The sequence below is a fragment of the Microbispora siamensis genome (assembly GCF_016863095.1).
Taxonomy (GTDB): Bacteria; Actinomycetota; Actinomycetes; order Streptosporangiales; family Streptosporangiaceae; genus Microbispora; species Microbispora siamensis.
The window spans coordinates 230,687-441,557 of the sequence record NZ_BOOF01000005.1 but is presented as its reverse complement, the minus strand read 5'-3'; the positions used below and the strand labels follow the sequence as shown (position 1 = coordinate 441,557).

The window sequence follows — 210,871 nt, the reverse complement described above, 5'->3', positions numbered from 1 at the left end:
CCTCTCCCCGGGCGGTGGCCGTACGGCGGCCGCCGCCCGCCGGCGTACGGCGGCGACGCCCTTCGCGGCAGGAGGGTGAGGACCGTCACCCTCCTGCTCTTCTCGTCACGCCTCCGGCGGGCGGTGCTGCAACTGGCGGCGCAGTTCGGCGATCTCCCGCTCCAGGTCGGCGACGTCCGGCGCGTTGGAGCCGGCCGGGTCCTGGTCCGGTGTGGCCTGCGGCCGCTGGTGCCCGTAGGGCGAGGGAGCGGGACGGACGTACTGCGTCGCGCCGTCGGGCCGCTGGGGGTCGTAGCCCCCGCCCGGCCGCTGCGCGTCGTAGTCGCGCGGGCGCGGGGCCTCGTAGCCTCCGGCCGTCCGCCCGGCCTGGTGGCCGTTGGCCGGCGGCAGGCTCTGCGGCTGCCAGCCCTGAGGCAGCACCTGGCCGTTCACCGGCTGCCGGTCATAGCCGGCGCCGACCTGTGCCGGGTAACCGCCGCCGCCGTTCACCCCGGGGTAGGGCCCGCCGTACGCGGGCGAGGGCGACTGGCCCTGCGGCGAGGAGGGGGTCTTCTTGCGCCTGCGCATGAGCACCAGCAGCAGGAGACCGCCGCCGACCACGATCAGCACACCGGCGCCGATGGCGATCCACAGCCACATCGGCTGCGGGGTCTCGTCCTTGCCGGACGAGATCGCCTGCTGGGAGTCGGTGATGTACTTCGCGACGTACGGGTGGCCCGGGAACAGCGCCTGCACCTCGCGGAACTTCGGCAGCGCGTCCTTGTAGTGCCGCTGGAAGAAGTCGTCGAGCGCCTCGTTGTACTTCGTCGTCGTCAGCGACGCGGAGGGCTTGACGTTCTTCTCGTTGAGCTTCTCCTTGATGATCGAGACCGGGAGCACGAAGCTCTCGTTCTCCGACGCCTCGCCGTTCTCGCTCACGGTGCCGGCGATCAGCATGCCGACGACCTTGCCCGCACGGCTGAAGACCGGGCCGCCGGAGTTGCCGTGGTAGGAGGGCGCCTGCGTCTGGATGTACGGCACGCCTTCCTGGGTGCTGCGCTTGGCGTTGTACGGCCCCTCGGTGAGCGCGGGGTCGAGCTTGGACTCCAGGCTGAACCACGGCGTGTTGGTCACCAGGCCGGGGAAGCCGCTGATGTAGAGCGTGTCGCCGGTCTGCACGTCGGTGTCGTCGCCGAGCGGCACGGTCGGCAGGTTCTGCTGGCCGTTGACCTTGAGCAGCGCGAAGTCCTTGCCCGGGTAGCTCTCGCCGACCGACACCAGCTCGGCCGGGACCTCCTTGGCCGTCTTGTCGACGCCGCCGCCGGGCAGGCTCTGCAGGACCGACAGGCTCTTCTGCAGACCGCGGATCTCCAGGTGGGTGCTGTTGAAGGTGACGTAGATCTGCTGGACGAGTTCGAGCATCTCCTTGTCGGCCTCGAAGTTCCGCAGCGCGTTGATCATCTCCTTCGCGTCCTGCTTGTTGAACTTCTCCAGCGCCTGCTGCGCGAAGGTCTGCGACAGCTCCTCGTTGCTCATCTCGACGCAGTGCGCGCCGGTGACCATGTAGCCGTCGGGCGTCACCCACCAGCCCGTGCACATGCCGCCGACCTGCGCCTTGACGGTGCGCTCCGGGCCGACGGGCTGGAGATAGCGGTCGACGTCGGCCGCCACGCGCTGGAAGAAGAACTTGGCGATGCTCCGCTCGTCGGAGGGGATCTTGCCGGCGAGCACGGCCTGGGTCGCCTCGTTGGTCAGCTGGTCCCACGCGGCCTGCTTGGCCTGGCTGCTCGGGACGACGACCTCGCCCGAGTACGTGATGCTGGTGAGCTGCACGGCGGGGTGGGTGCGCGCGGCCAGCCGGGTGCCGACGGGGACCTCGTCCCCGGTGTCCGCCGAAGCGGGCGCGGCCACGACGAGCAGGGCGAGGGCCGCCACCGCGGCCATCCCCCCGGTCAGTCTGCCGAAGTATTTCCTGAGATTTCCATCCACGGCAGCAAGCGTGATGGAACGGTCTTGTTTCTTGCTTGGAGGTGGCTTGGGACCGGACGGTACCGCACTGCAAGTCCGCTTTCGCGCCGCTCAGGTGCGGTGAGGGGGCCGGAGACGACGGCGGCCCCCGCCGAGACGGGGGCCGCCGGACGATCCGCGGATCAGACGCCCATCGACTGGGTGTCGTTGGTCTCCGGGGTCTGCTGAGCCGACACCTCGGTCACCCCGTTCTTGAGGTGATAACGGGCGACGGCCTCCTGCAGCGTCTCGGCCTTGACCTCGCCGCGCCGCACGAGCTGGGTCAGCACCGCCAGCGTGATCGAGGCCGCGTCCACGTGGAAGTGGCGGCGCAGCGCCGAACGCGTGTCGGACAGGCCGAAGCCGTCGGTGCCGAGCGAGGTCCAGTCACCGGGCACCCACTGGGCGATCTGGTCCGGGACGGCGCGCATGTAGTCGCTGACGCCCACGAACGGCCCCGGCACACCCGACAGCTTGGTCGTCACGTACGGCACGCGCTGCTCGGCGTCGGGGTTGAGCAGGTTGTGCTCCTCGACGGCCAGGGCGTCCCTGCGCAGCTCGCTCCAGGAGGTGGCCGACCAGACCGAGGCCGACACCCCCCAGTCCTCCGCCAGCATCCGCTGCGCCTCCAGCGCCCACGGGCCGGCGACGCCGGACACCAGGATGTTCGCCTTCGGCCCGTCGCCCGTCGCCGGGGCGTAGAGGTAGAGGCCCTTGAGGATGCCCTCCACGTCCACGTTCTCCGGCTCGGCCGGCTGCGGGTAGGGCTCGTTGTAGACGGTCAGGTAGTAGAAGACGTCCTCGGGGTGCTCCCCGTACATCCTCCGCAGGCCGTCCTTGACGATGTGCGCGATCTCGAACGCCCACGCCGGGTCGTACGCGACGGCGGCGGGGTTGGTCGAGGCGATCAGCGGGGTGTGGCCGTCCTCGTGCTGCAGGCCCTCGCCGTTCAGCGTGGTGCGGCCGGCCGTGGCGCCGAGCAGGAAGCCGCGGCCCATCTGGTCGCCGAGCTGCCACATCTGGTCGGCGGTCCGCTGGAACCCGAACATCGAGTAGAAGATGTAGACCGGGATCATGTGCTCGCCGTGGGTGGCGTACGACGTGCCCGCCGCGATGACCGAGCCCATCGAGCCCGCCTCGCTGATGCCCTCGTGCAGGATCTGACCCTCGGTCGACTCCTTGTACGACAGCAGCAGCTCGCGGTCGACCGCCTCGTACGTCTGCCCGTGGGGCGAGTAGATCTTGGCGGTCGGGAACATCGCGTCCACACCGAACGTGCGGGCCTCGTCCGGGATGATCGGCACGAACCTGGCGCCGATCTCCTTGTCGCGCATGAGGTCCTTGAGCAGGCGGACGAACGCCATGGTGGTGGCGACGTTCTGCTTGCCGGAGCCCTTGCGCAGGCCCGAGTAGACGGGGTCGCCGGGGAGCTTGAGCGGCTTGGCGCGTACTACCCGCTTGGGCAGGTAGCCGCCGAGCGCCGCCCGGCGCTCCTTCATGTAGGCGATCTCGTCGTTGTCCTCGCCCGGGTGGAAGTACGGCGGGAGGTCGGCCTCGAGGTCCTTGTCCGGGATGGGCAGGTAGAGCCGGTCGCGGAACTCCTTGAGCTCGGCCTTGCTCATCTTCTTCATCTGGTGCGTGGCGTTGCGCGCCTCGAAGTCCTTGCCGAGCGTCCAGCCCTTGATCGTCTGGGCCAGGATGACGGTCGGCTGGCCGACGTGCTCGCGGGCCGCCTTGAACGCGGCGTACACCTTGCGGTAGTCGTGGCCGCCGCGCGACAGCTTGCGGATGTCGTCGTCCGACATGTGCTCGACCATCTTGCGCAGGCGCGGGTCGCCGCCGAAGAAGTGCTCGCGGATGTAGGCGCCCGACTCGACCGAGTAGGTCTGGAACTGTCCGTCGGGCGTGGTGTTCATCTGGTTGACCAGCACGCCGTCGACGTCGGCCGCCAGCAGCGGGTCCCAGTCACGGCCCCAGACGACCTTGATCACATTCCAGCCGGCGCCGCGGAAGTACGACTCCAGCTCCTGGATGATCTTTCCGTTGCCGCGTACCGGGCCGTCGAGCCGCTGCAGGTTGCAGTTGATGACGAAGGTGAGGTTGTCGAGCTCCTCGCGGGCCGCGACGCCGATCGCGCCGAGCGACTCGGGCTCGTCCATCTCGCCGTCGCCCAGGAAGCACCAGACGTGGCTGCGGCTGGTGTCCTTGATCTTGCGGCTGAGCAGGTAGCGGTTGAACCGCGCCTGGTAGATCGCGCCGATCGGGCCGAGGCCCATGGAGACCGTGGGGAACTCCCAGAAGTCCGGCATCAGCCGGGGGTGCGGGTAGGAGGGCAGGCCCTTGATCCCGTGGGACAGTTCCTGACGGAACGCGTCGAGCTGGGCCGCGTCGAGGCGGCCCTCCAGGAAGGCGCGGGCGTAGATGCCGGGGGCCGCGTGGCCCTGGATGAAGATCTGGTCGCCCGACTCCCCGTGGTCCTTGCCGCGGAAGAAGTGGTTGAAGCCCACCTCGTACAGCGAGGCCGCGGACGCGTAGGTGGCGATGTGGCCGCCGACGTTGGTCCGCGCGTTGGCACGGGTCACCATCACCGCCGCGTTCCAGCGGATGTAGGCCCGGATGCGGCGCTCGACGTATTCGTCCCCAGGGAACCAGGGCTCGCGCTCCGGGGGGATGGTGTTGATGTAGTCCGTGCTGCGCAGGCCGGGCACGCCGACCTGGTGTTCGCGGGCGCGCTCGAGCAGCCGGAGCATCAGGTAGCGGGCACGGGTGCGGCCCTCGGTCTTGATGACGTTGTCGAGCGATTCGAGCCATTCGTTGGTCTCGCTCGGATCGACATCAGGCAACTGGCTGGGTAGGCCGTCACTGATGATCGAAAAACGCTGGCGTCCGGAAGCCACTGGGTCTCGCCTTCCGAGAATGGACTTTGTCTCGTCGGATCTGTTACGTCTGTGTTGCCTGCTGCGATGCGGTCAGCGCTCGATCGCGGCGTTGCGGTCTTCTTCCATCCTGTCTCGTCCCACCGGAAAGCGCATCTCTACTTCCCGGTAACCGAACCGTCCGCGCTGGCTGCGGGGCAGGTCTTGGCCTAGACCACCGATGGTAGGACGATTTTTACCCACCATCCATTCCCGGTCGCCGCCGGGGGCGTCGCAAGGTCGCCGGCGTCACATCGTGCCTGGTCGGAACCTCCGTACCCGGCCTGACCGCGCCCTATCCGAAAGGCCGGGCGAAGTGGCCGCGCCGCCGCGGTCGTGACCGTCCCGTCGTCGTCTCCGGAACCGTCTGCCTCGCCTGTCTCCACGTCTGCGGTGCATTACCGAGGTCGCGCGGACGGGACTGGAGGCGGCATGTCGGCAGCGTAACGTTTTGGTATGAGTTGTCCCTCCCTCTGTGGAGAGGGGGGTTTCTCCTCTTTCCAGGTGGCGATAGCCGTACCAGGCTCAGGAGAGAGAGGGGGGATCGAGATGCACGCAGCGGTAGGGGACCGTCTGGTGGTGCACGGTGCGGTCGTGGGCGACCACGAGAAGCACGGTGTGATCGTCGAGGTCCGCGGTCCCGGGGGCGGCCCGCCGTTCCTGGTGCGGTACGAGGACGGGCACGAAGCGCTCGTCTTCCCCGGTCCGGACGCCGTCGTCCTCCCAGCTCAGCGCGAATCGTAATATCGCGGATGTGAAATCGACGGTGATCGAGGTGCGGACCGGCGCGCGCGAGCGCGTGCACGACATAACGAAGGAGTGCGCCGATTTCGCGCGCGAGTGCGGGGGAGACGGGCTGCTGCACGTCTTCGTCCCGCACGCGACGGCGGGCGTGGCGCTGCTGGAGCTCGGCTCGGGCAGCGACGAGGACCTGCTGGCCGCCCTGGGCGACCTGCTGCCGGCGGACGACCGGTGGCGGCATGCGCACGGCTCCCGTGGGCACGGGAGGTCGCATGTCATGCCCGCCTTCATTCCGCCGTACGCGACCGTTCCCGTCCTCGGGGGCAGGCTGGCGCTGGGGACCTGGCAGTCGGTCGCCCTGATCGACCTCAACGTCGACAACCCCGACAGGCGTGTTCGTTTGTCGTTTTTGACCGATTAAGAGATAACGGTGCGGGTCACCCGCCGTGGCGACCGTTGACGACGACGGGTCGCAGCGTGTGGACTGTGCCGAAGCATGGCTCTCAACGAGCCGGGACAACCGCAGAACTGGGCGGGGTCACCCCAAGCAGGAGGGATAAACGTGAGCGCGACCGCGGGTCAGGCGCAGGACGAGCGCGGCCTGGCCGAACGACTCGGCCTCAAAGCCGGTCAGGTGGTGCAGGAGGTCGGCTGGGACGAGGACTGCGACGAGGCGCTGCGCCAGTCCATCGAGGAGCTGACCGGCAACGAGTTGGTGGACGAGGACTACGACGACGTCGTCGACGTGGTGCTCCTCTGGTGGCGTGACGGCGACGGCGACCTCTTCGACGCGCTGAGCGACGCGATGACGGCGCTCGCCGACGGAGGCCAGATCTGGCTGCTGACCCCCAAGGCGGGTCGCGAGGGCCACGTGGAGCCCAGCGACATCGGTGAGGACGCGGCGACCGCCGGGCTGTCGCAGACGAGCAGCGTGAGCGCCGCCAGGGACTGGTCGGGCACGAGGCTCGTCGCCCCGAAGGCCCGCCGCTGAGTATTGCCCTGCCGTACGGCCCGGGGATGCCGTACGGCAGGATGATGGGCGGACACCTGGGGAGGGACTGCTCATGACGGTAGAGGTCGGGCAGCGGGCTCCGGACTTCGCGCTCAAGGACCAGCACGGCGTTCCCGTGCGCCTCTCCGACCTGCGGGGCAAGACGGTCATGCTCGTCTTCTATCCCCTGTCGTTCAGCCCCGTCTGCCACGGCGAGCTCGCGGCCATCCGCGACGAGCTCGCCGGCTCCCTGCCTCCGCACGTCCAGGTGCTGGCGGTGTCGGTCGACTCGATGTTCAGCCAGCGCGCCTGGGCCGACCAGGAAGGCTTCTCGTTTCCCCTGTTGTCGGATTTCTGGCCCCACGGTGCGGTCGCCCGGGCGTACGGTGTCCTCGATGAGGACAGGGGACTCGCGCTCCGGGGCACGTTCATCATCGACGGCGAAGGCGTCGTGCGCTGGAAGGTCGTCAACCCGATCGGTTCCGCACGCGATCTCGACGAGTACCGGAAGGCGCTCGCGGAACTCTGATCGTTTGATTGCCCGCCCCCGGGCACTGAACATATTCGACTCCGACTCCGACTCGCCCCATTGGAGGCCACGATGCCCTGCTACAGGTGCGGGGCCCGGCAGACCGACCCCGTCCGCGGCGCCAGCCCCTGGAAGCGCGCGGTGCGCCACGAGGCGCAGGTCCTCGTCTGCCCGGACTGCCAGCGTGTGCACGATCTCGATCTCGACACGTGCGCCTCGTGCGGCTCGATCGCGCTGATCTGCCGCCTGGGGGAGATCGAGTGCCGCTCCTGCGGCGAGGTGCGGCTCGCCCGCGCCGATGAGCCGCTCGTCACGGCCGGCACGCCGGCGTGCGCTCGCATGCCCGGCCTCGCCGCGGAGGTGGAGGCGGCCCTCGACCGCGTCCTGGGCCGCTCGTGACGCAGCCCGTGCCGTACGTGGTCGCGCTCGACGTGGGCGGCACCTCGATGAAGGGCGGCCTCGTCACCCGGCGGGGCGAGGTCACCGTCCTCGCCGGGCGTCCCACGGGGCGTGAGAACGGCCCGGACGCGGTCGTGGAGGCCGTGCGCGCCTACGTCGGCGAGATTGCCGATCTCGGCCGGTCCCGGTACGGCGCCCCGCCCGCCGGGGTGGGCCTGGCCGTCCCGGGCATCGTCACCGCGACCACCGCCGTCTACTCGGCCAACATCGGCTGGCGCGACGTGCCCGCCGAGGCGTTCACGCCTCCGGGCGTCCCGGCGCGGCTCGGCCACGACGTCCGCACGGGCGGCCTGGCCGAGAGCGTCTTCGGCGCGGGCCGCGACGTCGCCGACTTCCTCTTCCTGCCCATCGGCACCGGCATCGCGGGAGCGGTGGTGCTCCGCGGCGAGCCGTACGGCGGCGCGCACGGCTGGGGCGGCGAGATCGGGCACGCGTCCGTCTGGCCGGCGGGGGAGAAGTGCGCCTGCGGGCAGATCGGCTGCCTGGAGACCTACGCCTCCGCCTCGGCCGTGGCCCGCCGCTTCACGGCGCGCTCCGGCCGTACGGCGACCGCGAAGGAGGTCGTCGAACTCGCGGTCGCGGGAGACCCGGTGGCCGCCGAGGTGTTCGGTGAGGCGATCGAGGCCCTGGCCATCGCGCTCGCGTCGTACGTGCTCGTGCTCGACCCGGCCCTGATCGTCATCGGCGGCGGCCTGGCGGAGGCCGGTGCGGCCCTGTTCGAGCCGCTGCGGGAACGGCTGGCCTGTCGGCTGGCCTTCCAGGAGCCCCCACCCGTACGCCCGGCCGCCCTGGGCCCGCGGGCGGGCATGCTCGGCGCGGCCCTCCTCGGCTGGCAGGCGGCGGGAGACGACGACGCGGGCGCCGACTGGACGCTCGATGTGCTGAGAGGCGGGTCGGTGTCGTAAGGTGTAGTCCGGTCCGGGCGGTTAGCTCAGCGGTAGAGCACTCGCCTTACAAGCGAGGGGTCACTGGTTCGAACCCAGTACCGCCCACCTGCGAAAAGAGCCCCGTCTCCCATCAGGGAAAACGGGGCTCGTGCCATTAACGTGCCATTAGCGGACGCAGTCGATCTTGTTCAGTGACCACTCGCCTCGGTCGGTAGGACCTGTGCGATCTTGCCCGTTCATGACGTCGGCGATCTGGTGGTCCGCCTCCGCCGTGCGATGCTGGTAGATCATCGCCGCGCGCACGCTGTCATGGCCCATGCGTGCCATCAGGTCACGGAGGGAAGCGCCGGCACTGGCCGCGATCGTGTTCCCGGTGTGGCGAAGATCGTGAAAGTGGAGCCCGGGGACGCCGAGCTTGCGTGTCGTCTCGCTCCACTTGACGGCCCGCCGGAAGTTGCTGCGCCGCAGGATGCCGCCGTTCGCCCCGGTGAAGACGAGCGCGGTCGGTTCCGACTCGGTGAACTGGTCGAGGTGCTGACGCAGCGCCGGAATGATCGCCTCTGGGATCGCTACCGTCCGCAGACCGGCACGGGACTTGGGCGGCCCGACGAGGAGTTCGCCCGTGTCCAACTCGACGTGCTGTTGCCGAACGCTGACGGTCCCGGCGTTCAGGTCCAGGTCCATTCGCCGCAGCGCCGCGACCTCGCCCCACCGCAGGCTCGCGAAGGTGGCGAGCAGGATCAACGCGCGTAGCCGTACGGGCATCAGGTCGGCGAGCTGGAAGACCTGGGCCACCGTGAGGACCGGCCGCTCTTCCGACTTCTCCTCTCCGGCACCTCGAATGCGGCAGGGGTTGCGCGGGATGAGCTGGTCGTCCGTCGCGGTCATCAGCACGGCCCGCAGGAACCGGTACGCCTTTGCGATCTCCGTTGCACCGACGCCGTTGCTCGCCAGGGTCGCCCGCCATTCGCGGACCATCTCCGTATTGATCTTCCCGAGGGCGACGTTGCCGAAATACGGAGCGACGTGCCGCCGGAGAAGCCCGCTGTAGATCTCGACCGTCCGGGGACGCAGCTCCGTCCGCTCGCTGATCCACTTGGCCGCGTAGTCGCCGAGCTTGACCTTGGACCGCTGAGGGTCCGTCCAGTCCCCGGTGACCATCTTCGCTTCGAGCAGCGACAACGCCCGCTCGGCGTCGCGCTCCCGCTCGTACGTCGTCTCTCCGCTGCGCAGCTTCCCGTCCGGCGCCGGATAGCGGATCTGGAAGCGCCCGGACGGCAGCTTGCGGATGCTCCCGAAGCGGCGGTGACCTGCCTTGTTCGCCATCAGGCCGCCCTCGCTTCCGTTGCCGAAAGATTCGGCCCGTCCCCGAGCGCCTGGAGCTGGTTCATGTGGTTGCGCCAGCGCTGGCGTTCGTGCACCGAGCGGAGCAGCCGCACGCCGATCGGGGCCAGCTCGGGATCACCTGGCTTGACCGGTCGCCAGACGTAGCGGTGAGGGTCGATCGACGCCGGGGCGGGCGTACCGCTCCAGGGAGCGGGCCAACAGCATCGGAGGGGAGGTTCCGTCCTCGGCGTCGTGCGTGAGCGCGTGTGCCTTGCGCCCGCAGAGACCGTGTGCGGGTGACGCATGCGGCAATTGAGCAGGCGCGTCGCTGCGCTCTGCTTTGAGACGCAGGCAGCCGGAGATGTCGCATTCCGAGACGGTCGAAGAAATGCGTGTCAATGTCTGGGTGCTTCGGGTCAGGCATGCGCGATCATGACCGGATGGAGACTCGTTTCCTTGCCATCGCTGAGCTGGTCGAAGCCCCGTCCGCGGCGGTCGTAGTCGACGTCATGCGTGCCTTCACAGTGGCTGCCTGGGCCTTCGCTCAGGGAGCGGAAAAGATCGTTCTTGCTAAGTCGCTGGACGAAGCCCTGGCACTCAAGGCTCGCCACCCGGATTGGGTGGCGCTCAAAGACGGTCCGCTGGCGACCGGGTTCGACACCGTCAACTCGCCGGGCGTGCTGCGGTCTGTCGACCTTGGCGGACGGACCGTTGTGCAGAAGACCACCGCAGGAACGGTCGGCGCCCTTGCGGTCAAGGAGGCGTCGCTCGTGCTGTGCGCCGGCTTCGTGGTGGCGGAGGCAACGGCTCGGCTCTTGCGGACACGCGGGTGCGGCAGCGTCACGTTCGTGGTAACCGGCGACGACGGGCGCGCCGATGAAGATCTGGCGTGCGCCCAATACATCGCCCAGAGGGCCACCGGGGCCGGGGCGGACGCAGCTGAGTTCCTCCGCCGCGCCGCCGAGTCACGCGCCGCCGCCGAGTTGACGGAAGGCGTGCGCCAAGGAGCCCATCCTGATGACGTCGCACTCTGTCTTGAACTCGACCGGTTCCCCTTCGCCATGGTGGCGGCCTTGGAGGACTCGCTCATGGTCCTCCGCCCGTGCGCCGTGCCCTCACTGACCGACGAGGCTTCGATCTGATCGCTGGTGAGGTCCGACCCTCGCCATGCGAGAGCCGTCCTCCGGACGGGTATGCGGCATCAGCTGCATGTCCCGACGACGGTGGTTCGGGTGTCGAAACGGACGGAGGCGTGGCGGGAGCGTGCCAGCAGCATCGGAGTAGAGGTGCCGCCTTCGGCGTCGTGTGTCAGGGCGCTGTGGCGAGCCGGTGGAGGGTCCAGCCGTCCAGGTCCTCGACGTCCTCGGGAGAAGCGAGCGGGTTGGCGAGTAGTCGGGTGTTCTCCTCAAAGCTCTCCTCGGCACGAGGGTAGGAGGTCGACCACGCCGCCAGCCCGTCTATCGGACCTGACCAGTCAGCAGCGCCGACCAGGTCTCCCAGCCCTGCCCCACCCGCCAGCGGTGAGTCTCGCTGATCTCAGGGGCGTCCTCGTTCTGCACAGTGCGCCGGATGAAGGCGACACCGCCCGACTGGCACAACTCGTAGAACCGTGCCTGACAGTCGCAGGTCCAGGCCAGGACCCGGACGCGTCGCGAGGGTGTCGGCTCCCACCACTCCAGTTCCCGGAAGTTGCCCCGGCGGATGGGGACGTGTGCGCTGTGCAGACGGTTCGGCTCGTCCAGATCGTTCACGAGCCCTCGCCAGCAAGGTACGGAGGGCACGGGTGGACGCGGCGAAGCTGCCCGTACCGATGCGCCACCCGGCGCGCGGCGGTGACGACGTCGGAGGCCGGGGCGAAGGCGTAGACCGGCCGCCCGCTGGTCGAGGTCCGGCCCGAGCGCCAGCGGAACCAGTGACCATCGGTCCAGACGACCAGCTCGACCCAGACCGACACCAGCGCCAACCCGTACCCCTCGTGCACGTCGGCGGCCACGCCGTACTGCTCCAGCTCCACACGCAGCCGCTCCGCAGTGCGGGCAGCGGTGACCACCGGGGGCCGCCGACCGTACACGAGCTGATCGGCACCCATCACGCCGCCACCGGCACGCCGGTACCTGCGCAGTCGAAGCACTCGACCGCCGTCAACTCCACGGCCATACCGTCAAGCCGAAGCCGGGCATCGGCCGAGGACTTCCGAACGAACCGCCAGCCTTTCCCCCGGCAGGCTCCGCATCTGTCCATCTCCGTAACCATGGGATCAAGGGTCGGAATTCTCGTTCTCCCAGCCCATCCCCGCGTGGCATCCCTTGACGGGATAGGTCGCGACCGCGTAGCAGTGGAAGGCACTTTCCATTGCCCGCCCCGGTGCGAAGGGAAAGCCCGCGGATGCCGCCACGCATGGCCGAGCCGTACGAGGTCCCCGCCTCGCTATGGCACCGCCCCGACATGCTCGCCGCGCTCAAGACCCGCGACATCGGCGCAGTCTTCCGCCTCGTCCGCCAGTACGGCGGCTTGAGCCAGACCGCGATCGGCAGCCTGACCGGCTACAGCCAGGGCAAGGTCAGCGCCATCATGAGCGGAAGCCAGCAGGTCACCGCCCTGGAAGTGTTCGAGCGCATCGCCGACGGCCTGCACATGCCCGACCAGGCCCGCATGGCTCTCGGCCTCGCTCCTCGCGACCTGGCCGCCGCAGCCATCCCACGGCAGGATGCCCGCCCGGCATTCACCTCCGCACTGGCTCCACTTACCGTTGATCTCGTCCGACACGGAGAGGACGAGACCGAAGTGCGACGTCGTGACTTCGTCGGCCTCGCGGGGGCCGCCCTGTTCAGTGCCGTAGTAGCCCAACCCCTCAGCCGCGACGAGGAAGCCGCAGGCGCCGACGATCTCGCCGCAGCCCTCACCGAATACCCGGTCGCCGGCCCCCAGCTCCCGGAGCTGTCGCAACTTGCCTCCGCCGTCGCCCGGGCGAAGCGGACCTACCAGGCGTGCCGATACTCCGAGGTCGCGGCGATGCTTCCCGCGCTGATCCGCTCTCTGCGCCTCGCGTGTGCCACGCTCGACGGGGACGCCCGGCTCAAGGCGCACGCCCTGTCCGCCGAGGCGCACCACGTGGCAGCCTCCATCCTGCTCAAGCAGGAGGACAAGGGCCTCGCCTGGCTCGCCGCCGATCGCAGCGTCCACGCCGCCCAGGCCAGCGAGAGCCCGCTGATGATGGGCTCAAGCGCTCGCATCATTACCCACGCCCTGATGGACGGCGGCCACCACCGAGCAGCTACCGGCATGGCCAGCAGCGCCGCCCAACGCCTCAACGCCGCCCTGGCCCAGCCGTCCCCGAACGACCTGTCGGTGTACGGGACACTTCTGTTGCGCGGGGCCGTCGCCGCCGCCCAGCACAGCAACCGGCACACCGCCGCCGAACTCCTGGACGAGGCCGAGGACGCAGGCCGACGACTCGGCTACGACGGCAACCACATGTGGACCGCGTTCGGCCCGAAAAACGTCCTGTGCCACCGCGTGAACATCGCCCTCTCACTCGGCGACGCGGGAACCGCGATCGAGAACGCCCGCAGGATCGACATCAACGCCCTGCCCATCAACGAGCGCAAGGCGACCGTCCTCCTGGACACCTCTCGCGCGTTCCTCGCCTGGGGCAAGCACGACCGCGCCCTCTACATCCTGCGCGCGGCCGGTGACATCGCCCCCGAGGAAATCACCACCCGCCCCGCCACTCATAGGCTGGTCCGCGACATCCTCGCGACCGCGCCCATCAGCATCCGACGCGAAGCGCGAGAGTACGCCGAATCCCTTGGAGTCACCGCGTGACCAACACCGGCAAGGTCCTGTACATCATCGTCTGCGCCGCAGGACCGGCCGGCGACGTCGGCAAGCTCGTCACCATGGCTCAGGACGACGGATGGACCGTCCAGATCGTCGCCACCCCGAACGCGCTCGACTTCATCGACGTGCCCGCGCTGGAGAAGCAGACCGGCCGCTCCGTGCGCAGCCAGTACCGCAAACCAGGCGATCCCAAGCCGCCCCGGGCGGACGCCATCATCGTCGCCCCCGCGACCTACAACACCATCAACAAGTTCGCCCAAGGCATCGCCGACACCTACGCCCTCGGCCTCCTCGCCGAAGCCCCCGGCCTCGGCATCCCCGTCGTCGTCCTGCCCTTCGTCAACACAGCGCTAGCCGCCCGAGCCCCATTTCGGCAGGCCGTCGAAGGCCTACGCGTCGAGGGCGTAATCGTCCTCCTTGGCCCCGGCCTTTTCGAACCCCACGCCCCAAGCACTGGAGCCGACAGCATCGATACCTACCCCTGGCCCCTTGCTCTCGAAGGCATCAACTCAACTCGGTCTGATCGCCCTTAGCGGGCCGAGCCTTCAGAAGCAGCACGATCCAAGCAGCCATCACGCCGAGCCCGGCCAGTAGAAGCCACAGCCTCGCCGCCGGGTCCCAGTCCAATGCCTGCGGTAGCCATTGCAGTGTGATCCAAACAGACCCGAGGATCTGCGCCCACCCTTAAGGCCGCCATCGAACGCTCCGCGCCCGACCGGGTAACCATCCCGGCTTGCCTCGTATGGCGAGCACGTAGATCCCGAGGATCAGGCTCAAGGCCGCCAGCCCGATCAAGCCCCACGCTAAGGGGTGAATCAGCGCTCGATAAGTCTCATCTGACATTGACGTTCGGCTCCATACTGTGCGCGTGAACGAGACCGAGCGCTCTCCCGCTCATAAGTATCCCGGTGGGGGTCGAAGTCGAAGTCTGCCGAATTGTTCTTTTAGGAATCAAGGGCGGCGGCGCGGCCCGCGCCGCCGCCACGGCCCCGCGCCGATCCCCGCGCTGCGCGTGCGGCCTGGGGGCCGTTCTCGCGCGGGGCCGGCGGCAGGCCGGCACCGCACCGCCTCGCCCCGTACCCAACGAACGCGACGCAGGTGGCCGCGCCCCACGCCCCGCTTTCGATCGCCAGTGCACTGCTCTACGCGATGACATCCCAGTCACCTATTCTGAGCTTCCACCGCATGACGAGGAGCCGCATTGGCGACGGACGAAAACCTCCTGATTCCCAGCGCCTACGAGCTGGTCGTGGGAGGTGTGTTTCTCCTACTCATGGCGGGGTTCTTCATTCTCGTCGTCGTTGTTCTCGTCAAGCTCCTACGTCGCCTTTAATGCCTCCGGCGGGGGCCTCGGCTCCGGGATGATCGCGACGAGCACGAGCCGGGTCCGTAGTGGCTGAGGTGGGCCTGATCGTCCCGCCTGCCGCGACCCAGGCAGAGCCCAGCAGCCCGACTCCTCCAGCTCAAGCCCATCCGTGGCTGTTGGCATCCGATGATCGAGGAACGGCGGCCGGTTGAGGTACACGCGAGGACGGGCTTGACCTTCCGTCGCCAGCCCGCTGCCGCTTCGCGGTGGGTCGAGGCAGACGGGAAGATCAGGCAGGGGAGATGCGTGCAGGTCTGCACCTCGCAGTACACCCCTTGATCGCCGTGCCATTAGCGTGCCATTAGACGGCGGAGAGATGGCCGACAAGCCATGATCAGAAGAGGTTGCGAGCTGCGCCAAGAGGGAAGATCGCCGTGCCATTAGCGTGCCATTACGGCAGCTTGGAGACGGTCGACGGGGGAGCGGTGTCCCAGGTCGGCGCGCAGGTCAGCGTACCGCCGGGAGCGATCTTAGCTCCTTACAAGCGAGGGGTCACTGGTTCGAACCCAGTACCGCCCACCAGCCAAAACAAGCCCCGTAGCGATCACGCCACGGGGCTTCGTGCCGTCAGTGTGCCATTGGCCGTGGCTCTTAACTCGTTTGAGCTTGCTTGCTATACACCGGCTTCATCGTCGAGGTGTCGCCATGCCCTTCGGCGCGTCTGAGGGCAGACTGTGGGCGTGAGCGCCAACCCCGAGGAACCGTGGCACCCAATGGACCAGGTGCCGGAGTCGGAGTCGCCGTCCGCTCCGAAACTGGTTCGCGGGCGGGAAGCCGAGCCTGCCCCAGCGGAGCGCGACCTCCCGTTCTTGGCATCGTTCGAGGCTCAGCCGGACCTCGCCGAGCGGCACGAGGAAATCCTGCGCTCGGAGATGGGGCGCTGACATAGCCCCTGCGACGCCGGTCTCCTTCTCGCTGCCGGCCACGCCAGGGAAGAGCACCACCGTGCGCGTCCGAAGCTGCTTCGCTAGGCAGTGGGGCCGTTGCTCGTGCAATCTCCAATGATCAGTGAGGCCGGTTACCTCTTGAAGTCGCGCGTCTGTCCGCAGACTGAATCACCTCTCGAGTCTCGTGATCGCCTGGGCCGGCCCGAGTACCTGTACGTACACTGGCCACATGAGCGCGCAACCGCAGGAGTTCACTCCCGAAGGTCCCCTTCCGGAGAAGAATCTGCGTGCCATCCGCAGAGCGTTGGTCGTGCCGCAGGACCGAGATGGGTTCGACGCGGGTCTTGACGTCGTCCTGGCTGAGGTCCGCGCCAGTTTGGACCTTGGTCGGCTGAGCGAGTTCATCCACACCTGGTGGCTCATTGCGTGCGACTCGATCAAGGACCCGCAGGGCCGCAGGGATCTCTACGAGCGGTCTGCCCGCGTCCAGGAAATGGCCGACGCCGGCAAGCCGATCCCCCGGGGCGACAAGTCGTGGCGTCAACTCCTGATGGAGCGCGGGGTCGAGCGGTAGGTGTACTCGATTGTTGAGCCCGATCCTGTCGCTCAAGAACAAATCGCGGCCCTTCCCGAGGACGCCCTCCGGTATCTGGCCGGGATACTGGACCTGATCGAACTGGAGCCCTGGGCCGGCGGGCCGCAAACGCCCAGTAAGCCGGATGGCAACATGCGGGTCATGCCGTTTGGAGAGCGGGGGCTCGTGACGTATCTAGTGCTCGAGCCCCAACGCGAGGTATACATCGTCCGCGTGCAGTGGATCTAGTGCATCGAGCGGTACCCGGCTGAACCCCGATTGAGGTCTCTGCCGAGGCCTCCATGTCGAGGTTGTCGCACAGTTCCCGACTGGTCGTAGCAGCGCGCGAGTGACTATCTGGATGACAATGGCCGTGGACGAGCCTGGACGGCGGTGGAAACGGTGAATCGTACAGCCAGGTGAGGGCGGGTGCCGGTGCTGGTCCTGGCCTTTCCTGAGTTGACTTACAAGCGAGGGGTCACTGGTTCGAACCCAGTACCGCCCACCAGCCAAAACAAGCCCCGTAGCGATCACGCCACGGGGCTTCGTGCCATCAACGTGCCATCAACTTTGGATCTTGGCATTTTGATCTTGCGATTCATCGCGTCGGCGATGACGGCTTGGTGTGCCCGCCGGATCCGTCTCCGACGCCTTCTCCTTCGCTCCTCGGCGCGATAGTAGAGCGCTGGTATCGATCGCTTCGGGGGCGTCCAGGGCTGCGCGTTCCGCTCGCCAACGGTGAACGGAGGGGCAAGGGCGGGAATGCGAAAATGGCCGTACCTGACAAAAGATCGGAGCCGGGGTGAACATGCGCGCCGAGGTGGAGTGGGTGGACTCACGGCAGAGGCTGCCGGAGGACGGAATGCCCGTGGCCGCCGCGATTACGGGCCGTTTCGCGTCCGACGATGTGGACGGGCGCGATCCGAACGCCGGGCAGGAATTCTGGCTGGTGCGGCCGATGTACTTCACCACCCGTCACTTCGATGAGGACGGGCGTGAGTACCACGACTGCTTCGTCGACTCTGACGGTGTCGTCCGCCTGCCCTACGGCCGGGACCGTGAGGACCACCAGATTTGTGACGACCCGATCACTCACTGGGCCGAGCTGCCTACCCTGCCGGGCACGACCGTGCATTACCTGGTGGGCGAGGAGGCGAAGACCGCTCGCGAGAACGCCTTGGGCGAGGGCACATAACGGCGTTAATGGCGCGCTCGCGATCCCATGATGCACGCAGATCGCGGCCCTGCCGGACGATGCCTTGCGGTATCTGGGCTTGCTTGGCGACTGCGGTCCACCGGCCCAGGGCTCAAATTCAATCAGGTCCAGCACCCCGGCCCGTACGCCAAGGTCGGGGCGGGTGCCGGTGCTGGTTCCGCCCCTTCCTGGGCGGGGTGATCGTTCGCTGTGGGCGCTGGCTGATGTCGCCCGCCTCTCGCTGGGTAGGGGCAACGAGTACCGAGGGACCGAAGCCGATCTGGGGCGGCATGTCGACGGCTCACGCTACGGTCAAGGCGGACCCGGTGTGGACGCGACCTGCGCGCATGCCCGATCATGGGGCAATGTCGCTCCGCACGCACGAGGCCGATCTGTTCGAGAGCTCCAGGGGCCGTTTGGAGGCGATCGCCTACCGGCTGCTGGGATCGGCCGGCGATGCGGAGGACGCGGTGCAGGATACGTACCTGCGCTGGCATGCGGCCGACCGGGAACGGATCGAGACGCCCGAAGCGTGGCTCACGAAGGTGCTCACCAATCTCTGCCTCAACCAGCTCACCTCGGCGCGGGCCAGGCGGGAGACCTACGTGGGGCAGTGGCTTCCTGAGCCGGTGCTGGACGGAGATCGGATGCTCGGCCCCGCCGACACCTTCGAGCAGCGTGAGTCGGTCTCCATGGCGATGCTCACCCTTATGGAGCGGCTGTCCCCCAATGAGCGCGTCGTGTATGTGCTGCGCGAGGCGTTCGGGTACGCGCACCGCGAGATCGCGGAGATTCTGGACATCACCGAGTCGAACTGCCAGCAGATCTACCGGCGTTCCAGGCAGCATCTGGCTGCCGAACGATCCCGTACGGAGATTGATGCGGTCGCCGCGCGGAAGATCGTCGAGGAGTTTCTCGCCGCGGCCCTCAGCGGCGACACCGAGCCACTGATTCGGCTGCTCGCCGACGACGCGGTCAGCGTGGCCGACGGCGGCGGTAAGGTCGTCGCTCGCAGGACCCCGATCATCGGAGCGATGGGCATCGCCCAGTACCTGCGTGGCATGTTCCAGCGGAGCGACTCCAAACGAGCCCTCGTCGGCGGCGATCCCGTTTTCTACGCCGTCGTCGTCAACGGCGGTCCTGCCGTGCTGGTCGAGGTCGGCGAGCAGATCATCGGCGTGCTCTGCCTCGATGCGACCCCCGAAGGCCTCGCCTCGATCCACATCCAGGTCAACCCCGACAAACTTCAGCGCATCGCGCGCCAGTGGGCGGCCGCTGGACCTCATCGCCCGCTCCCGGCGAGCTGGTGACCCACATCACATTTGATCCCTGTCAGGGATCGCGCGCCTGTCCGGTTCAGGAGGTGAAAGCAACCAGATAGGAGCGAGTCATGAAGCACCGCATCGTCGTCCTGGGAGCGGGGTACGCCGGAGCCAACACCGCCGGTCGCCTCGCCAAGCGGCTGCACCGCGACGACGTCGAGATCACCCTGGTCAACGGCGATCCGGAGTTCGTCGAACGGGTGCGCATGCACCAGCTCGCGAGCGGGCAGGATCTGCAGCCTCGCGCACTGCGCGACCTCTACGCGGGCACCGGCGTACAGGTCCGGATCGCGCGGGTCACCGCTGTCGATGTGGAAGGCAAGACCGTCGATCTCGACGGTGAGACCCTCGCCTATGACACCCTCGTGTACGCCCTGGGCAGCGCCATCGCCGATCACGGCGTCCCTGGTGTCGCCGAGCACGCCTACAACGTGGCCGGCAAGCAGGCCGCTCTCCGACTGCGGGCGCGCCTGAGCGAGGTGAAGCCCGGTGGGACCGTGCTGATCGTGGGCGGCGGGCTGACCGGCATCGAGGCGGCCACCGAGATCGCCGAAGCCCACCCGGACCTTGAGGTCGCGATCGCCGCCCGCGGTCGCGTCGGCGGCTGGCTCAGCGACAAGGCCCAGCGCCACTTGCGCGGCGCCTTGGACCGGCTCGGCATCACGGTCCACGACCACGTCGACATCACGCGCGTCGAACCGGACGGCGTGGTCACCGGTACAGGCAGCAAGATCCGGGCCCAGGTGACCGTGTGGACCGCGGGTTTCACCGTGCACCCGATCGCGGCCGCCACCACCCTTGAGGTGTCCGACACAGGCCGGATCGTCGTCGACGCCAGCATGCGATCGGTCTCGCACCCCGATGTGTACGCCGTCGGCGACGCCGCGCTCGCCATGGGCGCGGGTGGCAAGCCGCTGCGGATGTCCTGCGCCTCGGCGAACCCGATGGCGTGGCTGGCAGCCGACGTCATCGCCGCGCGCTTGACTGGTCGCAAGGTTCCCGAGACCACGATCGGCTACTCCCTGCAGTGCATCAGCCTCGGACGCCGCGATGGAATCATCCAGCGCGTGACCCCCGACGATCAGGTCACGTCCACCGTCTTCACGGGCCGGACCGCCGCCCGCATCAAGGAGATGATCTGCGCTAGCGCGGCCTGGAGCGTCTCCCACCCGACCATGATGATGCCGAGCCGCCGCCGCCACCTCGCGGTCACCGGCGCAGTGGAGACCCGACCCCTCACGCGGTCATGACGAAGAGCGTCGCCGGGCGAGCGTGGTTGCCCGCTCGCCCGCCCGCTGCATACGAGCGAACTGCTTGGGGGTCCCCTGTCGCTGATGCGGCTGCGTCCGATGCGGAACTCAGGCCACACCTCGGAAGCACCACCTGGCCTGTCTCAAGCTGCTCCGCCAGGCGGAGGGACCGTTGCTCGTGCCGTCACCGGCTTGCTCGCCGAGGTCGGACTGGACTTTCGACCCCGTAACCCCAGCCATCAAGCCTCTCTAGTCATCACACTTCCACCTATGGCGTGTTCGGCCTCCTCCTCCATATGGCGATTCTCGCTCTGAGGTGCCCAGCAAACCGGCAACCGGTCATTGTTGCGGTCCTTCGGGCTCACATAATCCACGCCAACCGTCTCGGCGGAGTCGCCATGCTTTTCGCAGATCGAATAGCTCGCTTCATTCCAGTTGGCGGCGTGTGTGCAGGGCGTAGAGCTGTCGACGTTCAATCCCTTGATGCCGGCGCAATCTCTGAGGTGATCACTCCATATGGAGTCGCATGTTGCGATCTGCAGGAAGATGCCGGCGTGGAGATCGCGTAAGCAATTGACTCTCATGTTCAACCCGAATGCGCCTCTTCGGCGCAGTGGGTCAGTGGCCGGGGTGGACGAGACCGCATTCGTAGGCGAAGACCACGGCCTGGACTCGGTCGCGGAGACCCAGCTTGGCGAGGATGCGGGTGACGTGGGTCTTGACCGTCGGCTTGCTGAGGTAGAGTTCCGCGGCGATCTCTGCGTTGGAGCGGCCTCGGGCGATGAGCCTCAGTACCTCGAGTTCGCGCGGGGTCAGCGTCTCGAGCCCGGCCGGGTGCTCGGAGCCCGGCCGTGGGCGGCGGACGTAGTCCTCGATCATCCGCCGGGTGATCTCCGGTGCCAGTAGTGCCTCGCCCGCGGCGACCGTACGAACGGCTCCGGCCAGCTCGCGCGGTGGTGCGCTCTTGAGCAGGAAGCCGCTCGCCCCGGCCCGCAGCGCCTGGTAGACGTACTCGTCCTCGTCGAATGTCGTGAGCATGAGGATGCGCGCTCGGCAGTGGCCGCGGTTCAGCAGGTGGCGCGTCGCCTCGATGCCGTCCAGGCGGGGCATGCGGATGTCCATGAGGATGACGTCGGGCTGCAGCACGGACCCCCGGTCGATGGCCTCGATGCCGTCGACCGCCTCGCCGACCACCTCGATGTCGTCCTGACCCTCCAGGATCGAGCGGAAACCGCCGCGTACGAGGGCTTGGTCGTCGACGAGCAGGACCCTGATCATCGCTGGCCCGCCTCCAGGGGCAACTGCGCCGTCACGGTGAAGCCGCCGCCGGGCGTGCCCGCTGTCTCGAGCGAACCACCGTAGAGCCCGACCCGTTCGCGCATCCCGATCAGGCCGTGCCCGACGCGGTCGGTGTCGGCTCCGCCCGGCCCGCCGGTTCGCCCGGAGTCGCGGATGCTCACCCGTACGGACTGATCGTCGTAGTGCAACCTGACGTGCGCGGTGGTCGGAGCGGCGTGTTTCAGCACGTTCGTGAGCGCCTCCTGCACGATCCGGTAGACGGTCAGGTCCAGGCCGGGTGGGAGGGGGCGGGCCGAACCCTCCACGGCCAGTTCGACCGGCAGACCGATCGTGCCCATGTGGTCGACCAGTTCGGCCAGGTCGGCCGTGCCCGGCTGCGGCTTGAGCTCGAGCTGGGCCCGTTCCCCGCGTAGCAGGCCGAGCATGCGCCCGAGTTCGCCGACGGCCTGCCGTCCGGTTTCCTGGATCGAGCGCAGCGGTGCTCGCGCCTTCTGCGGGTCGCGGTCGAGCAGGTCCTCGGCGGCGCCCGCTTGGACCACCATGACGCTGACGCAGTGGGCGACGATGTCGTGCAACTCGCGCGCGATGCGGGCGCGCTCGTCGGCAAGCGCGACTCGGATCGCTTCCTCGCGCTCGGCCTCCAGTTGCCGGGCCCGGGCGCGGTCGTCGGAGTGGCTGCGGGCGCGGGCACGCAACACCCGGCCGGCGACGAAGCACACCGCCAAGGGCACCGCGACGAACGGGATGTTGCCGACGGTGCCGGACTCCGGGTTGCGCAGGAACACCACGACCAGGCCGGCCCCGACGGCCGCCACGCCGATGAAGGCCCGCGCCGACACGCTGTGCCGGGCCACCGAGTAGGTGGCGACCAGGATGGGCAGGAAGTCGCCCCACAGTGTGACCGTCAGCGGCGTCGCCAGCATCGGCCCGGCGATCGCGACCGCGACGATCACGGCGGTGGCGAGCGGCGTCACCCGGCGCAACGCCAGGATCGAGGTCGCCACCAGCGTGGAGACGACCACGGCCGGCATCGGGCCGTACGGCGTCGAGTTGTCGAGATGGAACGCGAGGTCGGCCTGGGCGAAGCCGGTGATCGCAAGGGCGAGCAGCGCGTCGGGGAGCAGCCCGGCGGGCCTGTGCCGCAGCCACGCACGCGCCGGCGACTCCGCCCGGGCCTGGACCGGGTCTGTCACGTCCATCACACCCGCAAGTTACTGCGGGCACGCTCGCGTGGCGTCATCCGCAGGTCGCATATCCGGCAGCGCGGTTCGCGACCGGGGTATGAACCGGCGCCGACCCCCGTACGACGACGCCGCGGGTGCGCGGGACCGACGCTGAGGACGCGCCGCCGACGGACGGCATCGCGCACAGCGCCTGGCGCTGCACACCATGGAGGAGACCATGACCGTGAACGTGAGACGTCTCGCCGGATGGGCGCTCATCGTCGGCACGATCGTCGCGGCGGCGGGCTACCTCGCCGCCAACCTGCTCGCGCCGGGCAGCGGCGAGGAGGTGTTCCGCTACCAGAACTGGCCGCTGTTCGAGGGGATCGCACTGGTCGGGGACGTCGTCATCGCGCTGGGGCTGCCGGTGATCCTGACCTTCGCCGGGCGCGCGCCGAAGCTGCACATCGCCGGCTACGTCGGCGTGTTCGCCGCGCTGGTGATGCTCAATGTCGGCGAGGGCACAACTGAGGCCTTCGTCAAGCCCTATCTGGTCGGCCACGGCGGCATCCCCGCGGAGGAACCGGCGGGCTTCGCGGTCTTCGAGGGTGTCGCGCTCCTGACGCTGGTCGTCGGCTCGATCTGCCTCGGCATCGCCGTGCTGAGGGCGCGGACGCTGCCGTGGTGGATCGGGGTCGCGTTGATCGTCTCGTGCCTCCTCGGCGCCCTCGGGCTGCCCGGGGCCTGGTTCCTGGTGCCGGACCTCGTCTTCTTCGCGGCGCTGTTCGCCATCGGCATCGTCGCCTTGCGGGGGCGGCCGGACCGTACCGCGGTCTGATCGTTTCAGACGGCGACCTCGCCGCCTTGGACAAGCTCGCCTGATCAGGCCCCTCTGCGGGACGACGAGGGCCGCGGTCGGTATCGGATCCGATCAGTGCGGGCGTACAGTCCGAGACGGTCCGCCATTTCCGGTGAATGCGCGCCGTGAAGGGTACGGCCGCGTGGCGGACAACCGGAAAGCCGGCGAAAGAGCGCCGGTGGGATTGGGACGCCCGACAGCGACGACGCTCACTGGAGGCGTGTGATGACGCCCGCTCGCCCGGCCGTTCGCCGCGGTGCTCGTTATGCCGCCGCGCGCAGACCTGCGACCGGAACGCAGAATCCTTCCCTGCAATGGCAGATTCTGTTCCTGATCGTCGCGGGAGCCTTCGCCGTCCACGCCAACGGCCTCGGCAACGGTTTCATCTATTTCGACGATCCCGAGGGCGTGGTGGACAACGTCTCCATCCGGGAGTTCAGCGGGGCCAACATCGGCCACTGGTTCACCACGCCGCTGCAGTTCATGTATACGCCGCTGGTGTACGTGTCGTACGCGATCGACTTTCTGTTCGGCCACGGCGCGATCGGCATGTACCACTTCACGAACCTGATACTGCACCTGGCCAATGTGGTGTTGGTGTTCCTGCTGTTCCGCCGGCTCACCGAGCGTGCCTTCCTGGCCTGCTTCGTCGCGACGGCGTTCGCGATCCATCCCGTGAACGCCGACACGGTCGCCTGGATCTCCGCCCGTAGCAACCTGCTGGCCACGCTCTTCTCACTGGCCGCACTCCTGGTCTACCTGCGTTACATCGGGTCACAGCGCTGGCAGCCGTTGGCCTGGTCCGTGGTCCTTTTCGGGCTGGCCGCGCTTTCCAAGTCGACCGCCGTCGCGCTTCCCCTGGTGTTGTTCCTGGTGGACCACGTGCAGGGCCGCAGGCCGAACCGGCGTCTGTTCCTGGAGAAGATGCCGTTTCTCGTCGTCGCCGCGATCACGGTTCTCGTCGCACTGAACGTACGGCAGGATGTGATCCCGCAGCACGGGTACACCGTTGCCGACCGGGTTCTCCTGACCTGCTCGGCGTTGGTCAACCATCTGGTGCAGGCGATCTTCCCGTTCCGCCTGTCCCTCGCCTACGAGTACCCCCACACGCCCTTTCCCTGGTACCTCTACCTTCTCCCGTTCGCGCTCGCAGCCGGGACCGCCGCTTTGCTGCTGGTGAGGCGAGCTCGCGGAATCGTCGTCTTCGGACTCGGGTTCTTCGCGGTCACCATCGCGCCGACCCAGGCCGTTCTCCTCATCGACGGCTACCACGCGAACAGATATGCGTACCTGCCGTATCTCGGCCTCTTCCTCATCGCCGGACATTTCGCGGACACAGCGCTCCGGCACCCTGATCGCAGGCTGCGTGTCGGCGCGATCGGGGCGACGGCGGTGTTCGTGATCCTCTTCGCCACGCTGACCGTCATCCGGAACACGGCCTGGCAGAATACGGAAACCATCATGAGCGACGCCATCGCCAAAGAGCCCGGCGTTGCGTTCACGTACAACAGCCGGGGCATCGCCAGGTTCCGCGACGGAAACCACACCGGCGCCACATCGGATTTCGAGCGCACCGTCGCCCTTGACCCGGACTTCGTCCTGGCGCACCATTACCTCGGCCTGATCAAGTACCACGACCGCGACTACACCGGGGCACTCGGCGAGCTCGACTACGAGGTGTCGCGGCTTCCGACCTTCCCCGCCGCCTACAGCGAGCGCGGTAAGACCAAGATCGCTCTGGGCGATTACTCGGGCGCGTACGCGGACCTCTCCACGGCCATCGCCTATGACCCACAGCTGGCAGAGGCCTACTACTCCCGGGGAGTGGCCGGGATCGCGCTGGGCAACCCGCGTGGGGCGATATCCGATCTGAACGCGGCGATCGGACTGATTCCGCAGTACGCCGACGCCTATTACCAGCGTGGCGTGGCCGAATCCCGGCTGGGCGACACCGGCGCCGCCTGTGCCGACTGGAACGCGGCGGTGTCCCTCGGGAATCCCGATGCGAACAGATCCCTCACCGACGACCGCTGCGCCGGTTGACCGGGCGGCCCCGGCGCGTCTCCTCGAGACCTCGCCCCAGCGCGGGCTCACTCGGCTATGTCCTCAGTCGTAGGTGGAGATCTCGATGAGGTTGTGGTCCGGGTCGCGGATGTACAGGCTGGTGATCGGGCCGAGCGCGCCGGTCCTGGGGACCGGACCCTCTTCGATGGGCACGCCCACGGCGTTCAGATGCGCGGCCACCTGATCCAGGGGTGAGTGGGTGATCAGGCAGAGGTCGGCGCTGCCCGGCACGGTGCGGAGGGCGTGCGGCCGGATCTCGTGCCCGGCCCGGTGCAGGTTGATCTTGCTGGAACCGAAGGCGAGCGCGTGGCGGCCACCGCTGAAGGTCACCGGCTCCATTCCGAGGGCGTCCCGATAGAAGTCGATCGTCCGGGGGATGTCGGCCACGGTCAGGACCAGGTGATCGAGGCTAGCGATGCGGACGGCGAAGGTCTCCTTGACGGACTCCCAGGCGACCGGTGGCAGGAGGTGCCGGTTACGGGCGAAGAACGCGTGAAGCGCGGGCCCGTGTTCCGCGCGGATGTCCGCGTTGTGCCGGGCGACGTCGATCTCGTTCGCGGCCGTGATCAGGATGAACGCCCGGAGTTCGGCGTCGGAGGGGTCGACCGGCTGGCCCGTGAAGCGGTCCACGAAGCGCAGGGCGGGGTAGGTGGCTGCGCGGTCGCAGGAGGCGTAGAGATACACCAGCGCCTCGGCCGGGGCCCCGATCACCGCGGCCAGCACGGCCCGGTCGGCGAGGTCGAGGAGCCGGTGGCCGAAGCCGTCCGTGCCGTAGGCCGCGTGGCACAGACCGGCGAGTCGCACCTCTTCAGGCGCGTCCCAGTCCTCGAGCTGGGCAGCGACGCGGTGCAGGTGCTCCAGGAGCGTGCCGCCGGGGTGAGGGATCTCGGCGGCGCCCTTGGAGGCGAGGAATGCTGTCGAATCCGTGAAGGTATCCGCTGTCATATTCGCCTTGTATACACCGGCGGGTGAGACCGACGCGGGTCCGGACAGGGATCAGGCGGCGGAGTCCGCGCCGCCGTGACCGTCGGCTCGTCGAGGGTGCCCCGACATGTCACGGCGTGGCCCCGCTTGACCTTGACACAGTGACAAGGCCTTCACTGTGGCCACGGAGGTGATCCCGATGACCACGCCAAAAGAGGACACGAACACGTCGCGAGTTCTTCAAGGGCTTGAGAACAGCAGCTCGTCGGTGCGGCTGCAGGCAGTGCTGGCGGTCGGCACGGCCCCGGACCCGCGGTTCATCGACAAGCTCATCGAACGGTGCGCGATCGAGCCCGATTTCTACGTGCGCGACATGCTTACCTGGGCGCTCACCCGTCACTCGTCATCGATGACGGTTCCGAAGCTCATCGACGAACTTCGCTCGGAGCGTGCGCAGGCGCGAAGCCAGGCGTTGCACACGCTGTCCAAGATCGGGGATCGGCGGGCATGGCCGGCGATCACGCGGGCGCTGCTCACCGACGCCGACGACGAGGTGGCGCGGAGTGCCTGGCGGGCAGCGGTCGTACTCGCGCCGGAAGGTGAAGAATCCGAATTGGCCGGGGTGTTGGCGACGCAGCTCGGACGCGGCGAGCGTGAGACGCAGTTGAGCCTCAGCCGGGCGCTGATCGCGCTCGGTAAGGTGATCATGCCGACCCTGCGCGCCGCGATGACGAATCGCGACCCTCGCGTGCGTCAGCACGCGATCGCCACGGAACGGCTGTTGCGCAACCCGGATGCGGGATTCGAGTACGCGATCGAGGAGGCGAAGCGCGTTTCGGTCCTCGGCACGGCCGGCCAGGAGGGGTGACAGGCGGTGTTGATCGGCGATGTGGCACGACGGTCCGGGGTCAGCGCCCGGATGCTCAGGCATTACGAATCGCTCGGCCTGGTGCGGCCAACGGGTCGTACCGAGGCCGGCTACCGGGAGTACTCCAGCGAGGACATCCGGCGAGTCTTCCATATCGAGAGCCTGCGGTCATTGGGGCTGTCGCTGCGTGAAGTCGGGCGCGCGCTGGACGACCCCGGCTTCACGCCCTCGGAGCTCGTCGCCGATCTCATCCGCCAGACGCGAGAACGGATCGCGGCCGAGACGGAACTGCTCACGCGGCTGCGTCGGATCGGTGCCGCGGAACCCGCCGACTGGGAGGACGTCCTCCGGATCGTGGCACTCCTCCAGGCCTTGGGGTCGGAGAGCGCGGGGAAGCGGCAGCGCGCGGCCTTGTCGTCGGTCGAAGAGGTTCCGGCGCCGGTGGAAGCCCTGGTCGAGGCGGCGCTGAACGAGACGGACCCGAACGTCGCCGGAGCCCTTCGATGGGCTCTGGCGCAATCGGGCGACAGCGGAGTGCCGCTGCTGGCGGAGGGACTCGAGTCACCGGTAGCCGAGGTGCGGAAACGTGCCGTCCAGTCCATCGCCGAGATTCCGGACGGTGCGGCCACCGCACTGCTGCGGCGCGCCCTCGCGAACTCCGACGTCGTGGTTCGCAGGTGTGCGGCTCTGGCGCTCGGGGCACGTGGAGTGGCCGACGCGGTCCCGGCGCTCATCGACATGATCGTCGAGGGGGCGAACGACGTCGATGCGGCCGACGCACTGGGCGCGCTGGCGAGTGATGCCGCGCTGGCCGACCAGATCGCTACCGGGCTCGTCGACCGCCTCGCCCACGGCGGCATCGAATCGTCGGCACGTCGACGGCTGACACAGGCGCTCGCGGACATCCCGGGGATCACGGCGTCGCGTGCCCTCGCAGATCTGTCGAACGACGAAGACCGTGCCGTTGCGCTTACCGCCACATACATTCTCAAGCTCCGCGACGCACGATGAAGGTGGCTCCGCAACCGGAGGCGCCAGGAAGCGCTCCAGCGGGTGCCCTGCCGCCCCGGCCTGCTCGACCATCCAGCGCCGACGCCTCCGTGATCTGTACTAGCGACCTGTCCGGCGACGAGCCCAGGGCGCGCTTCTGATCATCTCGGGGCGACCGGTGCGGCATGGTCGACAGGACGGGGGAGGGCGGGGAAGTCGCGTAGGCGGCGGAATGGGCTGAGCAGCAGGATGGCGACCGAGAAGAGCTGGATGACGGCCATCAGCTCCAAGGTCTCGCGTACGCCGATCGCATCGCCCAGCAGGCCGCCGAGCAGCCCGCCGAGGGGGATCGCGCCGTAGTTCAGGGCCGAGGCGCTCGCGGTGATCCGTCCGAACAGTTCGGCCGGGCAGTAGCGCTGGCGGAAGGTGCTCGTCAGGATGTTCGACGCCACGATGCCCAGGCCGGTGCCGAAGCCTGCGGCGGTGAAGAGCGCCAGTCCCATGCCGCCGCTGCCGATCGGTCCGAGCAGGGCCATCGGTGCGGCGAGCGCCTCGCACAGCAGGAATCCCCGTGCCGTTCCGAACCGCGCGGCCATCCGCCCGGACAGCGCGGCGCCGAACAGGCCGCCGGAGCTTGCCACCGCCAGCACGACACCCACCTGTCCTGCCCCGGCGCCGAGATCCCGGGTGAGGAACACCACCTGGATCGAGGAGTAGCCCACCAGGGCGATGTTGGACATCGCGCCGAAGGCCGTGAGGGTGCGCAGGTATGGGTCGCAGACGACGAACCGCAGCCCGTCGAGGATCTCCGCGCGCAGCCGCGGTCGCGCCGGACTCTCCCGGCGGGTCTCGCGCGTGCCCACGGAGCGCAGGCACAGCACGGCGATCGCGAAGCTGACCGCGTCGGCCAGCACGCCGCTGACCGCGCCGAACCATTGCGCGAGCAGCCCCGCCAGCCCGGGACCGGCGATCTGCGCGGCCGATTCGCCGCCCTGGAGCTTGGCGTTGGCTTCCAGCAGCCGCCGGCTCTCGACCAGCATGGGCAGGTACGCGCGGTAGGCGAGGGTGAAGAACACCTTCGCCGCCCCGCCCGCCGTGGCCACAACGAGCAGGTGCGTCGTCGTCAGCGCGCCGGACCATGCCACGATCGGCACGCTCGCGAACACCACCACGGACACGATGTTGCACACCAGCATCACCGGCCGTTTCGGCATCCGGTCCACCCATGCGCCGGCGGGCAGTCCGACCAGCAGCCACGGCAGCCAGGCGGCCGCGGTCAGCAGCCCGACGGTGAGCGGGCTCGCGTGCAGTGTCACCACGGCGACCAGCGGAAGCGCCACCCCGCCGACGGAACTGCCGAGCACGCTCGTCGTCTCGCCGATCCACAGGAGCCGGAAGTCGCGCGTCCCCAGCGGACCGCCCCGGACCACCGGCGTCGTGGTCACGGCCGGCCCGGTACGGCGCGGACGGTCAGGAAGACCAGCTTGCGCTCCTGCCCGTCGTCGGGGACCTCCCGGTCGGCCAGCGAGGCGAACAGGGCGAAGATCTTCTCTTCCAGTTCGGCGAGCTCGGTGACCGACAGCCTCGCCCAGTGGTCGGTGGTGAACGCCGCTCGCCGCCACGCCTCCGGGTAGCCGTCGCGCTCGGCGAACCACTGCCGTACGAGGGCGGTCTGCCGGTCAAGGACGAGCGATTCCGCCGCCGCGGCCACGGGATCGTCGGGGAAGTCCGACGCCGACCAGCTGAGAACCTCCGGCGACCTGCGCCACCAGCGTTCCCGGCGGTCACGCGCGAGCTCGGGGACCTCCTCGACGAGTTCGCTCGCGGCGAGGACCTTCAGGTGGTGGCTGATGTTGCCGACGGCCTGCCCGGTCCTGTCGGCGAGCACCGACACCGTCGAGGGCCCGTCCACCCGCAGGATGTCGAGCAGCCGCCGGCGCAGCGGATGGGACATCGCGGCGAGCACCTTGGAGTCGCGCACTTCACGCGTTGGACGATCACTCACCCGCTCACCCTAGGCGTACAAGAGTTGTTGTTCAACGACTCTTGTCGAACAGATCGCCTGGGTGTACGAGCAGCTTTTTACGGGGTTTCGCGACTTCCACGCGACGGCCTGGTTCGAGCTCTACAGCCAACTCGGTTTCGGACTGACGAAGCTCGAGTACGGGTGACCGCGGCCGGGAGGCGTCGTCCTCCCGGCCGGAAACGGCGTTCGTCGGCAGGCAGGCCGCCGTCAGAGTGCGGAGACGATCTCCTCGACGCGTTGCCTGGCGTCGCCGAAGAGCATCCTGCTGTTGTGCCGGAAGAACAGCGGGTTCTGCACTCCTGCGTATCCCGTGGCCATCGACCGTTTGAAGACGACGACGTTCTCCGCCTCCCACACGCGCAGGACGGGCATCCCGGCGATGGGGCTGTCCGGGTCCTCGACGGCCCCCGGATTGACGGTGTCGTTGGCGCCGATGACGAGGACGACCGACGTGGTGGCGAAATCGTCGTTGATCTCGTCCATTTCGAGGACGATGTCGTACGGCACCTTGGCCTCGGCGAGCAGGACGTTCATGTGACCGGGCAGGCGGCCGGCGACCGGATGGATGCCGAAGCGCACCTCGACGCCGCGTTCCCGCAGCTTGCGGGTGAGGTCGGCGACCGGATACTGCGCCTGCGCGACCGCCATGCCGTACCCGGGGGTGATGACGACCGACTTGGCCTCCTTGAGCAGGTCGGCGGTCTCGGTGGCGGTGATCTCCCTGTGCTCGCCGTAGTCGTGGTCGCCGGCGGGCCCCGCCTCGATGCCGAAACCCCCGGCGATCACGGAGATGAACGAGCGGTTCATCGCCTGGCACATCACGTACGACAGGTAGGCACCGGACGAGCCGACGAGGGCGCCGGTGACGATCAGCAGGTTGTTGTCGAGCAGGAACCCGGACGCCGCGGCCGCCCATCCCGAGTAGCTGTTCAGCATCGAGACGACGACGGGCATGTCCCCGCCGCCGATGGAGGCGACCAGGTGCCAGCCGAGCAGCAGCGCCACGGCGCTCAGCGCGACGAGCAGCCCGAGGTTCGGGGAGATCACGAAGAGCACGGTCAGGACCGCGAACGCCGCGAGCGCGCCCAGGTTCAGGGCGTTCTTGCCCGGCAGCATCATCGGGCGGGAGTCGATCCGGGCCGACAGCTTGAGGAACGCGACGACCGACCCGGTGAAGGTGAGCGCCCCGATGAACACGCCGATGGACACCTCGGCGTGGTGGATGCCCAGCAGCGAGCCGGGAACCTCCGCCTGCGCCCCACCGCCGTTCTCGACCTCCAGGAAGCCGTTCCACCCGACCAGGACGGCGGCGAGACCGACGAAGCTGTGCAGTACGGCGATCAGTTCCGGCATGGCGGTCATCTCGACGATCCGGGCCCGCCAGAGCCCGACGGCGGCGCCGATCGCCATCGCGGCCAGGAGCAGGACCACCGCCATGGCCTCACCGCCGTCCGCGGCGAGGACGACCGTCGCGGCGAGCGCGATGACCATGCCGGAGACGCCCAGTACGACGCCAGAGCGTGCGGTCTCGTGCTTGGACAGGCCGGCGAGGCTGAGGATGAACAGCAGGGCGGCGACGATGTAGGCGGCCTGCGCGGCCGTGGCGAGGGTCACGGTCAGCTCCTCGTGAACATGCCGAGCATGCGCCGGGTCACGGCGAAGCCGCCGACGATGTTGACGCTCGCCAGCAGGATGGCGACGAACGACAGGACGGCGACGACCGTGTCGCCCTGGCCGATCTGGAGCAGCGCGCCGACGACGATGATCCCGGAGATGGCGTTGGTGATCGACATCAGCGGTGTGTGCAGCGCGTGGTGGACGTTGCCGATGACGTAGTAGCCGATCACGATCGACAGGACGAAGACGGTGACGTGCTCGATCAGCGCGTTCGGGGAGAAGGCGGTCAGGAGGAACAGCGCGGCGGCGACGGCGGCGGTGACCAGATGGCGCCGCCGTCCGGGCGGAGACGGCGGTCTCCCGGCGGGAGCCGCCGCCGTTCCCTGCACCGGGGCCGAGGGGGCGGCGGGGGCGGGGGCCGCGCTCACCGGCACGGGCGGCGGCGGCCAGGTCTTCTCGCCGTCGCGGACGACGGTCATCGCGCGTTGCACGACGTCGTCGAAGTCCAGCACGAGCCGGCCGTCCTTGCCGGGGGTGAGCAGCTTCATCAGGTTGACGACGTTGGTGCCGTAGAGCTGCGAGGCCTGCGCCGGCAGCCGCCCCGCGAGGTCGGTGTAGCCGATGATGGTCACGCCGTTGCCGGTGACGACCGCCTCCCCGGGACGGGTGCCTTCGACGTTCCCGCCCTGCGCGGCGGCCATGTCGACGATGACACTGCCCGGCCGCATGCGCGCCACGTGGTCGGCCGTGAGCAGCCGGGGGGCGGGACGCCCGGGGATCAGGGCGGTGGTGACGACGATGTCCACGTCGGCGGCCTGCTCGGCGTACAACTCGGCGGCGCGGCGGTCGTAGTCCCGGGAGGTCTCCCGGGCGTACCCGTCCGTGCTCGCCTCCTGGGCGACCCCGACGTCGAGGAACTCCGCGCCCAGCGAGCGCACCTGCTCGGCGACCTCGGGACGGGGGTCGGTCGCCCGTACGACCGCGCCCAGGCTGGTCGCCGTGGCGATGGCCGCCAGTCCGGCCACGCCCGCCCCCGCCACCAGGACCTTGGCCGGGGGGACCTTCCCCGCCGCGGTCACCTGGCCGGTGAAGAGCCGCCCGAACGCGTGCGCCGCCTCGATGACGGCGCGATAACCGGCGATGTTCGCCATCGAGCTGAGCACGTCGAGCGCCTGCGCCCGGGAGACGCGCGGCACGGCGTCCATCGCGAGCACGGTGATCGGCCGTCGCGCGAGCGCGTCCACCAGGCCGGCGTTCGCCGCCGGGCCGATCAGGGAGACGAGCGTGGCGCCGTCGTGCAATGCCGCGATCTCGTCCGGCGTCGGCGCGTTCACCTTCAGCACGACGTCGGCGTCCCACGTCTCGTCGTGGCCGGCGATCCGCGCCCCGGCCCTGGCGTACGCGTCGTCCGTGAAGCCCGACCGTCTGCCGGCGCCCGATTCCACGATCACCTCGTAGCCGAGCGAGACCAACTGCGGGACGGTGGCCGGGGTGGCCGCCACGCGTGTCTCGCCCGGCGCCGATTCGGCGACCACGCCCAGGCGGTGCGCTGAGTGACTCATCACGATCCTTTCTGTCGGCAGGGTCGTCGGGTTGGCCGACCCTGAGGTCGCCGCCGTCCTCCGCTCACTCGTGGGTCGCGGTGGTATGGCACGGTGGCATGCCACGCGCCGCCGTACGGGCGGCGGTGAAAGGGATGGATGCGATTTGAGGCGAATAACGGGGAAATTGTCCCGACTTTCCCGTACAAGGATCAAGGGATACCCGCCGGCAGTTGCCCACCACGGCATGACTCCTCGGATCTCCCGTTTCCCCGGGCCCTGCAATTTTCATCCGCGACACCGGCTTATGCCGGCTTATCCGGCGGAAACCCGAGTTCACCGGCGGCTCATGCGGGCGGCGCCGAAATCGCCCTGGCGCGGGACCTCGGGCGCTTGACATCATTGCCGATCATGAGCACGGCCGCCGCTCGCTTCGTACGGCCCGGGGGAACAGACGACAGGGGAGCGGGCGGCGATCCGGGGGACGGCCCCGTTTCGAGGCGGAACGACATCCGCGGCGAGGGCCGGCAGGTGCGAGAGGAGACGGCACGTGACGGCTTTCGTCGAGGAAGCTGAGCACGACCCCGAGCACGGGGAACGAACGGGGCCGGACGCGGAGGCTCCCGGGCAGGCGAGTCTCCCCGAAGGCGGGGTCGCCGCCGAACCGCTGCGGCGCAGCGCCACCGTCCGGGACGCGCTGCTGCTGTGGGTGGGCACCAGGGCCGGCATGCTCCTCGTGGCGGTCTACGGGATCCTGATCGTCTCCGGTCAGAACCACGCCCCGCTGCTGGAGCGGTGGAAGTTCTGGGACGTCGACCTGTTCCGGAAGATCGCGGAGTTCGGCTACGACGGCGACCCGAAGCTGGAGCCCGATCCCGGGCTGCCGGCGTTCTTCCCCGGCCTGCCGCTGGCGCTGCGGCTGGTCCACCTGGTGGTCGACGACTGGACGCTGGCCGGGCTGATCATCTCGTTCGTGGCCGGCGCGGTGGCCGTGGTGGCGCTGGCCCGGCTCGCCGATTTCGAGGGGCCCGCCGGCGCGGGACGCTGGGCCGTCCTGGCGCTGCTGCTGTGTCCCCCCGCCGTCTTCCTGTTCGCCGGCTACTCCGAGGCGCTCTTCCTCGCCTTCGCGCTGCCCGCCTGGCTGGCGGCCCGCCGCCGCGCGTGGCCGCTGGCCTGCGCCCTGGCCGCCGGGGCGTCCTGCGTACGGATCACCGGCCTGTTCCTGGCCGTCGCGCTGATCGTCGAGTTCGTCGTGAGCCGCATCCGGAGGGACGGCTGGGCGGGCTGGTGGCGGGGGGCCTGGCTGCTGCTGCCGTTCGCGCCGATCCTCACGTATGCCGCCTACCAGCACTCCCGTACGGGTGACTGGCTGGCCTGGAACAACGCGCAGCAGACCGGATGGGGGCGGAAACTCGTCTGGCCCTGGGAGGCGTTCCGCACCACGTGGGACTCGACCGGCGGCGACGGCGGGTTCGCGCCGATGTTCCGCCTCGAGATCGCGGCGGCGATCGTGGGGGTGCTGCTGCTCGTCTGGCTGCTCGTCACCCGCCGCTGGGCCGAGTTCGTCTACGTCGGGCTGCAGGTGGGCGCGCTGATCACCTCCACGTTCTACATGTCGATCCCCCGGTCGGCGCTGCTGTGGTGGCCGCTGTGGGTGCTCATCGGCCGGGCGGGCGCCCGCCACCGGTGGTCGATCGTCCTCTACGCGACCGTGATCGGGCCGCTCATGGTGCCGATGATGATGTCCTTCCTCAACAGCTCCTGGACCGGCTGACCCGCCGCCGCGCGACGACGGCCGGGGCCGCCGGAAAATCCGGATGCGGGCGCTTCGCCTGTCTTGGAAGCATGGCGGGGTGGATCGACAACTGCTCAGCGCCATCGCCCATCGTGATCACCCCATCGCCGCGCCCGTCTCGGCCGCCAACCTCGATCGGCTGCTGCGCCGCGCCGCGCTGCCGGAGGGAGCCCGCGTCCTCGACCTGGGATGCGGCGAGGGCGAGTGGTCGCTCCGGGCGCTCGAACTCGTTCCGTCCGCCCACGCCGACGGCGTGGACATCTCGCCGCACGCCGTGGCGGCCGCGAACGAGGCGGCCGTCAGGCGAGGGCTGGCCGACCGGCTGACGCTGCACACGACGCCGGCCGACGCTTTCACGGCCGCCCAGCCGTACGACCTGGCGCTGTGCGTGGGCTCGACGCACGCCTTCGGCGGGCTGACGGAGACGATGGACGCTCTGGCCCGGTTCGTACGGCCCGGCGGCCTCGCCCTCGTGGGGGAGGGGTTCTGGGAGCGCCCTCCCGCTCCCGAGGTCGCCGAGGCCATCGGCGAATATCCCGATCTCGCGGGCACGGTGGAGTCCGCCGAATCCAAGGGGTGGCTGACCGTCTACGCCCACGTGAGCGACCTTGCGGAGTGGGACGAGTACGAGTGGTCGTGGACCGGCACGCTGGCGCGATGGGCCGCGGACAATCCAGGACCCGACGGTGAGCAGGCCCTCGCCGTGATGAGGGAGCACCGCGACATGTGGCTCAACGGCTATCGGGGTGCTCTCGGTTTCGTCACCCTGCTCCTCCGGCGCGTCTGACCTCCGTCAGCGGCGCAGCAGCCGTACCAGGCGGAATCCCGCCAGGACGCCCACTCCGAGGTGGGCCGTGACGAGGGCGATCTGGAAGACCCGCTGACCCGCGGTGAGGTCGGCGGCGTAGCCGCCGTCGTAGAAGCCGGACATGAAGGCGAGCACTCCGGCGATGACCAGGAGGACCGAGGCGGGGACGGCGACGCCGCGGTGACGCCGGGTCGCGCCGATGACCAGCAGGACCTGCGCGATCATCATCGGGATCGGCGCCGACAGCCGCGCCTGCGGCCCGAGGGCGTCGAGAAGTGTCGGGCTGAGGCCGGCGGACAGGGAGATGATCGCGCCGGCGACGTCCATGGCGAGCAGCAGGCCCACGCCGGCGACGAGCGCGGACGAGAGCGGGCGAGCGGCGGGAACGGTGGTGGGTGTGGTGGCGGGTGCGGACATGTCGTCTCCTCGAAGAACGCACGGGATGGTTGCGTATTCGAGGGTCCGGCGGAGGACGTCCGGCCGGCATGAGCCGCCGGTCCTCCGCGGGACGGGACATCTCGTCCCGTGACGACGGGACGTGCGGGTGGCAACATCCCCCTCATGACGGACAGATCGGCTCGGCGCGCCGCCGTGGCTGCGAGTGCGCTGCTCGTCCTGGTCCTCGGGACGCTGGTCGTCGAGCCCAGGCTGCGGCAGCTGGGCGTGACGGGGATCGTCGAACGGTTCGACGCCTTCCGCGCGGTCGCGGCGCTGTCGTTCGGCGTGCCCGGCCTGTTCGTGGTGGCGCAGCGGCCGGGGAGCCGGGTCGGCTGGGTGATGGTGGTCGTCGGCACGGCCCAGGCGCTCGGGCTCGCCCTCGGCGCGTACGGCCTGCTCGGCATCAACGGCGGCATCAACGGCGGTCTCAACGGCGGCATCAAGGGCAGCCTCGACGGCGGCGCGGTCGGTGGCGGCACCGGCCTGCCTGGGGACGACTGGGCGATGTGGGTGTCCAACTGGCTGTGGATCCCCGCCTATCTGCTGGTCCCGACGATCTTCTTGCTGATCTTCCCGGACGGCCGGCTCCCCTCACGCCGATGGTGGCCCGCGCGGGCCGCTGCGTACACCGGCATCGGGGTGCACACGCTCGACTGGATGGCCCGCCCGGTGACCTACGAGCAGGTCCCCGGGCTCTTCCCCAAGGGGTACGCCGGTGTGCTGGCCGGACTCACCGGGGTCCCGGACGCCCTCAGGACCGCGGGCACGGTGTGCACGGTCGGCGCGGTGCTCGCCGCGGTCGGCTCGCTCGTCGTCCGTTACCGGTCCGCGGGGGAGGAGGTGCGGCGGCGGCTCCAATGGGTGCTCGCCGCCGCGCTGCTGACGGTGGGCCTGCTCGGCGTCGCGCTGTTCGTGCCGTGGGGGCCGGTCATTGTGGCGTTCGCCGCCGTCCCGCTGCCGGTGGCGGTGGCGGTGGCCGTCGTCGCGCACCGCCTGTGGGACCTCGACCTCCTGCTGTCGCGCGCCCTCGCGTTCGGCGCCGTCAGCGTCGCCCTGCTGGCCGCGTACGCCCTGGTCGCGGCCACACTCGGGAACGCGATCGGCTCCGGGGCGTCCGCGCTGATCGTGGCGCTCGCGGTGCACCCCGTCTATCTGCGGGTGTCCGCCGCCGCGAACCGCCTCGTGTACGGCGACCGCGACGACCCGGCGCGCGCGCTGCGCCGGCTCGGCGTACGGCTCTCGGACGCGGGAGCGCCCGGCGACCTCCTGGAGCGGATGGCCGCGGAGGTGGGGCGGGTCCTGCGCATGCACTACGTGGCCGTCGAGGAATCGGGCGCGGTCGTGGCCTCCTGGGGCCGCCCGGGCGGCGTCGGCGCCGATGTGACGGAGCGCGTTCCGCTCCTCTACCAGGGCGAGCCGGTCGGCACGCTCGTGCTGGGGGAGCGGCTGCGCCCCAAGGACCGTGCGCTGCTGGCGCAGCTCGCGCCGCACGTCGCGGTGGCCGTACGGGCGCACCGCCTCGGCGCGGACCTGGAGCGTTCGCACGGGCGGCTGCTGGCGGCCCGGCAGGAGGAGCGTGACCGGCTGCTCTACGAGCTCCACGACGGGGTGGGCCCCACGCTGGCGGCCCTCGCGCTGCAGGTGGACCGGGGCAGGCGCCTGGTCGACACCGACCCCGAGGAGGCGAAACGGGTGATGGAGGAGCTGTCCGGCCGCATCCGCGGCACGGTCGAGAACGTCCGCGCGATCGTCAACGACCTGCGCCCGCCGCCCCTGGACACTCTGGGGCTCACGGGCGCGCTGGCCGAGCTCGGCAGGGGCTTCGCGGGTGATCTCGCCGTCGAGGTGGAGGTCCCGCCCGACCTGCCCGCCCTTCCGCCGCCGGTCGAGCTGGCCGCGTACCGGATCGCGGCCGAGGCCATGACGAACGCCGTACGGCACGCCATGGCGTCCCGGTGCACGGTCAGCCTGCGGGCGGGCGACGCGCCGGACGTCCTGGAGTTGCGGGTCGACGACGACGGCGTCGGGGTGGGGTCGCCCGCCCGCCACGGGTTCGGCCTCGCCTCCATGAGGCGCCGGTCCGAGGAGCTCAACGGCACCTTCGAACTGCTCGACCAGGCCGGGGCGGGCACGCACCTGGTCGTACGGCTCCCGCTGGCGGTCCGATGATCCGCGTCATGGTGGTGGAGGACCACCCGGTGTTCGCCGAAGGGCTGGTCGCGCTCTTCCGCGATCTGCCCGAGGTGGAGGTCGCGGGGGTGGCGAGCACCGGCGAGGCGGCCGTCGAACTGGTGGACCAGGTCGCTCCCGACGTCGTCCTGATGGATCTGCACCTGCCGGGCATCAGCGGCATCGAGGCGACGTCGCGGATCACGGCCCGGCACCCCGGCGTGGCCGTGCTGGCCCTGACCATGCTGTCCGACGACGCGTCGATCCTCGCCGCCGTACGGGCCGGCGCCCGCGGCTACCTGCTCAAAGAGGCGACGCCCGCGGACATCGTGCGCTCGCTCGAGGCGGTGGCCTCGGGCCAGGTCGTGTTCGGCGCTGCGACCGGAAGCCGGGTGCTGGCCGCTCTCACCGCGTCGCCCGTACGGCCCCGGCCGCTGCCCGAGCTGACGGAACGGGAGGTGGAGGTGCTCGACCTCGTCGCCGCGGGTCTCACCAACAACGCCGTCGCGCGGCGCCTGTATCTGAGCGAGAAGACCGTGCGCAACCACGTGTCGAACATCTTCGCCAAGCTCGGCGTCTCCGATCGGGCCGCGGCGGTGGCGCGCGCCAGGGACGCCGGCCTCGGCGGCCGGTAGGAACGGGACTCGGCGGTCGGTGGGAACGGGCCTTATCGGCTGCGGGCGGGCCGGTGCTGCGCCATGAGGATCGATCGTCCACGGGGTGCGATCGGCCTCGGTGCGCGGTGTGACCTGCCCGTCCCTCGGATTTGTCCGGATTGTTGGTGAGTAAAGTGAGGCTGTGCTGATTCACCCCTGGGACGCCGCCACGGACGAGGAGGCGCTGGCCTTCGTCCGCGCGAACGAGTTCGGCCACCTCATCGCGTCCGGACGCGACCGCGATGTGCCGGTGGTCGTGCCGACGCAGTTCCTCCTCGCCGACGAGTCCACGATCCTGCTGCACCTCGCCCGGCCGAACCCGATCTGGTCGGCGATCGAGGAGAACCCCGCCGTGGTCATGGCCGTGGCCGGCGACTGGGCGTACGTCGAGGGGGCGTGGAAGGCGCTGCCCGGCACCGACGAGAATCCCCGGCTCGGCATCCCCACGACGTACTACGCGGCCGTCCAGCTGGTCTGTCACGCGGAGATCGTCGACGACCGCGACGGGAAGCTCGGAATCCTGCGCGCCCAGCTCGCCCGCCTGGACCACGGTCTCGCCGACCCTGCCGAGCACCACCGGAGCCTGCCGGGCATCCGCGGCCTCCGGCTGGCCGTCCAGAAGGTCAACGGCAAGTTCAAGTACGGCGGGAACGTGGACGAGGACCACCGCCGGTACGTCGCGGAACGTCTCGCGGAGCGGGGCGGGCCCGGCGACCGTGCTGCGCGCGACCACCTCCTGCGCCGGCTCGGCTGACCCACGGAGAAACCACGTGCTCGGTGCCGTCACAGGACCGTGCGGACTGGCGCATCCCCTGGCTGGCGAGACCGGCGTTCCCCAGGGCCGCGCCGGGCCGATTCCTCAGCGCACACCCCTCGTCGGCGAAGGAACGATGACATGCCGAACCCAGCGCTCAACGAGCGAGAACTGGCCTATCTGCGAACACTTCGCCGAGGTCAGCGCATCACGGGAAGAGTCATCGAGATCGCCGACTTCGGCGTGACCTTCGTGGACATCGGCGGCTTCACCGCCATGATCAATATCCCTGAGCTGTCGTGGCGGCGCATAGATCACCCGGCGGATGTCGTCGCCGTCGGCCAAGAGGTCACGGCCGAGATCCTCGACGTCGATGTCGAGCGCGGGCGGGTGCCGCTGTCTCTCAAGGCGCTCCAGGAAGACCCGCTGATCGACCTTCGGCAGCGGATCGGCCGCACGGTCACCGGCCCCGTTACCAAGGTCGTTCCCATCGGCGCCTTCGTCCGCATCGAGGACGTGAAGAACGGGTTCGAGGGACTCGTACCCAGGTCCGAACTGGCCGACAGGGACGTGCGGCACGGCGACGTCCTGACGGTCGAGATCGTTCGCGTCGACGTCACCCGACGGCGGATCGAACTCGCCCTCCCCACGAGGCGAGCATGAGAGGCCGCCGCGGGAGCCACGGCGCCGTTGACGCGGACCGGGAGGCGGCCGCATTCCTCGCAGCCACGGCACTCGTCGAAATCCGATCCCTGGCAGGGAAGGTCCGACGCGAAGAGGAAGGGGTCTCACCGGCCGCTGTTCTCGACCGCATCAGGTTCCTGGCCGACCTCTGCCACAACATGCCGGGGCTGGCCATGCCGTCCTCTCGGCAGGACTCCCGTACGAACCCGCGTACGAGCACCCGGGAGCGCGCGATGGCCGAACGACCTATGAGCTGGACGTGGAACACCGCCGGCGCGGAAGGGCGCACATGGATCCTGGAGCGACTCGATCAGGCCGGATTTCGCTGGACGCCCCCGCCTCCGCTTCCGACTCCCCGTAAGGGCGGCCCGCCACGCCTCGGTCTGCGGCAGCGATTGGGCGTGCCGGAACGCTGGCCCGTACGAACCCCTGCCGGGCGCCCGCCGCTTCCTCGGCAAGCACGTGTTCTCAAGACGCTGGATGCCGACGCCATGTGCGCTATCCACGACGAAGCCGCAACGCTTCGGCTCGGCCTCGGCGGAGGCGGGTCGTGGCTGCGTGCCCACCTCGATCCGGAAAGTGCCCACTACCTGGTGCCGGACCCGGCGGACTACTACTGGCCGGACCCCGATGGGAAGATCCGCTGGTGGCAATGCCGGACGCTGCTGCGCATGGCCGACGGCGAACAGGTCAGCAGTTCGGTCGCCGTACTCCCCGAAACCTTCACCGCACTGCCCTCCAACCTTTCCCGCAGGCGGCAACGCAGCCTGGTTCACCTCGCTCGGGCCATCGAACGAGACACCGGCCTTTGGGGCCAGGACCACAAGACCGAATGCAGCCCAGAAAGCTGCGGCTACACGCCGGACTCCGACAGCTCGAAGTCCCGGGGTGAGTAGGAGACGGTATGCGGCAAAGGGGTGCCAGGCGGCTACCGGATCCGGGACGACAGAGCATGCGCGGCGTCTCAGGCGTCCCCGATGAGCGCGAAGGCGAACGCGAGACGCCGATCCAGCCATTCCTTGCGGATCCTGACGTGGGCGCTGCCCTCCGACGTCATCACGATCTCCTCACCGGACCGCCATTCGAGCGAACGGGATCCCCGGCCCAGGTCCGACAGATCGGGGCCGGCAAGCACGCCGTCGAGGGCCCCGTGCAACAACCGTTCGGCCGCGCGCCCGGCGACGTTCTTGAGGCTGCCGCTCACCCACTCGTTGCGCCCCGTGATCTCCGGATGCCCCGGCTGCTCGATCCGCCAGGTGTGCCGGAACGGGCACTTCGGCGGGATCCGCTTCACGGTGCCGATGACCTGTCCCTGGCCGTCGTGCACGACGTGGTGGCGCTCTCCGTCCACCTCCCGGGGAGCCGCCACGTAACAGAGCAGGCGCCGCTGGGTCGTGTCCTCGAAGAGGGTCAGCTCCGGAGCGGCGGGCAGCCCCCGGAGTTGCCCTGAGGCGAGATACGCGCAGGGGGCGAGGACCTTGTCGAACTTCCCTCCTCGGGGCACCCGTACGGCACGCGCCCCCAGGCTCGCCGTCTTGCGCTTGGGCGTCTCCGGGCGCTCCACCCTGCTGACGACGAACTCCCAGACCTCCGTCCACGCGACGGGTTCCACCGGCGGCTCATCGGCTTTCCCGGACCTGCCGAACGCCACGGCTGCCTCCTGATCCCTTGATCTTCCAGGAAGCGACAACTCTAGCCTCAGGGTGTCCACCGGCGACCGCCACCTCCGGGACGTCCGGCCGTGAGTTATCGGGGGTGCGCGACTTGTCGTACCCGAGGTGTAGAAGTGTGACGTGGTTGCTGAGACGACCTGGGCGCAGGTGCTCGCCTGGAGGCTGAGACGGCAGTTCGTCGAGCCCGCGGGCGGCGGCGACGCGGTGGCGATCGCCCGGCGATTGTGCGGGGTGCAGGCGCAGGTCGCCTCGTCGGCGGCGCTGGCCGTGGCCGTACGGCACGCGAACCCGCGTCCGGGAGAGATCGAGGACGCCCTGTGGCGTGACCGCACGCTCGTCAAGACCTGGACGATGCGCAGCACGCTCCACCTCCTCCCGGCCGACGAGTTCCCCGCCTACCGCGCCGCCCTCGGGTCGCTCCGGTTCTGGGAGAGGGCCTCCTGGCAGCGCGGCCACGGGGTGTCGGCCCGGGAGATCGAGGCCGTCGTGGACGCCGTTCCGCGCGCGTTGTCCGGCGGGGTGCTGACCCGTGAGGAACTGGTCGAGGCGGTCATCGAGGTGACCGGGGACGCCCACCTGAGAGAGGCCCTCACGTCCGGCTGGGGCGCGCTGCTCAAGCCGCTCAGCTTCCTGGGCGAGCTGTGTTACGGCCCGCCGCGCGACCGCAGGGTCACCTTCACCACGCCCGCCGACTGGCTGCCGGGCGGCCGGGGGGAGGCGCTCTCGCCGGAGGAAGGGGGAGTGCGGGTGCTCCGCGCGTTCCTCGGCGCCCACGGCCCGGCCACTCCCCGGATGTTCGACGCCTGGCTGTTCCGCGGTGTCACGCCGAAGGCCGTCCTGCGCGGCTGGTTCGGGGAGTTGGAGGGTGAGCTCGCGCAGGTCGAGGTGGAGGGGATGCCCGCCGTGCTGCCGGCGGAGCTTCTGGACGATCTGCTGGCCTGCCCGCCGTCGGAGGACGTGCATCTGCTGCCCGGCTTCGACCAGTTCATCCTGGGGGCGCCGCGTGACCTGGAACCGCTCCTGCCGAAGGCCGTGCGGCCCAAGGTGAGCCGGACGGCCGGGTGGATCTCACCCGTGGTCGTCCACCAGGGCCGGGTGGCGGGCGTCTGGGAGGCCAAGGAGGGACGTCCGGTCGTCGAGCTCTTCGAACCGGTGCCGGAGCACCTCCTGGCCGTGGAGACCGACCGCGTCGCCACGCTCCTCGGCTGCCTGTAGCCCAGGCTGCGGCCGGTCAGGTCACCTCCTTGCGGAGCACGCGGACCAGGCCGGCGGCCATGGGAAGGACGATCCAGAAGGCGACCGACGTCGCGAGCCGGGCGCTCTCGGCCCAGGTCATGTCGCCGCTCGTCAATGGGGCGGCGGTGGTGTTGAGGTCGAGCCACTCGGCGAGGGTCGCGCCGACGGAGCCGAGTCTGCCGACGACGGCCCACAGGACCGGGGTCGAGAGGTTGATCACGATCGCGGCGGGCGCGTTGAGGAGCAGTGCGCCGAGGGCGAGGCCCGCCGCGGCCACGAGGACGTTCCCCCCGGTCCAGCCGAGCAGCCCGAGAGGCCGGACCTCCCAGGTGGCGGGCATGTTCCGGACCCCGGCCACGACGGCCGTGGCCGGCACCGCGACCAGCATGGCGAACAGCGAGAGCGCCACCGCCGCGAGCAGGGGCGGCAGGCATTTGGCGGCGAGGACGCGATGGCGGCGCGGTTCGAGCACGAAGGTGGTCAGCGCCGTGCGATGCGCCCACTCGCCGGTCACCGTGAGGATGCCGAGCACCGGGAGCAGGGTGCCGAGGGCAATCCCCGCCGTGCCCACCAGGGTCTGCAGCTTCGGCCCGGCGACGGCGCCGCGCGCGACGACGGATGCGACCACCAGCCCGACCATGATCAACGAGATGATCGTGCCGCTTCGGGTGTCGACGAGCTTGCGGGCTTCGACGATGAGCAGTCTGCGGAACGGGATCGGAGTGTCGGCGGTCATGTCGTCGTCCTTCGTGACGGGGCTCGATCCCGGCCCCGCGATGTCGTCCAGGTGATGCGCGGCGCGGGTCATGCGGCGCCCCGGCCCGCGTCGATGCCCGGGGACGCGCCGCCGCCCGGGCTCCGGTCCGTGTGCGCGGTCAGTTCGAGGAAGGTCTCCTCGAGGCCGCGGCCCCGGCTCAGCTCGTCGACCGTGCCCTGGGCGAGCACGCGTCCACGGCCGATCATCACGATGTGGTCCGCCGCCTGTTCCACCTCGTGCAGCAGGTGTGAGCTGAGCAGCACCGCGCATCCGGCGTCGGCGAGGTCGCGCAGCAGGCGGCGCATCCAGTGGATGCCCTGGGGGTCGAGACCGTTGGCGGGCTCGTCGAGGACGAGCACCTCGGGCTCGCCGAGCAGGGCGTGCGCGATGCCGAGCCGCTGGCGCATCCCGAGTGAGTAGCCGCCGATCGTCCGCCGGCTCTCCCGTTCGGTCAGCCCCACCAGGTCGAGCACCTCGCCGACCCGGGTCCGCGGCAGTCCGAGGGCCATCGCGCCGAGCGTCAGCACCTCCCTGCCGGTGCGGCCCGGATGCTGGGCCCCGGCGTCGAGCAGGGTGCCGACCCGCAGGCCCGGGCAGGCCATCCCGGCGTACGGCAGGCCGAGCACGGTCGCCGAACCGGAGGAGGGGCGGGCGAGCCCCACCAGGATGCGCAGGGCCGTCGATTTCCCGGCGCCGTTGGGCCCCAGGAAGCCGGTGACGCTCCCGGCCCCGACGGTGAAGGTCACGTCGTCGAGCGCCTTCACCTTTCCGTAGATCTTGCTGACGTGGTTGAACTCGATCACGCCGCCCAGTCCACCGTGAGGGCGGACGCCGCCGCATCGGACCGGGGTACGCCGTGGTTCGACGCGGGGCCCGGCCTTTCGCCCGCGGGCGATACCTACGGTTGTCCACAGGTCGACCCAGGTCGCTAAAACCTGTTCGGCGTGGTCCCTAAGCTGTGGGGCTGTGCGCGGCCGACCGGACTACCAGCCACCCCTGGACAGGCAGGGTGTCGCGCTGCGTTACCTGTGCGCCGTGGTGCCGATGCTCTTCCACGGCACTGTGCTGGCCTGGCTCGTCCTGCACGACGGCGGCCGTCTCCCGCAGGCGCTGATCGACACGGCGCTCGGCCTGATCGGGCTGGTCCTGATGCGGTGGCGGCGCCGGTGGCCGTGGCAGATCGCCCTGGCGACCGCCTTGCTGACCGCGTTCTCGGCCACGGCGACCGGCCCCGCGCAGGTCGCGTACGTGTCCCTGGTGACCCATCGCCGGTGGAGCCGGACGATCCCGGTCGCGGCCGTGTCCGTGGTGTGCCTGCTGGTGAGCGGGGCTCTGGGCGGCATAGACCAGGCCACCGTCGTCTCCTCGGTCTCGGGGCTGACGATTCTCGGCGGGCTGACCGTGTTCGGCCTCTACCTGCGGGGACGCCGCGACCTGGAGCTGTCCCTGCGCGAGCGGGCGCGGGCCGCCGAGCGTGAGCAGCGGCAGCGGATCGACCAGGCGCGGCTGGCGGAACGGGTCAAGATCGCCCAGGAGATGCACGACGTGCTCGCGCACCGGATCTCCCTACTGGCGATGCTGGCCGGCGGCCTGGCCTACCGTACGGACCTCGGCCCGGAGCAGACACGCGAGGCCGCGCTGGCCATCCAGGAGAACGCGCACCAGTCGCTCAACGAGTTGCGCACGGTGCTGCGCACCCTTCGCGACGACGGCGCGGTGGAGGCGCCGCAGCCCGATCTGGCCCATCTGGACGCGCTGTTCGGCGAGGTCCGCGCCGCCGGCCAGCGGGTCGAGGTGGACGACCGCATCGACGGCCGGGAGTCGCTGCCCGCGCAGACGGGCCGGCACGCCTACCGGATCGTGCAGGAGGCGCTGACCAACGCGCGCAAGCACGCGCCGGGCGCCAGGGTCACCGCGGAACTCGGCGGACGGCCGGGGGAGGGCCTGCGGATCCGGGTGACGAACGCCGCACGCCCCGGCTCGGTTCCCGGACCGGGCGGCAGGCTGGGCCTGGTGGGCCTGGCGGAGCGGACGAAAATGGCCGGCGGCACTCTCACCCATACGATCCAGGACGGGCGATTCATCCTTGATGTCCGATTGCCATGGGAGGCTGCGGATCGTGACCCGGCTGGTGATAGTGGATGACGACGCGATGGTGCGGACCGGGCTGCGTCTCATCCTCGGCGGAGAAGCCGACTTCGACATCGTCGGCGAGGCCGAGGACGGGCTTCGCGCCATGGACGTGATCAGCGACCTGCGCCCCGACGTGGTGCTGCTGGACATCCGGATGCCCAACCAGGACGGGCTGACCACCACCGAGCTGCTGCGGGCCCAGCCCGGCCCGCCGCGGATCCTCGTGCTCACCACCTTCGACGCCGACGACATGGTGCTGCGGGCCCTGCGGCTCGGCGCCGACGGCTTCCTGCTGAAGGACACCCCACCGCCTCGGATGATCGAGGCGGTCCGTGCCGTGGCGAAGGGCGAGCCCGCGCTGTCGCCGAGCGTCACCCGGCAGGTGATCGCCGCGGCGACCGGCGGGCCCGGACCGGCCCTCCCGGCGGCGCGGGAGGAGCTGGGCAGGCTCACCGAGCGCGAACTCGAGGTCGCGGTCGAGGTGGCCCACGGCAGGTCCAACGCCGAGATCGCCGAGCGTCTCTATATGAGCGTCGCCACCGTGAAGGCGAACATCACCAGGATCTTCGCCAAGCTCGGCACCGACAACCGCGTCCAGGTGGCGATGAAGGTGCGCGACGCCGGTCTCCTGTGAGCGCCACTTCCCGTACGCGCCCCACGCCGGGCCGGCACCTGACCGAGAGCCGGGAAGCCGGTCGGACGATCAGTCCAGCCAGGCGGCGGGAGAAGGCAGGTGCCGGTCGAGCTCGTCCCACAAAACCGGCGGGATCGGGGTGGTGGCGAGGCTCAGCGTCTCCTCGATCCGCTCGGGTTCCGAGACGCCGACGATGGTGGACGCCACCCGGGGATCGCGCAGCGAGAACTGCAGCGCGGCGGCGGCGAGGGGCACGCCGTGCGCGTCGCAGACCCGTCGCATGGCGCGGACCGCGTTCCGGACGGACTCGCCGGTGTCCCGGTAGGCGTAGCGGGGCTGGGCGTCGGGTCCCTTGACCAGCATCCCGCCACCGTACGGCGCGCCGTTGACGAAGGCGACGCCGCGATCGCGGGCCTCGTCGAGCAGCGGGGCGGCCTCGCGGTTCACCAGCGTCCAGCGGTTGTGGCTGATCACGGCGTCGAACACGCCGGTGGCGACATATCTGCGCAACAGGCCGACCGGCCCACCCGCGATGCCGAGATGGCCGGCGACGCCGGCGTCCCGCAGCGCGACCAGCGCCTCCACCGCCCCTCCCGGGCCCATGGCCTCCTCGAAGGTGATGTGGAATTCGGGGTCGTGCAGGTACAGCAGCGGCACGTGGCCGACGCCGAGCCGTTCCAGGCTCTCCTCGGCCGAACGGCGCACGCGCTCGCCGGAGAAGTCGCCGGTGTCCGGGTCCGCGTCGACCTTGGTGGCCAGGACGAACCCGGCGGGCACGCCGTCGCGGTGGCGGACCACGGCGCCGATGCGTTTTTCGGCGCTGCCACCGCCGTAGTTGTTCGAGGTGTCGAGGAAGTTGAACGGCCCGTCGAACACGGCCTCCACCGTGGCCCGCGCTCGCTGCTCGCCGACCTCGTACCCGTACAGGCCCGGCATGCTCGCCAGGGGACTGGTGCCGACGCAGATCGGTGTCACCGCCAGGCCGGTGCGCCCGAACGGCCGGCGCAGCGTCGGGTCCGGGACCGTCAGGTCGTCGCGGGAATCGAGGGGCATCGGGGGCGTCCTTCCGTCACGAGCCGTCAGCGGTGGTCGGGCGCCAGGCGCGCCACGGCCGCCGAGGCGAACCGGTGTCCTTCGACCAGCCGGGCCAGCACCGCGTCGGTCGCGGCGTCGGGCCGGGTCTCCTCCGGATGGGCGGACCGCCAGGCGTGGAGTCGCCTGGCCCCTTCCGGCCAGGTGACGACCGGCCGGAACGACGGGACGAACCGCCTGATCTTCGTGGTGTCGAACACGGCGGTGTGCTGGAGGTCGCCGACGATCAGGTCGGACCAGAACCAATCCGGCGCGGCGAGCGGCAGGAATTCCGCGGGCAGGTGGAGGAGCCGGGCCGGTGTCGCGGCCGCCCGCCCGACGACCTCGTAGATCTCGTTCCAGGTCAGCGCCTCGTCGGAGGTGATGTGGAAGTCCTCGCCGAGCGCCTGCCAGGCGCCGATCAGGCCGACGAGGCCGACGGCGAAGTCGTCCGCGTGCGTCAGGGTCCACAGGCTGGTGCCGTCGCCGGGCACCACGATCTCGTCGCCGCGTACGACCCGGTCCCACGCCGTCCAGTCGCCGGGCAGCGGCGGGTGCGCGTCGTCGTAGGTGTGCGAGGGGCGCACGATCGTGACGGGGAAGTCGCGCTCCTCGTAGGCGCGGCGCAGGACGTCCTCGGCCGCGATCTTGTCTCGTGCGTACGCGAGGTAGGGGTTGCGCCGGGCGGTCGATTCCGTGAACGGCGCCCGCCGGACCGGCTTGTGGTAGACGGAGGCGCTGCTGATGTAGACGTACTGGGCGGTGCGGCCGTCCAGCAGGTCCACCGCCGCCGCGGCGTCCTCGGCCGTGTAGCCGAGGAAGTCGACGACGCAGTCGTACGTCCTCCCGGCCAGGGCCCGGCGCACCGCGTCGCGGTCCCGCACATCGGCGGTGAGCGTCGTGACCTCCTCGGGCAGGGGACGGCGCCGGGCGGTGTGGCCCCGGTTGAGCGCGTGGACGTCAAGGCCCCGGCGCACCGACTCGGCCACGCAGGCCGAGCTGATCGTTCCGGTGCCGCCGATGTAGAGGACCTTCACGCGGACTCCGAATCATGGGACGGCTACGGGCCGTGCCGCACCCGGTCCGGCGGGTGTCGGCTGACCCGAAAGCTTTCGGGCAATTTGTGAAAATTGTCGGTTTCGGCAGCAACCTAGGGCGTGGCGTCGTTTCACGTCAAGAGTGCCCGCCACTGGACACCTCGGGCGCCACGAGGTCGCGGATGCGCGTGGCGTACGCGCGGGGGTGGGTGGTGTTGCCGTTGTGCCCGCCGGGAAACTCCCGCGCCTCGACCCCGAGGAGCGCGGCGAGCTCCTGCGCGCACCGGTAGTCGAAGACGTGCCGGGGCGTGGTCCGGCCGAAGGCCGGGATGACGCGGACCAGGGTGTCCCCGAGCGCGGCGACGTCCAGCGTGTCGCGGGCGATCGCGGTGAAGTCGTTGCGGATGAAGAAGTCGAAGCCGGCCCGCCGCCGATCGTTCATCGGATGCGGGGTCAGTCCGGGCTCGGTGTCCTGGGCGACGGGGTCGATGCCCAGCGTTTCCGCGATCCTGACGAACGCCTCGGCGAGGCCGCGGTCACGGTAGAGGTGCTGCAGCTCCTCCAGTTCCCGAACGTGACGGACGCGTTCGGAGGCGGGCAGGAGACCGGGGGCGACCGGCTCGTGCGCGATCAGGGTGCCGAGCTGTTCCGGATGCTCGACGGCCAGATGCAGCCCGATGGCCGCGCCGAAGCTGCATCCGAGCATGTGCGCCGGCCGGTCGGTCACGGCGGCGAGCAGGCGGTGGACGTCGTCGACATGGTCGGCCATGGTCGCGCCGCCGCCGGGGGCGTCGAGGCTGCTGCGGGACAGGCCGCGCCGGTCGTAGGTGATGACGGTGTGGTCGCCCGCGAGGTGTCGGACCAGGTCGGTGGTGCGGTCGGCGTCGCCCTCCCCGCTCTGCGAGATGAGGAGCACGGGCCCGGCGCCGTGCACCTCGTAGTAGATGCCGGCGCCGTTCGTGCGGAGCATGCCGTTCATGGGTCGTCCTCTCGGCTCGGGGTGATCCGGAGGATATTCCATCAAAACTGATACATCAAATCTGATGTATTCTGGAGTCATGAACGGAGTCGACCTCTTCCTGCTCGGCAGGACTCTCATGAAGATCGGCGAAGAGGCCATGCCAGTGGAGGGCATCACCCCGTCGAGAACGACGCAGGCCGCCAGTGTCCGGACAGTGCTGGTGGTCGTCGCCGACCTGCGCGCCCATCCGGAGACCTCAGTCGGAGAGATCGCGGCGCGTACGGGGTTGCCGCAGAGCGCGGTGTCGGGGGCCGTCGCGCGGCTGAAGGAGGCCGGGGCGGTCGTGACGGCCCCCGATCCGGCCGACCGCCGCCGGATCCTGATCAGGCAGGCGCCCGGGCAGTCCGCGCGTGTGGAGGCCGTGCGGGCGGCCGGTGTCGAGGGGCCCCTCGCGGCGGCTCTGGGCACCGACGACCCGGCGCAGGTCGCCGAGGTCGTCGATGCGCTCGAGTTCCTCGCCCGCCGCCTCGCGCCGGGATCGGCGCCCCGCCGTTCCTGACGCCGGGAAGACCGGACCGTAGGTGGGGCGTCAGGGGATGGGCAGGTCCCGGCGGCGGAAGGCGGCGAGGCCGGCGGCGGTCAGCGCCGCGGCGATCGCCGACAGCGACGCCAGCGGCACGACGCCGAAGCGGTCCGCGGGCAGGCGGGGGACATGCGTGAACGGGGAGACGTCCAGCACCCACTGGTCCAGCCCGATCGCGGCCCCGACCATCCCGATCAGCAGACAGAACACCGGTGCGCCCCAGCCGAGGGCGGTGAGTCGGGGGAGCAGGCCGTACAGCGCGACCGTGACCCCGGCGAGCACCCAGACGGCGGGAAGCTGGACCAGCGCGGCGGCCAGCAGCCGGGACGTCTGCCGGGCGGCCTCACCGGTGTTCAGCCCGTGGGCCAGCCCCATCGCGAGCCCGGCGGCGGCGAGGACGGCCGCCGGGCCGAGCAGGGAGAAGGCGAGATGGCCGCCCAGCCAGCGCAGCCGCCCGACCGCGGTGCCCAGCACCGCCTCGGCCCGTCCGCTGGTCTCCTCGGCCCGCGCCCTGAGGGTGGCCTGCACGGCGTACGCGGAGGCGATCAGGCCGAACAGGTTCGTGGTGGCGGCGAGGTAGTCGTCGACGAGCCCGGCCGCGCCGCCGAGGCGGGCGAACACGTCGGCCATCTGCGGCGCGTCGCGCACGAGATCGGCGACGCTCGCCGCGAGGTAGCCGAGCACGACGCCCAGTACGGCGAACCCGGCGGCCCAACCGGCCAGCAGTCCCCGGTGCAGCCGCCAGGCCAGCGCCAGGGGCGAGCGCAGGGCGGGGCCCGCCGCCGGGCGGCCGAGCCGGGGCGGCAGCAGGCCGGCGCCGAGGTCGCGGCGCGTCGAGAGTGCGGCGGCCCCCAGGGCCAGCGCGACGGCCACCCCGGCGGTGAGGGCGACGGGCCACCAGGCGTCCTCACCGTACGGGCGGATCCACGTCACCCACTCCAGTGGGGACAGCCGACCGGCCCACGACGGCGTGCCGTCGTCCAGGGCGCCGACGTCGCCCACGATCCGCAGGACGTAGGCGGCGGCGAGGGCGCCGATCGCGATTGCGCGCGCGCTTCCCGCGCCGGCGGTCAGCTGCGCGGCCATCGCGGCGACCGCGGCGAACACCCAGCCGGTGACGGCGAGCTCGGCGCCGAAGGCCCACGAGCCGGCGGCCGGCAGGCCCTGCCCGATCATCCCGAGGGCGAGGACGGCGCAGAGGACGAGGCCGGCGGCGAAGACCGAAACCAGCGCCGCCGCCAGGGGCGCGTGGCGGCCGACGACGGCCGAGCCGAGCAGTTCGCGGCGGCCGCTGTCCTCCTCGGCCCGGGTGTGCCGGATGACTGTGAGGATGCAGAACAGCCCCGCCATGACGGGGATGAACCCGCCCCGCCAGGCGACCAGCTCGCCGAGGCTGGAGCCGTGCAGGCGGCCGTACAGCGCGACGAAGCCGGCGTTGTGCGCGCTCAGGTCCGCGTACTGCTGCCGCGCCGCGGCGCTGGGGAACAACCCGTCGATGGAGGCCACGTACGAGATCGGGACGAGGCCGAGGACCAGCACCCACAGCGGGGTCAGAACACGGTCGCGACGCAGGATCAGCCGGACCAGCCCCCAGGTTCCGGTGAGCGCCGTCATCGGGTCGCCTCCGGTGCGTCCTGCGCAGCAGGCTGGGAGGAGTCGTGCGCAGCAGGCGTGGAAGAGTAGTGCCGCAGGAACAGCTCCTCGAGCGTGGGCGGGCGGCTGACGAGGCTGCGCACGCCCGCCGCGGTGAGGTGGCGCAGCGCCGGGTCGAGCGCGGCGGCGTCGATGTCGAAACGCACCCGTCCGTCCCGTACGAGCAGGTCGTGCACGCCGGGCATCGCGGCCAGCCCGTCCGCGGGGCCGGCCAACTCGGCCTCGATCGTGGTGCGGGTCAGGTGGCGCAGCTCGGTGAGCGTGCCGGTCTCCACGGTGCGGCCGTCGCGGATGATCGTGACCCGGTCGCACAGCGCCTCGACCTCGGACAGGATGTGGCTGGACAGCAGCACCGTACGGTCGCCGCGGCGCTGCTCCTCCCGCACGGCCTCGCGGAACGCCTCCTCCATCAGTGGGTCGAGGCCCGAGGTCGGCTCGTCGAGTAGCAGCAGTTCCACGTCGGAGGCGAGGGCCGCGACCAGCGCCACCTTCTGCCGGTTGCCCTTGGAGTAGGCGCGCCCCTTCTTGCGGGGGTCGAGGTCGAAGCGCTCAAGCAGCTCAGTGCGGCGCCGCTTGTTCAGCCCGCCCCGCATCCTGCCGAGCAGGTCGATCACCTCGCCCCCGGACAGGCCGGGCCACAGGACGACGTCCCCGGGCACGTACGCCAGGCGGCGGTGCAGTGCGGTCGCGTCGGCCCACGGGTCGCCGCCGAGCAGGCGGGCGACGCCGGCGTCCGCGCGCATCATGCCGAGCAGGATGCGGATGGTGGTGCTCTTGCCCGCGCCGTTGGGCCCGAGGAAGCCGTGGACCTCGCCGGTGCGCACGACGAGGTCGAGGCCGTCGAGGGCCTTGGTCGGTCCGAACGTCTTGACCAGCCCGGCCACGGAGATGGCGTCTGTCATGGGGAATTCTCCTCGGTTCTGCGGCCGGGGGGCCGCGCGCCCGCGAGCCGGTCGAGGCCTGCCCGGGCGCGGGCGGCGTCCTCCGGAGTCATGAGGGGATGCGAGTAGAGGTCGACCAGTGCCCGGGAGAGCAGCAGGTCCCCCTCGGGGCTGAACATGTCCACTCCCATGGCGCGGGAGATGTGCGGGGCGAGGACCGGGATGCCCAGTGCCATCGCCGTGAACACGGCCGCTCTGATCTTCGCCGGAACGTCCGGGGGATCGGGGCGGCCGGCGTCGGCGCCCGCGATCCACTCCTCGCAGATCCGCGTCATCTCGTCGAAGATCGACGCGGCCGATCCGTCGGCCAGGCTGCGCGCCAGATAGAGCTGATAGGGAGCCATCGCCGCGCGGGCGGCGCCCACGTAGCTCACGTCGCTGAGCGTCGTGTCGGCCCGGACCTGGTCGTTCAGGCGCCGGATCATCTTCATGAGGTGCTCGTCGCAGGCCTCACGCAGCGCCTGCTTGGAGCCGAAGTGGTGGCGGACCAGTCCAGGGGACACGCCCGCGGTCCTCGCGATGCCCCGGATCGTCGCCTTCTCGAAGCCGTCGTCGCCGAAGTGCCGCAGTGCGGCGTCCCTGATCCGGGCGCGCGCCGTGAGGTCTTCGGGATCCGGTCCGGGAGGTGTCGCCACCGTCGTCCTTTCCACGCGTGCAGGATACTGTTCCCACGAACAGCAGGCTATACATGTGTATAGCCTTCGTCCAGCGTGAAACCGCGACTCCTACCGGTTCTCGGGCTCTACTCCGGCGAGGTCACCAGCCGGACGGCCAGGGCGGCGAAGACGGAGCCGCTGATGACGTTCAGGCCGCGCGCGAACCGGCGGCTGCGCCGTAGCAGCGTCGCGAGCCGTCCCGCGAGGGCGCCCACGGTCGCGTCGACGCCGAGGCCGAGCAGCACCAGGGTCAGCCCGAGGATCAGGAACTGGACGGCGACATGGCCCAGGGCCGGGTTCACGAACTGCGGCAGGAACGCGATGTTGAACAGGATCACCTTGGGGTTGAGCAGGTTCGTGACCATGCCCTGCCAGAAGGCGCGCAGGGAGGCGGTCACAGGGAGGCGGCGAGGCGGGCGGCGCGCATGGTGAGGTGGTCGCGCTCGGGGATGCTCGCCGTGAGGCCGGCCGCCGCGCGGTAGTCCGCGACGGCCGCCGTGAGGTCGCCGGCCATCTCCAGCAGGTGCGCGCGCGCCGCGTGCAGGCGGTGGTGCCCCGCCAGCGGCCCGTCCGCCAGCGGTTCGAGCAGGGCCAGCCCGGTGGCGGGGCCGTGCACCATGGCGGCGGCGACGGCGCGGTTGAGGGAGACCATCGGGTTGGGCGACATGCGCTCCAGCAGGCCGTACAACGCGAGGATCTGCGGCCAGTCGGTCTCCTCGGCCGTCGCCGCCTCGTCGTGCACCGCCGCGATCGCCGCCTGGATCTGGTACGGCCCGGCGGCGCCCCGGCGCAGGGCGGCCGTGAGCAGCGCGGTGCCCTCGGCGATCGCCTCGCGGTCCCACAGGCCGCGGTCCTGCTCCGCCAGCGGGACGGGGACGCCGCCCGGGCCGGTCCTGGCGGGCCGCCGGGCGTCGGTCAGCAGCATCAGCGCGAGCAGTCCGGCCGCCTCGCCGTCGCCGTGTGGGAAACCTCGCAGCAGGCGGTGCAGCGTCCTGGCCAGCCGGATCGCCTCGCGGGACAGTTCGACGCGGTGCAGGCCGAGGCCGCCGCTGGCGGCATAGCCCTCGTTGAAGATGAGGTAGAGCACGTGCAGCACGGAGGCGAGCCGCGCGGAGCGCTCCTCCGGCTCCGGCATGCGGAACGGCACCCCCGACGCCCTGATTCGTTGCTTCGCCCGGCTGATCCGCTGCGCCATCGTCGCCTCGGGCACCATGAAGGCCTTGCCGATCTCGGCCGTGGTCAGCCCGCCGACGGCCCGCAGGGTCAGGGCGATGGCGGACGCCGGCGTCAGCGCGGGATGACAGCTCAGGAACAGCATGACCAGCGTGTCGTCCCCGTCCGCCTCGTGCACCCGGTCGACCGCCGGGGAGGTCCAGTGGTCGGCGGGAGACCGGGCGGCCACCAGTTCCTCCCGGCGGCGGCGCGCCTGCTCGCCCCGCACCTGCTCGATCATCCGCCGGTACGCGACCTGGATGAGCCAGCCCTTCGGGTTGTCCGGCACGCCCTCCGCCGGCCACTGGGCGAGGGCGTCGAGCAGCGCCTCCTGGACCGCGTCCTCGGCCGCGCCGAAGTCGCCGAACCTGCGGGTGAGCACGCCGACGACCTGCGGCGTCAGCGGGCGCAGCAGGTCGTCGACGTGTGGGTGCGAAGCGTTCACAGCTCCTGCGCCGGGGCCGCCATCACCTGCCGCACCTCGATCGGCATGTTGAGCGGCTCGCCGTTCAGGCCGGGCGCCGCCGAGATGTGGGCCGCCAGCGCGTACGCACGCTCCGGCCCCTCGCAGTCGACGATCCAGTAGCCGACCAGGAACTCCTTGGTCTCCGGGAACGGGCCGTCGGTGACGACGGGGACGCCGCCCTCGCCGGCCCGCACGATCCGCGCCTGGTCGGGCATCGCCAGCCCCTGGGCGTCCACGAACTCGCCGGCCTCGACGAGCCCGCGGTTCACGTCGTGCATGAACTCGATGTGCGCCTTGATGTCCTCCGGCGACCAGGCGTCCATCGGGGCGATGCCGCTCTGCGGGCCGAACTGCATCAGCAGCATGTACTTCATGTCTTGCTCCTCCTGTCGCCCGCCCTTCGTGGGCGCGCTCACCCCTGGGTAGAAGCCGGCTCCCCGCTTCTCGACATCCTGCCGGAGAATTCTCAAAAATTTCTCGCAGCCCGTCTGGGAGGGGCACGGCTCGGAGGGACACGGCTCAGAGGGACACGGCTCAGAGGGACACGGCCACCTCGGCGTCCCCGGGCTCGTCCAGGGTGAACGTGACCGTCCGGCCGCCGGCCGTGATCTCGTACTCGCCGAGGAAGCCGTCGAATCGGACGCGGCCGTCCGCGTCGGTGACCATCGTCGTCGGAGACAGCCACCACTCGCCCTTGATGAGCGAGCGCAGCGCGTCGTACGACGGCTTGGGGGTGCCGTCGGCGCGGACGAAGCCGCCCGGCGCGCCGAGCCAGCCGCCGTCCGACAGGCCCCAGTAGGTCATGGCCTCCACGGCCGGGTGGGACAGCAGGGTCTTGTAGTGGCGCACGACCTCGTCGGCCTGGCGGGCCTCGCCCTCGGGCGTGGTCGGCCACTCGGGGATCTGGTAGTCGTTCAGGTCGACGATCTCCTCCGGCATGATGTGGCCGGAGACGATCGTCGTTTCGGTGAAGTGGATGGGCAGGCCGTACCGCGCGAAGCGGTCGATCGTGGCGAGCGTCTTCTCCTCGCCCCAGTAGCCCTGGTGCATGTGGCTCTGCAGGCCGAGCACGTCGATCTTTATGCCCGCCTCGAGCACGCCCTCGATCAGGCACTCGTACGCCGCGGACATGTCGAAGTCGTTGAGCAGCAGCGTGGCGTGGGGGTTGGCCTCACGGGCCGCGTCGAAGACCATCCGGACCATCGGGATCCGGCCCATCTCCCGGCAGATCCGGGTGATGCCGTTGTCGTACTTGTCGAAGATCGGCATGATCACGACCTCGTTGATGACGTCCCACATGTCGATGACGCCGGCGAAGTCGGTCATTTCGCGCCGGATCCGCTCCACCTGGGCCTTGGCGATCTCGGCGTTCGACAGGTCCATGAGCCAGTCGGCGGTCACGGTGTGCCAGGCGAGCGGGTGTCCCTTGACGACGCAGCCCCGGTCGGCGAACCACCGCGCCGTGGTGAGCAGCCGTTCGGTGTCCGGCCGGCCCCGGACCGGCTCGAACTGGCCCCAGTAGAAGGGCAGCGTGGCGAAGTTGAACAGGTCGAACCACAGGTCGGCGACCTGCTGGGACCCGGCCGCCGGGGCCTCGCCGAGCGACCGCCGCTCGCCGGGGTCCGTCGCGGTCTCGCCGTTGGCCAGCGGGATGAAGTCGAACCCGATGCAGCCGAACAGGAACTTGTGCCGGCGCTGCGCGACGACCACCTCCTGACCGGCGAGGGGCGTGCCGTTCGCGGTCACGGTGAGCGTGGCGCCGGCGGTGCGGTGCTTCCTGATCAGCGGGTCGGGGTCGGCGGCACCGGAGCCGGAAGCGTCCAAGGCACCGGAGCAGGAAGCAGGATGGGACGACATCGAGCGGCCTCCAGGGATGCGCAAAGCGGAGAAGTCCCCTCCGGGAGCCTCCTCGCCCCGGCCGGAGAGGTCGGTGATCCCGAGCACGTTAACGCTCTTGACGCTCGAACGGGCACAGACCTCTCCATCGGTGCGATCAGCGGCCGAAGTGGCGCGTTCAGCGGATCACGTGGGTGAAGCGGGCGGCGGGCTCGCCGTGCAGCCGTCCCTCGGGCAGCCGGCGGCCGCACAGGACCAGCACCAGGTCCTGCGCGGCGCCGGACAAGGGGGTGCCGGTCCCGAGCGACCAGTCGACGTCGTCGGCGCGCAGTTCGACGCCGTCCAGGTCGACGCCGAAATACTTGCGGCTCCGCGGGGACAGCGCGTTGTCGAGCAGGACGCGCAGCCGGTCGCCGGGAATCCGCCGGTCGATCCCGAGCGCCACGGTGATGTCCATGCCGTGGATCACGTCGTGCGACAGCGCGCCCGCGTAGCCGCCGCCCGGCGGCCGCCAGGGGTGCTCGGCGTTGTCCCGCAGGCACGCGGTCAGCTCTCGCGGGCCGAGCGCGGCCGCGTCCCTGCGGGCGAGCCGGTCGGCGAGCCGGTCGAAGTCGCCCCGGGCCCTGACGAGGCCGGCCAGCACGCTCAGCCCCGAGTGCCGGTAGGGCATCGTCATGTGGGCCACCACCTCCCGCACCCGCCACCCCGCGCACAGCGAGGGCGCCTCCCACGACTGCGGCGGCAGCTCACTCAGCAGGTCCGCCAGTTCGCGGCGTTCCGCCGCGATCTGCTTCCGGATATCGGTGTCCATTCGTCGCCTTTCCGGTGTGTCCGTCCGTACGCCCTTCCGACGAACGGGCGCGTCCCGGATGGACACCCTCCGCGCGCGTACGCACAGTGCGTGCCGCGCATATCGTGCGTGGCACGCAAGGACCGAATAGGGGGACAGCGGGAGATGAACGGCAAGGGGATCAACTTCGACACCGGCTTCGCGGACGCGTCCGCCCGCGCCGCCGGGCGCAGCACCCGGGAACCCTTCGACCTCGACGTGGTCGAACGGGAGATGCGCGTCATCCGTGAGGACCTGCACTGCACCGCCGTACGGATCACGGGCGGTGACCCCGGACGGCTCAAGGCCGCCGCCACTCGCGCCGCCGCGGCCGGGCTGGACGTCTGGCTGTGCCCGTTCACCTGCGACATCACCACCGACGAGCTGCTCGCCGTGATCGCCGACTGCGCCGAGCACGGCGAGCGGCTGCGCCGCGAGGGTGCGGAGGTCGTGCTGGTCACCGGCTCGGAGGTGAGCCTGTTCACCGACGGGTTCCTGCCCGGCGCGACGTTCGGGGACCGGATCCCCCTACTGGCCCGGCCGGAGAGCCTGCGGGAGGTGCTGCCCCTGGTGCCCGGCCGCGTCAACGCCTTCCTCCGCGAGGCGGTCGCGGTCGCCCGCGAGCGGTTCGGCGGCCGGATCGGCTACTGCTCGATCCCGTTCGAACAGGTGGACTGGACGCCCTTCGACGTCATCGCCACCGACGCCGGCTACCGGTCGGCCGCGACGGCGGCCCACTACCGGGACGACATCCGCGCCTTCGTCGCGCAGGGGAGGGCACTGGGCAAGCCGGTGGCGGTCACCGAGTTCGGGTGCGTCACCCACAGAGGCGCCGCCGACCTGGGAGAGCGCGGCGACTCGATCGTCAAGTGGGGCGAGGACGGCGCGCCGGTCGGCCTGATCGGCGACCACGTCCGCGACGAGCACGAACAGGCGGCCTACCTGCGCGAGGTGCTGGGGATCCTCGACGCCGAGGGGGTCGACACCGCCTTCTGGTACACCTTCGCCCGATACGACCTGCCACACCGGGACAATCCCCGTGAGGACCTCGACATGGCCAGTTGCGGCGTGGTGAAGGTGCTGGAGGGCCGTTCGGGCACGGCCTATCCGGGCCTGCCCTGGGAACCGAAGGCCGCGTTCACCGCCCTGGCGGACTGCTACCGGGCCTGACGCCCAAGCGTCAGCCGAGGGCGGCGAGGCGGCGGGCGAGGTAGCGGCGCTCGGCGTCGGTGGTGGCCAGGCCGGCCGCCTCCCGGTAGGCGTCGGCGGCCTCGGCCGTACGGCCCAGGCGGCGCAGCAGGTCGGCGCGGGCGGCGGGCAGCAGGTGGTAGCCGGCCAGGGCGCCCGTCTCCCGCAGGCCGTCGATCAGCGCCAGGCCCGCAGCCGGGCCGTACGCCATGCCGACCGCCACCGCGCGGTTCAGCTCCACGACGGGCGACGGGACCAGCCGCGCGAGCCGCGCGTACAGCACGGCGATCTGCGGCCAGTCGGTGTCCTCGGGGCGGGCCGCGGTGGCGTGGCAGGCGGCGATGGCGGCCTGCACCTGGTAAGGGCCGGGCCGCCCCCGCCGCAGCGCGCCGTCCAGCAGGGCCACGCCCTCGGCGATCCGGTCGGCGTCCCACCGGCCGCGGTCCTGGTCCTCCAGCACCACCAGGTCGCCGGCGTCGTCGAGGCGGGCGGCGCGGCGCGCGTGGTGCAGCAGCATCAGCGCGAGCAGGCCCGCCGCCTCGGGCTCGTCCGGCATCAGCCGCACCAGGACCCGGGCCAGGCGGATCGCCTCGGCCGCGAGGTCGTGCCGTACGAGGTCGGCGCCGGCCGTCGCCGAGTAGCCCTCGTTGAACAGCAGATACAGCACCGCGAGCACCGCCGGGAGGCGCTCGGGCAGCAGGTGGGCGGGCGGCACGCGGTAGGGGATGCCCGCGTGCCTGATCTTCTGCTTGGCCCGGGCCAGCCGCTTGGCCATCGCCTGCTCGCCGACCAGGAACGCCCGCGCGATCTCGGTCGTGCCGAGCCCGGCGAGGGTGCGCAGGGTGAGCGCCACCCTGGCCTCCAGCGCGAGCGCCGGATGGCAGCAGGTGAAGATCAGCCGCAACCGGTCGTCCGGCACGTCCGGCTCGTCGCCGGCGCCGTCGTCAACCGTCTCGAGCACGCCCGCCACCTCCCGTAGTTTGGCGGCGCCGGTGGCCTCACGGCGCAGCACGTCCACGGCCCGGTTGCGCGCGGCGGTGGTCAGCCACGCTCCGGGCCGGCGCGGCACGCCGTCGCGCCGCCAGGTCCGCACGGCCAGGGCGAAGGCGTCCTGCGCGCACTCCTCGGCCAGGTCCCAGTCGCCGGTCCAGCGGATGAGGGTGGCCACGACCTGCCCCCACTCCTCGCGGAAGGCCCGGTCGACGGCGGCCTCGACCGGCGGCGTCACAGCTCTATGAGCGGCCGGATCTCGATCGTGCCGTACGCCGCGGCGGGATGGGCGGCGGCGATCTCGATGGCCTCGTCCAGGTCGGCGCACTCGATCAGGCAGAACCCGCCGAGTTGCTCCTTGGTCTCGGCGAACGGCCCGTCCGACAGCAGCACCTCGCCCTCGCGCACCCGCAGCGTGGTGGCGTCGCTCGGCGGGCGCAGCCCCGCGCCTCCCCGGAGCACGCCGCGTTCCGCCATCTCCTCCGACCATCCGTCGCACCCGTCGTTGGCGTGCTCCGCCGCCGACTCGTCGCCGCAGATCAGCAACACGTACTTCATGCGTCCTCCTCGGACCGGTATCCCATCATGTCTGTACGACGAACGGGGACGGCCGGAATGGACACCCCTGCACGGGAACCGGGCGGCGGGGACGGGTCGTTGGCAGCGGTGAACGACCCGCGACCAAGGGAGTGATCGGTGTTCCGCAAGCTGATGGCCGCGCTCGGGGCCGGCGTCGAGGTCGACACGGTGCTGCGCGACCCGCACGTGCGTCCGGGGGAGACCCTGCACGGCGAGGTCCGCTTCAGGGGCGGGTCGTCCGACCACAAGGTGGACGGGATCACCGTCGACTTCACCGCCGTCGTGGAGGTCGAGCACGGTGACCAGGAACACCACGCGACCTACAGCTTCCTGCGGGCCCCGGTGTCCGGGCCGTTCGACCTGCGCGCCGGGGAGGCCCGCGCGCTGCCGTTCGCGATCCCGGTGCCGTGGGAGACGCCGGTCAGCGCGGTCGGCGGGCGCCCGCTGCCGGGCATGCGGCTCGGCGTGGCCACCGAGCTGGCGCTCGCGGGCGCGCTCGACAAGGGCGACCTCGATCCGCTGTACGTCAACCCGCTGCCCGCGCAGGACCACCTGCTGGGGGCGCTCGTCCGCATGGGCTTCCACTTCAAGCGGGCCGACCTGGAGCGCGGCACGCTCCGGGGCTCGACCATGCCGTTCTACCAGGAGATCGAGTATCACGCCGGTCCGGAGTGGCGGCGCCACTTCAGCGAGCTGGAGCTGACGTTCATCGCGGGACCGCACTCGATGGACGTGATCCTGGAGGCCGACAAGCGAGGCGGCTTCCTCACCTCCAGCCACGACGTCTACAACCGCTTCCGGGTCGGGTACGGCGACCACCCCGGCACGGTGGAACAGGCGCTGCGCGACGGCCTCGCCGCGATGGCACGGCACCGCGGCTGGTTCTGACCTCGGTCCGAAAAAGTCCGGCTTCGCCCCGAACCGGGCCACTAGGATGATCACCTCTTTCGTTCCGGAGGTGAAAACAGGTGGTCTCCCGCTCGGCCGCGGCGGTCCTTCCCCTCGTCTGCTGCCTGCTGGCGGTCTCCGCACCGGCGCGGGCCGAGTCCGGCACCGGCGTCACGGTGTCCACCTGCCCGCCGTACGGTCCGCTGACCCTCGGGGAGGCCGACGCCTGCGGCGGTGACATGCTCGACGCGCTGTTCACCGGCCTCGTCGAGTACGACCCCCGCACTTCGCGGGCGTCGTACGCGGTCGCACGGTCGATCAGCACCAAGGACAACCGCCGGTTCACGGTCAGGCTGCGTGAGGGCTGGACGTTCCACGACGGCACCGAGGTGAAGGCGCACAACTTCGTGGAGGCCTGGAACCGGACCGCGATGTCCGGCAACGCCCTCCTGTTCGAGGACATCAAGGGGTTCGGCTCCCGCGTGATGTCCGGGCTCAAGGTCGTGGACGACCACACATTCACGATCGAGCTGAAGCGGCCGTTCGGGCCGTTCACCCAGAAACTGGGCCACGTCGCCTTCTCGCCGCTGCCCGACTCCGCGCTGAAGGACCCCTTGTCGTTGGTGCGCAAGCCGGTCGGCAACGGGCCGTTCCGTGCGGTCACGTGGGCGCCCGGCACCGAAACCGTGCTGGAGCGGTACGACGGCTACGCGGGCCGGGCGAAGGCACGGGTGGGCAAGATCACCTATCGGGCGTACTCGAGCGACGAGGCTGCCTACGCGGACCTGCTCGGCGGCCGTCTCGACTACCTCTCCCAGGTGCCGGCCGTCGCGGCGCTGCATGTCGCCGAGGACCTCGACGGCCGGGTGATCAAGCCCGTGGTCGGCACCGTCCAGGAGATCGGCATCCCGCTCCGGCTGGGCACGAACGCCGATCTCCGCAAGGCGGTCTCGATGGCGATCGACCGTAGAACGATCACCCGCGAGGTCTTCCGCGGTAGTCGTGTCCCGGCCGACTCGTTCGTCCCGCCGACCGCCGAGGGCGCGAAGTCCGGCGCCTGCGGCGCGTTCTGCCGCTACGACCCCGCCCTCGCGCGCAAGTACCTCGCCCGGGCGAAGGCGAAGGGTTTGCGAACACCGGCGAGCATCCCGCTCTACTACAACGCCGACGGCGTCGGGTACGAGGAGTGGGTCAAGGCGATCGCCGCGAGCGTCGGCACGGTCTTCAAGGGCGAGGTGACGGTCTTCCCCAAGACGGTGAAGACGTTCGACGAGTTCCAGCGGGCGACCTACAGGGGCACCCTCAAGGGGATGTTCCGGATGGGCTGGCAGCTCGACTTTCCCCACATCCAGAACGCGCTCGGCACATTCGCTTCCGGCGACGGGTTCAACTTCGGGCTGTACCGCAACCCACGGTTCGACGCGCTGCTGCGCGCGGCCGACCGGGAGGTGTCGCGGGCCAAGGCGATCGGGCTCTACCGCAGGGCCGAGACGATGCTGGTCCGGGACATGCCGGCGATCCCGCTGTGGTTCTACCGGGACACGTCCGGGTATTCGCGCAGGATCGCGGCGCCCAGGCTGACGCCGTTCGGCTGGCTCGACCCGGTCTCGCTGCGGCCCGCCTGACCCTTCCACCGTTCACCGTACGCGGTGATCTAGTGCCGCATCAGAGAAAGATCGCCGAGGTGACGCTGTGTCACCGGCCGCATCGATCCCCACTTCGTTCGCCGCTCATCAGGGCAGGCGGGCGTGTTCGGCTCGGGTGGCAGCGATCCGCTCACGCGCGAGCGTACGGGCCCGTTTGGTGTCGCCGGTGAGTCGGGCGAGGATCGTTGCGAGCGGCCTGATCTGGCCCCAGCCGCCCCAGTGACCCTCGGGGATCTCGGTGGGGAATACCCAGATCCGGCTGGCGTCACGCGGCCAGGCGCCGTTCTCCGCGTCGAGGATTGCCTCGGTGACCTCGGCGATGACGCTCGCACGCTTCTGCTCGTCGAGCTGGCCCTCGGGGACGGACGGGACGACCTTGTAGCGAGGTGCGTCCGCGGGTTCTCCGCCGACGTAGACGCCGGCCGGTCGGTGCAGCCAGAGCCAGGAGACGGAACGGCTCATCGGGTCGGCGGGGTCGAATCCCTCGTTGCGGACGAGGATCTCGGTGATGCGGTTCAGCAGGGCCGCCTCGGCGTCCGGCTGGAGCGCGCCGTCGGGAATGTACACGTCGAGCATGGGCATGGTCGATCTCCTTTATGAGTTTAATTTTTCAACTCAGGCGGGAGTCTACGAGAGCTAAGTACAGCTTGTAAACCCAGATGGGTACACTCGTCCCATGGAGACGCGGCGAATCGACCCAGTGAACTGCTCGGTGGCGCGCGCCCTCTCGGTGGTGGGGGAGCGCTGGTCGCTGCTGATCGTTCGTGAAGCGCTGGACGGCGCGCGCCGGTTCGGAGAGTTCCACTCCCGCCTCGGGATCGCCAGAAATCTCCTGGCGACTCGGCTCGAGACCTTGGTGACCGCGGGAGTGATGCGCCGCGTGCCCTACCAGGAGCCCGGGGATCGGCAGCGCTTCGCCTACGAGCTCACCGAGCAGGGCCGGGCGTTGCGGCCCACGCTCGTGGCGCTCCTGGAATGGGGCGACACGTACCTCGCCGACCCGCAGGGCCCGTCGGTCATCGTCCGGCACCGGCCCGTCGACGATGCGAGCTCCTGCGACGAGCCGGTCAAGGTCGTCCTCGAGTGCGCTGCGGGGCACAGCCACCTCGCCCCGGAAGACGTCTGCCGCACGCCCGGGCCGGGCGCGCGCTTCGTGGAAAGCTCCTGAGATCCCAGGATCGTACTGAGCAGCCCATATCGCGAGAAGCATGATCCAAGCAGTGGGGCCGACGCCTGGGCCATGGGGCAAACGTTGGATGCTGCGGCACTAGCCTGGCGGGCATGGACGAGATCTGGCGGCTTGTCGAGTGCTGCCACGCACCGGTCTACTTCGCGCCCGAGGCGAAGGAGGCGTACGCCGCCGCGGGGCTCAGGGGCTTCTGGATGGGGTATTTCGCGTCCAGGTCCGCCGCGCTCGGCCCGGTCTCCCCGCAGGTCGTGACCGCCGCGTTCTACAACTTCGCCCCGTCGATGGTCGCCCGTGCGATCCCCGACGCCTGGCGGTTCTGCCCGCCGGAAGAGGTGCTGGCGGCGCGCCTGGAGGTGGCCGGCCGGTGCCTGCGCCGCCTGCTCGGCGATCTCGCCGATCACCCGGACGTACGGGAGGCGGCGGGCCTGGCCGGGGCCGCGGTGGAGGCGTGCCCCGCGGCCGGGCGGGTGCTGTTCGCGGCGCACGCCGCCCTGCCGCCGCCAGGCGAGCCGCTCGCGGCGCTGTGGCACGCGCTCACCGCGTTGCGCGAGTTCCGCGGCGACGGGCACGTGGCGGCCCTGGTCACCGCGGGGGTGGACGGCTGCGAGGCCAACGTGGTCGCCTCGGCGCTCGGGCTCGTGCCGCCGGAGCAGCGGGCCTACCGGGGGTGGACCGAGGAGGAGTGGCGGGCCGCGGCCGACCGGCTGCGTGAGCGCGGCGTCCTCGACCGCGAGGGAGCCGTGACCGAGAAGGGCCTGCGTGAGCGGGACGCCGTCGAGGCCGCCACCGAACGGCTCGCGCGGGCGCCGATGGACGCTTTGGGCGAGACAGGGGTGGCCCGGCTCGCGCACCTCCTGCGCCCGCTCGTCACCCGGATCATCGACGGGGGAGGGGTGCCCTTCCCCAACGCGATGGCCATGCCGCGCCCCTGAACGCCGCGCCCCCCGAACGCCGCGCCTCTGAACGCCGGGCGTCTCGTGCTCCGGTCAGCCGGCGCGGTGCCGGACGAGGGCGGCCGAGGAGCGGTCGGGCGAGGAGCGGTCGGCCGGGGGATGGTCGTGCCGGTGGCCGTCGAGGACGGCGTGATGGTCCACGCCGTCGTGAGGCAGCGGGTCGGCGTGCACGATGGCGGCCGTCAGCCGGGGGATGGCGTGGATCAGATTGTGCTCGGCCTCGGCCGCGACCCGATGCGCCTCCACCACCGTGGCGGCCGGGTCGACGATGACCTCGCACTCGGCCCTGAGCCGGTGGCCGATCCAGCGCAGCCGCACCTGGCCCAGGCCGAGCACGCCGGGCGTGCCCCGCAGGGTCGCCTCGGCGCGGTCCACGAGAGCGGGGTCGACGGCGTCCATCAGCCGCCGGTACACCTCCCGCGCCGCCTGCCGCAGCACCATCAGGATCGCGACCGTGATGAGCAGGCCGACGACAGGGTCGGCCCAGGTCCAGCCGAGGGCGGCCCCTCCGGCTCCGGCCAGCACGGCCAGTGAGGTGAAGCCGTCGGTGCGGGCGTGCAGCCCGTCGGCGACGAGGGCCGCCGAGCCGATCTCCCGCCCGACGCGGATGCGGTGGCGGGCGACCAGCTCGTTCCCGGCGAAGCCCACGAGCGCCGCCGCCGCGACGGCCCCCAGATGGGAGACCTCCCGGGGCTCCAGGAGCCGCCCGATCGCGGCGTACGCCGCGGCGATCGAGGAGGCGGCGATCGTCATGACGATGACCACGCCGGCCAGGTCCTCGGCCCGTCCGTAGCCGTAGGTGTAGCGGCGGGTGGGCGGGCGGCGGCCCAGCAGGAAGGCGAGCCCGAGCGGCACGGCGGTCAGCGCGTCGGCCGCGTTGTGCAGGGTGTCGCCCAGCAGCGCCACCGACCCCGACAGGGCCACCACCGCCGCCTGGACCAGCGTGGTCGCGCCGAGACCGGCCAGCGACACCCACAGCGCGCGCATCCCCCGGGCGGACGACTCCATCACCGGGTCGACCTTGTCGGCGGGCTCGTGCGAGTGCGGGCGCAGCAGATGCGTCACCCGCCCGCGGAGCGTCACCGCGCCGCGCCCATGCCCATGCCCATGCCCATGCCCATGCCCGTGCCCGTGCCCGTGGCTGTGCCCATGCCCATGCCCGTGGCCGTGTTCGTGCCCGGGGGCGGCCTGTCGCTGCCTCATGGCACCCACGATGCCGCGGAAAATCCGCCGCAGCATCTCGACAAGAGCAGGCGCGGCGCAGTTGCGAACGCCCCGCACCTGGCCCCGCCTCCGGAACTCCGGCGACGCGCCCGGCCTCAGGCCGGCGCGTCGCCGGTGCGGCCGGGGTCCTCCGCGGCCGCACGGATCTCGCGCAGGAGCGCCTCGCTGCGGCTCACGAGATGGGGCAGGCTGAGCCGCCGGTGGGCGTCCAGCCCGGCCTCCGCGTGTGCCAGGGCGGCCGGGACGTCGCCGACCCGGTGCAGGAGCCGGGCGACCACGTCGTGGAGCGGGCCCCAGGCGACGCAGCCGGTACCCATGATCACCAGCTCGTGGGCGATGGGCCGCAGCTCCGCGAGCATGGCGTGCGGGTCGGGACGGCCGAGCCGCGCGGCGACCAGACCCCACTGCCAGACGACGAACTGCCACGTCCAGTCCCGCGGTGCCACGGTTCCCCAGCGGTCGATCAGCCGGTGGGCCAGGTCGCGGTCCCCCGCCTCGATCGCCGCGAGCACGGCCGTGGGGCGCGCGACCAGGTTGGACTCGTCGGCCGCGGTGTCGACGAGCTCGGCGAGGAGTTCGCCGCCCCGGCCCTGACCCCATTCCACGAAGAACGAGTGGATCCGCTTCAGGACGTCCGGCCCCCAGAGGCTGGTGCGGCGGTAGCTCCCGGTGCCGAGGTCCGCGAGGCGCTTCGCCTCCGCCCAGTCGCCCTCCAGCACCGCCCGTCCGGCCGCGGCGTACGCGACCTGGGTCTCGATCTCCGGCATCCGCACCTCGGCGGTGAGCCGCAGGCAGCGGGCCAGCTCCGCGTCGTAGTCGGCGAGCAGGCCCGCCTTCAACAGCTTGGGCATGCGGTGCAGGCGAGCGACGATCTCGGTGGCCCTGGGCAGGCCGGGGAGGCCCAGCATCTCCTCGGCCGCCCGGTAGCGCTCCTCCTCGTGCTCGGGGGTCCAGGCCGCGATGACGAAGTTGTTCAGCGTGCGGGCCAGCAGCAGGGGGTCGCCGATGCGCCGGGCCAGCTCCACGGCCTCCAGGGCGTGGCGGCGGCCCTCCTCGCGCCGGTCGCCGTAGTACAGCTCGACGCCGAGCGTGCCGAGCAGCTCCGCGCGGGTGCGCACGGCGTCCGGGTCGAGCCGGGAGAGCTGGTCCTCCAGCACGGTCACCATGCGGTGGTCCACCACGCCGTACGAGCGCCAGTTCCACAGCGCGACGCCGCCGAAGACGGTGGCCGCCTCGATGACGGCGGCGTCGTCGCCGATGCCGGTCGCGAGCGTTACGGCCTCGTCCAGCGCGCTCCGCGCCCCCTCCACGTCGCCGGTCACCCGCCGTGCCTTGCCGAGGCCGATCAGCAGGGCGCAGCGGGTGGCCGCGGGCCCGGCGGCGCAGGCGTCGAGGGCCTGCTCCCAGTAGAGGACGGCCTCGTCGTAGGCGAGCCGGGCCGTCGCCTGCCCGGCCGCCTCCATCGCGTACGAGACGGCCTTGTCCGCGTAGCCGACCCGGGCGGCCAGCCCGAAGTGGTGGGCCAGCGCGGGCAGGCGCGTCCCCGCCTCACCCCACCGCAAGGTCTCGATGGCCTCGCCCACCCGGCCGTGGAGCTGGGCCCGCTGCCTGCGGCTGAGCCCGAAATACAGCGCCTCCTGCACCAGTGCGTGCGAGAAGCGGTAGTCCCAGCCGCCGTCGACCTCGACCAGCAGCCCGATGGCGACGGCCGGTTCGAGCAGCATCATCACCCGGGCGCCGCCGGCTCCGGTGGCGGTCTCCAGCACGTCGGCGTCCACGTCCCTGCCGATCACGGCGGCCGCCCGCAGCAGGGTCTGGGAGTCCTCCGGCAGCCGCGACACCCGCTGGTTGATCACGTCGCGCACGCCGTCGGGCACCGCCAGGGCGAGCACGTCCGCCACGCTCACCCGGCCGTCGGGATGGGTGCTGGTCAGCAGGCGCAGCAGCTCGCCCAGGAAGAACGGGTTGCCGCCGGTCCTGTCGTGGAGCGCCGAGGCGAGCTCCGGCCAGGCCCATCCCGTTTCGCGCAAATAGTCGGCGATCTGCTCAGGAGTGAGCGGAGTGACGGCCAGCCGTTCGGTGCCGCGCTGGCGGGTCAGCTCACCGAGTGCCTCGGTCAGCGCCTGCCGGTCCACCGCAGGCTCGGGCCGTACGGTGGCGAGCACCAGCAACGGCACGCGGTGCAGATCGGCGCCGAGGAAGGTGAGCAGCTTCAGCGAGGCGGCGTCGGCCCAGTGCAGGTCCTCCATCACGACCAGCACCGGGGCGGTGGAGGCCCGCCGCGTGAGCGCCCGCGCCACGCTGTCGTGCAGCAGGAACCGGGCGGTGTCGGGGTCGGCCGTGTCCGTCGGGTCCGTACGGTCGCCGTCCGAGAGGCGGTGGGCGAGCCTGGCGAGGTCGCCGCCCGCCTCCCCGGCCTCGCCGGTCGCCGGAGCCCTGTCCGTCGCCCGAGCCTGGGCTGTTTCCCGTGCCTGGTCCGCCCCCAGGGCGTTGAGCGCCTGGATCCAGGGCCAGAACGCGGGGGCGCCGCTGCCCTCGACGCACCTGCTCCAGGCCACCGCGGCCCCGCGCTCGGCGGCCATGCTCGCGGCGGCCTCGGCGAGGCGGGTCTTGCCGATGCCGGACTCCCCGCTCACCAGGAACACCCCGCCCACGCCCCGGCGCAGGTCGTCGAGCCGCTCGGCGATCCGGCGCAGGTGCGGCTCCCGCCCCACCAGTCCCGGCACGGCCGTGTCCCCGGCGTTCCCGTTCCCGGCCTTCCCGTCCGCCGGGCCGCCCTCAATGCCGTCGCCCGTGTCCGTCCTCGGGCCCGGCTCCGGCGGCTCGGCGACCACGGGGGCCCACACTCCCGCCAGGGACTCGTCCTGGACGAGGATGGCCTGCTCCAGCCGCCGCAGTTCGGGACTCGGGTCGAGGCCCAGTTCGTCGCCGAGCAGCGTGCGGCACCGCTGGTAGGCGGCCAGCGCCTCGGCCTGCCTGCGCTCCCGGTAGAGGGCCCGCATGAGCAGCGCCCACAGGCCCTCGCGGTAGGGGTCCTGTTCGAGCAGGCGCTCGACCTCGACCGTCACCTCGGCCGCCCGCCCGAGCGCGAGCCACGCCTCGGCGCGTACCGTCAGCGCGTGCAGGCGGGTCTCGCCCAGGCGGGCGATGGTGGAGCGGGCGAACGGCTCGTCGGCCAGGTCGGCCAGCGGCTCGCCCCGCCACAGCGCCAGCGCCGGGCCCAGGATCCGCTCGGCGTCCTCGGGACGGCCTCCGGCCAGAGCGGCGTGCGCGGCCTCGGCCGCCCGGCCGAACCGCTCGGCGTCGACCTGGTCCGGCTCGATGTCCAGCAGGTAGCCGGGCTCCCGCGTACGCAGGACCCGGCCGGGGGAGCGCGGGCTGCGCCCGGGTTCGAGCGTCCTGCGCAGATGCGAGATGTACGCCTGGAGCGTTCCCGTGGCGCTGGAGGGCGGCTCGTCCCGCCACAGCCGGTCGATGAGCTGGTCGAGCGGCACGACGTGAGGCGCGTTCAGCAACAGCAACGCCAGCACGGCCCGCTGCTTGCGCGGCCCGAGATCGAGGATCGTCCCCGTGCCGTCGGCGACCTCCAGCGTGCCGAGGAGGCGGAAGTCCAGAGCGGGGCCCTGGCGGCCGTCCAGGCCCGGGCGCGGCGCCGGTAATCGCGCGCCGTCGATGCTCGTGCGCATCACAACTCCCGAAAGAGCCAGGCGGCCCAGGGCCGGATTTCTGGCTCATCATACCCGTATGTCCGCTCGTTCTCGGGAGAGAGGCCGCGGTCGGTTCCGTCCCTGAAACCCGCGCTCTCCAGCAGGTTGCGCAGGCCGTCGTCCCCCGGCCCGGGGAGGAACCACACGGCCCGTACGCCGTCCGCGCGCAACTCCATCAGCAGGTCGTCGAGCAGGCGGTGGCCCAGCCCACGGCCGTGGTGCGGCACGGCCACGGCGAGCGTGTGCAGCAGGGCCCACCGCGGGACGTGCCGGGGCGCCCCGGTCTCCAGCAGCGCGGCGGCGAGCGGGGCGGCGGCGACCGGCCGGGCGAGGTCGGTCAGCACGTAGAGGCGGCACCGGGCGGCCGGAGTCTCGCGCAGGACGCGTTCCAGCGCCGGGCCGATGATCCGGGCTCCCGGCGCGCCCGTGTGCGCCGGCACCTCGCGCAGCAGCAGGGTGCCGGACGGCGCGGCGTACCGCGGCCGGCGCTTGTTCGACGGCGACGACATCGCCCCAGCGTGCGCGGGCCGTCTTGGACACTCCTAGTACGTCTCTAGGAACCCTTTCAAACGTCCCGCCGAACCCCGGCCCGGCAGGCCCAAGAGAACACCAAGACCCGGCTGCGACAACTATCCGCGTCACAGACGACGACAGCAGAAGGACGGACATGCACAGCACCATCGAAGACGCGCTGCGGGGACAGGTCGCCGGCCGGGTCCTGGTTCCGGGACAGGACGGGTTCGAGGAGGAGGCCGCCGGGTTCAACCTCGCCGTGCGCCACCGGCCCGCCGTGATCGTCGCGGCGCGGGACGCCGGCGACGTGGCCGCGGCCGTACGGCTCGCCGCCGCGCACGGGCTGCCCGTGGCCGTGCAGTCGACCGGCCACGGCGCCGTGCAGGCGGCCGACGGCGCGGTCCTGATCAGCACCCGCGCGATGCGTGAGGTCGTGGTGGACCCCTCCGCCCGCACCGCCACGATCGCGGCCGGCTGCACGTGGGGTGAGGTCATCGCCGCCGCGGCGCCGTACGGCCTGGCTCCGCTGTGCGGCTCGGCGACCGGCGTCGGCGTGGTCGGCTTCACGCTCGGCGGCGGCATCGGCCCGATCGCGCGGACCTTCGGGTTCGCGGCCGACCACGTGCGGGAGCTCACCGTCGTCACCGGGGACGGCGTGGTCCGCACCGCCGACGCGGTCCGCGAGCCCGACCTGTTCTGGGCGCTGCGCGGCGGCAAGGCCGGCTTCGGCGTCGTCACCTCGATCACCGTGGACCTGCTGCCGCTCACCGGACTGTACGGCGGCGGCCTGTTCTACGCGGCCGAGGACGCCGGGCGGGTCCTGCACGCCTACCGGAGCTGGACCGGCACGCTGCCGGAGACCACCACCACCTCGGTCGCGCTGCTGCGCCTGCCCCCGCTGCCCGAGCTGCCGCCCCAGCTCAGCGGCAGGTTCGTCGTGCACCTGCGGGTCGCCCACGTGGGGGAGGGGCAGGAGGCCGAGGCACTGCTGGCGCCCATGCGGGCCGTGGCCGAGCCGGTGCTGGACACCGTGGGGCCCCTGCCGTACGCGGCGATCGACTCCATCCACCAGGACCCGACCCAGCCCATGCCCGTCGCGGAGCGGGGCGCGCTGCTGCGCGAGCTGACCGCGGAGACCGTGGAGGCGCTGCTCGCGGTCGCCGGTCCGGCCGCGCCGGTTCCGCTTGCCGTGGTCGAGCTGCGCCAGCTCGGCGGCGCGCTCGCCCGCCGCCCCAAGGAGCCGAACGCCGTGGGCGGGCGAGACGCCGCCTTCACGCTGCTGGCCATCGGCGCGCCGGTGCCCGAGCTGATGGACACGGCCGTCCCCGCCGCCGTACGGGCCGTGATCGAGGCCGCCGCGCCCTGGTCGACCGGCGGCGCGCAGATCAACTTCCAGGGCGGCGCCCTGGCCCCCGAGCAGATCTCCCGGGCCTGGCCGGAGGAGACGCTGCGGCGGCTGGCGAAGCTGCGCGAGGTCTACGACCCGGCGAACCTGTTCCGCTTCGGCCACGTCGTCCCCCGCCAGGGCTGAGCATGGCCGTATGACCCATGTTCGTGTGCTCGGCGTCGACGCCTGCAGGGCGGGCTGGATCGGGGTGGTCCCGCCCGCCGGCCCCGGGGACGGGGGTGCGGCCCGCGCCTACTTCGCGCCTCGCGTCGCGGACCTGGTCGCCCTGGCGGACGCGGACGGCGAGGTCGCCGTCGTGGCGGTGGACATGCCGATCGGCCTGCCCGACGGCCTCCCCGACGCTCACCCCGGCGGCCCTCCTGGCCGGGGCCGCCGCCGGGCCGACGTGCTGGCGCGCGCGGAGCTCGGCCCCCGGTGGCGGTCGGTGTTCATGACCCCGGCGCGCGCCGCGCTGGAGGCGGACGACTACGCCTCGGCCGTGGCCGTCAACCGCCGCCTGACCGGCGAGGGCGTGTCCCGCCAGGCGTTCGGGCTCAAGGAGAAGCTGCTGGAGGTCGAGCGCTGGGTGCGGGAGGCGGGCAGGCGGGTCGTCGAGATCCACCCCGAGCTGAGCTTCGCCCGGCTCGCCGGGGCGCCCCTGCCGCACCCGAAGACGACGTGGGCGGGGGCCGAGCGGCGGCGTGAACTGCTGGCGGCGGCCGGCGTCGTGCTCGCGGGCGACCTCGGCCGGGCCGGGGCGGCGGCGGGGGTGGACGACGTGCTCGACGCGGGCGCCGCCGCCTGGACGGCCCTGCGGGTGGCGTCCGGGGAGGCCCGGCCCCTGCCCGATCCTCCCGAGGTCTTCTCCGATGGCATCCCCTGTGCCATCTGGGCCTGACGGCCGCGCCATCCGAGCCCGCACGACCTGGCCGTACGCCGCGTCCCCCGGGGGGCGCCGCGTACGGCCGGGGAGACCTCAGGCGAGGTGCTCGGCGAGCCGGTCGAAGAACTGGAGCCAGCCCGCCTTCGCGGCCTCGGCGTGCGCCTCGTCGGTGTTGTAGCCCTCCTGGGTGAACCTCATCTCGGTACGGTTCCCGAGGTCGGTGAGCGTGAGGGTCGCGACCGAGGCCACGGCGCCCTCCTGGTTGTCCGGGTCGCCGGTGGTGAACACCAGCCGCTCGGGCGCCGCGATCTCCCGGTAGACCCCGCCGAGGGGGGCCTTCGCGCCCTCCGGCGACACGAGGCACGCGCTCCACTCCCCGCCGGGACGCAGGTCCATGGTGATCAGCGAGACCGGGGTGGTGAAGCCGTGCGGGCCGAACCACTGGCTGAAGCGCTCCGGCTCGGTCCACGCCTCGAAGACGGTCTCGCGGGGAGCGTCCAGGACGCGGGTGATGGTGTATTCGAGGTCGGGGGTGTTCGTCATCGTCATGCCCTTCGTGGTCAGGAGTTCGGACGCGATTCTCGTCGGAGGGAGGGTCAGGGGAAGAGCCGGGAGAGCCAGGACCGCCAGGCGGCCTCGACCTCCTCCTGGTCGGCGTCCTCGGCGAAGACGTGGTGTCCGAGGACCACCACGTTGCCCCGCTTCGGGCCGGAGTGGATGAACCGGTAGAGCGCGTCGGCGGTCCGCACGCCGAGGCAGGTCGGGAAGCCGGTGTAGTCGACCACCCCGTCCTCCGGCGCCAGCCCGTCCACCGTGAGCCGTACGGTGTCGCCAACGCGGACGGTGCCCGCAAGGCCCAGCGCGTCCTTGATCGCCGCCCAGGCCGGCTCGTTCTCGGCCGCCTGGGGGCGTACGGCGGACACGACGGTGGCCGGGCGTCCCCGGAAGTAGGTGAGGTACTGCGCGAGCTTGTGCAGGTACATGTCCCAGTCGGCGCGCATCGCCTCGAACTCGGTCTCCCAGTCGTCGCCGAGGAAGCCGTGCTGCACCAGGCGCAGGACCGTGCTGCCGTGGTCGCGTCCCTCGATGAGGTACTCCATCGCCATGAACGTGCCGTCGGGGTTGCCGTCGCCGCGGTACGCGAACCGCTTGCCGGGCTCGTACGCGGTCACGGTGGTGCCCTCGCTGCTGCCGAACATGGTGAACCGGCCGCGGCCGCCCTCGACGGGCTCGATCTCGGTGCGCCCCATGAACCAGGAGTCCACCCCCGGGCCGGTGGCGATCGCCTCCCAAACCTGCTCGGGGGTCGCGTCCAGCTCGATTTCCTTGTGCAGTTCGAACTCGTGGGGCACGTCTTCAGCGCTCCTCTGGGTCGGCCGTCCGGGGGACGGCGGGATGGACGGCGACGACCAGGCGGTGCTCGCGCCCGCCTTCGGCTGAATCGTCGTGATATTTGCTCACGAGCGCGGCCACGGCGGCCGACAACTCCTCGGCGAACGCGGCCCGGTCGGCGGCCGAGGCGAAGCGTACCCGGCCGTCGACGGCGAAGGTCGCGAGCTTCTTGCGTGCCTGCGACGCTCCGACGATCAGCGTGCCCACGTCGCGTACGAGCTGGGCGGCGAGCGCGAGCAGCCACCGCGCCGACAGCCGGTCGGGTGCGCGTGAGGGATCGGGCGCGACCGACGCCAGCGCGGCGGGAGAGATCACGAACGCCGCCGCTGTCGCCCGCATGACCCGCTCGTTGACGTTACCCTTGCGGCGCTCCTCGACCAGTTCCACGAGGCCGTGCCGCTCCAGGGTCTTGAGGTGGTAGTTCACCTTCTGCCTCGGCAGCCCAACCTTGGCCGCCAGCATGGTCGCCGAGTTGGGCTCCGTCAGCTCGGCGAGCAACCGCGCCCGCATCGGATCCAGGGAGGCCTCCGCCGCCGCCGGATCCTCGATCACCGCCACGTCTTCCATGCCTCAACTATGGCCTCCGAAAAACAAAATTGTCAAGGCAACGAGAGATGTCGGTGTTGAACCCGCACTGATGCGGTCCTCCACCCCCAGATCGGCGATTCACTGCAAGAAGGCGAATCAGGAGGGTTCGTATGGGCAGGCGCAGGGACGGAATGACTCCCGTCGAGGCGCTGACCGTGGCGCTCACCACGGTCGGCACCTTCCAGGGTTATGTGCAGCATGCCGACGCCAAGGTCGCCACGGTCACCACCGTGCACCTCGGGGCGGCGGCCGTCGCGGCCACGCAGATGGGGGCGCTGACCGGCCTGCGAGCGCCGGGAGCGCCCATTGCACCGGGCGTGGTCGCCGTTGTTCTGGTCACGCTCTACGTCGCGGGGTTCCTCGTCGCCGGCTATCACCTCGTGCAAGGCTTACGTCCTCGCCTGGGCGGGCCTGCCGGGCCTAACAGGTTCGGCCTGGCCGGTCCTGGAAGCGGATCGTCACGGGTGAGCATCGCGCAGCAGGAACGGGAGGCATGGCTCCTTGTGGGCACGCTGGCCGAACTGAGCCGCGAGAAGCACCGCAGGGTGGGACGAGCGCTGCCGTGGACGGCCCTCATGCTCGTCGCCACCCTGCTGTGGCTTGCCCTGGGAGCGCTCTACGGCTGACCGAACCCGCTCGGCAGCAGGGGGTCGCGGTCGAGGGGCGGAACCGCCAATCCCAGGGCGGTCATCGCGCTCCGCAAGGCGGTCTCGCTGCCGAGGAGCAACTCGAGGAGGTTGCCCCGCTGATGGAGGGTCACAAGCTTGTCGAGCTTCTGTATGAAGTGGGCAGCGGTGTCCTCGCTCTTGTCCAGCATCTCCGCGATGATCTCAGCCTTGGCCTGCGGATGTTCGGCCAAGCGCATGGCGTATCTGGTCAGCTCGCTCCTGCGGGCCCCGGTCAGGAAGCGTTCCCAGGCGGCGCGGATCTCTTCGGCCGTCTCTGCACGTCGCTTCGCCTCCGCGACCTCGCAGTCGATCTCGTAGAGGCGGCGTGCCCGTTCCCGCTGCAGCGCGCGCAACTCCTCGCAGGGCCGTACCTCCGCTTGTGCCGTCCACCGAAGGATCACCCGCCTGTCATGCGTCGGCAGTTCTCTGAGGAGATCGCCGAGCGCATCGTTCACCTCGCGTTCGGCGTTCTCCGAGTGATACGGCGAGTGTCGCCGTGCGATCGCCCGTGTCTCGGCGCGAACGCGTCCCTGGACGTGGTCGCGCTCGGTTGTGTCCGGACCTCCCTGCCATCGCCGGCCGGCGGCCGACCAGCACAGAGAGACCGTAACGTCGAACTCGAAGACATCGCCTCGCGCCGGAGCGGTGAATGAGAACTCGGTCACGTTCTCGGCGGTCTCGACGCCGCCGGCGGGCACGCTGTATCGGATGAGCCACATGACGCTCAACTCCCTTCGACGAGCGCGGCGAGTCGGGCCGCGACTTCGGTGTCGACTTTTCCGATCCGGCCCCAGAGCCGGAGATGGAACGACAGAGACATCCGCAGTTCCTCGGGTGGCCGCGTAAGGACCTCGGAGAGGACGCGCCGGACTCCGGCGTCCGCATCCCACCTGCCGATCCAGTTGCTCAGCAGGTCCCACGACTCGGGCGTGAGGGCTGCATCCGATCCACGAGTGACCCCGTAGAGGAGGATGTGCCGCCACAGTGCGACGAGATCGGCGGCCGCGCTGGGATCCGCCGCCAGGTCGATGACCCGGATCGCGTCGGGAGACGCAAGCAGCCGTACGAACGCGAGGGCGGCGGCTCGACGCGATCCTTTCGAATCGGGATCGGCCGACCATTCCAGGAGAGCGGCGATGATTCTCCGCGTGTTCTCCGGGACCTCGGCGTTCTCGGCTTCGTACAGGAACGTCCTGCCGGTCCCCAGCTGATGAATCTGGGAGACGGCGCGGGCGACGCTATCGCAAAGGACGTAACCCGACGTCTTCGCGATGCCTCCGAGGACGCCCAGGGCCTCCTCGACATGGCGCGCTCCGAGCCACGAGCCGTAGGTTCGGATCACCACGGATTGGGCTCTCCGGCCGTTGTGGGCCCAGCGGCGCAGGCAATCGAGAACCCTCGGCTGCACCTGCGGATCCCGCGCCGCGGAGGCGAGCGCCCAGGCGGCGAGTTCCCGTCGCTCAACCTTGTCGCTGTCCCGCCACTCCTCGAGGAAGCGGTTACGGACGGAGAGAAAGTCGTAGGTAGCCAGGAGTCCGATGGCCTCGGCCGCCTTCATCCGCGTGCCGAATTGTTCGTCCTCGGTCAGTTGGTGTAGCCAGGTCAGCAGCGGCTCGTGAATGGTGGGCTGTTCTTCCCAGACGACCCGCAGGATCGAACCTGCCATCGGGGGCTCGTCGAACTCGACCACCTGCCCGTCGCCGCCCCGGCCGGTCTCCTTGACCCTGATGCCCGTGTCCTCGATCCAGTCGGTGAGCCACTCCCACAGGTGGTGCCGGCGCGGCTGCTCGACGGTCGTCTGCCGAGCCAGTTCCTCCTCGATGAGAGTCGCCAGCCTCAGAGTCTGTGTGGCGACCACGGCCGCCGCGGATCCGCTGAGAACAGAACTGGCGATCAAAAAGCTGCGCGCCCTCCGGGGAGTGTCCTTGTTGAGTAGATTCCGCGCCCTGATGCGTCTCTGTTCGGGCAGCCCCTCCAGGATCTCGCCGACGGATCGGCCGTGCAGGAGCCCGGCTGCCACCTGCAGAGCCAGAGCGCGTGCCTCACGAGGGTGCCGATAGCTGGCCAGCTTCTCCCGGACCAGCTCGTCGGCGGCCGTCTTGTCGGCCTTCTCCCGTGGATGGGCCTCGCCGCCCTCGTACAGCTCGTGGACCAGCCAGTTGGCGAACACGTTGTCCAGAGGAGGGGGCTCGTGCCTTACCGCCCAGTCGTGCTCGGGGAACTCGGGGCCGGCCAGGACGACGATCCGGGCCCCGGCCCGTTCGGCGACTCTGCACAGGTGTCCGAGCATCTGGTCGGCGTGGCCGATCCAGGTCGCGTCGTCGCCTGCCATGAGGAGGTACCCCGTCCCGTTGTGCAGGTCGGCGGTAACGAGGCGCAATGGGTCCCCGCTGAGATGCAGCCAGGCGAGACGCTCGTCATCGCCGGTCCAGCGCGCGAGGGCGGCCAGGGCGGCAGTCGGCTGCCCGGTGCGCGGCTCTCCGCACAGCAATAGCACATGCTCGTCGCGAAGACGACGGAGCAGCGTGTCGTAGGACTCGGTCGGCGCATGGCAACGACGTACGATGCCGACAGTGCGGGCGGGAACGCCGACGGTGTAGACGGCCTTGTCCTCTTGCGACAGGCCGAAGATGTACTGATCCCGTCCTGGCGCGTTGACCGTGCCGCCATCAGTCGCCCGGTGGGAGGCTCCCGCGATGTCGTCGCCACCGATGACGGTGTCGGCGTAGAGAGCGTCCAGGTTCTGCGCGGAGATCCGGCTTCGCTTCCTCTGCTCGCTGAGCTCCTCGCGCAGGTCGCGCTGAGCGTTCTGTTCCGCGCCGGCGTCCGGTCCGCGCTCCTTGTCACCACGGGCCGGTTCGATGGCAGGGGTCTCCTGCTCCACCATCAGTGCCCCTCGCGCCAGCGACCTATGACCTGGTCCCGGCCGGGAGCGTTGACAACGCCGTGACCGTCAGCCCGATGCGAGGGACCGCCGATCTGGTCGCCGTAGACGATCGTGGAGGCACGCCGCCCTTCTCCGTCGCGATCGAGGTTCGCCGCAGCGCGGCCCTTATCGGGTGTGGCCGGCTCCTCCGGGTCGAAGAGGTCGAGGGCGCCGAGCTCGCCGATATCGTGACCGGGTACGTGCAGGTAAGCGATGCAGGAGTGCTCCTTGACCCGCACCTGGACGGGCCGGTAGGCATGCGGCTCACCCAGTCCCTGGCTGATGTAGTCGTCGTACACGCGGTCGGAGACGATGAGGGCCAGGTCCGCAGCAGGGCAGGTGTCGAGTGCCCGCCGCACTGGGGCGGAGTCGAGGAGCCGGGCCTGCTGTACGGCGTGGCGGCCGGCCACCCCGTTGGGGGCGCCCAAATGGACGGGACCGAAGTGGACGGCCATGCGCAGGCGCATGCGGGTCCAGAACCGGCCGGCGCGGCGCCGGTTGTACAGGCCGAGTTGCCCGTCCAACTCGCGGACGAAGCCGCCGACCAGCACACCGAGATGCGCGTGGGGCGGGAGCCAGGAGAACTCGCCGTCCCCCTGGGGCTGACGCTCGGTCCACGTCGACCTGTCGAGACCGGCCTCGGCCGCGGCGGCGTCGAGCACCCGGACGAGGGCTTCCTGTAGGTGGAGTTGCTGCTGGTCGTTGCGCCCACTGTACTTCTCGATGTCCACTGCGATCATTGCGTGCGAGGTGGGCATGGGAGGGTGAGTCATCGTGCCTCCTGGCTGGCCTTTGTCGGCCGGACCACGATGACTCCGGCGGGCTCTCCAGAGCCCGCATTGATGCGGCTTTCAGCCGGATGATTGGAGCCGCAGGTCGGCGAAGTCGGTCAGGCCACCGAGGTCCCTGATGACCACGCCCCGGTGCCGTTGCAGCACGAGACCGCGAGCGGACAGGTCGTGCATCGCCTTCTGCACCGTGCGTTCCTTGATTCCGATGAGCTCGCCCAGTTCGGCCTGGGTGATCGGCACTCCGATGTCGAGGCCCTCGCGGTGGGGCCGCCCGTGTCGTACGGCGAGATCGACGAGGATCCGGGCCAGGCAGACGTCGGCCTCGTATCCCGCGAAGTCGAGGCGCCGGCGGTTCGCGAACCGCAAACGGTCGATCGCGACCTGGCTGAGGACGGCGGCGACTTCGGGAGCTCGGGCGAGATGAGCCGTGAAGACGGGACCCTTCAGCACGCAGACGAGAGATCGCTTGCAGGTGGTCACCGTGGCCGTTCGGGGGTGGTCCGTCAGTGCGGCCATCTCGCCGACGACGTCGCCGTCCGCCCGGATCGACAGGAGCGTCCTGGAGCCGTTCTCCGCGAGTGCCGTGACCTTCACCAACGCGTCGACCAGCAGGTAGACCGCATGACCGGGGTCGCCCTCCCGGATCAGGACGTGCCGGTTCGGATACGTCAACAGGGAGCCGAGCCGGAGGAGTTCCTCACGCGCTCGGGCCGGAAGCAGGCCGAGGAACGATCCACGTAACCAGGTGCGCCGCTCAACGCTCTGTGTCATGCCTTCACCTCCAAGCCGGAGTATGACCGGCGCGGTTCCTTGCGTCATCGAGCCCGAGTGCCAAGTCGGCCTTATCCACTCATTACGCCTATAACGTTGTGCGACTGATCTGTCACGCGATGTAATCACATCGGCGATGGGCCGGACCTACTGGCTCCGAAGGAGTGAATATGACGTTCACAGCTATGAACCCCACGACCATGGCGACCACGCTGGGGTACGGCGCTCAGCACCAGATCTCGCCCCTGCAGCAGCTCGGTCAGCAGATCCCGGGGCTGCAGCAGCAGCTGTCGCCGCTGGCGATGATCCAGCAGGAGGAGCACATCCTCCCGCAGGAGCACCTGGTGAGCCCGGTGACCTTCTGGACCAAGGTCGCGCGGTACAGCGTGCGTTACGGCGCTCCCGCGGCCCGCCAGATGCTGGAGGGCGTGCTCTACCAGCACCAGGTCCGCGAGCAGATCCAGCAGCAGGTTCAGCAGCAGGTGCTTCCGCCGCAGGTTCTGCAGGCCCTGCAGGCCATCCAGGCCCAGGCCCAGCAGATCCCGCAGGTTTACGGCCAGCCGTACGCCACCCAGGCGTACGCGCAGCACCCCGGCCAGCAGGCCCTCCAGTTCGGCGCCCCCTCGATCCACGGGGTGTACGGGCAGCAGGTCCCGCTGACCATGCAGCCGCTGTCGCAGGTCTACGGCCAGGCCTACGGCCAGGTCTACGGCCAGCCGTACGGCCAACTGCACCAGCAGGCCGCTCAGCAGGTCCCGGTGCCGGCCGGTGCCGCACTCTGATCGGAGGAACACCGTGGAGTCGATGGGTCCCGGGATGGGTCCGGTGACGCCCCCGGCCGTGGGAGCCGCGACGGGGCATCCGGCGCCGGTCGCGCCGCTGCAGGCGCACTGCGCCATGACGCTCCAGCGGCTGTACGGCTGGCTGCAGGCGTCACTCCCGCAGGCGCCCCAGGTCGCGGGGATCATCCCGCTGCTGGTGCAGGCGGTACAGCTGTACCGGGCCGGGCGGTACGACGCGTGCCTGGCGCAGATCCAGTTCGCGCTCGGCGCCGTCACCCCCGGACGGCCCACGGTTCCACTGCTGTGACGTGATCACCTCGGTGGCCCGGACCGGCCGGCGGCCGGTCCGGGCCCCCGCCGTCCCGAGACCGGCGAAATGTGATGACAGAGCCTGAACTGCCCGCCGCGCCGTACGAGGCGCGGCCGGCCACGCCAGCCTGAGCTGGGGAGAGTCGGAGACGTTTGTGACCAGTAACGACAAGCCCAAGGACGGAAGCGAGGAGCCGCGCCCGGCGTCCCCGCGGGGGCGGCAGGCGTCCCGCCAGGCGCCGCAGCCGGTGGAGTCCCGGCCGCGGCGCTACATGGTGGCCGCGCTGCCCCAGCCGCATCCGGCGGCGCCGGGAGCAGCCGTGCCGGCTCTCGACGGCGACACGGTGCGCAGGCTGCTGGAGGACGACCCCGAGGTGCGCGTGCTGCGCCGCCTGCGGGGGACGGCGGGGAACCCGGGGGCTCAGGCACCCGGGTTCCCCGCTGTGGTCGTGGCGGAGATGACCGCCGAGCACGTCGAGGCGCTGCGACGGCAGTATCCGCAGCTCTACTTCGAGCGCGACCGGCTGCTCACCTACAGCGACGTGCCCCAGCCGCCGCGCAGGCGGCGGCCCGCCCCGGCGGTGGTCCCGCCGGGCGTGGAGAGCACGTTCGCCTTCCTGGTCAGGGACGCGGACGGCACGCCGCTGCCCGGCGCGAGCGTCCTGGTGACCGGACACGGCTGGCCCGCCCAGACGTCCACCGGGGCCGACGGCCGCGCGGTGGTCACGATGGTGGGGGAGACGCCCGAGTCGATCACCGGGGTGACGGTCCGGCCGCGCTCCGGCTACTGGAGCGTCCACATCGACCGCCCCGCCCTGTCCACGACCCGCGACAACCTGATCGAGCCGATGCGCCTGTCGGAGACCTTCAGCGGTTTCCCCGGCAAGCAGGTCTTCGGCTGGGGCCAGCAGGCGATGAACCTCGACCGCCTGCCGCCCACGCTGCGCGGCGCGGGCGTCAGGATCGCCATCATCGACTCCGGGGCCGACGTACGGCACCCCGACCTGCGTGACCGCGTCCGCGCCGGCGTCGACCTCGTCGGCGGCGAGCCGGACGGCTGGTCCGTCGACGCCGCCTACCACGGCTCGCACTGCGCGGCGGTCGTCTCGGGCGCCGACGACGGCGGCGGCGTCGTCGGCTTCGCGGTCGAGGCCGAGGTGCACGCCTGCAAGATCTTCCCGGGCGGGCGGTTCAGCGACCTCATCGAGGCGCTGGACTACTGCATCGAGCAGCGGATCGACGTGGTCAACCTGAGCCTGGCGAGCAGGCACCACTCCCCGCTCGTGGCCGCGAAGATCGAGCAGGCGCGCGAGGCGGGGGTGGCGTGCGTGGTGGCCGCAGGCAACGACGGGGGACCGGTGGGCTTCCCCGGCATCCTGCCCGGCGTGCTGACCGTCGCGGCCGTCGGCAAGGCCGACGCGTTCCCGCCCGGCACCGCCCACGAGGCCGAGATCCGCGGGCCGATGACGGGCGACGGTTACTTCTCGCCGCGTTTCACCTGTCACGGTCCGGAGATCGACGTGTGCGCGCCGGGCGTGGCCGTGCTGTCGGCCGTGCCCCCGGACGGGTACGCCGCACTGGACGGCACCTCCATGGCCGCGCCGCACGTCGCCGGCCTCGCGGCCCTGGTGCTCGCCCACCACGGCGACTTCCGTGGCCCCTACAGCGGGCGGGACGCGCGGCGGGTCGATCACCTCTTCCACATCATCAGGTCGAGTTGCGTCCCGCTGAACCTCGGTGACCTCCACCGCACCGGCGCGGGGATGCCGAACGCGCTGCGCGCTCTCGCACCGGCCCTCGCGCAGATCACGCCGGAGCCGGTCGAGGCGGACACACTGCTCGGGGAGCTCACCGCCGAGATGACCGGCGCGGGACTGCTCGTGTCGGCGGCCTGGGGGCCGGGCGGCGACTGCGGGCATGCGGGCGGACAGGCGGGCCCCGGGGCACAGTCCGGAATGCCGCCGCAGGCGGCGTACGGTGCGAGCACGACGGCCAACGGGCCGGTGCCCGGCGGTCTCGTCACCGGCGGACGGCGCGGGCGCGCCACCGGGAGCGGCGGTGTCCCGGCGGCCGACCAGGGCGGGGCGCCCGGCGGCGCGGGGACACGGGGCAAGCGCGGGGGAACGGCCGCCGCCCGGCCGTACGGCACCGGCCCCGGCGCGGGCCGGGCACCCGGAGGCCCGGCCGGTGACGTCCCGCCGGGTCCCCGTACGGCGAACGGCACACCGGCGGGCGGGACCGGCCCGGCCGGAGGCGAGCAGGCGGCCATGGCCTGGCTGACGGAGGAGATGCGGGCCGCGGGGCTCCTCGGCGAGGGCCCGGCCGACCCGGTGGAATGAGGACCCGGTCGAATGAGGCCCGGTGGAATGAGGACCCGGTGGAATGAGGCTGGGAGCGCGGACTCCCGGGGGCTCGGGCGGAGCCCCCGGGCGCCGGCTCCGCTACCGGGCCCGTCCCCGGCGCTCCGGCCTCCGGCACGCACAGGCCGCCGCCGGCATCGCCGGAGTGCGGGTCACGGTCTCAGTACGACTCGTAGGCGGGGCCGGCGAGCTGGGCCACGTCCTCCGCGCCGTCCCCGATGAGCTTCGCCCCCAGGTCGGCGAGGGCTCTTCCGGCCGCCAGTTCGTCGCCGATGTCGGGCACGGGCCGGTCGGCCGGGTTGCGGCGGGCTCGGCCGACGCTCTCGTGGCGTCGTCCCGTGGGCGTGTAGAGCACGGCGGTCGCGGTGGTGACGTCGTCGTTGTCGTCCTCGTTCACGAAGATCTCGACGGTCCAGCGCTTCGATTCCATGTCGGACCACCTCCAGGACTCCAGCATCCCTCTCGGCCGCACGGCCCCGGCACCGGCCCCGGGCCGAGGACCTACGACCCTGGAGGGCCGCGGCCTCCGGTGGTCACATGGAGGAGGTTCGGGAAGGCCCCGGTGAGCAAGACGCAGATCAGGAAGGAGCGTCCATGTCCGGCCCGATCATCGTCGGCACCGACGGTTCGCCCGCCGCGACGGCCGCCGTGCGGTGGGCCGCGGACGACGCGGCCCGCCGCGGCTGCCCGTTGCGCTTCGTCTCCGTCGTCGACCACTGGGCGTACGGCATCCCGAAGTTCCCCGTCGCGGGCGGCGACCCGCTCACCGCGCATGCAGAGCGGGCGCTGTCCGCCGCGGAGGCCGTGGCGCGCGAGCGGCAGCCGGACGTGAGGATCAGTACGGAGATCATCGAGGGCATCCCCTCCCGCGTGCTGCGGGACAAGGCCAAGGAGGCCGTCGAGATCGTGCTCGGCAGCAGGGGACTCGGCGGCTTCGCCGGCGTCGTCATCGGGTCGGTCAGCGCCCACGTCGCCGGTCACGCCCCCTGCCCGGTCGTCGTCGTACGGCCCGGCTGGAGCGGCGAGAGGGGGGAGATCGCGGTGGGCGTGGACGACTCGCCCGAATGCGAGCCCGCCCTGGAGTACGCCTTCGAGCAGGCCAGGGCGCACGGCGACGCGCTGCGGGCCGTGCACGCCTGGCACCTGCCCGCCCATCCGCTCGCGCCCGAGATCACCTACGACGTGGAGGAGGTGCGCGAGGCCCGTCAGCGCGTCACGCGGGAGAAGCTGGCGGACCCGCGGAGGCGGTATCCCGAGGTGCCGGTGCGCGAGGAGATCGCCTACGGACACCCGGTCGACGCGCTCGTCCAGGCGTCACGCGGGGCCGGCCTGCTCGTGGTCGGCTCCCACGGCAGAGGCGTGGTGGGCTCGGCGATGCTCGGCTCGGTCAGCCGGGGAGTGCTGCACAACGCCGAGTGCCCGGTCGCCGTCGTACGGTCCCCGTCGGCGCCCTGACTGAGTCAGTCGGCCGAGCGACAGCCGTCGGACGAGGGAGGACGCCGAGCGGGCCGCCGACGCGGCTCGGGCCCGTCCGCGCGGCGCGGACGGGCCCGGCGTGGGCCGCTTCAGCTCTGCTGCTGCCCGGCTCCCGGCTTCTCGATCGGGATTCGCCTGCGCTCCTCCCGCTCCTCGGCGAGCCGCACGCTCACCTCGAGGATCCCCTTGTCGTAGGTGGCCTTCACGTCGTTCTCGTCCACGTTCGGCGGCAGCACGACCGACCGGGTGAAGGCTCCGTACCGGAACTCGGTGCGGTGCGCCTGCCGCTCCTCGTGGCGCCGCTCCGCGTGGATGGTCAGCACGCCGTTCGACACGCTGATCTCCACGTCCTTGTCCGGGTCGATTCCGGGCAGTTCGGCGCGCAGCACGTACCGGTCGTCCTTCACGTAGTCCTCAAGCCGCATCTGCTGCCCGGCCATCGGCCGGAGCGCGGCCATCGGCGCCTCCAGCAGGTCGAACAGGTCGGGAACGAGACCTCTGGACTCCCGTCGCATCGGAACGCCCATGCCTGTCACCTCCGTCCGGCAGAACTCATCATGGAAGAAATACCCGGCAGAAATCGGACAAATCGCCATCGCTCGGCCACTGCCGGGCCCGTGACGCAGAATGTGATCATGCCGCCAGAACGGATCTATCACGGCACCGGCCCCGGCCCGATCACTCCGGACGGGTGCGCGGTCGACTACTACGCGACGCTCACGCCCAACGGCGAACCCGAGATCGTCCACGCCGCGATACCGGAGGGCGCGGCGATCCTCGAGCTCGGCGCCGGGGTGGGCCGGATCACCCACGCCCTCCTCGCGCTCGGCCACGAGGTGGTCGCGGTGGACGAGTCGCCCGAGATGCTCGCCCACATTCACGGAGCGGAGACGGTTCTGTCCCGCATCCAGGACCTGTCCCTGCCGAGGGTGTTCGACGTGGTCCTGCTGATGTCGTACGTGATCGACACCGCCGACGACGACCTGTGCCGGGCGTTCCTGCGGACCTGCCGCCGCCACGTCGCCCCGGGCGGGTGCGTGATCCTGCAGCGTCAGCCGCCCGAGTGGTACGACACGGTGGGGCCGTCGGAGACGCGCCGCGACGGACGGGTGATCCGGATGACGGACGTGAGCAGGCCGGAGCCGGATCTGCTCGCCGCGACGATGGAGTACGTCCTGGGGGACCGGCGATGGACCCACACGTTCGTCAGCAGGCGCCGCACGGACGACCGGTTCGAGGAACTGCTGCGCGAGGCCGGGCTCACGATGGAGGGCTTCCTCGGCGGCGACCGGGGATGGGTGCGGGCGGCGCCGGCCTGACGTGGCCGGCCCATGGCGAAGGGAGTGGACGATGAGGTTCGTACGCGAAGGCGAGATCAAGGCCACCCGGCCGGGACCGGACAGGTTCACCGACGGCGTGTGGGAGGCGGAGGCGCTGAAGGCGGTGGAGCCGGACGGCCTGCGCGCCCAGCGCTTCTCCTACGACCCGCGGGCCCGCTCCGGCTGGCACACCCACGACGGGGAGCAGGCGCTGTACGTGCTGTCGGGGCGCGGGGTGGTGACGTGCTGGGGCGAGACCAGGGGCACGCTCATCGGGCCGGGCGACTGGGTCCACGTGCAGCCGGGCGAGAAGCACTGGCACGGCGCCGTCGACGACGACACGCTGGTGCACATCGCCGTCACGGCGAGCGGCAGGACGCACTGGCACGGGCCGGTGACCGACGAGGAGTACCAGGCGGGACTGGGCTGAGCGACGCCCGGACGCCCGGGGCCCGTCGGTCACCGGCGGCCGGCGCTATCGGACGGGCACCCGCAGTTCCCGGAAGCCGGCGATCCCGACGTTCAGCGTGGCGGAGTCCTCGGGAAGCGCGAACAGGCCCCAGAACTCCCTCACTTGGCCCGGCCTGAACTTCTCCGTGCTCGAGCGCACTCCGGACAAGCCGCTGCAAGCGCAGTAGGAGTCGATGCCGCCGCCGTCGGCCGGCACCTGGAAGCGGCCGGGCAGGTATCGGCGCCCGGCCTTGACGTCGGTCAGCGTGACATTCGTGGCGGCCTGATATCTGAACGACATCCAGTCCCGCGCGTGATGCAGTTCGTTGAACCAGGCCTCGCCGTCACCCTCGTTGGCGATGCGGTACGTGAGCAGGCCGAGGCCGCCCGGCAGCCCCCGCAGGCCGGTCACCTCCATGGAGATCGGCTGACCGTCCGCCTTTCCGGTGCTCTTCGGCCCGTTCCTCTCCGAGGCGATCGAGGCCGAGGGGGTGGCCGCCTGCTCGGTCTCGACGCGCTGCGGCCTGGCGAACGTCACCGTGACCCGCCGATTGCGCCGTCTCCCCTCTTCGGAGTCGTTGCTGTAGAGCGGGCGGCGCGAACCGTACCCTCTGGCTTCGAAACCGACGTCCGGCCGGGAGACGAGTGCGGACAGCGCCCTCTGCACGGTCCGGGCGCGGGAGGTGGAAAGCGGCTCGTTGATGACGTCGGTGCCGGAGGAGTCCGCGTGCCCCTCCACCTTCACCATGTGCCCGGCCGAGGAGAAAGACGGCCGGACGTGTTTCGGCGGGCGCCGGCCGGTGAGAACGGCCAGGATGAACGCACGATTCGACTATCCGGAGCCGCCCGACCCGGCCTTCCTCTTCGATCTCGACGGCACTTTGATCGACAGCGTCTACCAGCACGTCATCGCCTGGCGCGCCGCCCTCCGCGGGGTCGGCATCGACCTGTCGGTGTGGCGCATCCACCGCAGGATCGGCATGAGCGGCGGCCTGCTCGTCAACGCGCTGCTGCGGGAGACCGGCGTCTCCCTGAGCGACGAGCAGATCGAGGACCTGCAGCAGGCGCACGCCGAGGCGTATCTGGAGCAGATCGACTCGGTGCGCCCGCTGCCGGGCGCGACCGAGCTGCTGAAGCGGCTGTCCGACAACGACATCCGCTGGGCGATCGCGACCAGCAGCCGGGCCGACACCGCCCGGCACGCGCTGGACATGCTCGGACTGCCGCCCGGCGTGCCGCTCGTCCACCGCGACCAGGTGCGCCGGGCCAAACCCGACCCGGACCTGTTCCTCGCGGGCGCGGCGCTGCTGGACGTCGAGCCGAGGTTCACCATGGTCGTCGGCGACAGCGTCTGGGACCTGCTGGCTGCGCGGCGCGCGGGCGCCCTGGGCGTCGGGCTGCTGTCCGGCGGTTACGGCAGGGACGAGCTGGAGCGCACCGGCGCCTTCCGCGTGTACGCCGACCCCGCCGACCTGCTGACGCGGCTCGACGAGGTCGGCGTGCGGATCCGCTCCTGACGGCTCAGCCTGGACAAGGTCTGGGCGGCACGACGCGGCTCAGCCGGTGACGATGACGAGGTCGGCCCGGGAGCGCACGTCGTGGCGGGCGTAGTATCGCTGCTCCTGCTCGGCCCAGCGCCGCCAGTGGGGCGCGTACAGCTCACCGTCGCGGGCGAGCGCCCGCGCCCTGCGGACCTCCTCGCCGGCCTCCAGCCACACCAGCCCGCTGAGGTACGGCCCCGCCTCGCGGGCGCCGCAGCCCACGCCCTCGATCACGACGGCGTCCGCCCCGGGCACCTCGTGCCATTCGGCGTACCGGCCCCGCGTCCAGTCGTAGCGCCGCCAGCGTGCCCGGCCCCCGCGGCCCAGGGGACGCAGCACCCATTCCAGCAGCGCGTCCACCCCTGCCTGCAGGCCGTCCCAGCCGTCGTACAGGTCGTCCATGCGGACGACCGGCGCGGTGAGCGCCGCGGCCACGGCGGCGGCCAGTGTCGACTTGCCCGCGCCCGAGCGTCCCTCGACGGCCAGCACGCGGGTGCCGGCCGCGCGGGCGGGCCGCGTACGCAGCCAGCGTGCGACGGCGGCGGCATCGGGGGTCACGCGGGCCGAGCCTAACGGAGCACCGGCGCGCCGGGCCCTGTCACCCCTGGTGGGGGCTGACTCCCGCTATGGACAGGCCGAGCAGCCGCTGTGCGTCGGCGGCGGGGTCCGGGTGGTGTTCCGTGGCCAGGGCGATGCCGGTGATCAGGGCGAGCAGGTCGCCGATGGTCACGCCCGGCGCCAGCGCGCCGTCGTCCGCGGCGCGGCGCACCAGCGGGCCGCCCGCCTCGGTGAGCTGCGCCGAGCAGCAGTGCTCGTGCGCCACGTCCGGGTCGTCCGCCCGGTCCCGGGTCAGCGCGGTGGCCAGCCCCCGGATGGTCGCGGCGTCCGCGAGGACGGCGCTCAGCCATTCCAGCAGCGCGGCCCGGGTGTCGGCCCTGCCGGTCAGGTCGCGGGCGTGGGCGCACAGGGTCTCGACCCGTTCGCGGAAGACCGCCTCAAGCAGCGCGTGGCGGCTGGGAAAGTGCCGGCGCAGGGTGGCGGATCCGACTCCCGCGGTGCGGGCGATCTGCTCCATGGACGCGTCGGGGCCGTCCACGGCGATCGCCTCCTTGGCCACGGCGAGCAGGCGCGCGTAGTTGCGCCGGGCGTCCGCGCGCTGGAGGGGCATGGCGTCACCTCATGTTGCTAAGTGGCGGGGTCCGCCGTATCTTACCGAAGCATAAACGGCGGGGCCCGCCGTTTTGTCGACGCACACCACAGGAGGGGCCTCATGCCCACCGATTCCGCACCCGTCCTGGTCTCCGGCGCCACCGGACGGCAGGGCGGCGCCACCGCCCGCGCCCTGCTCGCGAACGGCGTTCCCGTACGGGCGCTGGTCCGTGACCCCGCGACCGAGCGAGCGAGGGCGGTCGAAGCGCTCGGCGCCGAACTGGTCGTCGGCGACCTCGACGACCGCGACTCGCTGATCAGGGCCGCGCGAGGGGCCCGGGCCGTCTTCTCGGTGCAGATGCCCCAGCCGAAGGGAGACGCCCTCGACTTCGAAGGCGAGCTGGCCCAGGCCGTCAACCTGATCGAAGGCGCGCTGGCCGCGGGCGTGCCGCAGTTCGTGCACACGTCCGTCTCCGGCGCGGGTCAGCACACCGAGGCCCCCGGCTGGGCCGAAGGCCGCTGGGCGTCGCTGGAGCCCTACTACGCCGCCAAGGCCGGCATCCAGGACCGGGTGCGTGAGGCGGGCTTCACGCACTGGACGATCATCAAGCCGGGCTTCTTCATGGACAATTTCCTTCCATCCCTGGCGTACCTGTTGCCCCGTGGTGTCGAGGGGGGCATCGTGACCGTGCTGAAGCCCGGCACCCGGCTCTCCCTCGTCGCGGTCGACGACATCGGCGCGGCGGCCGCCGCGGCCATCGCCGCGCCGGAGCGGTTCCACGGGGTCGAGCTGGAACTGGCCAGTGACCACCTGACGATGAGGGAGATCGCCGGGGTCCTCTCCCGGGCGCTGGGCACCGAGCTGACCGCGCCCGACATGACCATGGAGGAGGCGGTCGCCGCGGGAATGCCGGGAGCGGGCATCACTTCACACGAGTTCATCGACACGATCGGTCAGCCCGCCCGCCCCGAGTACGCGCGGGCCCTCGGCATCCCGCTCACGACCTTCGAGGAATGGGCGCACGGACACATGCGGGCCGCGGCCTGACACTTCCCGGGAACGGCCGGGAGCGTGCACGGAGCGGCCCGGAGGGACCGGCGGGGTCCCTCCGGGCCGCTCGTGGAAGCCCTTGCCCGTCCGCTACACGCCGGCGCGGGTGGGGCGGCGGATGTCGCTGCTCTGCTCCTGCCACTCGGGGGTCTCCCGCCCCTTCTCCTCGGCCATCTCCTCCATGCGCAGGGCGATCCCTATCGCGAAGAAGGTCGGCGCCCACTCGCCGACGAACAACGCCCAGCGGTCGGCGCGTTCGATGCCGGCCGCCTCGTACTTGTTCGAGATGACCCACGAGGCGATCGACATTCCGATCGACCCCAAAGCGGCGCCGTACATCACGTTGGAGCGCAGTCCCATTTTGTGGAGTGTGCTGATCATGCGTGTCCCCCTTGCGGTGATTTGCCCCGATTCGGGGCGTACCCGGCCTGTCCTCCTGTAACCCGGCCGGTCCCACGACGTCGTGCGATACTCGCGACCGCGCATGAGGCGGGGGCGGCTGGGTAGCCGTCCAGCCGGACCAGGAGGGAAGTCATGGAAGTTCTGGGCATCGACATCGGCGGTTCCGGGATCAAGGGCGCCACGGTGGACACGGCCGCCGGCGTGCTCACCCGCGAGCGCCTGCGCATCCCGACGCCGCGGCCCGCCGCGCCGGGGGCCGTCGCCCAGGCCGTACGCGAGATCGCGGAGCACTTCTCCTGGACCGGCCCGATGGGCGTCACCTTCCCCGGAGTGGTCCTCGACGGGGTCGTCAGGACGGCGGCCAACGTGGACAAGTCGTGGATCGGAGTGAAGGGCGCCGACCTGTTCGGCGAGCAGGCGGTCGTGCTGAACGACGCGGACGCGGCCGGCGTCGCCGAGATGACCTTCGGCGCGGGCCGGGACCGGCACGGGGTCGTGCTCATGCTGACCTTCGGCACCGGCATCGGCAGCGCGCTCTTCGTGGACGGCGCGCTGGTGCCCAACACCGAGTTCGGCCACATCGAGATCCGCGGCAAGGAGGCCGAGCACCGCGCGTCCGACCGGGTGCGCGAGGAGGAGGACCTGAGCTGGGACAAGTGGGCCCGGCGCGTGGAGGAGTACCTCAGGCACATGCGCGACCTGCTGTCGCCCACCCTGATCGTCGTCGGCGGGGGCGTGAGCAAGAAGGCCGACAGGTTCCTGCCGTACGTCGACCTCGGGGACACCCCGGTGGTGCCCGCCGTGCTGCGGAACGAGGCCGGGATCATCGGCGCGGCGATGGCGGCCGCGGGGGCCGCGCGCATCCCCTGAGCGATAGATCTCCCTTATTCCTACCTGGACACCGGGTAATATCGCTGTCATGATGATCCCATGAGTTCCTCGGGGAGGTTGACCCAGCGCCGGCACATCGACCTGCTGCGCGTCTGCGCCGCCGCCTGTTGACGACCGCGGTCACAACCGTCCGGTACGCCACGAGGCAAGGAGAGGGGCATGTCCCACCAGAACGTGATCGACTTTGTGGAGCGCAGGCGCGAGCAGGGCCATGAGCCCCCCGACCTCGGGCAGGGGTCCGTGCTCGGGGTGCTCCCGGTGCCGGAGACCGGCGCCGTGCTGATGATCGTGGGCTACCTGGTGCCCGCCGGGACCGCGGCGGACGCGCCGGAGCCGCCGGTCCTGCGGGAGCGTGCGCCCGCGGCCCCGCCGCGCCGGGACGCCCCCGGCGAGGAGGAGGAACTGGTCCTGGACCGGGCCGCGCGAGTGGCCAGGGCCGGCGGCGAGGAGATCGAGCTGACCTTCCGGGAGTTCGAGCTGCTCGACTACCTCAGCTCGGCCCCCGGCCGGGTCTACAACCGCCGCCAGCTCATGGCCGCCGTCTGGGACCGGTACGACGACGAGGGCGGCCGTACGGTCGACGTGCACGTCCTCAGGCTGCGCCGCAAGCTGGGCCGGCACGCCGGCCGCATCGTGACCGTCCGCAACGTGGGGTACAAGTACCAGCCGCCGCGCCGCCGCTGACACGCCCTGACGGGGCCGCCGGAAAAACGGCTGGCAGATCGGCGGGGGGCGTTGCCTATCCTTGAGCATGGAATGAACACGCTCGCCGATCTCCAGGCCCGCCTCCCCGACCTGATGCTGCGCGACCAGCGCAGGCTGCGCCGCCGTCTCGACGGCATGCGCCGGGTCCGCGACCGCGCCGCCCGCCAGTCCGTCGTCCAGGAGATCGCGGGGGACGTGGAGGCCGCGGAACGCCGCGTGGCCGCGCGCCGCGCGGCCGTTCCCGCTCTCAGTTACCCTCCCGAGCTGCCGGTCAGCCGGCACAAGGACGACCTGCTCGAGGCCATCAGGGACCACCAGGTCGTCATCGTGGCCGGCGAGACCGGCTCGGGGAAGACCACCCAGATCCCCAAGATCTGCCTGGAGCTCGGCCGGGGGGTCCACGGCCTCATCGGCCACACCCAGCCGCGCCGCATCGCCGCCCGCACGGTCGCCGAGCGCATCGCCGAGGAACTGTCGATCGAGCTGGGGGAGGCGGTCGGCTACAAGGTCCGCTTCACCGACCACTCCAGCGACGGGACGCTGGTCAAGCTGATGACCGACGGCATCCTGCTCGCCGAGATGCAGACCGACCCGCTCCTGCTGCAGTACGACACGCTGATCATCGACGAGGCGCACGAGCGCAGCCTCAACATCGACTTCATCCTGGGCTATCTCAAGCAGCTCCTCCCCAAACGGCCCGACCTCAAGGTGGTCATCACCTCCGCGACCATCGACCCCGAGCGGTTCGCCCGGCACTTCGCCCGGCCGGGCGGCGAGCCGGCGCCCGTGATCGAGGTGTCCGGACGCACCTATCCCGTGGAGGTGCGCTACCGCCCGGTCGACGAGGACGACGACCAGACCCAGGCCATCGTCGACGCCGTGGACGAGCTGTGCGCCGAGGGACCGGGCGACATCCTGGTCTTCCTCAGCGGCGAGCGGGACATCCGCGACACCGCCGACGCGCTCAAGGGCCGTCCCGAGGAGGTCCTCCCGCTGTACGCGCGGCTGTCGGCCGCCGAACAGCACCGGGTCTTCCAGCCCCACAGGGGCCGGCGCATCGTGCTCGCCACCAACGTCGCCGAGACCTCGCTGACCGTTCCCGGCATCAAGTACGTGGTCGATCCGGGCACGGCCCGGATCTCCCGCTACAGCCACCGCCTGAAGGTCCAGCGGCTGCCGATCGAGCCGGTCTCCCAGGCGTCGGCCAACCAGCGCAAGGGCCGCTGCGGCCGTACGTCGGACGGCGTGTGCATCCGGCTCTACTCCGAGGAGGACTTCCTCTCCCGGCCGGAGTTCACCGACCCCGAGATCCTCCGTACGAACCTGGCGAGCGTCATCCTGCAGATGACGTCGCTGGGCCTGGGCGACGTCGCGGCGTTCCCGTTCGTGGAGCCCCCGGACAGCCGTCAGGTCAGGGACGGCGTCAACCTGCTGCTGGAACTCGGCGCCCTCGCGGACAAGGACGCGGGCCGGGAGGCCGGGAAGGGCACGCAGCTCACGCCGCTCGGGCGCAAGCTGGCCCAGCTCCCGGTCGACCCCCGCCTCGCCCGGATGGTGCTGGAAGCCGACAAGAACGGCTGCGCCCGCGAAGTCATGATCATCGCGGCCGCGCTGTCCATCCAGGACCCGCGCGAGCGGCCGGCCGACAAGCAGCAGGCGGCCGACGAGAAGCACCGCCGATTCGCCGACAAGGAATCGGACTTCCTGACCTACCTCAACCTCTGGAACCACCTCCGCGACAGGCAGAAGGAGCTGTCGTCGAGCGCGTTCCGGCGGCTGTGCAAGGCCGAATACCTCAACTATCTGCGCGTGCGCGAGTGGCAGGACATCGACAGCCAGCTCCGCCAGGTGGCCAAGACCCTGGGCATCGTGCCCAACAGCGTGCCCGCCGATCCCCAGCGCATCCACCAGTCGCTGCTGGCCGGCCTGCTGTCGCACATCGGCGTCAAGGACGTCGTCGAGAAGCGCAGGCAGGACGGCCGCAGGCCGATCACGGAGTACATCGGCGCCCGCAACGCCCGCTTCGCGATCTTCCCCGGCTCGGCCCTCGCCAAGGCGCAGCCGCAGTGGGTGATGTCGGCCGAGCTGGTGGAGACCTCACGGCTGTGGGCCCGGGTCAACGCCAAGATCGAGCCCGGCTGGATCGAGCCCCTCGCGCAGCACCTGGTCAAGCGCACCTACAGCGAGCCGCACTGGGAGAAGGACCAGGCCGCCGTCGTCGCGCTGGAGAAGGTCACGCTGTACGGCGTGCCGATCGTGACCGAGCGGAAGGTCAACTACGGCCGCATCGACCCCGAGCTGAGCCGGGAGCTGTTCATCCGGCACGCGCTGGTCGACGGCGACTGGCGCACCCACCACAAGTTCTTCCACGAGAACCGCAAGCTGCTCGAGGAGGTCGAGCGGCTGGAGGAGAAGGCCCGCCGCCGCGACATCCTCGTGGACGACGAGACGCTGTTCGACTTCTACGACCAGCGGATCCCGGCCGACGTGGTCTCGGGCAGGCACTTCGACAGCTGGTGGAAGAAGGCGTCGCGGGAGACGCCCGACCTGCTGACGTTCTCGCCGGAGATGCTGGTCAACGACAGCGCCGGGGTCAGCGCCAGGGACTACCCCGACGCCTGGCGGCAGAACGGCCAGCGGATGCGGCTGACCTACCGCTTCGAGCCCGGCGCGGTGGAGACGGGCGAGGCGGACGGCGTGACCGTCCACATCCCGCTCGCCGTGCTCAACCAGGTCGACCCGACCGGCTTCGACTGGCAGATCCCCGGCCTGCGCGAGGACCTCGTCACCGCGCTCATCCGGTCGCTGCCGAAGAACCTGCGCCGCAACTTCGTGCCCGCCCCCAACTACGCCAAGGCCGTGCTGGAACGCGTACGGCCCGGCGGCGAGCCGCTCCTGCAAGCGCTGGAGCGCGAGCTGCGGGCGCTGACCGGGGTGGAGGTGCCGCGCGACGCGTGGGCCCTCGACCAGCTCCCCGCCCACCTGCGGATCACCTACCGGGTGATCGACGACCGCAAGCGCACGGTGGACGAGGACAAGGACCTGGAGGCGCTCAAGCGGCGGCTCGCGCCCAAGCTGCGCGCCACGCTGTCGAAGGCCGCCGACGACCTCGAACGCGACGGCCTGCACGGCTGGACGATCGGCACCCTGCCGCAGGTGTTCGAGCAGGGCAGGCTGCGGGCCTACCCGGCCCTGGTGGACGAGGGCACGAGCGTCGCGGTCCGGATGTTCGAGACCGAACGCGAGCGCGACCGGGCCATGTGGGCGGGCACCAGGAGGCTGCTGCTGCTCAACGTGGTCAACCCGGCCAAGGCCATCCTGCGGACCCTGACCACCGCGCAGAAGCTCGCCCTCAGCCGCAGCCCGCACGGCGGGGCCGCCGCCCTGTTCGACGACTGCACGGCGTGCGCCGCCGACAAGCTGATGGCGGAGGCGGGCGGGCCCGTCTGGGACGAGGCAGGGTTCGAGCGGCTGCGCGACCACGTGCGCGCCTCGCTGTTCGAGACGACCGAGGAGGTCGTCTCCCGGGTGGAGCGCGTCCTGGCGGCCTGGCACGCGGCGCAGAACCGGCTCGGCGCGCTGGGCGGCGGCGTGGCCGATCTCAGGGCCGACATCGCCGACCAGCTCGACGGGCTGGTGCACGACGGGTTCGTCACCGAGACGGGCTACGACCGGCTGCCGGACGTGCACCGCTACCTGCGGGCGGTCGAGCGCAGGCTCGACAAGCTTCCGGACGACCCCCGCCGCGACCGCGAGTGGATGCACCGCGTGCACGACGTCGAGGACGAGTACCGCGACCTGCTCGACCGGCTGAAGCCCGCCGAGCGGGACGCCAAGGCCGTACGGGACATCCGGTGGATGATCGAGGAGCTCCGGGTGAGCTTCTTCGCCCAGCAGCTCGGCACTCCCACCCCCGTCTCCGAGAAGCGCATCCGCAAGGCCATGGAGCAGGTCGAGGCGGCCGCCCGGGCCGGGTGACCCCGGCGGCAGGGTTTTCCGGACACAGCTCAGCGGCCGAGCGCGGCGCCGATCAGCGCGCGGGGGTCGGCCGCCCCGGCGAGCACGCCCGACGGGAGCAGGTCGATCAGGTGGGCGTGCCCGAAGTTGGAGCCCCACTCCACCGTCTCGACGGCGTGCCCGCGCTCGCGCAGGCCGTCCGCCCACGGCGCGCCCTCCTCGACCTCGACCACGGGGGCGGACCGCCAGGTGTCGAAGCCGGTGCCGCTGCCGAGCGCCCAGCGCGGGGCGCCGATCGCCTCGCCGGGCGTCTGGCCGTGCGCGAGCAGGCGGGTGACCAGCTGCAGCAGGATCTGCGGCTGCGCGTCGCCGCCCATCGTGCCGAGGACCGTGCGCAGCGTCCCGTCCGGCCGGGTGACCAGCGCCGGGCACAGCGTGTGGGGCGGGCGGCGGCCCGGGCCGTACTCCGCGGGGTGGCCGGGCGTGAGCGAGAAGCCGATGCCGCGGTTGTGCAGGTTGATCCCGGTGCTGGGCTCGAAGAGCAGGCTGCCGAAGCCCGACGCGTTCGACTGGATGAGCGAGACGCCCATGCCGTCCCCGTCGACCACGCACAGGTACGTCGTGTCGCCCGGCCCGGCGGGGGCGTCGGGCAGGGAGGAGCGCCGCTCGGGGTCGACCAGCGCGCGGCGGGCGGCGGCCGTGCCGAGCGGCGCGACGGCGGCCTCGTGGAGGACGTCGAGCCGGTCGTGCCCGGCCGCCCTCGCCGACTCGACCAGCAGGTGGGCCCAGCGCGGGTCGGCCGGGTCGGCGGGCGGGCCGAGCTCGGCGAGGATCTCCAGGGCCAGCAGGAGCAGGTAGCCCTGGGAGTTCGGCGGAACGGTCCAGATCCGGTGCCCGAACACCTCGACGCTCAGCGGCTCCACCCAGTCGGCGTTCGGCCGGGCCAGGTCCTCCTCGGTGTACTCGCCGCCGCCGAGTTCCAGCAGCCCCTTGCCGAACTCGCCCTGGTAGAACGCCGCCCGGCCGCCCTCGCCGAGCGCGGTGAGTGCCCGGGCGACGCCGGGCCTGCGGATCACGTCCCCGGCGCGGCGGGCCGCCGCGAAGTCCCCCGCTCCGGGCAGCGAGCCGATGAACTCCCCGCCCGGGGCGAGCAGCGGCGAGGCGGGGAAGCCCTCGGCCGCGAGCCGGATCGCCGGGGCCAGCAGGTCGGCGAGCGGCAGGCGGGCGTACCGCTCGTGCAGCGCCAGCCACCCGTCGGCGCAGCCGGGCACCGGGACCGAGCGGATGTCGTACAGATGGGGCATCCGGCCGAGGCCCTCCGCCCGCAGCCGGTCGGGATCGGCGCCCGAGCCGGCCCGCCCCGAGGCGTTGAGCGCGTTCACGGTTCCGTCGTGGACGAGGGCGAACAGGTCGCCGCCGAGACCGCACATGTGCGGGGCGGTGACCGCCAGCACGGCGTTGGCGGCGATGGCCGCGTCCACCGCGTTGCCGCCTCTGTCGAGCATGGCGACGCCCGCCGCGGAGGCCAGATGATCGACGGTGCATACCATGCCGTTCAGGGCATACCGAGTCTCGCTCACGTTCGGCGATGTTACGGCACACCATAGAGTGGCTGCCGTAACAGGACGAAGAGGAGAGGCGGTCATGGTCCGGGCGCTCGTGTTCGACGTGGGGGAGACGCTCATCGACGAGACCCGGATCTGGTCCCGATGGGCCGACCGGCTGGGCGTGCCGCGCCTGACCTTCATGGGCGTGCTCGGCGGCATGGCCGCCCTCGACCGCAGCCACCGGGAGGCGTTCGAGCTGCTCAGGCCGGGCATCGACCTCGACGCCGAGATGGAGGCGTGGCGGCGCGAGGACCCGGACGGGCTGCGCGAGAACTTCGACGCCGACGACCTCTACCCTGACGTGCGGCCCGGCCTCGCGGCCCTGCGGGAGGCCGGCTACGACCTGGTCGTCGCGGGCAACCAGCCGCCCCAGGCGTACGACGCGCTGGTCGCGATGGACCTGCCGGTGGACGGCGTCCACACCTCGGCCGGATGGGGGGTGGAGAAGCCCGACCCCGCCTTCTTCGCCAAGGTCGCGGCCGTCTGCGGCCATGAGCCCGGGCAGATCCTGTACGTCGGCGACCGCCTCGACAACGACGTCCTGCCCGCCGCGCGCGCCGGGATGCGGACGGCCCTGCTGCGCCGGGGGCCCTGGGGCTACCTGCACTCCGAGCGCCCGGACGCCGCCCGCGCCGACCTCGTCGCCGACGGCCTCACCGACCTCGTCCGCCTGGTCCCCACACTCGGCTGAGCGTCGAGATCGCCCGGGTAGGAGACGGGCGATCCGGTCAGCACCGCCGCCCCCACCATGATGGTGAACGGAGAGACCGCCCCCGCGCCGAGGAAGTCGCTCGCCCGTACTTCGGTCACCCGCACCCGGCCGGCGTCGTACACGGCCCGCGCGTCCTGCCACATCCGCACTCGCACACGGCCCTCGGCGCTGGTGGGCGCCGCTCCAGTGGCTGCTCCATCGGCGCGTCATCCGGGCGCAGGAGTTGCTGGAGACGACGGACCTGCCGATGGAGCAGGTCGCGCGGCTGAGCGGCCTGGCCACCACCGACTTCCTGCGGGCGCACCTGTCGAGGCGGACCGGTATCACTCCGAGCACCTATCGCGCCGCGTTCACCCACAACACCCGTTCGGAGGATCGGGACGTGCCAGCAGGTCCGGTCCGCACGCCGGTGCCCGGCTGATGAAAGGCGCAGCCAGCGGGCGAGGAGTTCGCGCGGCGTGCCGGTCTCCTCGCCGAGGCGGTTGAGCGACGCCAGGAACTCCTCCGGCGCGCCGTCAGCCCGGCCGGCTCGGACCCGAGGTGGAAGCCCATGGCCGCGGCGCTGTACGCGTGCCTGTGACGGTCCGCCGGGGGACGGACAGCGCCGCGACGTGGGGGCGCTCAGCCCTGTTCCTGCTTCTTCCGCCTGACGGCGGCGACGAGCTCGTCCTTGCTCATTCCCGACGCGCCCTCGACGCCCAGTTCCCTGGCCTGGTGCAACAGCTCGTCCTTGGTCCGGGAGCGCGGCTTGATCGGAGCGGCCAGCACCTCGGCCTTCCGCTTGCTGAAGGCCTTGCCGAGCTGCACCCGCTCCTCGAAGGGGACGGCCTTCTCCAGGACCGGGAGGATGTCGTTCTCCTCCTCCTCGACGTGGTGCGTCACCGCGTCGATGAGCTCGTGCAGCAGCGTGTCGAACTCGGGGCTCTCCGGGGCGGTCTCCAGGAGCCGGGAGATCATCTCCTCGGCCTCGTGGTGCTCCTCCGCGCCGTGGTGGACCTCCTCCTTCTCCTCGGGCCGCCGCTTGGCGAGCACGGGGTAGACCTCGTCCTCCTCGCCCTCGCTGTGGGCGATGAACTTCGCCGCCAGCTCCGCGAGCAGGGCCGGGCGGTTCTCCGGCATCTTCTGGAGCCGCTCGAACAGCGACTCCACGTCGCGGTGATCTTCCTTGATCAGGCTGATGACGTCGGTTGCCATGGGTTTCCTCCTGTGCGTGGACGCGCTCGCACTACCCGGTGCCACCGCGCTCACACCGGTCCCGGTGCCGGCTCGGCCTCGCGAGCGTCGTCGGGAGACGCTCCTGTGGCTCTGTGACCCATGCCACATGCAGTTCCTGTCAGCAATCGGGGCGCCGTTCCGCTCACCTCACCGAGAGCATCCGAGCCGACAGGAGCATCACATGAAGCACCGCATCGTCGTCCTCGGCGCCGGCTATGCCGGGGCCTACGTGGCCGGGACCCTGGCCCGCCGACTGTCACCGGCGGACACCGAGATCACCGTGGTCAACGCCGTGCCGGACTTCGTGCAGCGAATGCGACTGCACCAGTTGGCGGCCGGCCAGGACATCGAGGCTCCGCAGCTCGCCGACGTCTTCGCGGGCACGGGGATACGGCTGCGCGTGGCCCGCGTCACCGCCGTCGACCCCGAGCGCCGGTTCGTCGCCGTGGCCGATGCCGACGGCGGCGGCGAACTCGGCTACGACACGCTTTTGTACGCGCTCGGCAGCCACGGCACCGTCCGCGCCGTCCCGGACGCGGCCGAGCACGCCTTCGACGTCGCCGCCAGGCCCTCGGCGCTGCGCCTGCGCGAGCGCCTGGACAGCCTGGACAGCCTGGGCAGACGGGGCAGACGGGGCGAAGGCGGGCGTGTGGTGGTCGTCGGCGACGGGTTGACCGGCATCGAGACTGCCACCGAGATCGCCGAATCCCGGCCCGGCCTGTCGGTGGCGCTGGTCGCCCGCGGCGAGCTGGGCGCCCGGCTCTCCGCCGGGGCCCGCAGCCACCTGCGCCAGGCCTGCGTCCGGCTGGGCATCACCGTCCTGGAGCACACCGGCGTCGAAGCCGTCGAAGCGACGCGGGTGCTGTGCGCCGACGGCACCGCCCTGGCGTCCGACGCAACCGTGTGGACGGCCGGGTTCGCGGTCGACCCCATCGCCGCCGTCGGCGGGCTGGAGGTCACCGAGAACGGTCAGATCGTCGTCGATCGCACCATGCGGTCGGTCTCGCACCCGAATGTCTACGCCGTCGGTGACAGCGCCCACGCCATCGGCGACAACGGCCGGCCGCTGCCGATGTCCTGCGCTTCGGCCGGCTACACCGGCCGGCAGGCCACCGAGGCGATCCTGGGACGCCTGACCGGCCGCAAGATCGCGATTACCAAGCTCGTCTACGCGTACAACCACATCAGCCTCGGGCGGCGGGACGGGATCCTGCTGATGGTCGACGACGAAGGGCAGGCAAAGCCGAAGTATGTGGGCGGCCGGAAGGCCGCGAGGGTCAAGGCGGGCATTCTCAATATGTCGCTGTGGGCCACCTCGCACCCGACCTTCGGCATGCCCAAGCGCAAGCGCCGCCTGGCCGCCGCGCCGGACGCGACCCCCGAGAAGGCCCGCATCGGCGGCATCTACGACGTCCGCAATCCGGAAAAGCCGACCCGCGTCGAGTCCGGAACCCCGCTCACCCGGCGATGAACTCCCCCTCTCTGAAGGAGAAGGCATGTCCACCGAGGCCGCGCCCGCAGCCAACGCGTCGCCCTCACCCTGGCCGGCCGTGGCCGGGGCAGTCGCCTTGCTCACGGTGAGCATCAGCCTGCTGCTCACCGCCTTCGCCTGGCCGTCGGTACGCTCATCGCTGCATGATGTGCCGATCGCCGTCGCCGGGCCCGCCTCCGCCGTCCAGCAGCTCACCGCCGTACTCGACCGACGGCTTCCCGGCGGTTTCGAGGTCACCGAGGTCGCCGACACCACCGCCGCCGAACAGCTGATCCGCGACCGCAAGGTGTACGGGGCGATCGACCTGCGCGCCGGCACCCCGCAGGTCATCACCGCATCCGCCGGAAGCGTCGCCGTCGTCCAGACTCTGAACAGCATCGCGACCGGCCTCAGCCAGGGAACCGGCACGGCGGTCGCCGCCCGCGACCTCGTCCCGCTGCCGGCCGACGACCCGCGCGGCGCCGGACTGGCCGCCGGAGCCCTGCCGCTGGTCATGGGCGGCCTGCTCGCCGCCGTGCTGTTGACCAGGCTCGTCCGCGGCACCGTCCGCCGCGTCGCCGGAGCGTTCGCCTTCGCCATCACCGGCGGACTTGCCGTGGCGGCGATCCTGCAGTTCTGGCTCGGTTCACTCGACGGCTCCTACTGGGCCAACAGCAGCGCCATCGCCCTGACCATCGCGGCCACCTCCCTGAGCATCCTCGGGCTCGAGTCACTGCTCGGGTATGCCGGCCTCGGCCTCGGCGCCGCCACCATGATGCTCATAGGCAACCCCCTGTCGGGCACCGCAACCGCACCCGAGATGCTGCCCGGCTGGTCCGGCGCCCTCGGCCAACTGCTACCGCCCGGGGCCGGTGGCCAGTTGCTGCGCTCCACCGCCTTCTTCGACGGCCACGGCGCCGCCCACTCTGCCACCGTCCTGGCGACCTGGCTCACGCTCGGTATAGTGCTGTGCCTGGCCAACGGCCTGCGCGGCCCCTCGACCCACTTCTGAAACACCTGCCAGAGGGTGGTCCGCGTGGACAGCACCGCCACTGATCGCTTCGACACCAGCCGGTTCGAGGCCAGCCGGAACCGGCTGGCCTCACTGGCCTACCGGCTGCTTGGCTCCGCCGCCGACGCGGAGGACGCCGTGCAGGATGCGTTCCTGCATTGGCAGGCCGCGGACCGGCAACGGATAAAGGTGCCGGAAGCATGGCTGACGAAGGTCGTCACCAACCTGTGCCTCGACCGGCTTCGCTCGGCGCGAGCCCGCCGAGAACGCACCGCCGGCGCCTGGCTGCCCGAACCGCTCCTCGACGGCGACCCGATGCTCGGCCCGGCCGACTCGTTCGAGCAGCGCGAATCGGTCTCCCTGGCCGTGCTGACGCTCATGGAGCGCCTGTCGCCGCTCGAGCGGGCCGTCTACGTCCTGCGCGAAGCGTTCTCCTACAGCCACGCCGAGATCGCAGAGATCCTCGACATCACCGAGTCCGCGAGCCAGCAGCACCTCCACCGGGCCCGGCGCCGCATCACCGCCGCGCGCCGCGGCGTCGGCGAAGTCGACCCGGCATCCGCCCGCAGGGTCGTCGAGGAATTCCTCGCCGCCGCCTCCTCGGGCCGAACCGAACGGCTGGTAGCGCTGCTCACCGACGACGCGACCGCGATCTCCGACGGCGCCGGCCTGGCCGAGAAGCTGCTGTGGTACGACACCCCACTGCGCATCGCCGCCGTCGTACGGGCCGGCTTCAAACCCACACCCGCGAAACGACGATTCGCCGGCGGCACGCCCGCCATCCACTACGCGGTCGTCAATGGCGCCCCCGCCGTCCTCTTCGTGATCGGCGATCAGGTCATCGGCGCCGTGACGTTCGACATCACAGGCGGCAAGATCACAACCGTGCGCGGCATCGCCGCCCCCACCCGCCTCGTCCGCCTCGCCGAAGCCTGGCGGCGGCACGGACCGGACACGCCGCTCATCAGCCAGTGGTGATCCGACGCCGGGCGCGGGCAGGCGCAGCTGCCCGCGTTTCCTAGGTGGTCGCTCGTGAGTCCCACGTCGAGGCCGCCCGGCTCGCCCACGCCCTGCCGGAACCCGGAGATCAGGAGTCCCTGGTGAGGGTGCCCTCGTAGGCGAACAGGCCGAGGTCGTCGGTGTGGCGGTAGGAGAGGGCGTCGCCCTTGCGGGTGAGCACGACGTCGCCCGGCACGCACTGCGGCACGTCCTCCAGCCGGAACGTGAGCGCGGAGCCGGACGCCGCGGTCAGCCGCAGCGTGCCGTCGCACGAGTTGGCCGGCTCCTTCCACCTGCCGGACGGCTCACCGCGCTTCAACTCGATCTCGATGTCGTACTCGCTCGTGAGCAGGCCGGCGGAGTCCGCGATGTGACCCCGCCACTTGCCGGCGAACGCCTGCGGTATGCCCGCCGGTGCGGAGGCGGTCGCCGGGGTCGTCGCGCCCGTGTCGCCGGACGCGGGGTCCGTGGTTCCGGTGCCGGCCGGCGTCGGCTCCGGCGCGTACGTGCTCTGGGCGGGAGCGCTCGCCAGGGGTGTGGGGGACGGGCCGGCGGACACCGCGGTCAGGCGCGGGACCAGCAGCGCCGCGGTGATCCCGAGGGCCGCCACGGCCGCCCCGGCTCCGGCCAGGACCCGGGTGCGCGATCCGCCCCGGCCGCCTCCGGGAACCGTGGTCGCCCCAGCGAACCCGGCAACCGCACCGATCTGGCCGGTCGGCCCCGGCGGCGACGCGTACGGCTGCGCGGGCGCGGCAGGGGGGACGTTCACCGCCGCAGCCGTGGGCGCCGGGCCTGGCGCGGTGCCGACCAGTTCGAGCAGCAGGTCGCGAGCGGCGGGCCGGGCGGCGGGGTCCTTGGCGAGGCAGCGCTCGACCAGCGCCCGCAGAGGCGGGGGCACCGGCGTCAGGTCGGGGAAGGTCGTCATGATCCGGTGCAGCACGGCGGCGACGTTGCCGGCGCCGAACGCCGCCCGGCCGGTGGCGGCGAAGACGATCGTCGCTCCCCACGCGAAGACGTCGGAGGCGGGGGTGGCCGGATGTCCCGCGATCTGCTCGGGCGCCAGGTAGGCCGGGGTGCCCACCGGGCCCGCGGTCATCGTCTCGCTCTCGCCCTGGCGGGCGATGCCGAAGTCGACCACGCGGGGACCGTCCGGACCCAGCAGCACGTTGCCCGGCTTGAAGTCGCGGTGCACGATGCCCGCGCCGTGGATCGCCGCCAGCGCGGTCGCCGTCCCCACCGCCAGCCGTTCCAGCTCGCCTCCGCGCAGCGGCCCCGACGCGGTCACCCGCTGCTGGAGCGAGGGGCCGTCGACGAACTCGCTCACGACGTACGGCTCGCGCCCGTCCACCACGGCCGTGATCACCCTGGCCGTGCAGAAGGGGGCGACGCCGCGCAGGACGTCGAGTTCCCGCGCCAGCCGTGCCCGGACGGCGGGGTCGAGCCCGGTCTTGAGCACCTTCACCGCGACCGGTGCGCCGTCGGGCGCATGACCCAGGTAGACGACGCCTTGGCCGCCCTCGCCGAGCCGTCCGCTGATGCGGAACCCGCCGAGCGTACGCGGGTCGTCTGGACCAAGGGGGCCGAGCATGGTCACACCGTAGCGATCCCGCGGCCGGTCCGGGATCAGAGCAGGCGCGGGTTCACCGCGTAGGCGAGCGCGCGCCGTCCCGCGTCGCTCAGGTGCAGGTGATCACCCGAGTCGTACGAGACGGCCAGTTGCTCGGGGAACTGCGGGTCGCGTACGGCCCGGTCGAAGTCGAGGACGCCGTCGAACACCCCGCTCGTGCGGATCCAGGTGTTGAGCCGCTGCCTGATCTCCTCGCGCTCCGGAGTCCAGGTGCTCCAGCCGTAGAAGGGGGTGAGCGTGGCGCCCAGCACCTTGACCTTGCGGGCGTGCGCCTCGCGGATCAGCCGCTTGTATCCGTAGGCGAGCTGCTTGATCGAGGTGTAGTCGCCCCGGGCGATGTCGTTGATCCCCTCGTAGACCACCACCGTGCGCACCCCCGGCTGGGACAGCGCGTCGCGGTAGAACCGGCTGAGACCGCTCGGGCCGACGTTGGAGTGCAGCAGCCGGTTCCCGGCGATGCCGGCGTTGAGCACTCCCATCCGCCGCGACGACGACTGGTGGGCCAGCCGCTGCCGCAGGTAGTCGGTCCAGCGGCGGTTGGCGTCGACGGCCTGGCCCGCGCCGTCGGTGATCGAGTCGCCGAACGCGACCACCGAGCCCGTCGTGGCCGCGCCAGCCTCGACCGCGATCCGGTCGAGGAAGTACCACTGCGTGCTGGTGTAGGTGAAGCCCTCGCCGCTCTCCTCCGCCGCGTGGTCCCCGGGGTCCGACAGGTAGGTGGTGCTGTAGGCGCGTTCGTGCCCGGTCACCCCCATGACCGTGCCGGGCAGGTGGAGGCTGACGACCAGGGCGGAGCCGCCGGCGATCCGGCCCGGGATCGGGTCGCTCCAGACGGCCTGGCCCGGCGGCACCCGCACCGTGGCGCGCTTGCGGAAGGTCACCGGCCGGTTGGTGCCGGCGAGGATCTCGGCGCCGTACGCCTGGACGCCCACGTGGACGTTCTCGAACGTCACCGGCGCCTCCCCGAAGACGTTGGACAGGCGCAGGCGCGCGCCGGCGCCGCCGACGCTGGCGCGCACGACCATCCGGACGGTCTGACCGCCGAGGGCCGCCGTGATCCGGTCGGTCGAGGTGGTCCACGCGCCGACCAGGGGGCGCCGTACGGGCGAGTCGCCTTCGGGTCTCGGCGCGGCCGTGAGGGACTCCGCGTGGACCGGCGCCGTGGGAAGCGCGGCGGTCGCGCCGCTGACGGCGAGGGCGAGAGCGGCAATGGTCAACCGGTGAGCCGGCCGTGCCATCCGGGGTCCTCCATTGGGATGTGGCTGCCTGGGGCGGGTCCGTGGTGGTGACGCCTCCGATCCGCCGAGACCGTTGATCGAAAAGCGTCCGCGACGCCATACATTACGGCTGTTTGGCGAACACCGGGTGAGAAGTTGACCGTCGGGCGTAACGGTCGCCCACATTCTGGTTGAATCCCGACTGTAGCCTTGCCCGTTCTCCGAGCCGTCCGACGTCCTGGAGGACCTGACGGATGCTTCCGTCCACGCGCGACGACGACGTCCCGGGCGTACGGCCGCCCGCTCGCCGGCGTGGTTCGCTGGCCGCGCCCGCCCTCGCGGGCGTGGCGGCGGCCGTGGCGAGCGCGCTCGGCACCTCCCTCGACATATGGACGCTGCCGGTGCCCGCCCGCGTGGTGATCACCGTGGTGGTGGCGGCGCTCGTCGGCGCCCTGACCTGGGCCACGCTCGCGCCGCAGTCGCCGGGGTCCGGCCCGCGGGCGGCGAAGGGGACGCCGCCGCCCGCCGAGCTGCCGCCGGTCATCGCGCACTTCACCGGGCGGCGTGAGGTGCTCGCGGAGCTGCACGAGCAGTTCGCCCTGCGAGAGCGTCCTTCCTCGGGCGACCAGGACGCCCCGCTGGTCGTGTCGCTCTACGGGCGGGCCGGCGTCGGCAAGTCGGCGCTGGCCACGCGGTTCGCCCACGAGGTCATCGGCGAGTTCCCCGACGGCCAGCTCTACTTCGACCTGCGGGGCGCGGACGGCGCGGTACGGCCCGAGGAGGTGCTCGCCGCGTTCCTGCGGGCCCTCGGCGTCCGGCTGACCACCGACCCCGGCGGCCTGGTCGAGCTGCAGAAGCTCTGGTGGACGTGGACCAAGGACCTGCGCGTCCTGATATTCCTCGACAACGCGCAGAGCGGTGAACAGGTCAGGGACCTCATCCCGCCGGAGCCGGGCTGCGCCGTGATCGTCACCTCCCGGCAGCCGCTGTTCCTGCGCAACCGCTACGACCGGCAGCTCGCCGTCTTCACCGAGGCGCAGGGGGTCGAGCTGCTCGCCCGGCTCGCCGGAGACGAGCGCGTCGCCGCCGACCTCGACTCCGCCCTCGCGATCGTGCGGCTGTGCGATCGGCTGCCGCTGGCCATCAGCATCTGCGGCGGACGCCTGGCGACCAGGGAGCGGTGGTCCCTGCGGGAGCTGGCCGACCGGCTCGCCGACGAGCGGCGCAGGCTCGGCCAGCTGGAGGTCGGCACGCAGATCGACCGCAGCGTGCGGGCCTCGCTGCAGCTCAGCTACGACGACTGCACCGGCATCCAGCGCCGGTTGCTGCGCCTGCTCGGCCTGCTGCCCGCGCCCGACGTGCAGGCGTGGGTGGCGGGCGACCTGCTGGGCGCCTCGGAGCTCGACGGCGCCGACCAGCTGGAGGCGCTGGTGGACGCGCAGCTCGCCGAGTGCTCGGGCCGCGACGTCACCGGCAGCATGCGCTACCGCCTGCACGACCTGGTCCGGCTGTTCGCCCGCGAGGTCGCCGTACGGGACGAGCCCGAGGAGCGCCGCCGCGCCGCCATCGAGCGGGTCCTGTACGGCTACCGCCGCCGGGCCGAGAGCGCCGCCACCGAGCGCTGGCCGCAGGACTGGCGGCGGCGCGGCGTACGCACCGGAGGCGACAGCGGCGAGATCTCCTCGGCCGCCTGGTTCACCGCCGAGCGGCTCGCCCTGCTGTCCGCCGTCCACATGGCCAGGTCGCAGGAGCTGTGGGACCTCGCCTGGGCGACCGGGCGAGCCTTCTGCTCGCTGTGCCACTCGCTGCGCGCGTACTGGTCCGACTGGCGGGAGGTCGCCGATCTCGTCTGCGAGGCCGCCGAGCGCACCGGCGACCAAAGGGCCGTGGGGATCGCGCTGATGGAACGGGCGGCGGTCGTGGGCGGCAGCGGACGATCGGCCGAGGCGAGGGCGGACGCCGAGCGGGCGCTGGAGATCTTCACCGGCCTGGGGGAGTCGTGGTGGGCGGCGCGGGCCATGCGGACGGTCGGGATGACGCTGTTCGGCGAGGGCAACCTCGACCACGGGCAGGGGTACCTCACCGGCGCGATCAGCGCGTTCAAGGCCGAGGACGACCGCTGGTGGCAGGCCCGCACCCAGCGCAACCTGGCCGAGCTGCGCCTGGCCCAGGGCAGGCTCGCCGAGGCGAGGCGGCTCTTGGAGGACTCCCTCGCGGTCTTCGAGAGCGGGGGCAACCGCTATTCGGAGGCCCAGACCCAGCGGGTGCTCGGAGAGGTGCTGGCCGCGGAGGCGCGCGAGCTGCTCAAGGCCGGGGACGCCTCGGCGGCGGAGCGCAGGTTCGTCCTGGCGGGCAACGCCCTCCGCTTCGCCATCCGGGCGTTCCACGAGCGGGGGGAGGAGTGGGAGGAGGCCCGCTGCCTGCGCGCCGCGGGCGAGATCGGCGACCCGCAGGCCGGGCTGCGCGAGTACGCCGGGGTGCGCCTGGCCAAGGAGACGCTCGAGAAGCTCGGGGACTCCTGGGGTGTGGCCAGGACCCGGTCGTCGGAGGGTGCGGCGCTGGCCAGGCTGGGCCGCACGGAGGAGGCGGTCGCGGCGCTGCGCGAGGCCGTACGCGAGTTCGCGGAGCTGGGCGATCGCTGGTGGCAGGCCCGGGGGCTTCGCACGCTCGGCGAGGTGCTGCTCGCGGCGGGCCGCAGGGACGAGGCGCACGAGCCCGTCGCCGAGGCCCTGGAGATCTACCACAGCCTCGGCAACGAGGCGGGCGCCTCGCGCGCCCGGGCCCTGCTCGACCGTGTCACCCGAAAGGGACCTTGAGGCAGGTAGCGGGATCGATGTGACGCCGGGTGCAGATCTTCACTCTGCACTCATTCTTCCGTCATAGAGGGACGGATAGGCTCGGCTTGATGAATGCATACGAGCGTTGGATCGTTCTGGAAGGCGCGGCGAACGTACGGGACCTGGGCGGCCTGCCCACCGCGGACGGCGGGACCACGGTGTCCGGCCGGATCCTGCGGGCCGACAACCTGCAGGGCCTGACCGAGGGTGACGTGGCACTGCTCGTGGGCGACCTCAAGCTGCGGCACGTGGTCGACCTGCGGTCGGAGACCGAGGTACGCCTGGAGGGGCCGGGCCCGCTGACCCTCCTCCCGGAGGTCGCCATCCACCACCACAGCCTGTTCGCGGAGGGCGGCCGCCTCACCGACGTCGAGGCCGACACCATCGACGACAGGGCCCTGCCGTGGCAGGGCGAGCGGGACGAGGAGGACCTGGCCGAACTCCGCGTGACCGGCTACTACTACGGATATCTGCGCGACCGGCCCGACTCGGTGGTGGCCGCCCTGCGGGTGCTCGCCCGTGACGACGGCATGGCCGTGGTGCACTGCGCGGCGGGCAAGGACCGCACCGGAGTGGTCTGCGCCCTGGCGCTCGCCGTCGCGGGCGCCACCCGGGAGGCGATCATCGAGGACTACGTCGCCACCGGCGAACGGCTGGAGGGCATCCTCGCCCGGCTGCGCGCCAGCCGCACCTACCGGGAGGACCTCGACTCGAAGCCGGCCGACAGCCACCTGCCGCGGCCCGAGTACATGGACCAGTTCCTGTCGACGCTGGACGACCGGTTCGGCGGCCCCCTCGGCTGGCTGCGCACCCACGGCTGGACCGACGCCGACACCGAGGCCCTGCGCGGCCGGCTGCGCGACTGACCTCCGGCCGCCGCCGGAAGCGGGGTCAGGCGAGGGTTTCGCCGCCGTCGACGGTGATGACCTGGCCGGTGACGTAGTTGTTGGCCATGAGGAAGACAGCCGTGGCGGCGGCCTCCTCGGCGGTGCCGAAGCGGCCGAGGGGAGCGGACGTTCCGGCGGCGGCGATCGCCTCGTCGGAGTCCAGCCCCGGCAGTGAGCGCAGGAGCGGGGTGTCGATCCGGCCGTAGCGTACGGTGTTCACGCGCACCCGTGCGGGGGCGAGCTCCACGGCGAGGGCCCTGGTGAGGGTCTCCACGGCGCCGGCGGCCGACAGCGGGACGGTCATCCCGGGGTAGGGGCGGACCACGAGGATCCCCGAGCTGAACGTGAGCGAGCCTCCCGGGGGAAGGTGGGCCGCCGCCGCGCGGGCGGCGGCGAAGACCGTCTGGAGGGGGCCGGAGCCGAGGCTCGTGCGGATGTCGTCGGCCGACAGCCCGGTCAGGGGGCCGGCGCCGGTGATGCGGCCGGCGGTGACGTACACGTGGTCGACGTGACCGGCCCGGTCGAAGGCCTCGGCGAGGGTCTGCTCGTCTCCGCCGTCTCCGGCAACGCCCAGCACGGCGTCGTCGGGATCCTCGGCCGCGCCTGCACCGCGCACGCGGGAGACGGCGGCCTTCAGCCGCTCGGGATCGCGGCCGACCAGCACGACGCGCGCGCCGACCGAACGCAGCAGGACGCCCGCCGCCAGCCCGATGCCCGAGCTTCCGCCGATGAGGACGGCGGTGGTGCCGGAGAGGACGCTCGGCAGCGGCGAGCGGACGGGGATGGGTGTCGCAGTGCTCGGTGTCTCGGTGCTCATCGGAGAGCCTTTCGGTGAAATAAACCATCTGGTTGTTTTATTGCTGGCCTCGATACTGCCGCCTGGGCGGGGAGGAGTCAACTGGATGGTTTAATTTCGTCCATGGCCTACGACGCGGAGGACACCAGACGGCGGATCTTCGACGCCGCCGCGGCAGAGTTCGCCGAGCACGGCCTGGCGGGGGCCAGGGTGGACCGCATCGCGACGGCCGCCAGGGCCAACAAGCAGGCCATCTACCTGTACTACGGCAGCAAGGAGAAGCTGTTCGCCGCCGTCCTGCGGGCGAAGCTGGAGGAGGTCCGCGACTCCGTCTCCATCGATCCCGACGCGGTGGCCGAGTCGGTCGGGCAGATGTTCGACTGGTACCGGGATCACCCGGAGCTGATCAGGCTGCTGCTGTGGGAGGCGCTGGAGGCGTGCGACGAACCCGGCGAGAGCGAGCGGGAGCGGCGTGACGCTTTCCGCGAGAAGGTCGATCAACTCGTGGACGCGGGCGCGGCCGGCCACCTTCCCGAGGACGCGCGGGTCCGCGCCTGCCAGGATCTGCTGTTCACCGTCATGGGACTGATCTCCTGGAACTTCGCGGTGCCCCGGATGTGCCGCCTCGTCCTGGACGAGGAGACCGAGCAGGCCGCCTGGGCCCGCCGCCGCGAGACGGTGATCGAAGTCGCCCGCAGGCTCGCCACCGCCCCGGACGCCCCCGCGGCGCGGGCCCCGAGGTAGCGGACGCTATTCCGCCCGATCGGGGAGGGCGACCACCTGGCCGCGGGCGGCCGAGAGGGCGGCGGCCTCCAGGACGGCGATGGTCTCGACGGCGTCGCCCGGCTGGACCGGGGGCGGCGCGCCGTCGCGCAGGCAGGCCACGACGCCCTCGTAGAACCGCTGGTACGCCCCGGGCTCCGTGGGGACCGGGCGGGTCTCGCCCTCGGCCCCGAACGTGCCCCAGCGTTCTGGGGGCTCGGCGCCCCAGCCGGCGCCCCCACTCCGGCCGAAGTCGGCGGCGTCCGGGCGCTCGCCCGCGCGCAGGCGCTCCTCCTGGGGGTCCAGCCCCCACTTGACGTACGACGCGCGGGAGCCGAGCACCCGGAACCTCGGGCCGAGATTCGCGGCCACCGCGCTCATCCACAGGTGCGAGCGGGTCCCGTTCCGGTGCGTCAGTGCGACGAAAGCGTCGTCGTCGTTGCGGACCCCGGCTCGCCTGACGTCGGTCTCCGCGTACACGTGGGCGACCGGGCCGAACAACCGCAGGGCCTGGTCCACGAGGTGGCTGCCGAGGTCGTAGAGGGTGCCGCCGACCTCCTCCGGGCCGCCCGACTCGCGCCAGCCGCCCTTGGGCACCGGCCGCCAGCGCTCGAACCGCGACTCGAACCGGTGGACCTCGCCCAGCTCGGGCAGCAGCCCGCGCAGCGTCAGGAAGTCGCCGTCCCAGCGCCTGTTCTGGAAGACCGTCAGCATCAGCCCGCGGTCGCGCGCGAGCCGTACGAGGTCGCGGGCCTCCGCGGCGGCGCCGGCCAGCGGCTTGTCGACGACCACGGGAAGCCCGGCCTTGAGCGCCTCGGTCGCCAGGGGCACGTGGGTGCGGTTCGGCGTCGCGATCACCACGAGATCGCAGCGGTCCCACAGATCGTCCACGGCGGGGACGACGTCCGCGCCGGGGTGGCCGGCGCGGACACGCTCGGCCTTGGCGGGGTCGCGGGTGACGACGGCGGCGAGGCGCAGTCCCGGCGTGGCGGCGATCAGCGGCGCGTGGAAGAAGGATCCGGCCGGACCGAAACCTGCCAATCCGACGCGGATTTCGGGGAGATCTGAGGGCGGCATGAGGGGGCGAGGCGTCCTTCGGGTGGGTCGGGGGCGGCGGCTTCGCGGCGGCTCAGGTGTCGCGGTCGTCCCGTTCGGCGAGGAACGCCTCGAACTGGGCGGCGAGCTCGTCACCCGTGGGCATCTGCGCCTCCTCGGCCAGCAGGCTCTCCCGTTCGGCGCCCGACTGGAACGCGTCGTACTGCTGCTCCAGGCCGCGGATCGCGCCGGCCAGCTCCTCGGACGCCGCGATCTGCTCCTCGATCTCGATGGTGGTCTTGTCGGCCGCGTCCCTCAGGGTGTCCATGGGGAAGACCAGCCCGGTGCTGCGGGTGACGGCCTCCAGCGCCGTCACGGCGGCCTGCGGGTACTCCGCCTGGGCGAGGTAGTGGGGCACGTGGATCGCGTAGCCGAGCGCGTCGTGGCCCTTCGCCCCGAGCCGGAACTCGATGAGCGCGGCGAGGCTCCCGGGCACGCGGACCTTGCCGAAGGGGCTGGTCTGCCCTTGGACGAGGTCGGGGCGCGTGGCGTGGGCCGTCATGCCGAGCGGCCGGGTGTGCGGGACGCCCATCGGGATGCCGTGGACGGTCACCAGCCTGCCGATGTTGAGCCGGGTCACCAGCATGCCCACGGCCTCGGTGAACAGCTCCCACTCCCGGTCGGGCTCCGGGCCGCTCATGATGAGGAACGGCGTGCCGGTGACGTCCTTGGTCAGGTAGACGGCCAGCTCAGGAGTGTCGTAGTCGCTCCAGTGATCGGTGTCGAAGGTCATCACCGGGCGGCGGGACCGGTAGTCGAGCAGCCGGTCCACGTCGAAGGTCGCGATGACCCGGTGCTCCAGTTCGGCGAGGAGGTGCCCCAGGGCCAGCCGCCCGGCGGCGCCGGCGTCGACGAACCCCTCGAAGTGGTAGAGCAGCACCGGATCGGTCAGCTCGGGCAGGTCCCCGTCGAGCCGATAGAGATCCGTGGGGTCGGACACGTGTCCCAGCCTTTCTCACGAAGTCTTTACCTACTGAACCTACGGGACCCCCGGTCGATTCCGCTCGATTCCGGGGCGGTCGCGGCGACCTTACCGTTGGACTATGGGGAACATGGAGCCGGACCCTGAGCTGGAGGAGTTCGCCACCAGGTTGTTCGACCTCGCGAGGTCGGGGCGGACCGAGGCGCTGTGCGCGTACGTCGACGCGGGCGTGCCGGTCAACCTGCGCAACCAGAAGGGCGACACCCTGCTCATGCTGGCGGCCTACCACGGGCACGCCGCGACGGTGCGCGCCCTGGGCGAGCGGGGCGCGGACCCCGACCTCGCCAACGACCGCGGGCAGACCCCGCTCGCCGGCGCGGTGTTCAAGAAGGAGCCCGAGGTCGTGCGGGTGCTGCTGGAGCTGGGGGCCGATCGCTACGCCGGGACGCCGTCGGCCGTCGACACGGCCCGCATGTTCGGGGACGACGAGATCGTCGCGCTCATGGAGGGCTGATCCGATTGAGCCGTTCCGGCTGAGCTGATCCGACTGGGCCGTTCCGGCCGACCAATGTGTCCGTAATTATGGCAAGGCTGGCGCCCTTTGTCCGGCAGGACCATGCTTGTCGGATGGCTACTGCGAAAGCGGATTCCCTCAGTGGGCGCCCCCTCCGCCTTCCCTCCCTCACCTGCCCCTTCCCGAGTGCGGTGAACCCGCACGTCGACGAGGTGAACCGGGACACGCTGGCCTGGCTGGCCGCCTCCGGCATGATCGGCGACGACGACCAGTTCGAGCGTTTCCGGCTCGCTCGCTACGGATGGCTCGGCGCCCGGACCTACCCGTACGCCCCCCGGGAGCTGTGCCAGCTCGTCACGGACTGGTGCGTGTGGCTGTTCGCGTTCGACGACGCCTACTGCGAGTCGGACCGGCGGGCGGCCGAGATCGCCCGGGCCCTGCCCCAGCTCTACAGCGTGGTCGAGGACAACGAGGGGGACGAACCGGTCGAGAACGTCTTCGCCCGCGCGCTCCTCGACATCAAGACGCGGATCAGGAAGCACGGCACCGCCGACCAGCTCGACCGGTGGCGCGCCACGACCAAGGACTACCTGTTCGCCCAGGTCTGGGAGGCCGCCAACCGGGAGGACGACGTCGTTCCCACGATCGACGACTACATCTTCATGCGCCGCAGGACCGGCGCGATGCTCACCGTCTTCGCGCTGATCGACGTGGCCGCGGAGGTCCCCCTCACCATGGACGAGTGGCGCCATCCGGTGGTGCACGAGATGACCGAGCACGCCAACGACGTGGTCGTCTGGGACAACGACCTCATCTCGTACGCCAAGGAACGGAGTGAGGCGAACATCCGCAACAACCTCGTCAGCGTGCTGGTCGGGCACACCGGCTGCACGGTCCAGGAGGCGATGGACCGGATCGGCGCGATGCGCGACGAGGCGGTCGCCGCGATGGCGGCGCTCAGCCCCGCCACCGAGGCGCTCGGCTCGCCCGCCGTCGACGCGTACGTGAACGGCCTGAAGTACTGGATCAGCGGCAGCGTGGACTACTCGCTGACCAGCTCCCGGTACGTCGGCGCCTGGCAGTGATCACCCGCGGCCGGCGGCCCGGTCAGTCCAGGTGGAAGTCGTCGACGTCGTCCAGCGCGTACTCGACGAGGTCGCCCAGGCTGAACCGGGCCCCGGCGGCGTACGCCTCGTCGTAGGCGGCGTCGCCGATCAGCTTCTTGCACTCCTTGACGCACTGCTCGTGCTCCGTCGTGAAGAACGGCGACCCGAACTGGGGCAGCCCGAAGGTCCGCCAGTTGGCCTGGGCCGCCCCGAGGAGGGTCGCCGTCCGTTCCGGCTCGCCGGCCTCGAGGTTCAGCGTCGCGAGGTTGTCCACGCACAGGACGATCCCGAGCACGTCGTGGAAGTGCCGCTTGATGCGCAGCGCCTCCTTGCACGCCACCAGCGCCTCGTCGCGCCGGCCGGTCGCCCGGTGGACGAGTGAGGAGACGTACCAGGAGTAGGAGCGCAGCCACAGCTCGCCGCGCTCCTGGCAGACCTGCAGGCAGTCGACCAGCAGCGTCTCCGCCTCCTCGAACTCGCCCTGCGCGAGCAGCACCATGGACAGCTCGACGATCGCGGGCAGCAGGCCCGGGTTCAGCTCCCGGCCGCCGCGGTGGAACTCGATCGCGACGCCGAGCAGCGCGGTGGCCTTCTTCGCGTCGCCCTGCAGCATGGCCGCGGTGCCCTGCATCTTGGTCGCGAGCAGCACCGCGCCCGAGTCGCCCACACGCACCGCGTCGGTGCTGCACTGCTCGGCCGCGGCGAGCGCGCCCGCCATGTCGCTCTGGGCGCTGCGGATGTAGGCGAGCACCCACAGGGCCTTGCAGCGTTCCTTGCTGGGGGAGGGGCTGGCCTTGAGCGCGCGCTCCAGGTAGATCACGCCCTCACGGGCGAAGCCGCAGGCGACCCACAGGAACCACAGGGCCGACAGCAGCTCCAGGCCGACGCGCTCCTCGCCCGGGGTGGACAGGCAGTAGTCGAGCGCGACGCGGATGTTGTCGTGCTCCTGGCGCATCCGCGTGTACCAGTGCACCTGGCGCGGTCCCGACCACGAGTGTTCGCTGCGCTCGGCGAGCTGGAGGTAGTAGTCGCGGTGGCGGCGGCGCAGGTCCTGCGTCTCGCCGAGCTTGTCCAGCCACTCGCCGCCGTACTGCCGCAGCGTGTCGATCAGCCGGTAGCGCTGGCCGGCCGGGGTGGGGAAGCTCAGCAGGACCGACTTGTCGACCAGGCCGCCGATCACATCGAGGATCCGGTCGGAGGGCAGGGCGTCGCCGGCGCAGACGTGCCGGGCCGCATCGAGCTCGAAGTCGCCGGCGAACACCGACAGCCGCGCCCACAGCAGCCGTTCGGCCGGTTCGCACAGCTCGTGGCTCCACCCGATCGCCGCGCGCAGCGTCTGGTGCCGCGGCAGCGCCGTACGGCTGGCTCCGGCGAGCAGGCTGAACCGGTCGGCCAGCAGCGCGAGGATCTGCTCGACCGACAGCGTGCGCAGGCGTACGGCGGCCAGTTCGATGGCCAGCGGGATCCCGTCGAGGCGGCGGCACAGCTCGGCGACGGCCGTGATGTTGTCCTCGTCGACCACGAAGTCGGGCACGACGGCGGAGGCCCGCGCCCCGAACAGCTCGACGGCCTCGTTGGTGAACGGGTTCTCCGAGGGGCTGTCGCCGGGCACCGACAGCGGAGGCACGGCGGCGGTGTACTCGCCCGGCGCGTTCAGCGACCGCCGGCTCGTCGCCAGGATGCGCAGGTGCGGCGCCGTGTCGAGCAGTTCCTGCGTGAGCTGGGCGCACGCGTCGACGAGGTGCTCGCAGGTGTCCAGGATGAGCAGGAGCTCGCGGTCGGCCAGCCATTCCGTGAGGGTGTCGGACCCCTCACGCGGCGACTGGTCGGCGATGCCGAGCGCGGACGTGATCGTGTGGTAGACCATCGCCGGGTCCTGCAGCCGGGCCAGGTCGACGTACCAGACGCCGTCCCTGAACTGCCGCCGCACCTGGTGCGCGACACGCAGCGCGGTGCGTGACTTGCCGACCCCGCCGATGCCCGTCACGGTGATCAGCCGGTACTCCTGCAGCTTCTGTCTCAGCGACGCGAGCAATCGCGTCCGCCCGACGAAGCTGGTCAGCTCCACGGGCAGGTTGCCCTCTTGCCGCCATCCTGCTGGCGTTGCCATGCCGCCTCACGGGGGGTTCGTCCGGCGTGCTCCCTGCTCCCGCATCGTACCTTTGCGTGCGGTTGGCTGTCCGGTGGTACGGGCGTGACGTTTGCCCGGCGATGAGGGGGGATGATCTCCCCTCGAGGGAAGGAGCCCCAGCGCGCCGGGCCTTCGGCGCCGTGTCCGGCCGCACGGCTCTCACGGCTTCGCGGCTCCGGGCGGAGCCAGTAGCATTGGCCGCGTGAGTGTGCAGCATCCGGATGACATGCGTCCGGTGGACCTCTTCGACGAGGGGCTGCCGGTGCTGCCTGACCAGACGAGTGACGACACCGACCTCGGGTGGGGCGATTGGCGCTCCGACTCCGATGTCTCACGCCTGCTGGAGGAACGCCCGCCTCACTGGGACTAGGCCGGACACTCCTCAGGCACGGCCAGTTCGAACCAGACGGCCTTCCCCCTGCTCGTCGGGTGCACGCCCCAGGAACGGGACAGGGACTCGACGATCAGCAGCCCCCGGCCGCCCTCGTCGTCGTCAGGTGACCTGTCGCGGGCCCGCAACGGGACGCGGGCCTCGTCCTCGACCTCGCACCGCAGGACGCCGTCCCGCAGCAGGAGCGTGAGGACCGGCTCCCCCCGCCCGTGCCGCAGGACGTTGGCGACCAGCTCGCTGACGAGCAGCTCGGCCACCTCGGGCACCTCGCCCGCCGCGCTGCCCGCCCAGTCCCGCAGCGCGGCGCGGACGAGCCGGCGTGCCAGGCTCGTGGACGACGGGACCGCGGGGAGGACCCAGGAGGCCCGGTGCGCGTGCGTCACGCCGTCGTCGGCCGCGTCGTCCGCCGGGAGCCGCTCCCACGGGTAGGCGTCGTCCGGCCGCCGAGCCATGGGGACCAGCATGACCGTGCCCATGGACTCACGCGGCCTGGGCATAGCAGGCTCGGTGGGGGAGAAGGCTGCGGCCGTCGGGCAGCAGTTCGCCGGTGTCCTCGAAGACCACGACACCGTTGCAGAGCAGTCCCCACCCCTGCTCGGGGTGGAAGGCCACGAGACGGGCGGCGTCGTGATCGGGGGCGTACGCGGGCGGACATGGCGGGGTGTGCGGGCACATGAGGTTCACCTCGATCCTTCAGACGGCGGACCGTCCAACACTCCCTACGATGGCCTCTGGAAGGCCCCGCCGTCTGCGCTGGCAGCCCCCATCCGACGGGTGTGCCCACGGGCATCGCGAGATGGCGGCTAGCTGCAATGACGCGGACGTGGTCCGATGCCACTCTTGAGATGTGCCCCTCAGGTGTCTCATCGTTGACGACAGCGATCACTTCAAGGAGGCCGCCCGCATGTTGCTGGAGGCGGACGGCATCGCTGTCGTGGGCACGGTGTCCACCACGGCCGAGACGCTCCGGTCCTTCCGGGAGTTGCGGCCTGATCTCGTGCTGGTCGACATCGATCTGGGCGAGGAGAACGGCTTCGACCTGGCCCTGCGGCTCTACGAGGAGGCGGGAGACCGTCCGCCGCGCGTCATCCTGATCTCGACGTACGACGAGCAGGACTTCGCCGAGATGATCACGACCAGCCCGGCCCTCGCCTTCCTGTCGAAGCCGCGCCTGTCGGGCCGGGCCATCGACGAGATCCTCCGGGGCGCGGACGCCTGAACGGGCCGGACCGGCGACACCGGTACGGCCTCAGCGGGAGTCGAGGAACGCGAGCACCGCGAGCACGCGGCGGTGGTCGTCCTCCGTCTCCGGCAGCCGCAGCCTCGACATGATGCTGCGCACGTGCTTTTCGACCGTGCCCTCGGTGATCCAGAGTTTGTGCGCGATCCCCGCGTTCGACCGGCCCTCCGCCATGAGGGAGAGCACCTCGCGCTCGCGCTGGGTGAGCTCCTCCAGCGGATCATGCCGGCGGCGGGCGTTGAACAGCTCGGCCACGAGGCTGGGGTCGACGACCGAGCCGCCGTGGACGATGCGCTGGAGCGTCTCGACGAAGTCGGACACCGCGGTCACCCGGCTCTTGAGCAGGTAGCCGACCCGGTGCCCGGTGGCGAGCAGCTCCATCGCCTGCTCGACCTCGACGTGCGCCGACAGCAGCAGGATGCCCACCTCGGGGAACTCCGCGCGGATGACCTTGGCCGCCTCGACGCCCTCCGTCGCGTGCCCCGGAGGCATCCGGATGTCGACGACGGCCAGATCCGGACGGAGTTCCCGCACCAGGGCGAGCAATTCGGCCGCGTTGCCCGCCTGGCCGGCGACCTCGAATCCCGATCGCTCCAGCAGGCTCGCCAGCCCCTCGCGCAGCAGGACGTCGTCGTCCGCCAGCACCACTCGCGTCGGAGTCTCGTCCACTGCTCTGCCGCCTTCTTCGCGTGCCGGGACGTGCCGGTCAGGCGTGGCGGGCGACGGTGTTGACCTGGGCTTTCGCCTGTCCTCTATCCGTCGGGCGAGAGTAGTGTGGCCTTGTGCGCGCGCGATTGCTGTCGTTGCTGCTACGCGCGGGCCGCCCGCCTCTCCTGTGGGGCATCCTGACGGGCGCCGCATGCGTGGCAGCCGAGACGTTCATAGCCTTTGCGCTGGCGCAGGTGGCGCCCAGCAACGCCCTGGACGTAGTTTATCTGCTCGGCGTTCTCGTGGTCGCGTACCTCTGGGGCATGTGGCTCGGCGTGAGCGTCGCCCTGGCCAGTGCCATGGTCTACGACTTCTTCCAGGTCCCGCCCATCCACCGGGTCACCATCTTCAGCGGCTGGACGTGGGTGCCGCTGCTGGTCTTCCTGGTCGTCGGGTTGCTGGTGAGCGCGGCCGCCGCGCTGATGCGGTCCCTGGTCGTCGAGGCGGAGGAACGCCGCCGCGAAGCCGATCTCGATGCCAGGACGGCCCGTCTCCTCCTGCGCGCCGAACATCTGCATGCGGCGCTGCCGGTCGTGGCCCGGCGCCTGGCACAGGGCCTCGGCCTGCCGTTCCTGGCCGTCGAGCTCGGGCCGGTCGGCGACGATCCGCGCCACATCACGTTGCCGCTGACCGACGACGGTGCCGGGATCGGCACGCTCGTCGTGCCCGCGGGCCTGCCGGCGGCCATGATGCGCCGCCTGCGGGAGCGCGTGGTGCCCTCGCTGGAAACGCTGCTGGTGGCGGCGCGCGACCGCGAGGCCATCAGCACCGCCCTGGCGGCGAGCCGGGACGAGCTGGCCAGGATCGCCGAGGAGCAGGCCGCCCTGCGACGCGTCGCCACCCTGGTCGCGCGCGGGGTCCCGCCCACGGAGATCTTCGGCGCGGTCGCCCGCGAGATGGGCCTGATCGTGAACGCGGACCACACCGCGATCGAACGCTACGAGCCCGACCGCACGGTCGTCCTGGTGGGCTCGTGGAGCGGGTCGGACCGCGGGGCCCCGCCGCCGGTGGGCTCGCGCCGCCCGCTCAAGGAGAGCGGCCTGTCCGCCCTCGTCCTGGGGACGGAACAACCGGGCAGGATGACGGCGAAGGAGGGCGCGGCAGGGGAGCTGGACGGGTGGGCCGGCGATCAGCAGGTCGTCTCCGCGGTCGCCAGTCCCATCGTCGTCGAGGCCCGCCTGTGGGGCGTGATGATCGCCTTCTTCCGCGCTCCCGAGCCGCAGCCGGACGACGTCGAGGAACGCATGCGGGACTTCACCGAGCTGATCGCCACCGCGATCTCCAACGCCGAGGCCCGTGACGAGCTCGCCGCCTCGCGGGCCCGCGTGGTCGCCGCCTCGGACGAGACTCGGCACCGGATCGAACGCGATCTGCACGACGGGGCCCAGCAGCGCCTCGTCTCCCTGGGGCTGCAGTTGCGCATGGCGGAGACCGCCGTGCCACCGGATCTGCCCGAACTCAAGGAACAGCTGTCCCACACGGCCGAGGGGCTGACGCTGGTGCTGGAGGATCTGCGGGAGCTGTCGCGCGGCATCCACCCGGCGATCCTCTCCAAGGGAGGCCTCGGGCCGGCCCTGAAGATGCTCGCGCGCCGCTCGGCGGTTCCCGTCGACCTCCAGGTGCGGGTCGACGGGCGCCTGCCGGAGCGGGTCGAGGTGGCCGTCTACTACATCGTCTCCGAGTGCCTGACGAACGTGGCCAAGCACGCGCAGGCCTCCATGGTGTGCGTCGAGGTCGAGGCGACGGACGACGCGGCGAGGGTCGGGATCCGCGACAACGGGAAAGGAGGCGCGGACCCGGGCAAAGGTTCCGGGCTGATCGGTCTCATCGACCGCGTCCAGGCGCTCGGCGGCACGATCGAGGTCACCAGCCCGATCGGCCATGGCACGACGCTCACAGCCGTGATCCCCATCGGCAGCCGCTGACGGAGCGGTCACGCCCCCGGGCGTGACGGGGGCCATCCCGGTCGGCAACGGCTGACGGGGCGGTCACGCCCCCCGGCCGGACGGAGGATCGGCGAGCGGCAGGCGGACGACGAAGCGGGCGCCGCCCTCCGCCGCGTCCTCCACGCCGATGGTCCCGCCGTGCGCCCGCACGATCTCCCGCGCGATGGTCAGGCCCAGGCCCGAGCCGCCCCGGCCGCGAGACTTCTCCAGCCGGGTGAACGGCTCGAACACCCTTTCCCGGTCGGCTTCGGGTATGCCGCCGCCGTCGTCGGCGACGGCGAGCTCCGCATAGGCGCCCTCCTGCCGGACCTCCACCAGCACCCTGCTCCTGGCGTGCCGCTGGGCGTTGTCCAGGAGATTGCCCAGCAGGCGCTGGATCTCGTGCTCGACGGCGTGGACCGCCACGCCGGGAATGAGCCGGAGCAGCACCGGCGACCGGTGCGCACGGCTGGAGACCTCCGTCCGCACCAGCTCGGCCAGGTCGGCCGCTCTTCTCTCGTGGGGCGGCTTCGTCCCCGCCTTCAGGAGCAGCAGCAGGTCGGAGACGACCGCCTGCAGACGGTCCACGTCTCTCAGCGAGCAATCGACGAGCTCGACGAGGTCCGTCTCGGCGGGGTGCAGCCGGGCCTCCTCCAGCTGTGCCCGCACCCCGGCGAGCGGGGTGAGCAGCTCGTGGGAGGCGTCGACCAGGAATCGGCGCTGGCGCTCGGCCTTCCGGTCCAGGCGTCTTCCGGCGTCGGTGAGCCGTTCCAGCATCCTCTCGGCGTGCACCGGCAGGGCGGCCTCGTCCTCGCCGGCAGGGGTGGGGACACGGGTCTCCGGATCGCCGGTCGGGGCGGGGTCGTGGTGGCACATGACGCTCATCGCAATGCTGCCGTCGGTGTCGCGGCCCCTGCAGGCCCGCCTGCAGTGGGAGGCGGCGTGCGGCGGTGCCAGGCGGGTGGCGCGAGCGGCCACGGCGAGGGCGCTCGGCACAGCCCGGGCGCCACTGGTCTCAGGCAGGTCATCGGCACCCGGTCACCTCCGGTTAGGGTCGCCTGCTGTGGTCTCGTACCGTCCGGCGAGCCGGACGGCTGTGACCGATCAGAGACCACTCAGCCGCGCATGAGGGGCGCCGATCCGGATGTCCTGATCGGTTCCAAATACCACCATGTCTCCGTCGGCGCCCGCCCGTCTGCGCCGACAGCCCCCATTCCGACCCCACCGCCAGCCGTCCCCGGGCATTCCGGCTAGCTGGAATGCCGCCGGTCATCGCGGGGCCGTCAGGAGACGACGTCCCGGCGCCGGAAGCGGCGGAACGCCAGGGCGACGAGAACCACCGAATAGGTCACGGAGACCGCCACGCCCTTCACCATGCCGCTGTAGTCGGGCTCGGGCGCGAGCGCGTCGAGCCACGCGGCGTTCCAGAAGGTGGGCAGGAACTCGCGCAGCGAGCCCAGCGCCTCGACCGCCTGCAGGATGCTGCTGACGATCACCAGGCCGACCGCGCCGCCGACCGCACCGAGCGGGGAGTCGGTGCCGACCGACAGCAGGAAGGCGACCGCGGCGACCACCAGCTGGCTGACCAGGGCGTAGCCGATGACGACGGCGAACTTGGGCAGCACGTCGGCGGCGGGGATCACCTCGCCGGTCCCCGGCACGGTGATGTCGTTCCACCCGAAGGCCAGCGTGCCGGCGAGCAGGGCCATCAGCGGAAGCACGGTCACCGCGGCGGCAGAGTACGCCAGCGCCACCACCAGCTTCTGGCGCAGCAGCCGGTCGCGGGGAACGGGCGCGGCCAGCAGGTAGCGCAGCGACGACCAGCTCGCCTCGCTCGCCACCGTGTCACCGCAGAACAGCGACACGGCGACGACCAGCAGGAAGTTGGCCGACACCGACAGGGCGAACGCCGCGAAGTTGAGGCCGCCCGCCGTGGCCAGGTCCGACAGGCGCAGGCTGCCCTGGCCCCGCCCGGCCGGCCCGAACTGGAACGCCACCACGAGCACCCACGGGAGGGCGAGCAGCACGCCGAACATCGCCATGGTGCGGCGCCGCCGCAACTGCCGCACGAACTCCACCCGCAGCGGCAGCGTGCGTCCCGGAGCGTAACCGGGGGCCCGGCCTCCCGCGCCACCTCCGCGCGTGTCCGGCCCGTCCTGGGTGACCGGAGTGGCCCGCCCGCCGGCGGGGACGTGTCCGGCCGGAGCCGGATCCGGGGCCGGTTGCTTCGCCGGGCTCATCGTCGCTCTCCGATCAGGTCGAGGAACACGTCCTCCAGGCGGGGGCCGGCGCCGTTGGCGGCCGGCGCGGTGCCGAGCAGGTCGCCGACAGGTCCGGCCGACACCAGCCGCCCGCGGTGCATGACGACCACGTGGGTGCAGGTCTGCTCGACCTCGGCGAGCAGGTGGCTGGAGACGATGACGGTGCGCCCCCGCTCGGCGTACGCCTTGAGCACCCGGCGCATCTCGGCGATCTGCGGCGGGTCGAGGCCATTGGTCGGCTCGTCCAGCACGAGCAGGTCGGGGAGGCCGAGCATGGCCTGCGCGATGGCCAGGCGCTGGCGCATGCCCTGCGAATAGGTGCGCACCGCGCGTTCGAGGGCGGCGCCGAGCCCGGCGATCTCCAGCGCCTCCTCCATGTGGGCGTCCTGCGGCGGTCGTCCCGTGGCCTGCCAGTACAGCTCCAGGTTGGCCCGGCCGGACAGGTGCGGCAGGAATCCCGGCCCCTCGACGAACGACCCCAGCCGCGACAACACCGGAGCCCCCGGCCGCACGCGGGTGCCGAAGATCCGGATCTCGCCCTCGTCCGGGTGGATGAGACCCATGAGCATGCGCATCGTGGTGGTCTTGCCCGCACCGTTCGGCCCGAGCAGGCCGAGCACCTGGCCCTTCTCGACGCGGAACGACAGGCCGTCGACCGCCTTCTCGCCGTTGCGGTAGCGCTTGCCCAGCCCGCTGATCACCAAGGGCACCTCGGCCGACTCGGCGTCCACCGCCGGGCCATCGCCCCCCTCCGTGCCGCGCCTGGCCCTGCCGATCAGCAGGAGCGCGGTCGCGACCACGATCGCGGCGAGCGGCATGGCCCACGTCCACCAGGCCGGGCCGGTGGCGGGCGTGCGCAGCGCCGTGTCCCCGGGCAGTTCCAGCGTGGGGGAGTCCAGCGCGATCCGATAGACGGCGGGGGCGGCGGGCGTCGCGTAGCCCAGGTCGGTGGTCGACACGACCACGCGCATCCTGTGCCCGGCGTCGAAGCGCCTGTCGATGGCCGGAAGCGTCACCGTGACCGGCGTGCCCGCCTCGCTCGCGGTGACCCGCAGGGGCGAGACCAGGCTCGACGGGAGCACCGGAGGCGACCCTCCGGAGACGTCGTAGAGCTTGGCGAACAACGTGGCCTCACCCGTGCCGTACACCCTGATCGTGACGGTGGGGCTGCCGGTGACCTGTGCGGGCGTGGACAGTGGGGCGGACTCGAAGGCGGCGGCCTGGCCGGGCATGTCCAGCGAGAGCGACGCGCCGCCGCCGTTTCCGCCGAGCAGCCCGCCGAGGCCGGGGACCGCCGAGATCGACGACGGCGATCCGCCCGCCGGGTTGGCGACCGGCTGCTGGGAGCCCCGGAGGGCGACGGTGGTCCGCCGCACGCCCGGAAGGCCCGGGTAGCGGCCCGCGGTCGCGTGCAGGAGCACCGGGCGGCGCGTGCCCGGGTCCCGGCCGCCGTCCCTGGTCACGGTGAAGGCGGCCGAGTCGCCGTCGCCGGAGGAACCGGTTCCTTTCAGATAGCGGTCGAACCAGCCGGTCGTACGGTCGGACAGCCAGTCCGCCTCGCCGTCGCCGCCGTCGTGGCCGCCGTTGAACCAGACGACCTCGACCGGAGCGCCTGTGGCGGCGATGGCCCGGGCGTTGGCGTCGGCGTGCGAGAGCGGGAACAGCGAGTCGCGCTGGCCCTGGACCAGCAGCGTCGGCACCTTGATCCGGCCGGGCACCGAGATCGGGCTCGACCGCCGCAGGAGATCGACGGCCTCCGCGGTGGCCCTGCCGGTCTCGGCCACCTTCTGGTACATGTCGCAGATCTGCGGCAGGAACCGCCCGCACTGGACCTGCTCGCTCCCGGGCGTCCGCCCTGACTGCCCTCCGGACCCCTGACCGCGTCCCTGGCCGGTCTCCCGGCCCCCGGACGCGTTCCCGCCGGAGCCCGCGGCGGCGCCGGTGAGGCCGGCGAGACCACCCGCGCCGAGACCGCCGTCCGGGGCCAGCCGGTCGGCGGCTGCGCTGAAGAAGATGCCGGCCCACATCTTCTTGAAGACGCCGTTGAGCGGGCCCTTGCCCGAGGCGTCGGGGAAGAGCGCGTCGGCGAGGTCGTACCAGGTGATCTGGGGGACGATCGCGTCGACCCGGCTGTCGTAGGCCGCGGCCATCAGCGCGATCGCCCCGCCATACGAGCCGCCGGCGATGCCGACCCGCGGGTCGCCGGGGGCGTCGAGACGCACTTCGGGCCGTTCGGCCAGCCAGTCGATCAGCCCCCGCACGTCCTTGACCTCGTAGTCGGGGGAGTTGAGCGCGATCTGCCCGGTCGAGCGGCCGAACCCGCGGGCCGACCAGGTCAGCACGGCGTAGCCCTGCTCCGCGAGCCGTCCCGCCTGCTCGCGCATGCTCTCCTTGCTGCCGCCGAAGCCGTGGGCGAGCAGCACGGCCGGGGCTCTGCCGCCGGAGGCCGGGGGATAGAAGGTGGCGTCGAGATCCACGTGCTGGTCGTCCGCCGGTCCGTCCACGACGGGGATGACCAGGTCGTGCCCCTTCACCGCGGGGCCGGAGGGCCACAGGGCCCACGTCACGCCTCCGGCCATCAGGATGACCAGCGTGACCACGATCGCGAGGGCACGCCGCCCACCCGGAAACGTCATGTCGCGATGCTACTTGTGTCTGCTGAGAGACCGCTGAGGAGCCGCCGCGCCTGTGGACAACCGCCGCGACAGCGTGCGCGGACCCGTTCCGCACACGAATCGTGATGATGCATCGGGGTAAACCCTGATTGCGCCTCACCATAGGGAACGGCATCATTTCGCGCGTGAATGGAACGCCGCTCAAGCAGATCCCCGCTCGCGTGATCGAGTGGGCTCTTCCGTACTGGACCCGGGGGGAGGCTGGCAGGCAGACGCCGCAGGACCTCTTCCGGGTGCTCTACCTGGGCTGGCTCGCGGCGTTCGCCCTCAAGGTGCTCGGGTCGAGCTGGGACGTGTCGTGGCACTTCAAGTGGCTGCGCGACGACCTGGCCCCGCCGCACCTGCTCAACACGGTCGGCACGGTGATCGCCGTGGCGCTGACCATCGTGCACTGGTACACCGGCTACGGGGTGGACCGCACGTCCTCCCGCCTGATCGTGTGGGGCACCGGCGTCTTCCTCATCGCGATCCCGCTCGACCTGATCAACCACCGGGTCAACGGGCTCGACATCACCGCGTGGAGCCCCTCCCACGCGCTGCTGTACATCGGCACCGCGCTGATGCTCGCCGGAGCGATCCGCGGCTGGTATGTCGGCTCGGGCCGCTACGCCGAGATCACCCGCGGCCGGCGTGCGCTGGTGCTGGGCGGCCTGTTCGCGTTCTTCCTGGAGAACGCGCACTTCCCCGAGCTGCAGCAGGAGTACGGCGTGCTGGAGCTGGCCTCCTGGGACCGGGGGCAGCCGTACGCCGAGCCGACGCTGCTCGAATTCGCGGCCAACCAGATGGGGCGGGCCGTGGACCGGGCCATGGTGCTCAAGTTCTCGCTGCCGATCCCCGACGTCGTCTACGCCGTGTACGCGGGGGTCGTGGGCGTCGCGATCCTGGTCTTCGCACGCGTCATGGTCGGCCGCCGTTACACGGCCACCGCGATCGCCGGGGCGTACGTGGCCTACCGGTGCCTGATCTGGCCGCTGCTCGTGGGCGGCGGGTTCCCGCCGTCGACGATCCCGTTCTTCTTCCTGCTCGCGGGCCTCGGCGTCGACCTGGCCTTCCTGGTGCCGATCAAGTACCTGCGGCCGCTCGTGGGCGCGGTGCTCGCCACCGCCGGGGTGTACGGAGGGCTGCTGGCGCAGGACCGGGTGCTCGAAGCGCCGCCGTACGCGCCGGAGGCCTGGCCGGTGGCGCTCGCCGCGCTGGCCGTCGTGTGGTACGCGGTGGAGTGGTTCACCGGCCGCAAGGGGCTGACGGCCGCCGCCGCGGAGGACAGGATCGCCGGGGAGGCGCGGGCCGCGGAGAGTGAGACCACGGCGGAGCCGGGCCCGTCGCGCGATGCCGCGCCCGGCGCCGGGCCGGAGGCGGCGTCCGAGGCGACGCCCGCGCCCGCCGCCGTATCCGAGCCGACGGCCTGAGGGCCCCGCCCGCGCTCACGCAACGCGCCTTTTCCGAGCCGCTCCCTCTCCGGGGGCGGCTCTCGGCGTCTCGGGGGCGAGCCGGCAGAGCCGTGGGTCGGGCGAGCCGGGCAGGGCCGTGGGTCGGGCGACCCGGGGTCCGGGGGCCGTGGGTCAGGCGACCGGCGTCTTGGTCAGCGCGACCGCGACGCCGTACGCGAGGCCCATCACGGTGAGTTCCAGGGCCGCCCAGGCGGCGAACGCGGCCGGGGCCTGGCGCGTGACCGCCGGCAGCAGCCGCCAGCGGATGTTGCCCCCCAGCAGTGCGATCACCGCGGTGAACACCGCCTTGGCGACCACGAGCCGGCCGTAGCCCGTCGTGACCAGCGACGCCGGGAAGCTCTCGGCGGGCGTGAGCAGAAGCTCCACCAGGCCGTTGAAGAGCCCGGACAGCCCCACGACGACCAGCGCGTACGTCGCCAGCCGGGAGAACCGGGGCAGCGTGCGGGCGAGCAGGTCGCGGTGGCGCGGCAGCAGGACGGCGAGCGCGACCAGGCCGCCCACCCAGGCGCAGGCCCCGATGACGTGCAGCTCCATCGAGACCATGCTGAGGTCGTGCCAGTACCAGTTCGAGGCGTGACCGGTGACCGGGAGCGGCAGCAGCCCGAACCCGGCGACGAGCACCCGCAGCTCGGCCGGCACCTTCTCGCCGAACCGCACCGCGAGCATTCCCACGGCGGCGCTGGCCAGGGCGCACGAGGCGCTCACGATCATGCCCTGCCCCGCGCCGATGCCGTCGACGTACGCCGCCACGTCGGGGAACGCGCCCGGGGTGACCTCCGCAGCGCTGAGGACGGCCGACACCAGTGCCGCCGCGCACCAGACCAGCGAGAACAGCACGGCCCAGTGCCGGGCCCTGGCGGCGACCGGCTCGGTCCTGTCCGGGTCGTCGAAACCGAGGAGCTTGGGGAGCAGGCTGAGACCGATGGTCGCGGTGGCGGCCAGGTCGAGCACGAGCCGGACGACCGGCAGTCCGTACTCCACGACCGTGCCCGGCATGGGAAGCCCGGGCACGGCTCCCGGCAGCGTGAGCCAGGTCGCGATCACGACCGCGAGCAGGGCGCCCGCGGTCAGCCCGGCCGCCGGGACGCGGGCGCGGGCGTGCTCGGTGCCGGGGCCGGACCGGCCCGTCGTGACGTGCGGTTCGGAGGTCGTGGTCACGCGGCGCCGCCCGAGGCAGGGGAGCTTCCGGCGCCGGTCGCGGCGCTGGTGGAGCGGCCGGTGGACGGGCCTTCGGCGTCGGAGGCCGCCCGCGCCGTCCCCGCCGCCGGGGGAGCCGGGATCGTCCCGTCGCGCAGGCGCCGGTCGTGCCGCACGAGCACGCGGGCGCACAGCGCCAGCAGGGCGGCGGTGACGGCCAGCAGCCCCCATACCCAGCTTCCGCCGCCCGTACCGGTCGTCCCCGTGCTGGTCGTCCCCGTGCCGGGGTTCGCCGTGCCGGGCGCGGGAGTGGCCGCCGGCGCGGTGACCGTCCCGGGGGCCGCGCCCCCGCCCGTCACGCTGAACTTCACGGCGCCGGTGACCGGGTGGCCGTCGTTCGACACGATGCGGTAGCCGATCGCGTACGCCCCCGCGGGGGTGCCGGTCCGTACGCCGATGGAGACGTTCCTGCCGTCCACCGTGATCTCGCCCTGCTCGTAGTGGGCGCCGTCGGGTCCGGTGACGGCGATGCGCGCGAAGTCGCGGCGTACGGCCTGGTCGAAGGTGAGCGTCACGGAGGCGGGCATGGCGTCGAGGACCGCGCCGTCCTTGGGATCGCTGGCGACGAGCACGTCGTGGGCCCGTGCGGGCGTCGCGACCAGCATCACCGACAGCAGGGCCAGCAGCGGCACGGCGAGCAGCCGCAGACGGCCACGCGGCGGGACGGCGCGCACCCGCGGGCGGTTACGCGGCGGGACGGTGCGCGCGACCGCCGGGGGCGGGGCGGTCCGTCCGGCCGTTCGCCGACCGCCGCCCGTGGCTGGGGCGTCGTTGCACATCCGGGCGACCTGGTCCACCTGCCTTGCCTTCCTTTTCGCCGGGCGCCGACCCAGCCATGGTCCCATTGATCGCGGCCCGCGCACGCCGCGCGGCGAACCGGCGACGGCAGCGGATCGTGCCGTGATGATCGGTTCCGGTGATGTGCCGGGCGGCGTACGCATTCTCCTGATTAGGTGGACGACGGGCCGGATCCGGCGTTCGGCACCGTATTCGGCCCCGTATTCGGCACCGTGCGTCCGTCGTGACGACCGCCGCGAAGGAGGAGCTCATCATGACCCCCCAGCCGACCGTAGGCGGATCCGAGCGGAGCGAGGCGCCGGTGCGGCGCTCGCCGTGGCTGACGATCGTCGTCATCTACGTCGCAGGAGTCGTGGCGGCCATGAGCTACGGCAAGTTCTCCGCGGTCGGGCCGTCGATGGCCGACGAGCTCGGGCTGTCGCTGTCGCAACTGGGCTGGGCGATCTCGGCGGTGGTCGGGGTGGGTGCCGTCGCCGGGTTGCCCGCCGGGTATCTGGTCCGCCGGTTCGGCGCGGGCAGGTCGCTGGTCGCCGCCCTGGCGTTGATGGTGGCGGCGAGCGCGCTGAGCGCGGCCGCGGGGAGTTTCGGCTGGTTGCTGGCCGCCCGGATCGTCGAAGGCGTCGGCTATCTCGTGGTCACCATCGCCTGCCCGGCCCTGGTCCTCCAACTCGCCGAGGAACGGGACCGGGGGGTCGCCCTGTCCGTCTGGGCGACGTTCGTCCCGGTGGGCATCGGCGTGAGCACCCTCGTGGGCGGTGCCGCCGGCGAGGACCTCGGCTGGCGCGGCTGGGTGCTGCTGATCGCGGGGCTGACGCTGCTGATGGCGGTGGCCGTCCGGATGCGGCTGCCGCGGACGTCCGTCTCCGGCGCGGCCGCCGGGCCCGTGCCCGGCGCGCGGGCGCTGGCGTGGCCCGCGCTGCTCACCGTGTCCTTCTGCCTGATGGTGCTGGTGACGATGCCGGTGGTCGTGCTGCTGCCCACGCTCCTGATCGACGAGCACGCGAGCTCCGCCGGGGCCGCAGGGGCCCTGACCTCGGCGATCTCGTTCGTCGGCGTCCTCGGCGGGGTGTCCGTGGGCGTCCTGCTCCGCCGGGGCGTGCCGCTCGCCGTGCTCGCCGTGACCGGGCTGCTGGTCGTGCCGGCCGCCTGGCTCGTCTACGGCGCCGGGGCTCCGCTGGCCGCCGCGGCGACCGGCGCGGGGATCGTCTCCCTGGAGAACGGCCTGCTGGGCGCCTTCGCCTTCGCCGCCCTGCCCTTCGTGCTCGAGCGCCTCGACCACGCCGACGTGGGCACCGGAATGGTGGCCCAGATGGGCAGTCTGGGCGCGCTCGTCGGTCCCCCGCTGTTCGGCCTCGTGGCCGGGGCCTCCGGGTTCGGGGCCGTCGTGCCGGTCATCGCCGCCGGGATGCTGGCCTCGGTCGGCGGGATGCTGCTGGTGACCAGGAACGTCGCCCGCCGTTCCCGGGGCCTCGCCGCTGAATGAGAGGCGCGACGCCCGGCGGTCTCTCGACTTGTGATCGGCTGAGACCGCCGGGCGCCGGCTCCGGGCCGTACCGGTGTCACCGGCCGGGACGGCCCGGAGGCTGTGCCGTACGTCCGGGCGAGCCGCCGCGGGACGTGCGGGCGAGGAGGTGGGTCAGAGCTTGGTCCAGAGGGCGGCGACGTTCGGCGGCTCCCAGCCCGCCAGGGCGGTGTGCGGCTGCCGGCACTGGTAGACCGCGCCGCCGTAGGTCACCCGGTCACCCGCCGCGTACGCCGTGCCGGCCGCCCAGGCGGGGTAGCCGCCGGGGCTCGCCGACGGCGAAACCGACGGCGAGGCGGACGGCGAGGCCGAAGGTGAGGCGGACGGCGATGCGCTGGGGGACGGGCTGGGAGACCTGCTGGGGGAAGCGCTGGGAGACGCGGACGGCGAGGCCGAGGGTGAGGCGGACGGCGAGGCGGACGCGCAGGGTCCCTGGTCCAGCCACACCTGGGCGTTGCCCGGCGTCTCGCCCTGGGTCCACCACTGCGCCTTCCAGGTGTGACCGGCGTACGAGACGAGGTTGCCGCCCGTGTAGACGGTCGTGGACGACCACGCGGGGGCCGTGCACGTCCCCGCGGACGGCGACGCGCTGGGCGACGCCGACGGGGAGCCGGACGGGGAAGCCGAGGGAGACGCGGTCACGCCGCCCCTGGCGAGGTCCTGCGTGATGCCGTACGTCGCGCCGCCGAAGGAGACCGTCCAGTTCGAGGGGGTCGAGGTGGGCAGGTAGTAGACGAAGGCGACGTCCACGGAGGCGCCCGGCGCGAGGGCCTGCCAGCTCGGCAGCTTCAGCGACACCCGGTTGTAGTCGCCCTTCAGGCCGCCGACGTTGTTGGACGCGGTGTGGTCCCTGCGGATGATCGTGGAGCCGAAGCCCGATTGGTCGGCCGCGTTGCCCGGGGCCGAGGTCGCGTAGTCGAACTGGAACTCCGTTCCGCCCGGCAGCGTCACGCCCGAGTTGTTGGTGATGTGGATCTTCGGGTTGATCGGGTAGTTGTTGTCGCCCAGGGCGAAGTCGCGGAACTCCACCGAGACGTCCAGCTTCTGCGCCGGGATCGGGGTGGTCGCCCGTACGTTCCCGTACGGCGTGGCGGCCTTGAACTTGTCGTACATGAGCGTGGTCAGCGTGGTGCCGGGCTCGTACTGGCCCTTGGCGGAGTTCCAGCCGTAGTCGCCGGCCAGTTCCCAGATCATCGTGCCGCCGATGCCCCTGGAGATCACGTAGTCGGCCTTGGCCGCCACCGACTGGTCGTCCTCGGTGGACAGGAACACCTTCTTGGTGGAGTTCCACAGCCAGGGGGCGGTCAGCGTCGAGTCGTAGTAGCGGGCGTAGGTGCCGGTCAGCGACGTGTCGGTGACGCCGTAGGAGGCCAGGTAGTCGCCGAGGATGCCCTTCTCGAGGTTCTTGGCGTGCCACATCGGGTTGGAGCCCGCCGGGGACTCCTTGCCGTTGTCGTCGAGGTCGTGCCACAGGTTGTCGATGCCGACCGCGCCGTCGCCGCAGCTCGTGAGGCCGGAGCCGGCCGGGCAGGTGGTTGCGGGGGCGGTGCCCCACAGGCCGTTCGTGCCGCCCTGCACGTTCTTGAACCCCCGCGTGTAGTACGGCAGGCCGATGTTGATCCGGCCCGGCTGCATCGCCCCGCGGAAGTAGTGGTAGGCCCAGTCGGTGTTGAGGTAGCCGATGCCGCCGTACTGCCCGGCCCCGTACACGCCGGCGGCGGCGAGCTCGCCGTCCTTGCCGTCGTCGAAGAGGTAGGCGTTGGGGCCGACGTACTTGTTCCACGCGCCGTGCAGGTCGTACGACATGATGTTGACGTAGTCGAGGTACTGCGTGACCTGGTAGGTCTCCATGCCGCGCAGCAGCCAGCCGGACGCGGGCGCGGCGACGGTCAGCATGTAGTACTTCCCGTCGGCGGCGGAGGCCCGGTCCAGCTTCTCGCGCAGCGTCTTCATCAGCGCGACGTAGCCCTTCATCAGGGTGCCGCGCTTGCCGTTGGCGATCGGCCAGTCGAGCGGGTTGCCCGCGTCGTTGTTCGACGTCGGGTACTCGTAGTCGATGTCCACGCCGTTGAAGCCGTACGTGCGCAGGAAGGACACGACCGAGTCGGCGAAGGCGTCGATGCCTGCCTGGGTCGAGGTCATCGTGTAGAAGCCGCCGCTCGCCTGCCGGTTGCCGGCGTCGTCGATGTATCCGCCGGTCTCGGCCCAGCCGCCGACGCTGACGAGCGTCTTGGTGTTGGGGAACTGCTTCTTGAACTTGTTGAGCAGGTTGAAGTGGCCCTTGTAGGAGTAGGCCGGGTCCATCTCGGCCCCGGCGACGCCCGGCCAGGTCATGCCGATGGCCGGGTTCCTGTCCGTGTTCGACCCGACGGAGATCTTGTTGTCCGGCCCCACATGGGCGAACGCGTAGTTGATGTGGGTGACCTTGCCCCAGGGGATGTCACTGGCGAGGTAGCGGGTCTGGCCGTTGGAGCCGTCGCGCCAGCCGGTGAAGTAGCCGATGATGCGGCGGGGGTGGTCGGCGCCCATCTTCTCCCGGCCCTCGGTGTCGTAGGCCAGGCAGTAGGGGACCTCCACACCGGGCGTCCGGTAGAGCCCGTCGGGCCGGCACGCCTCGTCGCCGGCCGCCGCTCCGGCGGTGCCGCCGGTCGCGGCCAGTGCCACGGCCCCGGCGGCGAACGCGATGCAGACCGCGGAAGCGGTCCGCGCTAACGATGATCTCAACAGGCGCACAGCCATACCTCCGACAGGCGAAGTGCCGATCCTCCACACCCCACCCCCCAGGGGTTGATCGGAACGTAAGCCGCCGGAACAGCCGCGTCAATGCTTTCTATTAAGAAACTTTCCTTTTAATCAGCCCTTAAGGCGAGCTTGATCAGGCCAGCAGCCAGCCGTACAGCCAGGCGAGCAGCACGAGGCCGGTCAGGGCGGGGACGATCTTCGCGGCGGCGGCGTTCAGCCGGAACGCCTCGACGATCGACAGCCCGGTGGAGACGAGGGCCAGCAGGCCATACCAGGCCAGGGCGTGCGGCACCCCGATCGCGAGCGTGGTCCAGTCCCGGATCTCCGACAGGCTGAGGGCCGACAGCGCGCCCAGCGCGACGCCCGCCAGGCCCGCGAGCGCGCTCAGCCCGCCGCCGCGCCTGCGCACCAGGGAGACCAGCCCCGCGACGAGCTGGACGGCCGACACGAGCAGGAAGACCGCGGGGACGGCCAGCGGGATCGGCGACCGGGACAGCCGGTAGACCGAGGACGTGAGGAGCAGGTCGCCCGGTCGCACGACCGGGTACGGCGCGGCGCCGGGGTCGCACGGGCTGGCCGTCGCGGCCGGGTCGTCGAGGAACGCGGCGATCATCTGACGGCTGCAGGCGCTCGACAAGAAGGCGGCGTGCCCGGTCCCGGCGAACTCGGCGAACCGCGCGCCCGGCACCGCCGACACCGCCTGCCGCGCGGCCTCCGGGGGTGTGGTGGGGTCGTACTGGCCGCCGAGGACCAGCATCGGCGGCGCCGCCCCCTCCGACGACGCCGTCTGGGTGACCGACGCGTGCGGGGTCAGGAGGTCGGCGTCGGCTCGCGCGGCCGGCAGGCCCCAGGCGTCGCAGACCGCCGCGTCGACGACCCCGGTGAACAGCCGGGGGCCCCGCGAGCCGGGGAAGGAGTTGTACGGCGCCTCGTCCTGGCATTGGACGGCGTAGTACAGGCCCCACTCGTGCGAGGTCAGTCCGTCTCCGGCCGCGTCGACCAGGGGTTGCAGCAGTTCGGTGCGCCCGGCGGCCAGCCCGTCCACGAGGGCCGGCACGATCGGGATCACGTCGGTCTCGTGCAGCGCCTCGCCGAGGATCGTCGCCACGTCGTCCCCGTTGAGCTGCACCGTCAGCCGCTTGTGGGTGAGCGGGTCCTTGGTCTCGTACGTCGCTGGGTGCGCGTCGAGCGCCTTCACCATGGCGTCGAACCGGGCGGCGACGCCCAGCTTGGTCATCGTCGCCGAGAGCGCGGCGGACGCCTTGTCGTACCAGCGGGAACCCGCGGGAAGCAGGGAGTCCAGCACGACCCCCCGGGTGCCCTGCGGGTCGCGCGCCGCCGCCAGCAGCATGGGGCGGGTGGAGTAGCTGACGCCGAACAGGTACCACCGCGGGTAGCCGAGCGCGGTCCGCAGGTCCACGACGTCGGCCGCGATCTCGGCGGTCCGGTAGCCGCGCAGGTCGACGTGCTCGGCCTCCAGGCGCGACTGGCAGGCCAGCGCCTGCCGGGCGAGCGGGGTGGTCTCGGCCGACGCGGGCCCGGGCGTGCGCAGGGTGTCCACGACCCCGCGGACGATCTCGGGGCAGCTCAGCCTGGGTTCGGAGTAGCGCCCGCCGCGCTGTTCGAGCACGACCACGTCGCGGCCGGGGAACATCTGGCTGAGGAACCCGGTGAGCTGGAGCGAGGCCGATCCCGGCCCGCCGCTCATGTAGACGACCGGGTCGGCCGCCCGCCCCGAGGCCTGTGACGCCCGGTGCACCGCGTAGCCGACCTTGATCGTCCTGCTGTTGGGGACGTCACGCCGCTCGGGGGCGAGGAGGTAGCCGCAGGTCGTGCCGGACGGCACGGCGACCGGGCACGGGTGCTCCTCGACGGACCCTTCCGCCGCCTCGGCCGCCCGCTCGCGGGAAACCGCCGACGCCGGGCCGGTCACCGCGTGCCCCGCGCCCGGCACCGTCCCGGACCATGCTGTCCCGGCCGGCACCGTCCCGGACCACGTTGTTCCGGCCCGTACCGTCCCGGCCCCGTCGCGGACCGGCGCCGCGAGGGCCGCCGACCCGGAACCTCCCAGAAGCACGAGCGCCGCGGCGAATGCCGTGACGGCCGCTCCACGCGAACTCCGCAACCGTCAGCCCCGTCCCGCGAACCCGGCGATATCCGCAGAAACCTTAGCGTGTTCGTCGGTCATCCCGCCCCCATTCGTCCATGCGCTCCCATTTTGGACGATCATGGGATCGGTCCCGGTTTCACCGGGGCCGTGCGGTGCTCTCCCGGACCACGAGGTCGGTGGACAGCTCGACGCGGCGGGCCTCGGTGTTCTCGCCCCGGCCCATGGCCAGCACCATCCGCGCGGCCAGCGCGGCCATCTCCTCCAGGGGCTGGCGCACGGTGGTCAGCGGCGGCCACGCGGACCGGGACAGCGGCAGGTCGTCGAAGCCGACCACGCTGAGGTCCTCGGGCACCCGCAGGCCCCGCTGCCGGGCCGCCTCGAACACGCCGAACGCCTGCATGTCGCTGCCGGCGAAGATGGCGGTCGGAGGGTTGTCGAGCGAGAGCAGCGCGTGCCCGGCGTCGTGGCCCGAGTTGACGAGGAAGTCGCCGTACCGGATGAGCTCCGGGTCGATGGACACCCCGGCCGTCTCCAGCGCGGCGCGGTAGCCGTCGATCCTGGCCCGGCTGCACAGCATGTCGGGCGGGCCGCCGATCATGCCGATCCGGGTGTGGCCGAGGTCGAGAAGGTGGCGCGTGGCCGCGAGGCCGCCGTGCCAGTTGGTCGCGCCGACCGACGCCACGCCGGGCGGCGGCTCGCCCTCGGGATCGACGACGACGAACGGGATCGAGCGGGCGCTGAGCTGGCCCTGCTGCCGCACCGAGAGCCGGGAGCTGACGATGATCACACCGTCCGTGCGCCGCGCCGCGATGCGCTCCAGCCAGTCACGGCCGGGGCCCGCGTGGGTGTGCAGCACGGAGATCACCACGCTCGCGGCGGCCTCGTGCGCCGCCTGCTCGGCCCCGCGCACCAGCTCCATGGCCCACGGGCTCTCGATCTCGGCGAAAACCAGGTCCAGTAAACCGACCGGGCCGTCGCCCTGCCCCGTCCTGCGCTGGTATCCGTGCTTCTGCAGGAGGCGCTCCACCCGCTGACGGGTCTCCGGCGCCACCTCGGGACGGCCGTTGATCACCTTGGACACGGTCGGAACGGAGACTCCGGCCTCCTCCGCTATCTGGGCGATGGTCACCCGCCTCTTCACTGGCATGAAGCAGATCGTAGCCGAAAGTTTCGGGAGACCTGAACCGGTTCCTCCTGATGAGACGCCAGACGGCCGTGATCAAGCCGCGAGCGCCCTTGACGCTCAACCTCAGCTTTACTTATCCTCCGGACCACGAAACATTCGGATACTAGCCGAAACTTTCAGCGCGACCGTCAACAGCGGGTAGCGAGGAGGAGGCGGGGGCCGTCGCCCTCCGGCCACGCCGCCGGTACCGAGGATTGAGGAGAATCGATGACGCTGCTGCGCGTGTCCGGATCTCGGCTGGTAGACGAGGCAGGCGACCCGGTCAGGCTGCGGGGGGTGGGCCTGGGCGGCTGGCTCAACATGGAGAACTTCATCACCGGCTACCCGGCCGACGAGTCCTCGATGCGCGCGGCGGTGCGGGAGGTGCTCGGCGAGGAACGCTACGAGTTGTTCTTCGACCGCTTCCTGACCTCGTTCTTCACCGAGGCCGACGCCGACCTCCTGCGGGACATGGGCGTCAACTGCGTGCGCATCCCGGTGAACTACCACCACTTCGAGGCGGACGACCGGCCGATGGAGATCATCGAGCGTGGTTTCCGCCACCTCGACCGGGTCGTCGACCTGCTGGGGGAGCGCGGCGTCTACAGCGTCATCGACCTGCACGCGCTTCCGGGGGCTCAGAACCAGCACTGGCACTCCGACAACCCCACCCACGTCGCCTCCTTCTGGCAGCACCGGCACTTCCAGGACCGGGCGGTTCACCTTTGGGAGGCGATTGCCGACCACTACAGGGACAACCCGTGGGTGGCGGGCTACAACCCGATCAACGAGCCGGCCGACTCGAGCGGCCAGGTGGTCGGGCCCTTCTACGACCGTCTGGTCAAGGCGCTGCGCGCCGTCGACCCCGCTCACGTGCTGTTCCTCGACGGGAACACCTACTCGACCGACTTCTCGGTGTTCCGTGAGGTCTACGAGAACACCGTGTTCGTCTGCCATGACTACGCGCTGGCCGGATTCGCGCACGGCGGGCCGTACCCCGGGTACACCCGCGGCGAGTGGTGTGACCGCGACGAACTCGAGCGCGCCTTCGCCCGCCGCACCGCCTTCCAGCGCGAGACGGGCACGCCGATCTGGGTCGGCGAGTTCGGGCCCGTCTACACCGGCGACCCCTCCGTGGACGAGCAGCGCTACCAGATCCTGCGCGACCAGCTGGAGATCTTCGACGCGCACGAGGCCGGCTGGTCCATCTGGACGTACAAGGACGTCGGCCTGCAGGGGCTGGTCTGCGGAGGCATGCCCTACATGGAGCGGTTCGGGCCGTTCATGGCGAAGAAGAAGCGGCTCGGCGCCGACCGGTGGGGCTCGACGATGGAGGAGACGGCGAGCGAGCTCGCGCCGCTGCACCGGCTGATCGACACGGAGTTTCCTTCCTGGGACCCTTACCCGTGGGGCGCCCGCTACCAGACCGACGACCTCATCCGGCACATCCTGATCGCCCAGGCGCTGCTCCCCGAGTACGCCGAGCTGTTCCGCGGGCTGGACGACGACGAACTGCTCGCGCTCGCCGACTCCTTCGCCCTGTCCAACTGCACCCGGCGCGAGCCCCTGATCCGGCTTCTCGCCGACAACCTGGCCGCGCGCTAGCGCGGCACGAGGAGACCCCCCGATGCGCAGCCTCCGTTCCCGGGCGGCCGCGGCGATCCTGCGTTCGCTTGCAGTACGGCCCGCTGCCGCGGCCGTCCTGTGCCTGTTCGCGGGACTGCCGGTGGTCGCGGCGAGTGCGACACCCGCCGGCGCCGCGGCCGTGCAGGTCGCGAAGTACGACTTCGAAGACGGCACCACCCAGGGGTGGGGGCCCAGAGGCGACGGGGTCGAGGTCGGCGCGACCTCCGACGCCGCGCACTCGGGGTCGCGCTCCCTGCTCACCTCCGGCCGCACCGCCACCTGGCACGGGGCGTCCATCAGCCCGCCCTTCCAGAAGGGCGTCACGTACCAGGTCACGGCGTACGCCCGGATGGTGAGCGGGGAGCCGTCGAGCACGATCGCGCTGACCGTGCAGCGCACGCCCGACGGCGGCGACACCACCTACGAACGCGTGGCCGCCGCCACCGTGAACGACGGCGGCTGGGCCGAGCTGTCGGGCACCTACTCCTTCGGCGCCGACTCCACCGGCCTGCAGCTCTACGCCGAGAGCTCCGAGGCCACCGCGAAGTACTACATCGACGACATCGTCATCACCTCCGACACCGACCCCGCGCGCTCGGGCCTGAGCACCGACTTCGAGACCGGCACGGCCCAGGGCTGGTCGCCGCGCGCCTCGGCGTCCCTGACGGCGAGCACGGAGGCCGCGCACGGCGGCTCCCGCAGCCTCGCGGTGACCGGCCGCTCGGCCTCCTGGGACGGCCCGGCGATCAGCGTGCTCGGCAAGATGGCCAAGGGGTCGAAGTACACCCTGTCGGCCTGGGTGCGCCTCGGCCCGGACACGAGCGCGGGCGGTCTCGGCCTGTCGATCGAGCGCCGGACGAACGGCACCCCCAGCTACGAGCGGGTGGCCGCGCCGAAGGCCGTCCCCGAAGGACAGTGGGTGCAGCTCACCGGCACCTACACGCTCGCGTACGACGTGGACTTCCTCAGCGTCTACGTGGAGTCCGACACCGGCACGTTCCCGTTCTACCTTGACGACTTCACGCTGACGTACGTCGAGCCCAAGCCGATCCAGACCGACATCCCCTCGCTCAAGGACGAGGTGCCGTTCACGCTGGGCGCGGCCGTCGCCCGCGCGCAGACGCTCGGCGAACACGGCGACCTGCTGCTCAAGCACTTCGGCGGGGTCACCCCCGGCAACGACCTGAAGTGGGACGCGACCGAGCCGCGTGAGGGCGAGTTCACCTTCGCCGAGGGCGACTACCTGGTGAACTACGCCGTCCAGCACGGCCTCACCTTCCGCGGGCACACGCTCGCCTGGCACAGCCAGACACCCGACTGGGTGTTCAAGGACGGCGACCGCGACCTCACCTCCTCGCCCGAGGACAAGGCGCTGCTGCTCAAGCGGCTGGAGAACCACGTGAAGACGCTGGTCGGCCGCTACAAGGGCAAGATCGCGGTCTGGGACGTGGTCAACGAGGTCGTGGACGAGAACCAGCCCGACGGCCTGCGCCGGTCGAAGTGGTTCCAGATCACCGGCCTCGACTTCATCCGCACGGCCTTCCGCGTCGCGCACGAGACCGACCCGGCCGCCAAGCTGTTCATCAACGACTACAACACCGAGTTCCCGCGCAAGCGGCAGGCGCTGTACGACCTGGTGAAGAAGCTGAGGGCCGAGGGCGTGCCGATCGACGGCGTCGGCCACCAGCTCCACCTCAACATCGAGCAGCCACCGGCTTCCGAGGTCGAGGCCACCATCGAGCGGTTCGCCACGCTCGGGGTGGACCAGCAGATCACCGAGCTGGACGTGAGCGTCTACCCCGACTTCGTCTCCACCTACGACGAGGTGCCGGCCGAGGTGCTCGCCGAGCAGGGCTACCGCTACAAGGAGCTGTTCGACGTCTTCCGCAGGCACAAGGCGCAGATCAGCTCGGTCACCGTGTGGGGCCTGGCCGACGACGCCACCTGGCTGTCGACCTTCCCGATCACCCGGCTGAACGCCCCGCTGCTCTTCGACGACGAGCTCCAGGCCAAGCCGGCGTACTGGGGCGTCGTGGACCCGGCGAAGCTGCCGCCGCTGGTGCGCAGACTGGAGGCCCCCGCTGCGACGCCGAAGGTGGACGGCGGTCGCGACCTCGAATGGGACCTGCTGCCCGACGCCCCGATCGCCCGCGTCGGCGACGTGTCCGCCGGGTTCCAGGCCCGCTCCTCGGCCAGGTGGCTGTACGTCCTGGCCGAGGTGCGCGACCCGAGCGACGACCGGGGCGACCGGGTCACGTTCACCGTGGGCGGCACGCCGTACGCCGTCCGGCGCGACGGCGGCCACCCGCGCGGCGTCGACGCGGCCGTGAGGAAGACGGCCGGCGGCTACCGGGTGGAGGCGCGGCTCCCGATCGGGACCGACGTCACCGTGGCGGTCGCCGACGCCTCCGGCGGCTCGCAGACCTCCTGGACCGGGAAGGTCACCGCCACGCCCGCGGTGAAGCTGGCCACCGCGCCGGGCCGCCGGCCGGTGGTCGACGGCACCGTCGACCGGGCCTGGGCGGCGGCGCCGGAGATCCGCACCGCCACCTGGATCCAGGGCACGTCGGGGGCGACCGCGCGGGCCCGGGCCATGTGGAGCGGCGACACGCTGTACCTGCTGGCGCAGGTCGCCGACCCCACGCTCAGCGAGCAGTCGGCCAACCCGTGGGAGCAGGACTCCGTCGAGTTCTTCGTCGACCCCGGCAACGGCAAGACCAGGGGCTACGGCGACGACGACGGCCAGTATCGGATCAGCTTCTCCGGGAGGACGTCGGCCGGAGGTCCGCTCGACCCCGCCGCCATCGCGGGCAACCTGACGGCCGCCGCCAAGGTCGTCCCCGGCGGCTACGTGGTCGAGGCCGCCGTCAAGCTGCCCACGATCACGCTGCGGGACGGCACGCTGCTCGGCTTCGACGTCCAGGTCAACGACGCCACGGGGGCCGCCAGGACCAGCGCGGTGACCTGGAACGACGCCACCGGGCAGGGATACCGGGACACGAGCCACTGGGGCGTGCTCCAACTGCGCCACTGAGTTCCTGGCACTGAGCTCCGGCACCGGGTCCGGCGAAGGGGCCCAGCGGAGAGGACAGACAGTGCAGGGGCCTGGCGCAGGGAGGCCCCGCACTGGAAGGCTCTGCGCTGGAAAGCCCCACGCTTTGAAGGCGCGCCGCGTGTCCGTGCCGGACGGCCCGGTTCCCCACCTGGGGAACCGGGCCCGTCACGTTCGAGGAAGGGACGAATGATCGACGGAGTCGACGGCTGGGAGTACCGGAACCCGGTCATCCCCGGGTTCCACCCCGATCCATCGGTCTGCCGGGTGGGCGAGGACTACTACCTGGTGACCTCCAGCTTCGAGTGGTTCCCCGGTGTGCCGATCTTCCACAGCCGCGACCTGGTCAACTGGCGGCAGCTCGGCCACGTGCTCGACCGCCCGTCCCAGCTCGACCTGGACGGCATGCGGCCCTCGGGCGGCGTCTACGCCGCCACCATCCGCCACCACGACGGCGTCTTCCACGTGATCACCACGCTGGTGGACGGGCGGGGCAACTTCGTCGTCACCGCCACCGACCCCGCGGGCCCCTGGAGCGAACCCCGATGGCTGCCGGGAACCCGCGGCATCGACCCCTCGCTGCTGTTCGACGACGGCCGGGTCTGGCTCACCGGCACCAGGGAGAAGGACGCGCCCCGCTATCCCGGCGAGACCGAGGTCTACCTCCTGGAGCTCGACCCGTCCACACTGGAGCCGCGCGGCGAGGAGCGGGTCGTCTGGGAGGCCGCACAGCGGGGCGCCGTGTGGTCCGAGGGCCCGCACCTGTACAAGATCGGCGGCAGGTACTACCTGCTGACCTCGGAGGGCGGCACGTCGTACGACCACGCGGTCGTGGTCGCCAGAGCCGACCACGTCACCGGGCCGTACGAGCCGAACCCGCGCAACCCGATCCTCACCCACCGGCATCTCGGTCTCGGCCACCCCATCGCCTGCACGGGCCACGCCGACCTGGTGGAGACCCAGGACGGCGAGTGGTGGATGGTGCTGCTGGCCACCCGCCCGTACGGCACCCCGGGCGACCTCGGCGCCGGCAACGTGAGAGGCGACAACCTGGGCAGGGAGACGTTCCTCACCCGGGTCTCCTGGGAGGACGGCTGGCCGGTCGCCGAGCAGGTCGGGTCCGTGGCCGCGGGGCCGGCGCTGCCCGAGCACCGCTGGCCCGCCGTCCCCGCCTGCGACCACTTCGACGCCGACCGGCTCTCGCCCGTCTGGAACCACCTGCGCACCCCGCGCACGCCCTACTGGAGCCTGGGCGACAGCCGCCTGCGGCTGCGGCTGCGGCCGGAGACGCTGGCCCAGCGGGTCAACCCGAGCCTGGTCGCCCGCAGACAGCAGCACATGGACTTCGCCGTCCACGCCGCGCTCGACTTCACGCCCGCGGCCGGGGAGTGCGCCGGTCTCGCCCTGGTGCAGAACGACGACCACCACGTGCTGCTCGTGCGGACCGCGCGCGGCCTCGAACTCGTCCGCAGGAGGGCGGGCTGGGACGACCTGCTCGCCTCCGTACGGGTGCCCGGCCAGCGGCGGCTGTATCTCGGAGTGGAGGCGCGCGGGCAGGCCTACCAGGCCAGGTACGCCGTGGCGCCGGGGGAGTGGACCGACCTCGGCGACCCGGTCGACGGCAGGATCCTCAGCAGCGCCGTGGCCGGCGGCTTCACCGGGGCCTACGTCGGCATGTACGCCAGCTCCAACGGCCGCCCGAGCTCCAACGTGGCCGCGTTCGACTGGTTCGAGTACCTGCCGCTCAGCCCGTGACTCACTGGACGATGCGGCGGAAGGCGGAGCCTGCCGCCCGCACCGCCAGGGCGGGCGAGAGCCGTACGGCCCGCCAGGTGGCGCGGGCGGACGCGGGCGCGACGATGAGCGCCTGGTTCCTGGCCACGCCGCGCAGCACGTCGCGGGCGAGCGACTCCACGGGATACAGGCGGCCCTGGGCCCGCACGGCCGTCGTGCGGGCGCGCAGGCCGATCTCGGTCTGCGGGAGCCCGGGGTTGGCGTTGTCCAGCAGCGGGGTGTCGGTGAACCCGGGGCAGACCACGCTGACCCTCACGCCGTGCGCCGCCGCCTCGGCCCGCAGCGCGAGCGACAGCCCGACGACGGCGTGCTTGGTCGCCGTGTACGGCAGCATCATGGGTGCGGGGGTCAGCCCGGCCAGCGACGCGGTGTTGACGATGTGCCCGTAGCCCTGCTCGATCATGAGCGGGTACGCCGCGTGCACCCCGTGGACCACCCCGCGGAGGTTCACGTCGATGGTCCGGTTCCAGTGGTCGAGCGTGAACTCCTCGGCACGGCCGCCCACCGCGATTCCGGCGTTGTTGAACAGGAAGTCGAGCCGCCCGTGCTCGGCCGCCACACCGGTGACCAGTTCCCGCACCGCCTCCGCGTCGGAGACGTCGCACACGACGCCCGCGCAGCCGAGGTCCTTGGCGGCGTCCTCGGTCCCCCGGACGTCGGCGATCGTGACGTGGACGCCGCGCCGTACGAGCTCGGCGGCGACGGCCCGCCCGATCCCCGATGCCCCGCCCGTGACGACGGCGGTCTTCCTCACGAGTTTCCCCTCGCTTGAGCCTTCGGCTCATCCCAGATGCCCATCGCCCGCCACAAACGGCGGCTGACCGGGTTCATCATGCCCAGATCGGCGCAAAGCTCCCTCGTCCTGGACACCGAGTCGCGGGTCTGCGCGGCCGTCTCGGGGTTGTCGACGTAGACCTCGCGCACGACGTCGTCCGGGATCCGGAACGCCCTGATCATCGAGCCGGGCGGGGACAGCATGATCCGCGCCATCAGGCCGATGATCAGCGGCGTGAGCACACTCAGCGCGAAGCGGCGGTGGCGCGGCATGCGCGGCACCCGCCGGCGCAGGTAGTGACGGGCGAAGGAGATGTGCCGCGCCTCCTCCGCCACGTGGATGCGCATGATGGTCTCCTCGAGCGGATGCCGGATGCGCCCGCTCTTGAGCGTCGTGCGCTGCACGTGGTCGATCGGGTCCTCGCCGCCCAGCACGAAGACGAAGAACAGCTCGGTGGAGATCAGCGGAATCCACGGCACCACCTGGGCGAGCAGGCTGAGCGGCCCGGGCATGCCGCGAATAGGGAGCTTCGTGCGGTTCACGAACTCCTGGAACATCATCCCGTGATGGCCCTCTTCGATCGTCTCGTGGTAGACGTACCGGAACTCGGGAGAGCCGTTCGGCAGCCGGTAGGCGTAGTTGAGCAGCCCGCGCTTGAGCAGGTTCTCGAACTGCAGCCCGATCTTCATGGCGGTCGCGACCCGCCAGAGCCCGATGCGCGCCCTGACCTCCGGCGACCGGCTCCGGTACCAGGGATGGCCGCCCAGCCGGTCGGCCGGCGGCAGCTCCCACCGCGGGTCGGCCTGGTCCACGTGGAACTCCGGGTCGTCCCAGGGGATGTCGACGTACGGCTCCCAGTGCTTGTCGACCGAGGCCTTCGACAGGCGTTCGATGACGGCCTCGTACGCGCTCCGGGCGGCGACGTGCTCGTCCTTCTCCCTGCTCGCGGTGGTCTTCGGTGCGGCGGACATGCGGCCTCCCTTCCGGCGCCGCAATTGTACGACTCATCCAATAACTCGGGAAGGGGGCCGCCACGACGCGACTCGGCGGATTTCCCGGCCGGCAAGATTTCCGCGCGGTACAGTTCGGCGAGGTCACCCGTGTGTGGCCTTCTTGAACGGCCCTCCCTCACCTACTGTCGAAGCGAGGGGACGGCGAATTGGGAGCCCGCGTGCGTGAGACCTGCGACGTCGTGATCATCGGTGGTGGCGTGATCGGCTGCGCGATCGCGCACCGGCTGGCCGCGCGGGGTACGAGCGTGGTGCTCGTGGACGCCGGGCAGCGCCTCGGGCTCGGCGCCTCAGACGGCGCGATGGGCGGCATCCTGACCCAGACGGAGCCCTCCTGCCTCGGCCCGCTCAGCAGCGTCATCAAGAGCAGCCGCGACATCTACCCGGACTGGCTCGAGGAGATCCGCGACGCCTCCGGCGTCGAGGTCCCGGTGCTGGACGGCGGCGACATCCAGGTCGCGCTGGACGAGGCCGAGATGGAGCGCCTGGAGTCCAAGGTGCTGCCGCAGTGGAAGAACTCGCCGTTCGCCGTCGAGCGGCTGACGGCGGCCGACGCCAGGAGCCTCGAACCGCTGCTGAGCGAGCGCGTCGTCGGCGGGTTCCTGCTGCCGGAGGAGCTCGCGCTCGACCCGCGGGTGCTCATGGCCGCCCTGTCGGGAGCCGTGCTGTCGGGTCGTACGCCGATCCGGGTGCTGAACGCGGTGCGCGCCACCGACCTGCGGACCGGGCCGGGCGGTGTCGAGGTGGACCTCCACGACGGCCGCCGGGTGTCCGCGGAGCAGGCCGTCGTCGCGGCCGGCCACCTGAGCGGGGTCTTCCTGCCCCGCCACCGCGCCCACCTGTTCCCCATCAAGGGCGTGGCCTTCGACGTCCGTCCGCCCGGGGCCGTCACCTACCCGCTGCGCCACCACATCTTCGCGGAGATCAGGCAGGACGGCCGGGAGTACTACCCCTACCTCGTCCCGCGCCACGACGGCAGGGTGGCCGTCGGCGTCACGTACGAGGAGAACGTGGGCGACGTGACGGTGACCGCCGCGGCGGTCGAGGAGATCCGGCGGGGCGTCGCCGCTCTCATGCCCAGAGCGGCCACCTGGCCGATCGGCCGGCGCTGGGCCGGACTGCGGCCGGGCAGCGCCGACCACATGCCCATCCTCGGCCACGTGGACGACCACGGCCGGGTCGTGGCGGCCACCGGCCACAGCGGCCTCGGGGTCACGCTCGCCCCCGTCACGGCGGAGCTGGTGGCGGCCCTGGTCTGCGGGACCGCCGGCCCCCGGGAGAAGGAACTGCTCGCCGTCTGCCGGCCCGACCGCCCCTTCCCTCCCGCGCCGCTCCCGCCTACGCCGCCGGTGTCGCCGCCTCCCACAGTTCGCTGAACCGCTCGGCCCGCTCCCGCACCCTCTCCTGGTCCTGGACGAGGATCGTGCTGTGGATCACCGGGGCGATGCCGTCGCCGACCTGCGGGGCGGGGTTGGACTCGTAGTAGACGACCCCGTCGAACAGGATGAAGTCCGACAGCGACCCGCGCAGCAGGGGCGGCGCGTCGGTGAGGAGGAGCGTGCGCACCTCGATCCCGACCGTGGTCTGCCACTTCCACACCCGGCGGAACGCCTCGGAGTCGAGCCGCTCGGAACGGTCCACCACGAACACCCGGCGCACCCGCGCCCCGCGCTGGACGAGGTCGCGCTGGAGCTTGACGTAGCGCTGCCCGAGGTCGGTGTGCCAGAAGCCGCCCTCGAACTCGGTGTCGCGGGCGTCCACGCTGGTCAGGCTCACCGCGTCGAGACTGACCCGGGCGTTGCGCGCGAGCGCGAGCAGCCAGTCGCGGTCCTCGCCCTCGTACAGCGCGTACCTGCCGTCGGCCAGCTCGCCGAGGAACTTCGCCATCCGGGTGACCTCGTGGTGCACCAGGCTCTTGACGAGGTCGGGCATGTCGTCGCGGATCTTGGCGGCGTTCTGCACCAGCTCGGCCACACCCCTGGTCTCCAGCGCGGACATCTCCACGACGCCGAACAGTTTGCTCGCCTCGTTGATCTTGGAGAAGCTGTCGGCCACCAGGTTGTGGGTCTTCGTGTGCTGCCTGCGCTGCTCCTGCAGCACGGTCTCGAGCTGGTCGTCCACGTCGGCGAGGAACTGCACGACGAAGGCGACGCCGCTGATGAACGTCGCGAGCAGCAGGCTCCACAGGTCCTCGTTCGGTCCGTGGATGAGCGCGTTGCTCACGAGATAGCTCACGCCGCCCACGAGCACCGTCACGAGGACCTTGCGCACGATCCTAGGGACGAGCGACGGGGAGGGCTCGGGTGCTGCTCCGGTCACGGTCATCTCCGTCCGGCTTCGGCGGTCGCGCTGAGCAGTGCGAGGGTGTTCATCGCGACCTGGTCGCGGACCCGGTCGACCAGGGAACGCCACTGCCGGGTGAACCCCGGCCGCCGCTCCAGGCTCTCCCAGAACGGCGTCAGCCACTCCTCGACCCGGGCGGCGGGCATCCACAGGTGCATGAGGTGGTCGATGGCGGGTGCCAGGCGGGCCACCGCCTGGGCCCCCGGCGTCGCTCCGATCCGCGCCCGCTCGACGATGACCAGCAGCGACGTCAGCAGCCAGTCGTGCGTCGCCAGATCCTCGCACAGGTCGACCACGGCGGGGGTGAACGGGCCGGGATGCGTCAGGCGCAGCGTCCGCTCCTGCTCGGTGTGCAGGGTGAACCGGATCGACGGCTCGCCGGTCTCCGCCACCCACCGCAGGCTCGTCCGCGGGATCTTGAAGGGCGCCCGCCGATCCAGCAGCGGGGACGCCTGGACGAGGTCGAGGAACCGGCCGCTGACGGCGCCCAGATCGAGACAGCCGGGCGCGGGGTCGCCGGTGAACCCTTCGGCGAGGTCGGCCGCCTTCGCCTTCCCCAGGACCTCCACGACCCCGGGCCGGGACAGGTAGTGCGACCAGGGCAGCCTCCGGTCGGTCTCCGAGCGCACCACCCGGACGTATGACGACCCCTGGGCCACCCGGCCCCCGGTCACCGCGCAGCGGGACACGACCGTGCCGACGCCCCTGATCCGGGAGCGGGAGGCGGCGGGCAGCGCGCAGTCCACCCCGGTCAGCCGCTCGGGCGACAGCGCGTGGACGATGGGACGGCGGGAGACCCGCACGCTCTCCCCGGCCATGAGCCCCAGCACCTGACGGCACGTCGACTCGGAGATCTCCCCGGAGTTCTGCAGCAGCCCGGTGTGGACTTCCCCGATCACCAGCATCGGGCCCCTCAGACGAAGACGTAGGAGATGCGGTCGACGAGCTCCTCTTCGAGCCGGACGCCCTCGCTCTCGCTCCGGGTGGCGACCTGCCGCAGGACCTCGTCGTCCACCGCGACCTGGCTCAGGATCGTCCGTACGGCCAGCTCGACGGGCAGGAACCGGGGAGAGAGGACGGACAGCGTGGTGTACGCGCTGAACGGCGCGGCCTGGGGGTTGAGCCGGACGACCGCGGGCAGTCCGTCCCAGTCGCGGGGCCAGCCGCCGTCCAGGGCCACCGGCGGGAGCGGCACCCGGCCCTCGCTGCGCAGCAGCCCCAGCCGCAGGAGCTGCCAGACGGCCGCGAGGAAGGGGCACGACCAGGTGCGCCGCGGCCCCTTCTCGTCCCACAGCTCGACGTCCACGAAGATCGAGTGGCCGCGCTTGGCGTTCTGGGCGGGAGGCTCCCACGGCCGGGCCTTGCCCATCGCCTGCAGCGGCGCGGTGCGGGGCGAGCGGGAGCCGTTGCACAGCCAGCCCGTCTCCTTCACGGGCGGGCGCGACCCGTCGGTCTCCGGCGGCGGGTCGTCGACGAGCCGGTCCTCCACGAGCCGGGCCAGCTCGACACCGCCCGACTGGGCGCAGGCCGACTCGCGGGCCAGGTAGTCGATGGACAGGTCGTGCTCCGCCGCCGCCTCCAGGACCATCGGGACCAGCTCTGCGGGGGTGCTGAAGCGGCTGAAGTAGTCGTCCACCAGAAAGCAGGTGCTCACCCGGGCACGGCCCCCGGGCACCCGCTCCCGCCATAACGAGCGGACCGTGGCGAGCCACGGCGCGACCCTGCGGAACTGCTCGCGCAGCCGGTCCGGGCCCGCCTCGAAGTCCTCCATGTAGAGGTGCCCGAGCTCGACGGACACATGGGAGAGGGGGACGGAGGCGATCCTGCGCTCGGCCGCCACCTCGCCGAACGTCGCGTGCACCGGCGTCACAGGCCCTCCCACGCGCTGTCGTCGACGATCTTCTTGGCGAGCTCGTCGAACGCGGCGGCGGTCTCCGCGTTGGCGATCTTGCTGGCGAGCACGTCCTCGTCGGTGATGAGCTGCTCGCGCCACTGGAGGACCGGGTCCAGGGGGATCTTGCCGAGCATGGCCGTACGGCCGACGCCGTGGCGGCCGGCCAGCTCGCGCAGCTCGCTGTCGCACGCGCTCAGCCAGGCCCGCTGCTCGTCGCGCAGCCCGACGAGCTCCGCCGCGTCCGGTTCGAGCACGGCCGTGCGCACGAAGCGGATGCGGTCGCGCAGGTCCTCCCGGTCGTGACCGAACCTGCTGCCGACGTCGAGCAGCCCGTCGGCGCCGGCGACGAGCCCGTCGGCCGCGATGATGTGCTGGCGCGTCCAGCGGTGGAAGACCAGCCAGCGGAACGGGACCGCGGGCATCCGCACGGTCGCCGCCAGGACCAGCTCGGCGGTGAACGACCGGCCGGCGCTGACGTCGATCATGCACAGGTCGAACTCCTCCTCCAGCCGCCCGAACAGCTGGACGCAGCGGCCGACGATCTCGTCGGTGAGGGCCGACAGCTCGCCGCCGCCCTCACTGCCCGGCAGCAGCACGAGCCGCCCGGCGCCGGGCGGGCGGGTGCGCAGCCCCTCGCGGTCGGACTCGGCCCACACGTCCACCCGCCGCGGCTGCGGGCACTCGCCCCGCAGGTATTCGTGCAGGCCGTTCTCCGGGGTGCCGCGGGCCACCGCGCTGACGCTGAAGATCGCCCCGGCGGTCGGCGAGCCGAAGTCGAAGTCCAGGTAGCAGACGTCGTTGCCCTGCAGGGCGTGCCGGTACACGATGTTGGTTCCGGTGACCGAGCGCCCGGTCCCGCCCTTGTCCGAGATCGCGAAGACGAGCACCTAGATCGCCTCCGACGCGCTGTCGCGGGCGGCGGCCAGCCGTTCGAGGCCGAGCAGGGCGTCGTTGATCAGCGCCTGGGCGGTGGCGGGCCGGTCGCTGACGATCGCCCTGGCCCGCTGCAGCGACGCCTGGATCGAGCGCAGCTTGGGCTGGATCGTCTGCCCGCCCACCAGAGGCCGGGTGACCAGCTCCTGGTCCAGCAGGTGCTCGGCCTCCCCGAGCATCTGGAGGGCCAGCTCCACGAGCTGGGGGCTGCGCAGCGGCGGCTCCCCGCTGGACGTCGCCGCGGAGACGAGGAACTCGACGACCCGCTCGCTGAAGTACCAGGACGGCTCCTCGTCGCGCACCTGGATGTCGCTGAATACGTTGCCCGGCTGGTCCCACAGGCCGGCGGCCGGGCCGTCCGTGTGGCGGCGCAGCATGATGTGCCGCCAGATCTGGTCGGCGAGGGCGAGCAGCCGCTCGCGCATCCGCGTGTTCTGCGCGATGGAGGCGGCCCAGATGGTCCGTTTGAGCAGCGTGATGGCGAAGTCGGAGACGACCCACACCAGGTGGGGGCCGAGCACGTCGCTGCCGTGCAGGTTGATCGGGACGCCGGGGGAGTGCATCAGCACGGGCGGGTCGCCCGGCACCGCCCTGCGGATGATCCTGGCGCGGACGGCCAGCTCCTCCAGCACGGCGGCGACCCGGCCGAGGTCCACGTCGGCCGCCCGGTTGTTGACCAGGCTCTGCACCACCATGGCGGTGACGCCGAGGCTGTAGTAGTCCGACTCCTTCTCGTCGACCGTCCGCCAGGGGATGTCCTCCAGCGGCCAGGTGCCCCGTCCGTACGTCGCGATGGTGCGCCAGTAGGACTGGGTGAGGTCCCAGCGGCGCTGGATCGCCTGGGCGAGGGTGATCTGGTCGTCGTTGAGCAGGCTCAGGACGCGGGTGCGGGCGGAGAACAGGTCGGCGATGCCGACGAGGGCGTTGACGGTGAAGTACAGGAACGGCGTGTCGGCGGCCACGCCCTTGGGCTGGGGGCCGATGTCGAGCGGCGTCACGATGTCGGGGGCGTCCTTCACGATGCCCCACGTCCAGCCGCACTCGAACAGCAGGTTCTCGTTGTCGAGGTCCACCTGGCTGCCCGAGCCGATCGTCAGGTCGCGCAGGCCGGCCCGTACCGGCCGCAGCTCGCGCCGCAGGTCGTCGAGCACGCGGCGGTCGGGTGCGCCGGTCTGGTTCACCGTGCGCAGCAGCGCGCGGCCCGCCGTGGAGCCGGGGTCGAACGCGTTGACCGTGAAGCTGCGCAGCAGGCCCGCCATCGCGGCCGACAGCCGTTTGCTGGCCAGGTCCTCCAGCTCGCGGATCTCGCGGCGGATGGACTCGCGCCGCACGCTCTGGCGGAAGACCTTCAGGAAGCCGAGTGTGCCGAGCGCGAGCGTGACCGACATGGAGAAGGAGTCGACCACGTCGAGCTGGAGCTGCTCGGGCGTGACCTTCGTCTCGTCGTCCACCGAGCGGAAGTAGCTGCCTCCGGAGAACAGCGGGCGGCCGTCGTCGGCGGTGTACGTGCGCAGGTACTGCCCGATGACCTTGAGCAGGAGCTTGGGGATCTCCACGGAGTCGCCGAGGACGGACAGCGCGGCCAGCACGTCGTCGGCCGTCTCGTCCGGCGTGTCCAGGCGGAATCCCGGCAGTTCCGAGGCCGGATACATGAAGCAGAGAAGCTGCTCCGCGTCGGAGATGGAGTTCGACCCGTCCCGGCCGCCCCACGCCCAGACGCCGTCCCGGTAGGAGGCGCGCGCGGCCGCCTCCCACAGCTCCAGGAGCTGCTGTCGCGGCTGGAGTTTCATTTGGGCCCTCTCTGCGCTGCGCCCTCTTCACTGCGCTGCGCCGTCTTCCGTGCCCTCTCCGTGCTGCCGTCGCGAAGAAAGGCACGCTCGTGTGGCCGGGCGGGACCGAGGCCGGGGTCCCCAGACCCTCCCTAGGGGTTTCCTTTTCCGACTCAGGTGGAGACGGAACCACCACAACCCTTATACCATTGGATTCCAGCTCCGTCGCCTGGACCATCCGTGGTATTTCGTGCACCGCCTGGTTGTTGTGATTGGAGAGATACCACAGAGAAAAACAGACATATATGTCCTAAGTCTGAGAGATATTTGAAATGTCCCAAACCGCGGCTCCAAGGGATATAACGGACTATCGTCCCGTGCAGCCGTGGCCGGCGGCCGGAGCGGCCCCCAAGGGTGGGACGGTCCTGGTGACCGGGGCGGGCATCGACATGGCGCTGCTGGAGCCGCTCGCCCGGCAGGGGCTCACCGTACGGCGGCTCGCGTCGTCGCTGACCGAGGACCAGCTGGTGCGCGAGCTGCGGGGAGCGGTCGCCTATCTGCACGGCGGTGAGGAGCGGGCGAGCGCGCGGGTGCTGCGCGAGGCGCGCAAGACGCTGAAGGTCGTGGCCTTCCTCGGGGTGGGCTACGAGAACTTCGTCGACGCCGCGGCGGCCGACCGGCTCGGCATCGCCGTCACGAGCACGCCGGGGGCGGCCACCGACGCGGTCGCGACGTTCACGGTCGCGCAGATCGTCAACGCCAACCTGGGCATCCCCCGGCATCTGGGCGCCCGGGTCCCCGGCTGGCAGGGCTCCGACGAACTGCCCCACGAGCTCGCCGCCCGCAGCGTCGGCATCATCGGCATGGGCGCGAACGGCCGGCGGATCGCGGAGATCCTGCGCCGGGGCTTCGGCGTCCGCGTGTCCTACTACAGTCGCACCCGCAGGCCGGACGCCGAGCGGGACCTCGGCATCTCCTACCTGCCCCTGCTCGACCTGGCCGCGGGCAGCGACATCCTCGTGGTCATGGTGCCGGAGACCGGCGAGACCAGGTCGATGGTCGACTCGTCGGTGATCGGCCGGATGCCGGAGGGTGCGATCCTCGTCAACACGGCCCGCCCGGCCATCGTCAGTCCCGGCGCCCTTTACACCGGCCTGGAGAAGGGCCGCGTCAGCATGGCGGTCTTCGACGGCTTCTACGGCCCGGAATGCAAGGAGGCGATCGAATTGCGGCGGGATTTCCCCGAACGCCTCCTGGTCACCGGGCATATCGCCTCCCACACCGTCGAGGCGATGGACCGGATGGTGCGCCAAGCCGTGAAGTCCATTGAGAATGTTCTGACGTACGGATGGGACGAACACGAGGTCGGATCGCGTTCCCGGCCCCGTTTTCGTTAGCCGGAGGAAAAAGGCGGCACGCGGAACGGTAGGGCGATGCGTGGAAGGGGAAACCATTTGGGAAACCCAAGGGAAACCCCTCCGCTATCCCGGGAAGTGATACGTGGACGGCCATGACCCGATCCCCCCGGCGGGGACGATCACGACGCCCACGGGGGCGCGCGCCCTGGTCGAGGCGCTGCGCCTGCACGGCGTCGACACGATTTTCGGTATTCCGGGCACCCATAACCTCGCGATCTACGAGGAGCTCGACCGGGCGGGCGTGCGATGCGTGACGCCCCGGCACGAGCAGGGCGCGGGATACGCCGCCGACGGATACGCCAGAGTGACCGGCAGGCCCGGCGTCGTCGTCACCACCACCGGTCCCGGTGTGGTCAACGCGGCCACGGCCCTCGGGCAGGCGTACTCCGACTCCTCCCCGGTCCTGCTCGTCTCACCGGGCGTTCCCACCGCCCATCCCCGCGACGGCCGCGGCTACCTGCACGAGAGCAGGGACCAGTCGCGGGCGATCGACGCGCTGTGCGCCTGGAGCCACCGGGTGACGACCGTGCGGGAGATCCCCGCCGCGGTCGCCCGCGCCTTCGGGCGGTTCGCCGAGGGACGCCCCCGGCCGGTCCACATCGAGATCCCCTTCGACCTGCTCGACCTGAAGGGCCAGGTGAAGATCGTCCCGCCGTACCGGATCACGCGCCGTGAGCCCGACCCACGGGCCCTCGACGCGGCGGCCGGGCTGCTGCGCACGGCGCGCCGACCGGGTCTCGTGCTCGGCGGCGGCGCCCAGTGTCCAGGCGAGCGGGGCCCCGGCGGGCGGCGCCCGGATGGAGGGAGCCCGGACGACGAGCCGCCGGTGGGGCGTCTGGCGATGCGCCTGGCGGAACGGCTCGGCGCGAGGGTCGTGACCACGGTCAACGGCAAGGGCGCGGTGCCGGAGAGCCACCCGCTGGCGCTCGGCACCACGCTGCACCTGGCGGCCGTACGCCGGTGGCTCGCCGCGTGCGACGTCGTGCTGGCCGTCGGCACCGAGCTCGGCCCGGCCGACCTGTGGGACGACGCCTTCGTCCTGTCCGGCCGCCTCGTGCGCATCGACATCGACCCGGGGCAGATGCACGGCGACCACGTGGCCGACGTGGCGATCGTCGCGGACGCGGAGCTCGCCATGCGCGGGCTGGCGGAACGGCTCGACCGGAAGGGCGCCGTGCCGTTGCCGCGCCGGGAGCCGGATCCCGGCGTGGGCCACAAGGCGGAGCTCGACGAGCTCACCCGCAGGTGGTCGGGCCAGCTCGCGGCTCTGCGCCGGGCCCTGCCGCCGGAGACCGTCGTGGTGGGCGACAACTCGATGTTCGTCTACCACGGGGCGCTCGTCGGCATGCCGATGGACCCGCCCGGGCGGTTCCTGTTCCCCACCGGGTTCGGCACGCTGGGCTTCGCGTTGCCGGCCGCCATAGGCGCCAAGCTCGGGCGGCCCGACCTCCCCGTGGTGGCGCTGGCCGGCGACGGGGCCTTCCAGTTCAGCCTCCAGGAGCTGGCCACGGCGGTGGAGCTGGAGCTGAGCCTGCCGATCGTCGTCTCCGCGAACGGCGGCTTCGGGGAGATCCGCGAGGAGATGCGGGAGCGGGGCATGCGGCCGGTCGCCGTGGACCTGCACGCGCCCGACTTCCCCGCCCTGGCCGCCGCGTACGGAGCCCGGGGCCGTGCCGTCAAGACGCCGGGGGAGCTTGAGGAGGCGGTCGCCGAGGCTCTGCGCGTCCCGGCGCCCACCGTGATCGTCGTACCCGAGGAGGACTGAACCGTCACCGGGCGGGCGCGAGCGGGAGCCGCAGCACGAAGCGGGCGCCCCGGTCGCTGTCCTCGATCGTGAGCGTCCCCCCGTGCGCCTGGGCGATCTGGCGGGCGATGGACAGCCCGAGCCCGGTGCCGCCGGCGTCCTTCGACCGGGCGGCGTCGAGCCGGGTGAAGCGCTGGAAGACCAGTTCCCGCTTGTCGGGCGGGATCCCGGCGCCGTCGTCGAGCACCTCCAGCACGCCCTTGCCGTCCTCCCGCCGCACGGTCACCGTGAGCCTGGACACCGCGTGCCGCTCGCCGTTGTCGAGGAGGTTGTTGAGCAGGCGCGCCAGGGCCAGCCGATCGCCGACGACGATCACGCCGGGCGCCAGGTGCCGCACCACCTCCACCTTGCGCGACCTGCGGTCGAGCTCACGGGCGGCGAGGCCGCCGAGGTCGGCGGGCTCGCGGCGGGGCGGCGCGCCTGCGTCGAGCCGGGCGAGCTGGAGCAGGTCGGTCACGAGCGCCTGCAGGCGGTCGCAACTGCTCAGCAGGGCGCGCCCGGTGGCCGGCCAGTCGGCGTCCTCGCTGTGCAGCAACGCCTCCTCGATCTCCGTGCGCATCGCGGTCAGCGGACTGCGCAGGTCGTGGGAGGCGTCGGAGGCGAAGCGCCGCTGCCGCTCGACGGCCATCTCCGCCCGGTCCAGGGTCTGGTTGGCGGTCTCGGCGAGCCGCCGTATCTCGTCGTGATACTTCGGCACCGGCACGCGCTGGCTCAGGTCGGTCGCGGTGATCCGGGCGAGCTTGCCCGTGATCGCCTCCACCGGGCCGAGCGCCTTGCGCACGGTCTGGTACGTGCCGAGCACGGTGAGCCCGACCAGCAGGAGCGAGCCGCCGAGCAGCGCCGCCAGCAGCGGGCCGCTGACGTACCACGGCACGGTGTCGTCGGCCGCGTAGATCGTCCACAGGCCCCCGGTGTTGTGGAAGCGGAACGCGACGACGACCATGCACCGGTCCGGGAACGCCGGGGAGGCGCACAGCACCTTGCTCGTCTCCGGGGTCGTCAGCTCCGGCCGGAACGCGGCCATGCGCGGGCGGCCGGTCAGGGTGTCGCTGACGGAGACGATCCGGCCGTTGTTGTCGATCACCTGCACGCCGGCCACGCCCGGGTCCAGCAGCACCGGAGGCAGCCGGTCGCGCTTGGCCTGGTAGGCGAGGCGTACGGCGGTGGTGGTGATCTCGTCGGTCTTGTACCGCTCGGCGGTGCCGTGCAGGATCCCGAGGACCAGCAGCACGGCGACGGCGCACAGGAGAGCCATCACCGCGCTCGCCAGCACCGTCAAGCGGATCCGCACCGAGGATCCCCGCCACCCGCTCACCTGATTCCCCCCGGTAATCAGATGACCATTCAGGCCTCGCGGCCGCCGTCAGGGTGTCCCCACCCGGCTCACCTGGCACGTTACCCCTGCCGATGATCGACGCCGTCGCCGGGACGCCGCTGTCCGGTCCTTACCCATTCCGGCCCGTACGCAGCGCCGGGTCACGCCGCCCGTCTCACTCCCGGGCAGGGGAGCGCCGCTCGACGACGTAGCAGCCGCCGGCGAAGCCCGTCACCGTACGGCCCTGCGCCATCAGCCCGCCCAGCACGTCGCGTACGGCGTGCCGCCAGTCCTTGGCCGCATCCGGGTCGGCGCGGCGCAGGGTCTCCACGTCCGCCGGCACGGCGACGAGCACGGCAGGCCCGTCCGCGGGCAGCGCCACCGGCCGGCCGTCCCGCTCGGCGAGCGCGGTCACCGCGCCGTCCGCTCCGGCGGGCCGGTGCGGCAGGCCGTCGCAGGCCCGCGCCACCCGTGGGTCGTCGAGCCGCCACACCGCGAGGACGCGGTCGGACTCGTCGCCGGCGTTGACCGCGTCGCCCATCGGGCCGTAGAAGTCGGGCAGGTACTCCTCCGGCAGGGCGGCCAGCTTGGCCAGGTTGAAGTGGGCGTTGCGGCGCACGAGGGGATCGAAGGTCCAGGTGATCCGGCTCAGGCCGCGCTCCAGGGCCCAGGCCCGCTGGTGCAGCTTGAGTGCGAACCCGGCGCCGGGCCGCACGGCGCCGGTCACGTGCGAGTGCAGCGCCTGCCCCGCCGGCGCCGCGAGGAAGGCGACGGCGGCCCCGACGAGTTCCGGGCCGTCGAACGCCCCGGCGACGTACCCGCCCGCGTGGGTCAGCGCCCGCATCAGCTCCGCCGTGATCGGCGGGTTCCAGGGCTCCGGACGCCAGATGCCGTCGAACAGCCGGACCACGCGCTCGAACTCGGCGACCGTGCGCAGCTCGGCGATCCGCAGGCCGCGCCGCGCGGCCGCCCGGGCCGCCTGATCCCGGGCGGCGACGGGATCGCACGGGTTCACGCGGTCTCCCCGGCGGTCTGCTTCACGTCCCGCGGCGTGGGATAGACCGGTGTGGGATCGGCCGGTGTGGGATCGGCCGGTGTGGGATCGGCCGGTGTGGGATCGGCCGGTGTGGGATCGGCGCCGCCGGGTCCGCTGGGGCCGCTGATCGGCCCGCCCGACAGCACGTACGCGACCAGCGCCGCGACCAGGCGGGCGCGGACCGGCATCTCGGCGACCAGGACGTGCTCCTCGGCGGCGTGCGCGCCGCCCCCCACCGCGCCCAGGCCGTCGAGTGTCGGGCAGCCGACGCCCGCGGTGAAGTTGCCGTCAGAGCCGCCGCCGACCGACACCCCGCGCAGCGGCGCCATCCCCAGCTCGGCGGCGAGCCGTACGGCGACCTCGAACAGCCCGGCGGAGGCGGCGGGGTCGAGCGGCGGGCGGTTCGGCCCGCCGCGCAGCTCCAGCCGGACGCCCTGAGTGTGCGGGGCCAGCGCCCGCATCAGCTCGTCCACCCGCCGCTGCGCCGCCAGGTCGGGCACGCGGACGTCGACGGCGACCCGGCCCCGGGCCGGCACCGTGTTGGTGCTCGTCCCCGCGGTCAGCATGGTGGGCGTCACCGACGTCGCCCCCGCCCTGGACGACGACTCGACCTGGGCCGCGATGCCCGCGATGGCCAGCACCTGGTGGGCCAGTTCGACACCGGCGTTGGCCCCCAGCTCGGGTTCGAGGCCGGCGTGCGCGGCCCGGCCGTGCACGGTCAGCTCGTAGCGCGAGATGCCCTTGCGGGCCGTCTTCAGCGCGCCGCCGTCCGCGCTGGCCTCCAGCACGAACGCGGCGGCGCACCGCGACGCGATCGATTCGATCACCGGGCGGGAGGTCGGCGAGCCGAGCTCCTCGTCCCCGACGACGAGCACGGTCAGGCCGTCGGGGGACGGCAGCGAGGCGACCGCGTGGAAGAGCTGCACGAGACCGGCCTTCATGTCGAACACGCCCGGCCCCCGCGCCACCCCGTCGGCCACCGACCAGGGATGCTCGCGCAGCGTGCCGACCGGCCAGACCGTGTCGTGGTGACCCAGTAGCAGGACCCGCGGCGGGCCGAACGACCAGCGCAGGTGGGTGACCCCGTCGATCACCAGGGTCTCCGGCTCGGCCCCCAGCAGCCTGCGGCCCAGCGCCCCGACGACCCGCGCGCTGCGCGCCACCGCCTCGTGGTCGGTGGAGTACGACTCGCAGAGCACCAGCTCCTCGAGGTCGGCCAGCATGGCCTCCAGGTTCACCGCCGCGGCCGTTCGGGCTCGGGCCGTTCCCGGGCCGTACGGCCCAGCTCCGCGCGGAACAGGCGCATCACGTTGGCGCCCAGGATCTTCTGGATCTCCTCGTCGGAGAAACCCCGCTTGACCAGCGCGTCGGTCACCAGCGGCAGGCCGCGCGGGCCCTCCAGCCCCGGGATGGCCGCGCCCGAGTCGATCCCGGAGTAGCTGAAGCCCTCGCAGCACGGCGGCGTGAGGTCCTCGTACACCTCGCGCACGAAATCGGGGCCGAGGCCCACGTGGTCGATGCCGGCGACGCCCGCGACGTGCTCGATGTGGTCCACGAGGTGGTCGATCGTGGCCGAGCGGGCGTCCTCGGTGAGGAAGGCGGCGAGGAAGTTCACGCAGACGACACCGCCCCCTGCGGCGACGCCCCTGAGCTGGTCGTCGGTGAGGTTCCTGTGGTGGTCGCGCAGGGCACGCGCGGAGGAGTGGGTCGCGATGACGGGCCGGGTCGCGATCTCCAGCACGTGCGCGACGCCCGTGGCGCCCAGGTGGGAGATGTCGAAGATCATGCCGAGCCGTTCCATCTCGCGCAGCGCCTCGACACCGTGGCTGGTGAGCCTGGAGCCGGTGCCGTCCTGGCCGCTGCCGTCGGCGAGAGCCGTACGGCCCCAGTGGGCGATCGAGGCGACGCGGACCCCGAGGCGGTGCAGGGTCGGGATCAGCTCGACGCTCTCGTCGATCCCCGGCATGCTCTCCAGGGCCAGCACCAGGGCGATCCTGCCGAGGGCGAGGGCCTCGTCGATCTGCTGCCCGTCGTGACACAGCGCCACCGCGTCGGCGTTGCCCTCGGCCAGCACGTGGGCGCACTCGATCATCCGCAGCGTCTGGCGCAGCGCGCCCTCGGGGCGGAACTGGCTCTCCACGAACACGGGCAGCACCTGCACGTCGACCCCGCCCTCGACGAGCTGGGGAAGCCACCGCTCGCGGAAGAACGAGGCCCATATCGCGGGCGGCCGGGCGGACACGGCCATGAGCAGGTCGTTGTGGGTGTCGGCGACCACGGACTTGACGTGCAGGCTCTGCTGATCAACGGGCACGCTGGGGATCCTTCCTGACGGCGGGGCGTCAATGGGGACGTTACTCTTCCCGGAACGTTCCGCCAGCAGGCTGTAGTGTGCGCGGGTGGAATCGATCTCCTGCACCCTCGCCGAGGTGGTCGAGTGCCTGGAGGCGCTGTACGACCCCTCGTGGGCCGAGCCCTGGGACGCCGTGGGCCTCGTCTGCGGCGACCCGGAGCAGGCCGTACGGAAGGTCCTGTTCGCGGTCGACCCGGTCGCCGCGGTCGTGGACGAGGCCCTCGGCTGGGGGGCCGACCTCGTCGTCACCCACCACCCGCTCTACCTGCGCGGCACCACGAGCGTGGCCGCCACCACCTTCAAGGGCCGGGTCGTGCACCGGCTCATCCGCGGCGGCGCCGCGCTCTACGCCGCGCACACCAACGCCGACGTCGCCGACCCCGGGGTCTCGGACGCGCTCGCGCGGGCCGTCGGCCTGACGGGGGACCTGCGGCCCCTCCAGCCCTCCGCCGACGACCCGCGCCGGGGGCTCGGGCGGATCGGGGACCTGCCCGCCCCGACGCCGCTGCGGGAGTTCGCCGCGCTGGCCGCCTCGGGCCTGCCCCGTACGGCCGGGCCGCTGCGGGTCGCGGGCGACCCCGACCGGCCGGTGCGGACCGTCGCCGTCTGCGGCGGCGCGGGCGACTCCCTGCTGGGCACGGCCAGGGCCGCGGGCGTGGACGTCTTCCTGACGGCCGATCTGCGGCACCACCCGGCCAGCGAGCACATGGAGGCGGACGGGCCTGCGCTGGTCGACGCCTCCCACTGGGCCACGGAGTGGCCGTGGCTCGCGGACGCCGCCCGGCGTCTGACGTCAGCGTTGGCGGCCAGGGGCATTACTGTTGAGGCGCGCGTCTCGGACGCCGTCACCGACGCCTGGACGGCGACGACCACCGACTTGGACCCCCGAGCATCTTGAGGGATTTGGGATGAAGGCCGCACCGGAAGCACAGAAGCGTCTGCTCGATCTCGCTGAGCTCGACACCAGTCTCGACCGGTTGCGGCACCGCCGCCGCACCCTGCCGGAGCTCGCCGAGATCGACGAGCTGTCCAAGAGGCTGGCCCAGGTCTCCACGCAGATCATCGCCGCCGAGACCGAGGCCGGCGACCTCGCCCGCGACCAGGCCAAGGCCGAGTCGGACGTGGACGCCGTACGCGTCCGGGTCGACCGCGACCAGAAGCGCCTGGACTCCGGGCAGGTCTCCTCGCCCAAGGACCTGGCGAGTCTCCAGTCCGAGATCGTCTCCCTGCGGCGCAGGCAGTCGGACCTGGAGGAGGTCGTGCTGGAGATCATGGAGCGCCGGGAGGCGGCCGACGCCCGGGTCACCACCCTCAAGTCCGAGCGCGAAGAGGTGACCGGCACGCTGCGCGCCGCCGAGGACCGCCGGGACGTGGCCTTCGCCGAGATCGACAAGGAGACCGGCGAGCTGACCTCCGGCCGGTCCGCGATCACCGCCGATGTCCCCGCCGACCTGCTCGGGCTGTACGAGAAGATGCGCGAGCAGACCGGCGTCGGCGCCGCCATGCTGCACGGCGGCCGGTGCCTCGGCTGCCGTACGAGCCTGTCGATCGCCGACCTCAACCGGATCCGGGCCGCCGCCCACGACGAGGTGGTCCGCTGCGAGGAGTGCCGCCGCATCCTGGTCCGTACGGCCGAGTCGGGTCTGTGACGGTCGCCGTGGGGTTCATCGTCGAGGCCGACGGCGGGTCGCGGGGCAACCCCGGACCGGCCGGGTACGGCGCGGTGGTCAAGGACGACGCGGGGCGGGTGCTCGCCGAGGCCGCCGAGTCGATCGGCACCGCGACCAACAACGTGGCCGAATACCGCGGCCTGATCGCCGGGCTCCGGGCGCTGCTCGCGCTCGGCGCGGAGGGCGGGCAGGTCGAGGTGCGGATGGACTCCAAGCTGGTCATCGAGCAGATGGCCGGCCGGTGGAAGGTCAAGCACGAGGGCCTGCGGCCGCTCGCCCTGGAGGCGGCGGGCCTGGCCCGGCGGTTCCGGGTCACGTGGACGTGGGTTCCGCGCGAGCGCAACAGCCACGCCGACCGGCTCGCCAACGAGGCGATGGACGCGGCGGCCCGGGGGGAGACCTGGCAGTCGAGCGAGATCACCTCCGCGCCGGAGTCCGCCCCGGTCGTCGAGCCCGGTGCCGCGCCGCCCAACACCGACGCGCCCTCGCTCTTCGACGACGTTCCAGACACCCAGGCTCCGGTCGCCGCCGATGGACGTGCGGGAACGGCGGCGGCCGGAACCGCCACGTCCCACGACAGGCGCGGGCACGGATGGATGCCCCGGGCCTCGCACGCCGCCACGTCCCTGCTCCTGCTCAGGCACGGGCAGACGCCGTTGTCGGTGGAGAAGCGGTTCTCCGGGCTGGGCGACCCGTCGCTCACCCCCACCGGGCTCGCGCAGGCCGAGGCCGCCGCCCTGCGCCTGTCGCGGCAGCCGTACGAGGTCGAGGTGATCGTCGCCTCCCCGCTCGCGCGCGCCCGGCAGACGGCGGAGGCGGTGGCCGCCCGGACGGGCCTGACGGTGCTGGTCGACGACGACCTCCGCGAGACCGACTTCGGCGAGTGGGAGGGGCACACGTTCGCGGAGATCCAGCAGCGCTGGCCCCGGGAACTGGCGGCCTGGCTGGCCGACCCGGACGTCGCGCCGCCCGGCGGGGAGAGCTTCGCGTCGACGGCCCGGCGGGTCGAGCAGGCGAGGGACCGCATCGTGAAGGCCCACGAAGGCCGCAGCGTCGTCGTGGTCTCCCACGTGAGCCCGATCAAGATGCTCGTCCGCTTCGCGCTGGGCGCTCCGCCGGAGGCCCTCTATCGGATGCACCTCGACCTGGCCTGCCTGTCGGCGATCGACTACTACGCCGACGGGCCCGCCGTCGTACGGGCGCTCAACGACACCGCCCACCTTTCCTGACGCCGCTGTCACAAGGCGACACGCCGCGGGGGCCGCACGCTCGGCCGTGCCCCCGCGGCGTCGGCTTTTCGGGCCCGCCCGCACCACCGGTCGCTTGAAGTGGATGGTTGAGGGTTTCGCTCTCGCGATCTGGCGATTTAACGGACAAGTCTTCACGTAAAGGTTCAACGATACCGTTGAAGGTATGGATACCGGCATCAAGGACACCGTCCATCCCGTCGAGGCCGCCTCCGTCATGAGGCTGCTTCCGGACCGGCCGCGGCTGCTCGCCCTGGGCGAGCCCACCCACGGAGAGGACCTCCTGCTCGACGTGCGAAACGAGCTTTTCCGGCAGCTCGTGGAGCAGGAGGGCTACCGGACGATCGGGATCGAGAGCGACTGCCTGATGGGCGTGGTCGTGGACGACTACGTCACCTCGGGCACGGGCACCCTCGACGAGGTCATGGAACGCGGCTTCAGCCACGGGTGGGGCGCGTCCGCTGCCAACCGCGAGCTCGTGCGCTGGATGCGCGCGTACAACGACGGCCGGCCCGCGTCCGAGCGGGTGCGCTTCGCCGGTCTCGACGGCCCGCTGGAGATCAGCCACGCCGCGAGCCCCCGGCAGGCCCTCACCGTGCTCTACGGCTACCTCGCGGCCCGGGTGGACGCGGATCTGCTGCCCTGCGACGCGGAAACGCTCGACCGCCTGCTCGGCGCCGACGACCGCTGGGCCAATCCCGCCACGATGATGGACCCGTCCCAGTCCGTGGGGCGGTCGGCCGAGGCCCGGCAGCTGCTCCTGCTCGCCGACGATCTCGTGGCGCTGCTCGACGCGCAGACGCCGCACCTGATCGCGGCGTCCTCCCGGGACGACTGGGACCGGGCACGCCTGTACGCGCGTGCCGCCACCGGCCTGCTGCGCTACCACTACTGGATGGCCGACACGTCACCGGGACGCATGCCGCGGCTCCTGGGCCTGCGCAGTTCGATGATCGCCGCCAACATCCTCGCCGTCGCCGAGCGGGGCCCGGCGCTGGTCCACGCCCACAACGCGCATTTCCAGCGGGAGAAGAGCTCGATGCGGCTGGGCGACGTGCCGTTCGAGTGGTGGAGCTCCGGCGCGATCGTGAGGGCCCACCTGGGTGAGGGGTTCGCCTTCCTGGCCACGGCCCTCGGCACGATCCGGCACCAGGGAGTGGACACCCCGCCCCCGGACACCCTCGAAGGGCTCCTGTACACGCTGCCGGAGGACCGCTACGTCGCCGACGCCGGCCGGCTGGCCGCCGCGCTCGGCGACGCGCGGCCCGCCCTCCGCGTGTCCCCCTGGTTCGGCTACGCCCCGCTGGACCCGGCCCACCTGGCCGGGTACGACGGGATCGTGTTCGTCAAGGACGTTACGCGACGCTAGAGCGGCACGGCGTCGCCTCGCGCCTCGTCCGGGGCGGAGAATGGATCGGGAGCCGCTAGGCTTACCTTCACGGTGGACGAGCCGGCCGGGCGGCCGCGTCAGGGCCTCATGGCCCTGCCGAGGAAGGTCCGGGCTCCACAGGGCAGGGTGGTCGGTAACGCCGACCCGGGGTGACCCGCGGGACAGTGCCACAGAAAACAGACCGCCCCCTTCGCGGGGGTAAGGGTGAAACGGTGGTGTAAGAGACCACCAGCGCCCACGGTGACGTGGGCGGCTCGGTAAACCCCACCCGGAGCAAGGTCAAGAAGGGACGTTCTCCGGAACGTCCCGCGCGCGACGTTCGAGGGCTGCCCGCCCGAGCCGCGCGGGTAGACCGCTTGAGGCCGCCGGCAACGGCGGTCCTAGATGGATGGTCGCCGGTCAGCTCTCATGGCTGATCACAGAACCCGGCCTACAGGCCGACTCGTCCGCCCGCCAACCCGCGACCTAGGGTTTGTCCCCGCTAGCCAAGATCGGGCACATTCAGGGCACATGGTCCTTGATAGCGAGGTAGGGCGCCCGACTGCGTGGTCACTGTGCCGAGGCGTGCCCCGCGTCGGTCATTCGCTTCTCCAGAAGATCCTGCGGCAGCGCGTATACGTGGGCCAACTGCCGTAGTTCGTCCACCGTCGGCGCCGACGCCGCACCGTCCTCGATCGCTACCAGACGCTCTTCCGATATGTGGGCCAGCTTGGCGGCTTCCTCCACCGTCTGCTGTCCGAACTCCCGGTCGGCCCGCAGATCCTGGCCCAGCCGTACTAGCTGTTCGAGCGAGACCGTTGCCGACACCGATGGCCGAGGCGATTGCCCATCAGAGGGCGCAGTCAGTGACTGGCCAAGGACATACAGGCCCACCAGTACGATAATCGCCAGCCCGCCGCCTGCTCCAGCCTTTCGAGTGAAACGACCACGCGCGTCCCTGGGATGCTTGCTGGGATTCCACGACATACCCGGACGTTACAAATTGTCATCGCGCAGCTCCAGAAACATTCACCAGGCGACCTAGTGACGGCTTGAATACCGCGCCGCGACTGGTGATTGGCCGCAATCTGTTCTGCTCCGGCAATACCGGCGCGGCTCCTTCTTCGGAGACGCGGGACCGTAGCACAGCTCTGAGGGCTGTTTGGGGCTGATCTGCGCCGCCGCGCGGCCGGCCGCGCATGGTCTGCGCCACCGGCGGGGGCACCCACACTTAGGGGGTCGGGCCCTTTGGGGGCACGTAGCTACGGAGAGCGCTGGCAAACGATGACAACGAACGTAAGCGTTTGCGCAGGTTGCCCGTAGGCCAGAACGGATACGTGCAGGTGGGGAGCGTGCGGAATTTGAACCCGGCCTACAGGCTGACTTGTCCACCTTCCGCCCTACCAAGTTGACGCACCGGCGCAGGGCTTTCCAGAGTCGACATATCGGCCGACGGCCAACGCTGATCAGCTTTTCGGCGGACTCTCCTCGGTCGGCCATGGTGTCGGCTTTTACTCCTCGTGGTCGTCGCCGTCCCGGTGCTGGAGCGCCTCCGCCGAGGGTTTCGGGTGTTGATCGCGGTGTTCCGTGATTGCCATAGCGACGGCAGCGAGCATCCAGCCAGCTCCCGATATGGCCAACGTGATAGGGATGCCGATCTCTCGATGAGCTTCGCAGGATGCGAGCACGCCCAAGAGGAGAGTGAGGGTGCCAAGGGTTAAGAAGATTTGGCGGGCGGTCATTCGAGTGATGTTAGGGCAAGCGGGATTGGCTGAGGAGGGGCGCTTCGCCCTTGCCGGTAACGAAGTAGCCGACGGCGAGGCGCAGGCTGGGCACACTCGGGAGAGCTGTACAGCAGCCGGGTACAGCAACGTCGCCTTACACGCGCACGTCCCACCGGCCCTCATCTACCGATCGAGCAGGGCGGAAAGCTCTCTACGTCGTGACTGGCTCACGTTTGCGCGCAGAAGGTCAGGGGGTGTGCCAGGTGCCGAGAGCCCCGGGGCGGCGCGCTGCCGCTTCACAGTGGATCGAGGGCAAGCGGGACAGAGGGGGCAGAGAACATGCTCGCGCCGGAGCAGCCTGGAACCAGAGCGAAACAGTAAACGTTCCATGATTGACTAGATCGAAGAGCCGAGGGCGGCAAGTGAGCAACGCGCAGCACTCAAGTAGGCGAGCAAAACGGCGACGCGCCCGAGCGGCCAAGCAGGCGGCTACGGAGAAAAGCGTGGTTCGCAGGCTTGTGCTCTACACAGTGGGCGGCGTTCTTATTCTCGGCGGCTTGATCTTTCTGGTGTTTCCGAGCGTGGGAGTGGCCGGTGCAGGTGGCATCGCCTCGGCCGTAATCTTCGGTGCTTCAGCGGGTACGCCCACAAGCTGGGTAGTGCGACCTAACCCCCGTGCACCCTATCGCGCCCTGGTCGTGGCCATCAGCGGTCTTCTGTTCCTAGCGTTCGTGCTGGTGTATGGAGTCTCAAACATGTCGGGTGAGTGACCAACTGCGTGACAACGCCGACGAACGACACTGGACACTGGCGCACCGCAGTGGACTGACTCCGCAGGCAAAGGCCATGTAAGGCCATTTCGACACCTGTTGCCGTTGCCTGATAAAGAAGCGGTCACCGGAGAGCCATGCATGGCCTGTACGAATCAGAATTAGACAAGAAGGGAGCACTGAGTGAGTGAGCGACGCAGGGGCGGGCGCGCGAGCGGACTGATGGAGATGTTCGTTGAGTTCACCGGCAGCATGGTCGTGTTCCTCGTGGGGTTGGGCGTTGTCACCGGGATCGCCGCTCTGTTCCGCTGGTCAGTCCCGGACCTTCCGGAGCTTCTCTATTGGGCCGTAGGGGTGGCTGTCCTCGTCATGATGCTGATTCCCACGGCTTGGCTGATACGAAAGATCAAGATAGGTTGATGATTCGCTGACTTCGCCGGCCCCGCAGGTCACATCCCCGCCGACTCCAGGGCACAGTCAGGGCACATGAGCGCGAAAAACAGCGCGAAACGATGAGAACCGGCGAACGCCGAAAGCTTAGCTGAGCGTAAGAGCCGGGCAGACGTCGCAGGTCAGCCGTCAGGATGGATCAGATCTCGATGACCTGAGGGTGATCGCCGCATGCCACGAGCACATAGTCGCTGGGCAACGTGTCAGTGCACGAGAAGGCAAGATCAGGTTCATGAACGAGTACTCATGGCCTCCGGACTACGCCGCGGACAGTAAGAGAGCCGAGGAAGCCTGGCTTGCCACGTGCATAAGCCTGCCGATCGGAAGCCTGGTGACGGGAACCGTCATCGGCCGGCAGCCCTTCGGAGTGTTCCTCAAGATAGACGGTGTCCCGGATGCCGTTGGCCTTGCTGAGATCACAGCTCTACCTTCGGGCTCCGACCTTCCCCGCCTGCACGCCCAGGTTAGCGGCGAGGTCATATGGCATGCTGAGCACAACCATCAGGTGAGGATCAGGCTCACTCTTCCTCCGAGTTCTACGCCCTAAGACTCACCGCGAGGTGGCGTGCTAGCGAAACCCGATCGGGGGCGCTTTGGGGGCACACACGCTCGGAAAACGCTGGCAGGCGGATGACAAGGAACGGAAGCGTTACCTCAGGTCATTTGCGGGCTCTTCGCAGTGAGGGTGTAGATCTGGGCCGGCCGATGAGTGCCGTGCAGACGCCACCTGTGTCTGGTCCGACAGCGGCATCACGCACCAGGGCTAGCGGCGCTAGGCGGTGACGATCGGCCGGTCGGGTCTATCGCTCGAGCGGTACCTTCTCGATCGGTTCATCGGGCTGGTTCGGTTTGCATCGCCTGTGTGCCCACGACGGTCAGCAGCGCGAGCTTCTCGGCGGTGTCGGTCCCGGCGCGTGGGGTGAACCAGAGCAACCGCTGGCGGCCGTCCTCGCTGAAGAGGCTGAGGCAGTTGAGGTCGAGCATGCCGACGGCGGGGTGGACGATCCGCTTGCGCTCGTCTCTGCGCACCTCCACGTCCTGGTCGGCCCAAAGCGCCTGGAACTCCGGCGACTGCTGCAGCAACTCGTCCACCAGCTTGGTCGCCTCGGCGTCGCCTGGGCTGCGTCGCCCGACTGCCGCGCGCAGGTCGGCAACGAACGAGCGTGACTGTGGGGCGAGGTCCTCCTGCGGGTAGATCTGCCGCGAGGCCGGGTCGGTGAACCATCGGTAGATGAAGCTCGCCGCGCGGCCGTGGTGCGCGGACAGGTCGCCGAGCATCGCGATGGCGAGCGGGTTCTGGACCAGAACGGTGTGCAGGTCGGTGCTCACCATCGCCGGGGTCCCGTCGATCCGTGTCAGCAGGTCGAGCATCGCGGGGTGGACGTGTGACGCCGTCCCGCCCTGGTGCGGGATCGGGCGGTTCGCCAACCGGTACAGATGGTCGCGTTCGTCGCGACTGAGGCGCAGGGCGCGGGCGAGCGCGGCGAGCATCTGGTCGGAGGGCTGCGAGCCGGAACCGCGCTCGAGCTCGGTGTAGTACTCCACCGAGGCACCGGCCAGAACGGCGACCTCGTCACGACGCAGACCGGGGACGCGACGCCGCGGGCCGGGCGCGAGCCCGACCTCCTCGGGGCGGATCCGCTCGCGTCGCGAACGCAGGAAGCCACCGAGTTCGGAGTACCTCGTCTTCGACATAGGCACAGCCTCCCTGGGCGGCGCCGTTGGCGCCAGGGGATGTCGTCCCCACCTTTGGCAGCAACTGTCGCGGGCCCGCGCCGCGCCACAGAGTGGACGCCATGAACACCTCACTCACTGACACACTCACCGACTCGGCCGCATCGCCGGTCGCTGGAAAGACGGTCCTGATCACCGGTGGCACGAGCGGGATCGGCGCCGCGACCGCCCGGCTCCTGCTCGTGCGTGGCCACCGGGTGGCCGTCACCGGGCGCGACCCAGGTCGGCTCAAGGCCTTCCTCGACGAAGTCGGCTACGCGGACCGCGTCCTGGGCCTGGTAGCAGATGCCTCCGACTGGGACTCCACGAACACGGCGGTCACCAGCACGGTGGAGCGCTTCGGGTCGCTCGACGCGGCAATCGCGAACGCAGGCGGCGCGTCCGCGGATCACTTCCGGACGGGCGGTGCCGGTGTCATCGACGGCGGCGATCCGGAGCTGTGGGCACCGATGGTACTCGCCAACGTGCTCGGACCGGCTCTGCTGGCCAAGGCGACCCTGCCCCACCTCGAGCAGTCCCGCGGCCGGCTGGTGCTCATCGGCAGCGTGGCCGGAATCAAGAACAGCCCGGGCAACCTCTACTCCGCCACGAAGTGGGCAGTGGTCGGCTTCGCCGAGAACCTCCGCCTGCACGCCACGACCCGCGGCATCGGAGTCACGGTCGTGAACCCCGGCATGATCGACACCGCGTTCTGGCACGGCCAGGCTCCCCCCATCGCGATGAGCCCGGATTCGGTGGCCGAGGCGATCGGCTTCGCGCTCGACCAGCCGGCAGGCGTCGACCTCAACACGGTGACGATCCGTCCGATCGGCCAGCCCGTCTGACTTCAGGCGGGCAGCGTGCTCACTGGTGCACCATCCTCGTGTCAATGATCTTCGATGGATCGCTGATGCATCCGAGGTGCTGCCGGGTCATCGCCCTGCTCGCTTGACGCGTTGGACGTCCAGCATGAGTTCTGGGGGGCCCGGCAGAGGGGGCGTGGTCGGTGGCCGGGTAAAGGTCGAGGCCTCCCGACCGCCACCACCGAGGAACTGCAGACGCGGTCGCGGTCATGGACCCGTTCCACGTCGTCCGCCTCGCCGGCGACGCACTGGACCGCTGCCGACGCCGGATCCAGCTCGCCACCTGCGGACACCGCGGCCGAGCCGGCGACCCGCTCTACAAGTCCCGACGCACGCTGCACACCGGCGCCGACCTGCTCACCGACGAGCAGAAGACCCGCCTCGAGGAGCTGTTCGCCAACGAGGACCACCTGCAGGTCGAAGCCACCTGGGGCATCTACCAGCAGATGATCACCGCCTACCGCGAACCCGACCGCGGCGCCGGCCGCAAGCTATGCAGCAACTGATCACCTCGCTCAGCAGCGGTGGTCCTCGCGCGCTGACCGAGCTGGTCACGCTCGGCCGGATATCGAAGAATCGGGCCGCCGACGCTCGCCTACTTCGACCGACCCGGTACGTCCAACGGCCCTACGGAGGCGATCAACGGACGGCTGGAACACGTACGCGGCTCGGCGCTCGGCTTCCGGAATCTGACCGACTACATCGCCCTGCAATTGAGTCGGACAGGTCCCGCGTGCTCTCCAGCCGGAGGCGGCGTACCGGTTCGTATCGGGTGCCGCGTTCCGAGGGAGTGGCGGCACGGGCGTGAGCGTGGACCTTCCTACGTATCGTGCTGTCGGCGCACCATCTCGGTGATCCAGATGGGCGCGAATGGAGACGTGCATCCAGGCGAAGTCGGGTAGTCCTTGAGCACCTCCAGGCGCTCACCGATGCCGATCGCACGGGCGCGGTGCTCGGCGTGCTCGATCCCGATCTGAGCCAGGCAGTGGTTCATCGCCCACTGCAGGCGATCTGGGGCGTCTTTCATCTCCGCCTCGATGGCGTCGAGCAGTCCAGCGAGGTCGAGGCCCTCAGGCTTCTTGGCCACGCGCTCGGTGGTCAGCGCCCAGCCGGCACTCGCGACCACCGGATCCGGATCTGCGAACCAGGCCAGGCGCAGCTCTTCGGAGTGCGGGTTCTTCTTCACCACGTAGTTCACGAGCCAGTCGTGCACTTTGGGTGTGCGCGCCACGCGCACCATGACGTCCAACTCGTCACGCTCGAACGCCTTCGGGCGGCAGATCAGGATCGCCAGCAGTCTCGCCGCGGTGTCACCGGTCTCCCAGAGCCGGCACGCGAGCTCCTGCTGCGTCTTCAGCCGCTTCGCGAGCGCGCGCAGCTTGCTGAGGTTCACCCCGTGATCGTCGCCGTGTTTCTCGTTCACCTCGCGTGCCCTCGGGTCCTCGAGCTCGGCCAGCTCGGCCATCACCTCGGCTAGCGTCGTCTCGGCCACCTCAGCCTCCTGCCCATCGCGTGTGAGAGGCAGCCTACGAGCACTCGCCTGTTCAGCTCGGCACCGCGGTAGGTGGCCGGCTGGGGGACCACGGCCGCGAACTACAGCGAACGACGCTGAGCAGTCCTTGTAGGTCAGGCCACCGAAATTGGTTCGCGTGGCGGGATGCCGAGCGCCTAGCGTTGATCTCCCTTTGGGCGCGGACGGCGTGCCCTGTCTTCAGCAAAGGAGGTGCGGAGCGGAATGACTTGTCACCTCGTCGCGCTCTGCTTCGATGCGCATGATCCGCTCCGTCTCGCGCGTTTCTGGGCCGGCGTCCTGGGCTGGGAGATGGCCGACGACCCCCAGGACGGCATCGCGCTCCTGCCGAGCGATGACACGGGGTTCCGGATCCGATTTCTTCCGAGTCAGGAGCAGAAGGTTGGCCAGAACCAGATGCACTTCGATCTGACGAGCACGTCCATCGAGGACCAGCAGCAGACGGTGGCGAGGGCGCTCGAGCTCGGCGCCCGGCACATCGACATCGGTCAACGCCCGGACGAGGACCATGTCGTGCTCGCGGACCCCGAAGGCAACGAGTTCTGCGTCATCGGGCCGGACAACAAATTCCTCGCCGACTGCGGATTCATCGGTGCGCTTGCCTGCGACGGTTCGCAGGAGGCCGGGTACTTCTGGAGCGAAGCGCTGGGCTGGCCGTTGGTCTGGGATCAGGACCAGGAGACCGCGATCCGCTCGCCGCACGGCGGTCCGAAGATCACCTGGGGTGGTCCGCCGCTCAATCCGAAGACCGGGAAGGAGCGGCTGCATTTCGACCTCGCTCCGCCGGCCGACGGTGATCAGCAAGCGGAGGTCGACCGTCTCATCTCTCTCGGGGCGACGCGCATCGACATCGGTCAGGGCGAGGTCAGCTGGGTGGTCATGGCCGATCCCGACGGCCACGAGTTCTGCGTTCTGACCCCGCGATAGCGCGAACAGATCCCGAGACAGGCCCCTGCGTAGGCGCGACCGGTGGCCTCAGCGGTGCGCGCTAATCCGCCTCAAGAAGCGAGAGGGGAAGATGGGAACTTGAGGTCCGCCGGCAGAGCGATCTCGTGGCATGAGGGCTATCCGATCGAGGAGTGGTTGCCCAAGCCTCTTGGAATCGGCTTTTTAGCCGAGGCAACGGAGGCGTTGGAAGTGGCCGTGTCTCCAGAGGGCTACTACTGGTCTGGTTGGGTGAATCCCCGCGAACGTCAGGAAGCGCGAGAGTCGATCGACACCATTTTCGCCATTCTCCGCTCCGCGTGTTCCAGCGGCACGCACTGAGTGACGAACTGTCCGGCAACGTCCTTTGACACCCGTGCACGAGCGTGAACGTCTTCAGCAGACGGCGCGATCCGCCGACCAGGTCGCGGAGCGTTCCCTCGTCGCTGGCTCCCGCTCGCAACCAGGGTGTCAGGGAGTTCGGACGTCGTGCGCAATCTGACCGTCTACGGCTAGTCCGGCAGGAACATCGCCGGTCCCTCGCCCCACAGCGCATGCCACAGCAGCGGCAGCGCCAAGAAAATGCCTCCTCCGATCGCGGCGCCCAGCAAGAGAGCCACCACGACCAGCTTCACCAGCGCATGCAGAGAGCGCCGAGTTTGGCGCTGGGGAAGCGTCATGCCGATAATCTTTCGTCACCAGCCCCGACTGGTCAATCCTTTTCCAGGAGAGGTCCGGGACACGAATGGCTACGGCCTGCCGATTCCTGTAGCTCGCGCCGGAAACAAAGTCCTATGTGCTGATTTTAGCTGTCCATGGGAATCGGCGCGGACGGGGCAGGGCACCTCACAGATGTGACATCGCTCCGCCACCTCCGTGAATGCCTTGGCGAACTCGATGAGCTGGAGCGCAGCATCAAGCACGGCATCGACAGCATGTGCGGCAAGCTGTATCGGGCCATCGACTGGCAGCGACGATTCGAGGCCGACGTGTCGCACGAACTGCGCACCCCGATCGCGGGACTGCGGGCGCAGTTGGAGGAGGCCCGGCTGCACCCCAGCGAGATCGACGTGGACGACCTGCTCGAACGGGCGCTCAACGACGTGGAACGGCTGCAGGCGCTGGTGGACGACCTCTACCTGCTGGCCCAGCTTCAGGCCGCCGCGCAGCCGGCCGAACCGGCCCTGCTGGACCTCGGGGATCTCGTACAGAGCGAACTGGCCCGGCGCACCGACAGGGTCGACGTGAAGATGCAGGCCGTTCCCGGGATTCTGGTACGCGGCCTGGACGGGCGACTCCGGCGAATGCTCTCCGAACTGCTCGACAACGCGCAGCGACACGCCAAGACAGTCGTGTTCGTCCAGGTCCGGCGTACGGCCGACACCGCGGAGCTCGTCGTGGCCGACGACGGCGACGGGATCGGGAAGGAGGATCGGGAGCGCATCTTCGACCGCTTCACCCGCCTCGACGCCGCCCGCTCCCGCGATCGCGGTGGGACCGGCCTCGGCCTGGCCATCGTGCGGAACATCGCGTACGGCCACGAGGGCCAGGTGCACGTGGAGCAGTCGCCCGCCGGCGGTGCGGCGTTCGTCGTCCGGCTCCCACTGGCCTGACCGGTCGTCCTCGCCGGAATCACGCACCGTACAGCCGCAGACCCCGAAGGCGGCACCGGGTGATCAGGGGCCGGTGCGGGCGGCGGCGATCGCCGCCACGGCGTCGGCGATCTGGGCCCGCAGCGTGGCGGGGTCGGCGGCCAGTCCGGGACTGAGTCGCGGGCCGAAGGGGCTCGCCGCCGACCAGGCGGTGGCGAGCGCCAGGATGGCCGTCAGCAGGAATTCCGGCGCGAGCCGCGCCCCCGGGCCGTCCGCGTCGTGCGCCGCGGCCTCCATGGCCGCCACCTTCGCGCTCTGCGCCGCGTTGCGCAGGGCGACGTCGCCGGCCTCCTGTTCCAGGCCTGCCCATGCCATAAGCCGCATCAGACCGGGATTGGCCATCGCGAAGTCGAAGACCCGCGCCGCGTACCCGGGCAGGTCGTCGGGCGTGAACCGCAACTCGTCGTAGACCCGTCGGAGGTTCTGCTCCAGGACGGTGGCGAACAGGGTCTCCTTGCTCTGGAAGTAGATGTAGAGCAGGTTCTTGTTGCAGCCGGCCGCCTTGGCGATGCGGTCGACGCGCGCCCCGGCGATGCCGTGGGCGGAGAACTCGTCCCTGGCCGCTTCGAGGATGCGTGCCTTGGTCGCCTCAGAGTTACCGGTCGCCACGGCGCCATCCTAGCTTTGACTAACCGGTTAGGTCGAGGCGTAGACTAACTAACGAGTTAGCTAGGACTCGGAAAGGGTTACGACGATGGATGCGCGTACATGGCTGATAACCGGGGTGAGCAGCGGCTTCGGCCGGGAGATGACGCAACAGCTCCTCCGGCGCGGCGATCGCGTCGCCGGGACGGTGCGGCGGACGGAGGCGGTGGACGACCTGAAGGCGGAGTACGGCGACCGGCTGTGGCTCGCCCGCCTCGACCTGACCGACGCCCCCGCGATCCGGGAGGTGGTGGACCGGGCGTTCGCCGACCTCGGCAGGATCGACGTGGTCGTCAACAACGCCGGGTACGGCTTGTTCGGCGCGGCCGAGGAACTCACCGACGAGCAGATCGTCCACCAGCTCGACACGAACCTGCTCGGCTCGATCCGGGTGGCCCGCGCCGCGCTGCCTCACCTACGCCGTCAGGGTGGCGGCCGCCTCATCCAGGTCTCCACGTACGGCGGTCAGGCCACCAACGCGGGCGCGTCCGTGTATCACGCGAGCAAGTGGGGCATCGAGGGCTTCATGGAGTCGACGGCCAAGGACGTCGCCCCGTTCGGCATCGGTGTGACCATCGTGGAGCCGGGCAGCGCGCGCACCCGATTCCGGGACGGGAGCTCGCGGCTCGCCGCACCGATGAGCGCCTACGACGACAGCCCGGCCGCGCTGACCCGGGGCATCCGCGACCCCGCGCTGCCGTCCGTCGGCGACCTCGCCAAGACGGCCGCGGCGATTGCCGGCTGTGCGGACCTGGACCCCGCGCCCGTACGGGTCGCTCTGGGCAGCGACTCCTACACCCATATCCACAAGGCGCTCACGGATCGGCTCGCGGAACTGGAGGCGGGGCGGGACCGCACCTTCTCCACGGACGCCGCCTGCAGAACCGTGCGCCGCTGAATCGCGTACGCGAAGAGACAGAGCCGCTCAGCAGAAGCGCTCGACGGTAACGGGGATCGGTTCCGCGTGGCGCATCGCCGTCGTCAACCGCCGCAGCAGCGGCCCGAGGGCCTCACAGGACGCGGTCCCCAGGTGAGCCGTGAGGTCGAGGCAGCAGGCGATACCGGGCCCGATCCGGCGTACCTCCCAGGTGAAGACGTCCGGGTCTGTGCGCAGCTCACCCGTGCCGATGATCCGGGTCCGCGGGTCGCCGGCCTCCCGGGCGAGCGTCACCACGTCCGCGAGGCGGGACAGGTGCGGCTCGCCGGCGAACAGGACGCGGTAGACCCGCGTGTCCTGGAACCCGTCAGGGACCCGCGGCGGGCCGAGGCGCAGGGGAGGCGAGTCCGGCAGAGGCTGGTGGTCCCGGAAAAGGGCACGCAGCCGCGTCTCGCCGGGCAGTTCGCCCCCGCCGAGACCGCGGTAGGCGGCCTCGGCCTCGGAGCGGCTCACCGCGCGGGTCCGGGCGCGCAGGCCGGGATCCTCGCGCATCGCGCGTCCGAAGGCCGCGGAACTCCACCAGGCGCCGTCGGCCGCGGTCCATCCGGCGGTGTCCAGGCCGACCGTCCTGAAGTCGCCAGTGAGCGCGAACTCCTCGACGACGAGTCCCTCGGCCGGGGCTCCGTCCGGGCCGGCCGCGGACATGATCAGGTAGTAGTCGAGAGCCGCCTGCGATCCGGGCGGGGCGGTGACGGATGCGCGCCCGCGCCCGCGTATGTCGCTGGTCATGGGCCGCACCCTACTGACCTTCGATTGTCCGTACGCGGGGGCGGGCGGCCCGCCCGGTGCTTCGCCGGAACCGTGCCCGTGGGGGAGCGGGACGGGTCAGTGCGGCATGGTGCTCATGCCCGAGCCGGTGCCCATGCTCATGCCGCCCATGTCGTGGCCGGGAACGTTCCCGTTCTCGTCGGCCACCATGAACACGCCGGCCATCCCCATGTCCGAGTGGCTCTGGACGTGGCAGTGGTACATCCAGGCCCCGGGGCCGACGCGCTCCCCGGCGATCACCTGGAAGCCGAACGACTCGGCCGGTCCGGTGATCTTCGTGTCGATGATCCGGCTCGGGTCCTGCGGGTTGTCCAGCAGGCCGGTGCGGTTGTCCGCCCAGCGGTGTCCGTGCAGATGCCAGGTGTGGAAGAAGTTCCCGTGGGTGACCACGATGAACTCCACGCGCTCGCCGATCTTCGCCATGAAGTGCGGCGCCTCGCCGGCCTTGGCGTTGTTGACCGTCATGTCGTTGAAGAAGACGACGAACTGCTTGTCCGGCAGGATGTCGCCCTTCCGCCGGACCACCAGTGCGCCGTAGAGCCCTCTGCTGATGCCGCCGGTGCCGTGGTCGGTCCCGACGACGTGGTCGTGGTAGTGCCAGTAGCCGGCGCTGCCGGGCTCGATGGTGCCGCCGGGGCGGCGGCCCGGCGCGTGGGTGCGCCAGACGTAGGTGCGCCGGCCGCCCGGCTCCACCACGCTGTTGCTCATCCGCGTGCCGTCGCTGGTGATCTCGTAGTCCACGCCGTGCACGTGCAGGCTGACGGTGATGTCGGTGTTGTTGACCAGTTCGATCTCGAGGGTCTCGCCTTCGACCATCTCGATGAGCGGGCCGGGGATCGTGGCCTTGCCGGGCTCCAGGCCGTATCCCAGCAGATTGTTCGGCAGCTTCTCCGCGTAGAGGGTCATGCGGCGGACGTCGCCTTTGTCGGGCTTGCCGGTGACCTTGTCGGACGGCGCCGCGTTGGCCTGGCCCGCCCCGACCAGCGGAACGAACGCGGCGGCCGTCGCGGCCGTGGTGAAGGCGCGCCGGGAGAAGAGGCCTCGCGTCGTGCCCCTGCCTGCCTCGGTCATGGTTCCCCAATCCGATCATGACGCCTCACTGCCGTGAGGCGAACGGCATCTGTTCGTGGCGCCGGCCCGGGGACCGGCCTGTACGGCGTGACGTCTCGATGCGGCCCCCGAAGTGGGGCGCGTTCCGCCGTCGGGTGACGGGCGGGGACCGGCCAGCGAGGCTTTCGACGCCGTAGATGAAGCTTTCGATGGAAGTAGGCGATAGTTCCGCCAAAAAGTCAAGAAGTCAGAGTGTAAGTAAGGAAACTTTGTCACAGGACTGGATGAAGTGTCGTGAGGCTGCTACGTTGAGCCCAAACCACCCACTTGACGCATCCGGAATCTCCCAGTCCGATCCCGTCTCCTGGGCATCACCTGGCCCTCGTCCACCCGCCCACGCAACCATCCGCGACTCTCGGAAAGGCTCAGCGGTGCTTCGGCGACACCCCCCACGGCCGACATCCGCCCTGCACGGCCCGCCCTCGCACGCCCCGGCGGACCTGCGGCTCAGACATGCCGGACCACGCCCCGGCGGCGCCGCCGGGCGTCTCCGGCATCCCGGCGCCCCGGCCTGAGGCCGGGAAGACACCTCATTTCGGTCGCCGTCCCGACGGACGGCCGGCGACCGCTGCACGCGATCCGTCCCCGGCGCCCACGGGTTCTGCGGCGATCGCGCCCGTCGACAGCGCGACGAACGGCGATGCCGCACGCCTGCGACGGCCCGAACCGTCCTGACCGCGTCGCCGCGACGCCGGGATCAGGGACCGACCGGCGAGCGAGAGGAGAAAAGACCGGCACAACCCTCGGCCTTCCGGCATCTGCGTGCCCGGTCGCCGTCATGGCCGACCGAACGACCTCCGCAAGGTGCTGATCCAACCCCCCGACCTGAAGGAGCGAACGATGGGTCGCAGAGACCTGCTCGTACACCCTCGGCCACCCGCCTGGCGCCGTGCTCTGATCACGGCGTCGAGCGCCGCGCTGACGCTGGGACTGGCGACGGTCCCCGCCGTGCAGGCGCAGGCCGCACCGGCCCTCCCCGCCGCGCAGTTGCAGGCGCAGGCCAAGCCCAACCCTCCCGAGCCCGATACCGGTAAGCCGGATAAATCCGATAAGTCGGTCAGTGTGCTGGTGTTCCACGGCCCCGCCAAGGAACAGAGCGACCCGGTCGAGAAGGCCGCGGAGTCGATCAAGAACCTGGGCAAGGACAACGGCTTCTCGGTCGAGGTGTCCGAGGACCCGGCGGTCTTCACCTCCAGCAACCTGTCCCGCTATCGCGGCGTGGTCTTCCTGTCCGCCAAGGGCGTGACGCTGAACGCGGCCCAGGAGGCCGCCTTCCAGGCGTACATCCGGGACGGCGGCGGGTTCGTCGGCGTCCACGACGCCGTACGCGCGCAGCCCGACTCGTCCTGGTTCACCGACCTGGTCGGCACCCGCCCCGCCGGCAGCCTGCCCCCGGCCGAGAAGGTCGTGGAGATCACGGCGAACGCGGACAACCCACCGAACGAGACCAAAGAGAAGCTGGTCGACGGCAACAACAACACGAAGTGGCTGACGTTCAACCCGACCGGCTGGGTCTCGCTCAAGCTGGAGCAGCCGAAGGCGATCGCCCACTACGCGCTGACCTCGGCCAACGACTTCCCCGGCCGTGACCCCAAGGACTGGACGCTGCAGGGCTCCCAGGACGGGAAGAGCTGGACGGACCTGGACAAGCGGACGGGGGAGACCTTCCCCTCGCGGTTCCAGACCAAGGAATACAAGTTCACCAACACCACGGCGTACGCGTACTACCGGCTGAACATCACGGCGAACAGCGGTGAGCCCCTCGTCCAGCTGGCCGAGCTGCGGCTGTTCGGTCCCGACGCCGGGCCGCCGCCGGACAGCCAGGTGCAGAAGGCCACGGTGGACTTCACCGACCGTCAGCACCCGGCGAACAAGGGCCTGCCGTTCAACACGACGCGGTCCGACAAGTGGATGAACTGGAGCCCGAGCCCCCTGGGCAAGGTCCAGACGGTCGCGCAGGTCGAGGAGTGGACCTACAAGGCGGGCCTGAACGGCAACGGCGCGTTCCACCCGATCTCGTGGTGCCGTGACTACGACGGTGGCCGGTCGTTCTACACCGGCATGGGCGGCACCGAGGAGAGCTACACCAAGGACGAGCAGTTCAAGAGCCACCTCGGCGGCGCGATCAAGTGGGCGGCCGGCCTGGTCCGCGGCGACTGCCAGGCGACCATCGCGTCGAACTACAAGACCGAGCGGCTGACCGCGCAGAACCAGTCGGGCCAGCTCGACCAGATCGGCGAGCCGCACGGCCTGACCATCGCCCCCGACGGCAAGGTCTTCTACGTCGGCAAGGCGGCCTGCCCCACCGGCCCGATCACCGACTGGAACAACCCGAAGGTCGGCCTCGGCTGTGGCACGATCCACCAGTGGGACCCGAAGACCAAGCAGGTCAAGCTCCTCACCACCCTCGCCGTCATGGGCAACCGCGGCAGCGGCGACGAGCTGGTGAAGAACGAAGAGGGTCTCCTCGGCATCGTGCCCGACCCCAAGTTCCAGCAGAACGGCTGGCTGTACGTCTACTGGATGCCGCACGAGTCGATCGACAGGGACAAGCGGATCGGCAAGCGGACGATCTCCCGGTTCACGTACGACGCCGCCACCCAGACGATCGACCAGAAGACCCGCAAGGACCTGCTGCAGTGGGACACCCAGATCCACAGCTGCTGCCACGCGGGTGGCGGCATGGCCTTCGACAAGGAGGGGAACCTCTACGTCGGTTCCGGTGACAGCAACTCCTCCGGCGGCTCGAGCGGTTACTCGGGGAACAACTGGACCCAGGACTACAAGGGCACCTCGTTCCAGGACGCCCGCCGCACCGCCGGCAACACCAACGACCTGAACGGCAAGATCATCCGTATCCACCCGGAGGCCGACGGGACGTACACGATCCCGAAGGGCAACCTGTTCACGGGTAAGGAAGAGGGCGGCGGCAAGACCCGCCCGGAGATCTACGTGATGGGCGTCCGCAACATCGCGCGGCTCCAGTGGGACAACGTGAACGACTGGCTGACCGCCGGATGGGTCGGTCCGGACGCCGGTGCCCCGAGCGAGATCTGGGGTCCGGCGAAGTACGAGACCGCGACGATCCTCACGTCCGCCGGCAACCAGGGCTGGCCGTACTGCATGGGCAACAAGCAGCCCTACCGTGACCGCAGCAACGTCGACGCCTCCCAGCCCGCCGACTGGTACAACTGCGACAACCTGAAGAACACCTCGCCGCGCAACACCGGCCTGGTCGACATCCCGCCGGCCCGCGACAACATGATCTGGTACTCGCCGCAGGGCGGCGGCCCGGTCTACCCGAAGCGGACCGACGGCAGCGGCCTGCCGACCTACAAGCTGGGCGAGGAGACCCTCACCCAGCCCTACCTCTCCGGCGGCGGCCAGGCGGTCATGTCCGGGCCGACCTACCACCGCTCCGAGGTCGACACCAACAGCGGTGTCGCGTGGCCGGCGTACTGGGACAACAAGTGGTTCATCGGTGACGAGTCCAACGCGAACAACCGGGTCGCGGTCACCGTCGACCCGAAGGGCGTCAAGGACGCGAAGCCGCCGGTCTTCGCCGAGGACCTGCGCTCCATCATCCAGCCCGGCGGCGGAGCCACCCAGCTCCAGTCGTGGATGGACGCGAAGTTCGGCCCGGACGGCGCGCTGTACATGCTGGACTACGCCGGTGGCTTCTTCAGCCTGCACCCCAACCAGAAGCTGATCCGCATCACCTACCAGGGCGGTCCGGCGACGCCGAACCCGAGCCTGGCCACGGTGCGGCCGGAGCGGCAGAGCACGCCGAAGACCGTGGTGTTCTCCAGCACCAGGGCCGGCGGCGTGAAGTGGGAGTGGGACTTCGGCGACGGCAGCAAGCCCTCGACCGAGGCCGACCCGACGCACACCTACAAGGACTTCGGCACCTACAAGGCCAAGCTGAAGGTCACCTACGCCGACGGTGAGGTGGCGACCGGCGAGGTCACCGTCGTGATCGGCTGCCCGGCGCCCGACGCCCGGCCGACGGTCCGGCTGCTGGACACCGACACCGGCGTGGCCAACCGCGTCGTCGCCGGTGGCTGCACGATCAACGACCTGATCGACGACGAGCGCATGTGGTCGAACCACGGCGAGTTCGTCAGCCACGTCAACGACCAGGTGAACGAGTTCCGCAAGGCCGGCGTCATCGACAACGGCGAGGCCTCCACGCTGAGCAAGGCGGCGGCGCAGTCCGACATCGGCAAGATGAACGGCTACGAGACCATCTTCGACGGGACGCCCGCGTCCCTGCAGGGCTGGTCACAGGCTCCGTCCGGCCAGTTCAACCTGCAGCAGGACGGCACCCTCCGCACCTCCGGCGGGCTGGGCATGCTGTGGTACTCCGACAAGGCGTACGGCGACTTCTCGCTGCGGCTGCAGTTCCGTGACGTCGCGCCTGGCACGGCCCGTGCCAACACCGGCGTGTTCGTCCGGTTCCCCGACCCGCGGACCCCGCTGGACCAGCGTCCGGCCGGGAGCTGCGGCACGGTCGGCTCGGCCCGTACGTCGCAGGCCTGGGTCGCGATCTACTGCGGTCACGAGATCCAGATCTACGACGGCGACACGGGCGAGCCGCAGAAGACGGGCTCGATCTACAACTTCCAGCCGAACACTCTGGACAAGGCGGGGGCGACCCCGAAGGGCCAGTGGAACGACTACGAGGTCCGGGTGGTCGGGCAGCACTACACGATCATCCGCAACGGCGTCGTGATCAACGAGTTCGACAACACCCCGGGCAAGTCGTCGTCCCGCGCCGGCGACCCCGCCACGGACCTGCGTCAGTTCGTCAGCGGGTTCATCGGGCTGCAGAACCACAGCAACACCGACCTGGCGGAGTTCCGCAACATCCGGGTGCGGGAGCTCTGACCCGGTAGCCGGGCGGGGGAGACCCCGCCCGGCTGTCTCCCATGACCCTGGCGGGCGACGCCGTTCGCCCGCCCACATGCATGCACGTTCTGTGAGGTGCGACCTCAGATGCAGTTATTGACAGGGAAGCTACGGAGGGCGCTGGGCGCAGCCGTGGCCGTGGCGCTGTTGTGCGTGGCGCTTCCGGCGCTGTGGCTGTCGCCGGCCAATGCCGCCGCGCCGAAGCCCGAGGCGCGGCAACAGGTCGGCCAGGCGGCGGCGCAGGTGCTCACCTGGACCGCCGACAACAGCATGACCGCGTACAAGGACACGCCGGCCACGGCGGTCGCGGGCCCCGCGACGATCGTCTTCGAGAACAGCATGGCGACCGGCAGCACGTTCGGAATGACGCACACGCTGACCTTCGACACGTCGACGCCCGGATACAACCACGACGTCAACGTCAACATCATCGCCAGCCCGTATGACGCGGACGGCGGCCGGCACGAGGTCCAGGTGAACCTCACCCCCGGCAAATACCGCTTCTTCTGCGCGATCCCCGGCCACCAGATGGTCGGCGAGCTCGTGGTCACCCCCGGCGGCCCCACCGACACGACCGCGCCGCAGGTGTCCGCCAACGTGTCGGGCGAGAAGGACGCGAACGGCAACTACGTGGGTTCGGCGACGGTGACCGTCTCGGCGAGCGACACCGAGTCGGGCGTGGACAGGGTGGAGTACGCGCTGGACTCCGGGGCGTTCACCACCTACTCGGCTCCCGTGTCGGTGAACCAGGTGGGCTCCCACACGGTGCAGTATCGGGCGACCGACAAGGCGGGCAACGTCTCGCCGGTCGGGTCGGTGTCGTTCAAGGTGGTCGCCCCGCCGGCCAAGGACACGACCGCGCCGCAGGTGTCGGCGCAGGTCGCGGGTGACAAGGACGCCAACGGCAACTACGTGGGCTCCGCGACGGTGACCATCTCGGCGAGCGACACCGAGTCGGGCGTGGACACGGTCGAGTACTCCCTCGACTCGCAGCCGTTCGCGCTGTATTCCAAGGCGCTGACGGTCGACCAGCCGGGCGCGCACCGGGTGAGCTACCGGGCTACCGACAAGGCGGGCAACACCTCGGCGGTGGCGTCGGTGACGTTCACGGTCGTGGTGCCGCCGGCCAAGGACACCACGGCGCCTCAGGTGTCGGCGCAGGTGTCCGGTGACAAGGACACCAACGGCAATTACGTGGGCTCCGCGACGGTGACCATCTCGGCGACCGACACCGAGTCGGGCGTCGACAAGGTGGAGTACGCGCTGGACGGCGCGGCCTTCACGACGTACTCGGCCCCGGTCTCGGTCAACAAGACCGGGTCGCACACGGTGCAGTATCGGGCCACGGACAAGGCGGGCAACACCTCGGCGGTGGCGTCGGTGACGTTCACGGTGGTCGCGCCGCCGGCCAAGGACACCACGGCGCCCCAGGTGTCGGCGCAGGTGTCCGGTGACAAGGACGCCGACGGCAACTACGTCGGGTCGGCCACCGTGACCATCTCGGCGACCGACACCGAGTCGGGCGTCGACAGGATCGAGTACTCCCTCGACGGGCAGCCGTTCGGCCTGTACTCCGCACCGGTGGCGGTCAAGCAGCCGGGCGCGCACACCGTGAGCTACCGGGCCACCGACAAGGCCGGGAACGCCTCCGACGTCGCGTCGGTGTCGTTCAAGGTCGCCGCACCGGAGCAGAAGGACACCACGCCTCCGCTGGTGTCGGCGCAGGTGTCCGGTGACAAGGACGCCGACGGCAACTACGTGGGCTCCGCGACGGTCACCGTCTCGGCGAGCGACAGCGAGTCGGGCGTGGACAGGGTGGAGTACGCCCTGGACGGCGGAGCCTTCGCGACGTACTCGGCCCCGGTGTCGGTGAACACGGCCGGATCGCACACGGTGCAGTATCGGGCGACCGACAAGGCCGGCAACGTCTCGCCGGTCGGGTCGGTGACCTTCAAGGTCGTGGCGCCGCCGGCCAAGGACACGACCGCTCCTCAGGTGTCGGCGCAGGTGTCCGGTGACAAGGACACCAACGGCAACTACGTGGGGTCCGCCACCGTCACGATCTCGGCGAGCGACAGCGAGTCGGGCGTGGACAAGGTCGAGTACTCCCTCGACTCGCAGCCGTTCGCGGTCTACTCGAAGGCGCTGACGGTCGACCAGCCGGGCGCGCACCGGGTGAGCTACCGGGCGACCGACAAGGCCGGCAACACCTCGGCGGTGGCGTCGGTGACGTTCACCGTGGTGGTCCCGCCGGCCAAGGACACCACGGCTCCGCAGGTGTCGGCCAACGTGTCGGGCACGAAGGACGCCGACGGCAACTACGTCGGTTCGGCCACCGTGACGATCTCGGCGAGCGACACCGAGTCGGGCGTCGACAAGGTCGAGTACGCGCTGGACGGCGCGGCGTTCGCGGCCTACACGGCTCCGGTCTCGGTCAACAAGACCGGGTCGCACACGGTGCAGTATCGGGCGACCGACAAGGCGGGCAACACCTCGCCGGTCGGGTCGGTGACCTTCAAGGTCGTCGCGCCTGAGCAGAAGGACACCACGGCCCCGCAGGTGTCGGCCCAGCTCGGCGGCAGCATGGACTGGGCGTGGAACTACGTCGGCTCCGCCACGCTCACCATCTCGGCGACCGACGCCGAGTCGGGCGTGGCCACTGTGGAGTACTCCCTGGACGGGCAGCCGTTCGCGCTGTACTCCAAGCCGGTGGCGGTGGGCCAGCCGGGGGCGCACACCGTGAGCTACCGGGCCACCGACAAGGCCGGCAACACCTCCAACGTGGGCACGGCGAAGTTCACCGTCGTCGCCGCGCCGGGCTCGGACTGCACGAAGCCGGGCAAGGGCAAGGGCTGCAAGGACGCCTGAGTTCGTTCAGCCGCAGGCGGCCTCGGTCCGGCGACGGGCCGAGGCCGTCTCTTTCCGGCCATCGGGGCTCGCCCTCACTCGGTCCGGAAGGGGTCGTGCTCGGCGAGTAGCTTGTCGAGCCGGGCCTGGTCCACCCGGCTGACGACGGTCGCCTCCTCCTGCCGGTCCCGCACGCACTTGGCCAGCGTGAACGTCGAGGTCACCACGTACATCAGTCCGAGGGCGAGGAAGGAGCGCACCCAGGTCGTCACCGGAAGGTAGAGGATGCCGACCGCCAGGCCCACGAGGGAGATCGCGAACGAGATGACGGCCTGGACGTAGAAGGCCGTCGTCGTCGAGGGTTTCACCGGTTTCGCCATGATGCCATCGTCCGCGGCGTACGCCTGCCGGGCATGAGCGCCGATACTCAGTTACCGGTGAGTACGAGCGCCCGCTTCAGTGGTCCGGGTTCAGCGCGTTGCCGATGTACATGGCCGTCAGCATGGTGAACAGGAACGCCTGCAGGAACTGGATGAATATCTCCAGGCCGGTCATCACGACGGCCATGGCCACGCCGAGGACGCCCACCGGGAACCCGAGCCCGGTCGGCTGCTCGACGAGGAACCAGAATCCGACCGCGCTGAAGAACGCCAGCAGCAGGTGCCCCGCGAACATGTTCGCGAACAGCCGTACGGCGTGGGTGAACGGCGCGGTGACGAATGTGTAGAGCAGTTCGAGCGGCGCGTAGAGGACCAGCGCGAGCGGCTTCGGCAGGCCGGGCGGGAACATCAGGCTCTTGAGGTATCCGCCCACCCCGTGGTGCCGGAAGCCGAGATAGAGCTTGATCACGTACACGACCAGGGCGAACACCACCGGGAAGGCGATGTGGGAGTTCACCGGGAACTGCACTCCCGGGATCGCGCCGAACAGGTTCCACAGCAGGATCACCGAGAAGAGGCTGAGCAGGAACGGCATCCACCGCTCGGCGTCCGCACCGAGGAACGGCCGGGCCACCTGGTCGCGCACGAACAGGTAGCCGTACTCGCCGAGGTGCTGCAGCCCGCGCGGGACGAGCGACGGCCGCGCGAACGCCCCCCACGCGACCGCGCACAGCAGGATCACCCCGACCGCGGCCAGCACCACGGGCTTGGTCAGCCAGTACGGCGCGCCGGGCCACAGCGGCGGAAAGTCGAACAGTTCGAGACCGGGAGCCGTGAATTCGTCCCCGGCGAGGCTTACGGGCATGGGGAATCCCCTCGTCCGGCCGTCCAAAAACTGAGTACGTCGTACTCACTTTCTCGATGTGAGCCTACATACCGGGTACCGTGTACGCAATAGCGCGACGACCTGGGACGACCAACGATGACGGGCCACGAGAACCTGTGGATGCGACCCGAGCGCCCCGCGCGGGGGCCGCGGCCGAGCTTCAGCCGCGCCGCCCTCGCGCAGGCGGCGATCGGGATCGCCGACGCCGAGGGGCTGGAGGCGATCTCCATGCGTCGCCTCGCCGCCGATCTCGGCGCGGGCACGATGTCCCTGTACCGCTACGTGACCGGCAAGGACGAGGTGTTCGACCTGATGATCGACACCGCCGTGAGGGAGTACCTGCCGGAGGACCAACGGCCGCCGGACGACTGGGCCGACGGCCTTCGCCGGCTCGCCTGGCAGGTCCGGCGCACCATGCTCCGCCACCCGTGGCTCGCGCCGCTGGCGGCCGGCCGCCCGCAGACCGGCCCGAACAGCGCGCGTCTGATGGAGACCGCCCTCGGCATGCTCGACGGCCTCGGCCTGAGCATCGACGAGATGCTGACCCTCGTCGGCACGGTCTTCGCGTACGTGAACGGCTACATCCAGAGCGAGCTGGCCGAGGCGGAGGGGCAGCGGCGGACGGGGCTCACGCTGGCCCAGCGGCTGGCCCGGCACCTGTCCTACATCCAGTCGCTCATCGCGACGGGCGACTATCCCATGCTGGAGCGGATGACGAAGGAGGCCGGGCGGGAGTACATGGCCAGTGACGCCCGCTTCGCGTACGGCCTGGACCGGCTGCTCGACGGCATCGCCGCCGGTCTGCCGCCGCGCGGCGGCCCGCAGGGGCCCACGTCATCGCGGTGACGACGCCTCCGGCTCACCGTCCGAGCTCCGTGGCTTCCACATCGCCGCAGGCGAGGCCGGTGGCCGGTCTCGGTGGCCGGTCTCAGAGGAGTACGGCTCAGTTAGGCGTGATCTCGTGGAGGCGGCAGACCTGCCGCCAGACGCGCGCGTCGAGCGTGCCCGCCCTGTCCTGGAAATCGGCGACGGGCACGCGGACCGGGCCGGTGAGGTCGAGGAAGCTGTTGTGGTCGGCGTCCGGGTCCCACGTGCGGGTGGGGATCTCCACGTGGTCGGCGCGGTCGCTGCGGTCCTGGCTCGTGATCTTCAGGACCTCGGCGCCGCCCCGGTAGGTCCTGAGCACCACACAGGGGCGCACCTTGTGGCCCGGCCCGTCCTCGTAGGGCACGTCGGCCCACCAGATCTCACCCGGGCGCGGACCGGCCTGCGTGGCCGCACCGCCGCGCACGCCCGCCTCGCCGCCCGTCGCCGGGCGGCCCCCGCCCCGGGTCCCGGTCCCGGAGGCGGTGCCGCGCCTCGCGTGGGGAGCGGCGCCGCCACCGGGCCTGGTGCCCGGCCGCGAGGCCGGGGCACGTCCTCCGGGCCGCGCGGTCCGGCCGGCGCGGCCTGACGGGCGGCCTCCCGGGGAGGGGCGCGGCGCGGACCGTCGCCGTGAGGTTCCCGGCAGGCGTCCGGCCATGCCGAGCCCGCCGAACACGACCAGCACGGCCACGATCACAACCACCCAGATCATGGCCGACAGCCTACGGCTCCGCGCACACGACTCCGGCAGGGGAGTCCGCCGCCCCCGCCCGCCCGCACGCGGGCGACGGTCACGGTCAGGAGCGGGCGTCCCAGGCAGCGAGGATGCGCGCCTCCTTCTCCGGGTCGATGCCGTGGTGCATCTGGCCGCCGAAACTACGCTGCTCCTCCGGGATGTCCTTCAGCCACTCCCAGGTGTCCCGGACGGTCTCCCGCACGGGCCGGCAAGTGAGGCCTGCGGCGATGGCCTTCGCGGAGGAGTGCGTCCACACGCCCTGGTGGCCCGTCTCCGGAGCCCACAGCGGAAGCTCGGTCCACATCTCCACGCCCTGGTCCGCCAGGAACGTGTCGTCGACCCACACCAGCTCCGCGTCGGAGCCGGTGACCTCCACGCAGTCGTTCAGCCAGCCGCCGTACGTCGTGTTGCCGTGCACCCCGCCCGTCATGTAGCGGCCGGTGGTGCCCTTGGCCGCCTGGTCGAGGGTGAACGCCGCGATGTCCCGGGCGTCGATGAGCTGCATCGGCAGCGCCGGGTTGCCGGGGGCGAGCACCCGCCCGCCTCTGGAGATGCGGGTGAGCCACCAGGGCAGCCGGCCCACGTTCTCGTGGGGGCCGAGGATCAGGCCGGGCTGAATGATCAGGGCGCCGCCGTCGAAGTGCTGCTCGACCGCCCGCTCGCAGCCGGCCTTCAGCACGCCGTAGTCGCCGAACTCGGCGTCCGCGTCCGGCGGGCACTCGTGCAGCGGGAAGGTCTCGTCGACGCCGGACTTGTCGGGCCAGTCCGGGTAGGCGGAGATGCTGGAGATGAACGTGTAGTGCGGAGCGTGCCCCGACAGCGTCCGCACCGACTCCAGGACGACGCGGGGGACGAACCCGCACACGTCGACCACCGCGTCCCACTGCCTGCCGTCGGCGAGCCGCCGCAGATCGTCGGTGACCTCGCGGTCGCCGCGCACCGCCTCCACACCGGGCAGGTCCGTCCCGCTCCTGCCCCGGTTGAACGTCGTGACCTCGTGACCGCGCCGCAGCGCCTCCTCCACGATGGCGCGTCCGAGAAACACCGAACCGCCGATTACCAGAATCTTCATACGGTCATCCTTGGCCCGCCCGGGCCCGGCGTAGGCCCCGTTTCACGGTCGGCGGACATGATCCGCTCACAGCGAAGCTCGCCGTCCCTCCCGACTCCACCGGAGCGGGGCTCAGCCGGTGCGCAGTTCGGGCACCGGTGTGAAGCGCTCCTGCTCCAGCACGTGCACCCGCGCCGCGCCGATGTCGAAGTACAGGCCCGTGAGCTCCAGCTTCCCCGCCCGTACGAGGGTGTCCACGAACGGGTGGGTCCGCAGGTTCTCGAGCTGCTGGATCACGTTGGTCCGGCAGAGCCGGTCGAGCGGCCCGGCGTCGTCGTCACCCGGCTCGGCGGCCACGAACCTCGCCAGGCTCTGCCGCCCGTGCCGCAGCCAGTTGCGCAGCGCGGGCAGGTCGGGCACCTCGCCCAGCAGGGCGGCCATCGCACCGCATCCCGAGTGCCCGCAGACCGTGATCGTGCGCACATCGAGGACCTTCACGGCGTACTCGATCGTGGCCGCGACCGAGTCGTCGGCGGGGGTGGCGCCGGCGCGCGGCACGAGGTTGCCGATGTTGCGCAGCGTGAACAGGTCGCCGGGACCGCTCGCGGTGATGATGTTCGGCACGATGCGGGAGTCCGCGCAGGTGATGAACAGGTGCGACGGCGACTGCTTACGGGCCATGCGGTGAAGCAGCGGGCGGACCATCGGCGCGGTCCGGCGCTGGAACTCCCGCGTCCCCTCCAGCAGGTCGGGCACGCCCTGCGGCTCGCAGACCACGGGAACGTCGTCGTGGCTCCCGCCGTCCGCGCCGATCACGGCGTAGGACCCGGCGGCGTCCATGGGACGGGGGCGTCGCCGGTAGGCCCAGGGCAGCCACCAGCGGTCGTGCCGGGGCGGGATCCTGGCCGGGAACAGGCGGACGCCGTCGATCGCGGCGGAGTACCACTCGCCGTGCGGCTCGTCCACGTCGATCGCACCGCCGGTGCGTTCGTGCTGGAGCCGCCAGGCGTGCAGCGCCTCGAAGGCGGCGTTGTCCATGAAGTCGAGGTGAAGGTCGAGCTCGACCGCGGCCCCCGCGGGGATGCCGCGCAATGCCTCGGTCAGCCGGGGCACGCCGAGGAACGTCAGCGACCCGGTGACGACGACGCGCCAGCGCCGCTCGCCCGCCTGCCGTACGTCGACCGAGACCCAGGCCAGGCGGCGCAGGGCGAGCAGGGCGGCCAGCCCGAGGCCGATCGCCACGCCCTCGGCCAGGCCGATCAGCACGACTCCGGCCATCGTCACGAAGTAGACCGGCATCTCGCGGTGGCTGCGCAGGTTGCGGACGTGCCCGAGGTTGACCATCTGCACGCCGATGAACAGCAGCAGCGCCGCGAGCGCCTCCAAGGGGATCAGCGCGATCATCCAGGCGCAGGCCGTGGTGAACAGCAGCACCCACACCCCGTGGAGCACCGTGGACCAGCGGCTCCGGGCGCCCGCCCGGGCGTTGGTGGTCGTACGCACGACGACGCCCGCGACCGGGAGGCCGCCCAGCGCGCCGGACACCGCGTTCGCCACGCCCTGCGCGGTCAGTTCACGGTCGAGGTCGGCGCGGGGACCGTCGTGCAGGCGGTTGGACGCCACGCAGGTCAGCAGCGACTCCACTCCGGCGAGGAGGGCGACGAGCAGGACGGCCCCGGCGATCGCGTGCCAGTCGCCCTGCGGCATCAGAGGTCCCTGGACGGAGGAGAATCCGCCCTTCAGATCCACCTTCGTCAGGTCCCAGCCCGTCACCGCGGCCGTCAGCGTGGCGACCATCAGCGCGGCGAGCGGGGCGGGCACGGCGCGCAGCCGGGGGATCCGGCTCCACACGAGCAGGACCCCGATCGTGAGGACGCCGATCATGACCGCGTGCGTGTGGTTGTCGAGGATCTGGGCGGGGAGTTCGAGGACGTTCTCCAGCGCGGAGCGCTGCGGCGAACCGCCGAGCACGATGTGCAGCTGGGACAGCGCGATCACCACGCCGACCCCGGCGAGCATGCCGTGGACGACGGCGGGGGAGACTCCGAGCGCCGCCCGCGCCACCTTCAGCCCGCCCAGGGCCAACTGGAGGAGGCCGGCCATGACGGTGATGGCGCATGTGGCGCGCCAGCCGTACGTGTGGACGAGCTCGGCGACCACCAGGGACAGCCCGGCGGCCGGGCCGCTCACCTGGACGACGGACCCGCCGAGGGCGCCGGCCACCACGCCGCCGACCACGGCGGCGACGAGCCCGGCCGCCACCGGCGCGCCGGACGCGACCGCGATGCCGAGCGACAGCGGCACCGCCACCAGGAAGACCACCAGCGATGCGGGCACATCGTGCCGGAGTACGGACTTCCAGTCACGTGGCGAGATCGTGTCGTCACTGATTGTCATGGGCTGACAATATGTCAGCCGCGGAGGCCGTCACCAGGCAGGGAACGGGAAAATCACCGGTAGTAGTCGGGATAGTCGCTCTCCGGGTTGCGGTGGCTGCCCCGCCGCCGTCCGCTCGCCGAGGTGGGGGTCTCGCCGTGGACCTCGTCGTAGGAGGGCCAGCTTCCATCGGCGGCGTTCTGCTCGGGCCACGACGGATGGGTGCCGCCGTATCCCTGCTGCTGCCGGTCGTAGCCGTACTGGCTCTGCCCCGACGGCGCGTCGTAGCCCGCCGACTCGTACGGCGAGGCGGTCCCCGGGCCCGAGCCGGTCACCGTGTCAGAGGCGTCGATGGTCGCCCAGCCCGTGCTCACCTCGTACGACGGGGTGGAGGGCGCGGCGGGCGACGGCGTCGAGGCGGCCGGGTAGCCGCCCTCCGCCGAGTAGGTGGACGAGTAGCCGTCGTAGGCCGGGGTCTGGTAGGTCTCCGCGTTCGGCCAGGAGGACGCGCCGCGCGGCGGTTCCGGGTCGTCGAGCACGTCGCGGGCGCCCGTCCAGGAGGGGTCCGTCGTGGGGGCGGAGGCGGCGGGGACCGGCGGGTAGCTGCCGGCGACCGGCCAGCCGGGGTCGGTGGCGCCCGCGCCTGTCACACCGGCACCCGCCGGGTTGGGCGGGTACGACGGCGATGCGTCGGCCGCGCGGAACGGGCCCGTCGCGGCGCGGGACGGATCGTAGGCGTCGGACCGGGGCGTTTCGTAGCTCGCCGCCCACGCGTCGAAGGAGCCGCCGGTGGAGCGGGGCGCGGGGTCGGCGAGGGCGTCGGCGGGCGAGGCGGCGGGCGTCGCGGCCTCGAACGAGCCGCTCGTGCGGGCCGCGTCGTACGCGCCGGCCACGAAGGACCCGGTCGCCGGGACGGGGGAGGACGGCGCCGTGTCGTAGCCGCCGTCGTGGGCGCCCACACCGCCCTGTGAGGCGAACGGGCCGGTGCCCGCGGGCGTGTCGTAGGCGGGGGCCCCGAACGGGCCGGTACCCGTCGCGATCCCCAGGGGGTCGGCGCTCGGCTGCGTCCCGTGCGAGCCGGTGCCGGCGGACGACGGGAACGGGCCCGTGGCGCGCGGGCTGTCGTAGGAGCCGCCGGCCTGCCCTGCCTCGGCGGCAGCGGCGGCGCGACGGGCCGCGGCCCGCGACGACCGGCCGGACCTGCTCGACCTGCGGCCGGACGCGCCCGGCGTGCTCGCCTGGGTCCCGGCGGCGGCCGCGAAGGGGTCGCTCGCGGGAGAGGCGGGGACGCCGCTCACCGCGGGGGAGTCGAAGGGGCCGGTCGCGGGGGCGCCGGCCGGAGCGGCGGGGGCGGCGAGCAGGTCGGGCGTAGGCGCGGAGAAGGTGACGGTCTTCTGGTCGGCCATCGCCGAGGCGGAGACGGGGGCGGCGGGAGACACCGGCTCGTCGGCGTCGGCGCGCCGGGCGCGACCGGGGCGGGCGGGAAGGGGGGCCTGCACGGTCGCGGCGTCGGGGTCGGCCACCTGGGCCGCGCCCGCGGTCTCGTCCACCGGCCGGGGGGTGGCCATCCTCGCGGCGATCGTCCCCCCGAAGCCGCCGTCGTCGGCGCGTACGCGCGACCAGTAGTCGTCGTCGTAGTCGTCGGCCTCGCCCCACTCGTCCACGCCACGCTTGCCGCGGGCGGCGGCGGGCTGTTTGCCGCCGCGCTGCGCGGGCCGCGCCGCCTGCCGCCCGCCGGGGCGGGGGGCCGGGCGGGGCGCCGGCCGCTGCTTCTCCGGCTCCTCGAAGGCGTCGAACCCCTTGGGGAAGCTCTCGAAGAACGTCTCCTCGGCGGGCCGGCGGGGCTTGGGACCCTTGTTCTCGGCCATCGCCTTGATGCGCTCGGCGGAGAGAGCACTCTCCCTGCGGTTCATCGACCGCATGCCCAGCGCCACGACCAGCAGCACGAGAAGCACGACGGCGACAAGACCCGAAATGACCGCAGTCATAGCACCACCCTCAAGGCCATGGCCTTTCTGCGGCGCCGGTGAGGTCGCGCGGCCATCGACGCGACCTGCCCCCTTTGATCACCTGCGCTCAGCAATTGGATCCGATTCTGCTCGACCACAATGACCGTTGTCACACCCTAGGTGAAGATTGGTGTAGCACGACTACCTCCGGTGCCCAGCATGTCACTCGATCGTGTTCGCCGTGAGGCGCCCACGGGCGATCGTGTGACTCGCGATGCTCCCCAGAGTCTGCGCGAGTCCGGCGCCCTGCTTCAGGTCGAGCTTCGCGTTCAGTGCGTAGACAGTGAAACGGTAGCTGCCGTCGGCCTGACACGGGGGCGCATAGCCCACCTTCCCGCTCGACGTCATGCCCTGCCGGGCGCCTCGGGGGACGTCGTTCATGCCCAGCTCGGTCGTCGCGGGGTCGATGTCGAACACCACCCAGTGCACCTCCGGGCCGCTGTGGGGACTGTTGTCGTCGACCACGAGGGCCACCGACTTGGCGCCCGACGTGCCCGACCAGCGGAGAGGCGGGTTGCCCTGCCCCCCCTTGCAGGAGTAGTCGTCCGGCAGGGGTGCGCCGTCGCGGAACTGCGGGCTCGACACGCTGATGACGTCGAGGTTCCTCGGCGATCCCCCGCCCAGGATTCCGCAGCCCGACGCGGCCAGCGTGAGCGCCGTCACCGTGACGGCGGCTCGCGTGACCGCTGATTTTCTCGGCGACCCCATGCCCGATGATGCTACGCGGATTGGACAGGTGCCCCGACCGGATCGCGGTGATCCGTACCGATGATCGGGCCCGCGCGAGCCGTTGACCTCCGTGTTCTCCCGAATCGATCCGTACGTACGGAGGACCGGTATGTGGGGTGTGAGGCTCCGGGCGCCCTTATCCGCCACAATCGAGGCATGCAGGGGGACGCTCCGGGAGCGGGCATGAGCTTCGCCGTTCTGGGCCCCCTCGACGTACGGCGCGACGGGCGGCCGGGCGAGGTCGGCGGGCAGCGGCTGCGGGCCCTGCTGACGCTCCTGCTGCGGGGGCGGCCGCACGGGCAGCTCATGCGCGCCCTCTACGGGTCGGGCCGCCGCGTCGAGGCGCTGGCCGCCTACGAGGAGGCCCGGTCGACGTTCGCGGGCCGGCTCGGGGCCGACCCCTCGCCCGCGCCGGCCGAACTCCGTCTCACGATGCTGAGGGGCGAGCCCGCCGCCGAGGGAACCCGGCCGGCGCCGGTGGCGACACCCACCGGGCACGCCGGGGTGGACCAGGCGCCGCCGCGCGCTGCGCGCCGGGGCTTCGAGCTCGCGCCGGTCGGCGGCCCTCAGATGGGCCTGCGAGGAGGCCGAGACGGACCTCGCGCTGCGTCTGGTCGGCGGGCTCGGGTGGTACCGGTGGCTGTCCGGCCACCGCCTGGAGGGCGCCCAGCGAGCGCGGGCGGTGAGGGCGACCTGGGGCAGGCCGGGCGGAGCCTGGCGGTCACGCCCTCAGCGCCGTGTCAGCGCCCCTCCGCAGAGTGGAGGCGCACACGGGCCGTCAGCCGCTGAGATATCGCTGACGGCGCGCTGAGAAGGCGGAGAGAGAGCCGGTGGAGGCCTCAGGGGCGGCGGGCCAGGACTCCGATGTAGCCGCTGTTGCCGGGGTCGCCCGGGTACTGGTCGTGGCGGGGACGCCAGAGCTCGACGGGGACGACGCCGGGTTCCAGAATCTCCATGCCGTCCAGCATGGCGGCGAGTTCCTCGGGTCCACGGTGCACGAAGCCCCCGGCGGAGGTCTTGCCGTAGACCGACTGCGCCTGCTCCACCTTGTGCTGGTCGGAGCGCCGGACATAGGTGTGGGAGATGGCGAGGTAGCCGCCGGAGGGCAGCCCGTCGCGAAGACTTGAGACGATCCGGCTCACCTCCGCGTCGTCGGTGAAGAAGTGCAGGATCGCCAGCGCGAGGATCGCCACCGGCCGGCTGAAGTCCAGGTGCGCCCGGACCCGCTCGTCGGCGAGGATTTCGCCAGGATGCTTCAGATCCCCCTGCACCACGAGGGTGTTGGGCGTGTTGGCGAGGATGGCGCGTGCGTGCACGAGCACCGTCGGGTCGTTGTCCACGTAGACGGTGTGGGAACCGGGACCGAACATCGCGGCGACCTGGTGCACGTTCTGCTGGGTGGGCAGCCCGGTCCCGATGTCGAGGAACTGACGCACGCCGGCATCGGCGAGTTCTCTGACCACCCGCACCAGGAAGGCGCGGTTGGCGCGGGCCAGCGCGGGGATGTCGTACCCCTGCTCGCGCCCGAGCCGGATGACCTGCTCGGCCGCCTCACGGTCGGAGGCGAAGTTGTCCTTGCCGCCGAGGAAGTAGTCGTAGATGCGCGCCACGCTCGGGACTTTCGGATTCACACCCGCCGGAACGCGTCCCGTCTCCGTCATTCGTCGCCTTCCGCCCGATAAGTGCTCCACGGTGAGTTCATTGGTGATCATAGAAGGTGTGAGCAGCGCCTCTCCGGTATTCACGGGAGGAACCCAGACCAACGGGCTATGCGCCGGCGAGCGCCGACCGGTGGCAGGCGTGGGCCGGGCGGGTGCGGTCAGCGAGGTGTCCAGGTCGGAGCGGGCGCCGGGCGGAAGAGGAACACCTGGTCGGGCCGCCCGGTGCAGGACTTCTGGGCGAGTTCCGCGCCGGGGGCCACGTCGGCCTCGCCGTACAGCGCTCCCACGCACAGCTCGCTGTGCAGGGGGTGCAGGGCGAACCCCACCCCCGCGGGCTTCAGCAGGAACCGCTGGTGCGCCGCCCCGGAGCAGTCCGCGGGAGCGATCAGCGCGCCCGGGCCGGTCAGCGCCTCGTCGACGGTGAGGCAGCCGACGCCCTCTTCGGGATGGTGCCACTGGATCTCGTGGGCGCCGCCGGCTGCGTGCAGGTAGGTGTCGGGGACGACATCGCGGCAGGGCCGCTGCACGGCCAGGTGCCGGTCCGTGCGCTTGCTGCGCTCGCGTCCCTCCCCGACGCACAGGTCCCGTCCTGCGACATGCGACGGGACGATGTGATACCACCCGTCGGGCGGCGTGCGACCGCTCCCGGCCGTCGCGGCGGCTGGGGAGGCGGAGGGCCGCGCGTCGCCGCCGGCCCAGGAGACGGGCAGTTGCGCCAGGAGCGCGCCCATGGCGAGGAGCAGGACCACGACGCCCGCCCCCGCCATGGCGAACCGCCGCAGCGCCCGGGTCTCCGGTCGTACGGTGTCTCCGTCCGGCCCGGCCGGTTCGCCCGGCGCGGCGGGGTCCGCAGGAAGGGCGTGCTCGCGCCCGTCGAGACCGCCGGGCTCGAAGCGACCGGCCTGATCGGGCCGGTCATCCTGGCCGGGCTGCAGCGGCGGGACGGGCGAGTGGTCCGGGCCGGCGGTCGCGCCGGGAGGATCGGCCGGAAGCGTCATGCCGGCGGCCAGTCGTTTCCTGTGCGCCACCCAGCGCGCCGTCTCGGCCTCGCCGAGCCCGCAGGCCCGTACGAAGGCCGCCACGAATTCCTCCCTGGGGAGGGTCGTGCGCCCGAGGACGCCCGCGATCGTGCTGGAGGGCAGCACGTCTCCCGACGCCTTCGCGGCGGCCGTGAGCTGCCGGTAGGTCAGACCGGACCACTGGCGGAGACGGCCGAGCGCGGCGACGAATTCGGCCGGAGTGGTCAGGCCGTCGGGATGGGGAGGCGCGCTGAACGGCCCTGACACGACGATCCCCCCAAGCCACGCTTCGGCGTCGATCCGGGCGAAACACTAACAAAGATCGATGACGCGAGGCAGCCCCCGGGTCGGCGGATCTCGCCGCCCAGCGGGCCTGGAGGTGCTGCTCGGTTCTTTTCCCTGGTCGCGTACGTAGACGTAGTGGACACCGAGCCAGAGTCGGCCGAGGGCGTCCTCCTCGGCGGCCTGCTCGAAACTCGTGAAGGTCCTGGTCTTCGGATCGGCGTTCGGGGCGTCGGTGGACGCGGTGAAGGTCAGGCTGTGCCCGAACCACCTCTGCATCACGTGGTCGGCGGACCGCGAGGTGGGCTTCTTCGCCCCGCCGTACGCCTTGACCTCGGAAGGCTACGGATGGTGTCGAGAAAGACGCTGTTCCAGTAGAGCAGGTGATCGAAGGCGGACGCCTGCGGCGGTGGCCCCGTGACCGCCGCGTGCGCCGCCTGGGGGAGCACGACCAGCGTGCCGGCGGTCACGACAGCGGCCGCCGCGATCACGCGTACGCGCCTCCACCGTGATCGTCGATGCAGGGAGAACCTCCCTAGGGGAAGGCCCCGAGCCCCCCGGCCGGGTGCCGGGAAGAGGGGTGCACCACAGAAGATCCTTGATCTACGAAAGGCGGGACAAGGTTCATGATTGTGCGGAACTGTTCCGGACGGTCTCCCGTACGGCGCTGTTCGCGTGAACCGCCTGGACACGTGCCCGCGGTCTGGTCACGCCGCGAGGGGCCTCTCGGGGCGCGCGACGGGGCAACGGGGGATTCGGGACGGGCGCATGACCCGGACAGACGGCTGAAGGCCGGCCGGTGAGTTCGTGAACTCGCCAGCCGGCCTTCTCGCGCGGGTCGTGGTGACGCCGCCCGGTGGACGGCTCCGCCGCGGCGCCCGAAGACACCGCGTCCTGTGGGGTCAGTCCTGCTTGCGCGCGCCGAACATGATCTCGTCCCAGGTCGGCACCGACGCCCGGCGTCCGCGCGACTTGCGGGGTCGCGGGGGAGCCGGCTTCGGCACGGGCGGGGCGGGCGTCTCGGGCTTGGCGTCCTTCGGAGCCTCCTTCTGCGCCTCCTTCGCCCCGTCCTTGGACCCGTCGCCCGCACGCTGCGTCTTCCCGGCGTCCCCCGTCCGGGGCGCCGGGGCGGTGGCGGGTGCCTGGGCCGCCGGCGCCTGCGGCGCGGGTGCGGCCTCGGCGGCGGGCTTCGCGGGAGCCTGCGCGGGCGGCGTGGCCTGTGCTGCCGGGGCAGCTGCGGCCTGGGCCGCCGCGGGCGCCGGAGCCGGGGGCGTGGCGGCCTCTGCCGCCGGAGCGGCAGGAGCCGCCGATGCGGCGGGGACGGAAGGCGCTGCGGCGGGCTCCGATGCGGACTCCGCGGGCGTGCTCGGCGCGGGCACATTCGCCGCTGGGGCGTCGGCCGCGTTGCCTGCTGTGGGTTCCTTCGCGGAGTCCGCGGGCGGAGCGGGTGCGGGGACGGCAACAGCGGGCGTCGGCGACGCCTCGTCCGTCGCGCCGCCCTCGGCCGGGTTCACGGCCGTGCCCGTGCCCGTGGCCGCCGCCGTGTCCGTGCCGGGGACCGGCTGGGACGCGGACGCGACGGCCGAGGGCTCGGCCGGTGTGGCGGCCTCCGCGGCGGTCTCCGTGCTCTCGCGGCCGGAGGCCACGCCCTCGGCGTCCTGTGGGGACGCTGCGGCGGCGGCCACGGCGTCCGTCGCCCCGGAGCCTGTCGTCGCGGAATCCGGGGACGTCGTGGTGCTCGTGGTCGTCGTGGCGTCCTCGGCGGCCACCCGGTCCACGGGCGTCGCCGGACGCGCAGCCTCCTGCGGGTCCGCCGCTCCACTGGGTGGCGTCGCGCTGGTGGGGGCGTCGGGCGCCGCATCCTGACCGTCCTCGCGGCGCGCGCCGTCTCCGGACGTCTCCCGGCCCGCAGCGTCCGGAACGCCCACAGTGACCGGGGCGGCCGGGGCGGCGTCGAAGGGCGTACGCGGATCGGAGGGCGTGTGCGGGGGAGCGGCCTGCGCCGCGGATTCGGTCCGCGGCCTGTCCTCCACCCTGGGCTCGGCGGCGGGCGGCGGGGGTACGGCGTCGGGAGTGGCGATGAGCGACTGCGGCAGCCGGAAGGGCACCGGGGTCAGCTCCGGCCGGTAGGCCGCCGGCTCGTCCGCGTACGGTTCGGGCCGCTCGGGCCGGCCGGTCTCCGCACGCAGCGGCGGGCTCAGCCGCGGCGGAGGCACGGGCTCGGGGAGCGCGGCGGGCTCGGAGCGTACGGCAGGCACGCTGAGACCGGGCTCGTCGCGGCGGGGAGAGGCCTCCTCGGGCAGCGGCGGCACCGGGGCGAGCTTGGACGCGAGGCGGGGCACGAAGGGGCGCACGGTGGCGTCGTCCCGCTCCGGCTCGACGTACTCGGCGGCCGACAGGCGCATGGCCTCGTCGTCGTTGGGGGTGATGTGGCGGCGGCGCGGGTCGAAGAGCCACTCGGCGTGGCGGGTGTGACCGTTCCAGACAAAGCCGAGCCGCACCCGCCACAGGTTGTCGTCGCGCTTGGCGGAGTCCCAGTCGATCTCGTCGGCGGGCACGCCGCGCCGGGTGAGCCGCTCGGCGACCAGTTCGCCGAGCGTGGGCCCGGGAGTCGTCTCGCCCGGCATCCGGACCGAGACGCGCTGGGCCTGCTGGGCCATGTACTCGCGCTCCTGGAGAACCGGTCCCTCGAACCAGCGGACTCTCTCCACCGGAATGCCGGCGGTGGCCGCGATCTCCTCCGCCGTCTCGCCGGCACGGATGCGCGCCTGGATCTCCTTGGGACGCAACGGGCTCTCCACTTCGATCTCGTACTGGCCGAGACGGGAGAAGTTGCCGCGGACCGCAGCGCGGAGCCGGTCGTCGACGGGCAGCGTGAAGCGCGTGCCCCGCCCGGCCGTCGCCAGGACGAGGTACGTTCCGTCCTCACTTACCGCGACGAGACGGAGCTCCTGCATGCGAGTCCCTTCGTCGTCGTGCTCTGTCTTCCCCCGGACCCTTGAGTCTCTCGCGTGAGCCGGTTGCCTTCCAGCACCGTACCCGGCATGTCCGAACATCGCCTCGCCAGGGGGCGAGGCAGATGTTGTGACCCCGGTCACATTTTTCGCGTTCACCTTTCCGCAACCTGTCGGTCGTGTGGGAGCGGCAGTCCACAGGCGGCCGCGCCGCCGATCCGGCCCACAAGGCGAGAGCGAGGGTCGTGTCTCCTCAGGTGGTGCGCGCCCACCGCCCGTCCGTACGGCGCGGGCGCGGCGCACGGCGGCGTGACCGTGCCGTACGCCGTGCGGCCGGACCTGCGGGAGGGTCTCATTCCTGCTTGCTCCCTCGGGTTCGAGTGGCGCGCCGGGCTCTGGTGTGCCCGTGCTCCGCAATGTGCCTGCCCGAGGGCCGGCGCGGGCAACGCGACACGCGGAAGACGCCGGACCGTGGAGAGGGACTTTACGCGGCGATGGGGTCAGCCTTCCCGCGACGCGCCGAGCACCCGGTCGAGGTAATCGTTGCCGAACAGCCCGTCCGGGTCCATCTCGCGGCGCAGTGCGAGGAAGTCGCCGAACCTCGGATACACGCCACGCAGGTAGTCCGCGTCCCGGGTGTGCAGCTTGCCCCAGTGGGGCCGGCCCCCCAGCCTGACCATGATCTCCTCCACGCCCTCGAAGTACGCGGGGTTGGGCGCCTGACGGTAGACGTGGCAGGCGACGTACGCCGAGGGCCTGCCGTACGCGGTGGACAGCCAGGCGTCCGAGGGCGGCGTGACCCGAACCTCGACGGGGAAGGTGATCGGCCAGCCCGACCGCTCCACGAGGTCCCGGGTCTCCCGCAGGGCCTGGGCGAGGTGGTGGCGCGGGACGGCGTACTCCATCTCCAGGAAGCGGACCTCGCGCACCGACGTGAAGATCTTGTAAGAGGTGTCGACGCACTCAGACGAGCCGAGCAGCCGGCCGGAGATCCCGTTGATCGCGGGCACCGCGCCGGGGAAGCGCGCCCCGACCGCACAGGCGGCGCCGAACAGCGTGTTCTCCAGGAAGACGTTGTCGAGCCAGCGCTTGAACGGCGCGGGCGGCCGGGCCGGTCCGGTGTCGCGGTTGTTGCGCTTGACCAGGCAGGTGTCGGTGTGGGGGAGCCAGAAGAAGTCGAGGTGGTCGTCGGCCTCCGTCAGGTCGTCGAGCGTGTCGAGGATCCGGCTGAACGCCATCGGCTCGCGCCGGTTGCGCAGCAGGAACGCGGGCTCCACCCGGAACGTGACGGCGGTCAGGATGCCCAGCGCGCCGAGGCCCACCCGGGCCGCGTCGAACAGGTCGCCCTCGCGCACGGTCGTCACGGAGCCGTCGGCGAGGACCATCTCCAGTTCGACGACCTGGTCGGCGAGGCCGCCGACGTGCCTGCCGGTGCCGTGCGTCCCGGTCTGGATCGCCCCGGCGGCGGTCTGGGCCGTGATGTCGCCCATGTTGGCCAGCGCCAGGCCGCGCCGGTGGAGTTCCTCGTTGAGCGCGTGGAGCGGGGTGCCCGCGGCGACCTTGACCCACCCGTCGCCCGCGTCGAGGACGCCGGTCAGCGCGCCGGGCCGCAGCAGGATGCCGTCGGTGAGCGCGACCCCGGTGAACGAGTGCCCGGTGCCGGTCATGCGCACCCGCCGGCCCGTCTTCGCGGCGTCCCGTACCGCGTCGGCGACCTCGGCCGCCGACGCGGGGGCGCGGACCTCCGCGGGGGTGACCGACTGGTTGCGCGCCCAGTTGACGAAGGCGTCCATGCTCCTCCTCGCCCCGGCACCTGCCCCGGGGTGAACATGAACACTACTCATGAATCGCTCCGCTGCCTACGGGGCAAAGCCGGGTCTCAGTTGGTGTGCTGGTGACGCACCCGGACCAGTGCCGAGCCGGCGAGGCCCACGACGGCCGCGAGCAGCGCGCAGGCGTAGGAGAAGCCGTACGCGTTGGACGCGCCGAACAGGTCGGTCAGCCGTCCGCCCGCCCAGGAGCCCACGGCCACGCCGAGGTTGATCGAGGTGGTGATCCACGCCATGCCCTCGTTGAGCTGGGCCCCCGGGACCAGGCGTTCCACCAGCGAGAACCCGGTGATCAGGGTGGGCGAGATGGACAACCCGGCGACGAAGAGCGCCAGCGCCATGACCCGCACGTCGCGCATGAGCAGCACCGGCGTGAGCCCGGCGGCGAACAGCGTGAGCCCCCGGACGAACCGGGCGCGCAGGCTGATCTTCCACTGCCGCGAGCCGTACCACAGGCCGGAGATCGCGCTGCCGCACGCGATCGCGGCGAGCAGCAGCCCGGCGGCGCCCTTGCTGCCGTGCTCCTCGGCGAAGGCCACGGTGATGATGTCGACAGAACCGAACACCGCGCCCATGGCCAGGAAGACCGCCGACAGCAGCGCCACGCCCGGGATCGCGATGGGGGACCCGGCCGCCCCCCGGTGCCGTACGGCGGGCGGTTCTGTGCCGCGGAGCGAGGCGAACGCCAGTGTGCCCGACACGGTCAGCGCGATCGCGGCGATCAGGCCCGCGTAGGGGTTGATCGCGATCGTGAGGGCGGTCACGAAGGCGGGCCCGCCGACGAAGATCACCTCGTCGGCCACGGACTCGAACGAGAACGCGGTGTGCAGCTTGGCGGGATCGTCGAGCACGTGCGACCAGCGGGCCCTGACCATCGAGCCGAGCGAGATCCCGGTGGCCCCGGACGCCGCGCCGGCGGCGTACAGCGTCCACTCGGGTACCGAATCGTTCGCGCTGGCGTGCGCGCACAGCATCAGGGCGGTGAGCGAGCAGCCGTGCAACAGCACCAGCGGCACCAGCACCCGCGCCTGGCCGAACCGGTCCACCAGCCGCCCGGAGAGAGGCCCGGCCACGGCGACCGCGATCGAGAGGGTCGCCGCCACGGCCCCCGCCTTCGCGTACGACCCGGTGATGGCGGTGATCAGCAGGATGACGCCGATGCCGAGCATCGACATGGGCGCCCGTCCGACGAAGCCCGCGATGACGAAGCCCTTGACTCCGGGCGTGCCGAACAGCCCGCGGTACGGCCCGACCATGGTGTGTTCCCCTTCGGCACTGTGTTCGGCACTGTGTGCGTGTGCGTCCGGGCCGGCCGTTCGACAGCGGCGGCGGTCCCGGAAGGCCCCGGGACACGCGGACGGCGTTTGTCTCCGGTTTGACCATCGCCTACCCGCATATCATGAGGCAAGTGATTTTTCCGCGTCGGTGGTGGAGGGGCTGAGGTTGAGGTCGTCCACTCATTCCGCCTCCACGCGGCTCCGCCCGATCGTGACCGGCCTCGCGGTCGTGATCCTCAGCGTCATGGCCGCGGGCACCGCCTTCCTGGTCACCTGGCCGGGTGACGGCGCGCTGGCGGCCGGCGGCGGCCGGGCGGAGACGGACAGGACGCGGGCGGACAACCCCCTCCCGGCCGCGCGGGCGACGGCGGGAAGCCTCATGCCCGACCGCACGCTGCCGTCGAGCGCGCCCGTCGTCGGCGGGCCCGGCGTGCAGGTCACGCTGCCGCACCTCCTGGCGATCTCCCCGAAGCGGGTGCCGCAGAGCACCCTGTTGAAGATCGCCAAGCTGCGGCACGTGCAGAAGGTGGCGGTCGCCGACGGCGGCGCGGTGCGCGTGTCCGGCACGGCCCTGCGGCTGCTCGCGGTCGACCCGGCCACGTTCCGCTCGTGGACGCCGAAGAACGTGGCCGGCCATCCGGAGGTGTGGAGCGCGCTCGCGCGGGGTGAGATGGTCGCCGACGCGGCCACGATCAAACGTCTCGGCATGGTGCTCGGCGCGGAGTACCAGATCGACCGGGGCCCCAAGCTGCGCGTCGCGGCCTCGGCCTCGCTCGGGCTGCCCGGCGTGGACGGCCTGGTCAGCCAGGACCTGGGCCGCAGGCTCGGCTTTCCCAGCGGCGTCGTGGTGCTCGTGCACGGCGACCCGGGCAAGGTGAGCGACAAGGCGGTCGCGCGCCTGCTCGGCAAGGGCGCGCAGGTCGTGCGGGTCGGCCAGGCCGCCGTCCGGCCGCGGGCCACCGCCACGCCGGGGCAGGCCCTGGTGGGACGGCCGACGAGCTACCTGGACCTCTACCAGCGGTCCGCCACCGTCTGCCCCGGCCTCTCCTGGACCGTCCTCGCCGCCATCGGCCAGGTGGAGAGCAGCCACGGCCGCAACAACGGCCCCTCGTCCGCGGGGGCGCTCGGGCCGATGCAGTTCATGCCCGCCACCTGGAAGGCGTACGGCGTGGACGGCGACGGCGACGGCGAGGCGGACATCTGGAGCCCCTACGACGCGGTGCCGTCGGCGGCCAAATACCTGTGCGCCAACGGTGCCGGCGCAGGCGGCGACAAGCTCAGGAAGGCCGTGTGGTTCTACAACCACTCCTGGGACTACGTGAACAAGGTCCTGTCGCTCGCGGAGGCGTACGCCCGCACGTACGCCTCCTGACAAGGAAGGCGCACGACGGCGGGTCCTGCCGTGCCGCCTACGGTGCCGTTACCGCTACCGGCCCGGCCGGGCGGCGGGCCGTACGGGTGCCGGGCAGCAGGTGGCCGCGCACGGCGCGGGCTCGGGCTCGGCGAGCAGTTCGGCCACCATCGACACGAACCGCGGGTGGGTGCCCGCGGTCGAGGCCCTGGTGAGGGCCATGCCGAGCTTCTCGGCCGTGTCCGCGGCCTCCACGTCGAGGTCGTAGACAACCTCCATGTGGTCGGAGACGAAACCGATGGGCACCAGGACGGCCGACCGCACGCCCTCGGCGTGCAGCGCCTCCAGGTGGTCGCAGACGTCGGGCTCCAGCCAGGGCACCTGCGGCGGGCCGCTGCGGCTCTGCCAGACCAGGTCCCAGGCCCGGCCCTCTTCCACGTGTGCGGTCACCAGTTCGGCGGCGCGCCTGAGCTGGGCCTCGTACGCGCCCCCCGCCGGCCCCGCCGTGCGGGCCATGGAGACGGGGATGCTGTGCGCGGTGAACACGAGGCGGGCCTGCTCGCGGGCGTCGGCGGGCAGACGGTCGAGGGCCTCGCGGGTGTGGTCGGCCATCGCCGCGATGAACCCGGGGTGGTCGTAGTAGTGGCGGAGCTTGACGATCTCGGGGGCGCCGGGGACGGCGGCGCGGGCACGGGCGATGTCGTCGAGATACTGTCGGCAGCTCGAGTAGGAGCTGTAGGCCGCGGTGACGAAGGCCGCCGCCTTGCGGACGCCGTCCTCCTTCATCCGCCGGACCGTGTCCTCCAGGAACGGGTGCCAGTTGCGGTTGCCCCAGTAGACCGGCAGGTCCACGTCGAGCGCGGCGATCAGGTCGCGGCACTGCTGGTTGATCGGGCTGACCCCGCCGAACCCCTGGTAGTGCGCCTCGACCTCCAGCAGCCGCTCGCGCGGCACGCCCCGGCCGCGCACGACGTTCTCCAGGAACGGCATGACGTCCTCGGGCTTCTCCGGCCCGCCGAAGGAGACGACGAGCAGGGCGTCGTATCCGTTGGTGCTCCCCATGCGCCACACCTTACGCGGACGGTACGACGGTTCCGTCCGCGCCTGTTTGGCTTGGGCGGTGGTGCGTCAGCGAGTAGGTTCGAGCGGTGAGCCAATTTCCGGACATCCGCGAATACATGGCCCTGCCGCGCGTGAACGCCCTGCGGCTGTCGCCCGACGGGACCCGGCTCGTGTCCGTGGTCCAGTCGCTCAACCCCGACGGCAAGTCGTACGGCACCGCGCTGTGGGAGATCCCCCAGGACCCCGGAGGCGAGCCCCGCCGGCTGACCCGGTCGGCGAAGGGGGAGGCGGGGGCCGAGTTCGCCCCCGACGGGACCCTGTTCTTCGTCTCCCGGCGGCCCGACGAGACGGTGAAGGAGAGCGGCGGCGACACGGCCGCCCTGTGGCTGCTGCCCGAGCGCGGCGAGCCGGTGCGCGTCGCCACCCGCCCCGGTGGGATCGGCGGCGTACGGGCGGCCGGCGGCACGGTCGTCTACACCTCCGAGGTGCTGCCCGGCGACGCCGCCACCGAGGAGGAGCGCCGCAAGGCCCGCGAGGAGGCCGGGGTCGGCGCGATCCTGCACGAGGGCTACCCGGTGCGCTACTGGGACCACGACCTCGGACCTGCGGAGACCCGGTTCTTCACCGGCCGCGCCGTACGCGAGGGCCTGGAGGACGTGCGCGACCTCACGCCCGGGCCGGGCGGCGCGCTGCGCGACGCCTCGTTCGACCTGACGCCCGACGGCTCGTCGGTGATCAGCAGCTGGCAGGTATTCCTGCCGAACGGGGAGGTCCGTACGGACCTGGTCGCGATCGACGTGGCGGACGGGTCGCGGCGCACGCTCGCGACGTCCGAGGGGCACGACTTCGTCGGGCCCGTGAAGGTGTCGCCCGACGGGCGGCGGGCCGCCTGCCTGCGGGAGCGGCACGGCACCGAGGAGACGCCGATCGCGCTCGACCTGTGGGTGATCGACCTGGCCACCGGTGAAAGCCGCGCGGTCGCCGGGGAGATCTTCCCCGCCTCTGTCGCGTGGGCGCCCTCCTCGCGGGAGCTGTTCTTCGCCGCCGACCACCAGGGCCGCAGGCCGATCTTCCGCGCCACCCTGGACGGCGCGGTCACCAGGCTGACCTCGGACGACGGCGCGTACGCCGAGCTGTGCCCGGCCTCCGACGGTTCGGTCTACGCCCTGCGCGGCGCGATCGACTCGCCGCCGCGGCCGGTGCGCGTCGCCGCCGACGGGTCGGTCACCACGCTGCCCTCGCCCACGCCGCCGCTCGAACTGCCCGGCACGCTGACCGAGGTGACCGCGACGGCCGAGGACGGGACCGAGATCCGGGGCTGGCTGGTCGTCCCCGCGGACGCGACCGCCGAGGACCCGGCGCCGTTCCTGCTGTGGATCCACGGCGGCCCGGTGTCCAGTTGGAACGACTGGAGCTGGCGCTGGAACCCCTGGATCATGGCCAGGCACGGCTATGCCGTGCTGTTGCCCGACCCCTGCATGTCCACGGGGTACGGCCAGGACATGATCCAGCGGGGCTGGGGCGACTGGGGGCCGGTGACCCACGCCGACCTCATGACGATCACGGACGAGTGCCTCAAGCGGCCGGAGATCGACGAGCAGCGGACGGCGGCGATGGGCGGCTCGTTCGGCGGCTACATGGCGAACTGGGTCGCCGGGCACACCGACAGGTTCCGGGCCATCGTGACGCACGCGTCGCTGTGGAACCTGGACCAGTTCGCCGGCACCACCGACGGCGCCAACTTCTGGCAGCGCGAGTTCGGCGTCCTCGGGTCCGCCCGCTACGCCCGGCTGTCGCCCCACCGGTGGCTCGGGGAGATCAGGACGCCGATGCTGGTGATCCACGGCGACAAGGACTACCGCGTGCCGATCGGCGAGGGCCTGCGGCTGTGGTGGGACCTGCAGCGCTCGGGGGTCGAGTCGAAGTTCCTCTACTTCCCGGACGAGAACCACTGGGTGCTCAAGCCCGGCAACGCGATCGCCTGGTACGAGACCGTCCTGGCCTTCCTCGCGCAGCACGTCCTGGGCGAGGAGTGGACCAGGCCGCCGTCCCTGAGCTGACCGTTGAACGGCGGTACATCCTGATTTGGGAGGATGTCATCCGTGCGGCCGACGCCCGTGCCGGGCGCCGGCCGCTTCGTTGTGAGCACATACGAGGAGGGGGCAGGCCAGGATGGACGAGCGGGAGCATCGGCATGACCGCACGCGGGTGGAGGAGCTGCTGGAGCTGGCGACCGGCATAGCGGAGGAGGCCGGCCAGATGCTCCTCGCCAAGCGGCCCGCGCGGCCCGAGGTGCTCGCCACCAAGTCGAGCCCCACCGACGTCGTCACCGCGCTCGACCGGGCCGCGGAGGAACTGATCCGCGGCAGGATCGCCGAGGTCAGGCCGCACGACGCGATCCTCGGCGAGGAGGGCGGCGACACCCCCGGCGAGGGCGGCGTCCGGTGGGTCGTCGACCCCATCGACGGCACGGTCAACTTCCTGTACGGCCTGCCGGACTGGGCGGTCAGCATCGGCGTCGAGGTGGACGGCGAGATCGTCGCCGGAGCGGTGCACAACGTGCCACGCGGCGAGTTGTTCACCGCGTCGAAGGGCGGCGGCGCCTGGCTGAGGGGTGAGCGGCTGCGCTGCAACACCGGCGTCCCGCTGGCCAAGGCCCTCGTCGCCACCGGGTTCGGCTACGCGGCCGGGCGGCGCCGGGTGCAGGCCGAGGTGCTGGCGCAGGTGGTGCCGCAGGTCAGGGACATCCGGCGCGGCGGCTCGTGCGCGGTCGACCTCTGCTCGGTCGCGGCGGGCCGGGTCGACGCCTACTACGAGCGCGGCGCCAACTACTGGGACCACGCGGCGGCGGGCCTGATCGCCGTGGAGGCCGGGGCCCGCATCGGCGGCCTGAACGGCAGGCCGGTCAGCCCCGACATGGCGCTGTGCGCGGCCCCGGGGCTCTTCGAGGAACTGCACGACCTGCTCGTCCCCCTCGACCCCGAGCGCGACTGACGCGCCTGCTCGGCCACCCCTCCTCGCCCGCGTACCCAACGGGCGATGGAGGGGGCGGCCCGCTCAGTCGTGTCGTTCAGTCGCGTTGCGCTGTGCCGTTCAGTCGCGCTGCTCCCTGCCTCCGAGGCCGAATTCTCGTGCGACGTCCTCGACGTTGGCGAAGGTCCGGTCCGGCAGCGCACGCAGGGCGGACAGCACCCCGTCCGGCGCAGACTCGGACTCGGCGCGGACCAGCAGGTCCTGCCGGCTCGCCGGGAAGGCGTGCGTCCCGCTGATCCACCGCGCGAGATCGCTGCGGCTGTCCACCTCCTGCCTGCTCAGGCCCTCCGGCGAGCCCGGCTCGTGCTCCTGGCCCGGCCGGTCGCGTTCGATGCCCTGTTCCATGGCGATCCACCTCTCGTGCTTGGGTGACGCTGCGGAGACGACGGCTCTACCCGCCCCCCTGGCGGCAAACCCGCCGCCTCCCCGCGAGCCGGGCGGTCGATCATCCGCACCTCGTGGTCGCCGTGAATTCGCGTCGAGTTCCCGCCGGCTTCGCCCGATGCACAGACAGGCGAGGGGGCCCACCGTTCGGCGGGCCCCCTCGTCAGTGTCGGTTTGGGTCAGCGCTGGATGGAAATGCCGTGATCCTCGGCGAGGCGGTGCAGGTCCTCGATCTCGGCGGTGAGGGTGTCGGCGAGGAAGTCGTCCCCGCTCGTGGTGGCCTCTTCAAGACCCTTGTAGGCCTGGTCGAGCCTGGTTTCGATCGTGGTCGTGAACTCGCCCATCTCACCTTCTTTCTCAGGGGGCG

The 210,871-nt window shown here is 71.5% G+C and carries 185 protein-coding genes, 1 tRNA gene, 1 other RNA gene and 2 pseudogenes; 89 read left to right on the top strand and 100 right to left on the bottom strand.

Features of this window, described 5'->3' with window-relative positions; all coding sequences use genetic code 11:
* Positions 1-105: 105 nt before the first annotated feature.
* Positions 106-1,968, bottom strand: a complete 1,863-nt coding sequence (locus tag Msi02_RS08480) for a S1 family peptidase (protein ID WP_239108229.1) — start codon at positions 1,966-1,968, stop codon at positions 106-108.
* Positions 1,969-2,129: 161 nt separating this feature from the next.
* Positions 2,130-4,829 carry a pyruvate dehydrogenase (acetyl-transferring), homodimeric type gene (gene aceE, locus Msi02_RS08475; RefSeq protein WP_505745416.1) on the bottom strand — a complete coding sequence of 900 codons (2,700 nt, stop codon included), beginning with the start codon at positions 4,827-4,829 and terminating at the stop codon, positions 2,130-2,132.
* Positions 4,830-5,450: 621 nt separating this feature from the next.
* On the opposite strand from aceE, the gene Msi02_RS08470 reads away from it, so the two are divergent.
* From Msi02_RS08470 to Msi02_RS08440, 7 genes are all read left to right on the top strand, one after another.
* Positions 5,451-5,645 carry a DUF1918 domain-containing protein gene (locus Msi02_RS08470; protein ID WP_079313603.1) on the top strand — a complete coding sequence of 65 codons (195 nt, stop codon included), beginning with the start codon at positions 5,451-5,453 and terminating at the stop codon, positions 5,643-5,645.
* A gap of 10 nt (positions 5,646-5,655) precedes the next feature.
* Positions 5,656-6,063 carry a YjbQ family protein gene (locus Msi02_RS08465; protein WP_079313602.1) on the top strand — a complete coding sequence of 136 codons (408 nt, stop codon included), beginning with the start codon at positions 5,656-5,658 and terminating at the stop codon, positions 6,061-6,063.
* Between the two features lie 141 nt (positions 6,064-6,204).
* Positions 6,205-6,633 carry a DUF3052 domain-containing protein gene (locus Msi02_RS08460; RefSeq protein ID WP_142618032.1) on the top strand — a complete coding sequence of 143 codons (429 nt, stop codon included), beginning with the start codon at positions 6,205-6,207 and terminating at the stop codon, positions 6,631-6,633.
* Positions 6,634-6,706: 73 nt separating this feature from the next.
* A complete protein-coding gene (locus Msi02_RS08455; protein ID WP_079313600.1) occupies positions 6,707-7,162 on the top strand; it encodes a peroxiredoxin in 456 nt (151 codons plus the stop codon).
* 72 nt (positions 7,163-7,234) lie between these two features.
* Positions 7,235-7,561: a hypothetical protein gene (locus tag Msi02_RS08450; RefSeq protein WP_079313599.1), complete on the top strand. Its 327-nt coding sequence runs from the start codon at positions 7,235-7,237 to the stop codon at positions 7,559-7,561.
* Positions 7,558-8,526 carry an ROK family protein gene (locus tag Msi02_RS08445; RefSeq protein WP_239108228.1) on the top strand — a complete coding sequence of 323 codons (969 nt, stop codon included), beginning with the start codon at positions 7,558-7,560 and terminating at the stop codon, positions 8,524-8,526. The genes Msi02_RS08450 and Msi02_RS08445 overlap by 4 nt, the downstream gene beginning before the upstream one ends.
* A 15-nt stretch (positions 8,527-8,541) precedes the next feature.
* Positions 8,542-8,613: transfer RNA gene (locus Msi02_RS08440), tRNA-Val, on the top strand.
* Between the two features lie 60 nt (positions 8,614-8,673).
* Here the strand turns inward: Msi02_RS08440 and Msi02_RS08435 are convergent.
* Positions 8,674-9,834, bottom strand: coding sequence for a tyrosine-type recombinase/integrase (locus Msi02_RS08435; protein WP_204047806.1), 1,161 nt, complete (start codon positions 9,832-9,834; stop codon positions 8,674-8,676).
* A 422-nt stretch (positions 9,835-10,256) separates the two neighbouring features.
* Here Msi02_RS08435 and Msi02_RS08430 point away from each other — a divergent pair, with 422 nt between their 5' ends.
* Positions 10,257-10,976 carry a 2-phosphosulfolactate phosphatase gene (locus Msi02_RS08430; protein ID WP_204047805.1) on the top strand — a complete coding sequence of 240 codons (720 nt, stop codon included), beginning with the start codon at positions 10,257-10,259 and terminating at the stop codon, positions 10,974-10,976.
* A gap of 315 nt (positions 10,977-11,291) precedes the next feature.
* On the opposite strand, the gene Msi02_RS08425 is transcribed toward Msi02_RS08430, so the two are convergent.
* Positions 11,292-11,585, bottom strand: a complete 294-nt coding sequence (locus tag Msi02_RS08425; protein ID WP_204047804.1) for a hypothetical protein — start codon at positions 11,583-11,585, stop codon at positions 11,292-11,294.
* Entirely contained in the window at positions 11,582-11,923 is a 342-nt protein-coding gene (locus Msi02_RS08420) for a hypothetical protein (protein WP_204047803.1), read from the bottom strand. The genes Msi02_RS08425 and Msi02_RS08420 overlap by 4 nt, the downstream gene beginning before the upstream one ends.
* Before the next feature lie 308 nt (positions 11,924-12,231).
* Between Msi02_RS08420 and Msi02_RS08415 the strand changes: the two genes are divergently transcribed.
* The 7 genes from Msi02_RS08415 to Msi02_RS08385 all read left to right on the top strand — a co-directional run bounded on the left by Msi02_RS08415 (position 12,232) and on the right by Msi02_RS08385 (position 20,268).
* The gene (locus tag Msi02_RS08415; RefSeq protein ID WP_239108227.1) at positions 12,232-13,659 is read left to right on the top strand and encodes a helix-turn-helix domain-containing protein; all 1,428 of its coding nucleotides are present in this window, start codon (positions 12,232-12,234) and stop codon (positions 13,657-13,659) included.
* Entirely contained in the window at positions 13,656-14,207 is a 552-nt protein-coding gene (locus Msi02_RS08410; protein ID WP_204047801.1) for a flavoprotein, read from the top strand. The genes Msi02_RS08415 and Msi02_RS08410 overlap by 4 nt, the downstream gene beginning before the upstream one ends.
* 1,513 nt (positions 14,208-15,720) lie before the next feature.
* The gene (locus Msi02_RS08405; RefSeq protein ID WP_204047800.1) at positions 15,721-15,924 is read left to right on the top strand and encodes a hypothetical protein; all 204 of its coding nucleotides are present in this window, start codon (positions 15,721-15,723) and stop codon (positions 15,922-15,924) included.
* Between the two features lie 232 nt (positions 15,925-16,156).
* Entirely contained in the window at positions 16,157-16,501 is a 345-nt protein-coding gene (locus tag Msi02_RS08400) for a DUF6247 family protein (RefSeq protein ID WP_204047799.1), read from the top strand.
* An 808-nt stretch (positions 16,502-17,309) separates the two neighbouring features.
* A complete protein-coding gene (locus Msi02_RS08395) occupies positions 17,310-17,696 on the top strand; it encodes an AQJ64_40280 family protein (protein ID WP_308441788.1) in 387 nt (128 codons plus the stop codon).
* Between the two features lie 347 nt (positions 17,697-18,043).
* Positions 18,044-19,006, top strand: coding sequence for an RNA polymerase sigma-70 factor (locus Msi02_RS08390; protein WP_239108226.1), 963 nt, complete (start codon positions 18,044-18,046; stop codon positions 19,004-19,006).
* An 80-nt stretch (positions 19,007-19,086) separates the two neighbouring features.
* Positions 19,087-20,268 (top strand): NAD(P)/FAD-dependent oxidoreductase, encoded by a 1,182-nt coding sequence (locus tag Msi02_RS08385; RefSeq protein WP_204047797.1) that lies wholly within the window; start codon positions 19,087-19,089, stop codon positions 20,266-20,268.
* 618 nt (positions 20,269-20,886) lie between these two features.
* Here Msi02_RS08385 and Msi02_RS08380 read toward each other — a convergent pair.
* Both Msi02_RS08380 and Msi02_RS08375 read right to left on the bottom strand, forming a co-directional pair.
* Positions 20,887-21,546: a response regulator gene (locus Msi02_RS08380; RefSeq protein WP_204047796.1), complete on the bottom strand. Its 660-nt coding sequence runs from the start codon at positions 21,544-21,546 to the stop codon at positions 20,887-20,889.
* The gene (locus Msi02_RS08375) at positions 21,543-22,766 is read right to left on the bottom strand and encodes a sensor histidine kinase (protein ID WP_239108234.1); all 1,224 of its coding nucleotides are present in this window, start codon (positions 22,764-22,766) and stop codon (positions 21,543-21,545) included. Before Msi02_RS08375 ends, Msi02_RS08380 begins: the two co-directional genes overlap by 4 nt.
* Before the next feature lie 202 nt (positions 22,767-22,968).
* Between Msi02_RS08375 and Msi02_RS08370 the strand changes: the two genes are divergently transcribed.
* The gene (locus Msi02_RS08370; protein ID WP_204047794.1) at positions 22,969-23,568 is read left to right on the top strand and encodes a hypothetical protein; all 600 of its coding nucleotides are present in this window, start codon (positions 22,969-22,971) and stop codon (positions 23,566-23,568) included.
* A 246-nt stretch (positions 23,569-23,814) separates the two neighbouring features.
* Positions 23,815-25,632: a tetratricopeptide repeat protein gene (locus tag Msi02_RS08365; RefSeq protein ID WP_204047793.1), complete on the top strand. Its 1,818-nt coding sequence runs from the start codon at positions 23,815-23,817 to the stop codon at positions 25,630-25,632.
* Positions 25,633-25,695: 63 nt separating this feature from the next.
* Here the strand turns inward: Msi02_RS08365 and Msi02_RS08360 are convergent, their stop codons facing one another.
* Entirely contained in the window at positions 25,696-26,598 is a 903-nt protein-coding gene (locus Msi02_RS08360; RefSeq protein WP_204047792.1) for a VOC family protein, read from the bottom strand.
* 178 nt (positions 26,599-26,776) lie between these two features.
* Between Msi02_RS08360 and Msi02_RS08355 the strand changes: the two genes are divergently transcribed.
* Both Msi02_RS08355 and Msi02_RS08350 read left to right on the top strand, forming a co-directional pair.
* Positions 26,777-27,445 carry a HEAT repeat domain-containing protein gene (locus Msi02_RS08355; RefSeq protein WP_204047791.1) on the top strand — a complete coding sequence of 223 codons (669 nt, stop codon included), beginning with the start codon at positions 26,777-26,779 and terminating at the stop codon, positions 27,443-27,445.
* A 6-nt stretch (positions 27,446-27,451) separates the two neighbouring features.
* Positions 27,452-28,456 (top strand): HEAT repeat domain-containing protein, encoded by a 1,005-nt coding sequence (locus Msi02_RS08350; protein WP_204047790.1) that lies wholly within the window; start codon positions 27,452-27,454, stop codon positions 28,454-28,456.
* 140 nt (positions 28,457-28,596) lie between these two features.
* On the opposite strand, the gene Msi02_RS08345 is transcribed toward Msi02_RS08350, so the two are convergent.
* The 4 genes from Msi02_RS08345 to Msi02_RS08330 all read right to left on the bottom strand — a co-directional run bounded on the left by Msi02_RS08345 (position 28,597) and on the right by Msi02_RS08330 (position 33,640).
* Positions 28,597-29,880 carry an MFS transporter gene (locus Msi02_RS08345; protein ID WP_204047789.1) on the bottom strand — a complete coding sequence of 428 codons (1,284 nt, stop codon included), beginning with the start codon at positions 29,878-29,880 and terminating at the stop codon, positions 28,597-28,599.
* Positions 29,877-30,440, bottom strand: a complete 564-nt coding sequence (locus Msi02_RS08340) for a winged helix-turn-helix domain-containing protein (protein WP_204047788.1) — start codon at positions 30,438-30,440, stop codon at positions 29,877-29,879. Before Msi02_RS08340 ends, Msi02_RS08345 begins: the two co-directional genes overlap by 4 nt.
* A gap of 228 nt (positions 30,441-30,668) precedes the next feature.
* On the bottom strand, positions 30,669-32,075 hold the full coding sequence (pntB, locus tag Msi02_RS08335; protein WP_204047787.1) for a Re/Si-specific NAD(P)(+) transhydrogenase subunit beta: 1,407 nt from the start codon (positions 32,073-32,075) through the stop codon (positions 30,669-30,671).
* Positions 32,076-32,077: 2 nt separating this feature from the next.
* Positions 32,078-33,640 carry a Re/Si-specific NAD(P)(+) transhydrogenase subunit alpha gene (locus Msi02_RS08330; protein WP_204047786.1) on the bottom strand — a complete coding sequence of 521 codons (1,563 nt, stop codon included), beginning with the start codon at positions 33,638-33,640 and terminating at the stop codon, positions 32,078-32,080.
* A gap of 529 nt (positions 33,641-34,169) precedes the next feature.
* On the opposite strand from Msi02_RS08330, the gene Msi02_RS08325 reads away from it, so the two are divergent.
* Positions 34,170-35,393: a putative hexosyltransferase gene (locus Msi02_RS08325; RefSeq protein ID WP_239108225.1), complete on the top strand. Its 1,224-nt coding sequence runs from the start codon at positions 34,170-34,172 to the stop codon at positions 35,391-35,393.
* A 79-nt stretch (positions 35,394-35,472) separates the two neighbouring features.
* Positions 35,473-36,201 carry an SAM-dependent methyltransferase gene (locus tag Msi02_RS08320; protein ID WP_204047785.1) on the top strand — a complete coding sequence of 243 codons (729 nt, stop codon included), beginning with the start codon at positions 35,473-35,475 and terminating at the stop codon, positions 36,199-36,201.
* 6 nt (positions 36,202-36,207) lie between these two features.
* On the opposite strand, the gene Msi02_RS08315 is transcribed toward Msi02_RS08320, so the two are convergent.
* Positions 36,208-36,639, bottom strand: coding sequence for a hypothetical protein (locus Msi02_RS08315; protein WP_204047784.1), 432 nt, complete (start codon positions 36,637-36,639; stop codon positions 36,208-36,210).
* Positions 36,640-36,783: 144 nt separating this feature from the next.
* On the opposite strand from Msi02_RS08315, the gene Msi02_RS08310 reads away from it, so the two are divergent.
* From Msi02_RS08310 to Msi02_RS08290, 5 genes are all read left to right on the top strand, one after another.
* Entirely contained in the window at positions 36,784-38,829 is a 2,046-nt protein-coding gene (locus Msi02_RS08310) for a GAF domain-containing sensor histidine kinase (RefSeq protein WP_204047783.1), read from the top strand.
* Positions 38,826-39,464, top strand: a complete 639-nt coding sequence (locus Msi02_RS08305) for a response regulator (RefSeq protein WP_143737023.1) — start codon at positions 38,826-38,828, stop codon at positions 39,462-39,464. The genes Msi02_RS08310 and Msi02_RS08305 overlap by 4 nt, the downstream gene beginning before the upstream one ends.
* Before the next feature lie 163 nt (positions 39,465-39,627).
* Complete coding sequence (locus Msi02_RS08300) at positions 39,628-40,239, top strand: FMN-binding negative transcriptional regulator (protein WP_204047782.1); 612 nt, start codon at positions 39,628-39,630, stop codon at positions 40,237-40,239.
* Between the two features lie 141 nt (positions 40,240-40,380).
* Entirely contained in the window at positions 40,381-40,902 is a 522-nt protein-coding gene (locus Msi02_RS08295) for a S1 RNA-binding domain-containing protein (RefSeq protein ID WP_204047781.1), read from the top strand.
* Between the two features lie 254 nt (positions 40,903-41,156).
* On the top strand, positions 41,157-41,819 hold the full coding sequence (locus tag Msi02_RS08290) for a hypothetical protein (protein WP_204047780.1): 663 nt from the start codon (positions 41,157-41,159) through the stop codon (positions 41,817-41,819).
* A gap of 68 nt (positions 41,820-41,887) precedes the next feature.
* Here Msi02_RS08290 and Msi02_RS08285 read toward each other — a convergent pair whose 3' ends face one another.
* Positions 41,888-42,535: a hypothetical protein gene (locus Msi02_RS08285; RefSeq protein ID WP_204047779.1), complete on the bottom strand. Its 648-nt coding sequence runs from the start codon at positions 42,533-42,535 to the stop codon at positions 41,888-41,890.
* Between the two features lie 181 nt (positions 42,536-42,716).
* Here Msi02_RS08285 and Msi02_RS08280 point away from each other — a divergent pair, with 181 nt between their 5' ends.
* The gene (locus Msi02_RS08280) at positions 42,717-43,811 is read left to right on the top strand and encodes a winged helix DNA-binding domain-containing protein (RefSeq protein WP_204047778.1); all 1,095 of its coding nucleotides are present in this window, start codon (positions 42,717-42,719) and stop codon (positions 43,809-43,811) included.
* A 16-nt stretch (positions 43,812-43,827) separates the two neighbouring features.
* Here the strand turns inward: Msi02_RS08280 and Msi02_RS08275 are convergent, their stop codons facing one another.
* Together Msi02_RS08275 and Msi02_RS08270 are read right to left on the bottom strand one after the other, a co-directional pair.
* Positions 43,828-44,640 (bottom strand): ABC transporter permease, encoded by an 813-nt coding sequence (locus tag Msi02_RS08275; protein WP_204047777.1) that lies wholly within the window; start codon positions 44,638-44,640, stop codon positions 43,828-43,830.
* A complete protein-coding gene (locus tag Msi02_RS08270) occupies positions 44,637-45,392 on the bottom strand; it encodes an ABC transporter ATP-binding protein (RefSeq protein WP_204047776.1) in 756 nt (251 codons plus the stop codon). The genes Msi02_RS08275 and Msi02_RS08270 overlap by 4 nt, the downstream gene beginning before the upstream one ends.
* A 163-nt stretch (positions 45,393-45,555) precedes the next feature.
* On the opposite strand from Msi02_RS08270, the gene Msi02_RS08265 reads away from it, so the two are divergent.
* Both Msi02_RS08265 and Msi02_RS08260 read left to right on the top strand, forming a co-directional pair.
* Positions 45,556-46,734, top strand: a complete 1,179-nt coding sequence (locus Msi02_RS08265; protein WP_204047775.1) for a sensor histidine kinase — start codon at positions 45,556-45,558, stop codon at positions 46,732-46,734.
* On the top strand, positions 46,709-47,356 hold the full coding sequence (locus tag Msi02_RS08260) for a response regulator (protein WP_239108224.1): 648 nt from the start codon (positions 46,709-46,711) through the stop codon (positions 47,354-47,356). The genes Msi02_RS08265 and Msi02_RS08260 overlap by 26 nt, the downstream gene beginning before the upstream one ends.
* 69 nt (positions 47,357-47,425) lie before the next feature.
* On the opposite strand, the gene Msi02_RS08255 is transcribed toward Msi02_RS08260, so the two are convergent.
* The 3 genes from Msi02_RS08255 to Msi02_RS08245 form a co-directional block, all read right to left on the bottom strand.
* Positions 47,426-48,409 carry an aldo/keto reductase gene (locus tag Msi02_RS08255; protein ID WP_204047773.1) on the bottom strand — a complete coding sequence of 328 codons (984 nt, stop codon included), beginning with the start codon at positions 48,407-48,409 and terminating at the stop codon, positions 47,426-47,428.
* Positions 48,410-48,435: 26 nt separating this feature from the next.
* Entirely contained in the window at positions 48,436-49,464 is a 1,029-nt protein-coding gene (locus Msi02_RS08250) for an NAD-dependent epimerase/dehydratase family protein (RefSeq protein WP_204047772.1), read from the bottom strand.
* 136 nt (positions 49,465-49,600) lie between these two features.
* Entirely contained in the window at positions 49,601-50,443 is an 843-nt protein-coding gene (locus tag Msi02_RS08245) for an alpha/beta fold hydrolase (RefSeq protein WP_204047771.1), read from the bottom strand.
* A gap of 79 nt (positions 50,444-50,522) precedes the next feature.
* On the opposite strand from Msi02_RS08245, the gene Msi02_RS08240 reads away from it, so the two are divergent.
* The gene (locus tag Msi02_RS08240) at positions 50,523-50,984 is read left to right on the top strand and encodes a MarR family winged helix-turn-helix transcriptional regulator (protein WP_204047770.1); all 462 of its coding nucleotides are present in this window, start codon (positions 50,523-50,525) and stop codon (positions 50,982-50,984) included.
* A 30-nt stretch (positions 50,985-51,014) separates the two neighbouring features.
* Here the strand turns inward: Msi02_RS08240 and Msi02_RS08235 are convergent, their stop codons facing one another.
* The 8 genes from Msi02_RS08235 to Msi02_RS08200 form a co-directional block, all read right to left on the bottom strand.
* Positions 51,015-52,622, bottom strand: a complete 1,608-nt coding sequence (locus tag Msi02_RS08235; protein ID WP_204047769.1) for an ABC transporter permease — start codon at positions 52,620-52,622, stop codon at positions 51,015-51,017.
* Entirely contained in the window at positions 52,619-53,563 is a 945-nt protein-coding gene (locus tag Msi02_RS08230; protein WP_204047768.1) for an ABC transporter ATP-binding protein, read from the bottom strand. The genes Msi02_RS08235 and Msi02_RS08230 overlap by 4 nt, the downstream gene beginning before the upstream one ends.
* A complete protein-coding gene (locus tag Msi02_RS08225; protein WP_239108223.1) occupies positions 53,560-54,252 on the bottom strand; it encodes a TetR/AcrR family transcriptional regulator in 693 nt (230 codons plus the stop codon). The genes Msi02_RS08230 and Msi02_RS08225 overlap by 4 nt, the downstream gene beginning before the upstream one ends.
* Positions 54,253-54,344: 92 nt before the next feature.
* Positions 54,345-54,656, bottom strand: a complete 312-nt coding sequence (locus tag Msi02_RS08220; RefSeq protein WP_239108222.1) for a LysE family translocator — start codon at positions 54,654-54,656, stop codon at positions 54,345-54,347.
* Positions 54,653-55,915 (bottom strand): RNA polymerase sigma factor, encoded by a 1,263-nt coding sequence (locus Msi02_RS08215; RefSeq protein WP_204047767.1) that lies wholly within the window; start codon positions 55,913-55,915, stop codon positions 54,653-54,655. Before Msi02_RS08215 ends, Msi02_RS08220 begins: the two co-directional genes overlap by 4 nt.
* Positions 55,912-56,310, bottom strand: coding sequence for a YciI family protein (locus Msi02_RS08210; protein WP_079313551.1), 399 nt, complete (start codon positions 56,308-56,310; stop codon positions 55,912-55,914). Before Msi02_RS08210 ends, Msi02_RS08215 begins: the two co-directional genes overlap by 4 nt.
* Before the next feature lie 160 nt (positions 56,311-56,470).
* A complete protein-coding gene (locus Msi02_RS08205; RefSeq protein WP_204047766.1) occupies positions 56,471-57,760 on the bottom strand; it encodes an endo-1,4-beta-xylanase in 1,290 nt (429 codons plus the stop codon).
* 190 nt (positions 57,761-57,950) lie between these two features.
* Positions 57,951-58,583 carry a maleylpyruvate isomerase family mycothiol-dependent enzyme gene (locus Msi02_RS08200; RefSeq protein WP_204047765.1) on the bottom strand — a complete coding sequence of 211 codons (633 nt, stop codon included), beginning with the start codon at positions 58,581-58,583 and terminating at the stop codon, positions 57,951-57,953.
* A 108-nt stretch (positions 58,584-58,691) separates the two neighbouring features.
* Between Msi02_RS08200 and Msi02_RS08195 the strand changes: the two genes are divergently transcribed.
* Positions 58,692-59,771 carry a glycoside hydrolase family 113 protein gene (locus Msi02_RS08195; protein WP_239108221.1) on the top strand — a complete coding sequence of 360 codons (1,080 nt, stop codon included), beginning with the start codon at positions 58,692-58,694 and terminating at the stop codon, positions 59,769-59,771.
* Between the two features lie 10 nt (positions 59,772-59,781).
* Here Msi02_RS08195 and Msi02_RS08190 read toward each other — a convergent pair whose 3' ends face one another.
* Together Msi02_RS08190 and Msi02_RS08185 are read right to left on the bottom strand one after the other, a co-directional pair.
* Complete coding sequence (locus Msi02_RS08190) at positions 59,782-61,017, bottom strand: RNA polymerase sigma factor (RefSeq protein ID WP_204047764.1); 1,236 nt, start codon at positions 61,015-61,017, stop codon at positions 59,782-59,784.
* Positions 61,014-61,337 carry a YciI family protein gene (locus Msi02_RS08185; protein ID WP_079313549.1) on the bottom strand — a complete coding sequence of 108 codons (324 nt, stop codon included), beginning with the start codon at positions 61,335-61,337 and terminating at the stop codon, positions 61,014-61,016. The genes Msi02_RS08190 and Msi02_RS08185 overlap by 4 nt, the downstream gene beginning before the upstream one ends.
* A gap of 138 nt (positions 61,338-61,475) precedes the next feature.
* On the opposite strand from Msi02_RS08185, the gene Msi02_RS08180 reads away from it, so the two are divergent.
* Positions 61,476-62,246: a sporulation protein gene (locus Msi02_RS08180; protein WP_239108220.1), complete on the top strand. Its 771-nt coding sequence runs from the start codon at positions 61,476-61,478 to the stop codon at positions 62,244-62,246.
* 80 nt (positions 62,247-62,326) lie between these two features.
* The gene (locus tag Msi02_RS08175; RefSeq protein ID WP_204047763.1) at positions 62,327-63,871 is read left to right on the top strand and encodes an ABC transporter substrate-binding protein; all 1,545 of its coding nucleotides are present in this window, start codon (positions 62,327-62,329) and stop codon (positions 63,869-63,871) included.
* A gap of 108 nt (positions 63,872-63,979) precedes the next feature.
* Here the strand turns inward: Msi02_RS08175 and Msi02_RS08170 are convergent, their stop codons facing one another.
* Positions 63,980-64,474: a tautomerase family protein gene (locus Msi02_RS08170; protein WP_204047762.1), complete on the bottom strand. Its 495-nt coding sequence runs from the start codon at positions 64,472-64,474 to the stop codon at positions 63,980-63,982.
* Positions 64,475-64,568: 94 nt separating this feature from the next.
* Between Msi02_RS08170 and Msi02_RS08165 the strand changes: the two genes are divergently transcribed.
* A complete protein-coding gene (locus Msi02_RS08165; RefSeq protein WP_139578314.1) occupies positions 64,569-65,060 on the top strand; it encodes a winged helix-turn-helix transcriptional regulator in 492 nt (163 codons plus the stop codon).
* A 113-nt stretch (positions 65,061-65,173) separates the two neighbouring features.
* Positions 65,174-66,013, top strand: coding sequence for an SCO6745 family protein (locus Msi02_RS08160; RefSeq protein WP_204047761.1), 840 nt, complete (start codon positions 65,174-65,176; stop codon positions 66,011-66,013).
* Positions 66,014-66,067: 54 nt separating this feature from the next.
* Here the strand turns inward: Msi02_RS08160 and Msi02_RS08155 are convergent, their stop codons facing one another.
* From Msi02_RS08155 to Msi02_RS08145, 3 genes are all read right to left on the bottom strand, one after another.
* Positions 66,068-67,099: a cation diffusion facilitator family transporter gene (locus tag Msi02_RS08155; RefSeq protein ID WP_239108219.1), complete on the bottom strand. Its 1,032-nt coding sequence runs from the start codon at positions 67,097-67,099 to the stop codon at positions 66,068-66,070.
* A 254-nt stretch (positions 67,100-67,353) separates the two neighbouring features.
* Positions 67,354-70,944, bottom strand: coding sequence for an ATP-binding protein (locus tag Msi02_RS08150; RefSeq protein ID WP_204047759.1), 3,591 nt, complete (start codon positions 70,942-70,944; stop codon positions 67,354-67,356).
* Positions 70,944-71,474, bottom strand: coding sequence for a GNAT family N-acetyltransferase (locus tag Msi02_RS08145; RefSeq protein ID WP_204047758.1), 531 nt, complete (start codon positions 71,472-71,474; stop codon positions 70,944-70,946). Before Msi02_RS08145 ends, Msi02_RS08150 begins: the two co-directional genes overlap by 1 nt.
* 158 nt (positions 71,475-71,632) lie before the next feature.
* On the opposite strand from Msi02_RS08145, the gene Msi02_RS08140 reads away from it, so the two are divergent.
* Positions 71,633-73,009 (top strand): FAD-binding oxidoreductase, encoded by a 1,377-nt coding sequence (locus Msi02_RS08140; protein ID WP_204047757.1) that lies wholly within the window; start codon positions 71,633-71,635, stop codon positions 73,007-73,009.
* A gap of 10 nt (positions 73,010-73,019) precedes the next feature.
* On the top strand, positions 73,020-73,763 hold the full coding sequence (locus tag Msi02_RS08135) for a DUF429 domain-containing protein (RefSeq protein ID WP_204047756.1): 744 nt from the start codon (positions 73,020-73,022) through the stop codon (positions 73,761-73,763).
* Between the two features lie 78 nt (positions 73,764-73,841).
* Here the strand turns inward: Msi02_RS08135 and Msi02_RS08130 are convergent, their stop codons facing one another.
* Genes Msi02_RS08130 through Msi02_RS08120 form a run of 3 tightly spaced genes read right to left on the bottom strand, consistent with a single transcriptional unit; the run spans position 73,842 to position 75,707 of the window.
* Complete coding sequence (locus Msi02_RS08130; protein ID WP_143737010.1) at positions 73,842-74,297, bottom strand: SRPBCC family protein; 456 nt, start codon at positions 74,295-74,297, stop codon at positions 73,842-73,844.
* Between the two features lie 47 nt (positions 74,298-74,344).
* On the bottom strand, positions 74,345-75,100 hold the full coding sequence (locus tag Msi02_RS08125) for an SRPBCC family protein (RefSeq protein ID WP_204047755.1): 756 nt from the start codon (positions 75,098-75,100) through the stop codon (positions 74,345-74,347).
* 4 nt (positions 75,101-75,104) lie between these two features.
* Positions 75,105-75,707 carry an ArsR/SmtB family transcription factor gene (locus tag Msi02_RS08120; RefSeq protein WP_204047754.1) on the bottom strand — a complete coding sequence of 201 codons (603 nt, stop codon included), beginning with the start codon at positions 75,705-75,707 and terminating at the stop codon, positions 75,105-75,107.
* Between the two features lie 131 nt (positions 75,708-75,838).
* On the opposite strand from Msi02_RS08120, the gene Msi02_RS08115 reads away from it, so the two are divergent.
* A complete protein-coding gene (locus tag Msi02_RS08115; RefSeq protein WP_204047753.1) occupies positions 75,839-76,354 on the top strand; it encodes a Pycsar system effector family protein in 516 nt (171 codons plus the stop codon).
* On the opposite strand, the gene Msi02_RS08110 is transcribed toward Msi02_RS08115, so the two are convergent.
* From Msi02_RS08110 to Msi02_RS08095, 4 genes are all read right to left on the bottom strand, one after another.
* Positions 76,345-77,115: a hypothetical protein gene (locus Msi02_RS08110; protein WP_204047752.1), complete on the bottom strand. Its 771-nt coding sequence runs from the start codon at positions 77,113-77,115 to the stop codon at positions 76,345-76,347. The two genes, Msi02_RS08115 and Msi02_RS08110, sit on opposite strands and share 10 nt — an antisense overlap.
* 5 nt (positions 77,116-77,120) lie before the next feature.
* Positions 77,121-79,283 (bottom strand): hypothetical protein, encoded by a 2,163-nt coding sequence (locus tag Msi02_RS08105; protein ID WP_204047751.1) that lies wholly within the window; start codon positions 79,281-79,283, stop codon positions 77,121-77,123.
* Positions 79,283-80,095 (bottom strand): hypothetical protein, encoded by an 813-nt coding sequence (locus Msi02_RS08100; protein ID WP_204047750.1) that lies wholly within the window; start codon positions 80,093-80,095, stop codon positions 79,283-79,285. The genes Msi02_RS08105 and Msi02_RS08100 overlap by 1 nt, the downstream gene beginning before the upstream one ends.
* Positions 80,096-80,173: 78 nt before the next feature.
* Positions 80,174-80,884 carry a Crp/Fnr family transcriptional regulator gene (locus tag Msi02_RS08095; RefSeq protein ID WP_204047749.1) on the bottom strand — a complete coding sequence of 237 codons (711 nt, stop codon included), beginning with the start codon at positions 80,882-80,884 and terminating at the stop codon, positions 80,174-80,176.
* A 170-nt stretch (positions 80,885-81,054) separates the two neighbouring features.
* Here Msi02_RS08095 and Msi02_RS08090 point away from each other — a divergent pair, with 170 nt between their 5' ends.
* From Msi02_RS08090 to Msi02_RS08080, 3 genes are all read left to right on the top strand, one after another.
* A complete protein-coding gene (locus Msi02_RS08090) occupies positions 81,055-81,666 on the top strand; it encodes a hypothetical protein (RefSeq protein ID WP_204047748.1) in 612 nt (203 codons plus the stop codon).
* 22 nt (positions 81,667-81,688) lie between these two features.
* Positions 81,689-81,973, top strand: coding sequence for a hypothetical protein (locus Msi02_RS08085; RefSeq protein ID WP_143737004.1), 285 nt, complete (start codon positions 81,689-81,691; stop codon positions 81,971-81,973).
* Positions 81,974-82,130: 157 nt separating this feature from the next.
* Positions 82,131-84,314 (top strand): S8 family serine peptidase, encoded by a 2,184-nt coding sequence (locus Msi02_RS08080; protein ID WP_204047747.1) that lies wholly within the window; start codon positions 82,131-82,133, stop codon positions 84,312-84,314.
* 181 nt (positions 84,315-84,495) lie between these two features.
* Here Msi02_RS08080 and Msi02_RS08075 read toward each other — a convergent pair whose 3' ends face one another.
* Positions 84,496-84,765, bottom strand: a complete 270-nt coding sequence (locus Msi02_RS08075) for a DUF1876 domain-containing protein (protein ID WP_079313609.1) — start codon at positions 84,763-84,765, stop codon at positions 84,496-84,498.
* A 164-nt stretch (positions 84,766-84,929) separates the two neighbouring features.
* Between Msi02_RS08075 and Msi02_RS08070 the strand changes: the two genes are divergently transcribed.
* Positions 84,930-85,790 carry a universal stress protein gene (locus tag Msi02_RS08070; RefSeq protein ID WP_204047746.1) on the top strand — a complete coding sequence of 287 codons (861 nt, stop codon included), beginning with the start codon at positions 84,930-84,932 and terminating at the stop codon, positions 85,788-85,790.
* Between the two features lie 110 nt (positions 85,791-85,900).
* Here Msi02_RS08070 and Msi02_RS08065 read toward each other — a convergent pair whose 3' ends face one another.
* Positions 85,901-86,338: an Hsp20/alpha crystallin family protein gene (locus tag Msi02_RS08065; protein WP_079313540.1), complete on the bottom strand. Its 438-nt coding sequence runs from the start codon at positions 86,336-86,338 to the stop codon at positions 85,901-85,903.
* A gap of 108 nt (positions 86,339-86,446) precedes the next feature.
* Here Msi02_RS08065 and Msi02_RS08060 point away from each other — a divergent pair, with 108 nt between their 5' ends.
* Together Msi02_RS08060 and Msi02_RS08055 are read left to right on the top strand one after the other, a co-directional pair.
* The gene (locus Msi02_RS08060; protein ID WP_204047745.1) at positions 86,447-87,130 is read left to right on the top strand and encodes a class I SAM-dependent methyltransferase; all 684 of its coding nucleotides are present in this window, start codon (positions 86,447-86,449) and stop codon (positions 87,128-87,130) included.
* Between the two features lie 31 nt (positions 87,131-87,161).
* The gene (locus Msi02_RS08055; protein ID WP_204047744.1) at positions 87,162-87,560 is read left to right on the top strand and encodes a cupin domain-containing protein; all 399 of its coding nucleotides are present in this window, start codon (positions 87,162-87,164) and stop codon (positions 87,558-87,560) included.
* 45 nt (positions 87,561-87,605) lie between these two features.
* Here Msi02_RS08055 and Msi02_RS08050 read toward each other — a convergent pair whose 3' ends face one another.
* Positions 87,606-88,328 carry an OmpA family protein gene (locus tag Msi02_RS08050; protein ID WP_204047743.1) on the bottom strand — a complete coding sequence of 241 codons (723 nt, stop codon included), beginning with the start codon at positions 88,326-88,328 and terminating at the stop codon, positions 87,606-87,608.
* Between the two features lie 67 nt (positions 88,329-88,395).
* Here Msi02_RS08050 and Msi02_RS08045 point away from each other — a divergent pair, with 67 nt between their 5' ends.
* Positions 88,396-89,097 carry an HAD family hydrolase gene (locus Msi02_RS08045; protein WP_079313536.1) on the top strand — a complete coding sequence of 234 codons (702 nt, stop codon included), beginning with the start codon at positions 88,396-88,398 and terminating at the stop codon, positions 89,095-89,097.
* Positions 89,098-89,136: 39 nt separating this feature from the next.
* On the opposite strand, the gene Msi02_RS08040 is transcribed toward Msi02_RS08045, so the two are convergent.
* On the bottom strand, positions 89,137-89,679 hold the full coding sequence (locus tag Msi02_RS08040) for a nucleoside/nucleotide kinase family protein (RefSeq protein ID WP_204047742.1): 543 nt from the start codon (positions 89,677-89,679) through the stop codon (positions 89,137-89,139).
* A gap of 40 nt (positions 89,680-89,719) precedes the next feature.
* Positions 89,720-90,289 (bottom strand): TetR/AcrR family transcriptional regulator, encoded by a 570-nt coding sequence (locus Msi02_RS08035; protein ID WP_079313534.1) that lies wholly within the window; start codon positions 90,287-90,289, stop codon positions 89,720-89,722.
* A 102-nt stretch (positions 90,290-90,391) separates the two neighbouring features.
* Between Msi02_RS08035 and Msi02_RS08030 the strand changes: the two genes are divergently transcribed.
* Positions 90,392-91,318 carry an NmrA/HSCARG family protein gene (locus Msi02_RS08030; RefSeq protein ID WP_204047741.1) on the top strand — a complete coding sequence of 309 codons (927 nt, stop codon included), beginning with the start codon at positions 90,392-90,394 and terminating at the stop codon, positions 91,316-91,318.
* A 93-nt stretch (positions 91,319-91,411) separates the two neighbouring features.
* On the opposite strand, the gene Msi02_RS08025 is transcribed toward Msi02_RS08030, so the two are convergent.
* The gene (locus Msi02_RS08025; RefSeq protein WP_079313532.1) at positions 91,412-91,702 is read right to left on the bottom strand and encodes a hypothetical protein; all 291 of its coding nucleotides are present in this window, start codon (positions 91,700-91,702) and stop codon (positions 91,412-91,414) included.
* A 153-nt stretch (positions 91,703-91,855) separates the two neighbouring features.
* Between Msi02_RS08025 and ppgK the strand changes: the two genes are divergently transcribed.
* The 3 genes from ppgK to hrpA all read left to right on the top strand — a co-directional run bounded on the left by ppgK (position 91,856) and on the right by hrpA (position 97,297).
* Entirely contained in the window at positions 91,856-92,593 is a 738-nt protein-coding gene (ppgK, locus tag Msi02_RS08020; RefSeq protein WP_204047740.1) for a polyphosphate--glucose phosphotransferase, read from the top strand.
* Between the two features lie 180 nt (positions 92,594-92,773).
* Positions 92,774-93,298, top strand: coding sequence for a winged helix-turn-helix domain-containing protein (locus Msi02_RS43885; RefSeq protein WP_204047739.1), 525 nt, complete (start codon positions 92,774-92,776; stop codon positions 93,296-93,298).
* Positions 93,299-93,370: 72 nt separating this feature from the next.
* Positions 93,371-97,297, top strand: coding sequence for an ATP-dependent RNA helicase HrpA (hrpA, locus tag Msi02_RS08010; RefSeq protein ID WP_204047738.1), 3,927 nt, complete (start codon positions 93,371-93,373; stop codon positions 97,295-97,297).
* A 29-nt stretch (positions 97,298-97,326) separates the two neighbouring features.
* On the opposite strand, the gene Msi02_RS08005 is transcribed toward hrpA, so the two are convergent.
* Positions 97,327-98,856 (bottom strand): gamma-glutamyltransferase family protein, encoded by a 1,530-nt coding sequence (locus Msi02_RS08005; RefSeq protein ID WP_204047737.1) that lies wholly within the window; start codon positions 98,854-98,856, stop codon positions 97,327-97,329.
* Positions 98,857-98,920: 64 nt separating this feature from the next.
* Here Msi02_RS08005 and Msi02_RS08000 point away from each other — a divergent pair, with 64 nt between their 5' ends.
* Positions 98,921-99,574 carry an HAD family hydrolase gene (locus Msi02_RS08000; RefSeq protein WP_204047736.1) on the top strand — a complete coding sequence of 218 codons (654 nt, stop codon included), beginning with the start codon at positions 98,921-98,923 and terminating at the stop codon, positions 99,572-99,574.
* Positions 99,575-99,785: 211 nt separating this feature from the next.
* Positions 99,786-100,016, top strand: a complete 231-nt coding sequence (locus Msi02_RS07995; protein ID WP_204047839.1) for a helix-turn-helix domain-containing protein — start codon at positions 99,786-99,788, stop codon at positions 100,014-100,016.
* Between the two features lie 200 nt (positions 100,017-100,216).
* Here the strand turns inward: Msi02_RS07995 and Msi02_RS07990 are convergent, their stop codons facing one another.
* Positions 100,217-100,789, bottom strand: coding sequence for a hemerythrin domain-containing protein (locus Msi02_RS07990; protein WP_204047735.1), 573 nt, complete (start codon positions 100,787-100,789; stop codon positions 100,217-100,219).
* 202 nt (positions 100,790-100,991) lie between these two features.
* On the opposite strand from Msi02_RS07990, the gene Msi02_RS07985 reads away from it, so the two are divergent.
* Genes Msi02_RS07985 through Msi02_RS07975 form a run of 3 tightly spaced genes read left to right on the top strand, consistent with a single transcriptional unit; the run spans position 100,992 to position 104,271 of the window.
* The gene (locus Msi02_RS07985) at positions 100,992-102,281 is read left to right on the top strand and encodes an NAD(P)/FAD-dependent oxidoreductase (protein ID WP_204047734.1); all 1,290 of its coding nucleotides are present in this window, start codon (positions 100,992-100,994) and stop codon (positions 102,279-102,281) included.
* A gap of 25 nt (positions 102,282-102,306) precedes the next feature.
* Entirely contained in the window at positions 102,307-103,293 is a 987-nt protein-coding gene (locus Msi02_RS07980) for a hypothetical protein (RefSeq protein WP_204047733.1), read from the top strand.
* A gap of 24 nt (positions 103,294-103,317) precedes the next feature.
* Entirely contained in the window at positions 103,318-104,271 is a 954-nt protein-coding gene (locus Msi02_RS07975; RefSeq protein ID WP_239108217.1) for a sigma-70 family RNA polymerase sigma factor, read from the top strand.
* A gap of 109 nt (positions 104,272-104,380) precedes the next feature.
* Here the strand turns inward: Msi02_RS07975 and Msi02_RS43880 are convergent, their stop codons facing one another.
* Both Msi02_RS43880 and Msi02_RS07965 read right to left on the bottom strand, forming a co-directional pair.
* Positions 104,381-105,880, bottom strand: a complete 1,500-nt coding sequence (locus tag Msi02_RS43880; protein WP_275414102.1) for a serine/threonine-protein kinase — start codon at positions 105,878-105,880, stop codon at positions 104,381-104,383.
* Between the two features lie 35 nt (positions 105,881-105,915).
* Positions 105,916-107,157, bottom strand: coding sequence for an SGNH/GDSL hydrolase family protein (locus Msi02_RS07965; RefSeq protein WP_204047731.1), 1,242 nt, complete (start codon positions 107,155-107,157; stop codon positions 105,916-105,918).
* Positions 107,158-107,390: 233 nt separating this feature from the next.
* Here Msi02_RS07965 and Msi02_RS07960 point away from each other — a divergent pair, with 233 nt between their 5' ends.
* Complete coding sequence (locus Msi02_RS07960; protein WP_204047730.1) at positions 107,391-109,952, top strand: tetratricopeptide repeat protein; 2,562 nt, start codon at positions 107,391-107,393, stop codon at positions 109,950-109,952.
* An 89-nt stretch (positions 109,953-110,041) separates the two neighbouring features.
* Entirely contained in the window at positions 110,042-110,839 is a 798-nt protein-coding gene (locus Msi02_RS07955) for a tyrosine-protein phosphatase (RefSeq protein ID WP_204047729.1), read from the top strand.
* A 25-nt stretch (positions 110,840-110,864) separates the two neighbouring features.
* Here Msi02_RS07955 and Msi02_RS07950 read toward each other — a convergent pair whose 3' ends face one another.
* Complete coding sequence (locus tag Msi02_RS07950; RefSeq protein ID WP_204047728.1) at positions 110,865-111,677, bottom strand: SDR family oxidoreductase; 813 nt, start codon at positions 111,675-111,677, stop codon at positions 110,865-110,867.
* A gap of 102 nt (positions 111,678-111,779) precedes the next feature.
* On the opposite strand from Msi02_RS07950, the gene Msi02_RS07945 reads away from it, so the two are divergent.
* On the top strand, positions 111,780-112,400 hold the full coding sequence (locus tag Msi02_RS07945; RefSeq protein WP_079313519.1) for a TetR/AcrR family transcriptional regulator: 621 nt from the start codon (positions 111,780-111,782) through the stop codon (positions 112,398-112,400).
* A 6-nt stretch (positions 112,401-112,406) separates the two neighbouring features.
* Here Msi02_RS07945 and Msi02_RS07940 read toward each other — a convergent pair whose 3' ends face one another.
* Together Msi02_RS07940 and Msi02_RS07935 are read right to left on the bottom strand one after the other, a co-directional pair.
* Positions 112,407-113,495, bottom strand: coding sequence for a Gfo/Idh/MocA family oxidoreductase (locus tag Msi02_RS07940; RefSeq protein WP_204047727.1), 1,089 nt, complete (start codon positions 113,493-113,495; stop codon positions 112,407-112,409).
* Positions 113,496-113,547: 52 nt separating this feature from the next.
* Positions 113,548-114,453, bottom strand: coding sequence for a proteasome assembly chaperone family protein (locus tag Msi02_RS07935; protein ID WP_204047726.1), 906 nt, complete (start codon positions 114,451-114,453; stop codon positions 113,548-113,550).
* 103 nt (positions 114,454-114,556) lie between these two features.
* Here Msi02_RS07935 and Msi02_RS07930 point away from each other — a divergent pair, with 103 nt between their 5' ends.
* A complete protein-coding gene (locus Msi02_RS07930; RefSeq protein WP_204047725.1) occupies positions 114,557-114,949 on the top strand; it encodes an ankyrin repeat domain-containing protein in 393 nt (130 codons plus the stop codon).
* Positions 114,950-115,140: 191 nt separating this feature from the next.
* The gene (locus Msi02_RS07925; protein ID WP_204047724.1) at positions 115,141-116,034 is read left to right on the top strand and encodes a 4-epi-cubebol synthase; all 894 of its coding nucleotides are present in this window, start codon (positions 115,141-115,143) and stop codon (positions 116,032-116,034) included.
* Between the two features lie 22 nt (positions 116,035-116,056).
* Here the strand turns inward: Msi02_RS07925 and Msi02_RS07920 are convergent, their stop codons facing one another.
* On the bottom strand, positions 116,057-118,165 hold the full coding sequence (locus Msi02_RS07920) for an ATP-binding protein (RefSeq protein WP_204047723.1): 2,109 nt from the start codon (positions 118,163-118,165) through the stop codon (positions 116,057-116,059).
* A 223-nt stretch (positions 118,166-118,388) separates the two neighbouring features.
* On the opposite strand from Msi02_RS07920, the gene Msi02_RS07915 reads away from it, so the two are divergent.
* On the top strand, positions 118,389-118,556 hold the full coding sequence (locus Msi02_RS07915) for a hypothetical protein (protein ID WP_167530435.1): 168 nt from the start codon (positions 118,389-118,391) through the stop codon (positions 118,554-118,556).
* On the opposite strand, the gene Msi02_RS07910 is transcribed toward Msi02_RS07915, so the two are convergent.
* Together Msi02_RS07910 and Msi02_RS07905 are read right to left on the bottom strand one after the other, a co-directional pair.
* Entirely contained in the window at positions 118,553-119,074 is a 522-nt protein-coding gene (locus Msi02_RS07910) for an ATP-binding protein (protein WP_204047722.1), read from the bottom strand. The two genes, Msi02_RS07915 and Msi02_RS07910, sit on opposite strands and share 4 nt — an antisense overlap.
* The gene (locus Msi02_RS07905; RefSeq protein WP_079313607.1) at positions 119,058-119,252 is read right to left on the bottom strand and encodes a DUF5999 family protein; all 195 of its coding nucleotides are present in this window, start codon (positions 119,250-119,252) and stop codon (positions 119,058-119,060) included. Before Msi02_RS07905 ends, Msi02_RS07910 begins: the two co-directional genes overlap by 17 nt.
* 172 nt (positions 119,253-119,424) lie before the next feature.
* Between Msi02_RS07905 and Msi02_RS07900 the strand changes: the two genes are divergently transcribed.
* Positions 119,425-119,796, top strand: coding sequence for a LytR/AlgR family response regulator transcription factor (locus Msi02_RS07900; protein ID WP_275414101.1), 372 nt, complete (start codon positions 119,425-119,427; stop codon positions 119,794-119,796).
* A 30-nt stretch (positions 119,797-119,826) separates the two neighbouring features.
* On the opposite strand, the gene Msi02_RS07895 is transcribed toward Msi02_RS07900, so the two are convergent.
* Positions 119,827-120,486 (bottom strand): response regulator, encoded by a 660-nt coding sequence (locus Msi02_RS07895; RefSeq protein WP_239108216.1) that lies wholly within the window; start codon positions 120,484-120,486, stop codon positions 119,827-119,829.
* A 113-nt stretch (positions 120,487-120,599) separates the two neighbouring features.
* Here Msi02_RS07895 and Msi02_RS07890 point away from each other — a divergent pair, with 113 nt between their 5' ends.
* Complete coding sequence (locus tag Msi02_RS07890; protein ID WP_275414100.1) at positions 120,600-122,450, top strand: sensor histidine kinase; 1,851 nt, start codon at positions 120,600-120,602, stop codon at positions 122,448-122,450.
* A gap of 63 nt (positions 122,451-122,513) precedes the next feature.
* On the opposite strand, the gene Msi02_RS44775 is transcribed toward Msi02_RS07890, so the two are convergent.
* From Msi02_RS44775 to Msi02_RS07875, 4 genes and pseudogenes are all read right to left on the bottom strand, one after another.
* Positions 122,514-122,996 (bottom strand): sensor histidine kinase, encoded by a 483-nt coding sequence (locus tag Msi02_RS44775; protein WP_444543484.1) that lies wholly within the window; start codon positions 122,994-122,996, stop codon positions 122,514-122,516.
* Between the two features lie 3 nt (positions 122,997-122,999).
* Positions 123,000-123,227, bottom strand: a pseudogene (locus Msi02_RS44770) (histidine kinase dimerization/phospho-acceptor domain-containing protein); the annotation flags it as partial.
* Positions 123,228-123,733: 506 nt separating this feature from the next.
* Complete coding sequence (locus Msi02_RS07880) at positions 123,734-124,690, bottom strand: ABC transporter permease (protein WP_204047717.1); 957 nt, start codon at positions 124,688-124,690, stop codon at positions 123,734-123,736.
* Positions 124,687-127,347 (bottom strand): CocE/NonD family hydrolase, encoded by a 2,661-nt coding sequence (locus Msi02_RS07875; protein ID WP_204047716.1) that lies wholly within the window; start codon positions 127,345-127,347, stop codon positions 124,687-124,689. Before Msi02_RS07875 ends, Msi02_RS07880 begins: the two co-directional genes overlap by 4 nt.
* A 164-nt stretch (positions 127,348-127,511) precedes the next feature.
* Here Msi02_RS07875 and Msi02_RS07870 point away from each other — a divergent pair, with 164 nt between their 5' ends.
* On the top strand, positions 127,512-128,795 hold the full coding sequence (locus Msi02_RS07870) for a hypothetical protein (protein ID WP_204047715.1): 1,284 nt from the start codon (positions 127,512-127,514) through the stop codon (positions 128,793-128,795).
* Between the two features lie 153 nt (positions 128,796-128,948).
* On the opposite strand, the gene Msi02_RS07865 is transcribed toward Msi02_RS07870, so the two are convergent.
* Together Msi02_RS07865 and Msi02_RS07860 are read right to left on the bottom strand one after the other, a co-directional pair.
* Positions 128,949-129,995, bottom strand: coding sequence for a CopD family protein (locus Msi02_RS07865; protein WP_239108214.1), 1,047 nt, complete (start codon positions 129,993-129,995; stop codon positions 128,949-128,951).
* Complete coding sequence (locus Msi02_RS07860) at positions 129,992-130,831, bottom strand: copper resistance CopC family protein (RefSeq protein WP_239108213.1); 840 nt, start codon at positions 130,829-130,831, stop codon at positions 129,992-129,994. Before Msi02_RS07860 ends, Msi02_RS07865 begins: the two co-directional genes overlap by 4 nt.
* A 254-nt stretch (positions 130,832-131,085) precedes the next feature.
* Here Msi02_RS07860 and Msi02_RS07855 point away from each other — a divergent pair, with 254 nt between their 5' ends.
* Entirely contained in the window at positions 131,086-132,315 is a 1,230-nt protein-coding gene (locus tag Msi02_RS07855; protein WP_204047714.1) for an MFS transporter, read from the top strand.
* 153 nt (positions 132,316-132,468) lie between these two features.
* On the opposite strand, the gene Msi02_RS07850 is transcribed toward Msi02_RS07855, so the two are convergent.
* The 3 genes from Msi02_RS07850 to Msi02_RS07840 form a co-directional block, all read right to left on the bottom strand.
* Positions 132,469-135,087, bottom strand: a complete 2,619-nt coding sequence (locus Msi02_RS07850; RefSeq protein WP_275414099.1) for a chitinase C-terminal domain-containing protein — start codon at positions 135,085-135,087, stop codon at positions 132,469-132,471.
* A 142-nt stretch (positions 135,088-135,229) separates the two neighbouring features.
* A complete protein-coding gene (locus Msi02_RS07845) occupies positions 135,230-137,050 on the bottom strand; it encodes an alpha/beta hydrolase (RefSeq protein WP_204047712.1) in 1,821 nt (606 codons plus the stop codon).
* A gap of 292 nt (positions 137,051-137,342) precedes the next feature.
* Entirely contained in the window at positions 137,343-138,353 is a 1,011-nt protein-coding gene (locus Msi02_RS07840) for a LacI family DNA-binding transcriptional regulator (RefSeq protein ID WP_079316791.1), read from the bottom strand.
* Between the two features lie 246 nt (positions 138,354-138,599).
* On the opposite strand from Msi02_RS07840, the gene Msi02_RS07835 reads away from it, so the two are divergent.
* The 3 genes from Msi02_RS07835 (at position 138,600) to Msi02_RS07825 (ending at position 144,804) form a co-directional block, all read left to right on the top strand.
* The gene (locus Msi02_RS07835; protein WP_239108212.1) at positions 138,600-139,976 is read left to right on the top strand and encodes a glycoside hydrolase family 5 protein; all 1,377 of its coding nucleotides are present in this window, start codon (positions 138,600-138,602) and stop codon (positions 139,974-139,976) included.
* A 22-nt stretch (positions 139,977-139,998) separates the two neighbouring features.
* Positions 139,999-143,031, top strand: coding sequence for an endo-1,4-beta-xylanase (locus Msi02_RS07830; RefSeq protein ID WP_204047711.1), 3,033 nt, complete (start codon positions 139,999-140,001; stop codon positions 143,029-143,031).
* A 207-nt stretch (positions 143,032-143,238) separates the two neighbouring features.
* Positions 143,239-144,804 (top strand): glycoside hydrolase family 43 protein, encoded by a 1,566-nt coding sequence (locus Msi02_RS07825; protein ID WP_204047710.1) that lies wholly within the window; start codon positions 143,239-143,241, stop codon positions 144,802-144,804.
* 1 nt (position 144,805) lies between these two features.
* On the opposite strand, the gene Msi02_RS07820 is transcribed toward Msi02_RS07825, so the two are convergent.
* Positions 144,806-145,597 (bottom strand): SDR family NAD(P)-dependent oxidoreductase, encoded by a 792-nt coding sequence (locus tag Msi02_RS07820; RefSeq protein ID WP_204047709.1) that lies wholly within the window; start codon positions 145,595-145,597, stop codon positions 144,806-144,808.
* Positions 145,594-146,589 (bottom strand): AurF N-oxygenase family protein, encoded by a 996-nt coding sequence (locus Msi02_RS07815; protein ID WP_204047708.1) that lies wholly within the window; start codon positions 146,587-146,589, stop codon positions 145,594-145,596. Before Msi02_RS07815 ends, Msi02_RS07820 begins: the two co-directional genes overlap by 4 nt.
* A gap of 200 nt (positions 146,590-146,789) precedes the next feature.
* Between Msi02_RS07815 and Msi02_RS07810 the strand changes: the two genes are divergently transcribed.
* The gene (locus Msi02_RS07810; protein ID WP_204047707.1) at positions 146,790-148,004 is read left to right on the top strand and encodes an NAD(P)/FAD-dependent oxidoreductase; all 1,215 of its coding nucleotides are present in this window, start codon (positions 146,790-146,792) and stop codon (positions 148,002-148,004) included.
* On the opposite strand, the gene Msi02_RS07805 is transcribed toward Msi02_RS07810, so the two are convergent.
* From Msi02_RS07805 to Msi02_RS07785, 5 genes are read right to left on the bottom strand one after another with little or no spacing between them, the layout of a single operon-like run.
* Positions 147,967-148,947, bottom strand: a complete 981-nt coding sequence (locus tag Msi02_RS07805; RefSeq protein WP_204047706.1) for a hypothetical protein — start codon at positions 148,945-148,947, stop codon at positions 147,967-147,969. The genes Msi02_RS07810 and Msi02_RS07805 overlap by 38 nt on opposite strands.
* A 2-nt stretch (positions 148,948-148,949) precedes the next feature.
* Positions 148,950-149,876 (bottom strand): SCO2521 family protein, encoded by a 927-nt coding sequence (locus Msi02_RS07800; RefSeq protein ID WP_204047705.1) that lies wholly within the window; start codon positions 149,874-149,876, stop codon positions 148,950-148,952.
* An 8-nt stretch (positions 149,877-149,884) separates the two neighbouring features.
* On the bottom strand, positions 149,885-150,841 hold the full coding sequence (locus Msi02_RS07795) for an SCO2522 family protein (RefSeq protein ID WP_143737526.1): 957 nt from the start codon (positions 150,839-150,841) through the stop codon (positions 149,885-149,887).
* Positions 150,838-151,752 carry an SCO2523 family variant P-loop protein gene (locus Msi02_RS07790; RefSeq protein ID WP_204047704.1) on the bottom strand — a complete coding sequence of 305 codons (915 nt, stop codon included), beginning with the start codon at positions 151,750-151,752 and terminating at the stop codon, positions 150,838-150,840. The genes Msi02_RS07795 and Msi02_RS07790 overlap by 4 nt, the downstream gene beginning before the upstream one ends.
* On the bottom strand, positions 151,753-153,588 hold the full coding sequence (locus Msi02_RS07785) for an SCO2524 family protein (RefSeq protein ID WP_204047703.1): 1,836 nt from the start codon (positions 153,586-153,588) through the stop codon (positions 151,753-151,755).
* 356 nt (positions 153,589-153,944) lie between these two features.
* On the opposite strand from Msi02_RS07785, the gene Msi02_RS07780 reads away from it, so the two are divergent.
* Together Msi02_RS07780 and Msi02_RS07775 are read left to right on the top strand one after the other, a co-directional pair.
* Complete coding sequence (locus Msi02_RS07780) at positions 153,945-154,964, top strand: 2-hydroxyacid dehydrogenase (protein WP_204047702.1); 1,020 nt, start codon at positions 153,945-153,947, stop codon at positions 154,962-154,964.
* 103 nt (positions 154,965-155,067) lie between these two features.
* Positions 155,068-156,750 carry a thiamine pyrophosphate-binding protein gene (locus tag Msi02_RS07775; RefSeq protein WP_204047701.1) on the top strand — a complete coding sequence of 561 codons (1,683 nt, stop codon included), beginning with the start codon at positions 155,068-155,070 and terminating at the stop codon, positions 156,748-156,750.
* 4 nt (positions 156,751-156,754) lie between these two features.
* Here the strand turns inward: Msi02_RS07775 and Msi02_RS07770 are convergent, their stop codons facing one another.
* From Msi02_RS07770 to Msi02_RS07755, 4 genes are all read right to left on the bottom strand, one after another.
* Positions 156,755-158,080 (bottom strand): HAMP domain-containing sensor histidine kinase, encoded by a 1,326-nt coding sequence (locus Msi02_RS07770; RefSeq protein ID WP_239108211.1) that lies wholly within the window; start codon positions 158,078-158,080, stop codon positions 156,755-156,757.
* 199 nt (positions 158,081-158,279) lie between these two features.
* Entirely contained in the window at positions 158,280-159,119 is an 840-nt protein-coding gene (locus tag Msi02_RS07765) for a GNAT family N-acetyltransferase (RefSeq protein WP_239108210.1), read from the bottom strand.
* Positions 159,116-160,363 carry a M20/M25/M40 family metallo-hydrolase gene (locus tag Msi02_RS07760; protein ID WP_239108209.1) on the bottom strand — a complete coding sequence of 416 codons (1,248 nt, stop codon included), beginning with the start codon at positions 160,361-160,363 and terminating at the stop codon, positions 159,116-159,118. The genes Msi02_RS07765 and Msi02_RS07760 overlap by 4 nt, the downstream gene beginning before the upstream one ends.
* An 11-nt stretch (positions 160,364-160,374) precedes the next feature.
* A complete protein-coding gene (locus tag Msi02_RS07755) occupies positions 160,375-161,454 on the bottom strand; it encodes a dipeptidase (protein WP_239108208.1) in 1,080 nt (359 codons plus the stop codon).
* An 85-nt stretch (positions 161,455-161,539) separates the two neighbouring features.
* Between Msi02_RS07755 and Msi02_RS07750 the strand changes: the two genes are divergently transcribed.
* The 5 genes from Msi02_RS07750 to rnpB all read left to right on the top strand — a co-directional run bounded on the left by Msi02_RS07750 (position 161,540) and on the right by rnpB (position 166,249).
* Positions 161,540-162,391: a Nif3-like dinuclear metal center hexameric protein gene (locus Msi02_RS07750; RefSeq protein ID WP_079316802.1), complete on the top strand. Its 852-nt coding sequence runs from the start codon at positions 161,540-161,542 to the stop codon at positions 162,389-162,391.
* Between the two features lie 10 nt (positions 162,392-162,401).
* Entirely contained in the window at positions 162,402-163,142 is a 741-nt protein-coding gene (locus Msi02_RS07745; protein ID WP_204047699.1) for a zinc ribbon domain-containing protein, read from the top strand.
* The gene (locus Msi02_RS07740; RefSeq protein ID WP_239108207.1) at positions 163,139-164,392 is read left to right on the top strand and encodes a bifunctional RNase H/acid phosphatase; all 1,254 of its coding nucleotides are present in this window, start codon (positions 163,139-163,141) and stop codon (positions 164,390-164,392) included. The genes Msi02_RS07745 and Msi02_RS07740 overlap by 4 nt, the downstream gene beginning before the upstream one ends.
* 184 nt (positions 164,393-164,576) lie before the next feature.
* Positions 164,577-165,779, top strand: a complete 1,203-nt coding sequence (locus Msi02_RS07735; RefSeq protein WP_204047698.1) for an erythromycin esterase family protein — start codon at positions 164,577-164,579, stop codon at positions 165,777-165,779.
* A 77-nt stretch (positions 165,780-165,856) separates the two neighbouring features.
* Positions 165,857-166,249, top strand: an RNA gene (gene rnpB / locus Msi02_RS07730) — RNase P RNA component class A.
* Between the two features lie 100 nt (positions 166,250-166,349).
* Here rnpB and Msi02_RS07725 read toward each other — a convergent pair.
* Positions 166,350-166,766 carry a helix-turn-helix domain-containing protein gene (locus Msi02_RS07725; protein WP_204047697.1) on the bottom strand — a complete coding sequence of 139 codons (417 nt, stop codon included), beginning with the start codon at positions 166,764-166,766 and terminating at the stop codon, positions 166,350-166,352.
* Between the two features lie 1,690 nt (positions 166,767-168,456).
* Here Msi02_RS07725 and Msi02_RS07720 point away from each other — a divergent pair.
* Together Msi02_RS07720 and Msi02_RS07715 are read left to right on the top strand one after the other, a co-directional pair.
* A complete protein-coding gene (locus Msi02_RS07720; RefSeq protein ID WP_204047696.1) occupies positions 168,457-168,693 on the top strand; it encodes a hypothetical protein in 237 nt (78 codons plus the stop codon).
* Positions 168,694-168,955: 262 nt separating this feature from the next.
* Positions 168,956-169,270, top strand: a complete 315-nt coding sequence (locus tag Msi02_RS07715) for a S1 domain-containing protein (protein WP_204047695.1) — start codon at positions 168,956-168,958, stop codon at positions 169,268-169,270.
* Positions 169,271-169,554: 284 nt separating this feature from the next.
* Here Msi02_RS07715 and Msi02_RS07710 read toward each other — a convergent pair whose 3' ends face one another.
* Positions 169,555-170,418 carry a helix-turn-helix transcriptional regulator gene (locus Msi02_RS07710; protein ID WP_204047694.1) on the bottom strand — a complete coding sequence of 288 codons (864 nt, stop codon included), beginning with the start codon at positions 170,416-170,418 and terminating at the stop codon, positions 169,555-169,557.
* Between the two features lie 101 nt (positions 170,419-170,519).
* Between Msi02_RS07710 and Msi02_RS07705 the strand changes: the two genes are divergently transcribed.
* Both Msi02_RS07705 and Msi02_RS07700 read left to right on the top strand, forming a co-directional pair.
* Positions 170,520-171,281: an SDR family oxidoreductase gene (locus Msi02_RS07705; RefSeq protein ID WP_204047693.1), complete on the top strand. Its 762-nt coding sequence runs from the start codon at positions 170,520-170,522 to the stop codon at positions 171,279-171,281.
* Between the two features lie 227 nt (positions 171,282-171,508).
* Positions 171,509-172,201: pseudogene (locus Msi02_RS07700) on the top strand (ISL3 family transposase).
* Here the strand turns inward: Msi02_RS07700 and Msi02_RS07695 are convergent.
* Positions 172,120-172,764 (bottom strand): DNA alkylation repair protein, encoded by a 645-nt coding sequence (locus Msi02_RS07695; RefSeq protein WP_204047831.1) that lies wholly within the window; start codon positions 172,762-172,764, stop codon positions 172,120-172,122. The pseudogene Msi02_RS07700 and the gene Msi02_RS07695 overlap by 82 nt on opposite strands.
* Before the next feature lie 270 nt (positions 172,765-173,034).
* Between Msi02_RS07695 and Msi02_RS07690 the strand changes: the two genes are divergently transcribed.
* Positions 173,035-173,757, top strand: coding sequence for a VOC family protein (locus tag Msi02_RS07690; protein WP_204047692.1), 723 nt, complete (start codon positions 173,035-173,037; stop codon positions 173,755-173,757).
* A 509-nt stretch (positions 173,758-174,266) separates the two neighbouring features.
* On the opposite strand, the gene Msi02_RS07685 is transcribed toward Msi02_RS07690, so the two are convergent.
* A complete protein-coding gene (locus Msi02_RS07685; RefSeq protein WP_204047691.1) occupies positions 174,267-174,434 on the bottom strand; it encodes a hypothetical protein in 168 nt (55 codons plus the stop codon).
* A 174-nt stretch (positions 174,435-174,608) separates the two neighbouring features.
* On the opposite strand from Msi02_RS07685, the gene Msi02_RS07680 reads away from it, so the two are divergent.
* A complete protein-coding gene (locus tag Msi02_RS07680; RefSeq protein ID WP_204047690.1) occupies positions 174,609-175,367 on the top strand; it encodes a sensor histidine kinase in 759 nt (252 codons plus the stop codon).
* Between the two features lie 63 nt (positions 175,368-175,430).
* Here the strand turns inward: Msi02_RS07680 and Msi02_RS07675 are convergent, their stop codons facing one another.
* Positions 175,431-176,015, bottom strand: a complete 585-nt coding sequence (locus tag Msi02_RS07675; protein ID WP_204047689.1) for a TetR/AcrR family transcriptional regulator — start codon at positions 176,013-176,015, stop codon at positions 175,431-175,433.
* Positions 176,016-176,100: 85 nt separating this feature from the next.
* On the opposite strand from Msi02_RS07675, the gene Msi02_RS07670 reads away from it, so the two are divergent.
* On the top strand, positions 176,101-176,949 hold the full coding sequence (locus Msi02_RS07670; protein WP_204047688.1) for an SDR family oxidoreductase: 849 nt from the start codon (positions 176,101-176,103) through the stop codon (positions 176,947-176,949).
* A 27-nt stretch (positions 176,950-176,976) separates the two neighbouring features.
* On the opposite strand, the gene Msi02_RS07665 is transcribed toward Msi02_RS07670, so the two are convergent.
* Positions 176,977-177,717, bottom strand: a complete 741-nt coding sequence (locus tag Msi02_RS07665; protein WP_204047687.1) for a hypothetical protein — start codon at positions 177,715-177,717, stop codon at positions 176,977-176,979.
* Positions 177,718-177,813: 96 nt separating this feature from the next.
* Entirely contained in the window at positions 177,814-178,827 is a 1,014-nt protein-coding gene (locus Msi02_RS07660; protein ID WP_204047686.1) for a multicopper oxidase domain-containing protein, read from the bottom strand.
* Between the two features lie 879 nt (positions 178,828-179,706).
* Between Msi02_RS07660 and Msi02_RS07655 the strand changes: the two genes are divergently transcribed.
* Positions 179,707-183,753, top strand: a complete 4,047-nt coding sequence (locus tag Msi02_RS07655; protein WP_204047685.1) for a ThuA domain-containing protein — start codon at positions 179,707-179,709, stop codon at positions 183,751-183,753.
* A gap of 108 nt (positions 183,754-183,861) precedes the next feature.
* Positions 183,862-186,642 carry an OmpL47-type beta-barrel domain-containing protein gene (locus Msi02_RS07650; protein ID WP_204047684.1) on the top strand — a complete coding sequence of 927 codons (2,781 nt, stop codon included), beginning with the start codon at positions 183,862-183,864 and terminating at the stop codon, positions 186,640-186,642.
* Positions 186,643-186,716: 74 nt separating this feature from the next.
* On the opposite strand, the gene Msi02_RS07645 is transcribed toward Msi02_RS07650, so the two are convergent.
* Both Msi02_RS07645 and atpB read right to left on the bottom strand, forming a co-directional pair.
* Complete coding sequence (locus tag Msi02_RS07645) at positions 186,717-187,001, bottom strand: YiaA/YiaB family inner membrane protein (RefSeq protein ID WP_204047683.1); 285 nt, start codon at positions 186,999-187,001, stop codon at positions 186,717-186,719.
* 76 nt (positions 187,002-187,077) lie between these two features.
* A complete protein-coding gene (gene atpB, locus Msi02_RS07640) occupies positions 187,078-187,866 on the bottom strand; it encodes a F0F1 ATP synthase subunit A (RefSeq protein WP_204047682.1) in 789 nt (262 codons plus the stop codon).
* Positions 187,867-187,983: 117 nt separating this feature from the next.
* On the opposite strand from atpB, the gene Msi02_RS07635 reads away from it, so the two are divergent.
* Positions 187,984-188,733 carry a TetR/AcrR family transcriptional regulator gene (locus Msi02_RS07635; protein ID WP_204047681.1) on the top strand — a complete coding sequence of 250 codons (750 nt, stop codon included), beginning with the start codon at positions 187,984-187,986 and terminating at the stop codon, positions 188,731-188,733.
* A gap of 97 nt (positions 188,734-188,830) precedes the next feature.
* Here the strand turns inward: Msi02_RS07635 and Msi02_RS07630 are convergent, their stop codons facing one another.
* The 5 genes from Msi02_RS07630 to Msi02_RS07610 all read right to left on the bottom strand — a co-directional run bounded on the left by Msi02_RS07630 (position 188,831) and on the right by Msi02_RS07610 (position 195,631).
* Positions 188,831-189,463: a type II toxin-antitoxin system PemK/MazF family toxin gene (locus Msi02_RS07630; protein WP_204047680.1), complete on the bottom strand. Its 633-nt coding sequence runs from the start codon at positions 189,461-189,463 to the stop codon at positions 188,831-188,833.
* A gap of 85 nt (positions 189,464-189,548) precedes the next feature.
* The gene (locus tag Msi02_RS07625; RefSeq protein WP_204047679.1) at positions 189,549-190,559 is read right to left on the bottom strand and encodes an NAD-dependent epimerase/dehydratase family protein; all 1,011 of its coding nucleotides are present in this window, start codon (positions 190,557-190,559) and stop codon (positions 189,549-189,551) included.
* Between the two features lie 111 nt (positions 190,560-190,670).
* Positions 190,671-192,935, bottom strand: a complete 2,265-nt coding sequence (locus Msi02_RS07620) for a SulP family inorganic anion transporter (RefSeq protein ID WP_204047678.1) — start codon at positions 192,933-192,935, stop codon at positions 190,671-190,673.
* Between the two features lie 53 nt (positions 192,936-192,988).
* The gene (locus Msi02_RS07615; protein WP_204047677.1) at positions 192,989-194,902 is read right to left on the bottom strand and encodes a hypothetical protein; all 1,914 of its coding nucleotides are present in this window, start codon (positions 194,900-194,902) and stop codon (positions 192,989-192,991) included.
* Positions 194,903-195,085: 183 nt separating this feature from the next.
* Entirely contained in the window at positions 195,086-195,631 is a 546-nt protein-coding gene (locus Msi02_RS07610; protein ID WP_079319338.1) for a YbhB/YbcL family Raf kinase inhibitor-like protein, read from the bottom strand.
* A 204-nt stretch (positions 195,632-195,835) separates the two neighbouring features.
* On the opposite strand from Msi02_RS07610, the gene Msi02_RS07605 reads away from it, so the two are divergent.
* Positions 195,836-196,441 (top strand): AfsR/SARP family transcriptional regulator, encoded by a 606-nt coding sequence (locus tag Msi02_RS07605; protein WP_239108205.1) that lies wholly within the window; start codon positions 195,836-195,838, stop codon positions 196,439-196,441.
* 50 nt (positions 196,442-196,491) lie between these two features.
* On the opposite strand, the gene Msi02_RS07600 is transcribed toward Msi02_RS07605, so the two are convergent.
* The 6 genes from Msi02_RS07600 to Msi02_RS07570 all read right to left on the bottom strand — a co-directional run bounded on the left by Msi02_RS07600 (position 196,492) and on the right by Msi02_RS07570 (position 204,653).
* Positions 196,492-197,313 carry an SAM-dependent methyltransferase gene (locus tag Msi02_RS07600; protein WP_275414096.1) on the bottom strand — a complete coding sequence of 274 codons (822 nt, stop codon included), beginning with the start codon at positions 197,311-197,313 and terminating at the stop codon, positions 196,492-196,494.
* 158 nt (positions 197,314-197,471) lie between these two features.
* The gene (locus Msi02_RS07595) at positions 197,472-198,599 is read right to left on the bottom strand and encodes an XRE family transcriptional regulator (RefSeq protein ID WP_204047674.1); all 1,128 of its coding nucleotides are present in this window, start codon (positions 198,597-198,599) and stop codon (positions 197,472-197,474) included.
* 45 nt (positions 198,600-198,644) lie between these two features.
* Positions 198,645-198,896 carry a hypothetical protein gene (locus Msi02_RS07590; RefSeq protein ID WP_204047673.1) on the bottom strand — a complete coding sequence of 84 codons (252 nt, stop codon included), beginning with the start codon at positions 198,894-198,896 and terminating at the stop codon, positions 198,645-198,647.
* A gap of 620 nt (positions 198,897-199,516) precedes the next feature.
* The gene (gene sepH / locus Msi02_RS43875) at positions 199,517-201,571 is read right to left on the bottom strand and encodes a septation protein SepH (protein WP_275414095.1); all 2,055 of its coding nucleotides are present in this window, start codon (positions 201,569-201,571) and stop codon (positions 199,517-199,519) included.
* A gap of 497 nt (positions 201,572-202,068) precedes the next feature.
* A complete protein-coding gene (locus Msi02_RS07575; RefSeq protein WP_204047671.1) occupies positions 202,069-203,361 on the bottom strand; it encodes a D-arabinono-1,4-lactone oxidase in 1,293 nt (430 codons plus the stop codon).
* A gap of 86 nt (positions 203,362-203,447) precedes the next feature.
* Complete coding sequence (locus Msi02_RS07570) at positions 203,448-204,653, bottom strand: MFS transporter (protein WP_204047670.1); 1,206 nt, start codon at positions 204,651-204,653, stop codon at positions 203,448-203,450.
* Between the two features lie 187 nt (positions 204,654-204,840).
* On the opposite strand from Msi02_RS07570, the gene Msi02_RS07565 reads away from it, so the two are divergent.
* Positions 204,841-206,046 (top strand): lytic transglycosylase domain-containing protein, encoded by a 1,206-nt coding sequence (locus Msi02_RS07565; protein ID WP_239108204.1) that lies wholly within the window; start codon positions 204,841-204,843, stop codon positions 206,044-206,046.
* 54 nt (positions 206,047-206,100) lie between these two features.
* Here Msi02_RS07565 and Msi02_RS07560 read toward each other — a convergent pair whose 3' ends face one another.
* Positions 206,101-207,087 carry a ferrochelatase gene (locus tag Msi02_RS07560; protein WP_204047669.1) on the bottom strand — a complete coding sequence of 329 codons (987 nt, stop codon included), beginning with the start codon at positions 207,085-207,087 and terminating at the stop codon, positions 206,101-206,103.
* Positions 207,088-207,203: 116 nt separating this feature from the next.
* Between Msi02_RS07560 and Msi02_RS07555 the strand changes: the two genes are divergently transcribed.
* Positions 207,204-209,147: a S9 family peptidase gene (locus tag Msi02_RS07555; protein ID WP_204047829.1), complete on the top strand. Its 1,944-nt coding sequence runs from the start codon at positions 207,204-207,206 to the stop codon at positions 209,145-209,147.
* A gap of 112 nt (positions 209,148-209,259) precedes the next feature.
* Positions 209,260-210,081, top strand: a complete 822-nt coding sequence (locus tag Msi02_RS07550) for an inositol monophosphatase family protein (RefSeq protein WP_079319345.1) — start codon at positions 209,260-209,262, stop codon at positions 210,079-210,081.
* Between the two features lie 99 nt (positions 210,082-210,180).
* Here Msi02_RS07550 and Msi02_RS07545 read toward each other — a convergent pair whose 3' ends face one another.
* The gene (locus Msi02_RS07545; protein WP_204047668.1) at positions 210,181-210,465 is read right to left on the bottom strand and encodes a DUF2795 domain-containing protein; all 285 of its coding nucleotides are present in this window, start codon (positions 210,463-210,465) and stop codon (positions 210,181-210,183) included.
* Between the two features lie 218 nt (positions 210,466-210,683).
* Positions 210,684-210,848 carry a hypothetical protein gene (locus tag Msi02_RS07540; protein WP_179155445.1) on the bottom strand — a complete coding sequence of 55 codons (165 nt, stop codon included), beginning with the start codon at positions 210,846-210,848 and terminating at the stop codon, positions 210,684-210,686.
* Positions 210,849-210,871: the final 23 nt, after the last annotated feature.

What these genes read in the sequence shown, in the direction of transcription:
- Msi02_RS07940 (WP_204047727.1), bottom strand. Translation starts at nt 113,495, where the DNA reads ATGCCGCCCTCAGATCTCCCCGAAATCCGCGTCGGATTGGCAGGTTTC.
- Msi02_RS08310 (WP_204047783.1), top strand. Translation starts at nt 36,784, where the DNA reads ATGACGGACAGATCGGCTCGGCGCGCCGCCGTGGCTGCGAGTGCGCTG.
- Msi02_RS07835 (WP_239108212.1), top strand. Translation starts at nt 138,600, where the DNA reads ATGACGCTGCTGCGCGTGTCCGGATCTCGGCTGGTAGACGAGGCAGGC.
- Msi02_RS08110 (WP_204047752.1), bottom strand. Translation starts at nt 77,115, where the DNA reads ATGTGGCTCATCCGATACAGCGTGCCCGCCGGCGGCGTCGAGACCGCC.
- Msi02_RS08390 (WP_239108226.1), top strand. Translation starts at nt 18,044, where the DNA reads ATGCCCGATCATGGGGCAATGTCGCTCCGCACGCACGAGGCCGATCTG.
- Msi02_RS08315 (WP_204047784.1), bottom strand. Translation starts at nt 36,639, where the DNA reads ATGTCCGCACCCGCCACCACACCCACCACCGTTCCCGCCGCTCGCCCG.
- Msi02_RS08420 (WP_204047803.1), bottom strand. Translation starts at nt 11,923, where the DNA reads ATGGGTGCCGATCAGCTCGTGTACGGTCGGCGGCCCCCGGTGGTCACC.
- Msi02_RS07985 (WP_204047734.1), top strand. Translation starts at nt 100,992, where the DNA reads ATGAAGCACCGCATCGTCGTCCTCGGCGCCGGCTATGCCGGGGCCTAC.
- Msi02_RS08395 (WP_308441788.1), top strand. Translation starts at nt 17,310, where the DNA reads ATGCGCGCCGAGGTGGAGTGGGTGGACTCACGGCAGAGGCTGCCGGAG.
- Msi02_RS08295 (WP_204047781.1), top strand. Translation starts at nt 40,381, where the DNA reads ATGCCGAACCCAGCGCTCAACGAGCGAGAACTGGCCTATCTGCGAACA.
- Msi02_RS08170 (WP_204047762.1), bottom strand. Translation starts at nt 64,474, where the DNA reads ATGCCCATGCTCGACGTGTACATTCCCGACGGCGCGCTCCAGCCGGAC.
- Msi02_RS08455 (WP_079313600.1), top strand. Translation starts at nt 6,707, where the DNA reads ATGACGGTAGAGGTCGGGCAGCGGGCTCCGGACTTCGCGCTCAAGGAC.
- Msi02_RS43880 (WP_275414102.1), bottom strand. Translation starts at nt 105,880, where the DNA reads ATGCTCGGCCCCCTTGGTCCAGACGACCCGCGTACGCTCGGCGGGTTC.
- Msi02_RS08240 (WP_204047770.1), top strand. Translation starts at nt 50,523, where the DNA reads ATGAACGGAGTCGACCTCTTCCTGCTCGGCAGGACTCTCATGAAGATC.
- Msi02_RS08290 (WP_204047780.1), top strand. Translation starts at nt 41,157, where the DNA reads ATGGCCGAACGACCTATGAGCTGGACGTGGAACACCGCCGGCGCGGAA.
- Msi02_RS08470 (WP_079313603.1), top strand. Translation starts at nt 5,451, where the DNA reads ATGCACGCAGCGGTAGGGGACCGTCTGGTGGTGCACGGTGCGGTCGTG.
- Msi02_RS07875 (WP_204047716.1), bottom strand. Translation starts at nt 127,347, where the DNA reads ATGACGTTTCCGGGTGGGCGGCGTGCCCTCGCGATCGTGGTCACGCTG.
- Msi02_RS08450 (WP_079313599.1), top strand. Translation starts at nt 7,235, where the DNA reads ATGCCCTGCTACAGGTGCGGGGCCCGGCAGACCGACCCCGTCCGCGGC.
- Msi02_RS08100 (WP_204047750.1), bottom strand. Translation starts at nt 80,095, where the DNA reads ATGACTCACCCTCCCATGCCCACCTCGCACGCAATGATCGCAGTGGAC.
- Msi02_RS07815 (WP_204047708.1), bottom strand. Translation starts at nt 146,589, where the DNA reads ATGTCCGCCGCACCGAAGACCACCGCGAGCAGGGAGAAGGACGAGCAC.
- Msi02_RS08045 (WP_079313536.1), top strand. Translation starts at nt 88,396, where the DNA reads ATGAACGCACGATTCGACTATCCGGAGCCGCCCGACCCGGCCTTCCTC.
- Msi02_RS08035 (WP_079313534.1), bottom strand. Translation starts at nt 90,289, where the DNA reads ATGCCCCTCCAGCGCGCGGACGCCCGGCGCAACTACGCGCGCCTGCTC.
- Msi02_RS07745 (WP_204047699.1), top strand. Translation starts at nt 162,402, where the DNA reads ATGAAGGCCGCACCGGAAGCACAGAAGCGTCTGCTCGATCTCGCTGAG.
- Msi02_RS07705 (WP_204047693.1), top strand. Translation starts at nt 170,520, where the DNA reads ATGAACACCTCACTCACTGACACACTCACCGACTCGGCCGCATCGCCG.
- Msi02_RS08160 (WP_204047761.1), top strand. Translation starts at nt 65,174, where the DNA reads ATGGACGAGATCTGGCGGCTTGTCGAGTGCTGCCACGCACCGGTCTAC.
- Msi02_RS08095 (WP_204047749.1), bottom strand. Translation starts at nt 80,884, where the DNA reads ATGACACAGAGCGTTGAGCGGCGCACCTGGTTACGTGGATCGTTCCTC.
- Msi02_RS08235 (WP_204047769.1), bottom strand. Translation starts at nt 52,622, where the DNA reads ATGACGGCGCTCACCGGAACCTGGGGGCTGGTCCGGCTGATCCTGCGT.
- Msi02_RS07950 (WP_204047728.1), bottom strand. Translation starts at nt 111,677, where the DNA reads ATGAGCACCGAGACACCGAGCACTGCGACACCCATCCCCGTCCGCTCG.
- Msi02_RS08060 (WP_204047745.1), top strand. Translation starts at nt 86,447, where the DNA reads ATGCCGCCAGAACGGATCTATCACGGCACCGGCCCCGGCCCGATCACT.
- Msi02_RS07645 (WP_204047683.1), bottom strand. Translation starts at nt 187,001, where the DNA reads ATGGCGAAACCGGTGAAACCCTCGACGACGACGGCCTTCTACGTCCAG.
- Msi02_RS07920 (WP_204047723.1), bottom strand. Translation starts at nt 118,165, where the DNA reads ATGGCAACGCCAGCAGGATGGCGGCAAGAGGGCAACCTGCCCGTGGAG.
- Msi02_RS08065 (WP_079313540.1), bottom strand. Translation starts at nt 86,338, where the DNA reads ATGGGCGTTCCGATGCGACGGGAGTCCAGAGGTCTCGTTCCCGACCTG.
- Msi02_RS43885 (WP_204047739.1), top strand. Translation starts at nt 92,774, where the DNA reads ATGTCCCACCAGAACGTGATCGACTTTGTGGAGCGCAGGCGCGAGCAG.
- Msi02_RS07540 (WP_179155445.1), bottom strand. Translation starts at nt 210,848, where the DNA reads ATGGGCGAGTTCACGACCACGATCGAAACCAGGCTCGACCAGGCCTAC.
- Msi02_RS07545 (WP_204047668.1), bottom strand. Translation starts at nt 210,465, where the DNA reads ATGGAACAGGGCATCGAACGCGACCGGCCGGGCCAGGAGCACGAGCCG.
- Msi02_RS08275 (WP_204047777.1), bottom strand. Translation starts at nt 44,640, where the DNA reads ATGACCCGCGCCGCGCATCACCTGGACGACATCGCGGGGCCGGGATCG.
- Msi02_RS07760 (WP_239108209.1), bottom strand. Translation starts at nt 160,363, where the DNA reads ATGCTGGCCGACCTCGAGGAGCTGGTGCTCTGCGAGTCGTACTCCACC.
- Msi02_RS08305 (WP_143737023.1), top strand. Translation starts at nt 38,826, where the DNA reads ATGATCCGCGTCATGGTGGTGGAGGACCACCCGGTGTTCGCCGAAGGG.
- Msi02_RS07825 (WP_204047710.1), top strand. Translation starts at nt 143,239, where the DNA reads ATGATCGACGGAGTCGACGGCTGGGAGTACCGGAACCCGGTCATCCCC.
- Msi02_RS08355 (WP_204047791.1), top strand. Translation starts at nt 26,777, where the DNA reads ATGACCACGCCAAAAGAGGACACGAACACGTCGCGAGTTCTTCAAGGG.
- Msi02_RS07785 (WP_204047703.1), bottom strand. Translation starts at nt 153,588, where the DNA reads ATGAAACTCCAGCCGCGACAGCAGCTCCTGGAGCTGTGGGAGGCGGCC.
- Msi02_RS07905 (WP_079313607.1), bottom strand. Translation starts at nt 119,252, where the DNA reads ATGTGCCCGCACACCCCGCCATGTCCGCCCGCGTACGCCCCCGATCAC.
- Msi02_RS08375 (WP_239108234.1), bottom strand. Translation starts at nt 22,766, where the DNA reads ATGGACGTGACAGACCCGGTCCAGGCCCGGGCGGAGTCGCCGGCGCGT.
- Msi02_RS08025 (WP_079313532.1), bottom strand. Translation starts at nt 91,702, where the DNA reads ATGATCAGCACACTCCACAAAATGGGACTGCGCTCCAACGTGATGTAC.
- Msi02_RS08230 (WP_204047768.1), bottom strand. Translation starts at nt 53,563, where the DNA reads ATGACAGACGCCATCTCCGTGGCCGGGCTGGTCAAGACGTTCGGACCG.
- Msi02_RS07660 (WP_204047686.1), bottom strand. Translation starts at nt 178,827, where the DNA reads ATGACCGAGGCAGGCAGGGGCACGACGCGAGGCCTCTTCTCCCGGCGC.
- Msi02_RS08185 (WP_079313549.1), bottom strand. Translation starts at nt 61,337, where the DNA reads ATGAAGTACGTGTTGCTGATCTGCGGCGACGAGTCGGCGGCGGAGCAC.
- Msi02_RS07555 (WP_204047829.1), top strand. Translation starts at nt 207,204, where the DNA reads ATGGCCCTGCCGCGCGTGAACGCCCTGCGGCTGTCGCCCGACGGGACC.
- Msi02_RS07685 (WP_204047691.1), bottom strand. Translation starts at nt 174,434, where the DNA reads ATGACGCTTCCCCAGCGCCAAACTCGGCGCTCTCTGCATGCGCTGGTG.
- Msi02_RS07695 (WP_204047831.1), bottom strand. Translation starts at nt 172,764, where the DNA reads ATGGCCGAGCTGGCCGAGCTCGAGGACCCGAGGGCACGCGAGGTGAAC.
- Msi02_RS08370 (WP_204047794.1), top strand. Translation starts at nt 22,969, where the DNA reads ATGACCGTGAACGTGAGACGTCTCGCCGGATGGGCGCTCATCGTCGGC.
- Msi02_RS07840 (WP_079316791.1), bottom strand. Translation starts at nt 138,353, where the DNA reads ATGCCAGTGAAGAGGCGGGTGACCATCGCCCAGATAGCGGAGGAGGCC.
- Msi02_RS07655 (WP_204047685.1), top strand. Translation starts at nt 179,707, where the DNA reads ATGGGTCGCAGAGACCTGCTCGTACACCCTCGGCCACCCGCCTGGCGC.
- Msi02_RS07600 (WP_275414096.1), bottom strand. Translation starts at nt 197,313, where the DNA reads ATGACGGAGACGGGACGCGTTCCGGCGGGTGTGAATCCGAAAGTCCCG.
- Msi02_RS08120 (WP_204047754.1), bottom strand. Translation starts at nt 75,707, where the DNA reads ATGGAAGACGTGGCGGTGATCGAGGATCCGGCGGCGGCGGAGGCCTCC.
- Msi02_RS08245 (WP_204047771.1), bottom strand. Translation starts at nt 50,443, where the DNA reads ATGAACGGCATGCTCCGCACGAACGGCGCCGGCATCTACTACGAGGTG.
- Msi02_RS08360 (WP_204047792.1), bottom strand. Translation starts at nt 26,598, where the DNA reads ATGACAGCGGATACCTTCACGGATTCGACAGCATTCCTCGCCTCCAAG.
- Msi02_RS08150 (WP_204047759.1), bottom strand. Translation starts at nt 70,944, where the DNA reads ATGCGCACGAGCATCGACGGCGCGCGATTACCGGCGCCGCGCCCGGGC.
- Msi02_RS07955 (WP_204047729.1), top strand. Translation starts at nt 110,042, where the DNA reads ATGAATGCATACGAGCGTTGGATCGTTCTGGAAGGCGCGGCGAACGTA.
- Msi02_RS08430 (WP_204047805.1), top strand. Translation starts at nt 10,257, where the DNA reads ATGCGCGATCATGACCGGATGGAGACTCGTTTCCTTGCCATCGCTGAG.
- Msi02_RS07735 (WP_204047698.1), top strand. Translation starts at nt 164,577, where the DNA reads ATGGATACCGGCATCAAGGACACCGTCCATCCCGTCGAGGCCGCCTCC.
- Msi02_RS07945 (WP_079313519.1), top strand. Translation starts at nt 111,780, where the DNA reads ATGGCCTACGACGCGGAGGACACCAGACGGCGGATCTTCGACGCCGCC.
- Msi02_RS07990 (WP_204047735.1), bottom strand. Translation starts at nt 100,789, where the DNA reads ATGGCAACCGACGTCATCAGCCTGATCAAGGAAGATCACCGCGACGTG.
- Msi02_RS08085 (WP_143737004.1), top strand. Translation starts at nt 81,689, where the DNA reads ATGGGTCCCGGGATGGGTCCGGTGACGCCCCCGGCCGTGGGAGCCGCG.
- Msi02_RS08055 (WP_204047744.1), top strand. Translation starts at nt 87,162, where the DNA reads ATGAGGTTCGTACGCGAAGGCGAGATCAAGGCCACCCGGCCGGGACCG.
- Msi02_RS07630 (WP_204047680.1), bottom strand. Translation starts at nt 189,463, where the DNA reads ATGATCTGGGTGGTTGTGATCGTGGCCGTGCTGGTCGTGTTCGGCGGG.
- Msi02_RS07665 (WP_204047687.1), bottom strand. Translation starts at nt 177,717, where the DNA reads ATGACCAGCGACATACGCGGGCGCGGGCGCGCATCCGTCACCGCCCCG.
- Msi02_RS07715 (WP_204047695.1), top strand. Translation starts at nt 168,956, where the DNA reads ATGAACGAGTACTCATGGCCTCCGGACTACGCCGCGGACAGTAAGAGA.
- ppgK (WP_204047740.1), top strand. Translation starts at nt 91,856, where the DNA reads ATGGAAGTTCTGGGCATCGACATCGGCGGTTCCGGGATCAAGGGCGCC.
- Msi02_RS08140 (WP_204047757.1), top strand. Translation starts at nt 71,633, where the DNA reads ATGCACAGCACCATCGAAGACGCGCTGCGGGGACAGGTCGCCGGCCGG.
- Msi02_RS07725 (WP_204047697.1), bottom strand. Translation starts at nt 166,766, where the DNA reads ATGTCGTGGAATCCCAGCAAGCATCCCAGGGACGCGCGTGGTCGTTTC.
- Msi02_RS07800 (WP_204047705.1), bottom strand. Translation starts at nt 149,876, where the DNA reads ATGCTGGTGATCGGGGAAGTCCACACCGGGCTGCTGCAGAACTCCGGG.
- atpB (WP_204047682.1), bottom strand. Translation starts at nt 187,866, where the DNA reads ATGCCCGTAAGCCTCGCCGGGGACGAATTCACGGCTCCCGGTCTCGAA.
- Msi02_RS08415 (WP_239108227.1), top strand. Translation starts at nt 12,232, where the DNA reads ATGGCCGAGCCGTACGAGGTCCCCGCCTCGCTATGGCACCGCCCCGAC.
- Msi02_RS08330 (WP_204047786.1), bottom strand. Translation starts at nt 33,640, where the DNA reads ATGAGTCACTCAGCGCACCGCCTGGGCGTGGTCGCCGAATCGGCGCCG.
- Msi02_RS07710 (WP_204047694.1), bottom strand. Translation starts at nt 170,418, where the DNA reads ATGTCGAAGACGAGGTACTCCGAACTCGGTGGCTTCCTGCGTTCGCGA.
- Msi02_RS07855 (WP_204047714.1), top strand. Translation starts at nt 131,086, where the DNA reads ATGACCCCCCAGCCGACCGTAGGCGGATCCGAGCGGAGCGAGGCGCCG.
- Msi02_RS08200 (WP_204047765.1), bottom strand. Translation starts at nt 58,583, where the DNA reads ATGGACACCGATATCCGGAAGCAGATCGCGGCGGAACGCCGCGAACTG.
- Msi02_RS08115 (WP_204047753.1), top strand. Translation starts at nt 75,839, where the DNA reads ATGGGCAGGCGCAGGGACGGAATGACTCCCGTCGAGGCGCTGACCGTG.
- Msi02_RS08105 (WP_204047751.1), bottom strand. Translation starts at nt 79,283, where the DNA reads ATGGTGGAGCAGGAGACCCCTGCCATCGAACCGGCCCGTGGTGACAAG.
- Msi02_RS08000 (WP_204047736.1), top strand. Translation starts at nt 98,921, where the DNA reads ATGGTCCGGGCGCTCGTGTTCGACGTGGGGGAGACGCTCATCGACGAG.
- Msi02_RS07625 (WP_204047679.1), bottom strand. Translation starts at nt 190,559, where the DNA reads ATGAAGATTCTGGTAATCGGCGGTTCGGTGTTTCTCGGACGCGCCATC.
- hrpA (WP_204047738.1), top strand. Translation starts at nt 93,371, where the DNA reads ATGAACACGCTCGCCGATCTCCAGGCCCGCCTCCCCGACCTGATGCTG.
- Msi02_RS07670 (WP_204047688.1), top strand. Translation starts at nt 176,101, where the DNA reads ATGGATGCGCGTACATGGCTGATAACCGGGGTGAGCAGCGGCTTCGGC.
- Msi02_RS07960 (WP_204047730.1), top strand. Translation starts at nt 107,391, where the DNA reads ATGCTTCCGTCCACGCGCGACGACGACGTCCCGGGCGTACGGCCGCCC.
- Msi02_RS07830 (WP_204047711.1), top strand. Translation starts at nt 139,999, where the DNA reads ATGCGCAGCCTCCGTTCCCGGGCGGCCGCGGCGATCCTGCGTTCGCTT.
- Msi02_RS07610 (WP_079319338.1), bottom strand. Translation starts at nt 195,631, where the DNA reads ATGGGGTCGCCGAGAAAATCAGCGGTCACGCGAGCCGCCGTCACGGTG.
- Msi02_RS07560 (WP_204047669.1), bottom strand. Translation starts at nt 207,087, where the DNA reads ATGGGGAGCACCAACGGATACGACGCCCTGCTCGTCGTCTCCTTCGGC.
- Msi02_RS07570 (WP_204047670.1), bottom strand. Translation starts at nt 204,653, where the DNA reads ATGGTCGGGCCGTACCGCGGGCTGTTCGGCACGCCCGGAGTCAAGGGC.
- Msi02_RS07550 (WP_079319345.1), top strand. Translation starts at nt 209,260, where the DNA reads ATGGACGAGCGGGAGCATCGGCATGACCGCACGCGGGTGGAGGAGCTG.
- Msi02_RS08145 (WP_204047758.1), bottom strand. Translation starts at nt 71,474, where the DNA reads ATGTCGTCGCCGTCGAACAAGCGCCGGCCGCGGTACGCCGCGCCGTCC.
- Msi02_RS08070 (WP_204047746.1), top strand. Translation starts at nt 84,930, where the DNA reads ATGTCCGGCCCGATCATCGTCGGCACCGACGGTTCGCCCGCCGCGACG.
- Msi02_RS07980 (WP_204047733.1), top strand. Translation starts at nt 102,307, where the DNA reads ATGTCCACCGAGGCCGCGCCCGCAGCCAACGCGTCGCCCTCACCCTGG.
- Msi02_RS08435 (WP_204047806.1), bottom strand. Translation starts at nt 9,834, where the DNA reads ATGGCGAACAAGGCAGGTCACCGCCGCTTCGGGAGCATCCGCAAGCTG.
- Msi02_RS07650 (WP_204047684.1), top strand. Translation starts at nt 183,862, where the DNA reads ATGCAGTTATTGACAGGGAAGCTACGGAGGGCGCTGGGCGCAGCCGTG.
- Msi02_RS07620 (WP_204047678.1), bottom strand. Translation starts at nt 192,935, where the DNA reads ATGACAATCAGTGACGACACGATCTCGCCACGTGACTGGAAGTCCGTA.
- Msi02_RS08380 (WP_204047796.1), bottom strand. Translation starts at nt 21,546, where the DNA reads ATGATCAGGGTCCTGCTCGTCGACGACCAAGCCCTCGTACGCGGCGGT.
- Msi02_RS07930 (WP_204047725.1), top strand. Translation starts at nt 114,557, where the DNA reads ATGGGGAACATGGAGCCGGACCCTGAGCTGGAGGAGTTCGCCACCAGG.
- Msi02_RS08365 (WP_204047793.1), top strand. Translation starts at nt 23,815, where the DNA reads ATGACGCCCGCTCGCCCGGCCGTTCGCCGCGGTGCTCGTTATGCCGCC.
- Msi02_RS08130 (WP_143737010.1), bottom strand. Translation starts at nt 74,297, where the DNA reads ATGACGATGACGAACACCCCCGACCTCGAATACACCATCACCCGCGTC.
- Msi02_RS07880 (WP_204047717.1), bottom strand. Translation starts at nt 124,690, where the DNA reads ATGAGCCCGGCGAAGCAACCGGCCCCGGATCCGGCTCCGGCCGGACAC.
- Msi02_RS08400 (WP_204047799.1), top strand. Translation starts at nt 16,157, where the DNA reads ATGAGCGCGCAACCGCAGGAGTTCACTCCCGAAGGTCCCCTTCCGGAG.
- Msi02_RS08135 (WP_204047756.1), top strand. Translation starts at nt 73,020, where the DNA reads ATGACCCATGTTCGTGTGCTCGGCGTCGACGCCTGCAGGGCGGGCTGG.
- Msi02_RS08050 (WP_204047743.1), bottom strand. Translation starts at nt 88,328, where the DNA reads ATGGTGAAGGTGGAGGGGCACGCGGACTCCTCCGGCACCGACGTCATC.
- Msi02_RS08165 (WP_139578314.1), top strand. Translation starts at nt 64,569, where the DNA reads ATGGAGACGCGGCGAATCGACCCAGTGAACTGCTCGGTGGCGCGCGCC.
- Msi02_RS07690 (WP_204047692.1), top strand. Translation starts at nt 173,035, where the DNA reads ATGACTTGTCACCTCGTCGCGCTCTGCTTCGATGCGCATGATCCGCTC.
- Msi02_RS08255 (WP_204047773.1), bottom strand. Translation starts at nt 48,409, where the DNA reads ATGCCCCTCGATTCCCGCGACGACCTGACGGTCCCGGACCCGACGCTG.
- Msi02_RS07965 (WP_204047731.1), bottom strand. Translation starts at nt 107,157, where the DNA reads ATGGCACGGCCGGCTCACCGGTTGACCATTGCCGCTCTCGCCCTCGCC.
- sepH (WP_275414095.1), bottom strand. Translation starts at nt 201,571, where the DNA reads ATGCAGGAGCTCCGTCTCGTCGCGGTAAGTGAGGACGGAACGTACCTC.
- Msi02_RS08030 (WP_204047741.1), top strand. Translation starts at nt 90,392, where the DNA reads ATGCCCACCGATTCCGCACCCGTCCTGGTCTCCGGCGCCACCGGACGG.
- Msi02_RS08385 (WP_204047797.1), top strand. Translation starts at nt 19,087, where the DNA reads ATGAAGCACCGCATCGTCGTCCTGGGAGCGGGGTACGCCGGAGCCAAC.
- Msi02_RS08210 (WP_079313551.1), bottom strand. Translation starts at nt 56,310, where the DNA reads ATGAAGTACATGCTGCTGATGCAGTTCGGCCCGCAGAGCGGCATCGCC.
- Msi02_RS08075 (WP_079313609.1), bottom strand. Translation starts at nt 84,765, where the DNA reads ATGGAATCGAAGCGCTGGACCGTCGAGATCTTCGTGAACGAGGACGAC.
- Msi02_RS07575 (WP_204047671.1), bottom strand. Translation starts at nt 203,361, where the DNA reads ATGGACGCCTTCGTCAACTGGGCGCGCAACCAGTCGGTCACCCCCGCG.
- Msi02_RS07910 (WP_204047722.1), bottom strand. Translation starts at nt 119,074, where the DNA reads ATGCCCAGGCCGCGTGAGTCCATGGGCACGGTCATGCTGGTCCCCATG.
- Msi02_RS07635 (WP_204047681.1), top strand. Translation starts at nt 187,984, where the DNA reads ATGACGGGCCACGAGAACCTGTGGATGCGACCCGAGCGCCCCGCGCGG.
- Msi02_RS07615 (WP_204047677.1), bottom strand. Translation starts at nt 194,902, where the DNA reads ATGACTGCGGTCATTTCGGGTCTTGTCGCCGTCGTGCTTCTCGTGCTG.
- Msi02_RS07605 (WP_239108205.1), top strand. Translation starts at nt 195,836, where the DNA reads ATGAGCTTCGCCGTTCTGGGCCCCCTCGACGTACGGCGCGACGGGCGG.
- Msi02_RS08090 (WP_204047748.1), top strand. Translation starts at nt 81,055, where the DNA reads ATGACGTTCACAGCTATGAACCCCACGACCATGGCGACCACGCTGGGG.